The organism is Microbacterium oxydans (genome assembly GCF_000956525.1).
GTDB lineage: Bacteria > Actinomycetota > Actinomycetes > Actinomycetales > Microbacteriaceae > Microbacterium > Microbacterium oxydans_A.
The window spans coordinates 792138-1022823 of sequence record NZ_JYIW01000026.1; the positions used below are offsets into that span (position 1 = coordinate 792138).

General features: G+C 68.0%; 206 protein-coding genes, 2 tRNA genes and 1 pseudogene (2 of these 209 only partly in view). 85 read left to right on the top strand and 124 right to left on the bottom strand.

Features of this window, described 5'->3' with window-relative positions; genetic code table 11:
- Positions 1–999, bottom strand: partial view of a flavodoxin-dependent (E)-4-hydroxy-3-methylbut-2-enyl-diphosphate synthase gene (gene ispG, locus RS83_RS16460; protein WP_197072145.1) — the 5' portion only. Its footprint begins 153 nt before the window's first position; the window shows 999 of its 1152 coding nt (coding positions 1–999); it begins with the start codon at positions 997–999; its stop codon lies beyond the left edge, outside the window.
- A gap of 229 nt (positions 1000–1228) precedes the next feature.
- Between ispG and RS83_RS16465 the strand changes: the two genes are divergently transcribed.
- Entirely contained in the window at positions 1229–3121 is a 1893-nt protein-coding gene (locus tag RS83_RS16465; protein WP_045280537.1) for a chorismate-binding protein, read from the top strand.
- A 26-nt stretch (positions 3122–3147) separates the two neighbouring features.
- Here RS83_RS16465 and RS83_RS16470 read toward each other — a convergent pair whose 3' ends face one another.
- Positions 3148–4461, bottom strand: coding sequence for a M50 family metallopeptidase (locus tag RS83_RS16470; RefSeq protein ID WP_045280538.1), 1314 nt, complete (start codon positions 4459–4461; stop codon positions 3148–3150).
- Positions 4462–4576: 115 nt separating this feature from the next.
- Between RS83_RS16470 and RS83_RS16475 the strand changes: the two genes are divergently transcribed.
- Positions 4577–6199 (top strand): Mur ligase family protein, encoded by a 1623-nt coding sequence (locus RS83_RS16475; RefSeq protein ID WP_045280539.1) that lies wholly within the window; start codon positions 4577–4579, stop codon positions 6197–6199.
- Positions 6200–6222: 23 nt separating this feature from the next.
- Here RS83_RS16475 and dxr read toward each other — a convergent pair whose 3' ends face one another.
- Both dxr and RS83_RS16485 read right to left on the bottom strand, forming a co-directional pair.
- On the bottom strand, positions 6223–7308 hold the full coding sequence (gene dxr / locus RS83_RS16480) for a 1-deoxy-D-xylulose-5-phosphate reductoisomerase (protein ID WP_045280540.1): 1086 nt from the start codon (positions 7306–7308) through the stop codon (positions 6223–6225).
- A 47-nt stretch (positions 7309–7355) separates the two neighbouring features.
- Positions 7356–8312, bottom strand: coding sequence for an FKBP-type peptidyl-prolyl cis-trans isomerase (locus RS83_RS16485; RefSeq protein ID WP_045280541.1), 957 nt, complete (start codon positions 8310–8312; stop codon positions 7356–7358).
- A gap of 128 nt (positions 8313–8440) precedes the next feature.
- Here RS83_RS16485 and RS83_RS16490 point away from each other — a divergent pair, with 128 nt between their 5' ends.
- Positions 8441–9256, top strand: coding sequence for a lysophospholipid acyltransferase family protein (locus RS83_RS16490; RefSeq protein WP_045280542.1), 816 nt, complete (start codon positions 8441–8443; stop codon positions 9254–9256).
- Positions 9257–9315: 59 nt separating this feature from the next.
- Here the strand turns inward: RS83_RS16490 and RS83_RS16495 are convergent, their stop codons facing one another.
- Positions 9316–9813, bottom strand: a complete 498-nt coding sequence (locus RS83_RS16495; protein WP_230113634.1) for an OsmC family protein — start codon at positions 9811–9813, stop codon at positions 9316–9318.
- Between the two features lie 32 nt (positions 9814–9845).
- Here RS83_RS16495 and RS83_RS16500 point away from each other — a divergent pair, with 32 nt between their 5' ends.
- Positions 9846–10841, top strand: a complete 996-nt coding sequence (locus tag RS83_RS16500) for an asparaginase (protein WP_045280543.1) — start codon at positions 9846–9848, stop codon at positions 10839–10841.
- Between the two features lie 45 nt (positions 10842–10886).
- Here RS83_RS16500 and RS83_RS16505 read toward each other — a convergent pair whose 3' ends face one another.
- The 17 genes from RS83_RS16505 to prmC form a co-directional block, all read right to left on the bottom strand.
- Positions 10887–13745, bottom strand: a complete 2859-nt coding sequence (locus RS83_RS16505; protein WP_197072146.1) for an FtsK/SpoIIIE domain-containing protein — start codon at positions 13743–13745, stop codon at positions 10887–10889.
- 59 nt (positions 13746–13804) lie between these two features.
- Positions 13805–14608 (bottom strand): PP2C family protein-serine/threonine phosphatase, encoded by an 804-nt coding sequence (locus RS83_RS16510; protein WP_045280920.1) that lies wholly within the window; start codon positions 14606–14608, stop codon positions 13805–13807.
- Positions 14609–14683: 75 nt separating this feature from the next.
- Complete coding sequence (locus RS83_RS16515; RefSeq protein WP_082071704.1) at positions 14684–15667, bottom strand: aldo/keto reductase; 984 nt, start codon at positions 15665–15667, stop codon at positions 14684–14686.
- 92 nt (positions 15668–15759) lie between these two features.
- Positions 15760–16536 carry a large exoprotein gene (locus tag RS83_RS18855; RefSeq protein ID WP_156153234.1) on the bottom strand — a complete coding sequence of 259 codons (777 nt, stop codon included), beginning with the start codon at positions 16534–16536 and terminating at the stop codon, positions 15760–15762.
- A gap of 190 nt (positions 16537–16726) precedes the next feature.
- On the bottom strand, positions 16727–17482 hold the full coding sequence (locus RS83_RS16525; RefSeq protein ID WP_045280544.1) for a YaaA family protein: 756 nt from the start codon (positions 17480–17482) through the stop codon (positions 16727–16729).
- A 79-nt stretch (positions 17483–17561) separates the two neighbouring features.
- Positions 17562–17822, bottom strand: a complete 261-nt coding sequence (locus tag RS83_RS16530; RefSeq protein ID WP_045280545.1) for a F0F1 ATP synthase subunit epsilon — start codon at positions 17820–17822, stop codon at positions 17562–17564.
- Between the two features lie 2 nt (positions 17823–17824).
- The gene (gene atpD, locus RS83_RS16535) at positions 17825–19279 is read right to left on the bottom strand and encodes a F0F1 ATP synthase subunit beta (RefSeq protein ID WP_045280546.1); all 1455 of its coding nucleotides are present in this window, start codon (positions 19277–19279) and stop codon (positions 17825–17827) included.
- 21 nt (positions 19280–19300) lie between these two features.
- Complete coding sequence (locus RS83_RS16540) at positions 19301–20200, bottom strand: F0F1 ATP synthase subunit gamma (protein ID WP_045280547.1); 900 nt, start codon at positions 20198–20200, stop codon at positions 19301–19303.
- A 20-nt stretch (positions 20201–20220) separates the two neighbouring features.
- A complete protein-coding gene (gene atpA / locus RS83_RS16545) occupies positions 20221–21861 on the bottom strand; it encodes a F0F1 ATP synthase subunit alpha (protein ID WP_045280548.1) in 1641 nt (546 codons plus the stop codon).
- 47 nt (positions 21862–21908) lie between these two features.
- Positions 21909–22697: a F0F1 ATP synthase subunit delta gene (locus RS83_RS16550; RefSeq protein ID WP_045280549.1), complete on the bottom strand. Its 789-nt coding sequence runs from the start codon at positions 22695–22697 to the stop codon at positions 21909–21911.
- A complete protein-coding gene (locus RS83_RS16555) occupies positions 22697–23254 on the bottom strand; it encodes a F0F1 ATP synthase subunit B (RefSeq protein WP_045280550.1) in 558 nt (185 codons plus the stop codon). Before RS83_RS16555 ends, RS83_RS16550 begins: the two co-directional genes overlap by 1 nt.
- 27 nt (positions 23255–23281) lie before the next feature.
- Entirely contained in the window at positions 23282–23518 is a 237-nt protein-coding gene (gene atpE / locus RS83_RS16560) for an ATP synthase F0 subunit C (protein ID WP_017203132.1), read from the bottom strand.
- Positions 23519–23561: 43 nt separating this feature from the next.
- Positions 23562–24371, bottom strand: coding sequence for a F0F1 ATP synthase subunit A (gene atpB / locus RS83_RS16565; protein WP_230114668.1), 810 nt, complete (start codon positions 24369–24371; stop codon positions 23562–23564).
- 111 nt (positions 24372–24482) lie between these two features.
- Positions 24483–25055, bottom strand: coding sequence for a hypothetical protein (locus RS83_RS16570; RefSeq protein ID WP_230114634.1), 573 nt, complete (start codon positions 25053–25055; stop codon positions 24483–24485).
- Positions 25055–26224, bottom strand: coding sequence for an MraY family glycosyltransferase (locus RS83_RS16575; protein WP_045280552.1), 1170 nt, complete (start codon positions 26222–26224; stop codon positions 25055–25057). The genes RS83_RS16570 and RS83_RS16575 overlap by 1 nt, the downstream gene beginning before the upstream one ends.
- On the bottom strand, positions 26221–27009 hold the full coding sequence (locus RS83_RS16580; protein ID WP_045280553.1) for an L-threonylcarbamoyladenylate synthase: 789 nt from the start codon (positions 27007–27009) through the stop codon (positions 26221–26223). The genes RS83_RS16575 and RS83_RS16580 overlap by 4 nt, the downstream gene beginning before the upstream one ends.
- Positions 27010–27061: 52 nt before the next feature.
- A complete protein-coding gene (gene prmC, locus RS83_RS16585; RefSeq protein WP_045280554.1) occupies positions 27062–27922 on the bottom strand; it encodes a peptide chain release factor N(5)-glutamine methyltransferase in 861 nt (286 codons plus the stop codon).
- Positions 27923–28022: 100 nt separating this feature from the next.
- Here prmC and cysK point away from each other — a divergent pair, with 100 nt between their 5' ends.
- The gene (gene cysK, locus RS83_RS16590; protein ID WP_045280555.1) at positions 28023–28961 is read left to right on the top strand and encodes a cysteine synthase A; all 939 of its coding nucleotides are present in this window, start codon (positions 28023–28025) and stop codon (positions 28959–28961) included.
- A gap of 12 nt (positions 28962–28973) precedes the next feature.
- Positions 28974–29537 (top strand): serine O-acetyltransferase EpsC, encoded by a 564-nt coding sequence (gene epsC / locus RS83_RS16595; RefSeq protein WP_045280556.1) that lies wholly within the window; start codon positions 28974–28976, stop codon positions 29535–29537.
- Between the two features lie 25 nt (positions 29538–29562).
- Here the strand turns inward: epsC and RS83_RS16600 are convergent, their stop codons facing one another.
- Both RS83_RS16600 and RS83_RS16605 read right to left on the bottom strand, forming a co-directional pair.
- Positions 29563–29964, bottom strand: a complete 402-nt coding sequence (locus RS83_RS16600; RefSeq protein ID WP_045280557.1) for a phage holin family protein — start codon at positions 29962–29964, stop codon at positions 29563–29565.
- A 66-nt stretch (positions 29965–30030) separates the two neighbouring features.
- A complete protein-coding gene (locus RS83_RS16605; protein WP_045280558.1) occupies positions 30031–31575 on the bottom strand; it encodes a CitMHS family transporter in 1545 nt (514 codons plus the stop codon).
- Positions 31576–31721: 146 nt separating this feature from the next.
- On the opposite strand from RS83_RS16605, the gene RS83_RS16610 reads away from it, so the two are divergent.
- Both RS83_RS16610 and RS83_RS16615 read left to right on the top strand, forming a co-directional pair.
- Positions 31722–33431 carry a sensor histidine kinase gene (locus RS83_RS16610; protein WP_082071706.1) on the top strand — a complete coding sequence of 570 codons (1710 nt, stop codon included), beginning with the start codon at positions 31722–31724 and terminating at the stop codon, positions 33429–33431.
- A complete protein-coding gene (locus tag RS83_RS16615) occupies positions 33428–34081 on the top strand; it encodes a response regulator (RefSeq protein WP_045280559.1) in 654 nt (217 codons plus the stop codon). Before RS83_RS16610 ends, RS83_RS16615 begins: the two co-directional genes overlap by 4 nt.
- Before the next feature lie 24 nt (positions 34082–34105).
- Here the strand turns inward: RS83_RS16615 and prfA are convergent, their stop codons facing one another.
- The 5 genes from prfA to lysA form a co-directional block, all read right to left on the bottom strand.
- Positions 34106–35185 (bottom strand): peptide chain release factor 1, encoded by a 1080-nt coding sequence (prfA, locus tag RS83_RS16620; protein ID WP_045280560.1) that lies wholly within the window; start codon positions 35183–35185, stop codon positions 34106–34108.
- A gap of 11 nt (positions 35186–35196) precedes the next feature.
- A complete protein-coding gene (gene rho / locus RS83_RS16625; protein ID WP_156153235.1) occupies positions 35197–37173 on the bottom strand; it encodes a transcription termination factor Rho in 1977 nt (658 codons plus the stop codon).
- Positions 37174–37328: 155 nt separating this feature from the next.
- Positions 37329–38273 (bottom strand): homoserine kinase, encoded by a 945-nt coding sequence (gene thrB, locus RS83_RS16630; protein ID WP_045280561.1) that lies wholly within the window; start codon positions 38271–38273, stop codon positions 37329–37331.
- Positions 38270–39574, bottom strand: coding sequence for a homoserine dehydrogenase (locus RS83_RS16635; protein WP_045280562.1), 1305 nt, complete (start codon positions 39572–39574; stop codon positions 38270–38272). The genes thrB and RS83_RS16635 overlap by 4 nt, the downstream gene beginning before the upstream one ends.
- On the bottom strand, positions 39571–41013 hold the full coding sequence (gene lysA / locus RS83_RS16640; protein WP_045280563.1) for a diaminopimelate decarboxylase: 1443 nt from the start codon (positions 41011–41013) through the stop codon (positions 39571–39573). Before lysA ends, RS83_RS16635 begins: the two co-directional genes overlap by 4 nt.
- 149 nt (positions 41014–41162) lie before the next feature.
- On the opposite strand from lysA, the gene RS83_RS16645 reads away from it, so the two are divergent.
- A complete protein-coding gene (locus tag RS83_RS16645; protein WP_045280564.1) occupies positions 41163–42197 on the top strand; it encodes a YihY/virulence factor BrkB family protein in 1035 nt (344 codons plus the stop codon).
- 32 nt (positions 42198–42229) lie between these two features.
- On the opposite strand, the gene RS83_RS16650 is transcribed toward RS83_RS16645, so the two are convergent.
- Together RS83_RS16650 and argS are read right to left on the bottom strand one after the other, a co-directional pair.
- Positions 42230–43084, bottom strand: coding sequence for a DUF2993 domain-containing protein (locus tag RS83_RS16650; RefSeq protein WP_045280565.1), 855 nt, complete (start codon positions 43082–43084; stop codon positions 42230–42232).
- A 40-nt stretch (positions 43085–43124) separates the two neighbouring features.
- Complete coding sequence (gene argS / locus RS83_RS16655; protein ID WP_045280566.1) at positions 43125–44789, bottom strand: arginine--tRNA ligase; 1665 nt, start codon at positions 44787–44789, stop codon at positions 43125–43127.
- A gap of 71 nt (positions 44790–44860) precedes the next feature.
- Here argS and RS83_RS16660 point away from each other — a divergent pair, with 71 nt between their 5' ends.
- Both RS83_RS16660 and RS83_RS16665 read left to right on the top strand, forming a co-directional pair.
- The gene (locus RS83_RS16660; protein ID WP_045280567.1) at positions 44861–45676 is read left to right on the top strand and encodes an SGNH/GDSL hydrolase family protein; all 816 of its coding nucleotides are present in this window, start codon (positions 44861–44863) and stop codon (positions 45674–45676) included.
- A 16-nt stretch (positions 45677–45692) separates the two neighbouring features.
- Positions 45693–45765: transfer RNA gene (locus tag RS83_RS16665), tRNA-Arg, on the top strand.
- Positions 45766–46000: 235 nt separating this feature from the next.
- Here the strand turns inward: RS83_RS16665 and RS83_RS16670 are convergent.
- From RS83_RS16670 to RS83_RS16680, 3 genes are all read right to left on the bottom strand, one after another.
- Positions 46001–47848, bottom strand: a complete 1848-nt coding sequence (locus RS83_RS16670; protein WP_045280568.1) for a hypothetical protein — start codon at positions 47846–47848, stop codon at positions 46001–46003.
- A complete protein-coding gene (locus tag RS83_RS16675; RefSeq protein ID WP_156153236.1) occupies positions 47845–48744 on the bottom strand; it encodes a hypothetical protein in 900 nt (299 codons plus the stop codon). The genes RS83_RS16670 and RS83_RS16675 overlap by 4 nt, the downstream gene beginning before the upstream one ends.
- Positions 48745–49217: 473 nt before the next feature.
- Positions 49218–50090 carry a site-specific integrase gene (locus RS83_RS16680; protein WP_156153237.1) on the bottom strand — a complete coding sequence of 291 codons (873 nt, stop codon included), beginning with the start codon at positions 50088–50090 and terminating at the stop codon, positions 49218–49220.
- Positions 50091–50234: 144 nt separating this feature from the next.
- On the opposite strand from RS83_RS16680, the gene RS83_RS16685 reads away from it, so the two are divergent.
- The gene (locus tag RS83_RS16685; protein ID WP_045280571.1) at positions 50235–50663 is read left to right on the top strand and encodes a Helicase associated domain protein; all 429 of its coding nucleotides are present in this window, start codon (positions 50235–50237) and stop codon (positions 50661–50663) included.
- Positions 50664–50740: 77 nt separating this feature from the next.
- On the opposite strand, the gene RS83_RS16690 is transcribed toward RS83_RS16685, so the two are convergent.
- On the bottom strand, positions 50741–52390 hold the full coding sequence (locus tag RS83_RS16690; protein WP_156153238.1) for a hypothetical protein: 1650 nt from the start codon (positions 52388–52390) through the stop codon (positions 50741–50743).
- Positions 52391–52544: 154 nt separating this feature from the next.
- Between RS83_RS16690 and RS83_RS16695 the strand changes: the two genes are divergently transcribed.
- Entirely contained in the window at positions 52545–53666 is a 1122-nt protein-coding gene (locus tag RS83_RS16695; RefSeq protein ID WP_231587799.1) for a metallophosphoesterase, read from the top strand.
- Positions 53663–54046 (top strand): hypothetical protein, encoded by a 384-nt coding sequence (locus RS83_RS16700; RefSeq protein ID WP_045280574.1) that lies wholly within the window; start codon positions 53663–53665, stop codon positions 54044–54046. The genes RS83_RS16695 and RS83_RS16700 overlap by 4 nt, the downstream gene beginning before the upstream one ends.
- A 257-nt stretch (positions 54047–54303) precedes the next feature.
- Here RS83_RS16700 and RS83_RS16705 read toward each other — a convergent pair whose 3' ends face one another.
- The 5 genes and pseudogenes from RS83_RS16705 to trxB form a co-directional block, all read right to left on the bottom strand.
- Entirely contained in the window at positions 54304–54711 is a 408-nt protein-coding gene (locus RS83_RS16705) for an arsenate reductase ArsC (RefSeq protein WP_029264080.1), read from the bottom strand.
- A gap of 25 nt (positions 54712–54736) precedes the next feature.
- A complete protein-coding gene (locus RS83_RS16710; RefSeq protein WP_045280575.1) occupies positions 54737–55729 on the bottom strand; it encodes a metalloregulator ArsR/SmtB family transcription factor in 993 nt (330 codons plus the stop codon).
- A 2-nt stretch (positions 55730–55731) separates the two neighbouring features.
- Positions 55732–56826 carry an ACR3 family arsenite efflux transporter gene (gene arsB, locus RS83_RS16715; RefSeq protein WP_042538305.1) on the bottom strand — a complete coding sequence of 365 codons (1095 nt, stop codon included), beginning with the start codon at positions 56824–56826 and terminating at the stop codon, positions 55732–55734.
- Entirely contained in the window at positions 56823–57149 is a 327-nt protein-coding gene (gene trxA / locus RS83_RS16720) for a thioredoxin (protein ID WP_045280576.1), read from the bottom strand. The genes arsB and trxA overlap by 4 nt, the downstream gene beginning before the upstream one ends.
- A pseudogene (trxB, locus tag RS83_RS16725) lies at positions 57146–58123 on the bottom strand (thioredoxin-disulfide reductase). Before trxB ends, trxA begins: the two are co-directional and overlap by 4 nt.
- A 126-nt stretch (positions 58124–58249) precedes the next feature.
- Between trxB and RS83_RS16730 the strand changes: the two are divergent.
- Positions 58250–58651 carry a low molecular weight phosphatase family protein gene (locus RS83_RS16730; RefSeq protein ID WP_045280577.1) on the top strand — a complete coding sequence of 134 codons (402 nt, stop codon included), beginning with the start codon at positions 58250–58252 and terminating at the stop codon, positions 58649–58651.
- A 51-nt stretch (positions 58652–58702) separates the two neighbouring features.
- Here RS83_RS16730 and RS83_RS16735 read toward each other — a convergent pair whose 3' ends face one another.
- The gene (locus RS83_RS16735; RefSeq protein ID WP_045280578.1) at positions 58703–60004 is read right to left on the bottom strand and encodes an NAD(P)-binding domain-containing protein; all 1302 of its coding nucleotides are present in this window, start codon (positions 60002–60004) and stop codon (positions 58703–58705) included.
- An 83-nt stretch (positions 60005–60087) separates the two neighbouring features.
- Between RS83_RS16735 and RS83_RS16740 the strand changes: the two genes are divergently transcribed.
- From RS83_RS16740 to RS83_RS16770, 7 genes are all read left to right on the top strand, one after another.
- Positions 60088–60429, top strand: a complete 342-nt coding sequence (locus RS83_RS16740; RefSeq protein WP_396654667.1) for an ArsR/SmtB family transcription factor — start codon at positions 60088–60090, stop codon at positions 60427–60429.
- Positions 60430–60482: 53 nt separating this feature from the next.
- A complete protein-coding gene (locus RS83_RS16745) occupies positions 60483–61601 on the top strand; it encodes an MFS transporter (RefSeq protein ID WP_052679152.1) in 1119 nt (372 codons plus the stop codon).
- A 160-nt stretch (positions 61602–61761) separates the two neighbouring features.
- Positions 61762–62724 carry a PstS family phosphate ABC transporter substrate-binding protein gene (locus RS83_RS16750; protein WP_231587801.1) on the top strand — a complete coding sequence of 321 codons (963 nt, stop codon included), beginning with the start codon at positions 61762–61764 and terminating at the stop codon, positions 62722–62724.
- A gap of 23 nt (positions 62725–62747) precedes the next feature.
- Entirely contained in the window at positions 62748–63704 is a 957-nt protein-coding gene (gene pstC, locus RS83_RS16755; protein WP_045280581.1) for a phosphate ABC transporter permease subunit PstC, read from the top strand.
- The gene (gene pstA / locus RS83_RS16760) at positions 63704–64618 is read left to right on the top strand and encodes a phosphate ABC transporter permease PstA (RefSeq protein ID WP_045280582.1); all 915 of its coding nucleotides are present in this window, start codon (positions 63704–63706) and stop codon (positions 64616–64618) included. Before pstC ends, pstA begins: the two co-directional genes overlap by 1 nt.
- Positions 64619–64622: 4 nt before the next feature.
- Positions 64623–65498 (top strand): phosphate ABC transporter ATP-binding protein PstB, encoded by an 876-nt coding sequence (gene pstB, locus RS83_RS16765; RefSeq protein ID WP_045280583.1) that lies wholly within the window; start codon positions 64623–64625, stop codon positions 65496–65498.
- A gap of 104 nt (positions 65499–65602) precedes the next feature.
- Positions 65603–66181 (top strand): winged helix-turn-helix domain-containing protein, encoded by a 579-nt coding sequence (locus tag RS83_RS16770; RefSeq protein WP_197072147.1) that lies wholly within the window; start codon positions 65603–65605, stop codon positions 66179–66181.
- Here RS83_RS16770 and RS83_RS16775 read toward each other — a convergent pair.
- Positions 66163–67047: a low molecular weight phosphatase family protein gene (locus RS83_RS16775; protein ID WP_231587802.1), complete on the bottom strand. Its 885-nt coding sequence runs from the start codon at positions 67045–67047 to the stop codon at positions 66163–66165. The genes RS83_RS16770 and RS83_RS16775 overlap by 19 nt on opposite strands.
- Before the next feature lie 68 nt (positions 67048–67115).
- The gene (locus RS83_RS16780) at positions 67116–67433 is read right to left on the bottom strand and encodes an ArsR/SmtB family transcription factor (protein ID WP_045280585.1); all 318 of its coding nucleotides are present in this window, start codon (positions 67431–67433) and stop codon (positions 67116–67118) included.
- A 489-nt stretch (positions 67434–67922) separates the two neighbouring features.
- Here RS83_RS16780 and RS83_RS16785 point away from each other — a divergent pair, with 489 nt between their 5' ends.
- A complete protein-coding gene (locus RS83_RS16785; RefSeq protein ID WP_156153240.1) occupies positions 67923–68531 on the top strand; it encodes an HIRAN domain-containing protein in 609 nt (202 codons plus the stop codon).
- A gap of 172 nt (positions 68532–68703) precedes the next feature.
- Here RS83_RS16785 and RS83_RS16790 read toward each other — a convergent pair whose 3' ends face one another.
- Positions 68704–70221: a DUF4041 domain-containing protein gene (locus RS83_RS16790; RefSeq protein WP_045280587.1), complete on the bottom strand. Its 1518-nt coding sequence runs from the start codon at positions 70219–70221 to the stop codon at positions 68704–68706.
- A 195-nt stretch (positions 70222–70416) separates the two neighbouring features.
- On the opposite strand from RS83_RS16790, the gene RS83_RS16795 reads away from it, so the two are divergent.
- On the top strand, positions 70417–71295 hold the full coding sequence (locus tag RS83_RS16795; RefSeq protein ID WP_052679153.1) for a DUF1837 domain-containing protein: 879 nt from the start codon (positions 70417–70419) through the stop codon (positions 71293–71295).
- Entirely contained in the window at positions 71286–73400 is a 2115-nt protein-coding gene (locus RS83_RS16800; RefSeq protein WP_052679154.1) for a DEAD/DEAH box helicase, read from the top strand. The genes RS83_RS16795 and RS83_RS16800 overlap by 10 nt, the downstream gene beginning before the upstream one ends.
- Before the next feature lie 123 nt (positions 73401–73523).
- Here the strand turns inward: RS83_RS16800 and RS83_RS16805 are convergent, their stop codons facing one another.
- From RS83_RS16805 to treS, 6 genes are all read right to left on the bottom strand, one after another.
- Entirely contained in the window at positions 73524–73850 is a 327-nt protein-coding gene (locus RS83_RS16805) for a hypothetical protein (protein ID WP_156153241.1), read from the bottom strand.
- A 434-nt stretch (positions 73851–74284) separates the two neighbouring features.
- Positions 74285–74905: a hypothetical protein gene (locus RS83_RS16810; protein ID WP_156153242.1), complete on the bottom strand. Its 621-nt coding sequence runs from the start codon at positions 74903–74905 to the stop codon at positions 74285–74287.
- Between the two features lie 263 nt (positions 74906–75168).
- Positions 75169–75753 (bottom strand): NADPH-dependent FMN reductase, encoded by a 585-nt coding sequence (locus RS83_RS16815; protein WP_197072164.1) that lies wholly within the window; start codon positions 75751–75753, stop codon positions 75169–75171.
- 15 nt (positions 75754–75768) lie between these two features.
- A complete protein-coding gene (locus RS83_RS16820) occupies positions 75769–77409 on the bottom strand; it encodes a DHA2 family efflux MFS transporter permease subunit (RefSeq protein ID WP_045280591.1) in 1641 nt (546 codons plus the stop codon).
- An 84-nt stretch (positions 77410–77493) separates the two neighbouring features.
- Positions 77494–78909, bottom strand: a complete 1416-nt coding sequence (locus RS83_RS16825) for a maltokinase N-terminal cap-like domain-containing protein (protein WP_045280592.1) — start codon at positions 78907–78909, stop codon at positions 77494–77496.
- Positions 78906–80675, bottom strand: a complete 1770-nt coding sequence (gene treS / locus RS83_RS16830) for a maltose alpha-D-glucosyltransferase (RefSeq protein ID WP_082071709.1) — start codon at positions 80673–80675, stop codon at positions 78906–78908. Before treS ends, RS83_RS16825 begins: the two co-directional genes overlap by 4 nt.
- A gap of 123 nt (positions 80676–80798) precedes the next feature.
- Here treS and RS83_RS16835 point away from each other — a divergent pair, with 123 nt between their 5' ends.
- From RS83_RS16835 to RS83_RS16850, 4 genes are all read left to right on the top strand, one after another.
- A complete protein-coding gene (locus tag RS83_RS16835) occupies positions 80799–81266 on the top strand; it encodes a MarR family winged helix-turn-helix transcriptional regulator (RefSeq protein WP_052679156.1) in 468 nt (155 codons plus the stop codon).
- 26 nt (positions 81267–81292) lie between these two features.
- Positions 81293–81715: an organic hydroperoxide resistance protein gene (locus tag RS83_RS16840; RefSeq protein ID WP_045280593.1), complete on the top strand. Its 423-nt coding sequence runs from the start codon at positions 81293–81295 to the stop codon at positions 81713–81715.
- A gap of 16 nt (positions 81716–81731) precedes the next feature.
- Positions 81732–82709: a zinc-binding dehydrogenase gene (locus tag RS83_RS16845; RefSeq protein WP_045280932.1), complete on the top strand. Its 978-nt coding sequence runs from the start codon at positions 81732–81734 to the stop codon at positions 82707–82709.
- A 294-nt stretch (positions 82710–83003) separates the two neighbouring features.
- The gene (locus tag RS83_RS16850; protein ID WP_045280594.1) at positions 83004–83405 is read left to right on the top strand and encodes a RidA family protein; all 402 of its coding nucleotides are present in this window, start codon (positions 83004–83006) and stop codon (positions 83403–83405) included.
- Positions 83406–83419: 14 nt separating this feature from the next.
- Here RS83_RS16850 and RS83_RS16855 read toward each other — a convergent pair whose 3' ends face one another.
- The 5 genes from RS83_RS16855 to RS83_RS16875 all read right to left on the bottom strand — a co-directional run bounded on the left by RS83_RS16855 (position 83420) and on the right by RS83_RS16875 (position 87545).
- A complete protein-coding gene (locus tag RS83_RS16855) occupies positions 83420–84496 on the bottom strand; it encodes a DNA polymerase IV (RefSeq protein WP_197072148.1) in 1077 nt (358 codons plus the stop codon).
- A gap of 73 nt (positions 84497–84569) precedes the next feature.
- Entirely contained in the window at positions 84570–84962 is a 393-nt protein-coding gene (locus RS83_RS16860) for a DUF1304 domain-containing protein (protein ID WP_045280595.1), read from the bottom strand.
- A gap of 70 nt (positions 84963–85032) precedes the next feature.
- Positions 85033–85923, bottom strand: coding sequence for a CPBP family intramembrane glutamic endopeptidase (locus RS83_RS16865; RefSeq protein WP_045280596.1), 891 nt, complete (start codon positions 85921–85923; stop codon positions 85033–85035).
- The gene (gene trmB / locus RS83_RS16870) at positions 85920–86645 is read right to left on the bottom strand and encodes a tRNA (guanosine(46)-N7)-methyltransferase TrmB (protein WP_045280597.1); all 726 of its coding nucleotides are present in this window, start codon (positions 86643–86645) and stop codon (positions 85920–85922) included. The genes RS83_RS16865 and trmB overlap by 4 nt, the downstream gene beginning before the upstream one ends.
- 60 nt (positions 86646–86705) lie before the next feature.
- The gene (locus RS83_RS16875; RefSeq protein WP_045280598.1) at positions 86706–87545 is read right to left on the bottom strand and encodes a DUF3097 domain-containing protein; all 840 of its coding nucleotides are present in this window, start codon (positions 87543–87545) and stop codon (positions 86706–86708) included.
- Between the two features lie 123 nt (positions 87546–87668).
- Here RS83_RS16875 and RS83_RS16880 point away from each other — a divergent pair, with 123 nt between their 5' ends.
- The 4 genes from RS83_RS16880 to RS83_RS16895 all read left to right on the top strand — a co-directional run bounded on the left by RS83_RS16880 (position 87669) and on the right by RS83_RS16895 (position 91835).
- Entirely contained in the window at positions 87669–89717 is a 2049-nt protein-coding gene (locus tag RS83_RS16880) for a TPM domain-containing protein (protein WP_045280599.1), read from the top strand.
- Between the two features lie 73 nt (positions 89718–89790).
- Positions 89791–90534: a PspA/IM30 family protein gene (locus tag RS83_RS16885; protein WP_045280600.1), complete on the top strand. Its 744-nt coding sequence runs from the start codon at positions 89791–89793 to the stop codon at positions 90532–90534.
- A 63-nt stretch (positions 90535–90597) separates the two neighbouring features.
- Positions 90598–91401, top strand: coding sequence for an arginase family protein (locus tag RS83_RS16890; protein ID WP_045280601.1), 804 nt, complete (start codon positions 90598–90600; stop codon positions 91399–91401).
- The gene (locus RS83_RS16895) at positions 91398–91835 is read left to right on the top strand and encodes a hypothetical protein (protein ID WP_045280602.1); all 438 of its coding nucleotides are present in this window, start codon (positions 91398–91400) and stop codon (positions 91833–91835) included. Before RS83_RS16890 ends, RS83_RS16895 begins: the two co-directional genes overlap by 4 nt.
- 60 nt (positions 91836–91895) lie before the next feature.
- Here the strand turns inward: RS83_RS16895 and RS83_RS16900 are convergent, their stop codons facing one another.
- Genes RS83_RS16900 through RS83_RS16910 form a run of 3 tightly spaced genes read right to left on the bottom strand, consistent with a single transcriptional unit; the run spans position 91896 to position 93610 of the window.
- Positions 91896–92366, bottom strand: coding sequence for an SIP domain-containing protein (locus RS83_RS16900; protein ID WP_045280603.1), 471 nt, complete (start codon positions 92364–92366; stop codon positions 91896–91898).
- 33 nt (positions 92367–92399) lie between these two features.
- Entirely contained in the window at positions 92400–93137 is a 738-nt protein-coding gene (locus tag RS83_RS16905; protein WP_045280604.1) for a tyrosine-protein phosphatase, read from the bottom strand.
- Entirely contained in the window at positions 93134–93610 is a 477-nt protein-coding gene (locus RS83_RS16910) for a carboxymuconolactone decarboxylase family protein (protein WP_045280605.1), read from the bottom strand. The genes RS83_RS16905 and RS83_RS16910 overlap by 4 nt, the downstream gene beginning before the upstream one ends.
- A gap of 177 nt (positions 93611–93787) precedes the next feature.
- Here RS83_RS16910 and RS83_RS16915 point away from each other — a divergent pair, with 177 nt between their 5' ends.
- The 6 genes from RS83_RS16915 (at position 93788) to RS83_RS16940 (ending at position 99731) form a co-directional block, all read left to right on the top strand.
- Positions 93788–94708: an alpha/beta fold hydrolase gene (locus RS83_RS16915; protein ID WP_230114657.1), complete on the top strand. Its 921-nt coding sequence runs from the start codon at positions 93788–93790 to the stop codon at positions 94706–94708.
- 94 nt (positions 94709–94802) lie between these two features.
- Positions 94803–96317 carry an ABC transporter substrate-binding protein gene (locus RS83_RS16920; RefSeq protein ID WP_045280606.1) on the top strand — a complete coding sequence of 505 codons (1515 nt, stop codon included), beginning with the start codon at positions 94803–94805 and terminating at the stop codon, positions 96315–96317.
- A gap of 18 nt (positions 96318–96335) precedes the next feature.
- The gene (locus tag RS83_RS16925; RefSeq protein ID WP_045280607.1) at positions 96336–97286 is read left to right on the top strand and encodes an ABC transporter permease; all 951 of its coding nucleotides are present in this window, start codon (positions 96336–96338) and stop codon (positions 97284–97286) included.
- Positions 97283–98152: an ABC transporter permease gene (locus tag RS83_RS16930; protein WP_045280608.1), complete on the top strand. Its 870-nt coding sequence runs from the start codon at positions 97283–97285 to the stop codon at positions 98150–98152. The genes RS83_RS16925 and RS83_RS16930 overlap by 4 nt, the downstream gene beginning before the upstream one ends.
- Entirely contained in the window at positions 98149–98940 is a 792-nt protein-coding gene (locus RS83_RS16935) for an ATP-binding cassette domain-containing protein (RefSeq protein ID WP_045280609.1), read from the top strand. The genes RS83_RS16930 and RS83_RS16935 overlap by 4 nt, the downstream gene beginning before the upstream one ends.
- Entirely contained in the window at positions 98937–99731 is a 795-nt protein-coding gene (locus RS83_RS16940; protein WP_197072149.1) for an ABC transporter ATP-binding protein, read from the top strand. Before RS83_RS16935 ends, RS83_RS16940 begins: the two co-directional genes overlap by 4 nt.
- Positions 99732–99741: 10 nt before the next feature.
- Here RS83_RS16940 and RS83_RS16945 read toward each other — a convergent pair whose 3' ends face one another.
- Genes RS83_RS16945 through RS83_RS16955 form a run of 3 tightly spaced genes read right to left on the bottom strand, consistent with a single transcriptional unit; the run spans position 99742 to position 101865 of the window.
- Entirely contained in the window at positions 99742–100362 is a 621-nt protein-coding gene (locus tag RS83_RS16945; RefSeq protein WP_045280610.1) for a GNAT family N-acetyltransferase, read from the bottom strand.
- 4 nt (positions 100363–100366) lie between these two features.
- Positions 100367–101080 (bottom strand): uracil-DNA glycosylase, encoded by a 714-nt coding sequence (locus RS83_RS16950; protein WP_082071737.1) that lies wholly within the window; start codon positions 101078–101080, stop codon positions 100367–100369.
- 2 nt (positions 101081–101082) lie between these two features.
- Complete coding sequence (locus RS83_RS16955; protein WP_197072150.1) at positions 101083–101865, bottom strand: SDR family oxidoreductase; 783 nt, start codon at positions 101863–101865, stop codon at positions 101083–101085.
- Between the two features lie 147 nt (positions 101866–102012).
- On the opposite strand from RS83_RS16955, the gene RS83_RS16960 reads away from it, so the two are divergent.
- From RS83_RS16960 to metX, 3 genes are all read left to right on the top strand, one after another.
- Entirely contained in the window at positions 102013–103335 is a 1323-nt protein-coding gene (locus RS83_RS16960) for a bifunctional o-acetylhomoserine/o-acetylserine sulfhydrylase (protein WP_045280612.1), read from the top strand.
- Positions 103336–103468: 133 nt separating this feature from the next.
- Positions 103469–104434: an endonuclease/exonuclease/phosphatase family protein gene (locus tag RS83_RS16965; RefSeq protein ID WP_052679158.1), complete on the top strand. Its 966-nt coding sequence runs from the start codon at positions 103469–103471 to the stop codon at positions 104432–104434.
- 83 nt (positions 104435–104517) lie between these two features.
- Positions 104518–105726, top strand: a complete 1209-nt coding sequence (gene metX, locus RS83_RS16970) for a homoserine O-acetyltransferase MetX (protein ID WP_045280613.1) — start codon at positions 104518–104520, stop codon at positions 105724–105726.
- A gap of 1 nt (position 105727) precedes the next feature.
- Here the strand turns inward: metX and RS83_RS16975 are convergent, their stop codons facing one another.
- Genes RS83_RS16975 through RS83_RS16985 form a run of 3 tightly spaced genes read right to left on the bottom strand, consistent with a single transcriptional unit; the run spans position 105728 to position 108374 of the window.
- Positions 105728–106339: an NUDIX hydrolase gene (locus tag RS83_RS16975; protein ID WP_045280614.1), complete on the bottom strand. Its 612-nt coding sequence runs from the start codon at positions 106337–106339 to the stop codon at positions 105728–105730.
- Positions 106340–106348: 9 nt separating this feature from the next.
- Positions 106349–107578, bottom strand: coding sequence for an MFS transporter (locus RS83_RS16980; protein WP_045280615.1), 1230 nt, complete (start codon positions 107576–107578; stop codon positions 106349–106351).
- A 4-nt stretch (positions 107579–107582) separates the two neighbouring features.
- Positions 107583–108374 carry a helix-turn-helix transcriptional regulator gene (locus RS83_RS16985; RefSeq protein WP_045280616.1) on the bottom strand — a complete coding sequence of 264 codons (792 nt, stop codon included), beginning with the start codon at positions 108372–108374 and terminating at the stop codon, positions 107583–107585.
- A gap of 49 nt (positions 108375–108423) precedes the next feature.
- Here RS83_RS16985 and RS83_RS16990 point away from each other — a divergent pair, with 49 nt between their 5' ends.
- Complete coding sequence (locus RS83_RS16990) at positions 108424–108879, top strand: DUF2000 domain-containing protein (RefSeq protein WP_045280617.1); 456 nt, start codon at positions 108424–108426, stop codon at positions 108877–108879.
- Positions 108880–108909: 30 nt separating this feature from the next.
- Here the strand turns inward: RS83_RS16990 and RS83_RS16995 are convergent, their stop codons facing one another.
- The 3 genes from RS83_RS16995 to RS83_RS17005 are packed head-to-tail and all read right to left on the bottom strand — an operon-like array spanning position 108910 to position 111311.
- Complete coding sequence (locus RS83_RS16995) at positions 108910–109236, bottom strand: thiamine-binding protein (protein WP_045280618.1); 327 nt, start codon at positions 109234–109236, stop codon at positions 108910–108912.
- Between the two features lie 3 nt (positions 109237–109239).
- Positions 109240–110466, bottom strand: a complete 1227-nt coding sequence (locus RS83_RS17000; RefSeq protein ID WP_045280938.1) for a glycosyltransferase 87 family protein — start codon at positions 110464–110466, stop codon at positions 109240–109242.
- An 8-nt stretch (positions 110467–110474) separates the two neighbouring features.
- Positions 110475–111311 (bottom strand): NAD(P)H-hydrate dehydratase, encoded by an 837-nt coding sequence (locus RS83_RS17005; RefSeq protein ID WP_045280619.1) that lies wholly within the window; start codon positions 111309–111311, stop codon positions 110475–110477.
- 56 nt (positions 111312–111367) lie between these two features.
- Here RS83_RS17005 and RS83_RS17010 point away from each other — a divergent pair, with 56 nt between their 5' ends.
- Positions 111368–112435: an NADH:flavin oxidoreductase/NADH oxidase gene (locus RS83_RS17010; RefSeq protein ID WP_045280620.1), complete on the top strand. Its 1068-nt coding sequence runs from the start codon at positions 111368–111370 to the stop codon at positions 112433–112435.
- A 77-nt stretch (positions 112436–112512) separates the two neighbouring features.
- On the opposite strand, the gene RS83_RS17015 is transcribed toward RS83_RS17010, so the two are convergent.
- From RS83_RS17015 to RS83_RS17025, 3 genes are all read right to left on the bottom strand, one after another.
- Positions 112513–113574 carry a hemolysin family protein gene (locus RS83_RS17015; protein WP_045280621.1) on the bottom strand — a complete coding sequence of 354 codons (1062 nt, stop codon included), beginning with the start codon at positions 113572–113574 and terminating at the stop codon, positions 112513–112515.
- Complete coding sequence (locus RS83_RS17020; protein ID WP_045280622.1) at positions 113571–114887, bottom strand: hemolysin family protein; 1317 nt, start codon at positions 114885–114887, stop codon at positions 113571–113573. The genes RS83_RS17015 and RS83_RS17020 overlap by 4 nt, the downstream gene beginning before the upstream one ends.
- 137 nt (positions 114888–115024) lie before the next feature.
- Entirely contained in the window at positions 115025–116479 is a 1455-nt protein-coding gene (locus tag RS83_RS17025) for a GuaB1 family IMP dehydrogenase-related protein (RefSeq protein WP_045280623.1), read from the bottom strand.
- Between the two features lie 161 nt (positions 116480–116640).
- Here RS83_RS17025 and RS83_RS17030 point away from each other — a divergent pair, with 161 nt between their 5' ends.
- Positions 116641–120318 (top strand): multifunctional oxoglutarate decarboxylase/oxoglutarate dehydrogenase thiamine pyrophosphate-binding subunit/dihydrolipoyllysine-residue succinyltransferase subunit, encoded by a 3678-nt coding sequence (locus RS83_RS17030; RefSeq protein WP_045280624.1) that lies wholly within the window; start codon positions 116641–116643, stop codon positions 120316–120318.
- A 70-nt stretch (positions 120319–120388) separates the two neighbouring features.
- On the opposite strand, the gene RS83_RS17035 is transcribed toward RS83_RS17030, so the two are convergent.
- The 3 genes from RS83_RS17035 to RS83_RS17045 are packed head-to-tail and all read right to left on the bottom strand — an operon-like array spanning position 120389 to position 122637.
- Positions 120389–121687, bottom strand: a complete 1299-nt coding sequence (locus RS83_RS17035; protein ID WP_052679159.1) for a GNAT family N-acetyltransferase — start codon at positions 121685–121687, stop codon at positions 120389–120391.
- 42 nt (positions 121688–121729) lie between these two features.
- Positions 121730–121975: a zf-HC2 domain-containing protein gene (locus RS83_RS17040; protein ID WP_045280625.1), complete on the bottom strand. Its 246-nt coding sequence runs from the start codon at positions 121973–121975 to the stop codon at positions 121730–121732.
- A complete protein-coding gene (locus tag RS83_RS17045) occupies positions 121972–122637 on the bottom strand; it encodes a sigma-70 family RNA polymerase sigma factor (protein WP_045280626.1) in 666 nt (221 codons plus the stop codon). Before RS83_RS17045 ends, RS83_RS17040 begins: the two co-directional genes overlap by 4 nt.
- 49 nt (positions 122638–122686) lie before the next feature.
- Between RS83_RS17045 and aroA the strand changes: the two genes are divergently transcribed.
- Genes aroA through bcp form a run of 3 tightly spaced genes read left to right on the top strand, consistent with a single transcriptional unit; the run spans position 122687 to position 125562 of the window.
- On the top strand, positions 122687–124012 hold the full coding sequence (aroA, locus tag RS83_RS17050; RefSeq protein WP_045280627.1) for a 3-phosphoshikimate 1-carboxyvinyltransferase: 1326 nt from the start codon (positions 122687–122689) through the stop codon (positions 124010–124012).
- Positions 124009–125079 (top strand): ribosome small subunit-dependent GTPase A, encoded by a 1071-nt coding sequence (rsgA, locus tag RS83_RS17055; protein WP_045280628.1) that lies wholly within the window; start codon positions 124009–124011, stop codon positions 125077–125079. Before aroA ends, rsgA begins: the two co-directional genes overlap by 4 nt.
- A gap of 9 nt (positions 125080–125088) precedes the next feature.
- The gene (bcp, locus tag RS83_RS17060) at positions 125089–125562 is read left to right on the top strand and encodes a thioredoxin-dependent thiol peroxidase (protein WP_045280629.1); all 474 of its coding nucleotides are present in this window, start codon (positions 125089–125091) and stop codon (positions 125560–125562) included.
- Between the two features lie 48 nt (positions 125563–125610).
- Here bcp and RS83_RS17065 read toward each other — a convergent pair whose 3' ends face one another.
- Positions 125611–125997, bottom strand: coding sequence for a hypothetical protein (locus RS83_RS17065; protein ID WP_045280630.1), 387 nt, complete (start codon positions 125995–125997; stop codon positions 125611–125613).
- A gap of 232 nt (positions 125998–126229) precedes the next feature.
- On the opposite strand from RS83_RS17065, the gene RS83_RS17070 reads away from it, so the two are divergent.
- Positions 126230–126478 carry a WhiB family transcriptional regulator gene (locus RS83_RS17070; RefSeq protein ID WP_028503730.1) on the top strand — a complete coding sequence of 83 codons (249 nt, stop codon included), beginning with the start codon at positions 126230–126232 and terminating at the stop codon, positions 126476–126478.
- A 70-nt stretch (positions 126479–126548) separates the two neighbouring features.
- Here RS83_RS17070 and RS83_RS17075 read toward each other — a convergent pair whose 3' ends face one another.
- Positions 126549–128033: a sensor histidine kinase gene (locus tag RS83_RS17075; protein ID WP_045280631.1), complete on the bottom strand. Its 1485-nt coding sequence runs from the start codon at positions 128031–128033 to the stop codon at positions 126549–126551.
- Between the two features lie 24 nt (positions 128034–128057).
- The gene (locus tag RS83_RS17080) at positions 128058–128444 is read right to left on the bottom strand and encodes an Rv3235 family protein (protein WP_045280632.1); all 387 of its coding nucleotides are present in this window, start codon (positions 128442–128444) and stop codon (positions 128058–128060) included.
- Positions 128445–128568: 124 nt separating this feature from the next.
- Here RS83_RS17080 and RS83_RS17085 point away from each other — a divergent pair, with 124 nt between their 5' ends.
- A complete protein-coding gene (locus RS83_RS17085) occupies positions 128569–129180 on the top strand; it encodes a hypothetical protein (protein ID WP_045280633.1) in 612 nt (203 codons plus the stop codon).
- Here RS83_RS17085 and RS83_RS17090 read toward each other — a convergent pair.
- Complete coding sequence (locus RS83_RS17090) at positions 129168–129446, bottom strand: helix-turn-helix domain-containing protein (RefSeq protein WP_045280634.1); 279 nt, start codon at positions 129444–129446, stop codon at positions 129168–129170. The two genes, RS83_RS17085 and RS83_RS17090, sit on opposite strands and share 13 nt — an antisense overlap.
- A gap of 98 nt (positions 129447–129544) precedes the next feature.
- Here RS83_RS17090 and RS83_RS17095 point away from each other — a divergent pair, with 98 nt between their 5' ends.
- A complete protein-coding gene (locus tag RS83_RS17095) occupies positions 129545–130165 on the top strand; it encodes an SAF domain-containing protein (protein WP_045280635.1) in 621 nt (206 codons plus the stop codon).
- On the top strand, positions 130162–131445 hold the full coding sequence (locus RS83_RS17100; protein WP_045280636.1) for an AAA family ATPase: 1284 nt from the start codon (positions 130162–130164) through the stop codon (positions 131443–131445). The genes RS83_RS17095 and RS83_RS17100 overlap by 4 nt, the downstream gene beginning before the upstream one ends.
- Here RS83_RS17100 and RS83_RS17105 read toward each other — a convergent pair.
- Positions 131336–132562 carry a pyridoxal phosphate-dependent aminotransferase gene (locus RS83_RS17105; protein WP_045280637.1) on the bottom strand — a complete coding sequence of 409 codons (1227 nt, stop codon included), beginning with the start codon at positions 132560–132562 and terminating at the stop codon, positions 131336–131338. The two genes, RS83_RS17100 and RS83_RS17105, sit on opposite strands and share 110 nt — an antisense overlap.
- A gap of 80 nt (positions 132563–132642) precedes the next feature.
- The gene (secA, locus tag RS83_RS17110) at positions 132643–135450 is read right to left on the bottom strand and encodes a preprotein translocase subunit SecA (protein WP_045280940.1); all 2808 of its coding nucleotides are present in this window, start codon (positions 135448–135450) and stop codon (positions 132643–132645) included.
- A gap of 210 nt (positions 135451–135660) precedes the next feature.
- Between secA and RS83_RS17115 the strand changes: the two genes are divergently transcribed.
- Positions 135661–136257 carry a PadR family transcriptional regulator gene (locus RS83_RS17115; protein WP_045280638.1) on the top strand — a complete coding sequence of 199 codons (597 nt, stop codon included), beginning with the start codon at positions 135661–135663 and terminating at the stop codon, positions 136255–136257.
- Positions 136258–136334: 77 nt separating this feature from the next.
- Entirely contained in the window at positions 136335–137660 is a 1326-nt protein-coding gene (locus RS83_RS17120) for a hypothetical protein (RefSeq protein ID WP_045280639.1), read from the top strand.
- A 79-nt stretch (positions 137661–137739) separates the two neighbouring features.
- Here the strand turns inward: RS83_RS17120 and hpf are convergent, their stop codons facing one another.
- The 5 genes from hpf to mtrA form a co-directional block, all read right to left on the bottom strand.
- Positions 137740–138396, bottom strand: a complete 657-nt coding sequence (hpf, locus tag RS83_RS17125; RefSeq protein ID WP_045280640.1) for a ribosome hibernation-promoting factor, HPF/YfiA family — start codon at positions 138394–138396, stop codon at positions 137740–137742.
- An 87-nt stretch (positions 138397–138483) separates the two neighbouring features.
- On the bottom strand, positions 138484–139191 hold the full coding sequence (locus RS83_RS17130; protein WP_045280641.1) for a ComF family protein: 708 nt from the start codon (positions 139189–139191) through the stop codon (positions 138484–138486).
- A 100-nt stretch (positions 139192–139291) separates the two neighbouring features.
- A complete protein-coding gene (locus RS83_RS17135; protein WP_045280642.1) occupies positions 139292–141013 on the bottom strand; it encodes an LpqB family beta-propeller domain-containing protein in 1722 nt (573 codons plus the stop codon).
- The gene (mtrB, locus tag RS83_RS17140) at positions 141013–142683 is read right to left on the bottom strand and encodes an MtrAB system histidine kinase MtrB (RefSeq protein WP_045280643.1); all 1671 of its coding nucleotides are present in this window, start codon (positions 142681–142683) and stop codon (positions 141013–141015) included. Before mtrB ends, RS83_RS17135 begins: the two co-directional genes overlap by 1 nt.
- Positions 142684–142690: 7 nt before the next feature.
- The gene (gene mtrA / locus RS83_RS17145; RefSeq protein ID WP_045280644.1) at positions 142691–143371 is read right to left on the bottom strand and encodes an MtrAB system response regulator MtrA; all 681 of its coding nucleotides are present in this window, start codon (positions 143369–143371) and stop codon (positions 142691–142693) included.
- A gap of 97 nt (positions 143372–143468) precedes the next feature.
- On the opposite strand from mtrA, the gene RS83_RS17150 reads away from it, so the two are divergent.
- The 5 genes from RS83_RS17150 (at position 143469) to RS83_RS17170 (ending at position 149036) form a co-directional block, all read left to right on the top strand.
- Positions 143469–144869: a glycerophosphoryl diester phosphodiesterase membrane domain-containing protein gene (locus tag RS83_RS17150; RefSeq protein WP_045280941.1), complete on the top strand. Its 1401-nt coding sequence runs from the start codon at positions 143469–143471 to the stop codon at positions 144867–144869.
- 13 nt (positions 144870–144882) lie between these two features.
- Complete coding sequence (locus tag RS83_RS17155; RefSeq protein WP_045280645.1) at positions 144883–145524, top strand: DUF4129 domain-containing protein; 642 nt, start codon at positions 144883–144885, stop codon at positions 145522–145524.
- Entirely contained in the window at positions 145521–146705 is a 1185-nt protein-coding gene (locus tag RS83_RS17160) for a DUF4350 domain-containing protein (RefSeq protein ID WP_045280646.1), read from the top strand. Before RS83_RS17155 ends, RS83_RS17160 begins: the two co-directional genes overlap by 4 nt.
- A 99-nt stretch (positions 146706–146804) precedes the next feature.
- Entirely contained in the window at positions 146805–147728 is a 924-nt protein-coding gene (locus RS83_RS17165) for an AAA family ATPase (protein ID WP_230113743.1), read from the top strand.
- Positions 147729–149036, top strand: a complete 1308-nt coding sequence (locus tag RS83_RS17170) for a DUF58 domain-containing protein (RefSeq protein WP_045280648.1) — start codon at positions 147729–147731, stop codon at positions 149034–149036.
- A gap of 21 nt (positions 149037–149057) precedes the next feature.
- Here RS83_RS17170 and RS83_RS17175 read toward each other — a convergent pair whose 3' ends face one another.
- Positions 149058–150050, bottom strand: a complete 993-nt coding sequence (locus RS83_RS17175) for a stage II sporulation protein M (protein WP_045280649.1) — start codon at positions 150048–150050, stop codon at positions 149058–149060.
- A 16-nt stretch (positions 150051–150066) separates the two neighbouring features.
- Here RS83_RS17175 and RS83_RS17180 point away from each other — a divergent pair, with 16 nt between their 5' ends.
- Positions 150067–150876, top strand: a complete 810-nt coding sequence (locus RS83_RS17180; RefSeq protein ID WP_045280650.1) for an RDD family protein — start codon at positions 150067–150069, stop codon at positions 150874–150876.
- A 24-nt stretch (positions 150877–150900) separates the two neighbouring features.
- Here RS83_RS17180 and RS83_RS17185 read toward each other — a convergent pair whose 3' ends face one another.
- The gene (locus RS83_RS17185; protein WP_045280651.1) at positions 150901–151107 is read right to left on the bottom strand and encodes a DUF3499 family protein; all 207 of its coding nucleotides are present in this window, start codon (positions 151105–151107) and stop codon (positions 150901–150903) included.
- An 80-nt stretch (positions 151108–151187) separates the two neighbouring features.
- Here RS83_RS17185 and RS83_RS17190 point away from each other — a divergent pair, with 80 nt between their 5' ends.
- Positions 151188–151616: a hypothetical protein gene (locus RS83_RS17190; protein WP_230113646.1), complete on the top strand. Its 429-nt coding sequence runs from the start codon at positions 151188–151190 to the stop codon at positions 151614–151616.
- A 44-nt stretch (positions 151617–151660) separates the two neighbouring features.
- On the opposite strand, the gene RS83_RS17195 is transcribed toward RS83_RS17190, so the two are convergent.
- The 4 genes from RS83_RS17195 to manA all read right to left on the bottom strand — a co-directional run bounded on the left by RS83_RS17195 (position 151661) and on the right by manA (position 157932).
- Complete coding sequence (locus tag RS83_RS17195; RefSeq protein ID WP_045280653.1) at positions 151661–153043, bottom strand: DUF5719 family protein; 1383 nt, start codon at positions 153041–153043, stop codon at positions 151661–151663.
- Positions 153040–156171: a glycosyltransferase gene (locus tag RS83_RS17200; RefSeq protein WP_231587803.1), complete on the bottom strand. Its 3132-nt coding sequence runs from the start codon at positions 156169–156171 to the stop codon at positions 153040–153042. Before RS83_RS17200 ends, RS83_RS17195 begins: the two co-directional genes overlap by 4 nt.
- A gap of 118 nt (positions 156172–156289) precedes the next feature.
- The gene (locus tag RS83_RS17205; protein WP_082071713.1) at positions 156290–156607 is read right to left on the bottom strand and encodes a WhiB family transcriptional regulator; all 318 of its coding nucleotides are present in this window, start codon (positions 156605–156607) and stop codon (positions 156290–156292) included.
- 194 nt (positions 156608–156801) lie between these two features.
- Positions 156802–157932 (bottom strand): mannose-6-phosphate isomerase, class I, encoded by a 1131-nt coding sequence (gene manA / locus RS83_RS17210; RefSeq protein WP_045280654.1) that lies wholly within the window; start codon positions 157930–157932, stop codon positions 156802–156804.
- A gap of 68 nt (positions 157933–158000) precedes the next feature.
- Here manA and RS83_RS17215 point away from each other — a divergent pair, with 68 nt between their 5' ends.
- Positions 158001–159416 (top strand): O-antigen ligase family protein, encoded by a 1416-nt coding sequence (locus tag RS83_RS17215; RefSeq protein WP_045280655.1) that lies wholly within the window; start codon positions 158001–158003, stop codon positions 159414–159416.
- A 14-nt stretch (positions 159417–159430) separates the two neighbouring features.
- Positions 159431–160711: an O-antigen ligase family protein gene (locus RS83_RS17220; protein ID WP_045280656.1), complete on the top strand. Its 1281-nt coding sequence runs from the start codon at positions 159431–159433 to the stop codon at positions 160709–160711.
- Positions 160712–160732: 21 nt separating this feature from the next.
- On the opposite strand, the gene galE is transcribed toward RS83_RS17220, so the two are convergent.
- On the bottom strand, positions 160733–161722 hold the full coding sequence (galE, locus tag RS83_RS17225; RefSeq protein ID WP_045280657.1) for a UDP-glucose 4-epimerase GalE: 990 nt from the start codon (positions 161720–161722) through the stop codon (positions 160733–160735).
- Between the two features lie 154 nt (positions 161723–161876).
- Here galE and RS83_RS17230 point away from each other — a divergent pair, with 154 nt between their 5' ends.
- From RS83_RS17230 to RS83_RS17240, 3 genes are read left to right on the top strand one after another with little or no spacing between them, the layout of a single operon-like run.
- Positions 161877–163787 (top strand): glycosyltransferase, encoded by a 1911-nt coding sequence (locus RS83_RS17230; RefSeq protein WP_052679161.1) that lies wholly within the window; start codon positions 161877–161879, stop codon positions 163785–163787.
- Positions 163784–164746 carry a glycosyltransferase gene (locus RS83_RS17235; protein WP_045280659.1) on the top strand — a complete coding sequence of 321 codons (963 nt, stop codon included), beginning with the start codon at positions 163784–163786 and terminating at the stop codon, positions 164744–164746. Before RS83_RS17230 ends, RS83_RS17235 begins: the two co-directional genes overlap by 4 nt.
- Positions 164747–164748: 2 nt before the next feature.
- The gene (locus tag RS83_RS17240) at positions 164749–165336 is read left to right on the top strand and encodes a hypothetical protein (RefSeq protein WP_231587804.1); all 588 of its coding nucleotides are present in this window, start codon (positions 164749–164751) and stop codon (positions 165334–165336) included.
- 27 nt (positions 165337–165363) lie between these two features.
- On the opposite strand, the gene RS83_RS17245 is transcribed toward RS83_RS17240, so the two are convergent.
- The 10 genes from RS83_RS17245 to rfbA all read right to left on the bottom strand — a co-directional run bounded on the left by RS83_RS17245 (position 165364) and on the right by rfbA (position 178963).
- The gene (locus RS83_RS17245; protein ID WP_156153243.1) at positions 165364–166587 is read right to left on the bottom strand and encodes a polysaccharide pyruvyl transferase family protein; all 1224 of its coding nucleotides are present in this window, start codon (positions 166585–166587) and stop codon (positions 165364–165366) included.
- 102 nt (positions 166588–166689) lie between these two features.
- Positions 166690–167442 carry an ABC transporter ATP-binding protein gene (locus RS83_RS17250; protein ID WP_045280661.1) on the bottom strand — a complete coding sequence of 251 codons (753 nt, stop codon included), beginning with the start codon at positions 167440–167442 and terminating at the stop codon, positions 166690–166692.
- Positions 167442–168233 (bottom strand): ABC transporter permease, encoded by a 792-nt coding sequence (locus RS83_RS17255; RefSeq protein WP_045280662.1) that lies wholly within the window; start codon positions 168231–168233, stop codon positions 167442–167444. The genes RS83_RS17250 and RS83_RS17255 overlap by 1 nt, the downstream gene beginning before the upstream one ends.
- A 43-nt stretch (positions 168234–168276) precedes the next feature.
- Positions 168277–170184 carry a glycosyltransferase gene (locus tag RS83_RS17260; RefSeq protein ID WP_045280663.1) on the bottom strand — a complete coding sequence of 636 codons (1908 nt, stop codon included), beginning with the start codon at positions 170182–170184 and terminating at the stop codon, positions 168277–168279.
- A gap of 7 nt (positions 170185–170191) precedes the next feature.
- Positions 170192–171328, bottom strand: a complete 1137-nt coding sequence (glf, locus tag RS83_RS17265; RefSeq protein WP_045280664.1) for a UDP-galactopyranose mutase — start codon at positions 171326–171328, stop codon at positions 170192–170194.
- Positions 171329–171418: 90 nt separating this feature from the next.
- Positions 171419–173461, bottom strand: a complete 2043-nt coding sequence (locus RS83_RS17270) for an acyltransferase family protein (protein ID WP_045280665.1) — start codon at positions 173459–173461, stop codon at positions 171419–171421.
- 89 nt (positions 173462–173550) lie between these two features.
- Positions 173551–175677: an acyltransferase family protein gene (locus RS83_RS17275; RefSeq protein WP_052679164.1), complete on the bottom strand. Its 2127-nt coding sequence runs from the start codon at positions 175675–175677 to the stop codon at positions 173551–173553.
- Entirely contained in the window at positions 175674–177089 is a 1416-nt protein-coding gene (locus tag RS83_RS17280; protein WP_045280666.1) for a sugar nucleotide-binding protein, read from the bottom strand. The genes RS83_RS17275 and RS83_RS17280 overlap by 4 nt, the downstream gene beginning before the upstream one ends.
- A 6-nt stretch (positions 177090–177095) precedes the next feature.
- Positions 177096–178094 carry a dTDP-glucose 4,6-dehydratase gene (gene rfbB, locus RS83_RS17285; protein WP_045280667.1) on the bottom strand — a complete coding sequence of 333 codons (999 nt, stop codon included), beginning with the start codon at positions 178092–178094 and terminating at the stop codon, positions 177096–177098.
- On the bottom strand, positions 178091–178963 hold the full coding sequence (gene rfbA, locus RS83_RS17290; protein WP_045280668.1) for a glucose-1-phosphate thymidylyltransferase RfbA: 873 nt from the start codon (positions 178961–178963) through the stop codon (positions 178091–178093). The genes rfbB and rfbA overlap by 4 nt, the downstream gene beginning before the upstream one ends.
- A gap of 109 nt (positions 178964–179072) precedes the next feature.
- On the opposite strand from rfbA, the gene RS83_RS18410 reads away from it, so the two are divergent.
- Genes RS83_RS18410 through RS83_RS17315 form a run of 5 tightly spaced genes read left to right on the top strand, consistent with a single transcriptional unit; the run spans position 179073 to position 184710 of the window.
- Complete coding sequence (locus tag RS83_RS18410; RefSeq protein WP_052679165.1) at positions 179073–181343, top strand: hypothetical protein; 2271 nt, start codon at positions 179073–179075, stop codon at positions 181341–181343.
- A gap of 49 nt (positions 181344–181392) precedes the next feature.
- The gene (locus RS83_RS17300) at positions 181393–182133 is read left to right on the top strand and encodes a glycosyltransferase family 2 protein (RefSeq protein ID WP_045280669.1); all 741 of its coding nucleotides are present in this window, start codon (positions 181393–181395) and stop codon (positions 182131–182133) included.
- Positions 182130–182522, top strand: a complete 393-nt coding sequence (locus tag RS83_RS17305) for a DUF2304 domain-containing protein (protein WP_045280670.1) — start codon at positions 182130–182132, stop codon at positions 182520–182522. Before RS83_RS17300 ends, RS83_RS17305 begins: the two co-directional genes overlap by 4 nt.
- On the top strand, positions 182519–183454 hold the full coding sequence (locus RS83_RS17310) for a glycosyltransferase (RefSeq protein WP_082071714.1): 936 nt from the start codon (positions 182519–182521) through the stop codon (positions 183452–183454). The genes RS83_RS17305 and RS83_RS17310 overlap by 4 nt, the downstream gene beginning before the upstream one ends.
- Positions 183451–184710, top strand: a complete 1260-nt coding sequence (locus tag RS83_RS17315; protein ID WP_156153244.1) for a lipopolysaccharide biosynthesis protein — start codon at positions 183451–183453, stop codon at positions 184708–184710. The genes RS83_RS17310 and RS83_RS17315 overlap by 4 nt, the downstream gene beginning before the upstream one ends.
- A 6-nt stretch (positions 184711–184716) precedes the next feature.
- Here RS83_RS17315 and RS83_RS17320 read toward each other — a convergent pair whose 3' ends face one another.
- On the bottom strand, positions 184717–185457 hold the full coding sequence (locus tag RS83_RS17320) for a glycosyltransferase (RefSeq protein ID WP_052679167.1): 741 nt from the start codon (positions 185455–185457) through the stop codon (positions 184717–184719).
- A gap of 98 nt (positions 185458–185555) precedes the next feature.
- Here RS83_RS17320 and RS83_RS17325 point away from each other — a divergent pair, with 98 nt between their 5' ends.
- Positions 185556–186440, top strand: a complete 885-nt coding sequence (locus RS83_RS17325) for a glycosyltransferase family 2 protein (protein WP_045280672.1) — start codon at positions 185556–185558, stop codon at positions 186438–186440.
- A gap of 72 nt (positions 186441–186512) precedes the next feature.
- Here RS83_RS17325 and RS83_RS17330 read toward each other — a convergent pair whose 3' ends face one another.
- Positions 186513–188441 (bottom strand): DUF6541 family protein, encoded by a 1929-nt coding sequence (locus RS83_RS17330; protein WP_045280673.1) that lies wholly within the window; start codon positions 188439–188441, stop codon positions 186513–186515.
- A 182-nt stretch (positions 188442–188623) separates the two neighbouring features.
- Between RS83_RS17330 and RS83_RS17335 the strand changes: the two genes are divergently transcribed.
- Together RS83_RS17335 and RS83_RS17340 are read left to right on the top strand one after the other, a co-directional pair.
- The gene (locus RS83_RS17335; RefSeq protein ID WP_045280674.1) at positions 188624–189493 is read left to right on the top strand and encodes an ABC transporter permease; all 870 of its coding nucleotides are present in this window, start codon (positions 188624–188626) and stop codon (positions 189491–189493) included.
- Positions 189477–190217: an ABC transporter ATP-binding protein gene (locus RS83_RS17340; protein ID WP_045280675.1), complete on the top strand. Its 741-nt coding sequence runs from the start codon at positions 189477–189479 to the stop codon at positions 190215–190217. Before RS83_RS17335 ends, RS83_RS17340 begins: the two co-directional genes overlap by 17 nt.
- Before the next feature lies 1 nt (position 190218).
- Here RS83_RS17340 and RS83_RS17345 read toward each other — a convergent pair whose 3' ends face one another.
- Complete coding sequence (locus RS83_RS17345; protein WP_045280676.1) at positions 190219–191286, bottom strand: glycosyltransferase; 1068 nt, start codon at positions 191284–191286, stop codon at positions 190219–190221.
- A 129-nt stretch (positions 191287–191415) separates the two neighbouring features.
- Between RS83_RS17345 and RS83_RS17350 the strand changes: the two genes are divergently transcribed.
- Positions 191416–193179, top strand: a complete 1764-nt coding sequence (locus RS83_RS17350; RefSeq protein WP_045280677.1) for a DUF4012 domain-containing protein — start codon at positions 191416–191418, stop codon at positions 193177–193179.
- A gap of 141 nt (positions 193180–193320) precedes the next feature.
- On the top strand, positions 193321–193905 hold the full coding sequence (locus RS83_RS17355) for a hypothetical protein (RefSeq protein ID WP_045280678.1): 585 nt from the start codon (positions 193321–193323) through the stop codon (positions 193903–193905).
- A 322-nt stretch (positions 193906–194227) separates the two neighbouring features.
- On the opposite strand, the gene RS83_RS17360 is transcribed toward RS83_RS17355, so the two are convergent.
- The 6 genes from RS83_RS17360 to RS83_RS17385 form a co-directional block, all read right to left on the bottom strand.
- Positions 194228–195679: an LCP family protein gene (locus RS83_RS17360; RefSeq protein WP_045280679.1), complete on the bottom strand. Its 1452-nt coding sequence runs from the start codon at positions 195677–195679 to the stop codon at positions 194228–194230.
- Complete coding sequence (gene purE, locus RS83_RS17365; protein WP_045280949.1) at positions 195676–196143, bottom strand: 5-(carboxyamino)imidazole ribonucleotide mutase; 468 nt, start codon at positions 196141–196143, stop codon at positions 195676–195678. The genes RS83_RS17360 and purE overlap by 4 nt, the downstream gene beginning before the upstream one ends.
- Positions 196144–196262: 119 nt before the next feature.
- Entirely contained in the window at positions 196263–197387 is a 1125-nt protein-coding gene (locus RS83_RS17370; protein WP_045280680.1) for a 5-(carboxyamino)imidazole ribonucleotide synthase, read from the bottom strand.
- A 79-nt stretch (positions 197388–197466) separates the two neighbouring features.
- Positions 197467–198024, bottom strand: coding sequence for a PH domain-containing protein (locus tag RS83_RS17375; RefSeq protein WP_045280681.1), 558 nt, complete (start codon positions 198022–198024; stop codon positions 197467–197469).
- Positions 198025–198080: 56 nt separating this feature from the next.
- On the bottom strand, positions 198081–198845 hold the full coding sequence (locus RS83_RS17380) for a biotin--[acetyl-CoA-carboxylase] ligase (RefSeq protein WP_082071715.1): 765 nt from the start codon (positions 198843–198845) through the stop codon (positions 198081–198083).
- A gap of 2 nt (positions 198846–198847) precedes the next feature.
- Complete coding sequence (locus RS83_RS17385; RefSeq protein WP_045280682.1) at positions 198848–200131, bottom strand: CDP-glycerol glycerophosphotransferase family protein; 1284 nt, start codon at positions 200129–200131, stop codon at positions 198848–198850.
- A 114-nt stretch (positions 200132–200245) separates the two neighbouring features.
- On the opposite strand from RS83_RS17385, the gene RS83_RS17390 reads away from it, so the two are divergent.
- Entirely contained in the window at positions 200246–201268 is a 1023-nt protein-coding gene (locus RS83_RS17390) for a glycosyltransferase (RefSeq protein ID WP_045280951.1), read from the top strand.
- 16 nt (positions 201269–201284) lie between these two features.
- Here the strand turns inward: RS83_RS17390 and RS83_RS17395 are convergent, their stop codons facing one another.
- From RS83_RS17395 to RS83_RS17405, 3 genes are read right to left on the bottom strand one after another with little or no spacing between them, the layout of a single operon-like run.
- Positions 201285–202721 (bottom strand): CDP-glycerol glycerophosphotransferase family protein, encoded by a 1437-nt coding sequence (locus RS83_RS17395; RefSeq protein WP_045280683.1) that lies wholly within the window; start codon positions 202719–202721, stop codon positions 201285–201287.
- The gene (locus tag RS83_RS17400; protein ID WP_045280684.1) at positions 202718–203971 is read right to left on the bottom strand and encodes a CDP-glycerol glycerophosphotransferase family protein; all 1254 of its coding nucleotides are present in this window, start codon (positions 203969–203971) and stop codon (positions 202718–202720) included. The genes RS83_RS17395 and RS83_RS17400 overlap by 4 nt, the downstream gene beginning before the upstream one ends.
- 55 nt (positions 203972–204026) lie before the next feature.
- A complete protein-coding gene (locus RS83_RS17405) occupies positions 204027–205637 on the bottom strand; it encodes a S1C family serine protease (protein WP_045280685.1) in 1611 nt (536 codons plus the stop codon).
- A 98-nt stretch (positions 205638–205735) separates the two neighbouring features.
- Between RS83_RS17405 and RS83_RS17410 the strand changes: the two genes are divergently transcribed.
- Positions 205736–206938, top strand: coding sequence for an aminotransferase class I/II-fold pyridoxal phosphate-dependent enzyme (locus RS83_RS17410; RefSeq protein WP_045280686.1), 1203 nt, complete (start codon positions 205736–205738; stop codon positions 206936–206938).
- A gap of 4 nt (positions 206939–206942) precedes the next feature.
- On the opposite strand, the gene RS83_RS17415 is transcribed toward RS83_RS17410, so the two are convergent.
- A complete protein-coding gene (locus RS83_RS17415; protein WP_045280687.1) occupies positions 206943–207752 on the bottom strand; it encodes a carbon-nitrogen hydrolase family protein in 810 nt (269 codons plus the stop codon).
- Between the two features lie 106 nt (positions 207753–207858).
- Between RS83_RS17415 and RS83_RS17420 the strand changes: the two genes are divergently transcribed.
- Positions 207859–207932, top strand: a tRNA-Met gene (locus RS83_RS17420).
- A gap of 135 nt (positions 207933–208067) precedes the next feature.
- Here the strand turns inward: RS83_RS17420 and RS83_RS17425 are convergent.
- From RS83_RS17425 to RS83_RS17435, 3 genes are all read right to left on the bottom strand, one after another.
- The gene (locus tag RS83_RS17425; RefSeq protein ID WP_045280688.1) at positions 208068–208475 is read right to left on the bottom strand and encodes an arsenate reductase ArsC; all 408 of its coding nucleotides are present in this window, start codon (positions 208473–208475) and stop codon (positions 208068–208070) included.
- 90 nt (positions 208476–208565) lie between these two features.
- A complete protein-coding gene (locus RS83_RS17430) occupies positions 208566–211484 on the bottom strand; it encodes a UPF0182 family protein (protein WP_045280689.1) in 2919 nt (972 codons plus the stop codon).
- Between the two features lie 57 nt (positions 211485–211541).
- Positions 211542–212609, bottom strand: a complete 1068-nt coding sequence (locus RS83_RS17435; protein ID WP_045280690.1) for a PDZ domain-containing protein — start codon at positions 212607–212609, stop codon at positions 211542–211544.
- Between the two features lie 136 nt (positions 212610–212745).
- Between RS83_RS17435 and RS83_RS17440 the strand changes: the two genes are divergently transcribed.
- Complete coding sequence (locus RS83_RS17440; RefSeq protein WP_045280691.1) at positions 212746–214161, top strand: zinc-dependent metalloprotease; 1416 nt, start codon at positions 212746–212748, stop codon at positions 214159–214161.
- An 817-nt stretch (positions 214162–214978) separates the two neighbouring features.
- Here the strand turns inward: RS83_RS17440 and RS83_RS17445 are convergent.
- Complete coding sequence (locus RS83_RS17445; protein ID WP_045280692.1) at positions 214979–216700, bottom strand: ATP-dependent helicase; 1722 nt, start codon at positions 216698–216700, stop codon at positions 214979–214981.
- A complete protein-coding gene (gene nudC, locus RS83_RS17450; protein WP_045280693.1) occupies positions 216697–217578 on the bottom strand; it encodes an NAD(+) diphosphatase in 882 nt (293 codons plus the stop codon). Before nudC ends, RS83_RS17445 begins: the two co-directional genes overlap by 4 nt.
- Before the next feature lie 64 nt (positions 217579–217642).
- Here nudC and RS83_RS17455 point away from each other — a divergent pair, with 64 nt between their 5' ends.
- The gene (locus tag RS83_RS17455) at positions 217643–219010 is read left to right on the top strand and encodes a phosphotransferase (RefSeq protein WP_045280694.1); all 1368 of its coding nucleotides are present in this window, start codon (positions 217643–217645) and stop codon (positions 219008–219010) included.
- Here RS83_RS17455 and RS83_RS17460 read toward each other — a convergent pair.
- Together RS83_RS17460 and RS83_RS17465 are read right to left on the bottom strand one after the other, a co-directional pair.
- On the bottom strand, positions 218956–222450 hold the full coding sequence (locus tag RS83_RS17460) for an ATP-dependent DNA helicase (protein ID WP_045280952.1): 3495 nt from the start codon (positions 222448–222450) through the stop codon (positions 218956–218958). The two genes, RS83_RS17455 and RS83_RS17460, sit on opposite strands and share 55 nt — an antisense overlap.
- A 26-nt stretch (positions 222451–222476) precedes the next feature.
- Positions 222477–225701 carry an ATP-dependent helicase gene (locus RS83_RS17465; RefSeq protein ID WP_045280695.1) on the bottom strand — a complete coding sequence of 1075 codons (3225 nt, stop codon included), beginning with the start codon at positions 225699–225701 and terminating at the stop codon, positions 222477–222479.
- A 191-nt stretch (positions 225702–225892) separates the two neighbouring features.
- Between RS83_RS17465 and RS83_RS17470 the strand changes: the two genes are divergently transcribed.
- The 3 genes from RS83_RS17470 to RS83_RS17480 are packed head-to-tail and all read left to right on the top strand — an operon-like array spanning position 225893 to position 226956.
- Entirely contained in the window at positions 225893–226117 is a 225-nt protein-coding gene (locus RS83_RS17470; RefSeq protein ID WP_045280696.1) for a DUF3107 domain-containing protein, read from the top strand.
- Between the two features lie 7 nt (positions 226118–226124).
- A complete protein-coding gene (locus RS83_RS17475) occupies positions 226125–226412 on the top strand; it encodes a hypothetical protein (RefSeq protein WP_045280697.1) in 288 nt (95 codons plus the stop codon).
- 10 nt (positions 226413–226422) lie between these two features.
- Entirely contained in the window at positions 226423–226956 is a 534-nt protein-coding gene (locus RS83_RS17480) for a hypothetical protein (RefSeq protein ID WP_045280698.1), read from the top strand.
- Here RS83_RS17480 and RS83_RS17485 read toward each other — a convergent pair.
- Positions 226953–227666: a ferritin-like fold-containing protein gene (locus RS83_RS17485; RefSeq protein ID WP_045280699.1), complete on the bottom strand. Its 714-nt coding sequence runs from the start codon at positions 227664–227666 to the stop codon at positions 226953–226955. The two genes, RS83_RS17480 and RS83_RS17485, sit on opposite strands and share 4 nt — an antisense overlap.
- A gap of 195 nt (positions 227667–227861) precedes the next feature.
- Between RS83_RS17485 and RS83_RS17490 the strand changes: the two genes are divergently transcribed.
- On the top strand, positions 227862–229376 hold the full coding sequence (locus RS83_RS17490; RefSeq protein ID WP_045280700.1) for a DEAD/DEAH box helicase: 1515 nt from the start codon (positions 227862–227864) through the stop codon (positions 229374–229376).
- A gap of 16 nt (positions 229377–229392) precedes the next feature.
- Here RS83_RS17490 and RS83_RS17495 read toward each other — a convergent pair whose 3' ends face one another.
- A complete protein-coding gene (locus tag RS83_RS17495) occupies positions 229393–230322 on the bottom strand; it encodes a DUF817 domain-containing protein (protein ID WP_045280701.1) in 930 nt (309 codons plus the stop codon).
- A gap of 72 nt (positions 230323–230394) precedes the next feature.
- A protein-coding gene (locus RS83_RS17500) for a PHP domain-containing protein (RefSeq protein WP_045280953.1) crosses the window boundary here: on the bottom strand, positions 230395–230686 show its end. The gene runs 584 nt beyond the window's last position; the window shows 292 of its 876 coding nt (coding positions 585–876); the start codon falls outside the window, past its right edge; the stop codon is at positions 230395–230397.

The window sequence follows — 230686 nt, forward strand, 5'->3', positions numbered from 1 at the left end:
GCCGGAAGCGACACCGAGGTCGGCCTCGCGTGCCTCGCCCGGTCCGTTCACGACGCAGCCCATGACGGCGACGCGGAGCGGCACGGTCATGTCCTTGAGCCCCTCGGTCACGTCTTCGGCGAGCGTGTAGACGTCGACCTGCGCCCGACCGCACGAGGGGCACGACACGATCTCGAGCTTGCGCTCGCGCAGATTCAGCGACTGCAGGATCTGGTGGCCGACCTTGACCTCTTCAGCTGGCGGTGCGGACAGCGAGACGCGAATGGTGTCTCCGATGCCCTCGCCGAGCAGGATGCCGAAGGCGGTCGCGCTCTTGATCGTGCCCTGGAACGCCGGACCTGCCTCGGTGACGCCGAGGTGCAGGGGCCAGTCGCCCCGCTCGGCGAGCTGACGGTACGCCTTGACCATGACGATCGGGTCGTTGTGCTTGACCGAGATCTTGAAGTCGTGGAAGTCGTGCTCCTCGAACAGCGACGCCTCCCAGACGGCACTCTCGACGAGCGCCTCGGCGGTGGCCTTGCCGTGCTTCTCGAGGATGCGGCGGTCGAGCGATCCTGCGTTCACGCCGATGCGGAGCGAGACGCCGGCGGCCTTCGCGGCCTCGGCGATCTTGCCGACGTTGCCGTCGAACTCGCGGATGTTGCCAGGGTTCACTCGCACGGCGCCGCATCCGGCATCGATCGCGGTGTAGATGTAGCGCGGCTGGAAGTGGATGTCGGCGATCACGGGGATCTGGCTCTTCATCGCGATGATCTTGAGCGCGTCTGCGTCGTCCTGGTGCGGGACGGCGACGCGGACGATCTCGCAGCCGGAGGCCGTGAGTTCGGCGATCTGCTGCAGCGTCCCGTTGATATCGGTGGTCTTCGTCGTCGTCATCGACTGCACGCTCACGGGAGCGTTGCCGCCGACGAGCACCTTGCCCACCTTGATCTGGCGAGACTTCCGGCGCGGGGCGAGGACTTCGGGGATCTTCGGCATCCCGAGATTGACTGCTGGCACACGTCGATTCTACGTCGCCCGGATGCACGGAGGCTGGATGCCGAGAGGTTCGAGCGGGCTGTCATGCGCCGTGGGCGAACGCCGCCGGTGTGGTAGTTTCGGCCCATGCTCGCGAACTTCACCTGGTGGCCCGCCTCCTAGGCGGTGTGTTCGCGTTCCCACGAATCCAGACCGCCTCCGGGGCGGTCTTTTCGTTGAGCCGAGCCGGAGCCCTGCACAGGAGACATCGATGACCCCCTCACGACTCGCCGAGCTCAGCCATGACCCGGACGCCTCGTTCGTCCTGATCGCGCGCGACGGCGCAGACACCGTCGAGCTGCTCACCGGCGACGTCATCGACGTCGACCTGCTCGCCGACATCCCGCTGACGATCGACGGAACCCCGCGCGAGGTCTTCTCCCTCGTCCCCTACCGACAGGTGCGCGAACGCGGATTCGTGGCGCAGGACGACGGCGCACCGCTGCGCTGCTTGGTCGTCGACGAACACCTCCATCTGCCCACAGGCGAACTGCTCGCCGAGCTGCCGACCGCGTCGGTCCCGCTCCGCGACGCCGGCTTCGACATCGCCGACGAGGAGTACGCCTCGATCGTCGAGACCGTGATCGCCGATGAGATCGGGCGCGGCGAGGGCGCGAACTTCGTGATCCGCCGCGATTTCACCGCGAACATCGATGTCGACGACCGCACGGCTGCGCTCACCTGGTTCCGAGCGCTGTTGACGCACGAGCGCGGCGCGTACTGGACGTTCGCAGTCTTCACGCCCGGTCACATCGCCGTCGGCGCGAGCCCGGAGGCGCACGTCGTGGCGCGCGAGGGCATCGTCACGATGAATCCGATCTCCGGTACGTTCCGGCATCCGGCCGGCGGGTCGACGCGCGAGACACTGGTCGACTTCCTCTCCTCCACCAAGGAGACCGAGGAGCTCTTCATGGTGGTCGACGAGGAGCTCAAGATGATGAGCGCCGTGTGCTCGGACGGCGGGCGCATCACCGGCCCGCATCTGAAGGAGATGTCCCGGCTCACGCACACCGAGTACATGCTGCGGGGCCGCAGCAAGCTCGATCCGCGCGACATCCTCCGCGAGACCATGTTCGCCCCCACGGTGACGGGCTCACCGATGCAGAACGCCTGCGCCGTCATCCGCCGCCATGAACGCGAACCTCGCGGCTACTACTCCGGCGTCGCCGCGCTGTTCACCCCGAACGCCGACGGCGGCCACGACCTCGACGCCCCGATCCTCATCCGCACCGTGTATCTCGTGGACGGCGCACTGCGCGTGCCGGTCGGCGCGACGCTCGTGCGGCACTCCGACCCCCATGGCGAGGTCAGCGAGACGCACGGCAAGGCGGCGGGCGTGCTCGGCGCCATCGGAGCGATCGACCGAGACCGCGCAGCCGAAGCCCGCAGCGAGGCGGATGATCCGGACGCGCCGCGTGCCGCAGTCAGCCTCGCTGACGACCCCGTGGTCGCCGAACTGCTCGCATCGCGCAATTCCCGGCTGGCCGAGTTCTGGCTCAACCCACAGGGCGACGACGCCGCCGGTCGATTCGCCGGACGAACCGCGGTGGTCGTCGATGCCGAGGACCGGTTCACGACCATGCTGGCGCACCAGCTCCGACACCTCGGTCTCGCCGTCTCGATCGTCCCGTGGGATGCGGCGACGGATGCCGAACTGGATGCTGCCGACCTCGTCGTGACCGGCCCCGGCCCCGGCGACCCGCGTGATCCGGAGAGCCCGCGCATCGCCCGCATGCGAGAGGCCGTCGCACGGCGGCTGGAGGCAGACGCCCCGCTGCTCGCGGTGTGCCTGAGCCATCAGATCCTCGCCGACCGGCTCGGCATCACGCTCACACCGCTCGACGCTCCGCACCAGGGCCTGCAGAAGTCGGTGCCGGTGTTCGGTGAGGATGCTTCGATCGGCTTCTACAACACCTTCACTGCCCGCGTCACCCCGGGGACCACGGCAGTCGACGGCGTCGAGATCTCAGCGGATCCGCTCACGGGAGACGTCTACGCACTCCGAGGGACGCACTTCGCATCAGTGCAGGGACACCTCGAGTCGATCCTGTCGCGTGACGGCATCCGCACCCTCGAGCGGCTCGTCGAGCACGCGCTGCGCTGAGCCGGGCAGGCTGCGGGAAGACTGACTCAGCCGAGGATGTCGATCGGCTTGAACAGGTCGGCGATGATCAGCAGGGCGCCCATCGCGATCAGCAACGTCGCGACGACCACCGTCAGCGGCACGAGGCGCGTGGCGTCGACCGGCGCGGGTGGGGGGCGACGGAACAGCTTCGCCCAGACCCGCTTGATCCCCTCCCACAGCGCGACCACGATGTGACCGCCGTCGAGCGGCAGCAGCGGGATCAGGTTGAAGACGAACAGCGCGACGTTCAGCGAGCCGAGCAGGCCGAGCAGCACCGAGATCCGGTTCAGCACGGGAGCGTCGGTCGCTGCGACCTCGCCGGCGAGCCGGCCGACCCCGACGACGCTGAGCGGACCGTTCGGGTCGCGCTCCCCGCCCGTGACGAGGGCGACACCGACGTCCCACAGACGCACCGGCAACGTCACGATGAGCGTCCCGACCCTGGCGACGGTATCGCCGGTCATCTCGACGCCTGCGTTCAGCGGCTGTTGGACGAATCCCATCTGCGACGCCATGCCGACGTAGCCGACCTTCTTGACGATCTGCGCGCCGGTGTCGTCGAGCAACGGCTGCCCGCTGGCATCCGTCAGGGTGCGCTCGGCCGAGATCGGCGTGATGCGCAGCGTCTGCTTCGCGCCGTCGCGCTGGATGACGACATCGAGCGACTGACCCGGAGACGCCTGCACGATCGCAGTGGCCTCGGCGAAGGTCGAGACCGGGGTGCCGTCGATCGACAGCAGCACGTCGCCCGGCATGATGCCGGCTTCCGCTGCCGGCGTCGCCTGATCGCCCGGCTGGCATTCGGTCTGGGTGGAACCAGCGGGCACGACGCACTCGTTGACCGAGGCGATCGTGGTGGTGCCCTGCTGCATCCCGATGCCGGAGAGCAGCACGGTGAAGATGACGACGGCCAGGACGAGGTTCATGAGCGGCCCGCCGAGCATGACGATCACGCGCTTCCAGACCGGAAGCCGGTAGAAGACACGGTCCTCCGCGCCCGCAGCGATCGTCTCGTCATTCGCCGAGCGAGCATCCTGGATCAGCGCCCGGAAGGCGCCTCTGGCGGGTCCTGCCGTGGACGAGGCCGGGTACATGCCCGACATCGAGATGAATCCGCCGACGGGCAGCAGCTTGAAGCCGTACTCGGTCTCGCCGATCCTCTTCGACCAGAGACGCGGCCCGAACCCGATCATGTACTGCCCGACGCGCACGCCGAAGAGCTTCGCGGGAACGAGGTGTCCGACCTCGTGCAGACCGATCGACAACCCGAGGCCGATCAGCATGAAGAGGATGCCGGCCAGATACAGGAGGATTTCCACCTGCTCACGGTACAGGGCTGCATCTAGGAATCCGCCCACACGTGCCGAGGCTCGCCGCCGGCCCAGGTCGCGCCGACGAGGAATCCCGGCTGCGCCATGAGATCATTGACCCGACATGTCGATTGAACAACAACCGAGCCTGCCTCCCGTGCTCCGCCCCGCGAACCCGCCCCGGCGTGAGCTGTCCGAACTCGCTTCTCGATTCGCCCGCAGTGTGCGCGGCGATGTGGGCGGAGTCGTCGTCTCCGGCATCACGCTGGCGACCGCCGACCTCCGAGCCGGAGAGGCGTTCGTCGCGATCCAGGGGGTGAATCGTCACGGAGCCGAGTTCTCGGTGGCCGCCGCCGAGAAGGGCGCGGTCGCGATCATCACCGACGAAGCCGGCGCGACCATCGCCGAATCGGTCGGCCTGCCGATCATCGTGGTCGACAACCCCCGCAGCATCCTGGGCGACCTGAGCGCCTGGGTGTACGGCACCGGGGCCGGCGACCCGCTCCCGCTCCTGTTCGCGACGACCGGCACCAACGGCAAGACCAGCGTCTCGCATCTGCTGGAAGGCATCCTCGAGCAGCTCGGCGTCGTCGCCGGGCTGTCCTCGACCGCGGAACGGCACATCGCGGGCGAAGTCATCGTCTCGCGGCTGACCACGCCTGAGGCATCCGAGATGCACGCCCTCCTCGCGCTCATGCGCGAGCGGCAGGTCGAAGCCGTCGCCGTCGAGGTCAGCGCACAGGCGCTCTCCCGGCATCGCGTCGACGGCCTCGTGTTCGACGTCGCCGGCTTCACGAACCTCAGCCACGATCACCTCGACGACTACGCCGACATGGAGGAGTACTTCGAGGCGAAGCTGCCGCTGTTCCGCCCCGACCGGGCACGCCGCGCAGTCATCTGCCTCGACTCGCCGTCCGGCGCCATCGTCGTCGAGCGCGCCGAGATCCCCACGGTCACAGTGGGCACGCCGTCGATCGCTGCGGATCCGGATGCTGCCGCGAAGGCAGACTGGGTCGTCGTGATCGACGACGAGCGCGCCTCCGGCACCACGTTCACGATGACCGGTCCCGCCGGCTCGCTGACGACCACCGTCCCGGTGATCGGACCGCACATGGCCGCGAACGCCGCGCTGGCGATCGTGATGCTGCTCGAGGGTGGCTACAGCTGGGAGCGGATCGCCGCGGCGCTCGATCGCGACGGCGGGATCCGCGCATACCTGCCCGGTCGCACGCAGCTGGTGTCGGGCGACCGCGGCCCCGCCGTGTTCGTCGACTTCGGCCACTCCCCCGATGCCTTCGAGAAGACCCTCGCTGCCGTTCGCCGGGTCACGCCCGGCCGTGTCGTGATGCTGTTCGGCGCAGATGGCGATCGCGACGCCAGCAAACGGTTCGACATGGCGCGCACCGCCGTCGAAGGCAGCGACATCCTGGTCGTCACGGATCACCACCCGCGGTTCGAGGATCCCGAATCGATCAGGAAGACCCTCGTCGACGGCGCCCGCAGGGCACGCCCGGATGCCGAGATCCACGAGTATTCACCGCCCGAGCGCGCGATCGTGGCGGCGGTCGCACTGGTCGGCGACGGCGACGCGATCCTCTGGGCAGGCCCTGGGCACCAGGACTATCGCGACATCCGCGGCGTCCGGACGCCGTACTCCGCTCGGGAGCTCGCACGCCGCGCGCTGAAGTCGGCGGGATGGCCGGTTCCCGACTCGCACTGGCCGGTGCCGTACTCCGACGAGGACTGAGCAGCGCCGAGCGAAGTTCGGGATCAGATCGCGGCGGCGATCAGACGATCTGCCTTCTCGCGCGCCCAGCGCTCGGCCTCGGCGAGCGATTCGACCGTGAGCGCATCAGGCGGCTCATGCGCGTCGACGACCCGTGCGATCGTGTCGACGATACCGAGGAAGGGCAGACGCCCCTCGTGGAAGGCGTCGACAGCCTGCTCGTTCGCGGCGTTGTACACGGCGGGGAAGGTCGCGCCGGCGCGTCCGACGGCCTTCGCGAGCGACACCGCGGGGAACGCCGTGTGGTCGAGCGGCTCGAAGGTCCACGAGGTCGCGGCCGTCCAGTCGATCGGCGTCCCCACGCCGCCGACGCGATGCGGCCAGTCGAGCCCGAGCGAGATCGGCAGACGCATGTCGGGCGGTGAAGCCTGCGCGATCGTGGATCCGTCGATGAACTCGACCATCGAATGCACGACCGACTGGGGGTGCACCACCACCTCGATGTCGTCGTAGGCGACGTCGAACAGCAGATGGGCCTCGATCACCTCAAGACCCTTGTTGACGAGGGTGGCCGAGTTCGTGGTGACCATGCGCCCCATATCCCAGGTCGGATGCGCGAGCGCCTCCGCCGGAGTCACCGACGCCATCCCGTCGCGGCTGCGACCACGGAACGGACCACCGGATGCCGTCACGACCAGGCGCCGTACCTCAGCATGGGTGCCGCTGCGCAGCGCCTGCGCGATGGCCGAGTGCTCGGAGTCGACGGGCACGATCTGATCGGGGGCGGCAGCGGCCTGCACCAGAGCGCCGCCCACGATCAGCGACTCCTTGTTCGCGAGCGCAAGCGTGCGGCCGGCCTTCAGCGCGGCGAGCGTCGAGCCGAGCCCGATCGAACCGGTGATCGCGTTGAGCACGACATCCGCCTCGACATCGCGGACCAACTGCTCAGCCTCGACAGCACCCAGCGCCGTGTGCTCGACCTGGAACTGCTCGGCCTGCGTCGCCATCAGCTCGGCATTCGTGCCGGCGGCAAGCCCGACCAGTTCGAAGCGCCTGGGGTTCGCGCGGATCACATCCAGCGCCTGCGTGCCGATGGAACCGGTGGAGCCGAGGACGATGATGCGACGCATGCCGCCCAGCCTATGTCACGCAGCTACTCGTGCTGCGTGGGCGATGCCTACTGCTGGACCGGCGTCGTCGCGAGGATGTCGACCACGAAGACGAGGCTCTCCTTCTGGAGTTCGTTGCCCTCGACCGCGCCGTATCCGTCTGCCGGAGGCATCTCGACGATCACCTGGGAGCCGACCTTCTGACCCTCGAGCGCGGTCCGGAAGCCGGTCACGACACCGGTGGTCTGGAACTGCGCGGGAACAGCGTCGCGGCCCCAGCTGGAGTCGAACTCCTTGCCGTCCGACCACTTGACGCCGCGGTACTGCACGACCACGAGGTCGCCGGAAGCGACGGTCGCGCCGTCACCCTGCTTGAGGACGGCGACCTTCGTCTCGGTGGGCTCGTCGGCGTCCGGGATCGTGATCGTCGGGGATCCCTTGTCGTCGAGCTTGACCGTGGGCATGCCGGGAGTCGGGTCCACCGGGGTACCTGTGGCGACCTCGGGGAGGTGCTCGACGGCCTCGGCGTACACGATGACGTTGCCCGCGCCTTCGCCCAGCACGCTGCTCGGCAGCGCCAGAGCGATCTGCGATCCGACGGGCTCGCACTCGAGCGCGGCGACGAAGAGCGACGACTGGTTCGTGTCGAGCAACACCGGGAGGAGGCCGTCTACACCGCGGGCGGAGGAATCGAGCACCTCACCGGTCGCGGCATCCACAATCTGGTAGCGCACCGACACGAGGTCGTTCACGAAGATCTCCTCGCCGTCACCCGGCTTCACGACGGTGCGCTCGACGCCCGCGAAGGCGGCATCCGCCGGAACCGTCACCTTGGCGTCCGCACCATCGCCTTCGACGACGACCGAGTCGGACGTCGCACCCGGCTGCGCGTCCAGCGCGCATTCGCTCGACGCCGTCGGTTCCGGCGTGCTCGAGCTCTCGGGCGCAGCACTACCGGCACAGCCTGCCAGCATCAGGGTCGCCGCGGCGACGGTGGACAGGAAGACGAGCGGACGCGTGCGCACAGTGAGACCTCAGGTTCGCGGGCAGAGCAGGACACTCCATCCTCTCCCATCCCCCTTTGCTCGCGCTGAGAGACGCGGCGCGATTCTTCATTCCAGCGATGGCATGAATCCGGGAGTAACCTGCTCTGATGACCTCTGAGCAGTTCGTCGAGCCCGAATCCTCGCCAGAGGACACGTCTTCGCCAGAGCCGACCTCATCGCCGGAGGATGCATCCAAGCCACGGCACGCCGGATTCGCGTACCGACTCGGTCGCGGCCTCATCACCCCGCTGGCCCGACTCGTCTATCGTCCGAAGATCGAAGGTCGTGAGAAGGTGCCGCAGAGCGGTGCGGTGATCTTCGCGAGCAACCACCTCTCGTTCATCGACTCGATCGCGATCCCGGTGGCGGCTCCCCGCCCGGTGCACTTCCTCGCGAAGTCGAGTTACTTCGAGGGCACCGGCTTCAAGGGCTGGGTGAGCAGGACGTTCTTCCAGTCCATCGGCGCGATCCCGGTGCGCCGCGGCGCAGGACAGGCCGCGCTCGACGCACTCGACCTGCAACGCCAGCTGCTCGACGAGGGACTCGCGGTCGCGCTGTACCCGGAGGGCACGCGCTCCACCGACGGCCGGCTCTACAAGGGCCGAACCGGTGTCGCGTTCCTCGCGCTGCAGACCGGCGCGCCGGTCGTCCCTGTCGGCCTCGTCGGTACCAACAAGGTGATGCCGGTCGGCGCGAAGGTGCCCACCTTGTCCGAGCGCATCACGGTGCGCTTCGGTGATCCGCTCGACCTCTCCCCGCACGGTCCGGCGACGAGCGGGCGTGCCCGCCGGCTCGCGACCGACGAGATCATGGCAGCGATCCACGCGCTCTCCGGTCAGGAGCTCGCCGGCGCGTACAACGAAGCCCCGGCACAGGGCGCCATCGAGAAGATCAAGCAGGCTCTGCCGCACGAACGTCGCTGACAGACGCGTCCAACTCAGCGCCCGGCCGTATGCCGCGGCGCGGCACTCGATTGACGGTCTCAGCTCTGCGCGGTGACCGTGGCCTCGTGATGCACCGGGAAGTTCACCGAGTTCGCGATGAAGCACCACTCGTTCGCCTGACGATGCGCCCGCTCGGCGGCGTCGATCATCGAAGCCTGAGCGACGACGACCTCCGGATGCAGCGTGACCTCGACGAACGCACCTCCGCCTGAACCGTTCTCGCGCATCATGCCCGTCGCCTGATCGCGATACGAGATCACGACGACGCCCGCCGTCACGCAGGCGTGCAGATACGAGAGGAGGTGGCACTCGGAGAGCGAGGCCAGCAACATGTCCTCCGGGTTCCATCGGCCCGGATCACCGCGGAACGGCTTGTCCGCAGACGCGAGCAGCTCGGGCTTGCCCTCGGCGTCGATGGTCACATCGCGGCGGTAGTCGCGATACCCGCTGGTGCCGGTGCCGCTGTTCCCGGTCCACGTCGAGGTCAGGGCGTATCGATGCTCGCCGAGCACGTGAGGAGTCGAGTTCGCTGCCATGCGTCCAAGTCTGCCACCGGTAGGCTTGCCTGGTGCTGGAGACTCTCACTGTTCAGGATGCCGTAGAGCTCGCTGTCGTCGAACGCAGCGGCTTCGTCGAATCCCGCCATGCGGGCGCGGCGGTGGTGCTGTCACCGGATGGCGAGGTCATCGCCCGGCACGGCAACCCCGATGCGCTGATCCTGCCGCGGTCGAGCCTGAAGCCGCTGCAGGCCGTGGCGTGCATCACTGCCGGGGCGGTGCTGGAGGGCGAGCAGCTCGCCCTGTCCACCGCGAGCCATGTCGGCACCGACCGGCACGCAGCGACCGTTCGCGACATGCTCACCGAAGGCGGCCTCACCGAGGACCACCTCGCCTGTCCCCCTGCCTGGCCGACCGACACTGCAACCCGCGACGAGATGGTGCGCGAGCACGGCGCGCCGGAACGTATCCGCATGAACTGCTCGGGCAAGCACGCAGCCATGCTTCGCGCCTGTGTCGCGACCGGTTGGTCGACCGAGGGCTACCTCGACCCGGCGCACCCGCTGCAGGCGCATATCCGCGATGTCATCGAGCGGCTGACCGGCGAGAAGATCGCGCACACTGCCATCGACGGCTGCGGTGCCCCGGTGCACGCCATCACGCTCACCGGGCTCACCCGTGCGATCCACCGCATCGGCACGGCATCCGACCGTTCCCCCTTCGCCCTGCACCGCGTCGCCGGCTCGCTGGTCCGCGCCGTCCGCGAGAACCCCTGGACGATCGAGGGCCCCGGCCGTCCCGACACGGTCGCGATCGAGAAGCTCGGTGTCTTCACGAAGGGCGGCGCCGAGGGTGTCATGGTGATGGTCGCTCCGAACGGCACGACGGTCGGTCTGAAGATGCTCGACGGCTCCGCTCGCGCATCGACCCTCGTCGCTGCGACACTCCTCGCCCGCGCCGGCGCACTGAGCGATGCCGATGTCGCAGCGCTCGCCGAGGCGCTGCCGCTGTCGGTGCTCGGCGCCGGTGTCGAGGTCGGTCGTATCCGTCCGGGCAGCGGGATCTGACCACAGGAACTGCCGGTCGGCGGATGACCGCCTGCTGACAGCACATCATCTCGACTCGGTCCGCGAGGTGCGCTGACGCAGTTCACGCCTGGATCGAGCCGGGTGTGCGTGGTCGGCTCCTCGCGGGTCCGGCTGGGCAGGGTACGACTGCGTCGGAGCGAATGCGGGCAGGAAGACGCGCTGCGGGCTGTGATCCGCGCGCACAGCCCAGGCTCTGCCGGCGTGCGGAAGCGCGTAGGGAGGAAGTTCGCGCACGCCCGCGAGCTGCCGCAGATCGGTCGGGCTCTCCGCTCGGAACAGCAGGGACCCGTCCGCACGTGTGCGCTGCAGCATGGCGGGGTTCCTCTGCCAGCTCTCGACGTCGCCCACGATCAGTGTCGGCTCGTCGGAAGCCCGCGGCGTCTCACCGTTGACTGGGATCACCGCGCACCGGGGGTACTCGGCTCGCAGTCGCAGCGCAACAGCGGCAGGACTCGCCGTCACGATGCCCGACGCACCGCTCGGTGGCTCCCACCGCAGCGCGACGTGCTCCGAGGCCTGCGCTGGCGCGGAATCCTCGATCCAGGCGATCTGCACCTCCCGCTCGCCGATCCGTGCGCGTCCGGGCGGGCGATCACGGAGGAATCCGGTCGCCTCACCGCCCGCCGCGAGATGCTCGACACGACTCGAGAACCGGAGCAGTGCGCGGCTCGGCAACGCGTCCAAGACTCGCCCGACCGGACCTGACGCTTTCGCCGCGGTCACCACGAATGTCGTGCCTGTCGCCGATCGCAGCACCTGTTCGCAGCGCTGCAGGAAGGTCTGGGCGTAGTCCACGGGGAAGCCGGACACCAGCAGATCGAGGTCGTCGCACAAGACGAGAGGCTGTGGCGAATCGGCGCCCGCCGCCCAATTGGACAGGAGATCCCATGCGGCCTCTCGATCCCCCGGCACCCACTGCGCGTCAGGGTACTGCGCCGCGAGCACCCGCAGCGCCGTCGTCCGCCCTGACGCCGACGCTCCCAGGATTCCGAGGCCACGGTCGACACCCAGTCGCAGCGTCTGGTCGGGTTGCCGCTGTTGCTCCGGCTCGTCCGCGCGCCCGAGGACGAGCGCATCCCCTGCAGCAGAGGCCCCGGAGAACTCGTGCAACGGAAGCAGCACCGGCAGCGCAGGGAGCCAGGGACTGTGCGGCGCCTCCGCGTCCGCCCAGCGCCTCGCTGCATCGCGCAGAACCGCGTCATCCGCTCTGGCCACTCTGATCGGTTGCGGGTCCGAATCCCGGGGGCGGCGGAGGAACCCGAGTCCGCGGGACTCGGCTCCGCCGGGGATCTCCGCCGCTGCGGTCGACCCGATCATGAGCCGGCTGTCCGGCGCATCCACCACGCGCAATGCGATCCGCAACGGGCAGTTGGCAGCGAGCGCGTCACGGATCACGCCGGAGGCGCGTTGGGTACCGAGGATCAGATGCAGACCGAGTGCACGCCCTCGCGCTGCGATATCGGTGAAGACGGACCCGAGGTCCGGATGCTCCTGCAGCAGCGCAGCGAACTCGTCGACCACGATGACGAGCCGCGGCATGGAGACCTCGCTCACGTCGCGCGCGCCAGCACTCGCGAGTACCGCTTCCCTTCTCCGGAGCTCTGCCCGCAGGCTGGACACACCCCGCCGAGCGCTCTCCTCATCGAGATCGGTGATCACGGCAGCAACCTGTCGCAGCGAACGCAATGGCTCGAAGGCCGTGCCGCCCTTGAAGTCGGCGAGCACGAAGTTCACGCGATCCGGTCCGTATGCCCGCGCGATCGCCGTCACCCAGGTCACGAGAAGTTCGCTCTTGCCCGCGCCCGTCATCCCGGTGACGATCGCGTGCGGACCGTCTCCGACGATGTCGACCACCGCATCCGCACGCGCACCCCTGCCGATCGCCACAGGCAATCCGTGTGCCACGGTTTCCTGCGCCAACTCGTCGAGCCTCACGGACGACGGGACACCGTCGTCCTCCTGGCCACGATGCATCCGGTCGAGCGCGATCGTCTCGAACTGCGCGCGCGACACCCCCTCCACGGCGACCGTGACAACCTCATCAGCGGTCCTGAGAGACGCAGCGCTCGGCTCGACGACGTCGATGACGGTGGCGACACCTGCCGGCACCTCGGACGCAGGAGGCAGCAGCCAGATCACCGCGTCGGCCTCGTACTCAGGGAGGTTCGCAGTCGCCGGAGACTCGGCATGCACGACGCCGATCCGGAACGTGCCAGGACGCGCGCGAGCGGTGTGAGGGATCTGCGAGCTCAGGCCCGCGGCGGCAAGGTCACCGACGAGGGCCACCTGCGAGGGATCGAACCGCAGACACAGCTGCACGAGTAACCCTCGAGCGACCGCGGCGGCGACAGGCAGCGGGCCCCGAATGCACACGCCGCCTCCGAGCGTGACGCGCACCGGCGCGTCTGCGATCGACCTGCACCGCCTCTCGAATCTCCGCTCACGCTCGCCGTCTCCCCCGCCGCTGCGGATGCCGCTGGGCACCGAGCCCCGCCCTATCACGAGCTCGGTGTCGGCGTCCGGTGGTCGCAGTCCTCGAAGCGGCGGTTGAGCGATGCAGGTGGCGGCGTCCGGATATCGATGCCACATCCGGGCTCGGAGCCCCCGCTGTCTCCGGGCGAGCTCTTCTTCGGCGCGCACCCATGCGGCCTCGGTGTCAGCCTCGTTCGCTCGGCGTTCACGGCGTCTGACGCGCACGCCGTCGATCAACGACGCCGCGATCATCACCGGTCCGAGCACGGCGAAGCACAACGCGTACAGCGATCCCGTGACGAGCCACAGCACGACACCGGCCGCGACCGGGACGATTGCAGCGATGAACGGCAGCGGCGGTCGGCGAGTGGGTGCAGGAGCCGCTGGAAGCGGGATCGGCGAGGAGTCCATGCCGACCATTCGACATGACCGGTGGCGCTCCCGAGGGGAGCTTCCACAGGCCTCAGCTGTTATTCGGCGGTATCGGAGTCCGGGGAGGACGAGTCATCTGCGCCATCGACCTGCACGATGATGAGGGTCACGTTGTCGCGGCCCCCGTTCTCGAGCGCCGCGGCGAGCATGGCGTCGACCGCCGGCCCCGGCTCGGCGTGCTCACGCAGGAAATGCTGGATGCCGTAGTCCGTGAGTTCTTTCGTCAGACCGTCGGAGCAGATGACGAAGCGGTCCCCCTGCTGGACGTCGATCGTCAGGTAGTCCGGCGGCGTCAGCTCGCTCGCCCCGACTGCCCGCGTGATCACGTTGCTGTAGGGGTGTCCCTCGGCCTCTTCCGGGCTCAGTTTCCCGGCGGCGATCAGCTCCTGCACGACCGAATGGTCGGTGGTGACCTGTACGAGGCGATCGTCACGCAGGAGATACACGCGCGAGTCGCCGATGTTCAACGACACCCACTGCGGCTGCTCCGCCTCGAGATCGAGGAAGACGCCGGTGAGCGTGGTGCCGGTGCCCTCGTCGGTGGTCTCGGGGTGATCGGCGATGTCGGCCACCGCACGCTCGAGCGCATGCTCGATGGCCGGTCGCGTGACCGCACCGTCCGTGACGACGCCCTGCAGCCGGGTGACAGTGCTCTGACTGGCGATCTCGCCGCCGGCGTGCCCGCCCATGCCATCAGCGACGACGAACAAGGGATAGTCCGCGAGGAACGCGTCCTGGTTGTTGTCGCGCCGGCGCCCCTGATCGGTGACCCCCGCCCAGGACAGCAGCAGATGACGCTGCGCAACCGTGACGCTTCGCGTCGTCGTCGTCGTTTCAGCCACGTGCTGCCTCCGATGGGACTGCGGCCAGTCGGACGGACGCAGCATACTCACACATCGTACTGGAACCCATCGGTCTCATACGCGAGCGCCCGGGTCCTCCGGCAACGGGAAAAGGGCATCGATCACGCGGAGATCGGAGGCGTCCGGCGTCCAGGCGGTTCCAGCCTCGGCGTTCGCCTCGACCTGCGCGGCCGAGGTCGCCCCGGCGATCACGCTGGAAACGAGGGGGTTCGCGAGCAGCCAGCCGAACGCCGCCTGCAGCATCGTGATGCCGCGCTCGTCGCAGAATCGCTGGAAGTCCTCGAGCGCCGCCCAGGGCGCGTCCTCCCACACGTGCCGACGGCTGGACATGATCCGACTCCCGGAGGGCCCGCCCTCACGGGTGAACTTTCCGGTCAGCAAGCCGTTGTGCAACGGGAAGAACGGGAAGAAGCCGAGGCCGTAGCGCTCGACCGCCGGGAGCACCTCACGCTCGGCGGCGCGCGCCAGGAGCGAGTAGTGGTTCTGCGCCGAGATGAATCGTCCGGTCGAACGCTGTCGCGAGACGAACTCGGCTTCGGCGATCTGCCAGCCGGAGAAGTTCGAGTGTCCGTAGTAGCGGATCTTGCCCTCGCGGACGAGTTCATCGAGCGCATCCGTCGTCTCAGCGATCGGCGTCTCCTGGTCGGGCAGGTGCAGCTGGTAGAGGTCGATCCAGTCGGTGCGCAGACGGCGTAGCGACTCCTCGACCGCACGACGGACGTAGCGCCGGGATCCGCGACCGGCGGGGAAGTCGTAGCCCATGTCACGCTCATGGCCGAACTTCGTCGCGAGGATCACTCGGTCACGCCGCCCCTCCAGCGCCTCCCCCATCAGGGTCTCGCTGGTGCCGGCGATCGCGCCGTACATGTCGGCGGTGTCCAGCAGCGTGATGCCGTTCGCGATCGCGGCGTCGATCACCTCGCGGGTGCCGTCGAGCGTCTCGGTGACGGTGCCCGCACGACCGAAGTTGTTGCAGCCGAGACCAGTGGGCGACACGAGGAGACCTGACGCGCCGACGCGGCGCTGCGACATGACCATGCGTTCCACGTTAGCCCAGCCGGGGCCTGCGTCGATGCCGCCGAGAACGCGACAGGGCCCCCGACCGGAGTCGAGGGCCCTGCTCACATCTCTCAGGCCGGAGGCTGAGTGGGGTTGGTCGGCGGTGCCGGCGGAGCAGCCGGAGGAGCCGGCGGCGTCGTGGGCGGTGCCGGCGGGGCTGCCGGCGGAACCGGAGGAACACCGGGAGCTCCGGTCTCGGGCACTGCCGGAGGCGTGTAGCCGGGCTGGGCCGGGGGCGCGTATCCGGGCTGGGCCGGGGGTGCGTATCCCTGCGGTGCCGGCGGCGCGTACCCCTGCTGCGGTGCGCCGTAGCCCTGCGGAGCCGAGTAGCCCTGCGGAGCCGCCGCGGACGCCTGTACCGGAATGCCGTCCCAGACGGTGCGGTCGCCGAGGAAGCCGTTCGATGCCCATGAGGCCGGCACAACGTTCGGGTTCCAGCGCGACTTGTCGAAGGCGTTGATGCCGAGCCAGACGATCGAGAGGAAGAAGTACAGAACGACCCAGACGGCGTCCTTCTGCAGCTTCAGGCCGATGCGCCATGCGGCGAGCAGGGACAGCACGCCGAGGGCGATCGAGAAGATCGCGCCGATACCGATCCACGACAACAGGATCGCGCCGCCGATGCCGTACAGCACGAGCCAGGGGCTCAGGTCGCCGAGCTTGAAGAAGATCATCGTGTTGTAGACGGGAACCCAGGCGCGCCACTTGCCCTGCACGCCGGCCTTCTCGAAGATCTTCATCAGGAACAGCGAGCCGATCACGTACCCCGCGAGCCCGATGATGACGCTGACGAGGACGATGCCGAGCAGTGCCGCAGCACTGACACCGTCGTAATAATAAGAATCCATGTGATCCCCTCCGGATGGGAACGATCGGCGCTCTCCGCGCCGCGACACCACCATATCGGTCGGCATCATGACGGGCAACGACCCACGCGGGCGGAACTCCCGTGTGACATCAGCGGTGCCGCGTGCATCCTGGCACGATGGCGTCCCGCGTTCGGGTGGACGCGCAGGTGGCGTCAGCGATCGCCATGGCTCACTCGGAGACCACGAGCTCCAGCGTGCCGATCTCAGAACCGTCGCGCAGGACGATCCCCTGTTTCTGGGCCCAGCCGCGGAGAGCGCGCAGCGACGCGATCCTCGGGCGGGTCTCGGCGAGTGCCCGGACGAGGAGCCCCTTGGACTTCTTGTTGAAGTGGTTGAGTGCGCGCGATCCGTCCTCGTCGTCCGTGACGACACGCACGTACGCCGAAGCGACGGAGTCCGGCACCGGTCCGAGCGCGACGTAGGCCTCGCTCCGCAGGTCGAGGACGAACGTCGGCTCCTCCCCCGCGATCGCCTGGGTCGTGGCCTCTGCCCAGTGTCGGCGAAGCGCAGCGATGCCGGGCAGCGAGGTGCCGGCGGCCAGGCGGTACGCGGGAATCGGATCCAGTGCGCCGACCGGACCCATCGGCGCACTGTGGATCCAGACGTGGGCTGCGAGCCAGCGGCGCGATGCCGTCGAGAGTGTCGCGGCATCGAGTGCATCGAAGAGCACGCCCGTGTACCGATCGATCGCCGGCATCGTGGCCGCCGTCTTCAGAGCGCGGTTGTGTTCGATATCGCCGAGCTGCCGCGCGCTGAGCTTGAGCACACGGCGTGATGCGTCTTCATCAGACGCGAGATCGACCAGCGCATCGATCACAGCAGTCCGCTGCGAGTGCAATGCCGGGAGCGCCAGCGCTGCGAGATCGAGCGGAGCGCCATCGCCGCCGGGACGCTTGGTCTCGGACGGCGGAAGCAGGATCTTCATGATGCCTCGTTGAATGACAGACGCGTCCGCCTCGGGACCCGGTGAAGGGTTCCGAGGCGGACGCGTCGAGGTGAACTGCTCAGGCGATGAGAGCCGCGTTGCCGGCAACGATGGTCAGGGTGTCGCCCTCCATGGAGAGGAACCCGTCCTGTGCGTTGGCCAGCACCTTGGTGCCATCCGTCTGGGTGATGCGAACCTGGCCTTCGGCGAGGATGGCCAGCACCGGCTCGTGGCCGGTCATGAAGCCGATCTCACCCTCGACGGTCTTGGCGACCACGAGGCTCGCCTCTCCCGTCCAGACCTCCGCGTCCGCGGAGACGAGGCTGACATGCAGCGCCATGGTCAGCCGTTCTCCTTCTGGATCTTCGCCCACTGCTCTTCGACGTCGTTGATGCCACCGACGTTGAAGAAGGCCTGCTCGGCGACGTGGTCGAAGTCACCGCGGGTGATCGCATCGAACGACTCGATGGTCTCCTTGAGCGGGACGGTCGAACCCTCGACACCGGTGAACTTCTTCGCCATGTAGGTGTTCTGCGAGAGGAACTGCTGGATGCGACGTGCACGCGACACGACGATCTTGTCTTCCTCGGAGAGCTCGTCGACACCGAGGATCGCGATGATCTCCTGCAGTTCCTTGTTCTTCTGGAGGATCTGCTTGACGGTGGTCGCGACACGGTAGTGGTCGTCGCCCAAGTACCGGGGGTCCATGATCCGCGACGTCGAGGTCAGCGGGTCGATGGCCGGGTACAGACCCTTCGATGCGATCTCACGAGAGAGCTCGGTCGTCGCGTCGAGGTGGGCGAAGGTGGTCGCCGGAGCCGGGTCGGTGTAGTCATCGGCCGGCACGTAGATCGCCTGCAGCGAGGTGATCGAGTGGCCACGCGTCGAGGTGATGCGCTCCTGGAGCACACCCATCTCGTCCGCGAGGTTCGGCTGGTATCCCACGGCGGACGGCATACGGCCGAGCAGCGTGGAGACCTCGGAACCGGCCTGCGTGAAGCGGAAGATGTTGTCGATGAAGAGCAGCACGTCCTGCTTCTGCACGTCGCGGAAGTACTCCGCCATCGTCAGAGCCGAGAGGGCGACGCGAAGACGCGTTCCCGGCGGCTCGTCCATCTGGCCGAACACGAGGGCCGTCTTGTCGAAGACACCCGCCTCTTCCATCTCGTGGATCAGGTCGTTGCCCTCACGGGTGCGCTCACCGACACCGGCGAACACCGACACACCACCGTGGTCCTGCGCGACACGCTGGATCATCTCCTGGATGAGGACGGTCTTTCCGACACCGGCTCCACCGAACAGACCGATCTTTCCACCCAGCACGTAGGGGGTCAGGAGGTCGATCGACTTGATGCCGGTCTCGAACATGGTGGTCTTCGACTCGAGCTGGTCGAAGTTCGGCGCCTTGCGGTGGATCGGCCAGCGCTCGGTGACCTCGATGGTCTCGCCCGGCTCGAGGTTCAGGACCTCGCCGATCACGTTGAAGACCTTGCCCTTGGTGACGTCGCCGACGGGGACCGAGATGGCCTCGCCGGTGTCGCGCACTTCCTGGCCGCGGACGATACCGTCGGTCGGCTTCAGTGCGATGGCGCGGACGAGGTCGTCGCCGAGGTGCTGAGCGACCTCGAGCGTGATCTCGACGGACTCGTCGCCGATCACGATCGTGGTCTTGAGTGCGTTGTAGATGTCGGGGATCGAGTCGTGCGGGAACTCGATGTCGACAACCGGACCGTTGACGCGTGCGACGCGCCCGACGACCGCGGTCGCCGGCTGGTCAGCCGTGGCGGTGGGGGTCATTTTCGTCTCTCTCCTGATGGTCTATTTGCTCGATGAGAGCGCGTCGGCGCCGCCGACGATCTCTGCGATCTGCTGCGTGATCTCCGCCTGGCGCGCGTTGTTGCGCAGACGGGTGTAGTCGGTGATGAGCTTGTCGGCATTGTCGCTGGCCGACTTCATCGCCTTCTGCGTGGCTGCCTGCTTTGCGGCAGACGACTGCAGGAGAGCGTTGAAGACGCGGCTCTGGATGTACACCGGCAGGATCGCGTCCAGCACGGTCTCGGCATCCGGTTCGAACTCGTACAGCGGGTAGATGGTGTTCCCCGCCTCCGTCTCGTCGGCTTCCGAGATCTCCAGCGGGAGCAGGCGCAGGGATTCCGGCGACTGCGTCATCATGCTGACGAAACGGTTGTACACGAGGTGGATCTCGTCGAGACCGCCGTCTTCGCCACCGCGGGAGAAGTCCTCGAGCAGCTTCTGCGAGATCTCCTCCGCCGTGTGGAACGACGGGGTATCGGTGTCGCCGGTCCACTCCGCAGCCGCCGCGATGCGACGGAACTGGAAGTAGCCGACGGCCTTGCGACCGACGAGGTAGAACACCGGCTCCTTGCCCTGCCCACGCAGGAGCTCCGCCACCTCGAGACCCTCACGGAGGATCTGCGAGTTGAAGGCTCCGGCCAGTCCACGGTCCGACGAGAAGATCACGACCGCGGAGCGGCGGATCGTCTCGGGCTCGCGGGTGAGCGGGTGGTCGACGTTCGAGTGCGTCGCGACGGCGGACACGGCCCTCGTCACGGCTCGCGCGAAGGGAGTGGACGCTTTGACGCGTGCCATCGCCTTCTGGATGCGCGAAGCCGCGATGAGTTCCATCGCCTTCGTGATCTTCTTGGTCGTCTGAGCAGAAGAGATCTTCTGCTTGTAGACCCTGAGTTGAGCGCCCATGAAATCAGTCCCTCACGCGGTTACGCGCGACGACCCTTGACGATCTTCTCCTGGTTGACGTCGTCCGCCTCGGCAGCCGCGTGCTCCTCGTGGCCAGGAGCGCCGATGCCGGCACCCTTGCCACCCTGGAACTCCAGGATGAACGCATCGGTGTGCTTGTCGAGCTCTGCGACCGTGTCGTCGTCGAGGACGTTGGTCTCACGCAGGGTGTCGAGCACCTTCGTGTTGCGACGGAGGTAGTCCAGCAGCTCGCGCTCGAAGCGGAGCACGTCGGAGACCTCGATCGTGTCGAGCTTGCCCTTGGTTCCGGCCCAGATCGAGACGACCTGCTCCTCGACGGGGTACGGCGAGTACTGCGGCTGCTTCAGCAGCTCGGTCAGACGCGCACCACGCGACAGCTGACGACGCGATGCCTGGTCGAGGTCGGACGCGAACATCGCGAACGCCTCGAGCGAGCGGTACTGCGCCAGCTCGAGCTTCAACGTACCCGAGACCTTCTTGATCGACTTGACCTGTGCGTCACCGCCGACTCGCGAGACCGAGATACCCACGTCGACCGCCGGACGCTGGTTGGCGTTGAAGAGGTCGGACTGCAGGAAGATCTGGCCGTCGGTGATCGAGATGACGTTGGTCGGGATGTAGGCCGAGACGTCGTTGGCCTTGGTCTCGATGATCGGGAGACCCGTCATCGAGCCGGCACCGAGCTCGTCGGACAGCTTCGCGCAACGCTCGAGCAGACGGGAGTGCAGGTAGAAGACGTCACCCGGGTATGCCTCGCGGCCCGGCGGACGACGCAGGAGGAGCGACACGGCGCGGTAGGCCTCAGCCTGCTTCGACAGGTCGTCGAAGATGATGAGGACGTGCTTGCCGCCGTACATCCAGTGCTGGCCGATGGCAGAGCCCGTGTAGGGAGCCAGGTACTTGAAGCCGGCCGGGTCGGATGCCGGAGCTGCCACGATCGTGGTGTACTCCAGGGCGCCTGCCTCTTCGAGCGCGCCCTTCACCGAAGCGATGGTCGAGCCCTTCTGACCGATGGCGACGTAGATGCAGCGGACCTGCTTGTTGACGTCGCCGGACTCCCAGTTGTCCTTCTGGTTGATGATCGTGTCGATCGCGATGGCCGTCTTACCGGTCTGGCGGTCACCGATGATCAGCTGACGCTGGCCACGGCCGACGGGGATCATGGCGTCGATCGCCTTGATGCCGGTCTGCATGGGCTCGTGGACCGACTTGCGCTGCATGACGCCGGGCGCCTGCAGCTCGAGGGCGCGGACGCCTTCGGTCGCGATCGAGCCGAGGCCGTCGATCGGGTTGCCGAGCGGGTCGACGACGCGACCCAGGTACCCGTCACCGACGGGCACGGAGAGGACCTCACCGGTACGGGTGACTTCCTGACCTGCTTCGACACCGGTGAAGTCGCCGAGGACGACGACACCGATCTGGTCCTCGTCGAGGCTCAGTGCGAGTCCCTTGGTGCCGTCGCCGAAGGTCACGAGCTCGTTGGCCATGACGCCGGGCAGGCCCTCGACATGCGCGATACCATCCGCGGCGTCGATGACGGTGCCGACCTCGGTCGCCGCTGCCCCGGTGGGCTCGTAGGCGGCGGCGAAGTCCTTCAGCGCGTCACGGATGACGTCGGGGCTGATCGATAGTTCTGCCATTGTCTTCCCTTTGTATCTGGGTGCGCGGTTCCCCGCGCGAAGTCGTGTTAGCCCGCGAGCTTCTGGCGAAGATCTGCGAGTCGAGCGGAGATGCTGCCGTCGATGACGTCATCGGCGATCTGCACGCGCAGACCTCCGAGAACGGCAGGGTCGATGACGACGTTGAGCGAGACCTTGCCGTCGTAGCGGCGCGAGAGGGCGTCGCTCAGACGGGTGCGCTGAGCTTCGTTCAGCTCAGACGCACTGTGGACCGTCGCGACGACCCGACCGTGCTGGCTCGAGACGATGCGCATGGCGCGGTTCAGCAGCTGGCGGATGCGACGCCCGCGTGGCTGGCGCACGAGCGAGGAGACGATCAGCGACGCAGGTGCGCTGACTGAACCCGAGATCAGGCGCTCGACGAGCTCACCCTTGGCCGCTCCTCCCCCGAGGCGGCTGCCCAGGGCGAGTTCGAGCTCCGAGTTGGCGGCGATGACCCGAGAGAAGCCGAAGAGCTCCGCCTCGATGTCGGCACCGCTGTCGGCGACTGCCGCCGCTCGGATCGCGAGTTCCTCGATACCGTCGATGAGTTCGTCGGCGTCGGACCAGCGTTCCGTGACGACGGCCTTCAGCACGTCCCGCGTGTTCTGCGAGAACCCGGCGAACACCGCGTCGACGACGTTCTGCCTGGCCGCGGCCGAAGCCGAGGCGTCAGCAAGCGCGCCGCTCAGATGCGACGAGTCGCCCACGGCATGCGCCGCGGCGAAGAGCTCCCGCGAGGTGTCGAGGGTCACGCCGGATGCCGCGGCAAGCGCCTGAACGGATGCCGCAAGCGCCTGAGTGGTCGCGCTGCCCATTACTGGGCCGCCTTCTCGGATGCTTCGAGGTCGGCGAGGAAGCGATCCACCACAGCCGTGGCACGAGCGTCGTCGGACAGCGTCTCCCCGACCACGCCACCGGCGAGGTCGATGGCGAGCGATCCGACCTCGCTGCGCAGCGAGACGAGAGCGGTCTGACGCTCTGCTTCGATCTGCGTGTGCGCGGTCGCGGTGATGCGGGCAGCTTCGCTGCTCGCAGCGTCCCTGGCCTCGGCGACGATCTTCTTGCCGTCCTCACGGGCGGCCTCACGGATCTCACCGGCTTCGGTGCGAGCCTCGGCCAGCTGACGCGTGTACTCCTCGAGCGCGGCCTCAGCCTGCTTCTGAGCCTCGTCGGCCTTGGCGATGTTCCCCTCGATGGCGGCGGACCGCTCGTCGAGCATCTTCGTCAGCTTGGGAAGGGCGACCTTCCACACGACGACGAGGATGATGATGAACCACAGGCCAGACCAGATGATGTCGTACCACGCGGGGAGAAGCGGGTTGTTGGCCGCTTCGCCCTCCGCCGCGAGGTTCGTGACAAGAGCCTTGAGCATCCTGTCTCCTTCAGAAGTCAGTGTGGATTACGGGAAGGGGATGAATCCGACGGCGATGCCGACGAATGCAAGCGCCTCGGTGAAGGCGATACCGATCCACATGAGGACCTGCAGGCGACCGGCGAGCTCGGGCTGACGAGCGACGCCCTCGATGGTCTTGCCCACGACGATACCCACGCCGATGGCCGGGCCGATCGCTGCGAGGCCGTAGCCGACCGAAGCGAGGTGGCCGTTGATTTCAGCGAGAACCGTAGTTGCGTCCACGGGTTTTTCCTTTCGTTGGGTGGGAAGGCTGTTGCCGACCCGCTCAGTGCTCTTCTGCGACCGCGAGCTGGATGTAGACCGCGGTGAGGACGGTGAAGACGTATGCCTGGAGAACCGTGACCAGGATTTCGAACAGGGTGAAGGCGCCACCGAAGGCGAGGGTGCCGATACCGAGAGCGGCCCATCCTCCACCTGCGGTGAAGAAGAAGAACTGGGTGGCCGCGAAGCACAGCACCAGGATCATGTGGCCGACGACCAGGTTCATCAGAAGTCGGAGGGTCAGCGTGACCGGTCGGATGATGAAGGTCGAGATCAGCTCGATCGGCGTGACGATGATGTACACCGGCCACGGCACACCCGAGGGGAACAGTGCGTTCTTGAAGAAGTTCTTGGGGCTCTTCTTGATGCCGGCGTAGATGAAGGTCACGTAGCTGACCAGGGCCAGCGTGAGCGGCACCGCGATGATGGCGGTACCCGGCATGTTCAGGAACGGGATGATGCCGGTGACGTTCATGAACAGGACCATGAAGAAGATGGTCGTGAGGATCGGCAGGAACCGGTCGCCGTCCTTGCGGCCGAGCAGGTCGTGCGCGATGTTGGTGCGGACGAATCCGAGCCCCATCTCGACCAGGCTCTGGCCACGGCCGGGGATGACCTTCATGCGACGGGTGCCGAGCCAGAGGATCAGCACCACCACGACGACCGAGAGCAGCTGGATCAGGTGGATCCGGTTGACGGGGATGGGACCGACGTGGAAGAGGATCTCCGGGAAGAATTCATCGATCGACGGACCGTGGAACTCGCCATCCGAGGACGCGAGTCGAGGGGTCAGGGTCGCAGCAAGATTAAACAGCGCGGGCTCCAGCTTCGGGGCACCGGTCAGAACCGGGGCGACGATGGTCGGTGTGCTTCACTGCGCAAGCGCTCGCGGGAGAGCGGCGGGCACGTTTCAACACTATCAGAGTCAGATGGTCCGGGAGTCCGTCTGGCCCTCGTCGGAGGGCTTTTCCGGCACAATGTGGTGCCGTCCAGGCGCCCGGTCCTCCGGGACCACGGTCGGCAGCACGACCCCGGGTGCACGGTCCTCGGGAACCTCGGTCGGGAGCGAGATGTCGCTGACGTTGGGGAGGCGCATCCTGGTGAGCACCAGCACGTCGATCACGAGCGACATGATCACGCCGGCGACGATCGACAGGAAGAACACCATCGGGTGGATCCAGGGCTGGCCGCTCAGCACGATCATGATGACGAGGAACAGGCCCAGTTTGAGCAGCCAGCCCCCCATCACGATCGCGAAGAAGAGCTGCACATAGAGGGGCTGACCGAACCAGCGGTTCGCGATCAGGATGCTGGCGCCGGTGATCGCGAGGAAGAGCATGGCGAGCACGACACCGAGCAGGCCGCTGATCAGGCCTTCGGCCTGTCCGACGATGAAGCCCACGACGCCGGCGACGATCGCGAGGATCACGGTCGCGACGCCGGACAGGATCAGGGTGCGTCGCAGGATCGGATTGCTGGACACGGGATTCGGGCTCATCATGACTCCAGGGGTGTCGGGTCGGGCTCGGGCGCCGTCACCGGCTTCTTACGACGGGTGGGCAGGAGTGTGATCAGCAGGCAGGCGGCGATGCCGACCAAGCCGAAGCAGACGCCCAGGAGGTACTGGCCGGGCCAGTCCTCTCGCGCGCCGATGTACATGAGCAGCACGGCGAGCGAGATCACTGCCGTCCATGCGTAGAAGATGAGCACGGCGTCGCGATCGCGGTGGCCGAGATCGAGCATCCGGTGGTGGAGGTGCTTGCGGTCGGGCGAGAACGGCGAACGTCCGGCGCTCATGCGTCGCAGCACAGCGAGCCCGAAGTCGAGCAGCGGCAGCAGCACGACCAGCAGCGGCAGCAGGATCGGGATGAAGGCACCGAGGAGCTGCGAGCGTCCGAGCTGCTCCGGGTCGAGCGCCGAGGGCTCCAGTTGTCCGGTCACGGCGATCGCCGATGTCGCCATCAGGAGGCCGAGGAGCAGCGCACCCGAGTCGCCCATGAACAGTTTCGCCGGACTCCAGTTCAACGGCAGGAATCCGATGCATGCACCGATCAGCACCGCCGCGAGGAACGTCGAGAGGTTGAAGTAGCTGGATGCGCCGGAGTCACGGGTGAGGATGTACGAGTACGCGAAGAACACGCCGTTCGCGATCAGGCACACCCCGGCGACGAGACCGTCGAGCCCGTCGATGAAGTTCACCGCGTTCATGACGATCACGATCGCGAACATCGTGATCGTGATGCTGAGCCAGCTCGAGAACACGATGAGGTCGCCGAACGGCAACGAGAGGATCTGCAGACCACCGCCGACCGTGATGATGCCGGCCGCGAGGAACTGCGCGCCCAGCTTGATCATCCAGTCGAGGTCCCAGAGGTCGTCGACCACGCCGATCACCGCGATCAGGAACGACGCGGCGAGGACCGACCACATCGTCTGCGGCGGCATCCAGATGGTCTGGAAGAACGGATTCGTCGCCGAGATGCCGAAGGCGATCGCGATGCCGAAGAACATCGCGACACCGCCGAGCCGTGGCGTGGGAGTGGTGTGCACGTCCCGTTCCCGGATGCCGGGATAGAGCTTGTACCGGAGGCTCAGCTTCCAGACCGCCCAGGTCAGTGCGAAGGTGATCGCGGCGGTGAGGATGATCGTGAAGAGATACTGCTTCACGAATTCCCGTCCTGCTGCGCCTCCTGCGTCGGCTCCGTCGCCTGACCGGACTGCGCTTCCTCGTGCTGCTGGTCGCCGTCGTGCTCGTGCTCGTCCGCCGCTTTCGCCTCGGGCTCGAGAAGGTCGCCGAGCACCTCCTCGAGCTGCGCGCGGGTCACGACGCCGTGTCGGAGGATGCGCACGACACCGCCCTTCGGGTCGTCGCCCATGCGGCGGACCAGGGAGGTCGCATCGATGATGGTCGAGGCGATGCCGTCCTTGCTCATGCCGTCTGCCAGATAGACCGCGACGCTCTCGCCGAGCATCTGCTCCGCGTCATGCGCCGAGATCGCAGCGTCCTTGCCGGTGAGGTTCGCGCTCGACACCGCGAGCGGACCGGTCTCTGCCAGCAGCTCCAGCGCCACGCGGCCCTCCGGCATCCGCACCGCGACCGTTCCGAGGGTCTCCCCCAGGTCCCAGACCAGCGACGGCTGCGCAGGGAGGACGATCGTGAGCCCACCGGGCCAGAACGCGTCGACCAGCCGCTGCACGGCCTCCGGCACGGACTCGGCCAGCGCGTACAGGGTGTCCTTCGAACCGATCAGGACAGGCGGCGGCTGATTGCGTCCGCGGCCCTTCGCATCGAGCAGCTTCTGCACCGCTGCGGGAGAGAACGCGTCGGCCGCGACGCCGTAGACGGTGTCGGTCGGCATGACGATGAGGTCGCCGCGGCCGATCGCCTGGCGTGCGTGGCGCATTCCGGCGAGGAGCTGTGCCTCGTCGTGGCAGTCGAAGATGGAGGACATGACGGTTCGATTCTATGCGTCGTCGGAGTGGCGAATGCTCGGAGCCGGATGATCAGGGGCGCAGCGCCGTCGTGGCGCGGTCGCGGAGGGTCAGATCGCGGTGTGTGGCGGCAGCCCGCCAGCCATCGGCGGTGAGGATCTCGCGGATCGACTCCCCCTGCAGTTCGCCGTGCTCGATCACCAGCAGGCCACCGGGCCGGAGCAGCTGCAGGGCTCTGGTGCTCAGCACGCGGACGATGTCGAGCCCGTCTGCGCCGCCGTACAGCGCCATCGCCGGATCGAACAGCCGGACCTCCGGATCGCGCGGGATCGCCGCATCCGGCACGTAGGGCGGATTCGAGATGACGACGGCGGCCGTGCCGTCGAGCTCGGGGAACGCGGTCGCCAGATCCGACAGCACGAGCGTGAGGTTCTCGACGCCCGCCATGTTCCGACTGGCCCACACATGAGCATCCGGTGAGAGCTCGGCGGCGTGAATGCGCGCATGCGGCACCTCTGTCGCCATCGCGAGCGCGATCGCGCCGCTGCCGGTACCGAGGTCGATGCCGATCGGCGACTCCTCCGGAGAGTTCAGCAGCGCATCGATCGCGTACTGCACGACCGTCTCGGTCTCAGGGCGCGGCACGAACACACCCGGGCCGACCGCCAGTTCCAAGTGCCGGAACGGCGCGGTGCCGGTGATGTGCTGCAGCGGCTCCCGCGCCGTGCGCCGGACCACCACCGCATCGAGCTTCGCCGCAGCGGCGTCGTCGACCGAGTCCCCGCGGATCAGTGCCGCCTGCACCTCACCCCGCCGAAGCCCCAGCACGTGACCTGCGAGGAGCTCTGCATCCACCAGCGGATCCGGCACGCCGGCATCGGCAAGTCGCTGCGCGGCGGCGCGCACGATGGACGCGAGGGAGGTGTCAGACATGCGTTCCAGCGTAGAGCGCCGAGAGGTGTCACAATGCCGCCCCTCCAGGAGACCTCCCATAGGCTGAGGCTGCAGCTACCCGCAGAGGAAAGGCGTCCCAATGCCCGGCATCCACTCCGACATCACGACCGCGTTCGGCAACACCCCGCTGGTCCGCCTGAACAAGGTGACCGAGGGACTGGGCGCCACCGTCCTCGCGAAGCTCGAGTACTACAACCCCGCGTCGAGCGTGAAGGACCGCATCGGCATCGCGATGATCAACGCGGCTGAGGCCTCCGGCGAGCTGCAGCCCGGCGGCACCATCGTGGAGTCGACGAGCGGCAACACCGGCATCGCCCTCGCGATGGTCGGCGCGGCGCGCGGCTACAAGGTCATCCTCACGATGCCCGCGTCGATGTCGAAGGAGCGTCGGCTGCTCCTCAAGGCGTTCGGCGCCGAGATCGTGCTCACCGACCCGACCAAGGGCATGAGCGGCGCGATCGAGGTCACGAAGCAGATCGTCGAGGACACCCCCGGTGCCATCTGGATCCGCCAGTTCGAGAACGCGGCCAACCCGCAGATCCACCGTGAGACGACCGCGCAGGAGATCCTGCGCGATACTGACGGCGCTGTCGACATCTTCATCGCCGGGGTCGGCACCGGCGGCACGATCACCGGAACCGGACAGGCGCTCAAGGCCGTCAAGCCCGAGGTGCAGGTCATCGCGGTCGAGCCGAAGGACTCCCCCGTGCTCAGCGAGGGTCACCCCGGGCCCCACAAGATCCAGGGCATCGGCCCGAACTTCGTGCCGGCGATCCTCGATCGCGACGTGATCGACGAGGTCGTCACCGCCGAGTTCGAGGAGTCGATCCGGGTGGCACGCCGACTCATGGCTGAAGAAGGCCTCCTGGTCGGCATGTCATGCGGCGCTGCGGTGTCTGCGGCGCTCAAGGTCGCAGCGCGGCCCGAGAATGCCGGCAAGACGATCGTCGTGATCCTGCCGGACACGGGTGAGCGCTATCTCTCGACAGCGCTCTTCGAGGACCTGCGCGAAGACTGAGGACGCACCAGCATGATCGGTCGAATGCGCGAGGACATCGCGGCGGCGCGGCTCCGCGACCCAGCGGCACGCAGCGGCATCGAGGTCGCACTGCTCTATCCGGGGCTGCACGCCATCTGGGCGCACCGGGTCTCGCACGCGCTGTGGCGCCGACGGCTGCGGCTGCTGGCACGCGCCGGCTCGCAGGTCTCGCGCTGGCTGACCGGCGTCGAGATCCACCCCGGCGCGCAGATCGGCCGCCGCTTCTTCATCGATCACGGTATGGGCGTCGTGATCGGCGAGACCGCCGAGATCGGCGACGATGTGATGCTCTACCACGGTGTGACGCTCGGTGGCCGCACCCGCGAATCCGGCAAGCGGCATCCGACGCTCGGTGACGGCGTCGCGGTCGGCGCCGGCGCGAAGATCCTCGGTCCCATCACGATCGGAGCCGGTTCCGTGGTCGGCGCGAACGCAGTGGTCACTCGCGATGCGCCGGATGACAGCATCCTCATCGGGGTGCCGGCGAAGCCCCGTCACCGTATCGTCGGCGAAGACACGCGCGCACTGCTCACCGCACCCGACTACTCGATCTGATCGTCGGTCGGAGCGCCAGCGAGGTTCAGCGCGAGCGCTTCTCCTTGACCTTCTTCTTGAGGAAGATCAACGGCAGCAGCACGCTGCCGATGGCGGTGACGAGCCAGACGATGACTGCGCCGAGCAGCCAGCCGGTCGCATCGACGATGCGCAGCCCGCCGATCGGGAGCAGCACGACCACGATGAGGGCGATCAGCGTCGAGAAGATTCCGATACCGCCCATCAGCACCGGGGCGTAGCGGTCGGCGAGCCTGCTCACCCACGGCGAGAGCACGCTCTGCAGGATCGCGAAGATCACGATGCAGATGACGAAGCCCCACCACTCGCTCCACTGGATCTGGAAGCCCGGGAGCAGCAGGTCGGCGGCGATGAGACCGATGCCGGCCGAGAGCAGGTACGTGAGCGAGCGGAAGAGGAGCGTGAGCACGGGCTGAGCATATCGCTCTCAGGCCGACCGGCGGGAGCCCGGTATCCGCGCTCCCGCCGGCGCGACTCACTGCGCCACGAAGAGCGGGATTGCTCCGACCAGGATGCCGACTCCGAGCATCACCAGCGACACGATCGCCGCACGCCACAGCACCTTGCGGTGATGGTCACCCAGGTTCACGCCTGCGAGCGAGACGAGCAGCAGGATCGCCGGCACGAGCGGGCTCTGCAGATGCACGGGCTGGCCGGTGATCGATGCCCTGGCCATCTCCACCGGGTCGATGCCGAAGCTCGCCGCACTCTGTGCCAGCACCGGGAGGATGCCGAAGTAGAACGCATCATTCGACATGAAGAACGTGAACGGGATGGAGAGGAGGCCGGTGATCGGAGCGAGGAACGGACCGAGCGCCGGGGGCAGCACGTTCGTGATCCACGTCGCCATCGCGTCGACCATCCCGGTGCCGGTGAGCACGCCGACGAGGACACCGGCCGCGATGACCATCGACACGACGCCGACGATGCTGGGCGCGTGCGCGACGATCTCGGAGGCCTGGTCCTTGATACCGCGGAAGTTGACGAGCAAGGCGATGCCGGCGCCCACCATGAACACGTACGGCAGCGGCAGGATGTCGAGCACGAGCAGCACCATGACGGCCAGCGTGAGCACCAGGTTGAACCAGATCAGCTTCGGACGGAGCGTCGGCCTGGTTGGGTCCAGCATGGTGTCGGCCATCGCCGTGTCGGCGGGATCGACGCTCGCGGCCGCGACGGGACCGCGACCGCCAGCGACGACCACGATGTTGCCGGTACGGAGCGCCGCGCGGGCGCCCGGCTTCGGGTCCGCTCCGCGGAAGATCCGCGGCACGGTGCTCAGTGCGCCGCCGTCGGCGTGAGGAAGCAGGCCGTCGGAGTCCAGGCGCCCGAGGCGTCGACGCTCCTGCAGGCCCAGGATCCACGCGAACCCGAGCGTCACGACGAGTCCGGCGCCCAACGCCGGCAGCATCGGCACGAAGATGTCGGTCGGCTGCAGCCCGAGAGCCGTCGCAGCGCGCACCGTCGGTCCACCCCACGGCACGATGTTCAGCGTGCCGTTCATGAGACCGGCGACGCAGGTGAGCACGACAGGGCTCATCCCGAGCCGAAGATAGATGGGGAGCATCGCCGAGGTCGTGATGATGAACGTCGTCGAGCCGTCGCCGTCCAGCGAGACGGCACCCGCCAGCAGTGCGGTGCCGAGCACCACCTTCGCCGGGTCATCGCCGAGCACGCGCGTGATCAGGCGGATCAGCGGGTCGAACAACCCGACGTCGATCATGATGCCGAAGAACATGATCGCGAACATGAGCAGCGCTGCAGTCGGCGCCATCGTGCCGATCGCGTCGAGGATCATGTCGCCGAGACCGAGCCCTGCGCCCGCGAACAGGCCGAAGGCCGTCGGGACGAGGATCAGCGCGACCATCGGGGTGAGCCGCTTGGTCATGATGAGCGTCATGAACGCCAGCACCATCGTGAATCCGAGGAGCACGAGCACCCATTCGGGCGGCACGAATGCGACGTCGTACGTTGGCGCCTCTTCGGCGGCCGCGAGCAGGCCGGTGAATGCGTCGGGCATGCGGTGACTCCTTCGTCGTGGCTCCGTCGGCGGTGACGGATCCTGATGAGACTAGGGAAACGACGCACGCGGGGTGCGGTATCCCGCATTCCCGACGGTTGTGCGCGTAGCGTGAGTTCTGCGCATATTGCGCGAGAGGAGCAACGATGCCGAGAACGACGACGAACCGAACCCGGTTCGCGACCCGCGCGCTCCTGCTGCATCTCGCCACCGTCGCCCTCGTGGTCGTCCTGTGCACCGGGGTGTACCTGCTGCTCGCGGTGCAGCAGCTGCGCGCCGAAGCCGAGTCCACCGCCCTCGGCATCGCCAGGACCCTGGCCGAGGACCCGCAGGTGCGCGCAGAGGTGACCAGGATCTCGGCGTCCGAGCGGGAGCCCGATGCCGATGAGCTCCGCACCGGCGACCTGCAACGTCTCGCATCCGATGTCGCCGGCCGCACCGGAGCGCTGTTCGTCGTGATCACCGATGACAACGGCATCCGTCTCGCCCATCCGACTCCCTCTCGCATCGGCGAAGAGGTCAGCACACCGTACGAAGCGGTGCTGGAGGGTGCGGAGATCGTCGACTGGCAGACCGGCACGCTCGGCGACTCCGCGCGTGCCAAGGTGCCGGTCCGAGACTCGAGCGGCACGCCGGTCGGCGAGGTCAGCGTCGGCTTCGAACGCGCAGGCGTCTTCGACGATCTGCCGCCGCTGCTCGCCGTGATCGCACTCACGGCGGGCGGAGCCCTGGTGCTTGCGATGCTGGCCTTCCTCCTGCTCCGCCGACGCTGGGAGCGCCTGACCCTCGGGGTGCAGCCGGAGGAGCTCGTCGCCCTCGTGCAGAACCAGACCGCGGTGCTGAACGGCGTCGACGACGGCGTGCTCGCGATCGACACGCAGGGGATCGTCAGGGTCAGCAACGCCGCCGCAGACCGCTTCCTCGGGCTCGACTCCCCTGTCGGACGACCGTTCGAGGCACTCGGTCTCCCGCCAGCCGTGGTCGGCACGGCGACCGGCGCACTCGCCCGATCGAGTGCTGTGGTCGGCGACCGAATGCTCTATCTCGACTCACGCCCGGTCGTGCGCGATGGGCGCGCGCTGGGCGATGTGCTGATCGTGCGCGACCGCACCGATCTCATCGCGCTGACCGAGCGGCTCGAGACCGTCAGGACGATGACCGGGGCCCTCCGGGTGCAGCGTCACGAGTTCGCCAACCGGATGCACGTCGCCGCCGGACTGATCGACGCGGAGCGTGTGCCGGACGCCAGGGCCTTCCTCGGCGAACTCGTGGAGCGGGGGTCGGTGGCGTTTCCCGTCGCGGGACTCGAGCTCCTCGGCGACCCGTTCCTGCATTCCTTCCTCGGCGCCAAGGGCATGGAGGCAGGCGAACGCGGGGTCGTGCTGCGCATCGCCGACGACACGCAGCTGATCGGCAGCGTCGTCACCGCGGAAGACGTCGCTGCCGTGCTCGGGAACCTCATCGACAACGCCGTCACCGCGGCCGTCTCCGGCGGGCGGACGCCGCGATGGGTCGAGGTCGCCGTGCTGGACGACGGCGACGCGCTCGTGGTCACCGTGGCCGACTCGGGCGACGGCCTCCGCGGGAACGAACCGATGTCGCCTCGCATGACCGAGGACGAAGCCACTGAGAGCGTGCACGGTCACGGAATCGGCATCCCGCTGTCGACCGAGATCGCCCGCCGCAGCGGTGGCGACCTCTGGATCATCGACCCCGGGGACGACGACCACGGCGCCGTGTTCGCCGCCCGCCTCGGCGGAGCCGTCGGCCACGCTCCGCCCGAACACGGGGCTCCGCACGACCGCGACGCTCCGAGCGAGCGCACGGCTCCGAACACGAACAGGGAGAAGTCATGACCGATCCGCTCCGGGTGCTCATCCTCGACGACGACTTCCGCGTCGCACAGCTGCATCAGGGCATCGTGGACGAGCATCCGGGGCTGATGGTGACGCAGACCGTGCGGTCTCTCGCGGAGGCGCGCGACAGCATCCGCTCCTCCCGTCCCGACCTGCTGCTGGCCGACGTGTTCCTCCCCGACGGCGACGGCATCACGCTGGTCCGCGAAACGGGAATCGACGCCGTGCTGATCTCGGCGGCCGACGACGCACCGACCGTGCGCCGTGCGCTGCGGTCAGGGGCGATCGGCTACCTCGTGAAGCCCTTCGAACGGCGTGCCTTGTCCGGCCTGCTGGACCGGTACTCCCGCTACCGCAATCTCCTCGCCGGCGACCGCGCAGTGCGGCAGGACGATATCGACAGGGCGCTCGGCATCCTGCACGGCGCAGGCGAGCCGGTATCGATGTCGCGATCGGCGACGGAGCAACTCGTGCTCGCCGCACTCGGCGACGGCGAAGCGTCGGCTGCCGAGGTCGGCGAACGCGTCGGCATCTCGCGGGCCACCGCCCAGCGACACCTCGCAGCCCTCGCTGCCAGGACCATCGTGGAGGTGCGGCTCCGCTACGGCGCCGCCGGTCGCCCCGAGCATCGGTACGCTGCACGGACCTGATCCGCCGGGCGCACTCGCCTCAGCTCAGGACTCGGAGCCCACCGCCGCGAGCCGTGCTTCCTCATCAGCGGCGATCGCCGACTCGATGATCGGCTCGAGCGCGCCGTCCATGACCTGATCGAGGTTGTACGCCTTGAACCCGGTGCGATGATCCGCGATGCGGTTCTCCGGGAAGTTGTAGGTGCGGATCCGCTCTGAACGATCCATGCCGCGGATCTGCGACTTGCGGGCGTCGGATGCCGCAGCGTCGATCTCCTCCTGCTGCTTCGCGAGGATCCTGGCACGCAGCACGCGCATGCCGGCCTCACGGTTCTGCAGCTGGGACTTCTCGTTCTGCATCGAAACGACGATGCCCGTCGGCAGGTGCGTGATGCGCACCGCGGAGTCGGTCGTGTTCACCGACTGGCCGCCGGGGCCGGAGGAGCGGAAGACATCGATCTTCAGATCGTTCTGGCTGATCGCGATCTCGTCCGGCTCGTCGACCTCGGGAAACACCAGCACACCCGTGGTCGAGGTGTGGATCCGTCCCTGCGACTCGGTGGCCGGCACCCGCTGCACGCGGTGCACGCCGCCCTCGTACTTGAGGTGCGCCCAGACGCCCTGCGCTGGGTCGGTCGACGATCCCTTGATCGCGAGCTGGACGTCCTTGTAGCCGCCGAGGTCGGACTCGTTGCGTTCGAGGAGCTCGGTCTTCCAGCCCTTCGAGGCGGCGTACTGGATGTACATGCGCAGCAGATCGGCAGCGAACAGCGCCGACTCGGCGCCGCCCTCCCCCGCCTTGATCTCCATGATCACGTCGCGCGCGTCATCCGGGTCACGCGGGATCAGGAGACGCCGGAGCTTCTCCTGCGCCGCTTGCAGTCCCTCTTCGAGCTCGGGGACCTCTGCGGCGAACGCCTCATCCTCACGCGCGAACTCTCGCGCAGCGTCGAGGTCATCGGAGGCCGCGACCCACGCATCGTAGGCGGCGACGATCCGCGAGAGCTCGGCGTAGCGACGGTTGACGCGCTTCGCCCTGGCTGCGTCGGCGTGCACCGCCGGGTCGGAGAGTTCCTCCTGCACCCGGCGATGCTCGTCGATCAGCGCCTGAACGGACTCGAACACAGCGGCTCCGGTCAGCGGATGTTGTTGTCGTGCCCGTGTGCGCCTGACGGCAGCGTGGGGATCGACTTCTGCATCTGCACGAGGAACTCGACGTTGGAGTTCGTCTCGCGGAGCTTACCGAGCACGACCTCGAGTGCCTGCTGCTGGTCGAGACCGGCGAGGGCGCGACGCAGCTTCCAGGTGATCTTGACCTCGTCGGTCGAGAGCAGCATCTCTTCGCGGCGGGTGCTCGACGCGTTGACGTCGACGGCCGGGAAGATGCGCTTGTCGGCGAGCGAGCGCGACAGGCGCAGTTCGCTGTTGCCGGTGCCCTTGAACTCCTCGAAGATGACCTCGTCCATCTTGGAGCCGGTCTCGACGAGCGCGGTCGCGAGGATCGTGAGCGATCCGCCGTTCTCGATGTTGCGCGCAGCACCGAAGAAGCGCTTGGGCGGGTAGAGCGCCGATGCATCGACGCCACCGCTGAGCACACGACCGGATGCCGGAGCCGCGAGGTTGTACGCGCGGCCGAGGCGGGTGATCGAGTCGAGCAGCACGACCACGTCGCGACCGAGCTCGACGAGGCGCTTGGCGCGTTCGATCGCGAGCTCGGCGACCGTGGTGTGGTCCTCGGCGGGGCGGTCGAACGTCGAGGCGATGACCTCGCCCTTGACGGTGCGCTCCATGTCGGTGACCTCTTCGGGGCGCTCGTCGACGAGCACGACCATGAGATGGACCTCGGGGTTGTTCTGCGCGATCGCGTTCGCGATCTGCTGCAGCACGATCGTCTTGCCTGCCTTGGGCGGAGCGACGATCAGGCCGCGCTGTCCCTTGCCGATCGGCGCGACGAGGTCGATGATGCGCTGCGTGAGCTTCTCGGGCGCGGTCTCCAGACGCAGGCGCTCCTGCGGGTAGAGCGGCGTGAGCTTGCCGAACTCGACGCGGGTGGCCGCGTCGTCGATCGAGAGGCCGTTGATCGAGTCGACCTTGACCAGGGCGTTGTACTTCTGGCGACCCTGCTGCTCGTTCTCGCGCGGCTGCTTGATCGAGCCGACGATCGCGTCACCCTTGCGCAGGTTGTACTTCTTCACCTGTCCGAGCGAGACGTAGACGTCGCTGGGGCCGGCGAGGTAGCCGGTGGTGCGCACGAAGGCGTAGTTGTCGAGCACGTCGAGGATTCCGGCGATCGGGATCAGGACGTCGTCCTCGCCGATCTCGGTGTCGAACTCGTCGGTGGGAGCGCCGCTGCGGCGCTTGTTGCGCTGACGGTTACGGCTGTTGCCGCCCTGCTCGTCGTCCGCTGCAGGCTGCTGCTGCTCCTGCGCCGCGCCGTTCTGACCGCGACCGCGGTTGCGGCTGCGGTTGCGGCTGCGGTTGCGGCCGCCCTGCTCGTCTCCGTCGCCGGAGTCGGCGTCGTTCGACGGCTGCGAGGACTCTGCGGGAGCCTCGGAGTTCTGTGCGGCCGGAACCTCGGCGTCGGCAGCGGGCTTCTGCGCACCGCGACGGCCACGACCGGAGGTCTTGGGAGCAGCGGCGGGAGCCTCGGCGGCGTCACCGGCAGACGCGGCGTCGCTCTTGGGAGCATCGCTCGTGACGTCAGCGCTCTTGGCGGAGTCGCTCTTGGCGGAGTCGCTCTTGGCGGAGTCGCTCTTGGCCGAATCGCTGCTGGACGAGTCGTCCTTCGCGGGAGCTGCTGATGCCTCTGCGGCGGATGCGTCGGCTGCGGGAGCCTCGGCATCGGCCTTCTTGGCGCGGCTGCGACGCGGCGCCTTCGCCTTGGGGGCGGCCTCTGCGGTCTCGCCATCGTTGCTCGGTGCTGCGGCGGGCGCGGCATCCGTCTTGGATTCCGCGGCGGCCTTCTCGGCCTTCGCTGCTGCGGTCGCGCTGGTCGCACGACGCGGCGCGCGCTTGCGCGCCGGTGCGGCCTCGGTGGTCGCTTCGGCACTCACGGCCGGAGCTGCGGCAGCCGGAGCCGCCTGGTCGTTCTGGGTCTCGGAGAAATTCTCCACGAGCACTCCCTCTATGTCATGGGAAACGAGCGGTGTACGCGCACAACGGGTGCTGCGCGCGATCGCACGGGCTGACGCTCGGCGTCAGCCGGCCTTGGGCACGTATGCCGTGGGGGTTTGCGTGCGGGTCTTGCAGAGTTGCAATGGGGCCAGATTCACGAAGCTACGTGGAAGCCCTCCGCTCGATCCCCCACTGTACCACCACGCACATCGACAGCGAGCAGGAGCGAGTCCCACGGGGTGTCGGTCACCCGGTTCGCGAGTTCCACCGCATCCTGACGACTGCCGGGACCGTCGGCGAGCACCAGGACGCTCGGACCTGCACCGGAGACGACCGCAGCGAACCCGGCTGCACGCAGCGCCTGCACGAGACGCTGCGTCTCAGGCATGGCACCAGCACGATAGTCCTGGTGCAGGCGATCGGCGGTGGCGTCGAGCAGCAGCTCCGGGCTCTGCATCATCGCGGCGATGAGCAGCGCGGAGCGCGAGACGTTGAAGATCGCGTCAGCCGTCGACACCTGCGGCGGCTGCAGGGATCGAGCCTGCGAGGTCGACATCGTGTAGGAGGGAACGAGCACGAGCGGCGAGACACCGCGGTGCACCAGCAGCTTCTTGTGCTGCGGTCCGCGCTCGCCCACCCAGGCGATCGTGAGGCCGCCGAACAGGGCGGGGGCCACGTTGTCCGGGTGTCCTTCGAGCTCTGTCGCGAGGCGCAGGAGGTCTTCGTCGCTGATCTCGACGTCGCCCGCCAGCAGTCCCTTCGCCGCGAGCACGCCGGCGGTCACCGCAGCACCGGAGGATCCGAGACCGCGCCCGTGCGGCACACCGTTCTCGGCGACGATGCGCAGTCCGGGCATCGGGCGATCCGCGTCGGCGAACACGTGGGCGATCGAGCGCACGACGAGGTTGGAGGCATCCGTCGGGATCTCGGCAGCACCGGTCCCGCTCACGCGGATCTCGAGCTCACCTGCCGGAAGCTCGGTCACCTCGAGCGAGTCGTAGATGCTCAGTGCGAGGCCGAGCGTGTCGAACCCGGGACCGAGGTTGGCGCTGGTGGCGGGGACTCTGACGTCGACCGTGCGGCCGAGCGCCACCGTCACTCGCCTTCCACGCGCAGCACGGAGACCACGCGCTCGACGACGGAGCTGTCGGCCAGGGCGTCGACGGTGGCGCTGAGCGCGCTCTCGGTCGCGCGGTGGGTGCCGATGATGAGCCGCGCGGTCGGCTCGGCCTCGCCGTCGACCGTCTGCACGACCGTCGCCACGGAGACGCCGCCGTCGCTCAGGGTGCCGGCGACCGTGGCGAGCACGCCGGGAGCATCCGCGACCTCGAGCGTGATCTGGTACCGGGTCGTGACGTGCCCGATCGGGACCACCGGGAGGTTCGCCCTGGTGGACTCGCCCACACCCACGCCGCCGGCGATATGCCGACGAGCTGCGGACACGACGTCACCGAGCACGGCGGATGCCGTCTGCACGCCACCGGCGCCCGCGCCGTAGAACATCAGCGAACCGGCGGCCTCGGCCTCGACGAACACCGCGTTGTTCGCGCCGTGGACGGCGGCGAGCGGGTGCGTCTTGGGTACCAGTGCCGGGTACACGCGCACCGAGATCGACTCGTCGCCGTTCGCCTCGAGGCGCTCGCACACCGCGAGCAGCTTGATCACGAAGCCGGCCGCACGGGCCTCTTCGATCATGGATGCCGTGATCGAGGTGATGCCCTCGCGGTACACGGCGTCGAGCGGCACGGCCGTGTGGAACGCGAGGCTCGCGAGGATCGCGGCCTTCTGCGCCGCGTCGTAGCCCTCGACGTCTGCCGTCGGGTCTGACTCGGCGTACCCGAGGCGCTGCGCGTCGGCGAGCACGTCGGCGAAGTCGGCGCCCTCGGTGTCCATGCGGTCGAGGATGTAGTTCGTCGTGCCGTTCACGATGCCCATGATGCGCACCACGCGGTCGCCGGCGAGCGAGTCGCGCAGCGGGCGGATGATCGGGATCGCACCTGCCGCGGCGGCCTCGTAGTACACGGATGCGCCCACGCGGTCGGCCGCCTCGAAGAGCTCAGGGCCGTGGGTGGCGAGCAACGCCTTGTTGGCGGTGACCACGTCGGCGCCGGAGCCGATCGCCTGGAGGATGTTCGAGCGAGCCGGCTCGATGCCGCCGATGAGCTCGATCACGATGTCGGCCCCGAGGATCAGCGACTCGGCGTCGGTCGTGAAGAGTTCCTTCGGGAGATCCGTGTCACGCGGCGCATCGAGGTTGCGCACCGCGATGCCGGCCAGTTCGAGCGAAGCGCCGGCGCGATCAGCCAGCTCGTCTCCGTGGCGCAGCAGCAGCGCCGCCACCTGGGAGCCGACCGCTCCTGCACCCAGCAGTGCCACGCGAAGTCGTCGGTACTCAGTCATCTTGCTCCTTCAGGGGTGGACGGACGGGATCCGTCGGAGTCGTTCGCCACGTCGATGCCCGCATCCCGCGAGAGCAGGTCGGCGATGGTCTCGCCGCGGACGATCACTCGCGATTCGCCGCCACGCACGGCGACGACGGGTGGACGTGGAACGTGGTTGTAGTTGCTCGAGAGCGACACGCAGTACGCGCCGGTCGCCGGGACCGCGAGCAGGTCGCCCGGCACGAGGTCCGCCGGCAGGTACTCGTGGTCGACGACGATATCGCCGGATTCGCAGTGCTTCCCGACGACCCGGCTCAGCTGCGGTGCGTCCGAGCCGACACGCGAGGCGAGTCGGGCCGAGAACTGCGCGCCGTACAGGGCGGTTCGCGCGTTGTCGCTCATGCCGCCGTCGACGCTCACGTAGCGGCGGACCGCCCCGGATTCGATCGTGACGTCCTTCGTCGTGCCGACTTCGTACAGCGTCACACCCGCGGTGCCGACGATCGCCCTGCCCGGTTCGAAGGACAACGCCGGGATGGCGATGCCGCGCGCCTCGCATCCGTCCGCGACGGACGCGACGATCTCGGCAGCGAGCTCGTCGATCGGCGTCGGGTCGTCGATGCGGGTGTAGGCGATGCCGAAGCCGCCGCCGAGATTCATCTGCGGCACCGGGCCGCCGTCGAGCAGCCGCTCGTGCAACTCGAGCACCCGCGACGCGGACTCACGGAACCCGGCGACGCCGAAGATCTGCGAGCCGATGTGGCAGTGCAGCCCGGCGAAGTCGAGTCCCGACAGTTCGCGGATGCGGGCGACCGCCGTCTCGGCATCCGGCAGCGCGAAACCGAACTTCTGGTCCTCGTGCGCCGTGGCGAGGAAGTCGTGCGTCTCGGCGTGCACGCCGCTGATCACGCGCACGAAGACGCGCTGGACGGCGCCGGTGCGGGCCGTGATCGCGGCGAGCCGTTCGATCTCGATATCGCTGTCGACGATGATCGAGCCGACACCGACCTGGACCGCTCGTTCGAGCTCTGCGGTCGACTTGTTGTTGCCGTGGAAGCCGATCGATGCGGGCGCGACGCCCGCCGCGAGCGCGACCTCGAGCTCGCCGCCGGTGCAGACGTCGACACGGAGTCCCTCGTCGATCACCCAGCGTGCGACCGTGGCGCTCAGGAACGCTTTGCCGGCGTAGTAGACCTGCGCCGTGGTGCCATGGGCTGCGGTCGCAGCGTCGAACGCCGTGCGGAAGGCGCGGGCACGGGTGCGCACCTCGTCCTCATCGAGGACCAGCACCGGGGTGCCATAGGTGCGGGCGAGCGCCTGGACGCTGACGCCGCCGAGCACGAGTGCGCCATCGCCGTCACGGGTGGCCGACGCCGGCCACACACCGTTCGCGAGATCGTTCACGTCTTCGGGGACGACGAGCCATTCCGGGGCGAGCGAGTCGGCAGGGGAAAGCACTGGACACCAATCGTGGGACGGATCTCGGGCGGGGACGCGCACATCGAGGTTGTCCCCGATTCTAGGGCACCGCCTCCGGCCGCTTCGTCACGGTGACTCGCCGCGTCAACCCCCTGCGACCGCCGCATCCGGCCTCATAGGGTGGGGGCGTGACGAACTCCGAATCGCGACCCCAGCCCGGTCTCATCCCGCGTGTCAGCGGCGCGGTGATCCGCTGGGCCCTCGCCCGAAGGCCGGTCCGCGCACTGTTGCTGTACTCCGAGCGTCGCGGCGCGATGCTCGCCGACAGCATCACGTACCGAGCGCTGTTCAGCGTGTTCGCCGGGGTGCTGCTCGGCTTCTCGATCGCGGCGCTGTGGCTCGCCGGCAACCCCGACGCGTGGCAGGCGATCATCCGCGCAGTGCAGTCCGTGGTCCCCGGGCTGATCGGTGAAGACGGCGTGATCAAGACGACCGATCTGCAAGCACCGGCGTCGCTGTCGATCGCCGGGATCATCTCGCTCGTGGGTCTCATCGGCGCGGCGCTCGGCGCGATCGGTTCGCTCCGGACGGCGGTCCGCGTGATCGCAGGCACGACGCACGACGACATCCTGTTCATCTGGGTGATCCTGCGCAACCTGCTCCTCGCGATCGGCATCGCGGTGGCCTTCCTCGCCGCTGCCCTGCTCACCTTCGTCGGGCAGCTCGGCGTCGCGTGGGTCAGCGATCTGCTCGGACTCAGCGCGGATTCGGTCGCAGTCGCCGTCACCGTCCGCGTGCTGTCTCTGCTCGTGGTCTTCGCACTCAACACCGCGCTCATCGTCGGCATCTTCCGTCTGCTCTCGGGCGTCACGCCCTCGGCCCGTTCATTGTGGTCCGGCGCGCTCCTCGGCGGATTCGGGCTCCTCGTGCTGCAGGAGCTGTCGAGCCTCTTCGTCGGTGGCGCGACCAGCAACCCGCTGCTCGCATCGTTCGCATCCCTGCTCGCGCTCCTGATCTGGATGAACTTCTCCAGCCAGGTGATCCTGATCGCCTGCGCCTACATCGTGACGGCTGAGGAGGAGACGAAGGACCGCGTGCACGCTCGATTCGGCGCGTCGACCTTCGTCCAGCGTCGGGTGCAGCGCGCCGAGGTCGACATGAGGATCGCTCAGGACGAGTTGCGCGCGGCCCAGGAGGCAGCGAGCGAGGAAGCCAAGGCCTGAGGCCGGGGCGATCCTCGCAGGACGGCCTCACCTCAACCGGTCGGGCAGACGCCCTTCTCGAGCAGGCTCTCGTCGGTGGCGATCGCGCCGTTCACATCGATGTCGATCACTGCGGCGGTGTTCTCGATCTCCAGGCCGGTGAGGGTGAGCCCCGCCGGCAGCTGATCCGCGATGCAGATGCGCTGCGTCTGGGTCAGGCGCGAACCGAGCGAGCCGAGCGAGGAGCCGATCTGGTCGGCATCGAGCTCGATGCCGCTGACGCTGATGCTCACCGGGGTGAGCTCGAGGTCACCATCGGCGACGCCCGGCGTGACGGTGAGTGCGAAGGGGATGTCGACGCCGAACAGCGCGAACGAGCCGCCGACCGTGGCGTTCGGAGCCTCCAGCGAGACGGTCTCGATCGGGAGGTCGGTGCCGGCCAGGAGGGTGGTGAACTCGGCCTGGTCGATACGGATCGTGCCATCCGCTCCCCCGAGGTCACCGCCGCGCAGCGGCACGGCGGTCGCCGTCACGTCGACGGCACCCGTGATCCCCTCGAGCGTGACCGAGTCGGTCGACAGATGCAGGCGGTCGAGCGTGCCGCCGATCAACTGCGGCAGCAGGATGCCGTCGGCCTCGACGTCGAGTGCCTGATCGGCGGGGAGGTCGAGCTGCTCGATCACGATCGAACGCACGACGCCTGGGAGCACCGCCCTGGCGATGAACTCGGCGGCGACGACGAGTAGACCGAGCACGACCACGATGATCAGGAGCACCCACGGCCAGCGACGACGCTTCCGCGCCGGCTCGACGACAGCGCCCAGGCCGGCGACGGAGCCGGGGATCACGAGCGTCGGATGCTCGGCAGACGGCTCCGGGTACGGCAGGGTGTGGGTGTCGTCGCTCATGCTGACAATCCTGCCCTACCGCCCCGGCCCGAGGCCGAACCTACATGCGCTCAGGGGCCGAGACGCCGAGGAGGTCGAGTCCGTTGCGGAACACCTGCCCTGCGCCATCGTTCAGCCACAGGCGCGTCCGGTGCACGGTCTCGATGGGGTCATCGCCCTGCGGGATCACGCGGCAGTTGTCGTACCAGCGGTGGTACAGGCCCGCGAGCTCCTCGAGGTAGCGGGCGACGCGGTGCGGCTCGCGCACCTCTGCGGCGAAGGCGACGATGCGCGGGAACTCCTGCAGCGCACCCAGCAGCGCGGCCTCGGTCTCGTGCGTCAGCGTCTCCGGGGCGAACTCGGAGCGGTCGACGCCCGAGTCGGCCGCATTGCGAGCGACGTTGTGCGTGCGCGCGTGGGCGTACTGCACGTAGAACACGGGGTTGTCGTTCGTGCGCTTCTGCAGCAGCTCCGGGTCGAGCGCGAGCGGCGAGTCGGCAGGAGAACGCTCCAGCGAGTACCGCAGCGCGTCCGTGCCGAGCCATTCACGGAGGTCGTCCATCTCGATGATGTTGCCGGCGCGCTTGCTGAGGCGGGCGCCGCCCACCGAGACGAGCTGCCCGATGAGCACCTCGACGTCCTTCTCGGGGTCGTCGCCTGCGGCTCCCGCGAGTGCCTTGAGGCGGTGCACGTAGCCGTGGTGGTCGGCGCCGAGCAGGTAGATCTTGTGGGCGAAGCCGCGGTCGCCCTTGTTCAGGTAGTACGCGGCATCCGCTGCGAAGTAGGTGTACTCGCCGTTCGATCGACGGATCACGCGATCCTTGTCGTCGCCGAAGTCGGTCGTGCGCACCCAGACCGCGTCGTCCTGGTCGAAGACGTGCCCCTGCTCGCGCAGACGGTCGACCGCCTGGTCGACGAGGCTCACGCCCTCGGCATTCTTCGCGTGCAGGGTGCGCTCCGAGAACCAGACGTCGAAGAGCACATTGAACTTCGACAGCGATTCCTGCTGCTCGGCCAGCTGGAACTGGTAGCCCAGTTCGCGGGCCACGACGATCTGCTCATCCGCTGGCAGCTCGAGGAGATCGGGGCGCGAGGCGACCACACGTGCGGCGAGATCGGTGATGTAGCTGCCGGCGTATCCGCCCTCCGGTGTCGGCTCGCCCTTCGCCGCGGCGACGATCGACTGCGCGAAGCGCTCCATCTGCGCGCCGGCGTCGTTGATGTAGAACTCTCGGGCGACGGTGGCTCCGGATGCCGCGAGCACGCGGCCGATCGCGTCGCCGAGCGCCGCCCAGCGGGTGTGGCCGATGTGCAGCGGACCGGTCGGGTTCGCGCTGACGAATTCGATGTTGATCGTGCGGCCGGCCTGCGTCTGGTTCGTCCCGTACGCGGTGCCCGCGTCGACGATCGTCTTCGCGAGTGCGCCGGCTGCAGCAGCGTCGAGGCGGATGTTGATGAAACCCGGACCGGCGACCTCGGCGCTCGCGACACCGTCGACGTCTGCGAGTCCGTCGGCGATCTGCTGCGCGAGCTCGCGCGGGTTGGTGCCGAAGGGCTTGGCCAGGCGCATCGCGATGTTCGAGGCCCAGTCACCGTGGTCGCGGTTGCGGGGGCGCTCGAAGACGATGTCGGATGCTGCGAGCTCCAGCGGCTCGCCCGGGCGTCGCTCGTCCGCGATCGGAGTCAGGACGGCGAGGAGGGCTTGGGCGAGTGTTTCAGGAGTCATAGACTGCCCAGTTTACGGCGCGACGGGGCTCCGAATTTGCGAGCGTCCCAGCGTGATCTACTGTTCATGCCATGAAGGTCCGCATCACCCGTCATCCGCTGCGCTCCGCAGGGATCGCCATCGCCCTGCTCGTGGCGCTCGCAGCGGTGGCTCTGGGCGTCTGGCGACCCTGGGCGCCCCTGCAGACCGCGGCACCCGTCAGAGCCGCAGCCGGCGTAGATGGGACGACCTCCACCGCCGTCGCCCCAACCGCACTCTCGCTGCCGAAGCACCCGACCGTGCTCGTGTTCGGCGATTCGTGGACCTACGGTTCGGCCGCGACAGTCCCCACCGAGGGCTATGCCTACGTGCTGGGGGATCTGCTCGACGGTACGACGATCGTGCAGGGTGTCCGAGGCAGCGGCTACGTCAAGCCGGGGCTCGACGGTCCTGCGTTCGGCGAGCGCATCGCAGCCCTGGATCCGACGCTCGCACCGGACCTGATCATCATCCAGGGATCGATCAACGACCGCGAGCAGGGAGCCGCCGGCTACCGTACGGCCGTCAGCGCCGCCTGGGACGCCATGGCGGCGAAGTACCCGGAGGCCGCCATCGTCATCCTCGGCCCGGCACCGCACGAGCTGCCGGTCGGCGCAGGCACCGCGCGAATCGATGCGGATCTGTCCGACCTCGCCGCAGCTCGCGGCTGGTGGTACATCTCCCCCGTCGCCGAGGACTGGATCACCGAGCAGAACTATCTCGACGTGATCGACGTCGACCTCGGCCGCAAGCATCCGTCGAGCGCTGGGCACCGCTACCTGGCCGAGAGGCTCGCCGCCGACCTGACCGAACTGGGCGGCGCGCCGGTGACGGTGGCCGGTGGGTCGGAGACCACCCCCGAGCAGTGATATCGTCGTTCGGTACGCCTCCGTAGCTCAGTGGATAGAGCGCCGGTTTCCGGTACCGTAGGTCGCAGGTTCGACTCCTGTCGGGGGCACACAGGGTTGTACGCGGATGGTATGTGAATACGTACGCGTAACCCCCAAGTACGAGAAAAGCCGCCTGGTTTCAGGCGGCTTTTCTCGTACGCGCTGGTCAAGGGGCACAGTCATAGGGAGTCGGACGACCGCTGACCACAGAAAAGGCCCGAGGGGCGACGTCAGAACCCGGAGTTGGGCATGCTGACGCCGACCTTCGAGCCGGTGATCTAACTAGTGGAGCGCAGCCGTGGGCTATGTACGGACGGGATTACGTGTTGCTCGACCGCGCTGGTGCGTGACGCGCTGCTGAGGGGAGCTGCGACGCGGCTTGCGCTTCTTGGCGCGCGGAGCTTCAATCCCCGCCTCGTAGTCGAGACCGTCTTCGATCTTCTGCGCGGCGAAGTCCCGGATCTTGTCGAGGTTCGCTGCGACCACGGTCATCGTCGCGAGGAAGTACTGTGCAGCGGAGCCACGGAGGCGACGGCGTGAACCGTCTTCAAGGGCGTGTGTACCGCCGTCCTTGAGATAGGCGTTGAAGGACTCGACGCTGTTCCGGCCGTGGCCGTACATCTCGCGCCACGGCTTGGAGCCGTACTGATACTCCTGGGCGAACTTGCCGCCCGCCTCGGCAGGGAAGTGAACACTGGTCACGTTGTCGCACACCTTCGCCGGGCCCTCCACGGGGCGCCTGATGATCGTGAGAGGCACCTTGCCCGACGCGATCTTGTTCGGCTTACGCGGGCAGGAAGCGGTGGGAGTGTTGGCGCCCGCTGGGCAGGACCATGGCCTCTTTCCGTTTGCCTGCTGCGCACCCTTCGTGCTGAAGAGGTATGGTGCTCGTGCTTCGACATCGCTGAGCCATTGCTCGAGCCGCTGTCTGGCCCGAGCGACGCGCTGCGACTTCGTCAGGGAGCGGTTCTTGTCGTCGGCGTCCTCGCCGTCCCGGTAGCGCTTGCTTGCGTCGATGAGCTTCTGAGGCATTGAGGCGCAGTACCAGTTGCCGTCGACCATGATGGCGCCGGCGTAACTGTCTTGATAGCCGAGGAAGTTCTTGTGATAGTCCATCACGAGCTTCGCCCCGGTTGAGCGAAGGTAGTTCTGGAGATCGGCTTCCTTGGCGCCCGGTAGGTATGCGCGGTCGCCGATGACATGGTCGAGGTGAAGGCCGCGGCTCACGATGTTTTCGAACATGGCTCGGGCCGCCTTGCCTGGTCCGAATGCTGGGGCGTGGTGCCCGATACCGACGACGATGTGCGGGATGTCCTCCGGACGCGTCGGGTCGTTGCTCGTGAGCACCCCGAGCTCCAGTTCGTAGGCGTACTTCATCTTCGTGATGGAGGTCTTGCCATCGTCGGAGTGGTCGTCGGTTCCGCGGGCCCAGAAGGCGGCGTCGGGTTCGATGGAGACGGTCTCCTCGGCTCCGAGCTTGGAAAGTCGGGTGACGCCGACACCTCGCGCATGGATGCGAACAGCCGTCGCGTCGATGGTGACGGAGACCTTGTCGGAGCGCAGACGCTTGGGCATCCACAAGTAGGTCGCGTGCAGAAGGAGGTTCATCAACTCGTCCGCGCGGTGCGCGCGGACGGAGAGCACCTCAGCGATTTCCTCTCGGTCCGCGCGGACGCGGTCCCACTCCTGCTTCTGGAGACGGCGGTGCCTGTTGAAGATGGGGTGATAGTCGATGAGGCTCATGATGCGGTTTGTCGACCGGCGCGCGCGCTCGTACCAGCCGTCAGGGCTGACTGTCGCGTCAAGGGTGATGCCGAGAACGGCGGCTGTCTCGGGCGTCAACCGTTCGGTGATGATGTCGCGCAGCTTCTTGAGCTGCAGGGGCTGGTGCTCCCAGGCGAGCACCAGCCACAGAATCAGGATTCCCCGCATCGGCACAGAGGCCGGCCGGCCCCCTCGGATCGGTGAATGAACTTCGTGGTCCCACTGGGCCAGCAGCTCAGGAATGCCGACGCTGTCGATGAGGTTGGCGCATTGCTGCACCATGCCGGTCGCGACGGGTCCGCGGGCACGAGGGTTGAAGAGCATGTCCTCGAGGTCTGCATTATCGTCGAGGAAGAGGTTGTTCTTCCTCGGCTTGTCCGTTCTCATTGCGCTGCACCCATCATGCGAAGCACCTCGTAGGCCCGAAGAGCCGACATCGGGCGGACGAAGCTCATCGCCCGGCGGAGGGAGTCGGTGGACGTCATGCCGGACGCCGGAAGCAGGGCGGCGAGGGGCGTGCCAGCTTCGAGATGGGCGACCAGCCACGTCATCCGCAGGCGTGCCGCGGTGGGCTTCAGGTCGCCCTTCGACGTCCGAAGGATATGCTGCATTGCCCCGTACCGGTGAGTTGCATGTGGCGCCACGACGAGTGCATCTGTCGGGTTATCAGCCATGACCTTGGCAAAGCACTCCTCCCAGCGGTCGACGACAGGAACGATTCGCCCGTCGCGCGCGACGCGGACGGCGAGGACTCCGTCGAGGTCGAGCAGGGCGCTGCCTCGCACGGCGAGGATCTCGCCAGAGGACAAGCCACACCCGACGCCGAGGGCGAAGATCGCCATGCACGCTGCACGCTGGTGGTCAGTGCGCTGGTAAGACGCCCAGTGCTGGAATATCGCGAGTTCATCGTCGGAGTACGGACGTTCAGGCTCCGACGAGGTCGAGACCGCCCGCTTCTCGACCGACGGGGCTATTCCAGCCAGACGCCGAAGCATCTTGCGCTCGCGTTCGGCCATGACCGGCACGATCTCCTTCGCGCGGTCCACGGTGTAGACGTCGATGATGTCTTCGGACAGAGCCTCGTGGAGCTCCACCATGCCTGTCTGCACGATCCAGTCTCCGAAGAACGCGAGCGACCGCTGGTGCTCGTCGACCTGACGCTCACTCATGTCAGCGCATCGCTCGGCGATGGTTTCGTCGACGAAGGGCTGAACGCGCGTCCAAGTCGCCGATCCGAGCATCGGGTTGTAGTGGGCAATGGCGGCTGGAGAGGAGTTCGTCATGCCGCCCCTGTGCGCGGCACTCTCGCATCGCTCGCGAAAGTATGACCCTCGCAGTCACAGATCGCGCTGATGTGATGTTTTGCGTCACCTCAACTGCAATGATGGAGGTATGCCTACGACTCGACGCGCTCCCCGGGCCTATGCACCCAATCCCGGTCGGTTCGGCCACCACGGCGTACGACGAACTTGGAGCAAGCTCCCCGATGATCCGGTCGAACGAGCCCGGAGCCGCGCAGCTCAGCTTCAAGACTCTGCAGTCGGACTGGTGCTCGCCGGGCTCAAGGCAGGGCGATTCAAGCGCGTAGATCTTCTTGAGCGCACAGGGTGGGGACGCGAACGGTTGTCCCGCCTGATGAACGGGAACACTCCCGCGGGCCTGGACGATCTGATGCTTCTGCTCGACGCCGCCGAAGTACCGTTCTCGATGGTCGCGTGGCCCGCGTCCGAAGAGCGGCATCGAGAACGGCAACGACTCACCGATGTGCGGGACTACTTGGCGCAGGCGCAACAGAAGGTGCAGGAAGATATCGCTCGAATCGAGCGAGAGCGCCCAACGACCTGATCCCGGCGGCGTACTTGAGATCCTGAACCGGCATCCCCTCGGCCATCCGCCGGACGAGCCAGGTGGCGCGCATCCGCTGCGGCATCGGTCGAAGCTGGTCCCCGTGGGTCACTCGCACGAAGTCGCCGATCTTGTTCTTGTACCAGCGAACACCCGGGACGAATAGTGGACTGCAGTCGGCACCGGCGACGAGCTCAGCCAGGGTGACGCACCACTCTGCGTCGACGTGAACCACTCGCTCGCGCGGACCGAAGACCTGCACCCGCGCGCCATCCTCCGTGATGTCCCGCGCGTTGACCGCGCAGACCTCTGATGCGGCGAGTCCGGCTCCTACCCCGAGAGCCAGTAGCGCCCACGCGTCCCGCCGTCGGCTTTCACGTTGCACGGCCGCCCACAGGCGGAGCTCCGCCACCTCGAGACCTGTGTAGGGTGCGCTCGGCTCCGACCCGTACAGCGGGGGTAGAGACCGCTCCACGACTCCGAGCTCCTCCGCAACCCGAAGCAACACAGCGCGCCGCCGACCGAGCGAGGCTTCGGAGCGCATAGGCAGTTGCTGGACAGCGACGGCGATGACATCTTTCCGAAAGAGGAACTCCCGCTCCAACGGCAACCCCGAAACCACATGCGCCCACCGCGCGTGGTGCTGCACCGCCGTCAACAGATCAGCTGTTCGATATGACAACCTCCGCGCTACATCGTCCACCACGCTCTCGGCGAACCGGAGCGCATCAGCCTCGGGCGGGCTGGCGTTCTCATCTTTCATGGACGGCTTCGGCGAAGTCATGATCCACTCCCCTGCACTCGAGCTCGGCACCTGCGACTCCGCAACGGTAGGACTCCCGCTCGCGGACACGTCGCATCAACTGCGAGCACGGACATCGCCCGCGGCGTGTCACTCCCGCGGATCAGGACCGCGCATGCCTAACGCATGCACACACCACGCAAGACCCCCGGATCGGGACGAGACCGCGACCCTTGGTGGGCCAACTACGAAAAGGTCGCAGCGCACGCGCACGCCCTCGGACACCTTCCGCGTCTCAGCGACGGCGTTCCCGCCGACATCGTCGGATGGGCGGCCGGCCAGCGCCGCGCAACGACCTTGACCTCGGACCAGAAGGCCGCGCTCGCGGCGCTGCCCGGGTGGAGCGAACGCCCACGCGCAGATGCCTGGGAGGAGCGAGCAGACGAGCTGCGTCGGTTCATCGCGACCGAAGGCCGAGCACCGCGGATTCGAGGCGCACTCCCCGGCGAGTCAGCCCTCGCCCACTGGTTCTCCCGCCAGCGCGTCGCAGAAGCCGCGGGCCGGCTCACCACTGAGCGCGCCCGACTTCTCGCGTACGCGACGCGCACACTCTGAAACGGGCGACCACGCGTCCCCCTGGCGGGAACGCAAGAACGGGCTGTCCGCAGTGGACAGCCCGTTCTCGATTGGCGCTAGTTTCCAGCTTCTCGCTTGATAGATGGATACGTCGTCATCGCGCCGAAGGCGGGGCACATCACGATAGATCTCCGCGGCCGCTTCGGTCGGCAGTCCGACGACTCACGCGACACCGGAGCCGAGACGGCCGGCACCAGCGGAGGAAGCACCACTCTGCGAGTGCGCGGACGCTGCTGGGCTGCACGGAAGTCCTCCAGGATGCGTGCGTTCGTTCCGACGACCTCGAGCAAGCCGAAGAACGCGAGAGCGGTGGCGCCCCGCATCCGCCGACGTCCGGGCCGATTCTGCTCGGTGCGGGACAACGCGGCGGCGTAGGTCTCGAACGCTCCGCGGCCCATGCCATACAGCTTGTTCCACTGCTCTGACTTGTACGGGTAGAACTGCTCGTCACGGTCGCTCACATCCGCCGCACGGGGATGCTGGCGGGAGAACTCTGCGCGGGCGGCCACCTTCTTCTTCAACACCTTCGCCGCCTCCATACGGTCACTGAGTGCGGCACCGCCGCTGACGCTCGCAGACTCCTTCCCAGCGTTCTGCAACTCGACTGGCAGCGACGGGGCATACCAAGTGCCATCGACGAGGATTCCCGCCCCCGACACCGCCTGTACCCCGAGTCGGTTCGTCGGGTAGTCCGCAACGAGCTTCACTCCGAGATTCATCAGCGGGGTGCGCAGGACATCCGGGCGAGTTGCCATGTATGCACGGTCGAGGACGACGTGGTCGAGTCCAGCACCGCGTCCTGCGATGTCGTGGAGCATCTCCGCCGCCGCGGTCGCGAAGCCAGAGCTCGGCAGGTGCGGGTTGAAGCCGATGACGATGTTCGGCACGGAACGCGGCTGGTCAGGATCGCTGGAGATCAGCACGGCGAGCTCGTCCTCCCATCCATAACGCGCCCGGCGGTCCGCACCTGTCGGGTCCTGGACCCAGAAGCCGGCGTCAGGCTCCAGCGAGACGAGCTCGGTGTCACCGAGTGCGTCCATGCGTCGCTGTCCGACCCCACGGACCCCGGCGCTCCGGAAGCGACTGTCGGCGACGATACTCACGCCGCGCTGCGGGTCACTCACTGCTGCGGCCTTGTGCTGGGCTTCGAGGAGCCGGTTGGCAAAGACCACGAACCGCCTGCGCCGCTGCTCGAGTTCGACCGAGGAGCTGGCTCGTTCTGCCAGACCACCATCCCACTCCCCCTTTGTGAGACGTCGTCCGCGGGTGGAGGTCGGGAAGGCGTCCATGACGTCGGTGAGGGCTGACGTCGCACGGCGAACCATGCGCGCGACCTGCTCCGGACTGTGCTTCGAGAAGTCGTCCGTCAGGCCGAGCGCTCGGCGACGTGCGGGCGTCAGGTGCTGACTCAGCGCCGAAGTCACGTTCGAGATGGTCGCCTCCCTCTGCGCAAGTCCGAGTGCCACCCACACGGCGAGCACCTGTCGAGCAGACAGGCGCGTCGCTCGGACCGCCTTACCGTCCTCGGTGGCCCATTCGACGAAGAGGTCTGCGACACCCGATGCATCGACGAGACCCATGGCTTCCCGAAGAGTCGCGGTCGGGATGGGAGCGTGCGGACGAGAATCGAGCTGAAGGAATCGGTCGTTCACAGCGGTGAACGCGTAGGAGTTGTTGATGGTCATGTTGATAGCTGAGTTGTTCATGTCTGACTTGTGCGCGGCGCTCTCCCACTTCTGCGAACATGTGACGCTAATGATCACAAATTCTATTGACTTGCTTCATCGACGCACATAACGGTCCATCTCACAGTTTGAACAGCGGCTCGCTCGCACTTGATGCGGATTCTCCGCGCTCTGAATGGAGGACTTCGGCAATGTGATGACGACAACTATCGAAATGGCTGTCGATCCATCACCGAGCCCCTGCGGCGTCGAACGAGCCTGGGCGGAAAGGCCACGCGTGAAAACTCTCGAGCACACGCCCGCCATCGACCTCCCCGACCAACGAGTCGCGGTGTGCGGCGACTGGCATGGGAATCAGGGGTGGGCTCGGACGATATCCCGGGTGTTGCCCACCCTCGCGCCCGACGTGAGGACGCTGCTGCACCTCGGCGACTGGTGGATGCCGCCCGGCGCAGTCGACGAGATCTTTGCGGACACCAGCATCGAACGCTTCTACGTGGTAGTCGGAAACCACGAGGACTTTGGACAGATCACGCCGCTCCTCGACAAGCACCCCGGCGAAGCAGTCCGCGTCTCGAAGCTCACCTGGATACTTCCGCGGCCCGCACGCCTCACCATCGGCGGACGCTCAGTTCTCGCCCTCGGTGGCGCTTCATCCGTTGACCGTGAGTCCCGACAGGAAGGACTGACCTGGTGGCCGGATGAGGCAATTACCGACGAGGCCGTCGCGTCGGCAATTGCCGGCGGTCCCGCGGACCTGATGCTCACCCATGAGTCTCCGGCCAACACCCCGGTTCGATCCGTGCAGAAGATCCTCCGAACTAATCCGCATTGGTTCACCAAGACTGCACTCGAGGCCTCCGCGGCGTCTCGCGCGCGGGTCAGTGAGGTGTGGGATGCCGTGCGCCCCGAGCTTCTCGCGCATGGTCACATGCATGTAGGGGCGGGCGGGAAAACAGAGGATGGTCGTCGCGTAGCGAGTCTCGGACGCGAGGGCCAGGAGACGAATCTGGCCATCCTCGACATGAAGACGTTGAGGATGGCGACGCCAAGCCTCGCCATCATCCGTGGCATGGCGGACCAGTGGGAAGACGACTACCTCGCGCGTGAGAAGCGCGCGAAGGGCGCCGCTGAAGCTCTGCACTCAGGGGTCCTGGACGGGCTCGCTCCGAGCCCGGATGCCCTCCGCGATGCCCAGGATTACGTCGACGGACGGCGCACCCTCGACGAGATCATCGAAGACGTCCGCCGCCGCCACACTCGTCCCCCGAAGGGCGACCCCGAGGGTAAGCCATGACCGATGACGACGCGTCGAATCCGTGGGCAAAGATCATCGGCCCCTGCTACACGACGACGAGTCTTGCGCGAGCCCTCGGGTGGACGGAAGCCAAGGTCACCGCGGCTGGCGAGACGCTGCGGCTCCTTGCGCTCGAGACAGATGATGGTGTGACGCTGTACCCCGCATTCCAGCTCCACAATGGTCGCGTTGTGGACGGACTGAGTGACGTCCTGGCAGTTCTGCAGACAGGGACCGCAGGCCACTGGACCTGGGCACAGTGGCTGAACACCGCGCTTCCCGACGAAGACGTGCCGCGCGCCATCGACGCGCTGCGTGCGGGGCGCCTCGACGAGGTGCTGAGGGATGCCGAGCATGACGCCTGGGCGTGGCGTTCATGATGCGTCGACGCGGCGGTCCCTGCGACGCGGGCGCAGCCCTGGCAGCTCAGGTGACCTGATGCCTTTTCGATACGGCAGCCCCATCGGATCGCGGTTCCTCACCGCCAGGCGGTCGATCTCTGAGGCACGCTATGGATAGCTAGCCTGAGCCCTCGGAGCAGTCCGCACGAACACCACGCGGATGCCCGTCGGTCAACCTCAGCTCGGTCGCAGTGCCAATGACCACGGCACGGATCCGCCGGCGACCGAACAGCTCGTCAGACGAGTTCGCTCACCAGCTGCTCGATTCGCGCCTTGATGTCGTCACGGATGGGGCGCACAGCGTCGATGCCCTGGCCGGCGGGGTCGTCGAGCTTCCAGTCCTCGTAGCGCTTGCCGGGGAAGAACGGGCACGCGTCGCCGCATCCCATCGTGATGACGACGTCGGAGGCCTGCACGGCCTCGGTCGTCAGGATCTTGGGCTGCTCGGCGGTGATGTCGATCCCGAGTTCATTCATCGCTTCGACGGCGGTCGGGTTGATCTGGTCGGCGGGCATGGAGCCGGCGGAGCGGACTTCGATGCGGTCGCCGGCGATATCGCGGAGAAAGCCTGCGGCCATCTGCGAGCGTCCGGCGTTGTGGACGCAGACGAAGAGAACGGAGGGCTTGGTGGTCGTGTCAGTCATGGTTGCTCCTGGTGCGAGGGGTTGGTCAGGGGAGAAGGTCTTCGACGAGCGCGCGCACGCGGCCGGCGATGTCGTCACGGATGGCTTCGACACCGTCACGCGATGCGAGAGCAGGATCGCCGACTGCCCAGTCGTCGTAACGGACGCCGGGGATGATCGGGCAGACATCTCCGCAGCCCATCGTGATGACGACGTCCGCCGCACGGACGGCATCATCGGTGAGCGGCTTCGGAAAGCGCTCGACGGCAGCGTCACCTTCGATCTCGGCGAGAATCGACCGGACGTGAGGATGGATGACGTCGGCAGGAGCCGATCCTGCCGAGCGAGCCACGACCTTGCCGCCCGCCAGCTTGTTGACGAGCGCGGCGGCGAGCTGCGAACGCCCCGCGTTGGCGACACAGACGAAGAGCACCTGGGGCACAGCAGAGTCGCGGTCCCGTGTGAGGTCGGCGAGTCGCTGACGTGCGAAGCGTTCGGTCAGTGGCACGAGTGCTGAGGTGACTCGCGCGGTGCGGGCGAGGGCGGTGTAGGACTCGCGGACGATGGTGAGCACGACATTGGGATCGAGCTCGGGGACTTCTGCTGCGAGTTCATCTGCGAGATGGGTCACCCGCGCGTCGAAGTCGGGCCGCGGCTCATCGCGGCCGTCAGAGACACTCCACGGTGCGAGCGTCGCGGGCGCGAAGGATTCCAGCAGGGCCGTGACGGCGCTGCGCAGGTTCGGGTTGATCCGATACCAGACCCAGGTTCCACGCCGCTCCGAGGTGAGGACATCGACGTCCTTGAGCACCTTCAGATGGTGAGAGACCGTCGGCTGGGAAACCTCGGCGAGCTCGGCGAGATCGCAGACGCACGACTCCCCTCGAGGGTCGGATGCGATGGCAGACAGCATCCGAAGACGGAGCGGATCCGACAGCGCCTTCAGAGTAGAGGCAACCGAGGTGGCCGCATCGACGCCGATTGCGTGGCTGGCGACGGGACTGCAGGTGTCACCCTGGGTGGTCAGCACGGCGTTCATGTCTACATCCTTTCAGCGGTGAATGGATCGGTGTGGAACCAGCGTCGGGCTGCCCAGAGAGAGACATAGACGAGTCCGACGAGAACAGGAACTTCGATGAGCGGGCCGACGACCCCGGCAAGGGCCTGGCCGGAGGTCGCGCCGAAGGTGCCGATGGCGACGGCGATGGCGAGCTCGAAGTTGTTGCCCGCTGCGGTGAATGCCAGCGTCGACGAGCGTGCGTATCCGAGCCCCAGCGCCTTGCCGGTGAAGAGGCCGATAAACCACATGATCCCGAAGTACGCCAGCAATGGGAGTGCGATCCGAGCGACGTCCCAGGGGCGGCTGGTGACCTGTTCGCCCTGGAGCGCGAACAGCAGCACGATGGTGAAGAGGAGACCGTAGAGGGCCCAGGGTCCGATCTTCGGGAGGAAGCGGTCTTCGTACCAGTCGCGTCCCTTCGTCCGCTCCCCGATGAAGCGGGAGGCGAATCCGGCGACGAGGGGTATGCCGAGGAAGATCAGCACGTTCAGCGCGATCTGCCAGACCGAGATCTCGAGGCCTTGGGAGTCGAGCCCGAGCCAGCCGGGGAGAACCGTCAAGTAGAACCAGCCGAGCAGCGAGAAGGCGATGACCTGGAACACCGAGTTGATGGCGACGAGCACTGCCGCGGCTTCCCGGTCACCACACGCGAGGTCATTCCAGATGACGACCATGGCGATGCAGCGGGCGAGGCCGACGATGATGAGCCCGGTGCGGTACTCAGGTAGGTCCGGGAGGAGAGCCCAGGCGAGAACGAACATGAGCGCCGGTCCGACGAGCCAGTTGAGCACCAGGGAGGAGATGAGCAGCTTCTTGTCTCCGGTGACCGCGGCGACCTTGTCGTAGCGGACCTTGGCGAGAACCGGGTACATCATCACCAGTAGGCCGAGGGCGATGGGAATCGAGATTCCACCGACCTCGAGGTCGGCTAGGAGACCGGAGACTCCGGGGATGAAGCGACCGATGACGATGCCGCCGACCATGGCGAGACCGATCCAGAGCGGCAACCAGCGGTCGAGGGTCGACAGACGACGCGTTGTGGTCGGGACGGTAGTGGGTGCGGTGGCGGTGCTCATGCGAGGAGAGCCTCCATCTTCGTGGCGATGATGGGCTTCGGGTGGGCGCCGATGAGTGTCTCGACCCGCGTGCCTCCCGTGTAGAACCCGAGGGTGGGAATGGACGTGACACCGACTGCGGTGACCGTCTCAGGGTTCAGGTCGGCGTCGAGCTTGACGATCTTCACACGGCCGTCGTATTCGGCGGCGAGCTGATCCAAGAGGGGTGCGACCTGCTTGCACGGCCCGCACCAGGTGGCCCAGATGTCGACGACGACGGGGATCTCGGAGTCGATGACCTCGGCCTGGAAGGTGGCATCGGTGACAGTGATGGGCGCGCTCATGCGAAGACCTCCTCGGTCTCGGTGGGTACTGATGCGGTCTCGTCCAGCGCCGCGAGGTAGTGCTGGGCGTCTTGAGCGGCAGCACATCCGGTGCCTGCGGCGGTGATCGCCTGGCGGTAGGTGTGGTCGACCAGATCGCCCGCGGCGAAGACCCCCGCGAGGTTCGTGCGAGTGGAGGGGTGCTCGACGAGCACATAGCCGTCGGCATCCGTGTCTACGAGGCCGGTGACGATCTCGGAGCGCGGGTCGTGGCCGATAGCAACGAAGACTCCGGTGGCCGAGATCGTCCGCTCGGTGCCTGTGACGGTATCGCGTAGCGTGACGGCTTCGACCTTCTCGGCGCCGACGAGGCCGGCGATCTCGCTGTTCCATGCGACCTCGATCTTCGGATGGTCGAGCACACGCTGCGCCATGATCTTCGAGGCCCGGAACTCGTCACGGCGGTGCACGACGGTGACCTTCGACGCGAAGCGGGTGAGGAACAGTGCCTCCTCCATCGCGGAGTCTCCGCCGCCGACGACGACGATCTCCTGCTCACGGAAGAAGAAGCCGTCACAGGTGGCGCACCAGGAGACGCCGTGACCGGTGAGTCGATCCTCATCCGGCAACCCGAGCTTGCGATAGGCGGAGCCCATGGTGAGGATGACGGCGCGGGCGAGGAAGGTCTCTCCAGCGCCGGTCTCGACCGTCTTGATAGGCCCGTCGAGGTCGACCCGGATGGCGTCGTCGAGGAGGATGCGGGCACCGAAGCGCTCGGCCTGAGCGCGCATCGACTCCATCAGTTCGGGTCACTGCACGCCGTTGACGAAACCGGGGAAGTTCTCGACCTCGGTCGTGGTCATCAGCGCGCCGCCCGCGGTCACGGAACCGGCGAGGACCACGGGGGCAAGGCCTGCACGCGCGGCATAGACCGCGGCGGTGTAGCCCGCAGGCCCGGACCCGATGATGACCAGCTCAACCTCTTGAATCGACATGTGTCTATATTGACATTCATCGATACCGAGTGCAACTGTTGGTGACGGAGTTCACCTTCTCTTCACCTGGCGCACAGATCCTGCAGGTGGAGCATTCGAGACAGTTAGGAACCCAGAGGACCCCAGATGACCCAGCCCAAGACAGTTCTGTTCATATGCAAGCACAATGCGGGGCGCTCCCAGCTCGGCGTCCATCTCCTGACACACATCGGCGATGGGCGACTTGTCGCGACGAGTGCGGGAATCACCCCAGCCGAGACGATCAACCCAGCCGTCGCGGCAACGCTGCACGAGCTCGGAATCGATACGTCAGCGGCCACGCCCCGGGCCGTGACAGTGGATGATCTCAACGCGGCCGATGTCGTGGTCTTGATGAAACCGGGCCTCCCGCTGCCGGGCGCGGTGCGCGGAGAGCTGGTCGAGTGGTCATTTCCGGATCCCTCGAACTGGGAGGCCGACGGGGTGCGCGAGCTCCGCGACGCCATCGACGCGAAGGTGCGTGGTCTGGCGGCTCGGCTCGTCAGCTAAGTGCTGAGAGGTGGGGCTCGGTTCGGGAGCCCCACCCCTCATGAGTTGCAATCAGCCGACAGTGACAGGCCGCGCGCCGATCTGCAGGGTCTGGGGAGCCGCGCAGCAGCTACCCGCATTGTCATCGAAGGCACCGGATCCACCGCACACACCAGTGTCAGGGAGAGAGAGTTCGTTGCGTGCCGCCGCCTCGTGGTCGCCAGCGAGGTGCGCTGCGACGCTACGGACCTGCTCGAAACCAGTCAACGCGAGGAACGTTGGGGCTCGCCCGTAGGACTTCACTCCGACGATGAAGAACCCTTGCTCCGGCTGCGCCAGTTCTCTCGCTCCCGTCGCCGACACCGATCCGCAGGAGTGGATATTCGGGTCGATCTCGGAAGCGATGCCTGTGACCGCCTCGAGAGTGGGATCGAGGTCGATCCTGAGCTCTCGCAGCATCCCGCTGTCAGGGCGGAAGCCCGTGAGTGCGAATACGCGCCCGACATTCGTCACCTCGCGCCCATCTTCGGCGACGAGTGTCAAACCATCGACTCCGTGCTGGAACTCGGCGACACGGAACCCCGTCACCAGGTCGACGACCCCCTCGTCGATCACCTTGCGGGCGCGGGAACCGAGCGCGGCACGCTCCGGCAGCTCGTCCCCGATTCCGCCACCGAAGACGTTCGCGGCGCTCCCCCTGCGCAGCAGCCAAGTCACGCGCGTTCCCGGCGACCGGCGGGCCACCTCACTCAGACGCAGCACGGCATGCGTGGCTGAGTGCCCCGCACCGACCACCACGACGTGCGAACCGGCGAGGTCCGACACGTCGGATGGGATGCGGTACGAAATCAGATCGGACGCCGCGGCTTCGCCGGGGGCCGGGAACCCATCCGCCCCGGCGGGATTCGGCAGGCCCCAGGTGCCACTGGCATCGATGACCGCGCGGGCGAGGAGGCGGGATTCGTTGCCCGCGGCATCTACGGTGTGGACGACGAACGGCTGGCTCCGGCGGCCTGCGTCGACGACTTTGTCGCGGCCCTGGCGGGCGACTCCGGTGACAGTCGTCGCGTAGCGGATCCGCTCGCCCAGGACATCCGCGAGTGGCATCAGGTAGTCGCTGACCCACTGCGCGCCGGTCGGATACCCCGAGTCGGGTGCGCTCCACCCCGTGGGCTCGAGCAGGCGGCGCGCAGCGGCGTCCGTGAGTTCTGGCCACGCTGAGAACAAGCGCACGTGTCCCCACTCGGAGACTGCAGCTGCTGGGCCGTGCCCGCGCTCGACGACGAGGACATTCTCGTCGCGTTCGACCAAGTGTGCCGCTGCGGCGAGGCCCTGCGGCCCTGCTCCGATGACGACGACGGGAAGCTCAGACATCACATCTCCTCAAATCGAAAAACTTCAATATGAAGACTGTCGCCTATCTATCGAAGATTGTCAATACGTGCCAGACTAGTCGCGTGAGCTTGCCAACGACAATCGAATCGACCAGCTGCTGCGTCCCGCCAATCACCCCCTCCATGACCGTCGCGGATGCCGAGCGGGTTGCACGCGTGTTCAAGGCGCTCGGCGATCCAACGCGGGTGAGGCTCCTGTCTCTCATCGCCGCCGGGGCTGGCGGCGAGGCGTGCATTTGCGATCTGACCGAGCCCGTGGGGCTTTCGCAGGGCACGGTGTCGCACCACATGAAGCTCCTCGCCGACGCTGGCCTCGTCACGCGTGAACAGCGCGGCAAGTGGGCGTACTTCGCTCTCAACGGCGACGCGATGGATGCCGCTGCCGACTCTCTCCGCGCGGTGTGACCTCAGCGAGTGCCCCTTCGCCACACCTGGGCGGCCGGCTAGCCGCGCTGTCGGTGGGGCAGGTCATCAGTTGGGGAATCCTGTTCTATGCGCTGATCGTCGCCTCTCCCGCGGTCGCGGATGACACCGGGTGGCCGGTGGCCCTGGTCACGCTGTCGTTCTCGTCGGGCCTGGTCGCCTCCGCTGTCGCTGGCGTTTTCGTCGGGAAATGGCTCGACGAGCGGGGGCCGCGCCTCATCATGACTGTTGGCAGCGTCGTCGGCCCGCTCGGCGTCGTGCTCGTCGCTCTCGCACCGAACCTTGCAGTCTTCACAGTGGGGTGGGTCATCGCGGGACTCGCACAATCGGCAGTGCTCTACCAGGCGGCGTTCACTGTCATCGCTCGCCGGTACGGCGCTCGACGCCGCGGGGCGATGACGATCTTGACATTGGCCGGCGGGCTCGCATCGACGATCTTCGCCCCGATTGTCGCCGGACTCCTGGGGATAACCGACTGGCGGACCATGTTCCTGATACTCGCCAGCTTCCTGCTTCTCACCACCGCGCCGCTGCACTGGTTCAGCCTGGAGCGCACCTGGTCACCTGTTCGCCACGACGACGCCGCAGAGGTTCACACGGTGAGCACGGTCGTGCGCACCCGACGATTCTGGATGCTCGAGCTCTCCATGTTCACCCTGGCTGCTGCGCTCTTCAGCGTGACCCTCGCGCTCATCCCGCTCTTCACCGAGAAGGGCATGAGCTATGAACTCGCCGCGTGGGCCCTCGGGCTCCTCGGCGCCGGTCAGGTGATCGGGCGACTCCTCTACGTCGCCGTCCCGCACACTGCCCCACCATGGGTTCCCCTCACGGTGACCGCCGGCCTCAGCGTCATCTCTCTCACCTTGCTGTCCCTGATTCCCGGGCCTCCGTGGCTGCTGATCTCCATAGGTATCGCTGCGGGTGCCGTGCGAGGTGCTCAGACACTTGTCCAGGGTTCCGCCGTCGCGGATCGCTGGGGCACCCAGAACTACGGCGCCATCAACGGGATCTTCGCTGCTCCGATCACGCTCGTCGGGGCGTTCGGCCCGGCACTCGGTCCGCTTCTCGCAGTAGCCACCGGTTCGTACTCCGCCATGGCCCTCATCGCCGTCGGGCTCGCTGCGATCTCGCTCGCGTTCGCTCGGTTCTCCTAGCGGTCAGCCGAGTGCTTGCCGGCGATGCGCGGGAGTTCTTCCGAGTCCGTTAACCTCACGTTCACATAGATGACCTTCTATCAATACGTCGAATAGATCACCATCTATTCGAGGCGGTCTATCGGCCGCCTGTCACGAGTCTGAGATGAAGGAAGCAATCGTGCGAAAGACCACAGCAAAGATCTTCGCCTCCACAGCATTGGTCATCGGCGTACTCGCGCTGAGCGCCTGTGGTGGACAGCCGAGCGCAGGCGAATCTGCCGGTTCCGGCGGAGGAGCAGGCGGCTTGACCGGTTCCGTGAACACGGACGGTTCGTCGACCGTCGGCCCGCTCACCGAAGCCGCTGCGGACCTGTTCCGCGACGAAGAGGCAGGCGTCAACGTCTCCGTCGCCACCTCTGGCACCGGCGGAGGGTTCAAGACCTTCTGCGCGGGGGAAACGGATATCTCGAACGCCTCGCGTCCGATCAAGGATGAAGAAGCCGCTGAATGCGAGGCCGCTGGCATCGAGTACACCGAGATCATCGCGGCGAACGACGGTCTCTCGGTGATCGTGAACCCGGAGAACGACTGGGCAGAGGACCTCTCGGTCGAACAGCTCAACACGATCTGGGGGCCGGAGGCTGAAGGCAAGATCACCAACTGGAACCAGGTCGACCCGAGCTTCCCCGATCAGCCCATCGTCCTGTTCGGTGCCGGCACCGACTCGGGCACGTTCGACTACTTCACCGAAGAGATCAACGGTGAGGACGGCGCGATCCGCACCGACTACAGCCCCTCGGAAGACGACAACATCACCATCCAGGGTGTGGCAGGAGACAAGGGCGCCATCGGGTTCCTCGGTCTCAGCTACGTCGAAGAGAACGAGGGTGTGATCAAGGCCATCGCGGTCGACGGCGTTCTGCCCAGCACCGAGACCGTCCAGGATGGCACCTACACGCCACTCGGACGCCCGCTGTTCATCTATGTCAACAACGCCTCCTACGTCGACAAGGAGCCGGTCAAGGCGTTCGTCGACTTCTATGTCGAGAACTCGGCGAAGATCGCCGAGCGCGCCCTCTTCGTGCCGCTCACCGAAGAGCAGGTCACCACTGCCACCGACGAGCTCGCGTCACTCGGCTGAGCCGTCAACCAACGACGTCACTCATGACCACCGTCACTGAGCGGCACGGGGGTCCGGCTACCCGCCGGGCCCCCGCCCCCTCCTCTTCTTTCGCCGGCCGACGTCGGCCCGGTGAGTTCCTCATCAAGCTCGGCCTGCGTCTGGCCGCGGCCATCACGGTGGTCACGACCGTGGGCATCGTCATCGCGCTCCTCGTCCCGTCGCTGAGCTTCTTCGCCGAGGTCTCACCGTTCGAGTTTCTCTTCGGGACACGCTGGGCCCCCCGATTCGCGGACGCCTCCTTCGGCGTCCTCCCCCTGGTCACCGCCACCCTGTGGACCACCGTCATCGCCCTCCTCGTCGCCGTTCCTTTCGGCCTCGGTGCGGCGATCCTCCTCGCGGAGTACGCGAAACCGCGAGTGCGCAAGGTACTCAAGCCCCTGCTGGAGATCCTCGCGGGTATCCCGACCGTGGTCTACGGGTTCTTCGCCCTCCAGTTCGTGCAGGGCACCGTCCTCCGCGACTGGCTGCAACTCCCCACCGGGGCGTTCAGCGTCCTCGCCGCCGGCCTCGTCATGGGAGTCATGATCATCCCGACCATCGCTTCCATCGCCGAGGACGCGATGTCTGCTGTCCCCAGCGCGCTCCGTCAGGGAAGTGCCGCTCTCGGCGCCAACCGCATGCAGACCACTCTCCGCGTGGTCTTCCCGGCCGCGCTGTCTGGCATCGTCGCCGCCGTCGTTCTCGGAATCTCCCGAGCCGTCGGAGAAACGATGATTGTCGCAATCGCTGCGGGTAGTCAGGCACAGCTCGTGAGCAATCCGCTGGAGCAGGGGCAGACGATGACCGGCTTCATCGCGAACGCCGCCCTCGGCGATTCCCGCGTCGGAAGCCTCGAGTACAACACCCTCTTCGCTGTCGGACTGCTGTTGTTCCTCATCACACTGCTCATCAACTTCATCAGCATCCGATTCGTCCGCCGATTCCGGGAGGCCTACTGATGTCCGCGCCCACGATTCCCGAGTCCCGTGTGCTTAACGCGACCCGGCCGCTGAATACCGGCCGAAACGGCGAACTGCGTCCCACCGCGCTCATCTTCCTCGTACTTCTTTGGCTGTCGCTCTTCGTCGCATTCGCTGTGCTCGTCACTCTGCTGATCACGATCTTCATCACTGGACAGAACAAGCTCACCTGGAACCTGGTGACGAACTTCCCCTCCGCTGACCCCGAGGAAGCCGGAGCTCGTCCAGCCATCCTCGGATCGGTCTGGGCGATTGGGGCCACCGCCGTAATGACCCTCCCCCTCGGCATCGCCGCTGCCGTGCACCTCGAGGAGTTCGCCGACCGGAAGCGCTGGTTCAACCGGTTCGTCGAGCTCAACGTCCAAAACCTCGCCGCTGTCCCCTCAATCGTCTACGGTCTCCTCGCTCTCGCCTTCCTGTCGATGCTCGGAGTCACCAACAAGAACATCGTCATCGGTGGAGCATTCGCGCTGACGCTCCTCATCCTCCCGGTCATCATCATCGCCACCAGGGAGGCGTTGCGCGCCGTACCCCGGGAGATCCGCGACGGCTCGCTGGCGCTGGGAGCCACCCAATGGCAGACGACGTGGAGGCAGGTGCTTCCCGCATCGGTCCCAGGTATCGCGACCGGCTCGATCCTCGCGCTGTCCCGAGCTCTCGGCGAAGCAGCTCCACTGCTCGTCCTCGGTGCGCTCGTCTACATCACGTTCGATCCGAACGGGCTGCTCAGCGGATACACCACGCTTCCCATCCAGATCTTCAACTGGACCGGGCGCCCGCAGGAGGGATTCCACGAGCTGGCCGGCGCCACAAGCCTCCTCCTGCTCGGCGTTCTCATCCTGATGAACGCCCTCGCCATCTTCATCCGCAACAAGTTCCAGAAACGGTGGTAAACCCATGAGCACCTCCACGAGCACCTCGAAGGACAGCGTCGCACCTGCGGCACACACCCACTTCCAGGCCGCAAACTCACGGCGAGTTGCCGAAACCCCCAGCGGACTCATCCGTTGCGAAGACGTCAACGTGTATTACGGCGACTTCCGGGCCGTCACCGGCGTCAACCTCGACTTCGGACGCAACGAGATCACCGCGCTCATCGGCCCCTCCGGTTGCGGCAAATCCACGCTCCTGCGCTCCCTGAACCGCATGAACGACCTCGTCGACGGCGCACGCGTCGAAGGAAACGTCATCTTCCAAGAGGAAGACATCTACGCGAAGGGCGTCGACCCCATCGAGGTCCGACGACGCATCGGGATGGTCTTCCAGAAGCCGAACCCGTTCCCGAAGTCGATCTACGACAACATCGCCTATGGCCCTCGCGTCACAGGGATGAAGGTCGACAACATGGATGACCTCGTCGAGGAGGCGCTGACACGCTCAGCACTCTGGGGCGAAGTGAAAGACAAGCTGAAGCAGTCGGCGTTCGGACTCTCCGGTGGACAGCAGCAGCGTCTGTGCATCGCGCGCACTATCGCGGTGCAGCCCGACGTGATTCTCATGGACGAGCCGTGCTCGGCTCTCGACCCCATCGCCACCTCGCGGATCGAAGACCTCATGCACGAGCTGCGCCAGGACTACACAATCATCATCGTCACCCACAACATGCAGCAGGCGGCTCGAGTCGCTGACCGCACCGCGTTCTTCACCGCTCTGGCCGACGAGACCACCGGAGATCGCACCGGAGTCCTGGTGGAATACGACCTCACCAAGAACATCTTCGAGCAGCCGCAGGACCAGCGCACGGAGGACTACATCAGCGGACGATTCGGATGACCTCCCTGTCTAGTGCTGATCCGCGGTTCGTTCTGCACGGGCGCAGTTCGGAGATCCTTCGTGGGAGCTTCGCTGAGTTCAGACATGCAGGCGTCCCGATAGCGGTGCACGCTGAGATCGTCGATGCGCTGGCAGACTTGGCCCACGACTACGAGGCGTCGCTAGTCCTCGCCGGCGGGGAGTCGGTTGAGCGGCTGGCGGCCATCGTGCAGATCGCCGAGCCGGTGTGCGGAGGGCCGATCTTCTTCGGGGTGAGCGAAGACACGGAGACGTCGATGATTGAAGCCGCGATGCGGGCAGGAATGCGTGGCACCATCCGCCTCCCCATCACCCCCGACCGATTGCGTGAATTGGCCCGCTTGCACCCACGGACAGGCCCGCTGGACCGCACCCTCCGATTCGGGGAACTGACCCTCGACATCACGCACCGCAGCCTCCGTTGGCAGAAGCATGCGCTGTTGCTTCCCCCGCGCGAATTCGAACTCCTGCATCAGATCATGCGCGCGTACCCGGAGAGCGTGAGCATTGACACACTCGCCCTTGCGTTCGGCTCTGACCTGGAGGATCCGCACGCTTCTGTTCGCGTCGCCATGACAAAACTGCGGGCCCGGTTGGCGACTTTCGCCCCCGCACAAGCCCTCATCGAGACGGTGCGAGTGGCCGGCTACCGGCTCGCGTCCTGAGGCTCCACTTTGAGCTCGACCAGGAGCTGAAGCACCCGGGCGCGAATGTCGTCTCGAACGCCACGAAGACCGTCGTCATCGAGTTCCAACGGATCTGGTAGATCCCACTCCATGTAACGGCGCCCGGGGAAGACGGGGCACGCATCCCCACACCCCATCGTGATGACGTAGTCGGCGGCACGCACCACTTCGTCGGTCAGCGGTTTCGGGAACTCGCCCCAGAGCTCCACGCCCACTTCTTCGAGTGCCGCGGCAACACGAGGGTGTGCGCCCTCCGCCGGTGAGGATCCAGCCGTGCGCACGTGCACACGGCCGCCAGACAGGTGGCGGAGTAGGGCTCCAGCCATCTGCGACCTCCCCGCATTCTGCACGCACACAAACAGGACCTCAGGAGTATCACGCAGAACCAAACCCTGACTCGTTGCCAGCGCATCCAGGCGGTCGGCCGCGTACCGGGCGGTCATAGTCAACAGGTGCTCGCGCACTCGCGTCCGCTGGCTCAGGAGGAGGTAACTCTGAGCGACATAACCCGCCACTGTCTCGCGGCTGAACGTCGAGCTGAATCGGTACGAGAGGTCGTCAACGATGGTGGACACAGCGCGCGGCAGAGCCGTGACGGAAGCCTCGGGGGTCGTCGGCTCAATCGACTCACTCGCCAGCAATCTCCCGAACCGGACCCAGGCATCGGCTGTCGGCACCCAGACATCGCCATCGCTACGGATGAGATCAACGAGCTCCAGCGAGTGAACCGCCTGCTCTACGACCGATAGATCGGCGTTCAGGACAGCCGCGATCTCCGGGGCTTTGATCCCGGAGGCAAGGGCACTGAGAACGCGGAGCGTATCGGGGTTGCCGAGGACTGACACTTGACCGGCCCGTTCCCGGGCAGCCTGCTCCCCGAGGGGGCTCCCCACTCGGTGCGGCGACCCCTCATTCATCGGAGGAAGTCCTCGACGGCGCTACGGCGCGTCGGGTGCACGGAGAGCCAGCCGAGCTTGCCGTCCTGCTCGCGTGCCAGGAACCCGTCGTCCAACAGAATGCGGACGTGATGGGTCACTGTCGGCTGACGCAACCCCAACGCCTCCGCTAGTTGGCCCACGGTCGCCCGCTCGTCAGCCGATCCCAGAATGATGCTCAAGATCTGCAACCGCGTCGGATCGGCGACCGCCCTCAACGTCCGGGCCAGTTCTTCGGCAGCACCACGATTGAGCGCCCCTCCAACCGGAGGCTTAGATGCGCGCTGAGTCGACACCGTTTCAGTCTACGTAACCAGGACCGTCAGCCCCCGAGATTGCGTAGATTCTGCGGAACCGCGTGAAGGCACAGCACAACTCTGAAGATCGAACGCCCGGTCAGGCTGGAGGCCCCCGCCTCAAACAGATTCACGAGGCAGCGGACCGTGGCCACTGACGGTGGTCGGCAGAGCGGTCTCACTCCATCCAATCAGGTGCAACTCCGCCGGCATGGTCTTGTCTCCTCGGCCCGCGAATGAATCATTACCGAATCGGTGCGGGGCCCGGGCCGGATCTCATCGCCCTGTCTTGGAGCAACTTCGACTGTTCTTACTGCGGCCTGCATCTGATCGGTCCCTTCGAGCACGTCAGAAACAGCGTGGATGCCCGCGGCCAGCTCGACGACCTCCTACGTGAGGCTCGGCATGCTGCACGGGCCTGGAGCATGCCGACGACCGTGACCGATACGCGTCGTACTGACGAGCATCACGCTCGGCTAGTCTCCAACCATGGGTCTACTCGACTGGATCGGGCGGCGACGACCACCGGCGGTGAGCCCGGGCCGCGCCGGAACCCCCGTCAAGCCGGTTCTCGCGTCGCGGCGCGAGACCGCGTCGGGAATCACGGTCTCTGCCTATACGGCCGGAGGGCCTCCCGACGGCTACGTCTCGCCGTATCTATCAGCGGATGAGGCCGAGGAGCTCGTGCACCTGGACGACCGAGGTTTGCCCAACCTTCACGTGGTGGAGTTCCGAGGCGAATGGTGGCTGGCGGAGACGTCAACCGGGCGGCTAGTGAACGCTGGGTCCCGGGTGCTGAGACGTATGGGGATCTGGAGCGTGCGCGTCCGTGGTGACGAGCACGCACCTGGCACCCTTCGTATCGGCCCGGCACGCCTGGTTCGAGAGCCGGATAACGAGTTCGACGCGAACGCGGTCGCGATCTATCAAGATGGGATTCGTTGTGGGTACTGGAACAAGGGCGCTGCCCGCTCGTTGGCGAAGATCCTCGACAACGGCCAGGAGATGTCGACGTATGCCATCTCCGCCCGTCCCCCGAAAGTGATTGCGGCGGAGCAGCGGGTTCTCACGCACCTCGTGGGGAGATTGCGACCATAGGCACTCGCCGGTGGTCTGGGAGAACTATTCATCTCGGGATTGCACTGCGTCAGCTCATCGAGGCCGGCCTTGCTACCCGCGAGCAGCGGGGCCGCTGGGCCAACTTCCGCGTCGTTCCCGGCGGTTGACTCCGGAGATACGGCATAGCCCTCGCCCTGGCGGTCGCGGGCGACTAGTTGCCCTGCAGCGCACGGGTCGCCATGTACTCCTCCGCGGCGGGCTCCAGCTTGAAGTCGAGCAGCTCGACGGAGTGCGCCTTCAACACCTCGCGCACCTCAGTTGGTGTGGTGCGGAAGTACTCGCGGCGCAAGTTGATCTGATTGATGCGTCGGTCCGCGAAGTGCTGGTGCAGCATCGCTTCGATGCTGACCGCATCATCAGCGAAGAACAGCGCGTGAACGTCGAACCGGAAGGGCACGGACGCATCGCCGAGTTCGTTGACGCGGTCCATCGGTTCGAGACGCCGGGTGAGGCCGATCTTCACAACGTCGGGCCCGAACGAGCCGACGTTGCTGATGACGTACACGTAGCCGGCGCGGATGTTGGCTGCACGGTAGTCGACGTTCTCGATGGCGTGTTCGACATCGGCGAGGCGCGCTCGCATGCGCTCCGCACCTTCGAGGTCACCGTTGGCTTCTAGGGCGGCGATGGTGTTCGCGTAGTGCCCGCGTTCCTTCTCGAGGCGCGCCTTCTCTGCGGCGAGTTCCTTCTCCGCCTTGCGCTGCTCCCGAAGCTCTTCGCGGTGCGCGCGGTCTGCTTCTTTCTCCTCTTGAACGGCACGGAGATGCCGGTTGGCGAGTTCAAGCTCGCGGAGACGAAGCTGGTGGAAGTACGACGTGATGCTCAGGTCGATCATCGTGCCGAGACGAGCGATCTGCTCCTGCGCCGTGGTGAGGCGCTTCTGAGCGGTGGCCAGGTTCCCGGCGCGGACCGCCTTGACGCAGTTCTCTGCTTCGGCGTTGTAGGAGCGGAGCATGAGCTTCGACATGTCTCGAACGAACTTGGCACCCTTGGCCGTGCTGTTGTTGAAGGTGAAGTTGCTCGTCGCCTGCGTGGCCCGGCCGGCGCGGACGGCGGTCTTGATATCTGCGCGCAGTGCTTCGAGCTGCGTGGCGAGAGCGACCGAGTCCTCGGCGGGATGCTCGTAGTCGTAGAGACCGAGCTCCTGGACCTCGACGGCTCCGCGCAGGTCCAGGAGCGAGGCTTGCGTAGACGCGATGTCCGCCTGACGGGATGCGAGCTCCGCCGAGGCGGCTGCGACCTGTCCGCGAACGCCATCGACTTCCTGGTTGAGGTGGCGCTTCAGCTCGTCGAGGGCGGCGACCTCCTGCAGCCCGTACTGGTCGATGAGGCCTTGGAGTCGCGCGACCTCGGAGCGCAGCTTCTCAGCGTGCTTGCGTGCGCCGACCAGTGGGATGTTCTCGAGGACCAACGCGTTCTGTCCTCCAGCCGCCGGAGCAACCGTGTCAGATACCTGCTCAACGACGGGAGCGTGCTCCACCGGGGTCAAAGTGCCCGCCGACGGTGAAGCGATTGCGCGAGCTTCTGCGCGACTGCGGGCCAACGGGGCGATGGTCTGCGCACCGCCGGCGAAGACGTGCTCCGTCCATACCGCACCGTCCCAGTACCTCTGCTCGAACTGCCCAGAGGGATCCGGATGCCATCCGGCCTGTACCGTCTTGCTAGTCATTTGCTCAAGCTAGCGCACAGATCACGCTGGCCCGAGACTCGCTGCTCCCGTGCCCAGCGACCTTCTGCACATTGGAGGCTCGGGACATGGACGACGCGTACAGACATATTCCGGAATATAACGAATCCGCGTCGTTCGGGCCGGTCGGACTCCTTTGATGCCCTCAGTTCTATGCGCGCCGATAGATTCAGCCCGATGGGGACTCAGAACTCGTGCACTTGCGGACCGGCCGACGGCGACATCCCTGAACCGTTCTTGAAGGTCATTCACGACGTCGAAGACCCCACGCCGAGAATGATTGGTCTCCACGCAGGATTTGAGTTGAGCACCTGGCGTGCGAGTGCGCTGGCTAATCACATCATGGACTGGGTTCTGGACTTCGCACTTCGGCCGGAGGAACGCGAGTATCTTGCTCCTGGCCGAGCCCGCGCAACGATGAAGCGTGCGATCAGGGCCACCTTCGGAAACGGCAACGACCGTGGGCTGCCCGGCGAGATCCTCCTTCATGCGATCTGTCGGCAGCTGTACGGCAGCAGCACCGTTCTCAACAAGATCTACTTCAAGACAGCCGACAACGACACGTATAAGGGCTTCGACAGCGTCCATTGCGTCCACACGGTCGACGGCAACCTCGAGCTGTGGCTCGGCGAGGCCAAGTTCTACCGGAGCGCCAAGAGAGCCATCGACCGGGTGATCGCCGACTTCGATACCCATCTCGAGGCGGACTACCTGCACACTGAGTTCGCTATCGTCTCGCAGAAGATCTCGGCCTCCCATCCTCACGCCGAAGACCTGCGCAAGCTCATGCATCCAAACACCTCTCTCGACGAGGTGTTTGACAGGCTGGTTATCCCCGTGTTCATCACGTATGACAGCAAGGTCACCAATGCACACTCGAAGGACTGCCCTGAGTTCTTCGATGAGATCAGAGATGAACTCGACGCCCTCCATGACAAGGTCACTTCAGCGTTCGGGGACGATCTTCCGGTCAGCGTGCGCGTCTTCTTTCTACCGCTCGCCGACAAGGCCGGGCTCCTGCAAGCTCTGGAGAAGGAACTCGCGCCATGGAAATGACCTTCAGGCAGGCTCGCACACTGCTGAAGAAAGGTCTCCTCTCGGACGATAACGCCTTCGAGGTACTCGGCGCTCTTGGCAGAGAGACGAGCTTTGGTAATCGGGACGCTGCACGCGACGCGATCTTCTGGGCTCTGGGTCAGAGGACGGCGATTCCGGGGGGTCTCTCACCTCTCATGGAGTCTCTGCTTCGCGAGCACGGCTTGTTCCCCTATGTCCAGGATGTCCTCGACATGCCTCTCGGCGACCGTCTTGCCTACGCGGCTCATCGTCCAGATGCTGATATGGGGCGAGATCTCGTGTTCCACGCGGAGCAGGCGAAGGTCTACGAGCACCTGCGCGCGGGCGAGAACGTCGTGCTCTCGGCACCGACGTCATTCGGTAAGAGCCTCATCATCGACGCCTACCTCGCTGAGAAGTCGTTCACCAACGCTGTCATCATCGTTCCGACTCTCGCCCTCATGGATGAGTGCCGACGGCGCCTCACTCGACTCCCCGGAGACTTCAAGGTCATCACTCACGGCTCGCAGAAGCTCGGCGAACGGAACTTGTTCGTCATGACGCAGGAGCGATTCATCGAGCTCGATGCGCTGCCACAAATCGAGTTCTTTGTCGTCGACGAGTTTTACAAGCTCGATCCTTCTCATGGAGATGTCGAACGTTCCGCTGTCCTCAACATCGCCCTCGATACACTCCTCGGCACTGGCGCGCAGTTCTACTTGCTCGGGCCAAGTGTCGCGAGCATCAGCAAGCTCGCTGAAGCCCGGCTAGACACGACGTTCGTGCATCACACGGACTTCACCACCGTGGCCACCGACGTTCGCCGCATCGAAACGGAAGACCTGACGGAAGCGGTGCCGGAGATCTGCCAAGAGCTCGACGGCGGCACCCTAATCTTCTGCCGTAGCCCGAAGAGAACCCGCGAGGTCGCCGAGTGGTTGCTCGCGCGCGGGGTCGGCGGCGGGCATAACCTAGAAACGGCAGCAGACTGGATCGGCGAAGCGTTCCACGAAGAATGGACCCTCGCCAAGGCTCTGAGACAAGGCATCGGGATCCATCACGGAAAACTCCCTCGTGCGCTGGGGCATCACATGGTGCGGCTATTCGAGGAGGGGCGACTTCCCTACCTCATCGTGACCAGTACGCTCATCGAAGGCGTGAACACCTCAGCCCGCAACATTGTCATCGTTGATCCGACCGTTTCGACGTCAAAGTACGACAGGTTCACCTTCAATAACATCAGCGGCCGGTCAGGTCGAATGTCCAAGCACTTCGTTGGCAGAGTAATCGTGTTCAACGAGCCGCCAGCCGACGACGGCACGGCTGTAGACATCCCAGCCCTGAGCCAGTCCACTCGACTGGACGACGCCGTCCTTCTCCAGCTCTCGGAGTCGAGCCTCTCCGACGGCGCGCTGGAACGGCTCCGCGAGATCGAACGCACCTCTGCTGTGAGCCTGTCCACCCTAAGACGCAACAAGGGCGTTCCAGTGGCAAAGCAGATGGAGGTGGGCGCCGCGCTGCGCGACAACCGGCAGCGGTGGCAACCCGCGCTGTCATGGCGAACTGGCGTCCCAGGCGTAGAAGAGGTGAAACGCATGGGGGACGTCCTCGTCCAGCTCACAGGTACCGGTAACGTCGTAAGGAGCGGGAAGCAGCTCAGCGCCAGGATCAACATGCTCCGCCACCAGGGAGGAGACGTCGCGGCGCTCGCGCGGCAAGAGATGGAGCGGAACGGCAAGTCAGCCGACGAGGCCATCGAAGACACGCTCGACTTCGCCCGGAACTGGATGCAGTTCAAGATCCCTCGTGCCTTGATGACCGCGACCTCACTCGGACAGGACGTTTGGGGGCCTGCCACGAAGGTGTCGAACCCGCTCGCATTCGTGGCGCAGCTCGAAAACATGTTCATGCCGCCCTTCGTCGTGATGCTCGAGGAGTATGGCTTGCCCACCTCCACAACGATGAAGATCAAGGATCAATTGGGGCTCGACTCGGCCGAGAGCCTCGACGAGGTCTTGGATCGTCTGCGCGAGGTACGACAGGTGCCACGAACCATGGGGCCATTCGAGCGCGAGATGATCGTCGACACCATCCGTACGATCTGACTCGGCTCGGAGCATCCTCAAGACCGCTTCGTTCCCTCCGAGGTTTGAGGGTTACCAAGAGTCCTGGCATACGCTGACCCGGCGTCTCTCTTCCTGCAAGGTGGGGTCGGCCCTCGTCGTTCCCTAAGACTCTTCGTGAACTTCTTCGAAGATGCCGACCCACTCGTAGGTGCCCGCCTTCATCTCGGCGTTCAGTCGGTCACGGCGCTCACGCTGTGTGACCCACTTCACCGGTTCGTAGGTAAGGAGACCTCGCCCATCACTCGAAGCAAGTGCTGGACGCGTGCCATCGAAGTGGATCTCCGTGCGGTACGCGCATATCTCGACGTCGTGACCGATCTTCGCAACGTTACGGTCGGCGTCCCACTCGACCGAGTGTGCAGGAGTCCTGCGAAGGTGACCCACCAGGAGGTCTGCGTCCGCACCGCTGACCATCTGAAAGAGTGCCACCAGCGCTCCCTCAACTCGCTCCGTAGACGCGCGCGATGGAAGCACAGCGAGCGGTTCCCCCTGAGGCGTACCGGGCTCGTTCTGAGAAGCCCGCGCACCGCCACGACCCCAGGAGATCACCCAGGCCCGAGTTCGGCGCGACGATCTGGTTCTTGCCATCTCCTCAACCTAGAGCAGTCATCCTACGATCCGACGACTTGGGCAGCGACGCGAGGGACCCGTACGGAAGCCAGCGACTGTTGAGATCCCTGTATGTGCGCGCTGAAGATGACGACGTTGCGAGAGATAGAGGATTACGAGGGAGGTTGCAGAGGATTGGTCTCGTAATTGCGGCCGTACAACCCCGGAATCACGGGTCAAAACACCTTCCGCGTACAACCCACACACATCCACGAAAAGCCTCGCCCGATCGGGCGAGGCTTTTCGCATCCGGGTCAATCCGCTTGGCGATCCAGATCGTCGCGCTCGGCGAACGGTACGTCCCGCGCATCGGTCAGCGTCGACGGGACCGGCTGAGGATCGAAGCGCGCGAGCGCGAACTCCACACCGTCGCACTCGAGGTCCGAGAGACCGGTGGATCCGACGACACGGATCAGGCCTTCCGGGATGCGCTCCAGGCGGTACTCGATCCCGAACGCGCCGGACGACTGGTCCGAGGCCTCGAGCGCGAGCGACGCCCCGACGCACGCCTGCACCCTCGCGTGCGCGGGATCGGCTGCATCAGCGATCACCTCGATGGGGGCGAACGGCATGGGACCGGCGACGGTCACCGTGCGGTGACCGTTCTTGAGCTGCGAACGGGCGTGCGCCACGCCATCGCTCCGTACAGCGAGACCCGTGGTCCGGATCAGCTCCGGCAGGTTGAAGTCGTTCTGGTTCTGTGCGACCGCCTGGGCTTCGAGCGATGCCCGTGTCGCCTGCACCCACGGGTCATCCTCCAAGCCGCCGGAAGGAGCCGAGCCCGACTCCCACTCGATCGAAGGATACGGCTGCGGCTGGGGGATCTCAGGGCGACAGCCGACCAGGCCGATCGGCAGCGCGACGAGCACAGCCAACGCAGCTCCGATCTCGCGGAGGGGTCGTCGATTTCGAGTCGCGGGCCGGACGCGGTGCATGGAGCTCCGATCGATTCGAGCTGGCGGGAGGTGCACAGCTCCTCCAGGCTACAAGCGGCATCCCCGCGTCCACGATGGGCACCTCTCCCCATGCGCGTGCCGAACGGTGTCCGATGGCGCTGACTTCGAAGCCCCCAGCAGCACGTGATGGAGCAGCGGATTCGCGGGACGAGCCCGGTGAGGATGGTGCGCGGCCCGACCGCTCAGGAGGCAGCGCCCGCGCCCCGTGGGAGCACGGTCAGGACACGCTGGATGTGGTCACGGAACTCGCCCATGAAGCTTCGCAAGAACTCCGCGGTCCTCGGATTCGAGACGCCGCCGTCCTCGTCGAAGTCATCCGGGTTGAATTGGATGTACGCCTCAGGTGCCGTCATCTGGCGGGCGTTGCAGAAGCTGAGCACACCCCGGAGGCTCTGCTGCGCGAGTGCGGTCCCGATCGCCCCGACGGATGCTCCGATCACAGCCGCGGGGATGTGGTCGAACGAGTTCTGTCCCCACGGCCGAGAGGCCCAGTCGATCGCGTTCTTCAGTCCGCCGGGAATCGAGCGGTTGTACTCCGGCGTGACGAACAGGACGGCATCCGCGCCGGCGATGGCCGACTTCAGCGCGAGCGCCTCCCGCGGATAGTCCGCATCGAAGTCCTGACTGTACAGCGGCAGATCGCGGATGGGGATCTCGAAGAACTCCAGGTCGTCCGGCGAGACGCTGATCAGGCCATGAGCGAGCACACGGTTGATCGACGTCGACGACAGGCTTCCGACGAAGTACCCGACCTTGAATGTCATGATCTCTCCCTGGATTGTTCAACTCGGCGAGCTGCTTGCTGTGGGGCCATCCTCCCCCGCCCGCTCGCGTCGATCAACGGCATCACGCGTCCGTCCCGACCCGGCACCGAGGCTGATGGTCGAGAGCAGGCCGAGCGCGAGGAAGCCAGCCGCCGTCCAGGCGGCGTACCGAGTGCCGTCCGAGAACGCCTGCTTCGCGTCGCCCGCGATCGCCGCCGTCTCGGGGTTCGCCTCGAGCCCGGCGATCGCCCCGCCGGCGCTGTCGACCACAGCCGAGACGATCTGGTCGCGCTGCGCAGCGGGGAGCCCTCGATCATCGAGGGCGGAGCCGAGCAGACCGGCGGTGCTGCTGAACAGCACGGTGCCGAGGATCGCGACGCCGAGCGCCGCACCGAGCTGGCGCGACGTGGACTGGGTGCCGGAGGCAGCGCCGCTCTCAGCGACCGGTACGTCGGCGAGCACCACGCCGGTGAGCTGCGCTGTCGCCAGCCCCACCCCGAGCCCGTACACGAACAGGAACGGGAGCAGCGGCACCCACGACGCATCCGGCCCGATGACGAATCCGACCCCGGCGACGCCGATGATCTCGGCGATCAGCCCGACTCGCACGACCCACACGGGCGCGAGCTTGCCGCTGGACGCACCGGCCACGCCACTCGCGACGAACGATCCTCCGGCGAGCGCGAGCAGCAGGAACCCGGTGTGCAATGCATCGAATCCCAGCACGAACTGCAGCCACAGCGGGAGGGCCAGGATGATGCCGAACTCGCCCAACGACACGACGGCCGCTGCGATGTTGCCGTTGCGGAACGACGGGATGGAGAACAACCGGAGGGCGAGCAACGTCGACTTGCCGGCTCGTTCCCGGTGCACGCCCCACACGATGAACGCGATGAGCGATGCGATGGCGAGCAGGAAGGCGAACGGGATCGGCGACAGGTCGAGCGGCCAGGTCCAGTCGCCGAGTTGCGGCCGCTCATCGACGAGCCACCAGCCGTAGGTGCGTCCTTCGATCAGCCCGAACACCAGGCTTCCCATCGCGACGACCGAGAGCACGGCGCCGACGACGTCGATCCTGGCGGTGCGTTCGCTGCGCGACTCGGCGACCGTCAGCAGCACGCCGATCACGATGATGATGCCGAGCGGGATGTTGATCCCGAACGCCCAGCGCCACGAGAACGCCGTCGTCAGCCAGCCGCCGAGCAGCGGCCCGACTGCGGCCATGCCGCCGATCGTCGATCCCCAGACGGCGAATGCGATTCCCCGCTCGCGTCCACGGAACGTCGCATTGATGATCGACAGCGTCGTCGGCAGGATCATCGAACCGCCGACGCCCTGCACGAGCCGGGCGAGGATCAGCATCCCGCCGTCGGGCGCGAGCGCCGCGAGCACCGACGCTGCCGCGAAGACGACGACACCGATGAGCATGACCCGTCGCCGCCCGAACCGGTCGGCGAGGCTGCCGAACACCAGGAGGAGGGCGGCGAAGACGAGCGTGTACGCCTCCTGCACCCACTGCACCTCGGTCGAGGTGATGCCGAGATCGTCGACGATCGCTGGGATGGCGACGTTGACGATCGTCGAGTCGACGATGATCAAGGAGACGGCGATGCTGATGAAGACCAGCCCGACCCACCGCAGGCGAAGTTGCTTTTCCACAATCGCTAGCTTAGTTAGCTAAATTGGATTCGGGTAGCTCTTCCCGGAATCGACCGCGCGCCGCTGAGCGCGCGGCCCGCACCCTCAGCGTCCGACTGCGGCGAGCGCGGCCAGCGGAATCGCCGTCCACGTCGGCCGATTCCGCTTCTCGTACACGGCCTCGTAGACGGCCTTGTCCGCCACGTAGGCATCGAGCAGCACGCGATGGTCTGCGACCGCATGGTCATCCCGCTGACCGAGCGCATCGATGTACGCGTCGAGGAAGTGCTGGCGGGCGCGCTGCGACCATTCGCGACCCCTGGCATGGCGAAGTTCCTGTTCGTCATCGTCAGCACCGCCCTGCGACATCTCGACCACACCGGGGGCGTAGTCGAACGAACGGAGCATGCCGGCCACATCGCGCCATGGCGAATCGGGCAGTGCGCGCTCGTGGAACGGCCGACCCGGCTCACCCTCGAAGTCGACGATGCGCCATCCGTGCGCGGTGCGCAACGTCTGACCGAGGTGCAGGTCGCCGTGCACGCGCTGCACGTCGATGCCGCCGAGTGCGGCCACCGCACGATACGCGGCGCGCAGCGGCTCCGCGTACTGTTCGAGCTCGGGCACCACCGGCAGGGCGCGGTCGAGCCGGTCGCTCATGGCACGCGCGAGGGCAGCCGTGGCATCCGATCCTCGACGCTCGTCCGGGAACCGATCCCGCAGCGACGCGTGCACCTCGGCCATCGCCGCACCGAGCCGTGCCGCTTCACCGGCGAAGTCGCCGCCGGACTCCTCGACGCTCTGGGTCGGGTCGGCCAGCAGGGTCCGTACGCTCCCCGTCGCGAGCTCGAAGCCGTCGGCAGCGGTGCGCAGGAACTCCTGCAGCATCGCCAGCTGCACGACCTCGCCGTCGACCTCCGCCTCGATCCAGCCGTACAGATCAGCGATGTGCTCAGACCCTCCGCGGGTGAGCTCCTCGTGGATCTCGATGTCGGGATTGAGCCCTGGACTCACCTTGCGGAACACCTTCATGATCGCGGTGTCGTCGAACCGGATCGACGAGTTGGACTGCTCCCCCGACATCGTCGATGCCCGCAGCTCCGGATCCAGCGCATCCGAATCGGGCACCCGCTCGAACCGCAGCCCGTCGATCACGGTCTTCCCATCACGCTCGGCCGCGACGAATCCGTCGAGCCACAACGCCATCGCCTCACGGTCGTGCACCGCGTCATACAGGTGCCGAGCCTCTCCCGCACCTTCGATCGATCCGACGAAGGCATGGCCGATCCGGTCCTGATGCTCCACGTAGCGGGCGAGCGGCACCTGGTAGAGCTCACTGCCCCCCTCATCGTCCGAGTACGACACCGTCACGAGGTAGACGCCGACATCGGGACGCTCGCCGCCGCCGGGCAGCTCCGCCAGTGCACGCACCTCGGTCACCTGGAACGGGCGACTCTTGCCGGCGAACCAGCGAGTGCGCACGAGGTAGTCCTCCAGCACGCCGTGCTCGATGATGCTCACAGTGTCCCCACTTCGTCGGCATCCGCTGCCGGATCCTGCAGCTGGAACCAGAAGAACCCGTGGCCCCCGAGGGTGAGCAGGTACGGCAGCTCACCGATCCGCGGGAACGGCACCCCGCCGACGAGTTCGACCGGAACGAGCCCTTCGAATCGTCGGAGGTCGAGCTCGACCGGCTGCGGGAACTGCGAGAGGTTGTTGACGCACAGGATCACGTCGACCGTGCCGTCGTCGTTCGTGTGCTCGCGCGTGTACGACAGCACGGCGGGGTTCGAGCCGCCGAGGTCGTTGAAGCTGCCGAGTCCGAACGCCGGATGCTTCTTGCGGGCGTGGATCATGAGTCGCGTCCAGTGCAGCAGCGACGAGCGGTCCTCCTGCTGCGCCTCGACGTTCACGGCGAGGTATCCGTACACCGGGTCCTGCACGACCGGCCGGGTGAGCTTCCCGGGGTTCGCGGTCGAGAATCCCGCGTTCCGATCGGACGTCCACTGCATCGGGGTGCGCACGCCGTCTCGATCACCGAGCCAGATGTTGTCGCCCATGCCGATCTCGTCGCCGTAGTACAGCACCGGCGACCCGGGCAGCGAGAGGAGCAGCGCGGTGAACAGCTCGATGCGGTCGATGTCGTTGTCGAGCAGCGGTGCGAGCCGACGACGGATGCCGATGTTCGCCTTCATCCGCGGATCCTGGGCGTACTCGCTCCACATGTAGTCGCGGTCCTCATCCGTGACCATCTCGAGCGTCAGCTCGTCGTGGTTGCGCAGGAAGATGCCCCACTGGCATCCCGACGGGATCGACGGCGTCTCGGCGAGGATCTCGCTGATGGGATAGCGCGACTCCCGGCGGACCGCCATGAAGATGCGAGGCATCACCGGGAAGTGGAAGCACATGTGGCACTCGTCGCCGCCGACCTCGGCGTCGCCGAAGTAGTCGACGACATCCGCAGGCCACTGGTTCGCCTCGGCGAGCAGCACGCGACCGGGGTAGTTCCGGTCGACGAAGCGGCGCACCTCGCGCAGGAATTCGTGCGTCTCCGGCAGGTTCTCGCCGTTGGTGTCCGGGCGTTCGAACAGGTACGGCACAGCATCGAGCCGGAATCCGTCCAGGCCCATGTCGAGCCAGAAGCGCATGGCGTCGATGATCGCCTCCTGCACCTTCGGGTTGTCGAAGTTCAGGTCGGGTTGGTGCGAGAAGAAGCGGTGCCAGAAGTACTGCTGTCGCACCGGGTCCCAGGTCCAGTTGCTCGGCTCGGTGTCGACGAAGATGATGCGGGCGTCCTGGTACAGCTCGTCGGTGTCGCTCCAGACGTAGAAGTCGCCGTACGGTCCGTCCGGATCGCTGCGGCTGGCCTGGAACCACGGATGCTCGTCGCTCGTGTGGTTCATGACGAAGTCCACGATCACCCGGATGTCGCGCGCGTGGGCGGCATCGAGGAAGCGCTGGAAATCGGCGGTGGTGCCGAGATCTGACTGGATGCCGGTGTAGTCGGCGACGTCGTAGCCGCCGTCGCGCAACGGCGACGGGAAGAACGGGGGCAGCCAGAGGCAGTCCACGCCGAGCCACTGCAGGTAGTCGAGTTTCTCGATCAGACCGCTGAAGTCCCCCGAGCCGTCGCCGTCGCCGTCCTTGAACGAGCGCACCAGCACCTCGTAGAAGACCGCGGTCTTGAACCACTCCGGTGCCGGACTTCCCGGGGTGTCCGGGAATGGTTCCTGGGTGAGGATCGGGATGGATGCCGTCTGCGGAGCCGGTTCTGCAGCATTCGTCATGCGCTCACGGTGCCACAGACCAGTGAGCAGCGCTCGCCCCTTGCGCCCTCCGTCGCGGCAGTGTATTCCGTCGCCGAAACGGACTAGATTGTGCACAACTCAATTGCGTGCAATACTCATTCCATGCCCGTGACCGATGAGATGGTGTGCTTCTCGCTGTACTCCGCTGCGCGCGCGACCACACAGGCGTACCGAGCCGTGCTCGCGCCCTGGGGACTCACCTACCCGCAGTACCTCGTGCTCGCGCTCCTGTGGAACGAAGGGGAGCAGACCATCGGCGCCCTCGGTGACGCGATGCAACTCGACTCCGGCACGCTCTCACCCCTCGTCCGCCGCATGGAACAGGCTGACCTCGTCACCAAGGCACGCAGCGCGGCCGATGAGCGCGTCGTCACGGTGCAGTTGACCGAACGAGGGCATGCGCTGCGCGCCGACCTCGCCACGGTGCCGGCCCGGATCGCCGAGTTCTCCGGCATCCGCGACGACGAGCACCGCCGTCGCCTGATCGCAGAGCTGCACGAGCTCACCGCGCTGCTGCAGCAGTCCACATCGTCCGCCGTCGGAGCAACGCGCTCCGCCGTCGGCTCCTGACCACCACTCCCGGAAGGAACAGATCCATGGAAGCCATCTACACCGCAGAGGCCCTCGCCACCGGCGCCGGCCGCAACGGACACGTCGCCACGAGCGACCGCCGAGTCGAGTTCGATCTCGCGATCCCGAAGGAGATGGGCGGCAGCGGCGAGGGCGCGAACCCGGAGCAGCTGTTCGCCGCCGGATACGCCGCGTGCTTCCACTCCGCACTGCAGTCCGTCGCCCGCGCGCAGAAGATCTCGATCGCGGACTCCTCGGTCGGCTCCCGCGTCGGCATCGGCTCGAACGGCGAGGGCGGCTTCGCACTGACCGTCGAGCTCGAGGTCGTCATCCCCGACCTGCCCCACGACCAGGCACAGGCGCTGGCCGACGCCGCGCACCAGGTGTGCCCGTACTCGAACGCGACGCGCGGCAACATCGACGTCACGATCACCGTGTCCGATGACTGAGACGAAGGAGACCACCATGAAGGCGCTCGTCCACCCCGCATTCGGCGAAGCAGAAGACGTCCTCGCGCTCGAGGAGCAGCCGCTTCCCGAGCCCGGCGCAGGACAGGTGCGGCTGCGCATCGTCCTCTCCCCCATCCACAACCACGACCTGTGGACCGTCCGCGGCACCTACGGCTTCAAGCCGGAGCTGCCCGCCCGCTCGGGCACCGAGGCGCTCGGCATCGTCGACGCCCTCGGTGAGGGTGTCGAGCATCTGACCGTCGGACAGCGAGTCGCAACCGGCGGCACATTCGGTGCCTGGGCCGAGTACATCGTCGCGAACGCCGCCGGGTTGATCCCCGTACCCGACGGCCTCCCGGACGAGAGCGCCGCTCAGCTCGTCTCCATGCCGTTCAGCACGATCACGCTGCTGGACTTCCTCGAGGTGAACGAGGGCGACTGGATCGTGCAGAACACTGCGAACGGCGCAGTCGGACGCATGCTCGCACAGCTCGGCGCCGCACGAGGCGTCAACGTGCTCGGTCTCGTCCGCCGCGCCGAGGGTGTGGAGGAGCTGCGCGCCCAGGGCATCGAGAACGTCATCTCGACCGACCAGGACGACTGGCGCGAGCAGGCGGCACGCCTCACCGGCGGAGCCCCCGTCGTCGCCGGTGTCGACTCGGTCGGCGGCACAGCCTCGGGTGACGTGCTCTCGCTGCTGAGCGAAGGCGGCACGCTCGTCGCCTTCGGCGCGATGGCCTCCCCCGTGATGCAGATCGCCTCATCCGACGTGATCTTCAAGCAGGCCACGGTCAAGGGCTTCTGGGGCAGCAAGGTCATGCCGGCGCTCGACCCTGCGAAGCGCGGTGCACTGTTCGGCGAGCTCGTGCAGCGCGTCACCGACGGCACGCTCACGCTGCCGGTCGCCGGCGTGTTCGACGCCGCCGATGTCGCCGACGCCGTGCGTCTGAGCAAGACGCCAGGACGCGTGGGCAAGGTGCTGCTGAAGTTCTGATCCGACCAGATCACGAGAAGGGGCCGTCCATCAGGGCGGCCCCTTCTCATGTCTCGGGGATTGCGCGAAGGTCGTGGATGCGAGGATCAGCCCAGCAGATCGGCCTCGGCGATGAGATCGAGTCGCCCGAGCAGCAGGGTGCCGGCGTTCTCCATCGCCCAGAGCGCGGAGACCACGACGATCGCGAGGACCACCGCGAAGAAGACGAGGTCGTGCTCATCTCGCCACCCTACTGAGCGTCGCGGTGGAGGTCGAGGATTGCGCGATGTCGGAACCCCGGCGCACACTCCCTGCATGGAGATCACATTCATGCAACCAGCGGGCCTCGTCGTCAGTCCCGCGTTCAGCCATGTCGCGGTCGTGCCCGGCGGTGCGACCACGATCTACGTCGGCGGTCAGAACGGCATCGACGAGACCGGTGCCGTCGTCTCGCCCGATGCCGCCGAGCAGTCCCTCCGTGCGGTCGAGAACGCCCGCCTCGCGCTCAGCACCGCCGGAGCGACGCTCGATGACGTGATCAGCTGGACGGTGCTGATCCACCAGGATGCCGATCTGCGCGCGGCCTACGGCGCCGTCGCATCCACCCTCGCACGGGAGGGCGCGCCTCCCCTCGTGACGGCGGCGATCGTCGCGGGGCTCGGCGTGCCCGGCGCACTGATCGAGGTGGCTGCGGTCGCGGCGATCGCGCCGAGCTGAACCAGGCGGGTCCGTCAGATCCGACCCCGCACCGGCGTCCGCTCGACCGAGTCACCGGCATCCGGCATCGTCATCTCGGCTCGGACGCCGAGAAGGCGCACCTCGCGGTCCTGGTCGAGCGTCCTCCCGAGGGCGAGTGCCGCATCGATGACCTCGTCGCGGCGCGTGGTCGCGGCCGGGAGCTTGCGCCCGAACGTCTTGGTCTCGAAGGGCGCGTACCGCACCTTGAGATGCACGCGGACGACCGGACGGCCCTCCGTCGCGCAATCATCGAACGCATGGTCCGCGAGTTCGCGGATCGCCGCTTCGACCTCGCCCGGCGTCGTGAGGTTCGTCTGGTACGTCATCTCACGGCTGTGGCTGCGGGCGACCCACGGCGTCTCGTCCACGGCATCCGGCCCGAGCCCGGACCCCAATCCGTGATACCAGACGCCCATGCGAGGCCCGAACTCCGCCACGAGCTCCTGCTCGTCGGCGTCGGCGAGTTCACGGACCGTCCGGATGCCATGCTCCGCGAGTCGCTTCTGCACCTTCGGTCCGACACCCCAGAGATCCCGCGTCGGCTTCTCGCCCATCACCTCGAACCAGTTCTGCGCCGTGAGCCGGAACAAGCCATTGGGTTTGCCGAACTCGGTCGCGATCTTCGCCCGAACCTTGTTGTCGCCGATCCCGACCGAGCAGTGCAGGCCCGTCGCGTCCAGCACCGCCGCCTGCGCATCGCGCGCCAGCGCCTCGGGATCGTCGGTCGACGCGCCGAGGAAGCACTCGTCCCACCCGATCACCTCGAGGGCGACGCCCGGCAGCGTTCGCAGTGCGGCCATGACCTCCGCTGATGCGGACTCGTACGCCGCGTGGTCCACGGGCAGGAAGACCGCATCGTCCGGCGCTTTGCGGGCGGCGATCTTCAGCGGCATCCCCGATCCGATGCCGAATGCCCTGGCCTCATATGACGCCGTCGAGACCACCGCGCGTTCCGTCGGATCACCGCGCCCGCCGACGATCACCGGCAGCCCGGCGAGCTCCGGCCGCCGCAGCACCTCGACCGCGGCGATGAACTGATCCATGTCCACGTGCAGCACCCAGTCGGCCATGCAACGAGTGTGACGCCTCGGGGCCCGGATGTCATCCGTCGGTGATCGCGTGGTGCAGATCACCCGGTCCAGGTCAGCCTGCGGTGACGCCGATCGCGGTGGCGACCACGGCGAGCAGCGGCAGCGTGCCCTGCATGGTGGCGGCGCGCAGCTTCGTGCGGTCCGAAAGCAGGAGCACGAGCGCAGCGGCGAGCATCATGCCGGTGCCAGCGAACACGAGCGTGACGCCGACGGTGCCCGCTCCCATGATCGTCAGGCCGACGCCCAGCAACGCCGTGAGCGCGAGGAACAGGTTGTAGAACCCCTGGTTGAACGCGAGCTGCTTCATCGTGACGGCATCCGCCTCGCTGGCGACGCCGAAGATCTTGCGGGTCTCGGGCTCGGTCCACTTCAGCGACTCGAGCGCGAAGATGAACACGTGGAAGGCGGCGGAGGCCGCAGCGAGGACGAGACCGACGATGAGCATGGGCTGATTCTCTCGCGTGGCGGGTGCCTGCGCCAACCTGATGCGCCGAGCGGCGTGTCCGTTCGGCTGGCTAGACCAGGAAGATCGGCAGCATCCCCGGGTTGTGGGCATGCACCAGCACCGCGAAGACCACGGCATCGAACAGCAGATGCACGGTCACGACGTAGGCCAGCGAATGCGTCCGCAGGAAGATGTAGCCCTGCAGCAGCGCGAACGGGATCGTCAGGAGCGGTCCCCATTCCCGGTAGCCCAGCTCCCACAGGAACGACACGAAGACGATCGCCTGCAGCACGTTCGCCAGCGCGTCAGGGAAGTGTCGTCGCAGCAGCGCGAACACGGTGCAGATGAAGAACAGCTCATCCCAGATGCCGACCGCACCGACGCCCACGAACAGACGGGCGATGAGATCTGGCGTGTCCACGACGGGCCAGTTCTGGTAGACCCCGCTGGTGATGAAGTAGAACGGCAGGATCAGCCAGCCCAGGATCAGCACCGCGACCAGCCACCCCCACTGCAGTCGGCCCCAGCGCTTGTGCGTGCGCCACGGGAAGCTGATCGCCCGATCCCGGAACACGAAGCGCGACACGACATAGGGCACGGCGACCGCGCCGCCCAGCGCCAGCGTGAACCGCAGCATCGCGAGGTTGTCGAGCTCGGCGGCGAGCGGGATCACGCTCACGATCAGCAGCCCCAGCGCGATCAGGGAGAGGTCTCGGGTGAGTGACGGCGCACGCCGGCCACCGACCACCCTCGCGGTCTCGAGACGGGCACCGACGCGCACGATCGGCGCGTCCACCGGCTCAGCCCGTTCGATCAGCCAGGCGGAGCCGATACCGAGCGCGAGCAGCACCCAGCCGAGCCACGGGATCTGGAAGACGAAGAACGCAGGCGCAGCCGCACACACGAGCACGGCCGGCGCAACACCCGGCCACACGGTCGACGTGCGCTGCACCGTGGTCACGCGCGGGGCCGGCGCCGATAGACGAGGTCGCGGATGTCGCGGCCCTTCGCGATGCCCTTGCGCTCGAACGCGGTCATGACGCGACCGTCGAAGCGCTCGGCCCAGTCGCCCTCGAACGCCCGCTCGAACAACGGCTCGGCGTCGAGCACCTCGCGCATCTGCAGCGCGTAGTCCTCCCAGTCGGTGGCGAGGCGGAGCAGCCCGCCGTCGACCAGAGCACGGGCCGCGTTGTCGGCGAATCCCGCACGGACGAGGCGGCGTTTGGTGTGCTTCTTCTTGTGCCACGGATCGGGGAAGAAGATCCAGGCCTCGGAGACCGACGCCTCCGGCAGGTACGACGAGAGGACCTCGGGCGCGTTGGCCTCGACCACGCGCAGATTGCGGGTCCCGAGGCGATCTGCGTCGAGCATCGTGCGGGCGAGCCCTGCGCGGAACACCTCGACGGCGAGGAAGTCGGTCTCGGGGCGAGCGGTCGCGGCCGCGACGATCGCGTGCCCCTGGCCCGAGCCGATCTCGACGATCAGGTCGGCGGGGCGCCCGTACTCGGCTGCGACATCGAGTCGCGCCTCGGGGTGCACGGAGGTCCAGGCGACGTCGCGCGGAACGTCGAGCAGATAGTGCGGTGCGAGCTCGGAGAAGGCGCGCTCCTGCGCATCGGACATCCGGCCGCTCCGGCGCACGAACGACACCGGCTCGTCACGGAAGGTGCGGGGTTCAGGCATGTTTCCAGGGTAGTCGGCCAGGCGCAGACGCCCGGACGCGCAGGAGACGTGGGTCGACGCTCACTCCGCCGGCGCGGTGACGAAGTCGATCAGCTCCTCGACGCGACCGAGCAGCTGCGGCTCGAGGTCGCGGAAGGTGTGCACCTTGCTCAGGATGTGCTGCCAGGCCCGCCCGGTGTCGCCCTGGGTCTCGGACGGCCAGCCGAGCGCCCGGCAGATGCCGGTCTTCCAGTCGGTGCCCCGCGGGATCTCCGGCCAGCGCTCGATGCCGATGGTGCGCGGCGTGACGCACTGCCAGACATCGACGAAGGGATGACCGACGATGCGCACGTGACGCCCGTGCGGCCCGCGGGAGACAGCATCGGCGATCCTGGACTCCTTCGACCCTGGCACGAGATGGTCGACGAGCACGCCGTATCGACGAGTCGCGCTCGGAGGCTCTGCCGCGAGCAGTTCGTCGAGCAGGTCGACACCCTGGAGGAACTCCACTACGACGCCCTCGACGCGGAGGTCGGCACCCCACACCTTCTCGACGAGCTCTGCGTCGTGCTTGCCCTCGACGAGGATTCGGCTCGGCAGCGCGATGCGCGCGCGCTGATCGGCGACGACGAAGGACCCCGATGCCGTGCGACGGTTCCCCTGCGGCGCGGCCGTCGGAACCGTCAGCCGAACGGCGGAGCCGTCGATCAGGAAGCCGCCACCCAGTGGGAACAGCCGCTTCCGCCCGAGCCTGTCCTCCAGCTCGACGGTGCCGCCCTGCACCCGGGTCACCGCGCCGCAGAAGCCGTCATCAGCGACCTCCACGACGAGATCGAGCTCGGCGGGGACCTGCGGCACCGGCTTCTTGGCGCGTTCACGCCACCCAGCGGCCAGCACATCCGATCCGTACCTGTCGTCCATGCCTTCCAGCGTATGCGTCTCCGCTCAGGGCGAACGGCGATCCGGCCGCGGATGCTGTCGCGTGTCGGACTCTGTGAATAGACTCGGCACATGGGGGCACGGCGGTCAGTCGGAGGTAGGACGATGAAGACTCGATGGCTGGCGATGGCCGCGGTGATCGGGGTGACATTCGCAGGCATGCTCGGTGCCACTGCGGCATCCGCGACCGATCCGCTCACGCTCGATCCCGGGTATGTCACCGACCAGGCTGGGGTGCTGAGCCCGAGCGAGAAGGCGTCAGTCGAGGAGCGCCTGCAGGAGTTGAGCGACAACTCCTCCGCCGACCTCTACGTCGTGCTGGTCGACGACTTCACCTCCCCCACCGACAACGTCGCGTGGGCTGACACCGTCGCCCAGAACAACAACCTCGGCTCGGAGCAGTACCTGCTCGCGATCGCCGTCGAGGGCCGCAGCTACTACATCTCCGCAGCTCCGGACGGGCCGCTCAGCGACGGCAAGCTCGACGACATCGAGAACAAGATCCAGACGCTCGCGAGCCAGAACGACTGGGACGGGGCGATCATCCTCGCGGCGGATGAGATCCAGGGCGATGGCGGAGCGGGCGCGATCAGCGCGGTCCTCGTCGTCGGCGGGATCATCGTCATCGCGCTCATCATCTGGCTCATCGTGCGCGCGGTCCGGAAGTCCCGTCGCGAGGCCGCGATCCGCAGGCGCGGAGCGATGCCCGAGACGCCCGACCCGAACGACCCGTTCTCCACGCTCACCGACGAGCAGGTGCAGACGCAGGCCGGGTCCGCCCTCGTGCAGGCAGATGACGCCATCACGTCCAGCCGTGAGGAGCTCGGTTTCGCCGTGGCGCAGTTCGGCGACGCTGCCACCGCCGAGTTCTCGAAGGCGGTCGACGTCGCGAAGACGAAGATGTCCGAGGCCTTCGACCTCAAGCAGAAGCTCGACGACGAGATCGAGGACACGGTGCAGGATCGCCGCGCCTGGCACATCCGCATCATCCAGCTCGCCGACGAGATCGACGATGTGCTCGACGAGAACACCGAGGCGTTCGACGAACTGCGCAAGCTCGAGCAGAACGCCCCGCAGGAACTCGAGCGCGTGCGGGCGGAGCGAGCCGCGCTGCAGCCTGCTCTGGCCGCTGCAGCACCCGCACTGGCTGCGCTCTCCGCGACATACGATGCCGCAGCGTTGCGCACGGTGACCGACAACCCCGCCCAAGCGCAGGAGCGCGCCGCTCTGGCTGATCACTCGATCGATTCGGCTGCCCGGGCGATCGCCGCGGGCGAGACCGGTGCCGCCGCGTTCGCGATCCGCACCGCCGAGCAGTCCGTCGCCCAGGCCGGCCAGCTCACACAGGCGATCAGCTCACTCGGCGCAGATCTGTCCGCCATCGAGGCGCAGGCACAGGCGCTGGTCGCCGAGCTCCAGGGCGACATCGCGGCCGCGCAGCAGCTGCCCGATCCCTCGGGCACCATCGCCGGGGCGATATCGGCCACAGCCGCGGAGCTGCAGCGGGCACAGACGAACCTCAGCGGCTCGGCCCGCAGTCCACAGGCTGTGTTCGCCGCGCTGACCGCAGCGAACGAACAGATCGACACGGCGATCTCGCAGGGTCGCGAGAGCGTGCAGCGCGCGGTACGCGCCGCGCAGATGCTCGAGCAGACGCTGGCCCAGGCCGGTGCGGAGATCCGCGCTGCGCGCGAGTACGTCGAGACCCGCCGCGGCACGGTCGGGTCGACAGCGCGCACCCGGCTATCCCAGGCGGAGGCCAGCCTCACACAGGCGCTCGACCTGCGGGCCACGAACACCGAGGCCGCGCTCACCGAGGCGACTCGCGCGCTCGACCTCGCACGGCAGGCCACGGCGTCAGCGCAGTCCGACGTGCAGGCCTACAACCCGAACCGCTACGACGACAGCGGTTGGGGCGGCGGGCCATTCGGCGGCGGCTCGGGCGGTGGCGGCGGCTCAGGCCTCGGCGGTGACATCCTCGGCGGCATCATCGGCGGTCTCCTCAGTGGAGGTGGCGGCGGCGGCAGCCGCTCGTCCTCGCGCAGCAGCAGCTGGCGTTCGAGCGGAGGCGGCGGATTCCGCAGTTCCGGTTTCGGCGGCGGCGGACGCTCGAGCGGCGGACGCAGCGGCCGTTCAGGAGGTCGACGCTTCTGAACCTCACGACACTCTCGAACCTCATAGGCACATGCGACACGCTTCTCCCACGGCCCTCTGAAAGGAACCACCCATGACCAAGCAGTCCATCTTCGGGCGTATCTCCACACTCGTCCGCGCGAACATCAACTCCCTGCTGGACTCTGCGGAAGACCCGCAGAAGATGATCGACCAGCTCGTCCGCGACTACACCAACAGCATCGCTGACGCCGAGTCCGCGATCGCCGAGACCATCGGCAACCTGCGTCTCCTCGAGCGCGATCACGAGGAAGACGTCCAGTCGGCCACGGAGTGGGGCAACAAGGCCCTCGCGGCCAGCCGCAAGGCCGACGAGATGCGCACCAAGGGTGACGCGGCGGATGCCGACAAGTTCGACAACCTTGCCAAGATCGCGCTGCAGCGCCAGATCAGCGCGGAGCGTGAGGCGACCAGCGCCGAGCCCACCATCGCGACGCAGACCGAGATCGTCGAAAAGCTCAAGAGCGGCCTGAACGGCATGAAGGACAAGCTCGGCGAGCTGAAGAACAAGCGCAGCGAACTGCTCGCACGCGCCAAGGTCGCCGAGGCGCAGACCAAGGTGCAGGACGCCGTGGGCTCGATCAACGTGCTCGACCCCACCAGCGAGCTCGGCCGCTTCGAAGACAAGGTCCGCCGCCAGGAAGCCATCGCGCAGGGCAAGATCGAGCTCGCAGCGTCGAGCCTCGACGCCCAGTTCGAGAGCCTGGAAGACCTCGGTGAGCTGACCGAGGTCGAGGCACGCCTCGCGGAGCTCAAGGCCGGCAGCACCGCGCCGCGCCAGGCCATCGAAGGCAACTGACACCACCCGCTGATGCCCCGGACGTCCGAGTCCGGGGCATCAGCACTTTCCCCGGAGGCACTCATGGTGCGATTCCTCGTCGTCCCGCAATGGCAGGGCTCCCCCGCCGCCCGCGCGATGCTGCTCGTCGACGGCGCATCGGCGATCGCGGGCGATCTGCCCCGCAGCTCCACCACCGTGCTCGACGTGCCGGTCGAAGCGGGCGAATCGCTGGGAACCGGAGTCAGACGCCTGAGCGCGCTGATCAGGACGCGAGAACTCGTCCGCGAACACGTCGCGGCCGATACCGTCGTGATCGGCGGCGACTGCAGCGTGACCGTCGCTGCCCTCGATGCCCTCCCCGGCGGTACCGGCGACCTTGCCGTGGTCTGGTGCGACGCGCATCCCGATCTGCACACACCGGAGTCCTCGCCCTCCGGCGCGTTCTCCGGCATGGCTCTGCGCGCCGTGCTGGGCGAAGGCGAAGCGCAGCTGACGCTCACACCCGGCCTCCCGCGCGAGCGCATCGTGACGGTCGGCGTGCGCGAGCTCGACGAAGCCGAAGAAGACCTGCTCGGCTCGCTGTCGTCGCTCTCCGCCACCGACATCGATCGAGTCGACTCGCTGGTCGAGGCAGTGCGCGCGACCGGTGCCTCCCGTGTGTGGGTGCACATCGACGTCGATGTGCTCGACCCTGCAGACTTCGCGGGCGTCTCGTCGTCCGTTCCATTCGGCGTCTCGCCGGCATCCCTGAGCGCAGCCATCCGGCGCCTCCGCGAAGAGATCCCGCTCGCCGGCGCCACGATCTCCGGTTTCGCCCCGCGCACGCCGATCGATGCGGTCGACGATCTCGGCGCCATCCTTCGACTGGTCGGAGCCGTCGCATGACGCACGACTGGCGACCCGCCGCCGAAGCGGCCCTCGCCCGTGGCCGGCGGTTCGACCGCCGCATCCCCTCGTTCCTGCTGCGGTCCCCGATCAGCCGCATCGGCTACGCCTGGGGCACCGCGGTCGGCTGGATCTGGGGCTCCATCTGGAGCACCGGGCCGGTCGAACGGCGCAACGGGCTCTGGGTCTTCCGCGGGCTGCCGAACTGGGCGTTCAACCGGGGTGGTGTGTGCGTGGGCGGTTGCTTCCTCACCGGAGACGCCGATCCAACCGAGGCAGTGCTGCGGCACGAGGCCGTGCACAAGGAGCAGTGGCTTCGTTACGGGTTCCTGATGCCGTTCCTCTACTGGGCAGCGGGGAGGGATCCGCTGCACAATCGATTCGAGATCGAGGCGGGGCTCGAAGACGGCAACTACGTTCGCCGCTCGCGCTGACAGGCTGACTCAGCGGTCCACGGTCCGCACGCCCGACTGCCAGCGGAGCGAGCCGGTGGTTCAGCGCTCGGCGCGGAGCAGTCCGAAGCGCTCGGGTACCTGGATCTGCGCCGGCTCGATGTCGAGCGCGGTCGTCAGGTGGTCGACGATGTCGGCGGTTCCGAGGTATCCGCCGAGCAGAGTGATGTGCGTCTCGAACTCGTCATCGCAGAGCATCTCGTCGGCCCAGGCGCAGGTCGCACGCGTCAAGGCTTCACCCGGAGCGCACGATCGACCGGTGCCGGGTGCGCCGGAGCGCTGCTCGCGGGCCAGCCAGGTCACCGTCATACGCCCCGGCGCATCGATCACGCCGATGTCCGCAGCCGTGGGGACCTCGACGAAGATGCGGCCGGATGCGCACAGCGGCAGCGTCGCGAGGAACGTCTCGAGCTCGAGGAGGGAGCGCTCGTCCGCCGTCACGAGGTGGTGCGCGCGTCGACGGGCTGCACGGCGCTCCGCGCGAGTGCTGCGGGTGTCGAAGGACGTTTCCATGATGCATCCATGGTACACCAAGTGAAGGCTTGCCTAACCTTGGTCGGCCTGTTCCCTCGACGCGGGCTCCACGAGCACATCATGCAGCGCACGCAGTTCATCGTCCGTGAGGCCCTGTGCGCGCAGATAGTCGGCTGCCGATCCCCATCGCTCGTCGACCCGCTCCAAGAGGCAGCGCATGACAGGGGCAGGCGACTGCGTCGCGAGCGCCAGAGCATGCACGGCCTCCGGATGCTGCGACCGGAGGTAGGCGGCCAGCATGCGTGAGCGTTCCGGCGGCAGCTGGGATTCCGTGAGGGCGTAGTCCGCGATCACGGCCTCACGGTCCGCGCCGACCGCAGACAGGGCCAGTGCCACGGTCACGCCGGTGCGGTCCTTACCGACGGTGCAGTGCACGAGGGTCGGCTCCCCCGCCGCGATGATCCGCACCGCGGCGGCGAGACGCTCGCCGCTCTCCTCGAGGAGATGCAGGTAGAGCTCATCGAGGCTCGTGTCGGTCTCGAAGAACGAGCGGACCGAACCGAGGAACAGCGGCAGATGCGTCGTCTCCGGCCCGTCGATGTCGGAAGGCTCGTTCGCGACCTCCTCACCGTCACGGAGGTCGATGATGCGCCGCACATGAGCGCCGAGCGCGGCCGCGCCGTCCGGGGTCGCGCTGGACAGCTGACCGGAACGCAGCAGCACGCCGGATCGGATGCGGCCACCGTCCGTCGTCGGGATCCCTCCGACGTCGCGGACGTTGGTGATGCCGTCGAACTCGAGGATCGTCATGCTGACGGCTGCGCCGCACGCGACGGCACCGGGTAGCGACCCGCGATCACGATGCGGTTGAACGCGTTGATCGAGACGCAGGCCCAGCTCAACGCCGCGTACTCCTTCTCGGTGAAGACGCTGCCGACCGTGTCGTAGACCTCGTCGGAGACGCCCTCCTCCGAGATGAAGGTGAATGCTTCAGCGAGCTCGAGCGCCGCGCGCTCCCGGTCGCTGAAGACGCCGCTCTCGCGCCAGGTGGAGATCTGGGTGATCGTGTCGGTGTCGACGCCTGCGGCGACGGCGCGGTCGACATGGATCCGCACGCAGAATGCGCAGCCGTTGAGCTGCGAGCAGTGGATCATGACGAGCTCCTTGAGCCGCTCATCGATCCCGTTGTCGGCGCAGATCCTGCCGACCGTTCGGGAGAACGCGTCCAGCGCCTGATACGCCTCCGGCTCCGTCTTGGACAGGTGCACTCGCGTCTCGCTCATGGCTCAATGATATTCCGGTGAACGATGTGCCGGAACGGTCGCCTCCCAGTTCGGAAAATGCAAGATGCTCATCCGAAAAGAGGAAAGCTCTGCGTAATGCGGAGACATTTGCCGACTCGACTTGTCACATCGCTCCCGCATTTCTCCGTGGCCGCGTGTCGGGAGCAGAATGATGACGTGGCGATCGACATCACTGAGTTCAGCTATCTTCCCGCACAAGCCGAGGCGCTCGGCGTCCCTGTTCCGGACGTGGAGCGGCTCACCCTCACCCTCGCAGATGGACGGACGATCAGTGCACTGAAGTTCGGCACCGAGGCTCCCCGGATCACCCTGCTGCATGGCGCCGGCCTGAACGCGCACACCTGGGACACGACAGCCCTCGCGATCGGGCGTCCGCTGCTCGCGATCGATCTCGCCGGACACGGCGACTCCTCCTGGCGCGAGGACCGCGATTACACCCCGCGCACGCTGGCAGTGGATGTCGCCGCTGCACTGGACGCCTGGACCACGGACCCGCAGACCGTCATCGGTCAGTCGCTCGGCGGTCTGACCGGAGCGGCTCTCGCGGCATCCCGTCCGGATCTGGTGGCGGAGCTCATCGTGGTCGACATCACCCCGGGCATCGACGTCTCGGCCGGACCTGCCGCGCTCCGCGCGTTCTACGCAGGACCCACCGACTTCGCCACGCGCGACGAGCTCGTCGACAAGGCGATCTCACTCGGCTTCGGTGGCACGCGCCCGGAGACGGAGCGAGGGGTGTTCCTCAACACCCGCGTCCGCCCGGACGGACGCGTCGAGTGGAAGCACCACTTCGCCCACATCGCCGCCGAGGCGCTCTCGGCCCATGACTCGGGCACCGAGGCCTCGCCCTCCGTGTTGCATCAGACCGGCTGGGACGACCTCGCCGGCGTCACGGCCCCGCTGACACTCGTCCGCGCCGCACGCGGCTTCGTGAGCGAGGACGACGCCGCAGAACTGCAGCGGCGCCTCCCCGCAGCACGCATCGAAGTCATCGATGCGACCCACAACGTCCAGGAGACGGCGCCGCTGCAGCTCGCCGCTCTCGTCACGTCGTCCGGCCACCCGGCCGGATTGTGACGTTCCGTTCCATGTCTCACCCGCACGCCCACTCCTGATCCCTAGGCTCACACTCACCGGCACACAGCACCTGCCGCACCGAGAGGAAATGTCCATGTTCCGACGCACTCGTCGTCTCGCGCTGATCTCAGCGCTCGCGGCCACCGCCGTGATGCTGAGCGCCTGCTCCGGCACGCCCGAACCCGCAGCGACCAGCACCGGCGAGCCCGATGCCGACGCCACGCTCACCGTCGGCCTCGTGCTCGAGCCGACGAACCTCGACATCCGCCACACCAGCGGTGCTGCGATCGAGCAGATCCTCATCGACAACATCTATGAGGGCCTCGTCACCCGCACGCAGGAGAACGAGATCGAGGGTCGGCTCGCCTCCGACTACACGGTGTCCGCCGACGGGCTGACCTACACCTTCACGCTGAACGACGGAATCGCGTTCCACGACGGCACAGCACTGACCTCGGCGGACGTCGTCTCGTCGTATGAGACCGTCCGCACCGACGCGACCGTGCAGGGCAACGCGGAATTCGCCTCGGTCGCCTCGATCACCGCTCCCGATGCGAACACCGTGGAGATCGTGCTCTCGAAGCCGGACCAGAACTTCCTGTTCTCGCTCACCGGCCCCGCAGGCCTCGTGTTCAAGACCGGCGACACGACCGACCTGAAGACCGCCGAGAACGGCACCGGCCCCTTCACCCTGACCCGGTGGAACAAGGGCAGCACGATCACCTTCGCCCGCAACGACGCGTATTGGGGCGAACCCACCGGCGTGGCAGGCGTGGAGTTCCAGTACATCCCCGACTTCACTGCCGGCGTCAACGCAGCACTGGCCGGCGACGTGCAGGTGCTCACGGCAGTCGACCCGAACCTCGCTCCGCAGCTCGAGGACTCCGGTGACTTCACCCTGACGAAGGGTCGCACCACCGACAAGGCGACGCTGGCGTTCAACAACAAGAAGGCCCCACTCGATGACGTCCGCGTACGTGAGGCGCTGCGACTCGCGATCGACCACGACGCCCTCGTCGAGGCCGTCGGCGCAGGCACCCCGCTGTACGGCCCGATCCCGGAGCTCGACCCAGGGTACGAGGACCTGTCCGATGTGGTCTCCTACGACCCGGAGAAGGCGAAGGAGCTGCTCGCCGAGGCGGGTCAGAAGGACCTCGAGCTCAGCCTGACGATCCCCTCGTTCTACGGCACGACGGTCCCGAAGCTGCTGATCTCGGACTTCAACAAGGTCGGCGTGACCCTCGACGTCGACTCGGTGGAGTTCCCGACGTGGCTCGAAGACGTCTACACCAACCACGACTACGACCTGAGCTTCGTGCTGCACGTCGAGCCTCGGGACTTCGGCAACTTCGCGAACCCCGACTACTACTTCGGCTACGACAACGCCGAGGTGCAGGACCTGTACACGCAGGCGCAGGCCGAGGTCGACCCCGACAAGTCCGCCGAGCTGCTGGCCAAGGCCGCCCGCATCGTTTCAGAGGACCACGCGGCGGACTGGCTGTACAACGGTGAGACCATCACCGCGGTGAGCCCCCAGGTGTCCGGCTTCCCGAAGGACTCGATCAACTCGCGCATCAACCTGGCTGGCGTCACCGTCGCGGCCGAATAACCGACGGCTTCGACCTCCGTGCTCCGTTATGCGCTCTCACGAGGAGCCCTGCTGATCGCAGGGCTCCTCGTGTCGAGCGTGGTCATCTTCCTGACGCTCCGTGTGTTCCCCGGTGATGTCGCGCAGCTGATCGCCGGCACGCAGGCTTCCCCGTCAGAGGTCGAGGCCCTGCGGGAGTCGCTCGGGCTGAACCGCCCACTCATCACCCAGTACACCGATTGGATCGGCGGCATCGTCCGCGGCGATCTCGGCACCTCGCTGCTGTCCGGCGCATCCGTCGGCGAAGAACTCTTCCTCAAAGCGCAGGTCACGGTGCCCCTCGGCATCATGGCGCTGCTCATCGCGGTCCTGATCGCCGTGCCGTTCGGCATCCTGGCAGCGCTGTTGCGTGGACGCCGGGGCGGCACGACCCTCAGCGTCGGTGCGCAGGCTCTCGCCGCGGTGCCGGTGGTGTGGGCCGGCATGATGCTGATCGTCGTGTTCTCGGTGTGGTTGGGCTGGCTCCCCCCACAGGGGTTCCCGCGCACCGGCTGGTCGACACCTGGCAAGGCGATCGAGGCGCTGCTGCTGCCGGCGCTGACCATCGGGATCGTCGAGGGCGCGATGCTCATGCGCTTCGTCCGCAGCGCCACGCTGCAGGCCGCAGGGCAGGACTTCGTCAGGACCGCCGCCGCGAAGGGACTCACCCGCACTCGGGCGCTGATCCAACACGGTATCCCGGCCGTCGGGCTCTCGATCATCACGGTGCTCGGGCTCCAGGTCGCCGGGATCATCGTCGGCTCGGTCGTGATCGAGCAGCTGTTCACGCTGCCGGGCATCGGACGGATGCTGGTCGCCGACGTCGGCACGCGAGACCTCATCAAGGTGCAGAGCGAGTTGCTCGTGCTCACCGGCTTCGTGCTGGTGATCGGATTCCTCGTCGATCTGCTGCACCGCACGATCGACCCACGACAGCGGGAGTCCGCATGACCGCCCGTTGGCTCCCCCGCCTGTGGAGGACCGCGACCGGCCGCTTCGGCCTGATCGTGATCGCACTGATCGCGCTGACCGCGCTCGTGTCGTTGTTCTGGACGCCGTTCGACCCGCAGTCCTCGGAGATCGGTGACCGCTGGCTGCCGCCGAGTTGGCCGCACCTGCTCGGCACCGACGACACCGGTCGGGACATCCTCAGCCTGATCATGGCGGGCGCGCGCACCACCGTGTTCGTCAGCGTCGGCGCCGGCATCGTCGCCACGGTCGTCGGCATCAGTCTCGCCGCGCTCGGCGCGCTCACCTCGCGCTGGCTGCGCGAGACGGTCGCGGTGCTGGTCGACATCCTGATCGCATTCCCCGTGCTGCTCATCGCCATGATGATCTCCTCCGTCTGGGGCGGTTCGCTCTGGGTCGTGGTCTGGGCGGTCGGCATCGGCTTCGGGGTGAACATCGCGCGCGTGACCAGGCCGGAGCTGCGCCGCGTGCAGCAGAGCGATTTCGTCCTCGCCGCCAAGGCGTCAGGCCTCACACCGGCGCAGAGCCTCGTGCGCCATCTGCTGCCCAACGTCGCACCGGTGTTCATCGTGCAGCTTTCCTGGTCGATGGCGGTGGCAGTGCTCGCCGAGGCCGGCCTGTCGTACCTGGGCTTCGGCGCATCCGTGGTCGAGCCCAGCTGGGGCCTCCTGCTCGCCGATCTGCAGCGCTACATCGGTGTGCATCCGCTGTCGGTCATCTGGCCAGGGCTCACGATCACCATCACCGTGCTCGCGCTGAATCTGCTCGGCGACGGCCTGCGTGAGGCGACCGACCCCACGCTGCGACATCGATCAGCAGAGATCCACACTCCGGCGGTGGTCGCATGACGCTCTCCGTGCACGATCTGGTCATCGACATCGATGGTCGTCGCGTGGTCGACGGCATCTCCTTCGAGGTCCCCGACGGCGCCCGCTTCGGATTGATCGGCGAATCCGGCTCCGGCAAATCACTCACCGCGCTCGCGGTGCTCGGACTGCTCCCCGACGGCGCGACCGCGAGCGGCAGCATCCGCTGGAACGGCACCGAACTGATCGGCATGCCCGACCGAGAACTCGCGAAGCTGCGCGGCGACGATCTCGGCATCGTGTTCCAGGAGCCGCGGACAGCGCTCAACCCGATCCGCACGGTCGGACGGCAGATCGCCGAGTCCATCCGTATCCACGAGGGAATCGGCCGCCGCGAGGCGCGCACCAGGGCGATCGCGGAAGCCGCGCGCGTCCGCCTCCCCGACCCCGAATCCATCGTCGACCGCTACCCGCATCAGCTCTCGGGCGGGCAGCGGCAGCGCGTCGCGATCGCGATGGCGCTCGCATGCCGACCTCGGCTGCTGATCGCCGACGAACCGACCACCGCGCTCGACGTCACGATCCAATCCGAGATCCTCACACTGCTCCTCTCGCTCGTCGAGACGGAGGGCATGTCGCTGGTCTTCATCACGCATGACCTCGCGGTGCTCGCGCAGGTGGCGACCGAGGGGGTGGTGCTCGAGCACGGACGCGTCGTGGAGGCGGCCGCGGTGTCGACCCTGCTCACCGCGCCGTCCTCCCCGGTCACGCAGGGACTGCTGCGCGACGCGACGGCCACGCTGTGGCGACCGGACGGAGGGGCACAGTGAGCCTGATCGAAGCACGCGGTCTACGCCGCGATTTCTTCCTGCCGAAGCGGTCGACCTTCGAGCGCGCGCGGACCCAGACGGCCCTGCAGCCCACCGATCTCGACGTGGTCGAGGGCGCATCCGTCGGGATCATCGGCGAGTCGGGCTCCGGGAAGTCGACGCTCGTCCGGCTGCTGCTCGGCCTCGACCGGCCGACCGCAGGCACGGTCGCGGTCGACGGACGCCCTGTTGATGCCGCGGCATCCGCTCGCTCGCTGCACTGGCTGCGTCGAGAGACCGGCCTGGTGTTCCAGGACCCGTATGCCTCACTCGATCCCCGGATGACCGCGGCGCAGATCATCGGCGAACCGCTCTGGGCGCTGGGCATCGACGGCGATCACCGGTCCCGCATCTACGAGGTGCTCGCGCAGGTCGGGCTCGACGCCGAGATGGCGGATCGGTACCCGCACGAATTCTCCGGTGGGCAGCGCCAGCGCATCGCGATCGCGCGGGCGATCGTGCACGGTCCGCGGATCCTGGTCGGTGACGAGCCGCTGTCGGCGCTCGATGTGACGGTGCGCGCGCAGATCCTCGAGCTGCTGATCGAGCTGCGGCGAACCACCGACCTCACGCTGCTGATCGTGTCGCACGACATCGGCGTGGTGCAGAACCTCTGCGACACGGTCGTCGTGATGAAGGACGGTCACGTCGTCGAGCGAGGGACGACGAGCGACGTGCTGTTGCGCCCGCAGCACGACTACACCAAGGCACTGCTCGCCGCGATCCCGGTCATCCCCTCCCGCGAACAGTGAGGAGACGGCGTCAGTGCGAGCGCGCCGACGGCAGCAGGCGCCAGCGTCGACCGGTCGGCCGCAGCGCACGCTTCATGTAGACCGTGCCGAGCTCTCGACCGAACTTGACGCCGACCCGGCCCATCCGGCCGGCCTCGACGAACCCGAGCTTGGCGTGCAGGCGAATGGAGGCCTCGGCCCCGTCGTCGCTGATCACGGCCACGATCTCGCGGATGCCGAGATGCTCGCAGGCGTCGATGAGTTCCTGCAGCAGCGCTGCGCCCAGTCCCTTGCCGCCTGCGCCAGGGCCGAGGTAGATCGAGTCCTCGACCGTATAGCGATACGCGTTCTTGCCCGCCCAGGGCTGGGCGATCGCATAGCCGAGCAGCACGCCCGAGGGCGACACCGCGACGAGGAAGGGCAGACCGAGCCTGGTCTGCAACGCGAACTTGTCACGCCAGTACGGGATGCTGCTCCGACGCTCGTCGAGGGTGACGGCGGAGTTGCTGACGAAGTGGTTGTAGATCTCTCGGATGTACGGCAGGTCTGCGGCGCGCGCCGGGCGGATCGAGTACGCGAACGTCTCGGGCTGTTCAGCGGGACGAAGATGACGCGGCAGCACCCGACGACGGTCCCCCGGTTCGAACTGCATGCGCTCAGCTTAGAGAGCCGAGGGCCTCGCCCTCCACCCGCCAGTCCACGGGATCGGCGCCCAGCTCCTCGAGCAGCGCGTTCGCGCGGGAGAACGGGCGGGATCCGAAGAACCCACGGCGCGCGGACAGCGGGGACGGATGCGCCGAGGCGATGATCGGGGTCGCCCCCAGGAGCGGCTGCAGGTTCGCCGCGTCCTTGCCCCACAGGATCGCGACGAGCGGCCGCTCACGAGCGACCAGGGCGCGGATCGCCAGCTCGGTCACCTGCTCCCAGCCCCAGCCTCGGTGCGAACCTGCGGCGCCCGGCTGCACGGTGAGCACACGGTTCAGCAGCAGCACGCCCTGGTCGCTCCACGCGGTGAGATCACCGTGCGGCGCCGGCGGGATGCCGAGGTCGCTCTCACGCTCCTTGTAGATGTTCCCGAGGCTCCGCGGAAGCGGGCGCACGTGGCTGTCGACGGCGAACGACAGCCCGATCGGATGCCCGGGCGTCGGGTACGGATCCTGGCCGGTGATGAGCACCCGCACATCCGACAACGGGCGCCGGAATGCGCGCAGGACGTGCTCCCCGGCCGGAAGGTAGCCGCGACCCGCCTCCTGCTCCCCGCGCAGCCGATCGCCGAGACCCGAGATGACGTCCTGCACCGGGGCGAGCGCCTCGGCCCACCCTGCGTCGATCTCGCCGTCGGCCGCGAGCTCGGCCAGCGTCCGTGGCACCGTCACTCTTCCGAGCGCACGCGCAACGGGCCACGTGCGAGCAGGTGCTGGGCTGACTGCGCAACGGGGCGCATCGTGATCAAGTCGAGGTTCACGTGTCCCGGCGTGCCGAGCGCGTAGGCGATGACGTCTGCCACATCGTCGGCGACCAGCGGGGCTTCGACGCCCGCGTACACGGCCTCGGCAGCGACCGAGTCGCCGCCGAGCCGGTTCAGCGTGAACTCCTCGGTGTGCACCATGCCCGGCGCGACCTCGACCACGCGGATCGGCTCGCCGTTCAGCTCCTGACGGAGCACGCGCACCAGCATCCCTTCCGCAGCCTTCGCGGCGTTGTAGCCGCCGCCGCCCGCATAGGCGGTCTGCGCTGCCGTCGAGGTGACGAACACGGTGTCGGCGTGGCCGTCAGCCGACGCCGCACGTCGCAGCAGCGGCAGCAGCCCCGCCACGAGGCGTTGGGCGGCCAGGACGTTCGCGTCGAACATCCACTGCCAGTCCTCGGTCGAGGCGTCCTCGATGCGATCGGTACCACGGGCTCCACCCGCGACCTGGACGAGGGCATGGACGGGGCCTGATGCCTCGAGCTCGACGAGCATCGCCTGCACCGCGACCGGATCGGTGAGGTCGCACGCGATGGCCGATGCGCCGGTCTCAGCGACGAGGGTCGCCAGGCGGTCCTCTCGTCGCGCGATGCCGACGACATCCCATCCCTGATTCCGGAGTGCGCGCACCGTCGCCGCGCCGATCCCCGAGCTCGCACCTGTCACCACTGCACGTCTGTTGGCCATGCCTCCACCGTACGATGTCCCGCGAGGTTTCGACGGACCCCACTGTTACGTCACATTTCCCGCTCATTGTTGACAGATGGGAATACTCCGTACTCTCACTGAAACGGCATCCGCCATCAGACCTTCCGACTGTTCAAGGGGAACAACATGTCCGCACCCGAGACCTGGCGCTTCGAGACCAAGCAGATCCACTCGGGCGCAGCTCCCGACCCGGTGACCAAGGCCCGCGCGACGCCGATCTACCAGACCACGTCGTACGTGTTCGACAGCGCTGACCACGCAGCGAACCTCTTCGCACTCGCCGAGTTCGGCAACATCTACACCCGCATCCAGAACCCGACGCAGGACGTGCTCGAGCAGCGCCTCGCAGCGCTCGAGGGCGGCACCGGCGCGCTGGTGCTGGCGAGCGGCCAGGCGGCGTCGACCTTCGCGGTCCTGAACATCGCCGAGGCCGGCGACCACTTCGTCGCTTCCAGCTCGATCTACGGCGGCACGTACAACCTCTTCAAGTACACGCTGGCGAAGCTCGGCATCGAGGTCACGTTCGTCGAGAACCAGGACGACCCCGAGGAATGGCGCCGCGCGGTGCGCCCGAACACGAAGCTCTTCTTCGCGGAGACGATCGGCAACCCGCAGATCAACATCCTCGACATCCGCACGGTCGCCGATGTCGCGCACGAGAGCGGCGTGCCGCTGATCGTCGACAACACCATCGCCACCCCGTACCTGATCCGTCCGTTCGAGTTCGGCGCCGACATCGTCGTGCACTCGGTCACGAAGTTCCTCGGCGGTCACGGCACCACGATCGGTGGCGCGATCATCGACGGCGGCACGTTCGAGTGGTCGAAGAACGTCGACAAGTTCCCCGGCCTCACGGTCCCGGATCCCTCGTACCACGGCGCGAGCTACACCACCGCGGTCGGAGACCCGCTCGCCTACATCATCAAGGCGCGCGTGCAGCTGCTCCGCGACCTCGGCTCGGCCATCGCTCCGCAGAGCGCCTGGAACCTCATCCAGGGCATCGAGACGCTGTCGCTGCGCATCGAGCGTCACGTGCAGAACGCACAGGAGATCGCCGAATGGCTCGACAGCCGCGACGATGTCGCGACGGTCAACTACTCCGGCCTGCCGTCCTCGCCCTGGTACGCCAAGGCGAACGAGTACGCCCCCAAGGGCGTCGGCGCCGTACTGTCGTTCGAGCTCAAGGGCGGCGTCGAAGCCGGTCGCGAGTTCGTGAACAGCCTCTCGCTGTTCAGCCACCTCGCCAACATCGGCGACGTTCGCTCGCTCGTCATCCACCCGGCCTCGACCACACACGCGCAGCTGACGCCGGAGCAGCAGCTCACCGCCGGCGTCACGCCCGGTCTCGTGCGCCTCTCCGTCGGCATCGAGAACGTCGATGACCTGAAGGCAGACCTCGAGCAGGCACTCGCCGCGGCTCGCCGCGTCTCGGAGGCCGCTCGCGCCTGAGCGTCGGATCAGATCACGACAGTGCCCCGGGCTCCGGCTCGGGGCACTGTCGCGTCCGGCGGCATCGTCCCAGCGCAGCACCGGAGGCGATCGTGTGCCCCGTTCGGCTGTCCCCCAGCCTGCGCCGTCGAGAATGGAAGCTCACCCCGAGGAGAGCACGATCGACACGCACCTGCAGCGGCACCGCTCCCCGAGGCGGCCGACCACTCGGCGTGCGCGCCGTCTCGCCGTCGCCGCCATCATCCTGCTCCTCGCGGTGATCTGCAGCTGGATCCCCGGCGTGATCGGTACCGCCGGTGCGGCTGTCCTCCCCTGGCTCGGCCTGGGCATGCTCGCCCTGCTGATCGCCACGCTGCTCCTGGCTCGCCGGGTCGTCGTGCTGACGCTCGTCCCCGTGCTGGTCTGGCTGCTGGCGATGGCACCGACACTGCCGGGCTTCCCCACCGGCGCAGCCGAGGGAGCGACGCCGATCGCGGTGGCGAGTCAGAACGTGCGCGCGCAGTCCGGCGGTGCCGCGGCATCCGCTGCCGAACTGGCCGGCGACGGCGCCGACGTGATCGCACTCACCGAGCTCGACGGCGAGAGCCTCGCCGCCGCCCGAGCAACGCTCGCTGACGAGTATCCGCATTCATACGCCGTCGGGACGGTGGCGATCTGGAGCAGGTTCCCGATCAGCGATGCCGAGCCGCTGTTCCTCGGCCTCGGCTGGAAGCGCGCGCTGCGCGTCGAGGTGCAGACCCCGGCCGCGCCGCTCGCCGTCTACGTCCTGCACGCCGCCTCGGTGCGTCCCGGTCACCAGCAGGACCGTGACACCATGCTCGCCGGGCTCGCCGACGCGGTCGCGGCCGACACCGCCGAGGCCCTGATCGCCGTCGGGGACTTCAACGCGACCTCCGCAGACCCCGCGCTCGCCGCCATCCGCGCACAGGCCGACTGGGTCCGTCCGACCGACGGCAGTCTCGGCTTCACGTGGCCGACGGCGTTCGCGCTGGCACGTATCGATCAGGTCTTCGTGCGCGGCGTCTCGGTGCTCACGTCGACCACGACACGCGCGGGCAACAGCGACCATCTGGCAACGATGACGTCGATCGCACCCTGATTCCGCCGGAAGCCACCGATGTCCGCCGCGCGGGCGACCGTAACGTTCACGTGGCCGGTCCAGGACCACGCGAGAATGGACAGATGGACTGGCAGACGACCTCGGAGGACACGGTGCCCTCCGCGCCCGTGACCGAGGCCGATGTGCGACTGCTCAGGGCTCGCCCACCGGCGACCGGCGCCTGGCGCGACGGCGACCCGGTCGGCAGCCGGCACTTCGCGGCATTCGGATCGTTCCCGACCGAGAGCGGCGCGGTGCTGCCCGGCATCCGCGTCGCCTACGAGACCTGGGGCGAGCTGAACGCCGCCGCCGACAACGCCGTGCTCGTCCTGCATGCGCTCACGGGCGACAGCCATGTGCGCGGCGACGCCGGCGCCGGCCACCCCACGGCCGGATGGTGGGAAGACCTCGTCGGCCCCGGTGCCGCGATCGACACCGACCGCTGGTTCGTGATCGCACCGAACATGCTCGGCGGCTGCCAGGGATCCACCGGTCCCGCGAGCGTCGACCCGAACGGCTATGAGTGGGCCTCGCGGTTCCCATATCTGACCATCCGAGACCAGGTCGAGGCGCAGGTGCGGCTCGCCGACGCCCTCGGAATCGAGCGATGGGCTGGCGTGATCGGCGGGTCCATGGGCGGGATGCACGCACTGGAGTGGGCAACGACCCACCCGGAGCGCGTCGACCGGCTGGCGGTGCTGTCATCTCCCCCGGTGACGACGGCCGACCAGATCGCGCTGAACTCGGTGCAGCTCGAGACGATCCGGATGGACCCGCGCTTCCAGAGCGGCGAGTACTACGACCTCGCCGACGGCGACGGTCCGCACCGGGGACTCGCACTCGCACGTCGCATGGCGCTGCTGAACTACCGCAGCCCGATCGAGCTCAATCAGCGCTTCCAGCGCTCGTGGCAGTCCGACGTCTCGCCGCTCGGCCACGGCGGGCGCTTCGCGGTCGAGTCGTACCTCGACTTCCACGGCAACAAGTTCACCCGCCGCTTCGACGCGAACAGCTACATCACGTTGGTCGAGGCCATGAACTCGCACGACGTCGGCCGCGACCGCGGCGGGGTCGAGGAGGCACTGCAGACCGTGACGGCCACCACGCTCGTCCTCGGCATCGACAGCGACCGCCTGTTCCCGGTCGACGGGCAGCACCGCATCGCCAGGAGCATCCCGAACACGCTGAACGGCAACGAGGCGGTGGTGCTCTCGAGCGACTTCGGCCACGACGGCTTCCTGATCGAGAGCGAGGCGGTCGGCCTGCATCTGCGTCGACTGTTCGACAGCTGACTCAGGCAGGCAGGTAGCGCCAGGGCAGCGCGCCGGCGTCGAGTCGGCCCTGCGCCCAGGTGAACGAGCGCGCGACCCCGTCATCCACCACGCGCGTCTGGAACAGCTGCACCGCGCCGCCACCGGCGAGTGCCGATGCTGCATCCGTGAATGCCGAGAGCTGATGCAGCGTGATCCAGGTCGGCGGGAACAGCGTCCATTCGCCGGTGCCATGACGCTCGAGCGCCTCGTCCGGCCGGACCCAGGCGAGCGCCGCCACTTCGTCCGGCGACGGCAGAGCCTCCTCGGGCGGTGCCATCGCCAGGAAGAACCACGTGCGGATGCGGGTCGGCGCCTCGACTGGCGGCTGCCACTGCGAGAGCGGCACGAGGTGGTCGATGATCAGCCCGACCTCCTCCTGCGTCTCGCGGATGCCGGCACGCCGGGCGTCGTCGATCTCGCGTTCGCCGAGCCGTCTGTCCCCCGCCTCGACCTTGCCACCGGGGAAGACCCAGGCCCCTGCGAACGAACCCCGATCAGGGCGGCGGAGCAGCAGCACCTCGAAGCCGGGATCGGCGGGGCGCAGCAGCACGACGGTGCCGGCGACCGGCAGCGATTCCTCCGGGGTGCTCACCCCGACACTCTACGACGCGATGAGCGCGGACGCGGCGCGACTGCGCGTCTCGACCCGGTAGGAGCACAGTGCGATCAGGAGGCCGGCGATCGCGAGCGCGACGCCGATCCACGCCGGCGATGTGAAGCCCCAACCCGCTGCGATCACGGCGCCGCCGAGGAACGCGCCCAGGCTGTTGCCGATGTTCAGCGCCGAGTGGTTCATGGCCGCTGCGATCGACTGGTTGTCGCCGGCGACGTCCATGAGTCGCGTCTGAATCGTCGGGCTGAGCACCGACGACACGAAGCCGACGACGAGCACGAGCAGGCACAACGTCACGATCCAGAACGACAGCGCCGCCAGGAGCGCATAGGCGGCGGCCGAGGCCGCGAGCCCCCAGAGCAGCGTGCGCTTCAGATCGATGTCAGCGAGGTGCCCACCGACCAGGTTCCCGACCGTCATGCCGATGCCCATCAGCACGAGCACGATCGGCACGACCCACTCGGGAGAGCCGGAAACCTCGGTCACGAACGGAGCGATGTAGCTGTAGACGGCGAAGAAGCCGCCGAAGCCGATCGATCCCACACCGAGCGTGAACCACACCTGACGGATGCGGAAGACGCCGAGCTCCTGCCGCATGGTTCGCCCCGGAGTGCCGGCGTGATGCGGCACGAAGAGCGCGATGCACAGCGTCGCGAGTGCGAACACCAGCGCGACGACGGCGAACGCTGCTCGCCAGCCCCACTGCTGGCCGAGGAACGTGCCCAACGGCACGCCGACGACGTTCGCGACCGTGAGGCCGGTCAGGATGAACGCCACGCCCTTCGCTCGGTTTCCCGGCCCCATGACATCGGCTGCGACGAGCGCGCCGATGCCGAAGTATGCGCCATGCGGGAGTCCGGCGAGGAAGCGAGAGACACCGACGAGCTCGAAGGTCGGCAGCACCACGGTGAGGGCGTTGAACACCGTCAGAGCGAGCGCCAGCACGAGCATGACCCGATGCCGCGGGTAGCGCGCGACGAAGCCCGCGATCGTGGGCGCACCGATGACGACGCCGAGGGCGTACAGCGAGATCAGCCAGCCGGCCTGACTCAGCGCGTCCTCCTGGCTGCTCGCCCAGAGGTTGGGCAGGAGGTCGCCTGCGATGTCGGGCAGCAGGCCCATGACGACGAATTCGGTCATGCCGATACCGAAGCTGCCGATGGCGAGAGAGAGGAGCGCCCTCTTCGCCGCACCCCTCGATTCAGTCGAGGGATTCACTGGATCAGCCTAGCGGTCTTCGGAGGTCGGCGAACGCGCCGGGCGTCGCTCCGAGGACTCGGCGGAAGTGCCGCGTCATGTGCGCCTGGTCGTGGAACCCGGCATCCACCGCGGCAGCCGCAGGACGACTGCCGTCGACGAGGAGTCGTCTGGCGAGATCGACGCGCCGGCTCACGACGTACTGATGCGGAGCGAGGCCATAGGTCTGCGAGAACACGCGCGCCAGATGGCTGGGGTGAGCACCCAGCTCCGCCTCGATCTCGGCGATCGTGAACGACTCGGTGTAGCGCGCGTCGAGGAGCTCGCGCACTCGCCGAGCCATCGGCGCGTCCCGGAGCGCGGCCGTCGGCGCACCGAGGTGCGCAAGGATCCGGCGCTGGAGCGTCAGCGTCCAATGCTCCGCCGCCATCAGATCGCCGGGTTCACGGAGCGCGGCGTGGATGCGCTTCGCATCGACCAGCGCTTCGGTGTCGGCGAGCGTCGGGTGTCCGGCAGCCGCCCCTGGCGCGCGCTCAGGGAGCCAGGTGCTGTCGAGGTACAGCACCCGCTTGCGATAGATCGCGCCGTCGATCGTGGACCTGCCGTCGTGCGGGATGCCGGGCGGGAGCAGGGTGAGCGCCTGCGGCGTTGCGAAGTGCCCTGCCTTGTCCAGGTCGTAGGCGACCGCACCCTCGTCGACGAGCATGACCGCCCAGCCGTCGTGCGCGTGCATCGGATATGCGTGCCCGAACGCCGCATGGTAGACCTCACGCACCGCTGGCACGGCGGGGTGCCAGGCTCGCACGCGTTCGGTCATGCAAGAAACGTACAAGACGCGGTGATGCACGAGGCGAGATCGTGGAGTCATGAGCACGACGCACACAGCCCACGATCATCCGGCCTCCACCCCTCGCTTCGACACGAAGGTCGTGGTCCTCCTGAACGACGACCTGGCGGCGTGGCAGGAGCTCAACGTCACGGCGTTCCTGATGTCGGGCATCGCTGTGAGCTCACCTGGACTGACCGGCGAGCCGTACCGCGACGGTGACGGCACCGAGTACCTCCCGATGCTGCGGCAGCCCGTCCTCGTGATGACCGGAGACGCGGCGCTCCTGCGCACCGCTCGCGAGAAGGCGAGCGCGCGCGACGACATGGCGCTCGCGATCTATACGCGACAGCTGTTCGACACCGGCCACGACGATGCGAACCGGGCAGCGGTGGCGGCGGTGTCATCCGCCGACCTCGATCTCGTCGGCATCGCGCTTCGTGGGCCCCGCAACGCGCTCGACCGCATCACGAAGGGCGCCCGGCTGCACGCCTGAGACGTGAGGCCGCGGTCTCGGAGCGGCTGTTCACTCCCCCGATTCGATCGCGGACTCGAGGCGCTCGAGCTTCGCATCGAGCTCGCCGGAGTACCCCGGCCGGATATCGGCCTTGAGCACGAGCGAGACGCGCGAGCCGAACGGCATCACGGCCTCGGTGGCGCGCTTGACGACGTCCATCACCGAATCCCAGTCAGGACCTTCGATCTCGGTGAACATGCTCGTGGTGCGGTGCGGCAGCCCCGATTCGCGAACGACGCGCACGGCGGCGGCGACCGCGTCGTGCACGGAGGCGTCGGTGCGCTCGATCCCCTCGGCAGGGGTTCCGCTCGGTGCGACGGAGAAGGCGATCAGCATGGTTCACTCCCGGTGTTTCGTTGGACGGTCGGTTGGCACCCGCACGAGCGCGCGGATACCGACGAAGAGCAGGACGATGAGCAGCGCATTGCGCAGGCTGAGCACGAGCACCGGTAGCAGATCGGCTCGCAGCAGCGCGTCATAGTTCAGCGGGTACACGAGGCAGGTGAGCGCGCAGAGCACGAGGACGAGCGCGGCGGGCACCCGCGCCCGTGCGGCGTCGAACACGAGCCAGAGGACGACCGGAGCGATCAGCCAGCTCTGGAACTGCGGCGAGCCGACCTTGTTGCTCACGATCAGTGCGACCACGAGCGCGAGGGCGAGCGGCGGGAACAGACGGTGGAAGGATGCTCCGCGAGCGGTCTTCGCGACCCCGATCGCAGCGATCGCGGCGACGATCAGCACCATCAACGGCGTCAGCAGCGCGGTGACGGCTTCCACTCCCCCTGCCGTGATCTGGAAGGTGAGGATCTCGAAGCTGTACTCGATGCGCGCGGTGCCGGCGACGGCCAGCCACAGGAACGGTGTCGCGGCGACGGCCTCGATCTGCAGCCCTCGTCCGGTCTGCTCGGTCAGGAAGCCGAACAGCTCGTGATCCGCGCCGAGCACGACCAGCACGACCACGACCCCGGCGGTGACCGCCGCCGCGGCGAGCAGCATGCGTATGCGCGAGCGCAGCGCGACGGTCGCGGCGACGACCAGCACCGCTGGCCAGATCTTGATCCAGGCGCCGATCGTGAGCAGCGCTGCGGCGAGCGCGGGCCGACTCAGCAGCCAGAGACCGCCGACCACGGCGATCGGGACCGTGATGGCATCGATGCGATAGATCGCGATCGGGCCGAGCAGCAGCAGGGCGGCAGTCCAGAACCAGGCTGCTGTGCTTCGCGATCGCGCGGGAGCACGCCCCACCAGCACACCGAACGCCAGCGCGTCCAGTGCGGTCGCCAGCACCGCCCAGGCGATCAGGAACGCCCCGGAGGCGCCGAGCAGCGGGACCAACGGCATCGAGAGCACCTTGGTCAGCAGCATCGGCACGAGCGCGAGCTGCGGGTACACCCAGGTCTCGGTGATGCCGACGATCGGACCGCCGCTGAGGGCCTGCGTCGCCCAGGGCTCGTAGACGAGCACCACGTCGCCCATGGGTTGGCTCGGGTAGATCCAGCCCACCAGCGCAGTGACCACGTGCACGCCGAGGAACACGCACCAGAGCGCCGCGAGGCGTGTCGTCATCCGACGCGTCATGCCAGGAGATCCGCGATCGCGTGCGGGAGCGCGTGCGCGACATCGAGGGCGACGATCGGATGCCCCGGAGTCCCCTCGATTGCGCCGGCAGCCAGCCGACCCGCGTACCCGTGCAACCAGGCGCCGGCTGCTGCGACCTCGGCGTCCGCTGCATGCGGGTTCGCGGCGAGCAGCGCACCGAGAACCCCGCCCAGCACGTCACCGGTACCGGCAGTCGCGAGCCAAGCTGTGCCGGAGGCGACCTCGATCACCTGGCCGTCCGCATCGGCGATCAGGGTGGCGGCCCCCTTCAGGAGCACGGTCGCACCGAGCACGGCAGCGACCTCGACGGCTGCCTCAGCTCGATGCTCGTCATCGGATGCCGGCAGCCGCAGCGTCGTGCGCAGTGACGCGAACTCCTTCGCGTGCGGGGTCAGGAGCACCGGGGCGCGGCTTCCGAGGGTCAGGTCCAGCGCACCGGCATCCACCACGACCCTGGCCGTTCCCGCGAGGATCTCACGCAGTGCGGCGGTCTCGGCATCCGTTCGCGAGTCAGCGTCGGTGCCCGAGCCGATCACCCAGGCGTCGACCCTCGAGCGGCCGGTATCGGTGCCGACCACCGTCTCGGGACGACGCGCCAGCACGGCATCCCCGGCGCGCTGCCCGCCCACGTACCGGACGAATCCCGCCCCGGTGCGCCAGGCCGCCTCGGTGCCGAGCACGGCAGCGCCGGGGTACGTGTCCGAGCCGGTACGCAGCGCGACCACGCCGCGAGAGTACTTGTCGTCGTCCGACGTCGGCACCCGCAGCAGGCGAGCGGTATCGCCACGAGTCCACTCGCGCACCTCGATCATGACTCCACGTTAGCCCGACGACCCCCGCCCCACCCACCGCGGAGTAGCGTCGGAGCGTGAGCATTCTCTTCTCCCCGCTGACCATCCGATCACTGACTCTGCGCAATCGTCTGTGGGTGTCGCCGATGTGCATGTACAGCGCCGAGGACGGCGTCGTGCAGGAGTGGCACCACACCCACCTGACGCAGTTCGCGTCCGGCGGCGCCGGACTCATCATCGCCGAGGCCACCGCAGTCGTTCCCGAGGGACGCATCTCGCCGAGAGACGCCGGAATCTGGACCGATGAGCAGCGTGACGCCTGGGCACCGATCGTCGAGGCGATCCACGACCGGGGTGCCGCCGCCGGTATCCAGCTCGCGCACGCCGGCCGCAAGGCATCGACGTGGTGGCCATGGGCAGACGAACAGGGATCGGTGCCGGCGGCGCAGGGCGGCTGGACGACGGTCGCACCATCGGCCATCGCCTTCCAGGGGTTCGCGGAGCCTGAGGCGCTGGATACGGCCGGTATCGACGCCCTCGTCACTGCCTTCGCGGATGCCGCGAAGCGCGCGGTGGATGCCGGCTTCGACGTGCTCGAACTGCACGGCGCCCATGGCTACCTGCTGCACGAGTTCCTATCTCCCCTGTCGAACCGGCGCGACGACGACTACGGCGGTTCGCTCGGGAACCGGGCCAGGCTGCTGCTGCGCGTGATCGATGCGGTCCGCGAGGCTGCAGGCGCGACCGTGCCGCTGTTCGTGCGCATCTCCGCGACCGATCATGCAGAGGGCGGCTTCACTCCCGACGAGGCAGCACAGGTCGGCGGATGGGCGACCGAGCACGGCGCCGACCTGATCGACGTCTCCAGTGGCGGGCTCGTCGCCCACCAGCAGATCAGCGTGTTCCCGGGCTACCAGGTGCCGCTCGCCGAGAGTGTGCGGCAGGGCGGTCGCATCCCGGTCTCGGCCGTCGGACTCATCACCGCGGCCGAGCAGGCCGAGCAGGTGCTCGTCGACGGTGCCGCCGACGCGATCTTTGCCGGCCGGGAGTGGCTGCGCGACCCGCACTTCGCCCTCCGCGCCGCCCACGAGCTCGGCGCCGACGTCGCCTGGCCGCCGCAGTACGATCGGGCGCACTGGCGTTGAGCCCGATCGAGCCGTGAACGACGAAGGCCGCCGATCCCTCGGGAATCGGCGGCCTTCGTGCGCGTGCTGCGGTTCGGTCAGCGACCGCGGATGCGGCGAGTGGCGTCCTGGACCTCGCCCACCAGTTCCTCGAGGATGTCCTCGAGGAACAGCACGGCGGTCGTCTGCCCCTGCGCGTCACGGACCTTCGCCAGGTGGCGCCCTGCACGGCGCATGACCGCGAGCGCGTCTTCCAGATCGGTGTCTTCCTGCACCGGCACCATGTGGTGGATGCGCTTGGCGGGAACCGGCTGGATCATCTTGACCTCGGCATCCGGCCCTTCAGAGGCCCGGAGGATGTCCTTCAGGTGCACGTAGCCGATCGGAGTCGTTTCGTCGTCCACGATCACGTAGCGCGAGAAACCGTAGCGGGCCACCGCCTTCTCGATGTCGTCCGGCGTCGTGGACTGCGGCAGCGTCACGAGCTCGCTCAGCGGCACTGCCACGTCGCGAGCCTTCTTGTCGCTGAACTCGACCGCGGCCGCGACCGTGCCCGCGGCATCCGTCAGCACACCCTCACGGCGGGACTGGCTGACGATCGTCGCGACCTCGTCGAGCGTGAACGTGGAGGCTGCCTCGTTCTTCGGCTCGACGCGGAACAGACGCAGCACGCCGTTCGCGGCGGCGTTCAGCACCCAGATCACCGGCATGAACACCTTCGAGACCCAGACGAGCGCCGGGGCGAGGATCAGCACCGCGCGATCCGGCACCGAGAACGCCAGGTTCTTCGGCACCATCTCACCGAAGACCACGTGCAGGAACGACACGATCAGCAGTGCGATCGTGAACGAGACGGCATCGACAGCCGCATCGGGCAGTCCCACGGCGTGCAGCGGCACTGCCAGCAGGTGGTGGATGGCGGGCTCCGACACGTTCAGGATCAGCAGCGAGCAGATCGTGATGCCGAGCTGCGAGGTCGCGAGCATCAGCGTCGCGTGCTCCATGGCGTACAGCGCGGTCTTGGCTGCGCGCGATCCCTGTTCGGCACGCGGCTCGATCTGCGAGCGCCGCGCGGAGATCACCGCGAACTCGGCACCGACGAAGAAGGCGTTGGCCACCAGCAGCACCACCAGCCAGGCGAGTCCTCCCCAATCGCTCATCGGGTGGCCTCCTCATCGCTGGTCGACGGACTGGGGACATATCTGACGCGATCGACGCGGCGACCGTCCATCCGGACGACCTGCAGGCTGCCGCTGTCGAGCGGCACCTCGTCGCCGACGACGGGTACGCGCTCGAGCACGCTCATCACGAATCCTCCGACGGTGTCGTACACCTCGCCCTCCGGCACTTCGACGCCGGCACGCTGGCGCAGCTCATCCGGCCGCAGCTCGCCGGGGAACGTGACGCCGTCACGGCCCCGGACCACGCCGGCCCTGGTGCGGTCGTGCTCATCGGCGACCTCGCCGACGAGTTCCTCGACCAGGTCTTCCAGGGTCACGAGACCGGCGGTTCCGCCGTATTCGTCGACCACGATCGCGAGCTGATAGCCACGGGCGCGCAGCTCTGAGATGAGCGCGTCGACGTGCACGGTCTCCGGAACCCGCAGCGGCTCGGTCGAGAGCGCTCCGACCGGCACATCGGTGCGACGATCGCGGGGCACCGAGATCGCGGCCTTCAGGTGCACGACGCCGGTGATGTCGTCGAGGTCCTCGTCGTAGACCGGGAAGCGACTGTGCCCGGTGCGACGAGCGAGCTGGATGACGTCGTCGGCCGTGTCACCGGCGGCGATCGCGTGCATGCTGGGGCGCGCCGTCATCACGTCGGCGGCGCTGAGCCGCGAGAACGTGAGCGTGCGGTCGAGCAGCGTCGCGGTATCGGCTTCCAGCACGCCGGCGCTCGCGGAACGGCGGACCAGCGACGAGAGCTCCTCGGCGCTGCGCGCACCCGAGAGCTCCTCCTTCGGCTCGATGCCCATGCTGCGCAGGACGCCGTTCGCGCTGCCGTTCAGCACCACGACGGCGGGGCGGAACACGGCGGTGAACGCGGTCTGGAACGGGATCACGAGTTTGGCGGTCGCTCGCGGGAGGGCAAGAGCGAAGTTCTTGGGGACGAGCTCGCCCAGGATCATCGAGAGCACGGTGGCGACGAACATCGCCACGATCGTCGCGATCGGAGCGACGGCGACCTCGGGGATGTGCCAGGCGACCAGTGTCGGACGCAGCAGGTTCGAGAGCGCCGGCTCCATGGTGTATCCGGTGAGCAGCGTGGTCAGCGTGATACCGAGTTGCGCCGAGGACAGATGGGTCGACGTGTGCTTGAGGGCACTGATCGTGAGAGCGAGACGGGTCTCACCTCGCTCCTGTCGGGCCTCGAGCTCAGCGCGGTCGAGATTGACCAGCGCGAACTCGCTCGCGACGAAGAGGCCGGTGCCGACCGTGAGCAGCAGCCCCACGCCCAACATGATGTAGTCCATCAGCGGTTCCTCTCCGGTGCGAGAGGCGGGCAGTGGGGCGAGGTACTACAACTGGGAGGGTCGTCCATTATGCAGACGATTCTACCGAACGCGCGTGCTCTCACGCTCGCTCGCGCAGGGTTGTCCGCTCGGATGCCTCACCAGCTGACCGGCAGCGCCTTGCCCTCCTCGTATCCCGCAGCGGACTGCAGGCCGACGAGGGCGCGCTCGTGGAACTCCGGAACGCTCGCGGCGCCCGCGTACGTGAAGGACGAGCGCACGCCGGAGGTGATCATGTCGAGCAGGTCCTCGAGCCCAGGACGCAGGGGGTCCAGGTAGATGCGGGACGAGGAGATGCCCTCGGCGAACAGCTCCTTGCGCGCCCGCTCGTAGGCGTCCAGTCGGCCGAACCGAGCCTGCACGGCCTTGGTCGAGGCCATCCCCCACGACTCCTTGTAGATACGCCCGTCGTCGTCGGTCTGCAGCTCCCCCGGCGCCTCGATCGTGCCGGCGAACCAGGAACCCACCATGACGGATGCCGCACCGGCCGCGAGTGCCAGTGCCACGTCGCGGGGGTAGCGGACGCCGCCGTCCGCCCAGACGTGGGCGCCCAGCTCCTGCGCCGCCTGCGCCGTCTCGAGCACGGCCGAGAACTGCGGGCGCCCGACAGCGGTCATCATGCGCGTCGTGCACATCGCGCCCGGCCCGACACCGACCTTGAGGATCGACGCACCGGCTTCGACGAGATCCTTGACGCCGTCGGCCGTGACGATGTTGCCGGCGACGATCGGCAGTCCGAGTCCGAGCTCCGAGACCGTTCGCAGTGCCCGCAGCATCCCCTCCTGGTGGCCGTGCGCGGTGTCGAGCACCAGCACGTCGACCCCGGCAGCAGCCAACGCGCGAGCCTTGGCTGCGACATCTCCGTTGATCCCGACGGCTGCGGCGACCGCCAGCCGACCGTCGGCGTCGAGCGCCGGACGGTACAGCGTGGAGCGCAGGGCGCTGCGGGCGCTGAGCGTGCCGACCAGGTGCCCGTGGTGCACGACGGTGACCATCTCGACCTCGGCGTCGGTGATCACGTCGAACGCGTGTCGCTCCGAGCCGATGTCGTCGGCGTCGATCGAAGGTGTCCCAGCACGCACGAGATCGCCGAGCTGGGCATCGGGCAGCGCGGTCGCGAGGCGCGTGGCAGGGAGGACGCCGACGATCCGGTCGACCTGCACCGGCGCCGGTCCGTGCGCCACCACGATCCCGTGGCCCGCGGTCGCCGGGAGCAGGCGGAGCGCATCGGCGACGGATGCCTCCGGCGGCAACACCAGCGGCGTGTCCCACAGCACGGGCTGCGCCTTGACCTCGCGGATCGCCGCGTCGAGATCCTGCAGCGGCATGTCCTGCGGCAGGACGCCGATTCCCCCTCTGCGTGCGAGCACGGCGGCGAGGCGAGGACCGGTGACGGAGTTCATGTTCGACGCGACCAACGGGAGTGTGGCCGGTGTGCCGTCGCGCGGCGCCAGATCGACCTGGAGGCGGCTCGTCACCGCCGATCGTCGTGGCACCAGGAACACGTCCGAGTAGGTCAGATCGACTGTCGGCAACGCACCAGAGAACTCCATGTCTCCACGGTACCGAGATCGTGGCGTCCACGGCGGGTTGCTTCGACGATTGCGGGTGCGAAACACGTTAGGCTTGATGATCGAGAGTGTGCGAACCCGGGCGCATGACCGCGCCCGTGATCAGCACAGTGTGCTTCAGCGATGAAAGAGGGCGATCGAGCGTGTCGAACCAGGTGACCGGCGTCGGAGGCGACGGGGGGTTCGGAGCCAATTCCTGGCTCGTCGAAGAGCTCTACGAGCAGTTCAAGGAGAACCGCGACTCCGTGGACAAGGAGTGGTGGCCGATCCTCGAGAAGTACCACTCCGAGGCCTCAGCACCTGCCGCGTCGGCCGCGCCGGCGGCAGCAGCGCCGCCCGCTGATCACCCCGTGACCGCGCCGATCCCGGTGATCGGCTCCCAGCCCGTGGCGAGGACGACCGCGAAGCCGGCGACGGCCGCTCCCATCCCGGCGCAGGCTCCGAAGCCCGCGGCGAAGGAGACGCAGGACGCCGCTGAAGAGGACAAGGTCACCCCGCTCCGTGGTCTGCCCAAGACCCTCGCCGCGAACATGGACGAGTCGCTGACCGTCCCGACCGCCACCAGCGTGCGGACGATCCCGGCGAAGCTGATGATCGACAACCGCATCGTCATCAACAACCACATGGCACGCACGCGCGGCGGCAAGATCAGCTTCACGCACCTCATCGGCTGGGCGCTCATCCGCACGCTCGACGAGTTCCGCAGCCAGAACGTGTTCTACGCCGAGATCGACGGCAAGCCCTCCGTCGTCGCGCCGGCCCACGTGAACCTCGGTATCGCGATCGACCTGCCCAAGCCCGACGGCACGCGCGCGCTCATGGTGCCCAGCATCAAGCGGGCCGACACCCTGAGCTTCAGCGAGTACCTGGTCGCCTACGAAGACCTCGTCACCCGTGCCCGCAACAACAAGCTCACCGCCGCGGACTTCCAGGGCACCACGGTGTCGCTGACCAACCCCGGCGGCATCGGCACCGTGCACTCCGTGCCGCGTCTGATGAAGGGCCAGGGCTGCATCATCGGCGCCGGTGCCCTCGAATACCCGGCCGAGTTCCAGGGCGCCAGCGCTCGAACCCTCAACGAGCTCGCGATCGGCAAGACGATCACGCTCACGAGCACCTACGACCACCGCGTCATCCAGGGTGCCGGCTCCGGCGAGTTCCTGAAGAAGGTGCACGAACTCCTCATCGGCCAGCGCGGCTTCTATGACGACATCTTCGCCGCTCTCCGCATCCCGTACGCGCCGATCCGGTGGAACCCCGACATCGCCGTCGACCTCGCCGAGCGCGTCGACAAGCAGTCGCGGGTGCAGGAGCTGATCAACTCCTACCGGGTCCGCGGCCACCTCATGGCCGACATCGACCCGCTCGAGTACCAGCAGCGCTCGCACCCGGACCTCGAGATCGAGAGCCACGGCCTCACGTTCTGGGATCTCGACCGCGAGTTCGTCACCGGGGGCTTCGGTGGCCGACGCGTCGCGAAGCTGCGTGACATCCTCGGCGTGCTGCGCGATTCCTACTGCCGCACGCTGGGCATCGAGTACATGCACATCCAGGACCCCGAGCAGCGCCGTTGGTTCCAGGAGAAGGTCGAGGTCAAGTACCAGAAGCCCGGCCACGACGAGCAGCTGCGGGTGCTCCGCAAGCTCAACGAGGCCGAGGCCTTCGAGACCTTCCTGCAGACGAAGTTCGTCGGCCAGAAGCGGTTCTCCCTCGAGGGCGGCGAGTCGCTCATCCCGCTGCTCGACGAGATCCTCCAGGGAGCGGCGACCGCGGGGCTCGACGGCGCGGCGATCGGCATGGCCCACCGTGGCCGCCTGAACGTGCTCACCAACATCGCGGGCAAGACCTACGGTCAGGTGTTCCGCGAGTTCGAGGGAACCCAGACGCCCGGAAACCAGCGCGGCTCCGGTGACGTGAAGTACCACCTGGGCACCGAGGGCACCTTCGTCGCCGACGACGAGTCGGAGCTGCCGGTCTACCTGGCTGCCAACCCCTCGCACCTCGAGACCGTCGACGGCGTGCTCGAGGGCATCGTCCGCGCGAAGCAGGACCGCAAGCCGATCGGCACCTTCGCCTGGCTGCCGATCCTCGTGCACGGTGACGCCGCCTTCGCAGGCCAGGGCGTCGTGGTGGAGACGCTGCAGATGTCGCAGCTGCGCGGCTACCGCACCGGCGGCACGATCCACGTGGTCGTGAACAACCAGGTCGGCTTCACGACCACCCCGAGCGACGGACGCACCTCGATCTACGCGACGGACGTCGCGAAGACGATCCAGGCGCCGGTGTTCCATGTGAACGGCGACGACCCCGAGGCCGTCATCCACGTCGCGCAGCTCGCGTTCGAATACCGCGAGCGGTTCCACCGCGACGTCGTGATCGATCTCGTCTGCTACCGCCGACGCGGACACAACGAGGGCGACGACCCCTCGATGACGCAGCCGCTGATGACCGACCTGATCCAGGCGAAGCGCTCGGTCCGCCGCCTCTACACCGAGTCGCTCGTCGGCCGCGGCGATATCACCGAGCAGGAGTACGACGAGGCCAAGGCGGACTTCCAGAACCGTCTCGAGATCGCGTTCGCCGAGACCCACGCCGCCGAGACCGGTGCGACGCCGATCGCTCCCGAGCTGCCGCCGGTCGAGGACCAGGTCGGTGCGCCCGATGTGACCGGTGTACCGAATGAGGTCATCCAGCTGATCGGCGATGCCTTCGTGAACAAGCCGGAAGGCTTCACGGTGCACCCGAAGATCAACCAGCTGCTCGAGAAGCGTCTCGACATGAGCCGCAACGGCGGCATCGACTGGGGCTTCGGCGAGCTGCTCGCCTTCGGATCGCTGCTGGTCGAGGGAACCACGGTCCGCCTCGCGGGACAGGATGCCCGTCGCGGCACCTTCGTGCAGCGTCACGCGTCACTGCACGACCGGGCCAATGGCCAGGAATGGCTGCCGCTGTCGAACCTGTCGGATGCACAGGGCCGCTTCTTCGTCTACGACTCGCTGCTCAGCGAGTACGCAGCGCTCGGCTTCGAGTACGGCTACTCGGTCGAGGCCCCTGAGGCACTCGTGCTCTGGGAGGCGCAGTTCGGCGACTTCGTCAACGGCGCCCAGTCGGTGATCGACGAGTACATCTCGGCTGCCGAGCAGAAGTGGGGACAGCAGTCCAGCGTCACGCTCCTGCTCCCCCACGGCTACGAGGGCCAGGGACCGGATCACTCGTCCGCCCGCATCGAGCGTTTCCTGCAACTGTGCGCGCAGGACAACATGATCGTCTCGCGCCCGTCGACGCCCGCGTCGTACTTCCACCTGCTTCGCCGCCAGGCGTACGCGCGTCCTCGCAAGCCGCTCATCGTCTTCACCCCGAAGGCGATGCTGCGTCTGCGCGGCGCCACCAGCCCGGTCGAGGACTTCACGCAGGGCCGCTTCGAGCCAGTGATCGACGACCACCGCGAACTCGACCGCGCAGCCGTCAAACGGGTGCTCGTTCACTCCGGCAAGGTGCACTGGGATCTGCGCACCGAGGTCGAGAAGAACCCGAACCCCGAGGTCGCGCTGGTGCGTCTCGAGCAGCTCTACCCGACGCCGATCGAGGACCTGAAGAAGGTCACCGACTCCTACCCGAACGCCGAGTTGGTGTGGGTGCAGGAGGAGCCGGAGAACCAGGGCGCCTGGCCGTTCCTGGCGCTCGCCTTCGCCGGTGTCCCCGGCGACCGCACGTTCCGCCCGGTTGCCCGCACGGCCTCGGCGTCGCCCGCGACCGGTTCGTCGAAGGTGCACGCGGCTGAGCAGGCGACCCTGTTGCGTGAGGCGCTCACGGTCAGCTGATCGAACGCAGACGAGAAGGGGCGCCCCGACGAGAAGTCGGGGCGCCCCTTCCGTCTGCCTGCGGCGTTGCTCAGTACCAGATGTCGAGCGAGGGCGCCGGCAGGGCGATGAACGCCCGGTCGAGCTGATCGGCGACCGCAGCGGTGGTGACGATCTTCCCTGCACCGCGCAGGGTCTCTGCGCGGACAGCGCCGGCGTAGATCGATGACAGCGCCGAGACGCCGAGCGTCGCATCGGCGTCCGCATCGCTGTGCTCGACCGTCGCTGCGCCGTCTTCGTCGACGCGCAGGCGCCACGTGCCCTCGGTGAAGTCGAGCGGATCCTCGATGCGCAGGACGAGGTCGAGCGGTGCGGAGTACCGGCGTGCCTCGAGCGTCCGGGGAAGATCGAGGATGCGCAGCCAGCCGTGGTCGTGGACCTCCTGCTTCACACCGCGCTGGTCGGCCACGAGCCACGGCAGCGGGTCGTCAGGAGTCTGCAGGTCGGCCGTGACCTCGTCGACGAGGTCGTGCTGCAGCGCGAAGCGCCAGAGCGCCGCGCGCGCGTCGACCGTATCGGCGAAGAGCGCACGGACGCGCAGGCTGAACCGGAACGTGCCGCTGGCGTCCTCCAGCGAGTACACGATCACGCCGCGCACCTCACCGTCCTCATCGAGGTAGCGGACGCCGCGCACCTTCTCCCGGTCCGTCTCTCCCGGCGAGATGCCCGCATAGCCCTCCCAGCGCTCCGGCCAGCCGGGGATGCGGCCCGACCGGGTCACCCGATCGCGATCGTGCACGGATGCCAGGTCCTCGACCAGTTCCTCGCGCTCCCGGTACTCCAGGCTGCCGGCAGGCGTGTGACCGCCCCAGCCGGCTCGGCGGGTGTCCACCGTGTACCGGACGGCCGGCAGCGCCGCACCGAAGCCGTAGCGGGCGTAGATCGTCGCCTCGGACACCGTGAGTCCGGCGAGCGGAACGCCGGCGGACGCCGCGGCTCGCAGTTCTCCCTCGAGCAGCGACCTGGCGATGCCGCGGCGGCGATGCGTCGCTGCGACCGTCACTCCGCTGATCGCCCACATATCGATCTCGCCGCCCGGGATCGTCATGGGCGTCACCCAGGCGTCGACCGTGCCGATCGGCTTCGCGTCGTCTGCCGCGTCGTGCTCGAAGACGCCGACCGTCCGTCGCGTCGTGAGCGTCCTGCGCTCGTGGGTCAGCGACTCGGCCGTCGGCTCACCGCCGAGGAAGCCTCGGTGCACGGCCCGCTGGAACGGGACCGCCTTCGCCTCGTCGCGCTGATCGACGACGCGGTAGTCCAGACCGCGGGTGCGCAACCGCTCCCGAGAGGTCTGGTCAGCCGGAACTTCACGATGATCGATGCTCGTCATGACTCCAGCCTAGAGTCGCCGGCCGACATCGGTCGCAGCCGATCAGTGCTGAGCGGACTGCACCTCACGCAGGCGTGCGAACACCTGGTCGCGGAGCTCCTCCGGAGCGGTCTCCTTGCAGGCCCGGGCCACGACCTCGGTCAGGGTCGTGGCGACGAGCGCCTCATCCCGACAGGACGGGCAGTTCTCGAGATGCTCGCGGATCTCGGTGTGCTCGGTGTTGCACACCTCGTTGCGGAGGTACTCCTCCAGATCCTGACGGGCCTTGTCGCAGCCGCAGTCGCTCATTTCGCGCTCCTCGTGTTCTCAGCCGCGGCGATGCCCCGCTCCACGGCGTAATCAGCCAACAGCTCCCGCAGCATCCGCCTGCCACGATGCAGACGGCTCATCACGGTGCCGATGGGTGTCTTCATGATGTCGGCGATCTCCTGGTAGGCGAATCCCTCGACGTCTGCGAGGTACACCGCCAGCCGGAAGTCCTCCGGGACGGCCTGCAGCGCATCCTTGACGACGGATGCCGGCATGCGGTCGATCGCCTCCGCCTCGGCCGAACGGCTGTGCGAAGCCGTCGTCGACTCCGCGCCGCCGAGCTGCCAGTCCTCGAGCTCGTCGATCGTGCCCTGGAACGGCTCGCGCTGCTTCTTGCGGTAGATGTTGATGTACGTGTTGGTGAGGATCCGGTACAGCCAGGCCTTGAGGTTCGTGCCCTGCGAGAACGTCGCCCACGACCCGTAGGCCTTCACGAACGTCTCCTGCACGAGGTCGGCGGCGTCTGCGGGATTGCGCGTCATACGCATCGCGGCGGCATAGAGCTGATCCATGAACGGGATCGCCTGCTCTTCGAATTCCTGTCGAGGGTCGCCGACGGTGTCTGCTGTTCCGGTGTCATCCATCACGGGCCAGTCTAGGCCGCTGATGTCCACCGTTTCGCGTTCCAACGTGGCGAGCATGCTGTCTCCTTCTCGGCGGGTGCGCCGCTGTTCACTAAGGTGGAAACCGATGAGCACCAACAGGTATTCCCCTCCCCCGGTCAGCGGTGCCTACAACGCGCCCGCCAGCACCGATGCCGTGCACGCGACCCTGACGATTCCCGGCTCGAAGTCGCTCACGAATCGCGAGCTCATCATCGCTGCGATCGCCGACGGACCAGGTCGTCTGGTGGCCCCGCTGCACTCCGACGACTCCCGCCGCATGGTCGACGCACTGCGTGCGCTCGGCGTCGGGATCGAAGAGGTCGACGCCGGTGGCGAGTTCGGCCCAGACCTCGTCGTGACCCCTGCGAAGCTCACCGGCGGCGTGACGATCGACTGCGGTCAGGCCGGTACCGTGATGCGCTTCATCGCGCCGCTCGCCGGCCTCGCCTCCCGCGACGTGCACCTGACCGCACATGAGACTGCACTGCACCGCCCGATGGGTGGGCTCATCAGCGCACTGCGCGACCTCGGCGTCGACATCGACGACGAGGGAACCTGGTCGCTGCCGTTCACGGTCCGAGGACACGGACGCATCCGCGGCGGTCGCGTCGAGATCGATGCGTCCGCATCGAGCCAGTTCGTCTCCGGTCTCCTCCTCGCGGCTCCGCGATTCGACGTCGGCCTCCACCTCGTGCACACGGGCGAGCACCTGCCGAGCCTCCCCCACATCGACATGACGATCGAGGCGCTGAGCCGCCGCGGCATCCGCATCGAGCGACCGGCGGTCGGCGAATGGCTCGTCGAGGCAGGTGTGCCGCGCGCCAAGGAGATCGCGATCGAACCCGATCTCTCCAACGCAGCACCGTTCCTCGCCGCGGCCCTGGTCACCGGCGGATCCGTCACGATCACCGGATGGCCGGCGCACTCGACGCAGCCAGGTGCGATGCTCCCCGAGATCCTCCAGGCGATGGGGGCGCACACCAGCCGTCACGGCGGCGCCCTCACCGTCCGAGCCGGCAGTGCGATCCACGGCATCGACATCGACCTGGCCCCGGCCAGCGAGCTCACCCCGACGATCGTCGGTCTCGCGGCGTTCGCCCAGTCGCCGACGACGATCCGCGGCATCGGTCACATCCGCCTGCACGAGACGGATCGGATCGCTGCGCTGATCGGCAACATCCGCGCGATCGGCGGCGAGGCCGAGGAGCTGCCGGACGGACTGCGCATCATCCCCCGCGCGCTGCACGGCGGCGGGTGGGCGGCCCACCACGACCACCGCATGGCGACGACCGGCGCGCTGATCGGCCTCAGGGTGCCCGGCATCGAGATCGACGAGATCGGCACGACCGCCAAGACCCTCCCGGAGTTCACGCTGCTGTGGGAGCGGATGCTGGGAGGCGCTGGCGCGTGAGCTGGCTCGACGACACCGGCGACCTCGACGACGAGTTCGAGGACTTCGACGAGAGCAGCATCCGCGCGCGCCCGAACCCCAAGGCCAACCGACCGCGGACCAAGCGTCGTCCGGCCCACGACGACGCGGTCATCGGGCGGGTCCTCGGCGTCGACCGCGGGCGCTACACGGTCCTGATCGACGAGGACACCGACGACGAGCGCACGGTCAGCGTGACGCGGGCCCGCGAGCTGCGACGCAACCCGATCGTGACCGGCGATCTCGCCCGCGTCGTCGGCGATGTCAGCGGTGACGAGGGAACACTCGGTCGCATCGTCGGCATCGTCGAGCGCACGTCGCTGCTCCGACGAAGCGCAGACGACACGGATCAGGTCGAGCGGGTGATCGTGGCGAATGCGGATCAGATGCTCGTCGTCGTCGCTGCGGCCGATCCAGAGCCTCGAGCGCGGCTCGTCGACCGCTATCTGGTCGCCGCCCTCGACGCCGGCATCCGGCCACTGCTCGTCGTGACGAAGACCGACCTCGCGGACCCGACACAGTTCCTCTCCCACTTCGACGGGCTCGACCTCCGGGTGTTCACGAGCGCGAGAGACGAGATGCCCACCGAGGAGATCGGCGCCGCACTCGTCGGGCACACCACCGTCTTCGTCGGCCACTCGGGCGTCGGCAAGTCCACGCTGGTGAACGAGCTGGTGCCGACCGCGCTGCGAGCCACCGGACACGTCAACCAGGTCACCGGGCGCGGCAGGCACACATCCTCATCCACCGTCTCGCTGCGCTACCAGGGCGCCGAGGGCAACGGGTGGGTCATCGACACCCCCGGCGTCCGGTCCTTCGGGCTCGGCCACGTCGATCCCGCCAACATCCTCGCCGCGTTCACGGAGCTCGCGGAGATCGCCGAGGACTGCCCGCGGGGGTGCACGCACCTCGCCGATGCCCCCGACTGCGCGCTGATCGAAGCAGCCGAACGAGGAGAGCTCAGCGAGACTGCGCTGGCGCGCCTCGACTCGTTGCAGCGGCTGCTGCAGACCTTCGCCGACAAGGCGGAGCAGACTCCCGGCCGATAGGCTGACGGGGTGACTCAGCGCCTGGAATCCGGAACCCCTGCCCCCGACTTCGCCCTGCTCGATCAGGACGGTTCGACGGTCCGTCTCACGGATCTGCGAGGGCAGAAGACCATCCTGTACTTCTACCCGGCAGCCATGACTCCCGGGTGCACCACACAGGCCTGCGACTTCCGAGACAGCATCTCGTCGCTCCAGGGCGCCGGGTACCGCGTGGTCGGCATCTCGCGCGACGAGCCGGCGAAGCTCGCCGAGTTCCGCGAGCGTGACGGCCTCACCTTCACCCTGCTCAGCGACCCCGACCACGCCGTTCATTCGGCGTACGGCACCTGGGGCGAGAAGATGAACTACGGCAAGGTCGTTGAGGGCGTCATCCGCTCCACTTTCGTCCTGGACGAGGAGGGCGTCATCACTCTCGCCCAGTACAACGTGAAGGCCACCGGTCACGTCGCCCGGCTGCGCAAGCAGCTCGGTATCGACGCCTGACACCGGCGTCGAGTGCCGACCGGGCCGATGCCCGACTCGGCAACGGAGTCACTCGGCTTCGCGCTGCACGCTTTCCGCGCGCGCACTCGCGATCAGCAGCGCGAATCCGATGACCCCGGGGATGCCGACGCCGATCGTGAACGCCCAGGGCACCGGCTGCAGCGTGAGCGACGCCAGTGCGATCGCCACAGCGAGCAGCTGGAACACCACACCACCTGACCGAGCCCAGGAGCGGCCGGCGCGAGCGCCGAACGCGAACGCGAGCAGGCAGGCCGCGCCGATCAGGGTGAGCACGATGAGTGCGATCGCGGTCGGCAGCGACGAGGCGTCACCGGCACCGAGGCCGGCGAGTTCGATGACGGCGAAGACGGCCAACGCGATGCCTTCGAGAGCGAGAACGGCCGCCGCCGTCATGGCGAGTCGCGGTGCGCGCACGGAGTCTCCTGAGAATCGAATGAGAAGGACGAAAACCCTTGATTTCGTGGGTTTCATGTAACAGAATGGACAGCGTCATGTGCTCCCACAGCGGCGTGGGGCGGACGATCCGTCCGCATCACAAAACGCGGGCATCCGTCCGCATCTGAACAGGGTAACGGATCCCGAACCGTCACCCGAATCGAGCCATCGCGTCGCGATCGTTCTTGAGAATCCACACTGAGGAGCCCCCATGGATTGGCGCGACAAAGCCGCCTGCTTGACTGTCGACCCCGAGCTGTTCTTCCCCGTCGGGAACACCGGTCCCGCGGTCGATCAGATCGAGAAGGCGAAGACTGTCTGCGCCACCTGCACGGTGACCGAGATCTGCCTGCAGTACGCACTCGAGTCCAGCCAGGACTCCGGCGTCTGGGGTGGCCTCTCCGAAGACGAGCGCCGCGCCCTGAAGCGCCGCGCAGCACGCGCCCGCCGCGCGTCCTGAGACTGACACGAGAAAGACCCGACCTGCCTCACGGCAGTCGGGTCTTTTCTGCTTCTCCGGCCGGAGCGGCCTAGGGCTTGAGCCACCGCAGCGGGATGTCGATGACGACCTCGGTTCCTGTGCCTTCGCTCCCGTGCCACTCGATGCTGCCGCCGAGCTCGCCCTGGATGAGCGTACGGATGATCTGCGTGCCGAGCCCCTGACCGATGCGACCTTCGGGCAGGCCACTGCCGGTGTCGTGCACCGTGACCCTGAGGTTCTCCTCAGTGCGCGCGGCATCGATCGTGATGAGTCCCTCCTGACCTGCGAGGCCGTGCTCGACCGCGTTCGTCACGACCTCGGTGAGCGCGAGCGCGAGTGGTGTCGCGTACTCGCTCGGCAGGACGCCGAATCGTCCGGTCGACCGGGTCTGCGCACGCGTGTTCGGTGCCGCGGCGACCTCGGCCACGAGCTTCAGCACGCGGTGGAAGACCTCATCGAAGTCGACCTTCTGCGTGAGCCCCTGCGCGAGCGTGTCGTGCACGACCGCGATCGAGTCGACCCGCCGCATGGCCTGCGTCAGCGCGTCTCTCGCCTCGTCGGAGTGCGTGCGCCTGGCCTGGATGCGTAGCAGCGAAGCCACGGTCTGCAGGTTGTTCTTCACGCGGTGGTGGATCTCGCGGATCGTGGCGTCTTTGGTGATGAGCTCCTGCTCCTGATGACGGAGCTCGGAGACATCGCGGCACAGCACGATCGCGCCGATCCTGGTGCCGTGATCCTTCAGCGGGATCGCGCGCAGCGAGACGGTGACACCGCGGGCCTCGACATCGGTGCGCCAGGGGGCCCGGCCCGTCACGACGACCGGGAGCGACTCGTCGACCTGCCTCGACGGCGGGATCAGCCGTGTGGTGACCTCTGCGAGGGACTCCCCCTCCAACTCGTCGTCGAAGCCCATCCGGTTGAAGGCCGAGAGCGCATTGGGGCTCGCGAAGGTGGTGATGCCGTCGACGTCGATCCGGATGAGTCCGTCGGACGCACGAGGAGCACCGCGACGAGGAGACGTGGGAGCTGCGAGATCGGGGAAGCTCCCATCCGCGATCATGCGGAACAGGTCGTTCGCGCACTCATCGAAGGTGATCTGCTGACGGGAGGGTGTCCGCGCCTCGCCGAGATTGGTGTGACGGGTGACCACGCCGATCACTCGCGGCTCGGTCGCGCCCTTGCGGCGCTCGATGACGATGGGCACAGCCCGGACCCTGGTCGGCGTCTCCTCGAACCAGTCCGGCGAGGAGGAGTCGATGATCTCGGCGGTGTCGAACGCCGCCTGCACCTGCGTGCGCCACTGCGGGCGGACGCGTTCACCGACGATGTCGCGATAGAACAGGGTCGCTGCGCCACTCGGACGCGCGTGCGCGACCGCGATGAAGGAGTTGTCGTCCGCCTGGATCCACACCACGATGTCGGCGGATGCGAGGTCGGCGAGCAGCTGTCCGTCACCGGCGAGTCGATGAAGCCATTCGACATCGCTCTCGGTCAGGAGTCCCTGGGCTTGGGCGAGATCACTGAGGGTTGACACCCCTCCAGCCTAGGCCGAGTTGCCTCAGAGGACCGCCAGGGATGTGGCGCGCCAGCGCCGGTCCAGCCCCTCCAGACGGATCGCCACGGCGCGGGTCCGCCCCGGCCCGGCCACCACGACGACCGCTTCGATGATGCCGTCGGCCGGCTCGGTCACTCTGATCGAGAGGATCGCGAATGTCGGTCGTGTCGGCGCGATGCCTCTCGCGCTGCGTGCCCGCGCGGAGAGATTCGCTCGGCTCACGAGCGTGCGATACGCATCCTCGCTGAACCAGCGGGCCAGCTGGTCGACCTCACGGACGCCGGCCAATGCCTCGAGCACCCCCTGCGTCAATGCGCGCAGCAGCGGTTCAGGGTCAGGAAGCGCCGCGGTCGCGGTGGGCTGCGGTGCGAAGTACTCGTGCAGGATCATGATGTGCTCTCCGTCGGGGATTTCGGGTGACAGTGGAGCACGTCCACGGACGCCACGGAGCGGTCCGGAGAAGGAATGTGGATAACTCGTACATGCCCTCGACCGCTGTCCTACGCTCGATCCCGTGCACTGGGACCGTCTGTTCGAAGACCTCGAAGGCCAGCTCGCCGCCGAATGGGAGAGCGAGCGAGCCGCGCTGAGCGCGGAATCCGAACGGCTTCGCATCTCTCGCCTCGATCTCCGCAGTCGACTGCGGCTGATGTCCGAGGTGGGAGCGTCAGTGGCGATCGAATTGGCGAGCGGCCGAAGACTCCCGGTGACGGTCCGCGCGCTCGGATCCGACTGGATCGCGGTGGAGTCCGCCCCGGGTGACGATATGCTCCACGGTCGTTCCGTGCGCATCGTTCCGTTGCACGCCGTCCGCGGCATCCGCACCGATCACGGCACGATCCTGGCCAGCCTCGAGAACAGCACCGAACCCGACACCACCCTGCGCGAGCGCATGACCTTCGGCTTCGTGCTGCGAGACCTCGCACGGCGAAGGGTGCCGGTACATCTCAGCCTGTTGATCGGCGACGACGTGCACGGCACGATCGATCGAGCCGGTTCGGATCACCTCGATCTCGCGGTGCACGATGCCGGGACCGCACGACTGGCCGGAGCGGTGCAGGGGTTCCGGATCATCCCGTTCTCCGCCGTTGCTTCAGTGCGGACGCCCGGAGATCACCGTCCCTGAACGGTCGACGTCCCCCACACCTCGGGGAAGCTCGCCGTCTGGGACTGCCGCCAGAGCGCCATGCGCCTGGCGAGCTCCGACTGCTCGGCGAGGTATTCCTCGATGCTCGCCTCTTCGATGCGCCATCTCGCAGGAGAGCCGAGTTGCGCACCTCGCAGCTGCCCATCCTGCACCAGCCCGATGACTTCGTCGACGCCGAGCTGCAGCAGCTCAGCCACTTGAGCGGGCGCGAGATACTGCCGGAGCGACACGGATGACTTCGTCATGCGCCCATTGTTCCGCACCGATATGCCAGGTTTCGATACTCGAGGACACCTGTGGATAACTCCCGAGCTGCGATCCAGGAGTCTGTGACGATACCGACATGAGCATCTTCTCCCGTCAACGCCGCGCGTCCCGCGGCGATGCGCGCTTCTTCATCGGCATCGCGCTGGTCGCCGTCTCGATCGCCGGTGTCTGGTTCCTGGTCTCAGCGGCGGATGACGTCACACCGGTGCTCCAGGCGAACCGCACCATCTCGCAGGGTGAGGCCCTGACCGCAGCAGACTTCCAGGTCGCGGAGGTCGGCCTCGGCGTGCTCGCCGATCGATACATCGCGCCCGACGAACTGAAAACAGGTCAGATCGCATCGCGCACGCTTCGGAAAGGAGAGCTGGTCCCGATCTCCGCGACGACCGAAGCGTCGGCCGCTCGCTCCACGACCATCGTGGTGGAGAGCAGCACACCGATACCGCACGACACGGATCCGGGCAGCGTCGTCGAACTCTGGAGCGCGCCGCCACTCGACGACGGACGGTCATACGACGCCCCACGGATCCTGGTCGCCGACGCGATCGTGAGCGACGTCGTGGAGGCACAAGGGATGCTCGCCGAGTCCGGTACGTCAGTCGAGCTCGTGATCGACCGCGCCGACGTCGCAGAGGTCCTCGCCGCTGTGACGGGCGGCTCCGCGCTGTCGGTGGTCCCGATCGGCTCCGGCTCATGACGTCCGTGATCGTCGCGATCCGCGAGCCACGCGCCGGCGAGCTCGCGGCCGAGCTGGAGCTCGAAGGCATCACCGTCATCGCGACGGTCGACCCATCGACGCGATCGTTCCAGAGTCTGCTTCCCGATGCCGAGGCGATTCTCCTGCCTTCGGATCGCTCCATCCTCACATCCGACGTCGTCTCGTCCTGCGACAGAGCCGGAGTCCGCATCATGATGCTCGGCGATGCCGACAGTCGTGCGCTCGGGCGGCTCGGCCTGAGCGGTGTCCTCCCGGCCGACGCTGCTGGATGGCAGGTCGCCGCAGCACTGACCGCCGCCCCGCCCGATGCGCCGGCGGCCCCGAGAGACATGCCGCCGGCGCCTCGTCTGATCGCGGTCTGGGGGCCTCATGGAGCGCCGGGACGATCCACGGTCGCGATCCAGCTCGCCGCTGAGTTCGCCCGCCGCGGCCGCCATGCGTCGCTGGTCGACGCCGACACGGTCGCCCCCGCCCTCGCGCTGCTCCTCGGCCTCAGTGACGACGCACCGGGAATCGCTGCCGCCTGTCGACGCGGCGAACTCGGCGGGCTCGACAGCCAGGAGCTCACCCGGCTCGCGACGGTCGTCGAGACGAGCGGCGGCGACATCGACGTCTTCCCCGGCATCAACCGACCGAGCAGGTGGCCTGAGCTCTCCACCGAGCGGCTCAGCACGGCGCTGCACGCCTGCCGCGACTGGGGCGAGGAGACGATCGTCGATGTCGCCGCGTCGTTCGACGCCGATGACGAGGCGACGTACGACCTCGCCGGTCCCCGTCGACACGCTGCCACCACCGCGACGCTCCGAGCGGCTGATGCCATCGTCGCCGTGGCATCGGCTGACCCGGTCGGTATCAGCCGGTTCCTCCGCGACCATGCGGAACTCCGTCGTCTCACGGCACCGACGCCCATCACGGTGGTGATCAACCGCGTCCGGTCAGGGCCGCTCGGGATCGACGCGCGAGGCCAGGTCAGACGGACGCTCGAGCGGTTCGCGGGAATCACCGACGTCATCTTCCTGCCGTACGATCAGCGCGCAGCCGATGCTGCCCTGCTGCACGCTCGACCGATAGCCGATCTCACACCGCGCTCGCCCTTCGTCGCCGGGATCCGCGCGCTTGCCGCGGTCATGACTCCGACGACGTCGCCGGCTACTGCCGGTAACTCGCGAGGAAGTTCCCGAGGCGTTCGACTGCTTCGCTCAGCACTCGGGTCTCGGGGAGCGTCACGAGACGCAGATGATCGGGCGTCGGCCAGTTGAACCCTGTCCCCTGCACGAGCAGCATGTGCTCGGAGACCAGCAGATCGTAGACGAGCTTTCCGTCGTCTCGGATCTCGTGCACGTTCGGGTCGAGCTTGGGGAACGCGTACAGCGCACCCTGCGGCTTGACGCATGAGACGCCCGGAATGCTCTCCAGGCCCTCCCATGCGACATCCCTCTGCTCGTGCAGCCGGCCGGTCGGCGCGATCAGCGCATCGATGGACTGGACCCCCGAGAGCGCCGCCTGCACGGCGTGCTGCGATGGGACGTTGGGGCAGAGGCGCGTCGACGCCAGCAGCGTGATGCCCTCGATGAAACCCTTGGCGTGCGCCTGCGGCCCGGTGATCACGAGCCACCCCGACCGGTAGCCGGCGACGCGGTACGTCTTGGACAGCCCGTTGAACGTGAGGCAGAGCAGATCCGGAGCGAGTGTGGCGGTCGGGATGTGCACCGCGTCATCGAAGAGGATGCGGTCGTAGATCTCGTCGGAGAGCAGGAGCAGCTCGTGCTCGCGCGCGATCTGCACCAGGCCTTCGAGGATCTCCCGCGAGTACACGACGCCGGTGGGGTTGTTCGGGTTGATGATCACAAGCGCCTTGGTGCGCGGTGTGATCTTCGACCGGATGTCCTCGAGGTCGGGCTGCCAGTCCTGCTCCTCGTCGCAGAGGTAGTGCACCGGCGTGCCGCCGGCCAGGCTCGTCATCGCGGTCCAGAGCGGATAGTCGGGTGCGGGGATGAGCACCTCGTCGCCCTCGTCGAGCAGCGCCTGCATCGTCATGGTGATGAGCTCTGAGACCCCGTTGCCGAGATACACGTCGTCAGGACCGAAACGCGGGAAGTCCTCGATCTCCTCGTAGCGACTGACCACGGCGCGCCGCGCCGAGATGATGCCCTTGCTATCGCTGTAGCCGTGCGCATTCGGCAGCGCCGCGAGCATATCGTGCACGATCTGGTGCGGGGCGTCGAACCCGAAGATCGCAGGATTCCCCGTGTTGAGCTTGAGGATCTTGTGACCCTCTGCCTCGAGCCGCGCCGCCTCGACGAGCGCGTTTCCGCGGATCTCGTACAGGACGTTCTTGAGCTTCGACGACTGGTCGAAGTGGCGCGATGGTGTCATCGGCCAAGCCTACAGGGACGAGAAGAGGGCCAATCCACCAGGACTGGCCCTCTTCTCGGTCACGGTCGATCGACGCGTGGCTACTTCTTCTTCTTGCCCTGCGCTCGACGCTGCTCACGGTTGCCGGCGGGCGGCGAGGCGGCCTCGGTGCGCTGCCCGAAGGCGCCACGGGGAGCTTCCTGCTCCTCGGCCGGCGGTGCGGTGGCAGCAGCGGCCGCAGCTGCCTTGCGCACGCGGTCGGTCGCAGCCTGCTGCACCTGACCGCGGTCGTCCCGGACCTCGACCTCGCCCGCGTCGTTGGCTGCGGAGTATTCGAGTCCCTGATCGGTGGCGCCCTCGGAGAGGCCCTTCGCCTCGACCTCGGTGACCTCGGAGTCCTCGGCACGACGTACCTCGACCTCGAGGTTGTAGAGGTAGCCGACCGACTCTTCCTTGATCTGGCCCATCATCGACTGGAACATCGCGTAGCCCTCGCGCTGGTACTCGATCAGCGGGTCGCGCTGCGCCATGGCGCGCAGGCCGATGCCGTCCTTCAGGTAGTCCATCTCGTAGAGGTGGTCGCGCCAGCGACGGTCGAGCACCTGCAGCACGACGCGGCGCTCGAGCTCGCGGGTCGCCGCCTCGCCGAGCGTCTCCTCACGCTTCTCGTACGCGATCGTGGCATCCGACAGCAGCTCACGGGTCAGGCCTTCAGCCGTGATCCCGCCCTTGCGTCCGCCTGCCTCTGCGACGACCTCGTCGATCGTCACGCTCACGGGGTACAGCGTCTTCAGCTCTGTCCACAGCGCGTCGAAGTCCCAGCTCTCGTTGTGCCCTTCGCCGGTGTGGTCGTTCACGACGCCGGTGATGGCATCCTCGATGAAGTGCTGCACCCGGCCGGCGATGTCGTCGCCCTGCAGGATGTGGCGGCGGTCGGCGTAGATCGCCTCGCGCTGGCGGTTCAGCACGTCGTCGTACTTCAGCACGTTCTTGCGCATCTCGGCGTTGCGAGACTCGACCTGCGACTGCGCGCTGCGGATCGCACGCGACACCAGACCGGACTCGATCGGCACATCGTCAGGGAAGTTCGTGCGGGCCAGGATCGCCTCAGCAGCACCCGACTGGAACAGCCGCATCAGGTCGTCGGTGAGGCTCAGGTAGAACCGGCTCTCACCGGGGTCGCCCTGACGACCGGAGCGTCCGCGGAGCTGGTTGTCGATGCGCCGGGATTCGTGCCGCTCGGTGCCGAGCACATAGAGGCCGCCGGCCTCGATGACCTTCTCGGCCTCCTCGCTGACGACGCTCTTCATGGACTCGTACGTCTCGTCCCAGGCGACCTCGTACTCCTCGGGGGTCTCGACGGGGTCGAGTCCCTTGCCCTTGAGCTCCTGCACGGCGAGGAACTCGGCGTTTCCACCGAGCATGATGTCGGTGCCTCGACCGGCCATGTTCGTGGCGACGGTCACCGCCCCGAGACGGCCTGCGCGTGCGACGATCTCCGCTTCACGTGCGTGGTTCTTGGCGTTGAGGACCTCGTGCTTGACGCCCTTCTTCGCGAGCAGGCGGGAGAGGTACTCGCTCTTCTCGACGCTGACGGTTCCCACGAGCACCGGCTGGCCTGCGGCGTGACGCTCGGCGATGTCCTCGACGACCTGCGCGAACTTCGCGGTCTCGTTCTTGTAGACGAGGTCCGACTGGTCCTTGCGGACCATGGGGCGGTTCGTCGGGATCGGGATGACGCCGAGCTTGTACGTCGACATGAACTCGGCGGCCTCGGTCTCGGCCGTACCGGTCATGCCGGCGAGCTTGTCGTAGAGGCGGAAGTAGTTCTGCAGCGTGACGGTGGCGAGCGTCTGGTTCTCGGCCTTGACCGGCACACCCTCCTTGGCCTCGATGGCCTGGTGGATGCCTTCGTTGTAGCGGCGCCCGACCAGGATGCGGCCGGTGTGCTCGTCGACGATCATGACCTCGTCGTTCATCACGACGTAGTCGGTGTCCTTCTTGAACAGCGCCAACGCCTTGATCGAGTTGTTCAGGAACGAGATGAGCGGCGTGTTCGCCGACTCGTACAGGTTCTCGATGCCGAGGTAGTCCTCGACCTTCTCGATGCCGGGCTCGAGCACGCCGACCGTGCGCTTCTTCTCGTCGACCTCGTAGTCCTCGCCCACCTCGAGGGTGCGCGCGATCTTCGCGAACTCGGCGAACCAGCGGTTCGCCTCGCCGGAGGACGGACCGGAGATGATCAGCGGGGTTCGGGCCTCATCGATGAGGATCGAGTCGACCTCGTCGACGATCGCGAAGAAGTGCTCCCGCTGGACGAGGTCCTCCTTGCGCCACGCCATGTTGTCGCGGAGGTAGTCGAAGCCGAACTCGTTGTTCGTGCCGTAGGTGATGTCCGAGGCGTACTGCTCGCGACGGACCGCCGGGGTCTGCCCCGACACGATGATGCCGGTGGTCATGCCCAACGCGCGGAACACACGCCCCATCAGCTCGGCCTGGTAGCTCGCGAGGAAGTCGTTGACCGTGATGATGTGGACACCCTTGCCCGCGATCGCGTTCAGGTACGCCGGGAAGGTCGCCACGAGCGTCTTTCCCTCACCCGTCTTCATCTCCGCGATGTTGCCGAGGTGCAGGGCGGCGCCGCCCATGATCTGCACGTCGTAGGCACGCATGCCGAGTGTGCGCTTGGCCGCCTCGCGGACGGCGGCGAACGCCTCCGGCATCAGCTGATCGAGGGTCTCGCCCTTCTCGAATCGCGCGCGGAGCTCCGTCGTCTCGTTGCGGAGTTCCTCGTCGGTGAGCTTGGAGATGTCATCCTCCAGCAGCCCCACTGCCTTGACCACCTGGTTCAGACGACGGATGATCCGTCCTTCTCCAGCGCGCAGCAGCTTCTCAAGAGGATTGGCCACGGATGTCATCTCCCTGTTGGTGGATCAAGAGCCTGCGCCGGTGCGGCGTTCGCCAGGCATACTTTGTCATGTTACCGGCCCGTGACCTGCACGTCGCCTGCGAGCACTCACAGCGATTCGCGTCGCGACACTCGCAGACAGCGGATGCCGAGCGATGTTGTCGGGTATCCATATACTCGGTATCGCTTTCCCTGCACGAACGGAGTCCATATGTCGGTGCGCCAGAGCCTGCTCGCGATCCTCGATCAGGGGCCGTGCTACGGCTATCAACTGCGGCACGAGTTCGATCGACGCACCGGGTCGACCTGGCCGCTCAACGTGGGACAGATCTACAACACCCTCGAGCGACTCGAGCGCGACGGATTGGTGGCCAGAGGCGGCGCCGACGAACACGGGCACGTGTACTGGCACATCACCGCCGCGGGCTCTGCCGAGGTCGCCGACTGGCTCTCCTCCCCCGTCGTCCGGAGCGTGGCGACCAGGGATGAGCTCGCCGTCAAGATCGCCGTCGCCGCCACGCTCCCCGGCGTCGACGTCACCGAGGTCATCGCAACCCAGCGCGCGATCTCGGCGCACCGGAGTGCGGCGCTCCAAGAGGCGACCTTCGCCGGCGCCGACCACGATGCGCCGGAAGCCCTCGCCTGGTCGCTGATCGTCGACTCGATGCGCTTTGCCGCCGAAGCAGAGGAGCGCTGGCTCGATCACGTCGAACAGCGCCTCGCGGCGCATCCCCGCCACGCGCTGGCGCTCGAGCTCGCGACCGAGCGTCCGAAGCGGGGCCGCCCGGCGAAGGATACGGCGGCATGAACAGGTGTCCACAGCACGGCGTTCGCCTGGAGCGGATGCGCAGCCAACCCATCGCCCGCGGAAAGTAGGATCAGCACATGGCAGGTTTCTGGGGTAAACGCAAACGCGATCAGGAAGCTCTCGCCGCTCAGGACGCCGACCTCGCGCGACGCGCGGAACAGGCGCTCGTCGCGGCCGATGAGCGCATCCGCACCACCTCGGACGAACTCTCGTTCGCCGAGGCCGAGCTCGGCGAATCGCTCACCGGCGACCTGCGAAAGGCGCTTGCTGCGGTGCGGACGCACCTTCGCGAGGCTTTCCAGATGCATCAGCTCAACCATGATGAGATCCCGGACACCCCGGAGGAGCTGCGCACCCGCAATGCGCGCATCATCCAGCTGTGCGACTGGGCCCAGGATCTGCTCGATGAGAAGACCGACGTGCTCGCGGCGTCCATCGCCAAGGTCCGCAGGGCGCCGGAGATCATCGCCCAGGTGCGAGCCGAGGCACAGGCACTGAGCGAGCGGATCCCGCAGACCAAGGCGACGATCGAGCGACTGTCCAGCCGCTACGCCGACTCGGCGATGGCCCAGATCACCGCCAGCGCCTCCGAGGCAGAGCAGCTCATCGCGTTCGCCACGCATGGCGCTTCGGTCTCCGAACGTCGACGTGCCGCGAAGCAGAACGAAGAGGCGAACGTCGCGCTCGAGACGGCGACCGAGGCGACCCGACGCGCGGGAGCCCTGCTCGACGCGGTCGAGGACTTCGAGATCGAGGCGCTGCGCGCCGAGTCGACACTGGCCGAGGTCGTCGCCGATTCGCGAGGCGATCTGATCGCCGCGCGCACTGCTCCGCGCGTTCCCGCTGTCACCACGGCCGAGGCAGCCCTGCAGGCCGCCCTCAGCTCGCTGACGCCCTCCGGCACCCCGAACGACCCGTTCGCCGAACTCTCCCGTCTACGGGAGGCGAACGGTGCTCTCGACGATGCGATCGCGACAGCGAGGCACCGCATCGAGAACCCCCTCCCCTCGGTGGCACAGGTGCAGCACTCGATCGACGACGCCGACCGTCAGCTGGGCGTCGCGCGTGGCCTGATCGCCGGGCATCGTGGATGGATCGGCGCGGATGCTCGAACTCGCCTCGCCGAAGCGGAGCGACTGCGCATCGATCTCACTGAGATGCTCCCGGCCGAGGAGACGCGCGAAGCTGCGCTCATCGCCGCGCGCCGCGTCGCGCACCTCGCCTCGGAGGCTCTGCAGCTCGCGCAACGCGACATCGACTCTTCGCGCCCGCCTCAGGACGACGGCTGGGGCGGCGGCGGCTGGGGTGGCGGGGGCGGACGCCGTGGTGGCGGCGGCGACATCGCCTCCGGTCTCCTCGGCGGCCTCGTGATCGGCAGCCTTCTGGATGGCATCTTCGACTGAGAGCCGCTGGTCCGACCGCTCGACCGGCGGACGCACAGAACGGCCCGCTCCTTCCGGAGCGGGCCGTTCTGTCTGTCTGCTACGAGGCGAGCGCCTGGTCGGGCGGCGCCTGCGTGCTGAGGGCGATCACGCCGTAGTCCCAGCCCTTACGCCGGTACACCACGCTCGGATGATCCGTGCTCGCATCGACGAACAGGAAGAAGTCGTGCCCGACGAGCTCCATGCGGTCGACGGCCTCCTCGACGGTCATCCACTCCGGATCGAAGCTCTTGGTGCGGATGACGACGGGCGAGTACACCTCTTCCTCGTCGTTCTGGATCGGAACGGCTCCGGTTGCGACGGCGTGCAGGATGTCGGCGGATGCCGGCTGCAGGTCGATTCCCTCGAGGGCGCCGCTGCCCTTCTCGAAATGCGCACCGCGGGGGTGCTGCCGGCCGTCGACCCGCTTCTCCTTCGCTCGGCGCAGCTGCTCCGCCATCTTGTCGACTGCGAGGTCGAGCGCGACGAACTTGTCGCCGTCCGTTGCTTCCGCTCGCACCACCGGGCCCTTGCTCACCAACGTGAGTTCGACGGTCTCATCCGGCACATGACCGTTTCGATATGCGCGATGCGTGACCTTCACGTCCAGACGTTGCGCCTTCGCGGCGAACGTCTGCACTCGGGCGATCTTCTCCTCGACAACGGTACGGAAGCGATCGGTGATACCCACTCCGACGCCAACGATGCTTGTTTCCATTGCTGCCTCCTTGTCCCGGTCCTCCCGGCCAAGGGCGGACCGTGGTCGCCTTGTGGTCCCCAACCGTAGTCCGCATGCCGATGGAAGTCACGGGTCATTTCCTCCGTGTCGCCGATGAGTCGACGATGAGTGTCCGGTGAGTCCGCGGCGAGACGGCGTGGCTGCGAGCGCGACCGCCGAGATCACCCTGTAACCGGCCGCACTGAGGGCCCTCGTCGCTTCGTCCAGGGTTGCGCCGGTGGTGACGACGTCGTCCACGAGCACGACGCGCTCCCCCGCCCCTGAGCGACGGGCGCGCATCGCACCGTGCACGTTCTGCGCACGCTCCACGACGCCGAGTCCGCGCTGGTCCTCCCGACTCCGGACGATGCGCAGCAGCTGCGCCGTCCGAGCGCCCGCTCGACGGATCAGCAGGTCGGGCACGCGATAACCGCGTCGCCGAAAGGCCGAGCGCGTCGTCGGCACCGGGACCACGAGGACCTCGCCGGCCCCGCGCGCGGCGTCGATCGCGGGCACCAGCACCGCGGCGAGCGCGTCGCCCAGGGGACGCGCCAGAAGCGTCTCACCGTCGCCCTTGAGACGCCGGATGCAGCGGGCGGCGACGCCCTCGAACGACAACGCAGCACGAACGTCCAGACCGCTCGGCGTGCGCCCGTCGACGAGCGCAGGTACGAGTGACGAGCGGCATCCGGCGCAGAGGAGCACTCCCGGGAGGTCGCATCCTGCGCAGCTGGCTCCGAGAAGGAACCCGCCGAGCTCGGCGAGGAGGTCATGTGAACGCTGCGTCCAGGTCATCCGAACATCCTCGTTCTGCGCAGCAGGACCGAGGGTGACGATCAACCCACCACCGCCGAGATCGCGGAGTCGCCGCCGGGCGTGCAGGGAGAGTGCGGGGTCACTCTCCCGAGCGGGTCGCGAGCACCTGCACGCCGGTGGCGACCTCGCGCCAGGCGGAACCGGCGTGCGCGTACAGGGTCCCTGTCGCATCCAGCGCACGGATGCCGGACTCCGTGCGCGCACCGGCGAGCGAGACCGTGCCCGTGGGTGGCACCTCGACGACACCGGGCCCCCCGACGAGCTGGGTGAGCAGGACAGGACTCGGCGCATCGACGAGCACGCCCAGGCGTTCGGGCCCGAGCCACACCAGCCCTCGCGCATCCCCGTCCACCAGGGTGACCTGTTTCGCCTCTCCCAGCTGCACCGGGACACCTGCCTCGTCGCGCACGATCGCCGCCACGACCACCCAATGCTGGCCGCCCAGCGTGATCACGGCAGCGACCCTCGCACCGTCGACGGATACCCGCAGCGCTGAGATGGCGGATGCGTTCGGCCACGCCTTCGCGATCGCGTGCTCCGCCACATTCGTGCTCCACGCCGTGAGTGCCGCCGGCTCGCCGGCCGGGACGGTCCAGGTGTAGCCGTACGGATCGAGCGATGGCTCGATCAGCCCGGGCCGCTGGTCGAGCAGATCCACCCTGCCGTCACCGACCACATAGACACCACCGTCTGCGAGCTGCACCGCCGCATGCAGGGCATCCCGCGCGAGATCCACCGCGCGCACGCGCTGCGGCAACGTCAGGATCTCGTCGCTGATCCCTTCGATCGGTGACACCTCATCGCCCACGATCACTCCGAACGCATCGTCGGTGAGGACGACGGGACCCTGATCCGCGGCATCCGCCGGCAGATTCACGACGCCGGCATCCAAGGTCCGCCCCTCCACCGTGAATCGCACCTGTGAGACACGGACGTCCGCGAGGTCGAGCGTCTGCTGCAACTGCGTGCGCATCCTCGCGAGCGTCGTCGGATCGAGGCGAGATGCTGCGGGCGTCAGAGCGACATCGGCGACCTGCTGCCGGTCGATCAGCACCGCATCCTGCGCGAGCTGCACATCGGCGGGGAACGCGGTGCGAACGGCATCTTCCAGCCATGGGCTGGGTGATCCACCGACGAGCGCCCGCGTCACCGTCGTGGCGATGCTCGTCCGTCGCGGGAACCACCTGGTGTCAGGCACCAGGTGGGTCCAGCTCTGGTCGAAGTACTGCAGCGCATAGCTGTCGAAGACCCTCGGGAACCTGGCCTGGTCGATGACGATGCCGTCCGGTGCCTGCGAGATCCGCCATTCGCCGTCATCCGTCCGCTCCACCGTGAACGGCCTGCTCGAAGGACCGCGGGACTCGGAATACGATCCGTCACCGTCGACGCTGGCGACCAGATCGATCTGCACCTGCACGACCCCGCTGTCGGCCGACTCGACCTCATCGTCCGGGATGGAGGAGCTGATCGTCCGCGACACCACTGCGTCATCGATCGAGACGCCGGCGCCCGGCTGCCAGGTCGTCTGCAGCTTCGGGGTGAGGAAGCTGCGGGCCGTGTTCCAGTTGTCGGCCGGCGAGATCGCGGCCTCCAGGAACCCCTCGACGATCTCTCGCGGTCCGGACCCAGGCGCCGGACCGGACGCGATGAAGAGGAAGTCGCTGTCTTCCGGCACCTCGCCCAGATCGAGACCGACATTCACGTCGCCACTCATCGGCAGGCCCGTGCATGCGGACAGCACGAGGGCAGCTGCGACGGCGGCGACACCGCGCAGCATCCGGGTCACGGACCGGGTCTTCATCACAGTCCCCATTCCTCACGGAGCTCGGGCGGCAGATCCACGAGCGAGATCGGCTGTGTCGCATCGTCGAGCTCGGCGAGCGGCTCCTCCGGTTCGACCGGGACCGGGCTCGGACCGTCGGTGACCGCACCGCGGCGCGGGAGGGTGAGCACGAAGTTCGTTCCCTCTCCCAGTGCGGACCACACCGCCAGGGTGCCGCCGTGAATCGTGGCGTCGCCCAGCGCGATCGACAGGCCGAGACCCGTGCCGCCGATGGTCCGCTGCCGTGAGGGGTCCGCACGCCAGAACCGGTCGAACACCCGTTCCGCGTCAGCCGGACTCATCCCGAGACCGAAATCGCGAACACCTGCGGCCACCGCGTGCTGGTTGCTGTCGACGGTCACGACGATCGGACGACCCTCGCCGTGTTCGATCGCGTTGCCGATCAGGTTGCGGAGCACTCGGCGCACACGCCGCGGATCCATCTCGACAGGCGAATATCCGCCAGGGGCCACGAGACGCAGCTCGGTGCCGTGGCTCAGCGCCAGCGGACGCATCTGTTCGATGACATCCTCCGCGACGTGCGCGAGGCTGGTCTCCTCCAGCTCCAGCTGCACGGAGCCGGCATCGTATCGGCTGATCTCGAGCAGATCCGACAGCAGCACGTCGAAGCGCTGCACCTGGGCGTAGAGGAGTTCGGCGGTGCGCGCCGTCGTCGGCTCGAAGTCCGCTCGCTGATCGTTGAGCATGTCCGCCGCGAGTCGAATGGTCGTCAAGGGCGTCCGCAGCTCGTGCGAGACGTCCGACACGAAGCGCTGCTGCACCATCGACAGCTCGCCGAGCTCCTTGATCTGACCTTCGATGCTGTCGGCCATCGCGTTGAATGACCGCCCGAGCGTCGCGAGCTCATCCTCGCCGCGCACCTCGAGGCGCACGCCGAGATCACCCGCGGCCAATCTCGCACTGGTCTCCGCAGCCTGCACGATCGGCGACGCGACGGCTCGCAGCACGATCCACGAGATCCCAGCCACGATCGCGACGAGGGCGATCCCGGCGATCCACAGTGTGCGCTGCACGAACACGAGCGTCTGATCGGCGTCGCCGAGGTCGTACGCCAGATAGATCGCGAAAGACCCGGCCTGCGGTACCTGCAGCTGCTGGCCGACCACGATGCCAGGAACCTCTCTCCCGTCCTCCACCGGCAGGGCCACCGACTGCCACGCCTGCCGGTCGTCGAACTCCGCGACCCTGTTCTCGAGGCCTGCGCTGAGCTGATTCCGGCTCAAGCCGTTCGTGAAGCCGTTCAGTGTGCCCGTGCTCGCGAGACGGAAGCCCGCGAGCTGATCCGCGCTCGAGTTCCGCGCGAGCTGGCCCTGGATGCTGGTCCACAGGTCCTGGAGAGCCCCGGGGTCGTCACCGAGCTCGGCGACGTCGAGCGCATTCTGCGCCTGATCGATCGCGCGCCGCGCATCTTCGAGCGCGATGTTCTTCTGCGACACGAACAGATCGTTCTGGATCACGAGCGCCATCGTGACGCAGGTCACGAAGATCGCCAGCGACGTCGCGGCGAGCGTGATGGAGAGCGTGCGGAAGCGGAGCGACCTCCGCCAGAGCGCGGTGAGCACGGTCGGCCACCCGCGCCAGTCGCGCAGGACCGCGACCGCCGTGGTGGTGGTGCCGGTCACGGTCATGGCTCGCCTAGCCGACGCTCCCGGCGCGATAGCCGACGCCCCGCACCGTCATCACGATCTTCGGGTTGTCGGGGTCGAGCTCGACCTTGGCGCGCAGTCGCTGGACGTGCACGTTCACGAGCCTGGTGTCGGCCTTGTAGTGGTAGCCCCAGACCTGTTCGAGCAGCATCTCGCGCGAGAACACCTGCTGCGGCTTGGAGGCCAGCGCGACGAGCAGCTGGAACTCCAGTGGCGTCAGTGCGATCGGCGTCGCGCCTCGGCGGACCTCGTGCGCATCGACATCGACGGTGAGATCACCGACACGGAGCTGTTCGCTCGTCGCCTGCGGTGCGGGTCGCAGACGGGTGCGGATGCGCGCGACGAGCTCCTTCGGATTGAAGGGCTTGATCATGTAGTCGTCTGCACCGACCTCGAGGCCACGGACCACATCCGCCGTGTCGCTGCGCGCGGTGAGCATGAGGATCGGAACGCCGGACTCGGCACGGATGCGCGTGCAGATCTCGATTCCGTCCATCCCCGGGAGCATGAGGTCGAGCAGGACGAGGTCCGGCCGCGTCGCGCGCCATTCATCGACTGCTCGCGCGCCATCGGCGCAGAACACCGGCTCGAAGCCTTCGGTGCGCAGCACGATGCCGATCATTTCGGCGAGCGCCGTGTCGTCGTCGACCACAAGGATGCGTGAGGTCATACCTGTTACCTTATGGCACTCAGTCCCGGCATCCGCAGGTCTGCGCACCAGCGGTGCGGATATGACACGATGGGAGCGCGCGACGGAGGGAATGCCTGTGACCGGCCAGACGTGGACCCCTGCCCCGAAGAAGGGCGTCATCCCTCTTCATCCGATGACCTTCGGGATGCTGCTGGGCAAGGCCTTCGCCGCACTCCGGCACAACCCCAAGGTGCTCTTCGGCTTCGCCGTCGTGATCCAGCTCGTGGTCGTGCTCGCCACCGCCGGGGTGATGGGTGTCGTGCTGTTCACGTCCTTCTCGCGGCTGGAGACGGTCCCGCCGAGCTCCCCCGACTTCGAAGCGGTGCTCGCCGGCACGATCGCGATCAACATCGTGGCCGGGCTCGTCGTCGGCATCGCCTCGATCGCCTTCACCGCGATGATGCAGGGCGTGGTCGCGGCCGAGATCGGCTACGCGGCCATCGGCGTGAAGGCGTCGCTCCGGATGCTCTGGCGACGGATGGCACCGGCGTTCTGGCGCCTCGCGGCGTTCGCCTCACTCTCGGTCATCGCGATCTTCGGGTTCCTGGTGGTCGTCGCCCTGATCATCGGCGCCTTCGTCGCCGGTGGGCTCGGCGGTACCCCCGAACTCATCGGCCTCCTCGTGCTGGTCGTGATCCTGATCGCCCTCGCCAGCGTCCCGCTCGTCGTCTGGCTGTCGACCAAGCTCCTCCTGGTGCCGTCGATCCTGGTGCTCGAGCACGCGCGATTCCGCGAGGCGCTCGTGCGGTCCTGGCGGCTCACCCGCGGGCGGTTCTGGGTCGCGTGGGGCGTGACGTTCCTGATCAGCGCGATCATGGGCCTTGCGATGAATGTCGTGTCCATCCCGGTCTCGCTGCTCAGCACGCTGGTGGGTTCGGTCGTCGCCCCGACCGGTTCGCCGGAGCCGACGGCGATCATCGCCTACGTCTTCGCCCTCGTCGCGCCGCAGATCCTGCTGCTCGTATTGCAGGCCATCGCTCTCGTGGTGCAGAGCACCGGGGCAGCACTCGTCTACCTCGATTGCCGCATGCGGTACGAGGGGCTCGACCAGTCGCTCATCTCCTATGTGGAGCGTCGCGATCTCGGGGCGCCCGAGGAGCAGCTCGGGGACCCGTACGCGATCGACCCGAGCCGCGCCGTCACGAGCGCCCCGCCGCCCAAGCAGGTGCCCGAGCACGTCATGATGACGGCCGGCTACGCCTCCCCCCAGCAGTACCCCGGCCAGCCCTGGCCCTCGCAGCCGTACCAGGGTCAGCCGTACCAGGGTCAGCCGCCGTATGCGGCGGGGCCCTCGCAGCCCTCGACGTCACCCCGACCGCCCGCCTTCGCCCCGGCTCCGCCGCCTACCCCGAACACCGCCGTCCCACCCACGACACCGCCCCCGCAGCCGACAGCGCCCGGCGACAGCCCGTGGGCGCCCCCGGCATCCGAGGGATGGACGGCACCGGGAGCATCGAACGGCGCTGGCTCCGCATGATCCGGTGGCCTGCATGATCCGATGGTTCGACGACCTCGACGTCCCCGACGGGGATGAGGCTCGGCGTTGGGCGGAGGAGGAGCTCTCGAACCCCCGCTACGCCGACGCCAAACCGACCTGGTTCGACATGGTCGCGCGCGACATCGGCCGGTTCATCGGCGACCTGTTCACGTCTGACAACGGTGCGAACGTCGGACCATCGGCGCTGATCATCGTGAGCGTCATCATCGTCGGGGCCCTGATCGCCGCGCTGATCATCTGGGGCCGACCGCGCGGTGCCAGCGCGGTCCGTCGCCGCGGTGGCGATCTCCTCGGGGCCAGCGACGACCGCACGGCCGCACAGCTGCGATCGGATGCGGAACGGAGCGCGCGCGACGGAGACTGGGATGCCGCGACGATCCTGCGCTTCCGTGCCATCGCGCGCAGCCTGCTCGAACGGGACCTCATCGATCCGGCCCCCGGCGCCACCGCGCAGTCGATCGCCCGCGAGGCTGCCGGCGTCTTCGACGACGAGGCTGCGGCGATGCGCGACGCAGCGATCGCGTTCGATGACGTCCGCTACCTCCGGCATCCGGCGTCCGAGTCGACGTATCGGGAGATCGCCGCGACCGATGACCGCCTTCGAGCACGTCGCCCAGAGGCGGCGGTGGCATGAGCGTCCTCGACGCAGGCTCCGCGCCGTCGACCGCCGAACGTCGACCCCGGCGTCTCCGCACCCTGATCGGCTGGCTCATCGTCGCGGCGCTCGTCGTGGGCGTCGCATTCATCGCGATGCGCGTGAGCGCGGCTGCGCCCGGCGGGCGCGGCGGCCTCGACCCGGAAGGCCGGAACGATGCAGGGTCTCTCGCGCTGGCGGAGATCCTGCGAGATCAGGGCGTCGAGGTCGAGGTGTTCCGCTCCCGTGCCGACGCCCGCGCTGCGATCGATGCCGACTCGACGCTCGTGATGGCGAACCCCTTCTCGCTGTCCGACGAGGCGCTCCGCGAGCTGATCGAGCCGGCAGCCAACCTCGTCTTCCTATCGTCGAGCAGCAGGCTCCTCGATCTCCTCGACATCGGCGAGGATGCACCCGGCAGTTCGGATTCCGCAGCGGCCGAGTGCGAGGTCCCGGAGTTCGCGAAGATCGGGACGATCCGACCGGACCGGCTCTTCTCTCCCGCGCCAGGGGTCACCGCCTGCTTCGGCGACGCCGACGGCGCAGCGGTGCTGGTCGACGAGCGCGAAGGCGAACGCCATGTCGTCGTCGAGGGTTCCAAGCTGTTCTCGAACGCCTACCTCGCCGAGAACGGCAACGCCGCGCTCGCGCTCGCATTGCTCGGCCAGGGCGACCGGGTGGTCTGGTACGTACCGAGCTTCGCCGACTCCGACATCGAGGGTGAGCCCGTCGACACGCTCGGATCGCTCACTCCCCCGTGGCTCACGCCGGCGATCCTGCTGCTCCTGTTGTCCGGCGTCGCTGCCGCGGTCTGGCGAGGACAGCGATTCGGCCCACTCGTCGCCGAGACCCTGCCGGTCACCGTCCGAGCCTCCGAGACGATGCACGGCCGTGCGCGACTCACTGCGAAGGCCGGGGACTCCGCCCATGCCGCACAGGCCCTGCGCGACGGCGCGCAGCGTCGACTCGCCAGAGCACTCGGCCTGGCCGTGCACGCCACCGCAGACGAGGTCGCCGATGCCGCCGCCGATCGCCTCCGTGTCCCCCGTGGCACGCTGCAGGCGCTGCTCGCCGGGCCTCTCCCGCAAGATGACGCGAGCCTGATCGAGCTCGCGCGGCGCCTCAGCGAGCTCGAACACGCCGTCGACGACGACAGGCCGCGGGCCGGTGGCACCGCATGATCCGCATCCGACCGACACTCCACCAACCCAGATGGAAGCCGAGGGCACCCCGTGACCGCTGAGAACATCCCCGCCGACGACGCCGCACTGCGCCAGGCGATGCACCGAGTGCGCACCGAGGTCGACAAGGCCGTCGTCGGCCAGGCGGGCACCGTCACCGGGCTGCTGGTGTCGCTGCTCGCTCGAGGGCACGTGCTGCTGGAAGGCGTCCCCGGCGTCGCCAAGACCCTCGTCGTCCGCTCCTTCGCACGCGCGCTCGGGCTCGACACGAAGCGCGTGCAGTTCACGCCCGACCTGATGCCTGGCGACGTCACCGGCTCGCTCGTCTACGACGCCAGGACCGGCGAGTTCGACTTCCGCGCCGGTCCGGTGTTCACGCACATCCTGCTCGCCGATGAGATCAACCGGACCCCGCCGAAGACCCAGGCAGCGCTCCTCGAGGCCATGGAGGAGCGCCAGGTCTCCGCAGACGGCGTCAGCCGAGCGCTCCCCGATCCGTTCCTCGTCGCGGCGACCCAGAACCCGATCGAGCATGAGGGCACGTACTCGCTGCCGGAGGCGCAGCTCGACCGCTTCCTGATGAAGCTCGTCGTGGGGATGCCGGAGCGCGACGCCGAGGTCTCGGTGCTCCGCCGGCATGCCGAAGGATTCTCGCCGCGCGAGCTGACCGGCATCGAGGCCGTCGTCACCGCCGACGAGATCCGCGCGGGGCAGCTGGCCGCCGGTCGCGTCGAGGTCACCGACGACGTGCTCGGCTATGTGGTCGATCTCGCCCGGGCGACACGGCAGTCCCCATCGGTCGAGCTCGGCGCCAGCCCGCGTGCGTCCACCGGTCTCCTCGCCGCCGCGAAGGCCTGGGCCTGGCTCAACGCATCCTCTGCGGTGACCCCCGACCACGTGCAGACCATGCTGGTGCCCGTCTGGCGGCATCGGCTGCAGCTTCGCCCGGACGCGCAGATGGAGGGCGTCTCGGCGGATGCCGTGCTGACCTCGGTCGTGCAGCAGACCAGGGTGCCGATCTAGGTGTTCATCACCGGCCGTCTCGCCATCGCCGTCGCCGTCGGCGTCGTCCCGCTCGTCCTCTCCGGATTCGCGGGCTATCCCGCGTACGCGGTGCTCGGCGCCTGGGTCGCTCTGTGCGCGGTGCTGGTCGCGATCGATGTCGCCTTCGCGGCGAGTCCGCGCGCCGTGTCGGTGAGTCGACGAGTCCCTGCCCGCACCCGGCTCGGCGAGCCCGTGCCGGTGAGCGTCGCGGTGCACAACCACGGCACGCGCACGCTGCACGCGCTGCTCCGGGATGCGTGGCAGCCGACAGCGGGGGCGAGCGGAGACCGACAGCGGCTCATGATCCCGTCCGGTGAGCGCGCGAGGGTCTCGATCCCACTGCTGCCGCGTCGGCGCGGCGAACTGGTGAGCGAGTTCGTCATGATCCGCTCGCGCGGACCGATGGGGCTCGCCGGCCGGCAGGCGCGGCACGGTGTGCGCGACGTGATCCGGGTGCTGCCGGCGTTCTCGTCGAGGAAGCACCTGCCGTCGCGCCTGGCGCGACTGCGCGAGCTCGACGGCAACACGAGCATCCAGGTCCGCGGACAGGGCACCGAGTTCGACTCGCTCCGCGAGTACGTGCGCGGCGACGATGTGCGATCCATCGACTGGCGCGCCACCGCTCGCGCCGGTACGACGATGCTGCGCACCTGGCGCCCTGAGCGCGACCGGCATGTCGTGATCATCATCGACACCGGACGCACGGCCGCGGCGCGCGTCGGCGACGGCACTCGCGTCGATGCCTCGCTCGAGGCGGCGCTGCTGCTCGCGGCGCTCGCCAGCAGGGCGGGCGACCACGTGCACCTGCTGATGTACGACCGTGTCGTCCGCGGGCGGGTGACGGGCGTCGACGGCGCTGCGCTGCTCCCGGCGCTCACCGATGCCATGGCACCCGTGCATGCGCGTCTGGTCGACACCGACTGGCACGGCGCTTTCGCGGCGGTACGCACGCTGACCACCCGTCCTTCACTGATCGTGGTGCTCACCGCCCAGGATGCCGCGGAGTCGGCGCGCGGATTCCTCGGGGCGTTCCCCGACGCATCCCGTGCGACGACGGTGCTCGTCGGCTCCGTGACGGACGACGGCATCGCCTCGCTCGCGCAGCAGCGGGGGTCACGCGAGGAGATCTACCTCGCGGCTGCTGCCGAACGCACGATGCGCGACGCGGAGAACGTCGCGGATGCGATCCGTCGCGCCGGCGGCGAGGCCATCGCGGCAGATCCGGAGGAACTGCCGCCCCGGATCGCAGATCGCTACCTGGAGCTCAAGGCAGCGGGACGCCTGTAGCGGGCGTCGATCGCTCCGGGCTCAGCCAGCGACCAGTCGCGGCGTGCCTGCCTCGTACTCCACCAGGTCACCGGTCTCACCACGTCGATACGCGCGGCCGCCGATCACGACCATGTAGATGAGGAAGACCGCAAGCGCTGCGGCACCGATCCCGATCTTCACCGGCCACGGCAGCGCCCACCCGGTCACGAAGCCTTCGACGAGGCCGGCCAGGAACAGCGCGAACACGAGGCCGATCGCGACGGTGGCGAGTGCGCGGCCCTCGATCGCGAGCGCCTCTCCCCTGGTGCGATGCCCGGGTGCGACCCAGGCCCAGAAGACGCGGAGTCCCGCTGCTGCTGCGACGAAGATGCACGTCATCTCCAGCATCCCGTGCGGCAGGATGTAGAGCACCATGATGTCGGCCTTGTCGTATGCCGCCATCACGGCGGCAGAGGTGCCGAGCCCCATCGCATTCTGCACGAGCATGTAGATCGGCCAGATGCCGGTGACGCCGAACAGCACGCACTGCATCGCGATCCAGGCGTTGTTGGTCCACACCATCCCCATGAACTCCGCTGCCGGATTCTCGGTGTAGTACCCCGTGAAGCTCTCATCTGCATACTGCTGCAGCGCGTCCGGCGGACCGAGGGTCGCCAGCAGCGCCGGGTCGCTCGAGATCCACGCAGCGGTACCCACCACCACTGCGATGAAGGACACGGTGATGACGAGCGTGAGCCAGCGCAGCCGGTACAGCGCAGCCGGCAGCTGCAGCGAGAAGAAGCGCGCGGTCTGGGTGAGGATGTTGTCGGAGGCTCCGGTGAGCCGCAGTCTCGCTCGAACCAGGATCGTGGAGAGATACGCGCCCTGCGGAGAGTCCCCCACCGAGGTCTTCAGCTCAGCGAGATCAGCGGATGCTGCACGGTAGCGCACGATGAGCTCGTCGACGCCATCGCCGTCGAGGCGGGCGCGGCTGAGCTCTTCCAGTCGCTGCCATTCGGCGCGACGTGCATCAGACAACGCATCGGCATCCACCTGATTTACTGTACTCATGTCCACGCCGATCGATACCGCCGATGAGGTGCTCTCCGGGGAAGCCGTCGCGATCGACGTGCAGCCGATCGGTTTCGTACTCCGGGCGCTCGGCGCGCTGATCGACATGCTGCTCGGCTTCGCCGTGTTCATCCTGTGGATCTTCCTCCGCATCTGGCTCCTCGACATCGGTGTGCTGACCGAGGCGACCGATCGGATCGCCACCGTGGCGGCGATCGTCGTGAGCTTCGTGGTGCTGCCGATCACGATGGAGGTCGCACTGAAGGGCCGCAGCCTCGGCAAGCTGGCCGTCGGCGGACGCATCGTCCGCGTCGACGGCGGTGCCGCAGGCTTCCGCCACGCGTTCATCCGCGCGCTGCTCGGCGTGCTCGAGATCTATATGACGGTCGGTGGTCTCGCTGTGCTCACCGGAGCGTTCAACTCGCGGTCGCAGCGCCTCGGTGACCTCGTTGCCGGCACTTACAGCCAGCGCGTCCGCACGCCCGCGCTCGTGACGCAGGTACCGCAGCTGCCGTTCCAGCTGACCGGATGGGCGCAGATCGCAGACGTCGCACGGATGCCCGACCGCCTGGCGCGTCGGATCTCGCAGTTCCTGCAGACCGCACCGCGCTTGGTCCCCGCGGCCCGCGCGAGGGTCGCGCAGGATCTCCTGAACGAAGCCGCACCGTTCGTCTCGCCGATGCCGAATGCGGCCCCGGAGGAGGTGCTCGTCGCGATCACCGTGCTGCGACGAGAGCGCGAGCGTCGTGCGCTGGAGAATGCAGACCGTCGCGCCGAGAAGCTGACGGGGCGCCGGGTCGGAGTCTGAGGTCCCGGGCGAGGCGGGAGCGCGTCAGGCGCGGAGCGCCTCGTGCCGCACCACGAGCCAGCCGGCCGGCACTGAGAGGCGATCCGCGTGCGGCGAGCACAGGTCGTGCGCGTTCGGATGCTGCGCGAGGCCGAGCGGTCCGAGCGCAGCCATCTGGTCACCGTAGTCGTAGGTCAGGGTCGCCACCGCTTCGCGTGCGCAGCCCACCTTCGAGCAGAGTCGTCCGTCCATCACCGTCAGCGTACGTCCGCCCGCCCACGGAGCAGCGGTGCCGCGCCGCGATGGCGCAGAGCACCGCCTAGACTTCTGACATGCCCCGTCGACGCAGTGCACCCGCATCCGCCGCTCCCCGGCGCGGCGCACGTCACGGACGCCACGGGCGCCTCGGACGCAGTGAAGTGGTCCGCCCGCCGCTCCCGCCGCTCGACGGTCGGATAGACCGCTTCGATCTGACGGTCGGCACCGCCGTGGAGTTCCTTCGGGGCACGTGGCCGGAGTTGCAGGAAGTGCGGTTCGAGATCGGCGCGATGCCGAGCTTCGACGCCGTCGAGGACGTGCCACGGTGGTACCTCGACCGAGCGAACGCACGGATCGTCCTGTTCCGTCTCCCGATCGAGCGCCTCCTCCCTCCCGGTCACGACGATGCCGCGCACCGTCGGATGGCGATCGAGAGTGCCGTCTTCCGTGCGGCGGCCGAGTACGTCGGTCGCGAACCCTGGGATCTCGGCCACGAGCACTGAGCGCCGGCGAGCGGGTGACCGCTGGCCGCCGGCCCGGCTCCCGGTCAGGGATACACGGTGATGCTCTGCGCAGCCCCCGGGCTCGGTTGCACAGGCCAGCCGGCGAGCGCGCCGCCCGCAGCCATCGTGACCGCTGCGTGGACCGTGCCACTCGTCTTCAGCAGGTAGCTCGACCGCGGCTCGACCGGCACGTCGAGCGATCGGTTCGATGCCACCGTGACCTCGGTGGGAGAACTGCCGTCCGCGGACGACAGCGTCACCGCGATGTCGTCGTCCGTCGTGTTCATCAGATGCAGCACCGCGGTCGGGCCGGCCGGAACGGCGAACAGCGCATCGGCGTCGATCTCCGGAGCCGGGGTCACCCACGCGAAGTCGGTGCCGCGTCCGAGGCCATCCTGCTGCCGCACTGCCGAGAGCACCGGGGCGTCAGCATCGATCTCGAGCGTGTATGAGCCAGGCGCGAGTCCGCTCAGCGAGACATCGGCGGGAAGGGCAGCGGTCAGGTCGACGGTGAACTCGTTCACGGCTGTCGACGAGCCCGCCGCCCGGACGATCACGCGTGCCTGTGTCGCGGTCTGCGGCGACAGCAGTCTCAGGACGGTCATGTCGGCGTCGTCCCCGTCGCCCGCGAATGCCTGCACGCCGGCGATCACCGGGTTCTGCTGGGGTCCGGCCACGGCATCCTGCAGGTCCACGCCTGCAGGGTCGAGGGTTCGCACGAGCGAGGACTGCAACACGGCGCGCACCGGAGCCCCGTCGGACGTCACCTGCACGACCGGAGCCGTGCTCCCCGCCGCGACCGAGGTCAGGGCGAGCGAGACCTGCGTCGTCGCCGGCACGATGACTGTTCGCGTGCTGCGACTCTCGCCGTACACCGAGAGCGTGACGGTCGCCGGCACCTCAGACGCGTTCGTGAGCGCGATGATGTCCGACGTCCCCGTGGCGACGCTGCCGCCGACGAGCCACGACTCCAGCCGTGGAGTGCCGCAGGGAATGGCGGCGAAGCCGCTGAGATCGTCAGCCGAGACGGAGATCGACTCGGTCGCCGCGATCAGCGGAGCCGTGCGCCCCGAGACGGCGCCGGTCAGCACTGCGGCCTCACCGGCATCCACCACATCGGCGACGCGGATCGGGCTTCGGGTGAGCGGCGATGTCGTCGATCCATCGGTCAGGTCGGTGGTGCCGGCCGACCGCACTGCGAGCGGGTCGGACGAATCCCTGCCGATCGCGCGCAGGTCGCCGTTGCACACGAGGGAGCTGTCGCCGGCGAGCGGCGTCACCTCGACCTGCGCCGGTTCGTGGCTCACCTGCGGCCAGGGCGCATGGATCGCGGCGACCACGCCGGCAACACAGGCGACCGCCACGACGGCACCTGTCACCAGGCGAGCGCCGGTGGCCACGACGCGGACGGCTCGGTTGGCGCTCATCGCTGGTCCTCCGTGTCGCGGTGGTCTTCAGGGGCATCCTGTGCAGCGGATTCCCGTTCCGAGCCCTCAGGCTCAGCGGCATCCGGCGCAGGGAGATCGTCTGCGCGCTGATCAGGCACGTTCGCATCGGCGATCGAACCGTCGTGATCCGGGCTCGCCGTGTCCGCTGCATCGGACTGATCCTCGACGAGCGGCTCCTCGGCCGAGGGCTCCCCGATCGGGGGGTGCTCGTCCGATGCCTCGACCGTCGTCGCGTCGAGTTCATCGTCCTGCAGGTCATCGGCGTGATCGACGTCCTCGAGGCGCCGGGGAAGCACGATCAGCTCCTGCGGAACCTGACCGACGATGCGCGACTGTGCGCGGGCAGCGCGTCGCGAGGCCCTGGTCGGGATGGAGAGCAGCAGCGCGGCGAACACGACGAGCAGCTGCAGCGTGACCGCAAGTCGAGCTGCGCCCTGCTGCGTGGCGGTCATCGCGGCGGGTGCTGCGATCTCCGTGTCGACGCTCCAGAGCACCCCGCGATCCGTCGTCCCCGCGTGCACGAAGCCGGCGCGTTGATCGATCGACGCCGTCGCTGTCGTCCGCAGTGCTCGGGCCTTGTCGCCCTCGCCCTCGCTCTGCTGCGCGAGCAGGACGTAGCTGATGCCCTGCGCGGCGAGGTCGCCGGGCGCATCGAACACACGCGCCGAGAGCAGGTCGACAGACAGGGCCGTGAGGTCGGCACCCTGGAGGTGGGTCGCGGTCGTCAGCATGGTCGTCTGGGCGCCGAGGGTCTCACTGCCGCCCCACACGACGTCCACGGCGAGTCCGCCGTCGTTCTGCGGGGTGAGCACGAGCGTGGCAAGGTCGCGATCGGCCGCGGCCTGCGCAGCCACGTACGCGGGGAGCGTCGACTGCGGACCGTTGCGAAGCGCCGTCTCACCGAGATGGAACGCCGTGAGCGATGGCACTGCGAGGATCACGAGCGCGACGGAAGCGACCGCCGTGGCGACGAAGCGGATCCTCGGAAGGGTCAACGCCGTGTCGAGCGTGACGAGCGCAGCGCCGACCACTCCGGCCCAGGCGAGGCTGAGGCCGGTCCCCGGCCAGATCGGCACCGGAGTGCCCTGCGTGAAGCTCACGGTGATACCGACGACCACGAACGCCGTGGCGAGTCCGGCGAGCGCGACGACGAGGAGGGTGATTCCCGCACGCCAGCGCGGTGCGACGGCCGAGGCGAGAGCCAGGAGCGCGAGCGGCGCGCAGAGCACCGATGCCCATGCGCCGAGCGGCCCCGCGGCGAACGCCGTCCAGCCTGCCAGATCAGCGGTCGGGAAGCCTGTCGCGATCGCGAGCCTGCCGGCGGCATCCGCGGTCGCCTGCGCTCCGGTCCAGATCAGACCGGGATCGCCGAGCAGCGCGAGCGGGGTGCCGTGCACGAGCTGCCAGACCACCAGCGGCGCGAACATGACCGCAGCGGGAACGGGAAGCCAGAGCAGCCGACCGGCACCTCGGAACTGCGCCGTGCCGAGTGTGATTCCGAGCGCGACCAGCCACAGCAGGAGGAGGGCCGGGACGAGCGAGGGCGCGCACGCGGCGACAGCGGCGAGGAGCAGGGATGCGGCGCCTGCCGCTCCCCAGGACCGGTGCGCGACCACGGCGGCATGGAACAGCCAGGGCAGCAGCAGGTGCAGCAGGACGGCGGCCGGTCGTCCCTCGACGAGTGCCGTCAGGAAGGTCGGAGCAAGCGCCCACGCCACTCCCGCGAAGATGCGAAGACCCGCGCGGTCGGTCACCCTGGTCGCGGCGAACCATCCGCCGAGCACGGCGAGCGGCAGCGCGAGCACCCAGAGCAGCACGAGTGAGAACGAGGGGCCGGCCGGCCAGAGGCTGCCGAGCACCGCGATCACAGCCGCGAACGGGTCCGCAGGGCCCACGACGCCGACGCCGACGCCGCGCTGCCCCCAGGCCGCATCGCTCCAGAGCGCCGCAACCGTGTCCCGAAGCGGCAGCAGTCCCCCGCCACCGAGCGTCGGCCAGGCGAGCACCATCGTGAACGAGACGATGCTGACCACGAGAGCACCGAGCACCGCCCATGCGCCGCCGCCCGAGAAGAACCGGAGTTCGCTGACCGCGCCGCCCTCGCTGCCGTGCCCGTCGTCGAGACGTCGCCGGAGCGCGGATGCCGTGATCCGAAGCGGGGTGATGCTCGCCCACGACGAGGTTCGGAATGCGCGGATGCTCCGCCGAGAGCGCGCGATCGCGCCGAAGCGCACCATGGCGGTCACGGCGGCGCCCCACTCGGGCAGCACTGCTTCAGGGCGCTTGCCGATCAGGTGCGTGATCGATCGCCAGAGCGCGAGCGGGATGAGGGTGAGCCAATGGAACACGAGCGCTGCGGCCGGCGCATAGGCGAGCCTGCGGTGCAGTTGGGCGAGTCTCGTGACGAACGCGCGTCTGGTCCGTCCGGCGGGGAGTGCTGCAGGACCGTCAGGCGAGACCGAGATCCGTGCGGCAGGAGACAGCACGACCCGGCCGCCGCCGAGCCTCGCGCGCACACCGAGGTCGAGTCCCTCGTCGGCACCGGCAAGGGCCGGGTCGGGGCGGAGCGCATCGCGCACCTCGCTGCGGATGAGGATGCCGCGGATGTCCGATCCGAGCACATCGTCGACACCGTCGTGCTGGCCCTGGTCGAGTTCGCCCGCCGCCAACTCCACGGCACGGCCGAGCGTCGTCATGGTCACGCCGAGCGAGACGATCTCCCGGTCGTTGTCTGTGTCGACGAGCTTGGGGGCGCTGATCGCTGCGGACGGCGACCGCTCGAGCATTCCGTTGAGACGCTCGAGCGCGCGCGGATGCGGCACTGTGTCGTGCGCGAGCAGCCAGACGGCTGAGCCTTCGGCAACCCGTGGCCTGGCGAGCTCGACAGCTTCGGCGAACGACGTGGTCGCCCTGGCTTCGATGATCCCCTCGACCGTGCGGGCGACGGCGTCGCTCTCCCGCGCAGACGCCGCGTCGCCGCACATCACGAGCGTGACTGCGGCGGGGGGTGTGGTCTGAGACCGCACCGCTTCGAGTGTGCGGAGCAGCTGAGCGCGGGCCGATGATCCGGGGCGCGCGACGATGATGGCGTGAACTCGGGCTGGCATGACCTCGTCAGCCTATGCGCGCCGAGTCGATCGCGAGGGCAGTGCCCCCGGCGCGCCTGCGAAGCGCTGCGCAGGGTTTCCCCTTGGAACCCGCCGTGTCACGGCGCGGACGGCGTAGTCAGCTGGCGCGGCGCTTGAGCTTGCGACGCTCGCGCTCGGAGAGCCCGCCCCAGATGCCGAAACGCTCGTCGTTGTTGAGTGCGTACTCGAGGCATTCGCCACGGACATCGCAGGTCGTGCAGATGCGCTTGGCATCGCGAGTCGATCCGCCCTTTTCGGGGAAGAAGGCTTCAGGGTCGGTCTGCGAGCACAATGCGTCGCTCTGCCAGGCGAGAGCGTTGTCGTCGTCGCCGCTCGGCTTCCGCACCCCCGGCACTCCGAGGTTGATCGGATCGACGAACCAGTTCTCCGGTACGTCGGAACGGTATCCCGTCATCTCGATCTCCAACCCTGTCAGTGCCCCCCCGTGGGCTTCTTGCTTCCCTAATTACACCCGTGTCATTCGCTCCGGTCAAGTCGCGGATCGTAAACCCTCAAGAATGTCTTGAAGGTTCATGCGCGTCATCGGCGTGTCGCGTCCGGACACTGCGAATCGACACGCCCGGCGGTCGGGAAGCGGGGGTCGGCGGGTCAGGCGCCCGGCGTCGCGATGAACGCCTCGCCGTTGCCTGAGAGGCGCAGCAAGCGCTCGTCGACCGTCGCGAACGCAGCCTCGCCGACCGCGATCGCGAGCGACTCGCCGTCCGCGGTGGCGACGTCGACGGCGCCCGCCGTGACGAGCACCATCGCCGGGCCTGCGACCTCGACATCGACGGATGCACCGGTGAGCGTCACGCGGCGCAGTGCGAAATCGGGGACCGGAGCGGGATAAACGGTGATCGCCTCATCGCCGCGGGGCCGCAGCACCGGCACCTCTCCCGGCGTCGCATCGAGAATCGAGAGCAGCTCAGGCACATCGATCCGCTTCGGAGTGAGCCCCCCGCGCAGCACGTTGTCACTCGCCGCCATGATCTCGACACCGAGTCCCTCCAGGTAGGCGTGCAGGAGCCCCGCTCGGAGGAAGATCGCCTCGCCACGGCGCAGCGTCACGTGGTTCATCAGCAGCGCGACGACCACGCCGGGGTCACCGGGGTACGTTCGGGCGATGCCGGCGACGGCTGCGAGCGTCGGCGCCCACTCCCCCGCTTCGGTCCGCGCAGCGGCGTCGGACACCGCGTCGATGATCTCGTCGACCTCGCTCTGCGCCTCGCCGCCCAGCAGCCATCCGATGGTGTCCCGCAGCACGTCACCCTCGCCGGTGAGGCGCGCACGGAGGCCGACGATCGCCGGCCCGTCACCGAGCACGTCGAGCAGGGCGAGCGTGCTCGCGACCGGACGGAGTCCGCTCAGCGACTCGAAGCGCTCGCTCAGCGCGACGATCAGCTCAGGCTTGTGGTTGGCATCACGGTAGTTCCGCGTCGGATCATCGGACGTCTTCGTCGACTCGCGCGCCCACCCGTCCTGCGCCTGCGCGATCGTCGGATGCACCTGGATCGACAACGGCTGCGCGGCAGCGAGCAGCTTCAGCAGATACGGCAGCGTCCCACCGGTGACCTGGTCGAGCGTGCCGCCGCCCCGCACGTCCGCCGGGTCGCCAGGGTGGTCGCCGAACCAGACCTCGGCCTCAGGTGCTCCGGACGGCGCACGACCCTCCAGCTCGGCCAGCAGCGAGGTGGAACCCCAGGCGTAATCGCGGGGCGTGTTCGTGAGACTCAGCAGCATGCCACCAGCGTAGAGCCGGGCGGAGATGTTCAGCGACGCGCGAGGCGCGGCGCGGTAGCCTGAACGCGATGGCTCAGCACACCAGACACCCGATCGCGGCCCCGCCCACAGCGCCAGAGCGCGAGTCGACGGGGCACCTCCTGCTGCGCGGGTACGTGATCCTGGTCCTCATCGCGATCTTCGCGCACACGGCCGTCTACAACCTCGTCGGCCAGACCGGCGCCGGCATCGCGATGATCCTGTTCACCCTGGCGACGCTCGCGATCGGTGTGCCGATGATCTCGCGCCGGCAGCCGCAGCCCTTCCGCTGGCGCCGTCTGCCGTGGACAGCCCTCGGCTACACCGCCCTGGCCCTCGTCTCGGTGGCCTGGTCACAATGGCGCGGTCCGACGCTCCTCACCTGGGTGCTGCTGGCAGCCGTGACGGTGAACGCGTTGTTCATCGCCCATGTGCTCACCTGGCACGAGATCGTGCGCGCGCTCTCCTCTGCGTTCAAGTGGATCCTCGGACTCTCGCTCGCGCTAGAGCTGTGGGTCTCACTCGTGATCCACGGGCCGCTGCTGCCGAACTTCGCCACGCTCCCGGACGGCAAGCTCGACCCGCAGTGGTACTGGGTCCGGGACAACCTCCTCGACGGGGGCCGCGTCCAAGGCATCGTCGGCAACGCGAACCTGCTCGCCATCATCTCCCTGTTCGCGATCATCACGTTCGGCATCCTGTTCGCCGCCCGCGCCCGCTGGCGCACGACGCTCGCATTGTGGATGGCGCTCGCCGCCTACTTCCTGTTCCGCACCGCCTCCGCCACCGCCATGGTCTGCGCAGCGGCTGTCGCCGTCGTGCTCCTGGTCGCGCTCCTGATGCGCAGGGCGCGCACCCCCGGCGCACGGACCCGGATCTACACGGTCGCCATCGGCGGCACGGTGCTCGCGGTCGCCGCGGTCTGGCTGCTCAGAGAGCCGCTGCTGGGTCTGCTCGGCAGGAGCGCCGATCTCACCGGTCGATCAGAGAAGATCTGGACCAAGGTCATCGCACGCGCGATGGAGCATCCGGTGTTCGGCAACGGGTTCTCCAGTCCGTGGATCCCCACCGACCCGTCCTTCGATCGCTGGATCGTCGACCACGACATCACCGTCTTCCACGCCCACAACATGTGGCTCGACGTGTTCCTGCAGCTCGGCGGACTCGGCGTCGTCCTGATGGCGATCGTCTACCTCACGCTGCTGTGGCGTGCATGGTTCTTCGCCGTCGACCGCCCGCGCTGGGATCTCAACTCCTCGCGCCAGTTCTCCCCGCTCACGCTGCTCCCGAGCCTGTTCACGGTCGTGCTGCTCGTCCAGGGCCTTTCGGAGTCCACCCCGATCATGCTCTGGGGCTGGTTGCTCGTGATCCTGCTCTCGTTCAAGCTGAAGTCGGTGCCGTTGGTCGGCGTCGGCGAGCGCGACCTGGTGTTCGAGCGCGGCACTCGACAGCGGCGCGTGCCGTGACCGCCGTTCGACGGATGGCCAGAATCCTGGGCTCCGCCGAGATGGCCCGCGCCTTCACCGTCGCGTGCCTCGCAGCGGTGTTCGGCTCGTTCGCGATCCAGCAGCTCACGTCAGCGGTGACGCTCGCGGCGATCGTGGCCGGCCTCTGCCTGATCGGTGCAGCGATCCTCTGGGTGCGCCGCGACGAGCTGTCTCCGCTGCGCGTCGCTCCGTCGTCGCTGCTGGCCTTCCTTGCCTGGGCGCTGATCAGCGTGATCTGGACCACCGATCGCGGCGACACCGTCTTCGGCTGGGCCTCGCTGTTCGGCTATGCGTTCCTCGCGATCACCATCGGGCACATCCGCGACACGCTGCAGACCGTGCGGGCGATCGGCGACACCCTGCGCGTGCTGCTCGCAGTCTCACTCGGTGTCGAGATCCTCTCCGGGATCCTGCTCGATGTGCCGTTCGCGGTGCTGCACGTCGAGGGTCTGATCGCCGACGGCGGCCCGATCCAGGGCATCTTCGGCAGCCGCAACATGCTCGGCTTCATCGCCGTGATCGCACTGATCACCTTCGTGATCGAGTGGCGCACCAGGTCGGTGGACTCGCCGCTCGCGATCGGGTCCATCGCGCTCGCCGGCTCGCTGGCATTCCTGTCGGCCTCCCCGACCGTGCTGGTGCTCGCCGTCGCCGTCGGCATCGTCACCGCCGCACTGACGATCGTGCGGCATGCCTCCGCTGAACGCCGCGCCACCGTGCAGTGGGTCCTGGGCGCGCTCGTGACGATCGCGCTCGCTGTCGCCTTCGCGCTTCGGCATCAGATCATCGCCCTGCTGGATGCCGGTTCGGACTTCTCGCTCCGCGGCGACCTCTGGAACACGATCCTGGACTTCGTCGCCCTCAAGCCGATTCAGGGCTGGGGATGGTTCGGCGCATGGTCTCGCGGGGAGTATCCGTTCACCTACATCAACTTCCAGCTCGACGATCGCCATCAGAGCGCACTGAACGCGTTCTTCGATGTGCTGCTGCAGCTCGGCGCCGCAGGCCTCGTACTGTTCCTGCTGCTGGGCGGCATCGCCCTGGTGCGCTCCTGGCTGGTCGCGAGCGTGCGGCGGTCCGTCGTCTACGCCTGGACACCGATCATGCTGGTCACGCTCGCGGTCGACTCCATGTTCGAGAGCTTCACCCTCATCGACGCCGGCTGGTTCATGCTCGTGCTGTGCGCGCTCCGCGCCGGCCAATCACGTTCCTGGCGCGAGAGCATCGACGCCGCGAACACCGGCGTCATCCCGATCCTGCGCCCGGAGGCCTGAGCCCAGCCCGGCAGCAGTTGCTCATTCCAGCGAGCGCAGCTTCTCGGCCCAGGCGAGCGCATCCCTGACACCGTCTTCGATCGATCGCTCCGCACGCCAGTCGAGGATCGCGGCCGCTCGCTCCACGATCGCATACGCACCGGCCTGATCACCGGGTCGGCGAGGCGCCTCGACGACACGCAGCCGCGCACCGCTCACCCGTTCGAACGCCGCGGCGAGTTCACGCACGGTGACGCCGTCGCCGGTGCCGATGTTGATCACCTGGTAGGGCGCAGCTTCCGTGGCGACCTCGTCGAACCGCTGCACCGCTGCGACGTGCGCGAGCGCGAGATCCCACACGTGGATGTAGTCACGGAGCCCCGAACCGTCACGAGTCCCCCAGTCGGTGCCGGTGATCGAGAACGCCTCGTCATTCGCGCTCGCCCGCATGATCACGCCGAGCGCGTGGGTCGGGAGCGGGTTCTGCAGCCCGGTGCGCAGGCGCGGGTCGGCGCCGATCGGATTGAAGTACCGGAGAGCGATGGCTCGGAAGTCTCCGGCGTCGGCGGAATCCCGCAGCACCTGCTCGACCATGGCCTTCGTGGTGGCGTAGGGGCTCGATGGTGCGAGAACGCCGGTCTCGTCGACACCCTGACCACCCTCAGCCGAGTACACGGCTGCAGAGGAGCTGAACACGATGCGGCTGATCCCCGCGTCGCGCAGACGCCGCAGGAGGACGATGGTCTTGCCGACGTTGGTGTCGTAGTAGCCGAGCGGATCGGTCACGGACTCCGACACGACGATCCGAGCGGCGCAGTGGATCACGGCGTCGATGTCGGGGTGCTCCGCGAGCACTCGGTCGAGCAGCGTGCCGTCCGCGATGTCGCCGACGTAGAGCCCGCGCCCCTCGCCGAAGTCGCGACGGCCGGTGGAGAGGTCGTCGATCAGCACGGTCTCGATTCCGGCCTCGATGCACGCCGTCGCGACGGTGGATCCGATGTAGCCGGCGCCGCCGGTGATCAATACCTTCATCGCGGCCATCCTATCGCGGCACCCCGGGACGACCGCGGCACGCCCCTCCTCCGCAGATCCGAAGGTGGCGGACGATAGGCTACTCTCTGCTCGTCGAGTCCACTGCACCCCGCGAAACGAGGCGGTCGGTGGCACAACATCGGAGAACCTCCCAGTGGTCCACGTCCTTCAGAACGTCGTCTTCCCGCTCGATCGCGACCCCGATCTTCTCCCGCTGTACGCGGACCCCGAGACCTGGTCCGTCATCGAGGACGAACCTGTCCGCGTCTCGAACCGCGCCCACCTGGGCAACGTCCTCGGACGTCACCGTGCGCGCATCGTCGCAGGACGCCGGGTGTCGCTCGGCACCTACTTCAACGCATTCCCCGCCTCGTACTGGCAGCACTGGACCAGCGTGCGCCAGGTGCAGCTCACGGTGCGGACGACGGGTCCGGCGACGATCCTCGTGTATCGCTCGAACGGCTCGGGCGTCCAGCAGCGCGTCGCCACCCGCGAGGTCTCCGGCGAGGCGTCGTCCTCGTTCGACCTGGATCTCACGCAGTACAGCGACGGCGGCTGGATCTGGTTCGACATCGTCGCCGATGAGAAGCAGGCGGTGCTCGAGGGCGCCGAGTGGACGACCGCACAGGAACCGGCGCGTGCAGGCAAGGCCTCGCTGGGAATCACGACCTACAACAAGCCCGACTACTGCGTCGAGACGCTGCGGGCGCTGGCTTCCTCCCCCGACGCACTGGAGTTCGTCGACCGGATCTTTCTGATCGATCAGGGAACCCAGCTGGTCTCCGACCAGGACGGCTACGACGATGTCGCGACGCAGCTGGGCGAGACGCTCCAGGTGATCCGACAGGCCAACCTCGGTGGCTCCGGCGGCTTCGCCCGCGCGATGCACGAGTCCCTGCAGCGGCCGGAGAGCGATTTCGTCCAGTTGCTGGACGACGACGTGCGGCTCGAACCGGAATCGCTGCGCCGTTCCATCGTGTTCGGCCGCTACGCCACCAGTCCGGTGCTCGTCGGCGGCCACATGTTCGATCTCCTTGACCGTCCGAAGCTGCACGGCTGGGCCGAAGTCGTCGACGAGGCACCGTTCATGTGGCGCAACCTCTACCAGGAGGAGATGCCGCACGACTTCGGTGTGGCCAACCTCCGCCAGTCGACCTTGCTGCACATGCGCATGGATGCCGACTACAACGGCTGGTGGATGTGTCTGATCCCGCTCGACGCGATCCGCAAGGTCGGCCTGTCGCTCCCGGCGTTCATCAAGTGGGACGACGCCGAGTTCTGCCTGCGCGCCGGCGAGCAGGGGTTCCCCACCGTGTCGATGCCCGGCGTCGCGCTCTGGCACGTCTCCTGGGTGAACAAGGACGACACGATCGACTGGCAGGCGTACTTCCACGCCCGCAACCGGATCGTCGCCGGGCTGCTGCACTCGAACGCGCCGCGTGGCGGACGGCTGCTCGTGCACAGCCGCCGCGTCGATCTCAAACATCTGATGATGATGCAGTACTACCCCGTCGCCCTCCGTGCCCGCGCCTTGCGCGATGTGCTCTCGGGCCCGGATCACATGCGGCGGAACCTCGCGACTGCGATGCCCGCCGCTCGGGCACTCGCCGCTGATTTCGCTGAGACCACGGTGCACCGTGACCCGACGACCGTCCTGCACTCCCGGCGCGGCCGGCAGGTGTACAAGCAGCTGTCCAAGAACGACCTCGACAACCCGACGGGCATGCGACTGCGGTGGTTCACCCTGTCGACCCTGGTCGCGCACTGGCTGCATCGCCCGAGCCCGCAGAACGTCGCCCAGCCGGAGGTGGAGTTCGGCAAGGAGGACGCCTACTGGTGGCGCGTGCCCGTGTTCGACAGCGCCCTCGTGAGCGCCGCTGACGGCTCCGGCAAGAACATCTACACGCGCGATCGCGCCAAGTACCGGCGGATGCTGCGCGAGACGGTCAGACTCCACTCCGAGCTCCGCCGACGCTGGCCGGAACTGCAGCGGCAGTACCGCGCAGCGCTCCCAGACCTCGTTTCCCCCCAGTCCTGGCAGCAGATCTTCGAGGAGAAGGCATGACCGCGGCACCCGCTGCATTCGACCCGAACGCGGCGACGATCGTCATCGTCACATACAACCGCTCGCACCTTCTGACCGGACTGCTCACGAGCATCTCCGCGATGGAGCCGAAGCCCGGTCGAGTCGTGATCATCGACAACGCCTCGGTCGACGACACCACCGACGTCGTCGAGTCGTTCCGGGAGGACATCGGTACCGAGATCGTCTACCGCCGCCTGGAGACCAACACCGGCGGCTCCGGCGGCTTCAGCGAGGGTATGCGCACCGCATACGAGCTCGGATCCGAGTGGATCTGGATGATGGACGACGACGTCGAGGTGCTCCCCGACGGTCTCGCGCGGATGGGCAGATGGACTCCGCGCTTCAAGAGCATCCAGGGTCGGCGGTTCGACTACGACGGCAGCGAGTTCTACTGGCAGTACCGGATCGCCGAGCGGATGGGCATTCCGATCCCATTCGCGCCGTCCGGGTTCGATGCCTCCGGGTACAAGGAGATGAACAGCGGATGCTTCGAGGGCATGTTCATCCACCGCTCCATCGTCTCGCAGATCGGTCTGCCCGATCCCCGCTTCTTCATCTACTGGGATGACCAGATGTACGGCTGGCTCGCGTCCAGACGCACCACCGCGGTGATCGTCGACGAGTTCGTGCTGCGCCGCACCCGCGAGATCAAGCAGTGGGACATGGGCATCCGTCACATGAACGCCTCGAGCAACGCCTACCGCTTCTACATCATGCGGAACCGCGCCTACATCAAGCAGTACTATCGCGTGCATCACGTGTACAACCCCGTGCTGTTCGGGCTCGGTACCGCCATGACGTTCGCCAAGGAGCTCATCCGCCTGGTCTTCGTCGAGCGCACGGTCCGGGGCACCAGCAATCTCTTCCGCGGGCTCAAGGAGGGCGGCCGGCTCGGTCGCGATCGTTCCTGGCAGCCGATGGCACCTCTGGAGGCATGACCATGAGTGAGCAGCAGCCGGAACTCCGCTGGGCCCCGATACCCCCGAAACCCAGTAACCGCGGCCGGATCTGGCTGATCGTCGGCCTCTCGGTGCTGGCGCTCGTCATCGTCGGGGCGCTGCTGTTCTTCCTCCTCCCACGAGGCGGCGCTCCTGACCCCGGCTCCAGCGCCTCGCCGTCTCCGTCGGCGTCGCCCACCGCGAGCAGCACGCCGACCCCCTCAGCGACCCCGGAGGATCCGGAGACGCCGGTGAACACCCCGCCGCCGCCGGTCGACCCCGACCTCGCCACCTTCCGCACGCAGGTGACGCCTCGCCTCGACGATGCAGGCACCGGCCTCGGCTTCATCGCCGATGCGGGCAGTCAGGAGGAGGCCGCGTCGATCGTCGAGCAGCTGCAGATCGACGCACAGCAGCTGTCCGACGTGGTGCCGCCGTCATCGATCGCGTCGCAGTGGCGCGATGCCGTGAGCGCATACTCCGCTCAGCTCGAGAAGCTCAGGATCGCCGGCACCGGCTCGGGGTCGACAGCGGCCATCGAGAGCGCGCAGAACGCGCTCTCGGAGCTTCGCGCCGTCATCGGGTCGTAGCGCGGCACCACGGACCGGAGGCGGTGCTCAGGCGGCCGGCGGCATCGCGGCGTCCGTGTACAGCTGCGCGGCCAGTGCCGCCTTGCGCTGGCCGAACTCCCGAGCCTTGGCGGGGAAATCGGGGTCCCCGGTGGCGGCCGGGACGACAGCGTTCGCATCCTCCTCCGACGCCCAGTCCGACCAGCCGGTGCCGAGCTCTTGCAACGACCCGTGCTTGACGTCGTAGTACCCGGGACGAGCATTCAGCACGGTTCCGCGTGCGCCCGCCGCCGCCGCGAGCAGATGGAAGTGGAACCGCGTCGTCAACCAGGTCTGCCCCTCGAAGGCGGGGAAGCCGTTCTCCCAGATCCGCATGAAGGGGTAGAAGGGCGCCGCATCCTCGACGTAGGCCTTTGCGTGGCGGAAGTCGTCCGGCGGGATCGCCTCGGCGAAACCGACCTGGCTCGCGACCTGCTGTTCCGACATGAACCGCTCGACCGCTCGACCGAGCTGTTCGTCTCGCTCTGCGTCTGCCATGTCGCCCTGCACGAGCACCATGGTCGCGGGCAGCTCTGCGGCCGGGGCGTAGAGCTCGCGCCCGTTCGAGAATGCGAGGAACGCGTCATCGAGCCCGGCGGTCACGTCGAACGCCCGCGCTCCCTCCGCGTCACGAGACTCGACGTAGTCGAACTCGTGGAGCCGCTCGCGCAGCCAGTCGAGCGTCGGGCCGTCATGCGGCATCAGCCCCTGCCCTGTCGCGAAGATGGGAATGCCGAAGTCCGCCTTGAGCGTGGTCATCGCCGTGATGATCCCGAAGTTCTCCGGCCAGATCGAGTTCATGTATCCACCGCCAAGCAGATGCATCGACCCCATCGTGCGGAGATCGCGCAGGCCGAGGTCGTACCGGGGCGATCCGAGATCACGCACCAGACTCTGCATCCGCTGTGCCGCAGCCTCGGGGTCATCCGATGCACCGGTGTGGGTCGCATGCCACAGCGTGTTCGTCGTCCGCAACCGCGGATGGGTGTCGCGGAAGAGGTGGGATGCGCGCCCCGGCTCGATGGTGTCGAGCCAGACCTCCCGGTTCGGTTGATGCTCGGCGAGCCAGTCGAGCCAGGCACGGGTGATGAACTCGTCACCGAAGTTCGGCTGTCCCCCTGCCGAGATGAGGTAGATGGGAGCTTGGAGGGGCTGGGAAGACTGGGGGGCTCGGAAGAGCTCCTCGCTCGCACGACGGATTCGGCGTGCCGCGCGCACAGGAAAAGACGACACGTGCAACTCCTCGGGTCAGACGGGGATGACGCGATCGGGTGAATCGCGCCGTTGCTCCTAGGAGCCTATCGTCCTCGACTGAGACGTCGGCGATTCCGCCCGCTAGCGACCGCTGTCGGCGTTGTACCGGTCGAGCACGGTGTCGATCGGAGCATCGAGCACGAGCGCACCCTTGTCCAGGTAGAGCCCTCGCGAGCAGAACCGACGCAGGTCGCGCTCATTGTGCGAGACGAAGAACAGCGTGCGTCCTTCGGAGAGCAGCTCGTCGATGCGCTGGTAGCACTTGTCGCGGAACCCCTTGTCCCCGACCGCCAGCACTTCGTCGACCAACAGGATGGGCTCGTCGAGCTGTGAGACCACGGCGAACGCGAGGCGCACCTTCATACCGTTCGAGAGGTGCTTGTACGGAGTGTCCTCGAATCCGTCGAGTTCCGCGAAGGCGATGATCCCGTCATAGCGGCGCGCGACTTCGGCACGCGACATGCCGTGCAGGCCGGCCGTCAGGCGCACGTTCTCCCGCACGGTGAGATCGCCGACGAAGCCACCGGTGATCTCGATGAGCGGCGCCACACCGCCGTTGACGGTCACGGTTCCCTCGTCTGGCAGCAGCACCTTCGCCACCAGCCGAAGCAGCGTCGACTTGCCCTGTCCGTTGCGACCGACGACGCCGATCGCCTCGCCTGGGAGCACCGTGAACGAGACGTTCCGGAGCGGCCAGAACTCTCCGGGGCGCGACCGTCGACTGGCGCCCGCGAAGAGGTCTTTGAAGCTCCGGCGTCCACGCCGGTTGCGGCGGAAGCTCACCCCGAGCCCCTCCACCGCGATCGCCACGTCCTGCACACCGCCAGCTGGCATCAGAGTTCCTTCAGGACGGTGCGCTCGAGGCGACGGAAGACGAAGATGCCGAGAGCCAGGATGACGAAGGTCATCACCACGCCGATGATCACGGCTTCGGAGCTCCACTGATCGGGGAAGAACCCGGCGCGGTAGAGCGTGAAGATCCCGGAGAGCGGGTTGAAGGCTCCGATCACGTCGAACGGTGCCGGGAGATCGGCGACACCGTAGATGATCGGAGTGGCGTAGAAGAGGGCGCGAAGGATCAACGCCGTCGTGCGCTCGAGATCCGAGTAGAGCACGCAGAGCGGGGCCACCAGCAGTCCGAGCCCGACGAGCAGCACCGTCTGCAGGATGACCGCGAGCGGGAACCACAGCAGCCCCCAGCCGACCGGAGCGCCGGTCGCGACAGCGAACAGCACCAGCACCGGCATCGAGCAGAGGAACTCGATGCCCTTGCTGAGGACGATCCGGTTCACCCAGATCGACCGCGGTATCGCGGTGGATCGCACCAGACGCGAGTCCTTCTTGAACGCGCGTGTGAAGTCCGAGACCGAGGTGTTGAACCAGACCCACGGCAGCAGCGCCGTGATGAGGAACACGATGTAGGGCTCCTCACCGACCGATCGGTGGAAGACGACCGTGAACACGAACCAGTAGATCGCGCTCATCACCAGCGGATCGAGCACCGACCACAGGTAGCCGAGCATGCTCGTCGCATAGCGGACGCGCAGGTCGCGGGCCGACAGCAGCCACAGCGAATGCAGGTAGCGCCGGGGCGTGCCCGGTGCCCCCACTGTCGAAACGCTCATCCCGCTCCTGTGTCCGAATCGCCGCGCTGCGCGCCCGCAGGCGTCAGTCGCCGCTCTGCACGGTGTCGAAGGTCTTCCGCCACTGCTCCGGAGATGTGATTCCGGGTGCTCCGTCAGTGTATTCGGCCGCGAGGCGGCCCCACTGCCGGGCGAGCTTCCAGTGCAGACGGATGCTGCGCAGCAGGAACCTGTGCATCATCGCTCGGTCACGCTGGTACCACGCGACGCCGATGCCGTCCGGCGAGGTGACGAGCGCCGAGTCGATGTCGGCGAATCGCCACCACGTGATGTCCTGGGCGGAGATGACCCGCTCAGGGTTCCTCCGACTCCCCGGAGCGTGCTTGATGAACAACTGGCGAGCAGCGACCCTGAGCGCAAGAGCGATCGCCATGACCGGGTTGGTCGGCCTGCTCACCCCGCCGAGCAGCGCGACCGAGGAACGGCGCACGGGTGGGAGCGTCGCGAAGTCCTCGACGACTTTCGAGTCGACGTAGTGCGTTCGCAGTTCGCGGATCTCCGCCTGCTTCCCCGGCAGGAGCTCCGGAAGCCGCGCCGGGCCTCCGAAGACGTCCCTGAGCGCCTCGTGGCGCAGCCGGACCGCGGAGTACTGCAGCATGAACAACAGCTTGATGTCTCCGAGGAAGGCATGCAGGGGGAAGTACCCGCCGCCGCGGACGTGCGAGTGCAGCAGCCCCGTGATCGTCCGGTTGCGGTGGATGAAGTACTCCTCCCAGGTGCGGGTGGGGTCCTTGTCGTGCCAGGCCATGTGCCACACGGCGACGCCGGGAAGGCAGACGGTCGGATAGCCGTGGTCACGAGCTCGCAGCGAGAACTCGACGTCGTCGAACTTCAGGAACACCGGCAGCGAGAGACCGATCTCGCGCATGATCTTCGTCGGGATGAGGCACATCCACCACCCGTTGAAGTCCGCTCCGAGATGACGGTGGAGCTCAGGAGTCGATCGCAGCGGCTCCTCCGCGAAATCGTGGTCATACTCGCTCTCACCGGAGGGGCGCATCCACGAGCTCCGCTGGTCCCAGACCTCGCCCTGCGTGTAGAGCACTGAGCGATCGTCGAGGTGCAGCATCCCGCCGCCCACGATGGTCGGGACGTTGGTGAAGTCCCCGAACCGAACCGCGCGCACGATGGCCTCCGGTTCGGAGATCGCATCGTCGTCGAGCAGCAGCACGTAGTCGCTGTCCGCCTCGAGGGACTCGAGCATCGCACGCGAGAAACCACCGGAACCGCCGAGGTTCGGCTGCCGGATGATCTCGAGCTTCTCACCGAGGCGGGCCGCCGCATCGGCGAAGCCCGGCTGGTCGGAGACCAGGTCCGTCCCCTGGTCGACGACGACGACACGGTCGAGCACATCGTGCACGTGCTCGTTCTGGCCGACAGCGATGATCTGATTCAGGCAGTACGACGGACGGTTGAAGGTGGTGATGCCGACCGTCGCCTTCCCCGGCTTCCAGCCATCCGGCGCCTCGACCTGCCATTCGGCAGAGACCAGCGTCGCGTCCTCGCTGCCGGCCGCGATGTCGAACCAGTAGAACCCGCCGTCGATGAACGAGGTCACCGGGAGGTCGAAGGTGACGGTCTCATCCGTGAACGTCTTCGACGCGTGCGCTGAAGCGCGTCCACGAGCGCTGGACTTGTAGACGGAGATCAGTCCGCGCCCTGCGACGGTCGCCACCAGGCGGACCGCTCGCACGGCCGTGGAGTGCTGCCAGTCGCTGGCCGGGAACGCGTTGAAGTACGTGCTCAGGGACACACGCCGGTGGGCGTACACCTTGATGCCCCGGCGGTCGACGATCTCGTAGGCCTCGCCCGGCTGGGAGCCGTCACCGGATCCGGTGTCGACGTAGAGCGCCGACACCTCCGCCACGCCCTCGGAGGGGAACACCGTGTGGTTGACGGTGACGTACTGCTTCTCCTGCTCGACCATTGTCATCGTCCTCTCAGGCGAGGGTGTTGTTCCACATCGACAGCGCGGATCCGATAGCCATGTGCATGTCGAGGTACTGGTAGGTGCCGAGGCGTCCACCGAAGTGCACGTCCTGCTCGCCCTTGGTCAGTTCGCGGTACGCGAGGAGCCCGTCGCGGTCGCTCTGCGTGTTCACCGGGTAGTACGGCTCGTCGTCACGCGTGGCGAAGCGCGAGAACTCGCGCATGATGACCGTCTTGTCCTGGGGATAGCGGTCGGCGCGCTCCGGGTGGAAGTGACGGAACTCGTGGATGCGCGTGTACGGGACGCTGGAGTCCGCATAGTTCATCACGGGCGTGCCCTGGAAGTCTCCGGTCGCGAGGACCTCTTCCTCGAAGTCGAGCGTGCGCCAGGAGAGCTCGCCCTCCGCATAATCGAAGTACCGGTCGACCGGACCGGTGTAGACGATCGGGACCTGTCCGACAGTGGCCTTCTTGTTGAGCGGCTGGGACTCGTCGAAGAAGTCGACCTCGAGCTTGACCTCGATGTTCGGGTGGTCGGCCATGCGCTCGATCCACGCCGTGTAGCCGTCCGTGGGAAGGCCTTCCCACGTGTCGTTGAAGTAGCGGTTGTCGTAGGTGTAGCGGACCGGCAGGCGGCTGATGATCTCGGCCGGGAGCTGCTTCGGGTCGGTCTGCCACTGCTTCGCGGTGTAGTCGCGGATGAAGGCCTCGTAGAGCGGACGGCCGATGAGACCGATGCCGCGCTCCTCGAGGTTCTGCGCCTGCTTCGAATCGAACTCTCCGGCGAGCTCGTGGACGAGCGCCCGTGCCTCATCGGGCGAGTACGCCGCGGTGAAGAACTGGTTGATGGTGCCGAGGTTGATCGGCAGCGGGAACACGACGCCCTTGTGGTTCGTGTAGACGCGGTGCACGTAGTTCGTGAAGCTCGTGAAGCGGTTCACGTACTCCCAGACCGTCGGGTTCGACGTGTGGAACAGGTGGGCGCCGTAGCGGTGCACCTCGATGCCCGTCTCCGGCTCGTTCTCGCTGTAGGCGTTGCCACCGATGTGGTGACGGCGGTCGATGACCGTGACCTTGCGTCCTGCTTCCGCAGCGCGTTCAGCGATGGTGAGGCCGAAGAAACCCGACCCGACGACGAGGAGATCCATTGATGCAACTTTCCTGATGCTGACCGACATGAGCTTGCGCGCGTCCGCGACAGGCACGCGCTCTCACATTTTAGCTGGCGTCGGTTGCGATCAAGCTGAGGGCAGAGCCGCCGTGCCGGATTCCGTCAGGATCCGTTCGAGGAAGGGCGCGAGGGTGAGGGCATACGAGCGAGACAGATGGTTGTCGTCGATGTACACCGCGACGTTGCCGATCGCGGCCTCGCAGACGTCCCACGGGCACAGCCACGGGGTGAAGTCCACGAGCGTGATGCCGTCCGGGAGCGCGAGCGCGGGGTTCTCGTCCGCCAGCACGTCCTCCCTCGGCACGGCACATTCGGTGCTCTCGTCGATCGCGCACAGATACATGTTGAACGAGAAGCGCGGATTGTCTCTGACCCCGATCACCGGGATGTCGGCGGCACGCATCTCCTCGACGGCGTCCTCGATGCCGTCGAGGAGCCGTTCAGGGGCAGTGGCATCCGCACGCGTGACCACGAGATACACCGCGTCAGGAGCGATGTGCTTGGCATAGTCGAACGCAGCCCGCACCCACGACTCGCACGAGGCGAGCGTCGCGCTGCGAGACTCCTCGAAGAACCCGGCTGTGCATCCACCCTGCAGCAGGGTGATCACGGAGAGGTCGCGATCCTCGGACAGCGCGATCAGCGGCACGGCCAGCTGCTGGGCGTGCGAGTCGCCGATCACAACGACGAGGCGCTCGCTGGTCTCCGCTTCAGCGCTCTGCGCGCAGGTGCCGTCGAGAACATCGTCGGTCGGCGCGAACCTGCCTTCGCAGGCGGGGCCGACGCCGGCCCACTCGTCATCCAGCGCGGTCGGCACCGGGATCAGCGGCACCCCTGCGTCGCCCGCGATGTCGATCGCCGCATCCACCTGCGCAGCACCCGGATAGTCCGCGTCGACCACGGCATCGGCGATCTCCACCGCCCTGACCTGCTCGACGGCGCGCCATGCGCCCGTCACTCCCGCAACCACGACGACGGAGGCCGCGATCACCGCCAGGCTCTGGACGACGCCGGCACGACCGCTCCGCGACGGCTCCCGCAACGGGTTCTCGACGCAGCGCGAGAGCAGACGAGCCACGACGAAGGAGAGGACGATGATCACCAGGCCTGCGCGCGGGCCCACGCGGTCGACATCGAACACGACCATCCAGGTCACGAGGATCGGCCAGTGCACCAGATACAGCGCGTACGCATCGGCGGAGAAGTAGGTCATCGGCTTCGAGCCGAGCAGTGCCGTAGGCCCGTACCGCGTGGGCTCCGCGCCGGAGACGATCACCGCGGCGGTGCAGAGCATCGGCCAGAGCGCGAGATATCCGGGGAATCCTCCCCCGACGTCGAGCACGATGCCGCACAGGACGATACCCGCGAGGCCACCCCACCCGAGCACCGCACGCATCATGGCGCCCACACGGATCGAGCGCAGCACGAGCGCGAGAAGGGAGCCGGCCGCGAACTCCCACAGTCGCGTGCGCGTGTCGAAGTAGGCGAACGCCTGATCGGACCTGGTCTCGACGATCGAGAACCACAGCGACCAGACGAAGACGACGAGGAACACGCCGATCAATGCGGGGCGGATGAGCTGCCGGCGATGACGGAGCACGAGTGCGACGAGGCCGATGAGCAGCGGCCAGAGCAGGAAGACCTGTCCCTGGATCGACAGCGACCAGAAGTGCTGCAACGGGCTCGTCGATGCACTGTCGCGCACGTAGTAGTCGACTTCGGAGAATGCCAGCTGCCAGTTCTGCACGTAGAACAGGCTTGCCAGGGTCTCGTTCCAGATCCGAGCCCACTGCGTCGGCGGGAAGAACACCGCAGCAGCTCCCAGCACGGCCAGCAAGGTCACCGCCGCCGCTGGGAGCAGTCTGCGAAAACGTCGGTTCCAGAACTGCGGCAGCGCCAACGGCGTGCCGACGACGGCACGACGTGCCAGCGAACCCGTGAGCAGGAAGGCCGAGATCATGAGGAAGACGTCGACACCGCCCGACACGCGTCCCAGCCAGACGTGGTACACCACGACGAGCACGATCGCGAGGGTGCGCAGGCCGTCGATATCGGCACGATGGCCGCTGGCGCTGCGCAGTTGTTCCGTCGTGGGCCTGGGGGTGGGCACTCTGAAAACCTCGGTCGGGCGTCGTCGATCTCCACCGGATTCGGGTCGGCGGAAGTTCGAACCAGCCTAATGCACAGGACGCGGGGTGATCATCCGGCCCCGGCGGTTGACTCGCTCAATGCTGCATCCACCGGCACCCCGAGATGCTCGCTGAGCGTCGAGGTGTAGGCGCTGCTGAGATGGTCGGCGTCGGAGTAGACGGGTTCACCGCCGACAGCCGCGAAGCAGACGGCATCGTCGCAGAGGAAGGAGTTCATGTCGACGGGCACGATGCCGCGCTGCTGCTGCGAGGCAAGGGCGACCGCGTCCGGCGGCAGCGCCTCGTACCGTGCCACGGCGCACGCCTCAGGCGACTGGGAGTTGAGCAGCAGACAATCCGGGTCGCGCACATCGGCGTTCAGGGGCGTATCGGCGATGGGCATCACCGTTATCCCGGCATCGACCCAGCGGTCCCAGGTCCGTCGCAGGCCTTCGACGAACTGCTCGTCATGCGGGCGCCCGCTCCCGTCGTCCACGAGCTGCTGCCGTGCAGCCATCGATGTGATCACCAGATCGGGCTTCTCCGCCAGGAGCGCATCGGACAGCGCCTCGGCCCAGTCCCGGCACCGCTCGTAGTCCACCGGTCCCCACGGCGCGTCGAATCCGATGAAGGCGACATCCGCTGGCGGGCAGCCAGGGAATGAACTGATGGTGAGGTGCCATCCCTCTTCCCGCGCCAGTGGGAAGATCGCCGCCTGCCACTGCTCGGCGTGGGAGTCGCCGACGAGCCATACCCGAGGCCCAGCAGCGCCGTCGGAGAAGTCGCAGTCCCGCGTCGTCTGCCTGCCGTCGATCGCGAGGGCTTCAGTCAGGTCGCCGCACTCCGGGGCCAGAGTGAAGTACGCATCATCCGGCGTGATCACCGGGTCCGCGACCGCCATGGACGGGTCGCACGACGGATCGGCCAAGGCAGCACCGCCGACGCAGGCCCCCGGAGACGGATCTGCGTTCTGAGCCGCGCTCCCGCGCACCATGGCACCACCGAGCAACGACACCGCGATCAAGACCACGACGGCCATCATCGCTCCACCGCCGAGGAACGTCCGAGGGGCACTGCGCCAGCGCGCAGCCTTGAGCGCGGGGACCTCGATCCATCGACGGGTGCCCCAGGCGAGCAGGAGTGCGGTGACGAGGACCGCGATCCGCGACGGGAGCGAGAGCGGCGCCGCGATCAGGAACGGCGTCAGCACGATGAGGGGCCAATGCCAGAGGTACAGCGAATAGGACACGTCGCCGAGCCATTGCACCGGTCGCAGATCGGTGATGAGCGAGACACCCCACAGCGGGGCCCTGCGCCCTGTTCCGGCGGCGATCACAGTGGCGGTGCCGAGCACCGGCAGGAGTGCGGCGACGCCCGGGTACGGGGTGCTCGCGCCGAAGGTGATGGCAGCGATCGCAATGCCCGCGTACCCCAGTACGGCGAGCGCAGACGCGGCGAGTGTGTGCAACCGTCCCCAGCGCACGGCTGGGATCAACGCGATCGCCGCCCCTACCGCGAACTGCCAGGCTCGGGTGAACGTGACGAAGTACGCCTGCGAAGGAGCAGCCGCCGTGTACGCGACGGCGATGAAGAAGGAGACGACCGCGACGGCCATCACGACCCACAGCAGCACGCGTCGCCGGGCGCCGGCGCTCCCCCATCGAAGCGCCGCGGCTGCGGCGCCGAGGAGGAGCAGCGGCCACACGAGATAGAACTGCTCCTCCACGGAGAGCGACCAGTAGTGCTGCACGGCGCTCGCCGCTGCATTGTGCGCGGAGTAGTCCACCGACAGCCCGGCGAGCGTCCAGTTCTCGACGTAGAGCGCGCTCGAGACGGCCTGGATCGCGTTGTCCGTCCACCTCGGGTACGGCAGGAGCAGCCAGACGCCGAGCAGCGTCACTGCCAGGACCAGCAATGCGGCCGGCAGCAGACGCCTCACCCTTCGCGCGTAGAACGTCGCAAGGCGGATACGTCCGGTGCGCTCGATCTCGCCGAGCAGATGTCCCGTGATCAGGAAGCCGGAGATGACGAAGAAGACGTCGACGCCCACGTAGCCGCCGGTCAACCGGTCCGGCCAGAGGTGGTTGGCCACCACGAGCATGATGGCGATGGCACGAAGGGCCTGGATATCGGTGCGGAACCGTCCGGTTCGCACCGACACCCGGGAGAGCGGGACCGCCGGAGCGGGCGCGCTCACGTCTGCAGATACTCCCTGAGCTGCTCGTCCGCGTCGCGCGGTACGAAACCGGTGGCTTCGAGCTTCGCCAGATCGAGCACGCTGTTCGACGGCCGCGGTGCGACCGGGCCGTCCGCGTTCGCGAAGTACTCGGCGGTGCTCACGCCTGAGACCCTGGCGCGGTCCGATCCGACGGCTGCGAAGATCTCAGCGGCGATCTCGGCCCAGGTGTGCGCGGCACCGGCTCCCGTCACGTTGTACGTGCCGTACGGCGCACGCGTCTCGAGCAGATGCGCGATGGCTCGCGCGATCTCCGACGCGAACGTCAGGCGTCCACGCTGGTCGTCGACCACCTTGGGATCGATGCCTCGCTCTGCGAGCGACGCCATCGTGCGGACGAAGTTCTTCCCATCGCCGATGACCCACGAGGTGCGCAGCAAATAGTGACGAGGAACACTGCCGACCGCGAGATCACCCGCCGCCTTCGACTGGCCGTACACGCCGAGCGGGCACACCGCGTCGTCCTCGAGGTAGGCGCGCTCGGCCGAACCGTCGAAGACGTAGTCGCTCGACACATGGACCAGCGTGAGACCGAAGTCGCTCGCGATCCGAGCCAGGGCTGCGGGACCGGCGGCATTCGCGGCCCACGCGTCGCGCCGTCCGTCCGGCGTCTCCGCCAGATCGACCGCCGTGTACGCGCCCGCGTTGATGATCACGTCGTAGTCGCGCCACCGTCGAGCTGTGTGGAGATCGGAGGCTCCGAGGTCGAACTCGTCACGAGTCGTCCACTCGACGTGAGCGGCATCGCCGAGCTCGGCTCGCAGCGCGCGACCGAGCTGACCGCCGGAGCCGACGACGAGCACCTTGCGCGCGCCGATCGGCGTGACGTCGGCGAGCCGAGGGTGACGCAGATCCTTCTCGGAGATCTCGACCTCCGAGAGCGGGATCGGCCACGCGATCGCGGCGGTCTCGTCTGCCAGGTTCAGGAAGGAGTACGACGCGTCAGCCGACCAGTGGTCGTTCACGAGGTAGGTGTACGCCGTGTCCACCTCGAGCGTCTGATAGGAGTTCCCGACGCCCCGCGGCACGAAGATCGCCCTCGAGGGATCGAGCTCGGCCGTGAAGACAGCGCCGAAGGTCGGCCCCTCGCGGAGGTCGACCCAGGCCCCGAAGATGCGACCCGTCGCGACCGAGACCCACTTGTCCCACGGCTCGGCGTGGATGCCGCGCGTGGTGCCGACCGCGTCGTTGAAGGAGACGTTGTTCTGCACCGGCCCGAAGTCGGGCAGGCCCAGCACCGTCATCTTCTCGCGCTGCCAGTTCTCCTTGAACCAGCCGCGGGCGTCCCCGTGCACCGGGAGGTCGAACACCACCAGACCGGGGATGCCGGTCTCGGTCGCGGTGAGCTGCTTGCCGAATTCGATCTCACCCACCGTGGACTACTGCCCCTTCGATGCGTAGAAGGCCTCTGTCGAGTCCTTAGACGGCGCCCACCAGGCTTCGTTCTCGCGGTACCACTCGATCGTGGCGGCGAGACCCGACTCGAAGTCCTCGAACTTCGGCATCCAGCCGAGCTCGGTGCGCAGCTTCGTCGAATCGATCGCGTAGCGCAGATCGTGACCCGCGCGGTCGGTGACGTGGTCGTAGGCATCCCGCGGCTGACCCATGCCCTCGAGGATCAATTCGACGACGTCCTTGTTGTTGCGCTCGCCGTCCGCGCCGATGAGGTACGTGTCACCGATGCGCCCCTGCTCGAGGATCGTGAGCACCGCCGACGAGTGGTCGTTCGCATGGATCCAGTCGCGCACGTTCTCCCCTGCCCCGTAGAGCTTGGGTCGGATGCCGCGGATCACGTTCGTGATCTGCCGCGGGATGAACTTCTCGACGTGCTGGTACGGACCGTAGTTGTTCGAGCAGTTCGAGATCGTGGCCTGCACACCGAACGAGCGCACCCAGGCACGGACGAGCAGGTCGCTGCCGGCCTTGGTCGACGAATACGGCGAGGACGGGTTGTATGGCGTCTGCTCGGTGAACCGCTCAGGGTCGTCGAGCTCAAGGTCTCCGTACACCTCGTCGGTCGAGATGTGGTGGAACCGGCGTTCGTGACGCCGGGCAGCCTCGAGCAGCGTGTAGGTGCCGATGATGTTGGTGTCGAGGAACGGCCGCGGGCTGTGCAGCGAGTTGTCGTTGTGCGACTCGGCGGCGTAATGCACCACCGCGTCCGACTCCGCGGTCAGCCGATCGACGAGCTCGGCGTCGGTGATGTCGCCCTGCACGAATTCGACCCGGTTCTCCGGCAGCCCGGCGAGCGATTCGCGGTTGCCGGCGTAGGTCAGCGCATCCAGGACCGTGACCGTGTGGTCGGTGTTCTCGACGACATAGTGCACGAAGTTGGATCCGATGAATCCAGCACCTCCCGTCACGAGCAGGCGGGTCATGCGTGTCCTCTCTTCAGCAGGTCCAGAAGGTACGCGCCGTAGCCGCTCTTCACGAGCTTCTCGGCCCGCTCGCGCAGCTGGTCGTCGCTCAGGAATCCCTGACGCCAGGCGACTTCCTCCGGCACGCCGATCTTCAGCGACGTGCGTCGTTCCATGGTGCGCACGTACTCTGCGGCATCCGTCATCTGGTCGAATGTCCCGGTGTCGAGCCAGGCGGTGCCCCGCGGGAGCACTTCGACCTGGAGCTTGCCGCGCTCGAGGTAGGCGCAATTCACGTCGGTGATCTCGTACTCGCCACGCGCGGAGGGCGCGAGGTTCTTGGCGATCTCGACGACATCATTGTCGAAGAAGTACAGGCCGGGAACGGCATAGTTGCTCTTCGGGTGCGCCGGCTTCTCCTCCAGCGACACGGCCGTGCCGTCGCTGTCGAACTCGACGACGCCGTACGCCTCCGGCTCAGCGACCCAGTAGGCGAAGATCGCGCCGCCGTCGATGTCGCCGAATCGCTGCAACTTGTTGCCGAGTCCGGGACCGTACAGCAGGTTGTCGCCGAGCACGAGTGCCACGCTGTCGTCGCCGATGAAGTCGGCCCCGATCGTGAACGCCTGCGCCAGACCGTCAGGAGACGGCTGCTGAGCGAATGTGAGGTTGATGCCGAACTGCGAGCCGTCGCCCAGGAGCCGCTCGAAATGCGCGGCGTCGTGCGGGGTCGTGATCACGAGGATGTCGCGGATGCCGGCGAGCATGAGGGTCGACAGTGGGTAGTACACCATCGGCTTGTCGTAGACGGGGATCAGCTGCTTGGAGACGCCCAGAGTGATCGGATGCAGTCGAGTGCCCGATCCTCCCGCGAGAATAATGCCTTTCACCCCAACATCGTGCCACATCCCGACTGGGAGCAACGGATGCACGGCATGTTGACTTGCGTCACTTCAATCACACTGGCATCATCTGTAGCTTTCCGCCACAATGGGGATTGTGACCGGCTCCCCAACCCCACGCCTGCGCACGCTGCTCGCCAGCGCCGCAGCCATCGTCTTCGCCACCTCGCTCCTCGTGGCGAGCCCCGCGGGGGCGGTCGCGACGACCTCAGCCCCCTCCGTGAACACCGGCATCTCGGCAGACGTACCTGCGAAAGCCGCCGCCGCTCCGGTGAAATCGCTCATCACGGACGGTTTCCGCGCCGGCAACATCATCTCGGACCGGGTCTTCTACGACAGCTCGACGATGACTCCCCAATCGATCGACTCGTTCTTCCGCTCGAAGGTGTCGTCGTGCCGCGCCGGGTACGTCTGCCTCAAGGACTATCGCCAGAACACCCCGAACCGCGCGGGCGACAAGTACTGCAACGGCTACCAGGGCGCGGGCAACGAGTCGGCAGCGACCATCATCTACAAGGTCGCGCAGTCCTGCGGGATCAACCCACAGGTCTTCATCGTCATGCTCCAGAAGGAGCAGGGCCTCGTCACCCACACCTGGCCGAGCGACTGGCGCTACTCGATGGCATTGGGCCAGGGCTGCCCCGACACCGCGCCATGCGACCCCGCGTACTCCGGGTTCTTCTACCAGATCTACGGCGCCGGCCGACAGATGAAGATCTACACCGAGGGCCGCTACTTCACCTACTACGCGCCAGGCAAGACCTGGAACATCCTCTACAACCCGAACGCCGCATGCGGACGCGGACCGGTCTACGTCGAGAACGAAGCCACTGCCGCGCTCTACTACTACACGCCGTACCAGCCCAACGCTGCTGCCCTGCGCGCCGGCTATGGCGAGGGTGACGGATGCTCCGCCTACGGCAACCGCAACTTCCACAACTACTTCACCGAATGGTTCGGATCGACGCAGGGCCCCAAGATGCCGACGGTCGGCACGATCATGGCCCCGGGCGGCGACAAGATCTACATGCTCATGGCCGGCGTGAAGTACCACGTCGCCTCGGCAGAGGACCTCGCTCCGTACTCGGCTCGATTCGGCGGGGTCTCCGTCATCCCGGCGGCGTATCTGAACGGGCTGCCTGAGGGGCCGGCGATCTCCCGCTATGTGCACGACCCCCGCACGGGCACGCTGTACCTGCTCGAACCCGACGGCACCAAACACCGCTTCGTCGACCAAGCCCAGGTCGCGCGGTTCGGGTACGCATTCCCCTCCTATGTGAACCTCGACGCCGGCGTCGCCGATGCCTTCACCACGGGCGGGGAGGTCGGAAACTACTTCCGCTCGGGATCCGCGCCGGAGGTCTACGTCTTCGAGGGCGGAGCCAAGCGGTACATCGCGACCATCGAGGCCTGGCAGGCGATGACGGGAGGCGCACCCACGTACGTCGCCTCCATGACGCCGGGCGCCGCGAGCACCATCCCCAACGGCCGCATCGCCGCAGCGCCGCGCACCCTGGTCATGACGGCGGCGGAGAACCGCGTCTATCTGACGTTGCCGCAGGACCGATTGGCCTACATCCCCTCATTCGGCCTGGCCTCCGAGTTCGGCGCCACGACGTTCACGACCACACCCAACGGCACGCTCGATGCTCACCAGCGCGTGCCGGGTACGCTCTCTCCCGTCATCCAGTGCGGCCAGACGCGCTACCTCGCCGCAGGCGGATCCCTGTCCCGCATCACCGGCAGCGACCTCGGCGGGATCACCCCGCTCGTGGTGAATGAGGCGGAATGCGGCGCCTTCCCGATCGCGAGCAGCACCGTCAGCGCTCCCTTCTTCGTGCAGCCGCGAGGCAAGGGCGAGGTCTACACGATCGCGGCCGGGAAGCTCCGCTACGTGAGGACGCCGGCGGATCTCAACGCGCTGAACGGCAACCGCCCATTGCAGGTCCTGACCTGGGCGCCCGAGACCGCGTCGTGGTTCGGCATCGGTGCGGAGTACGTTCCCGAAGGCGCGTTCGTGCAGTTCCAGGGCCGGCCCGAGGTCTACCGATTCACGCAGGGCTCCCTCCACCACGTCCGCGGCGGCACGACCCTCACGGCTCTCGGCGGCGGGACGACCCCGCCGATCAGGTCGCTCCCCGGTGACCGCTTCGCCAGCTTCGTCGTCGGAGCGCCTCTCCTGACGGAGAACCAGGACTTCGTGCAGTTCCAGGGCCGCGGGGAGGTCTACCGTTACACGGGCGGTGCTCTCCACCACGTCCAGAGCATGGAGACCCTGGTCCGCCTCGGCGGCGGCAGGGTTCCGCCGATCCTCGCTCTCGACGCGGCGTTCGCGAAGGACTACGTCGTCGGAGCGCCGCTCCCCTGAGCCCGGTCCTCCCGGCGGCTGTTCGCGCATCGGATAGGATCGAGGCACTATGAGCTCTGAGTCGGACCGTGTCCTGATAATTGTTCCGGCATGGAACGAGGGGCGCATCGTCGGCACGACCGTGCAGGAGATCCGCGAGATCGACGACAGCTATGACGTCATCGTCGTGGACGACGGCTCACAGGACGACACCGCAGCCGCAGCATCCGCCGCCGGCGCGACGGTCCTCTCCCTCCCGTTCAACGTGGGCGTCGGCGGAGCCATGCGCACCGGCTTCACCTACGCCCAGCGCGAGGGCTATTCGCGCGCGATCCAGGTGGACGCAGACGGCCAGCACAACCCTGCAGATATCACCCGGGTGCTCGCGGGCCTGGAGACCGCCGACATCTCGATCGGCGCGCGCTTCGCGGACGTCGGCGACTACTCGGTGCGCGGGCCCCGCCAGTGGGCGATGAAGTTCCTCGCCAGCACTGTCTCGCGCGTCGCGAAGGTCCGGCTCACCGACGTGACGAGCGGCTTCCGTGCAGCCAACTCCCGCGCCATCGCGCAGTACGTGCGGTATTACCCCGCCGAGTACCTCGGCGACACCATCGACTCACTCGTCGCCGCGTGCCACGCCGGACTCCGGGTGACGCAGGTCCCGGTCGCCATGCGCCCCCGCGCACACGGCACACCGAGCCAGGGCCCGATCGGCGCATCGATCTATCTCCTCCGCTCGATCTTCGCACTGGGGCTGTCGATGCTGCGCCGCGCGAAACCGATCTCCGAGCCGGAGGTGAGCGGCCGATGATCGTCGTCCTCGGCATCGCCTTGTCGCTGATCGCCCTCGGACTCGTCGGCTGGATGCTCCTCACCCGCCGCCTCCAGGAGAAGTATGCGGTCCTGTGGATCGTCATCGCGCTCTGTGTGCTCATCCTCGGACTCTTCCCGCAGCTGCTGCTCTGGGCCACGGCCCTGATCGGCGTGCAGTTGCCCGTGAATCTACTGTTCGCGCTGGCTATCCTGCTGCTCCTCGGCGTCGCGATGCACCTGTCCTGGGAGCTCTCCAGCGCCGAGAACGAGATCCGTCGGCTGGCGGAGGAGGCTGCCATCTCCGGCGCCATCGTGGATCAGCTGCGCGCACGGGTCGACGCGCTGGAAGAGCGCACATCGAGTGCGAAGGACTCGACCGAGGAATGACCGGCCCCATCGATATGCCCAACGATTCTTCTCCCACACGGCCCGTCGCAGTGGTCACGGCCTTCCGCGCCCCCGACGATCTCGTGGGGCGCATCGACGCGCTGAGCGCACAGGTCGACAAGGTCGTCGTCGTCGACGACGGCTCGCGCAGTCTGGCGCGCCTCGGCCTCGACAGCCCCGACGTGGTCACGATCGAGCTGGACGAGAACGTCGGCATCGCCGCCGCTCTCAACGTGGGGCTCGAGAAGGCCAGAGAGCTGGGGGCCACGCACGTCGTCACGATGGATCAGGACTCGGAGCTGCCCGACGGCTACGTCTCCGAGGCGCTGCGCCACCTGGAACGGCTGTACGCGCAAGGCCGTCGCCCTGCCGCCGTCAGCCCCGCGCGTTTCGGCGAGTTCCTCGTGTCGACGACTCCTGGGACCCCGCATCCGCGGGATCCGATCCAATCCGGACAGGTCGTCCCCATGTCGGTGTTCGACGAGGTCGGCGGCTTCGACGAGCGTCTGTTCATCGACGGCGTCGACACCGAGTTCACGCTCAGGGCGCGCGGTGCCGGCTACGAATTCTGGGTGCTGCCCGGCAGCGACATGGATCACAGCCTCGGCGAGAAGATCCCCGTGATGCTCTTCGGCAAGCACCTGACGCTGTTCGGCAAGAAGCGCAACCACTACTACCACGCGCCGTTCCGCACGTACTACGCGGTGCGCAACGGCCTGGTGCTCTGGCGACTCCACCACCGGGGCAACCTCGGCTGGCTCACCCGCCGCACCCTCGCCCTGTTCTGGGTGACCGCGCTCGGGATCGTGCTGTCCGCGGACCGCGGCGCGCAGTTCGTCGCGACGGTCCACGGCCTGGGCGACGGCGTTCGGATGCGGTTGGGCCGCATCCCCGAGAAGACGCTCCGCGCCATCTCCCGGCGTCGTCGATGAGCGCTCCCGAAAGCCCCTCCCGCCTGCGCCGAGCCTTCATACCCCTCCAGCGGATGGGCGGGTTCTCCGCCTCCATCCTGTTGAGCTCGGTCATCGGGGTCTTCGCGATCCCGATTCTCGTCGGGGCGCTCGGCCCCGAGCGCTGGGCCTCCATCGGTGTGCTGCAGACCACCGGTCAGCTGGCCGCCGTCTTCGTCGCCTTCGGCTGGGGCGCGACCGGCCCCAGCGTCGTCGCCAGCATCTCCCCCGCCGAACGCGTGGCGTTCTACCGCGCGTCATTCCGCATCCGCGCCATCCTCTACCTCGCCACGGTGCCCGTCGTGGCCGTGCTGCTGACGCTCCTGCTGCGCGGGGATCTGACCCTCGCAGTGCTGGGAGCACTGGCGTACGTGCTTCCGGCCCTCGGCGCAGGGTGGTACTTCACCGGCATCGCACGGCCCGGCGCCTTCTTCGTGCTCGAAGCCCTGCCGAGCGCCCTCGGCACCGTGGCTGGTGTGTGGATGGCGACCGTGACCCGCCAGGCGTGGGTCGTTCCGGCGTGGCAGCTTGCCGGCACCGCGGTCGCAGTCGCCCTGTCGTACATCTACATCACCCGTGGTGGCCGGACGCCGGGCGTCGTCACTCCACCGCTCCGGTTCTGGGCGACGCTGGCAGAGCAGCGGCACGCTGTGACGACCGCGGTCACCAGCGCCGTGTACGTGGCGATGCCGATTCTGCTCGTCACCGTGTTCTTCCCCGCAGCGCTGCCCGTGTACACCGTCGCCGACCGGCTGTTCCGGTATGCAGCGCTGGCGTTCCTCCCGATCCAGCAGTTCTTCCAGGGGTGGGTCCCCTCCGACCTGGCGCATGTCGACCGCCGGGCGCGGATCGCCTTCCTCGCGGGCATCGTGGTCGGCGCCGTCGGTGGCGCCTGCGTCGCCCTGCTCTCACCCCTCGTCTCCCCGTTGTTCAAGATCCACGTGCCGATCGAGGTGTCCGCGCCCCTCGGCCTGGCCTTCTTCGGTGTCGCCCTTTCCGGTGTCGTGGGCTATGCCTGCCTCGTCGTGCTGGGACGCACCGACTTCCTCGCCAGGTCGACGGTCATCGGCGCCGTGGTCGGCATCCCCGCCGTGGTCGTCGGCGCACTGCTGCATTCGCTCCCCGCCGTCGCCGGCGCGGTCGCGGTGACCGAGCTCACCGTTGCCGGCGTGCAGATCGTCGTGATGCTCCGGACGTTGCGTCAGCGTCGGATGCGCGCCGAGGCCGCGGCGGGTTGAACCGTGCTAAGCCCTGACCCGACGTCGGAAGGCTTCGACGATCGCACGACCGGTCATCATCCGGGCGCGGAGGATCTCACCGAGGCCGCGGCCGGTCTTCGAGGAGTTGGCTCCGTGGACCCGCCGGGAGATCGTGTCCTCCTCGAGATGGCGGACCGAACGATCGACGTTCGCGACGTAGCCGAGCCACTGGTCGTGGGTCTCGGTCAGGTATGGCGGGAAGGGCAGGATCCGCTCGCGCAGCTCGGCCCGAAACGCCATGCAGCACCCGTAGTAGGGCCGCGTGCCGACCCAGATCCAGAAGATGTTGCGCTTCCACCGAGTGCTGTCGGCCGCCTTCAACCGTCGGGCCTGCACGCGAGTGAGAGCACCGCCGAAGGAACCGAAGTTCGACACCACCAGCTCGACGTCCTCGAGCGCGTCGACCATCCGGTCCAGACGTCCGGGAAGCCAGATGTCATCCTGATCGGAGAGGAAGACGACGTCTCCTTCCGAGAGGCCGATCGCGCGTTCGAAGGTGCGCATGTACCCGTTGTTCTGCTCCGACCGGATCAGCCGGATCCGAGGATCATCGACCGCCTGCACCAGGGCCACCGTGTCGTCCTGAGAGCAGTCGTCGATGACGATCAGCTCGTCTCCGTCGCCGAGCTGGGCGAGGATCGAGGCTATCTGCTCGACGATGAACGCGGCGCCGTTGTACGCGGCCATGCAGACGCTCACCATCGGACGGTCACTGCTGTGGAGCATTGTTCCTGTCCAACAAGGTCACTGAGGAAGTACCACTAGACTAGCTGTTCGCGTGCCTACGCGTCCAAGCGCGCCCGCGCGTCCGAGGAGGAGAACGAATGACCGCTGCAATCGACGTCATGCTGCCGTACTACGGCGACGTCGAGCTGATGAAGCTCGCGGTCCGAAGCGTGCTCGACCAGTCCTACACCGACGTGCGTCTGGTGGTCCTCGACGACGGCTATCCCGACCCCGAGCCCGCTCGCTGGTTCGGCGAAATGCGCGATCCTCGGGTCACCTACCTGCGCAATGAGAGCAACCTCGGTGCCAATGGCAACTACCGCAAGGCAGTCGAGCTCGTCGAGGCCGATTGGTTCGTGATGATGGGCGCCGACGACGTGATGCGCCCTGGCTACCTCTCCACGATCGCCGATGCAGCGAAGCGCTATGACGTGGATCTCGTCCAGCCCGGCGTCGAGGTCATCGACGAGAACGGCTCACGCGTGCTGCCCCTCGTGGACCGCGTGAAGAAGATCATCACCCCCAAGGTCGACGGCATCGGAGAGGCGATCGGCGGTGAAGACCTCGCCGCCAGCCTGATGCGCGGCGACTGGGCCTACTTCCCGTCCATCGCGTGGCGCACCGAGGTCGTCCGTCGCATCGGGTTCCGCCAGGGGCTCGACGTCGTCCAGGACCTCGCACTGATCCTCGACATCGTGAAGCAGGGCGGCAAGATGGCCCTCCTCACAGATATCGTCTTCGACTACCGCCGGCACTCCCAGTCGGACTCATCGGTGCGCGCCCTCGACGGACGCCGCTTCGACGAGGAGCGTTCGTTCTTCCTCTCCGAGGCGGAGAGCTTCGACGCCCTGGGCTGGCCGCGCGCTGCGCGCTTCGCACGCCGCCACCTGACCTCGCGGCTCAATGCCGCATCGCTCCTGTTCAAGGCCGCTCGGACACCCGGCGGCTCGGTCAAGGCGCTGATGCGGCACATCTGGCGCTGAGCGCAGGTCGCCCGCCCGTCCCGTCAGGGGCGGGCCCGATCCCGAGCGGTCCTCAGCCGCGCAGCGCGCAGCTCAGTCGCACAGCACGATCTCGTAGAGCACTGCGTCGCCGACAGCGTCGATCTCCTCGACCGCGGACGAGGACGCCAGACGGTCGATGCCCTTGTACTCGTGCACGCCGTCGTTGATCTCCTGGTCACCGAAGTCGAGGACGTACTTCGCTCCGAGTCGGTCGAGCGCGCCGCAGATCGTGGCGCTCGGACGTGCCGTGTCCAGCCGGTCGAGCACCAGGGACATGTCCTCGGTGACGTCCATGAGCGTGTGCGGCATGACGACCCGCCGGTCTGCGAGCGCATACGCCAGCGCCGTCCCGGTCCACGGACTCCCGAGGATCACGGCGTCTTCCGGTACCTCCGCGTCGAGGCGCTCCAGGAGTGCGAGCTCGTCCGCCGTCACCAGGCGCGAGCCGTCGGTCACCGCGAAGGCGTTGTGCGCGCTCGCGACGGCCTGCCGCATCGTGGCCGCCTGCGGCACGACAACGAGCATGAGCACCGCGATCGTCGCGACGACGGCGATGCGGGCGCGACGAGCAGAGAACCGCGACGTCTGCGCGCGCAGCACCGTCCAGAGGAGTTCGCCGCCGATGGCGGCCAGCGGCACCCAGGCGATGGGGAGCAGCGCGGCAAGACGTGGAGCGTTGTTGTACCAGACGCCCGTCAGGATGTCGCGGGCGGTCCAGTAGGGCAGAGCGGAGACGACGATGTAGAGAACGGCGGCAGCGACGAGAAACGCCACGGCGATCTCATCGTTCGCGGAGCGACGACGCAGTGCGACGACGACGCCGACGGCGGCGAGGGCCGCGACCACGAGATTGATCGGGGCTGCCCAGACCGAGACGGTCAACACCTCGCCGACAGCCTGCCCGACGGTCTCCGTGGGCCCCCAGGTCCGCGCGTCCGCCGAGGGCCGCAGCACATACCAGGACCCCGCCACGACGACGCCGAGCACGAGCACCCACGCCGTCGCGCGGATCTTGGCGGGGCGAGACGCCTCCGAACGCAGCAGATGCAGCCAACGGATCGCGAGCACGAGCGCGACGAACAGCAGCAGGGCGACGAGTCCGCCAGGGTGGGCGACGGCGACCGCCGGGACCGCGCCCAAAGCGGCGATCAGGTACGCCCATCGCTGCATCCAGGAGCTCCGCGACGACGCCTCGATCACGAACGCGAGAGGGACGCCGATCATGCTCAGCGACATCATGTACGGGAAGAGCACGCCGTACTCGACCAGCAGTAGCGGGAAGGCAGGCAGCGCGACGCTGACCGCAGCCGCGGTCAGGAGCACCGGGGCCGACGCACCGAACAGCGTTCTCGTGACCAGCAGGATCGACACGGGCCACGCGAAGGCGGCGAAGAAGATCATCACGGCGTTCGACGCGACCGGGATGCTTGCTCCGGTCAGCTGCACAGCCAGAGTCGCGACCGCGTGCCACCCGGTCGGATAGAACGGAAGGTTGCCGCTGGGGGCGGTCGTCATCGCTCCGACCGTCAACGGCGAGACCGAGCCGGTGTCGAGCGCGTATCGGATCGCGTTCAGATGGAAGATGTTGTCGAAGGTCTGCGAGAAGTTGTCCGGCGCACCGATGACGAGCAGCAGCTGCACGAGAGCGATCAGCACTGCGCCGATGAGCGCCAGCACGCCGGCGCGGGGCAGCGCGGGCAGGGTCGGACGCGCCGTATGCGAACGCAGCAGCGTGAACCGCAGCACGGCGAGGATCGCGAGGACCGCGAGCGCGACCATCCCGACCGGCAGCACCCCCCAAGGAATCCCGACCATCGGTGCCGTAAGCGAGGCGAGCACGATGATCGTGGTGCCGGCAGGGACGGCGAGCGCCACGGCTGCGAGTCCGCGGAAGCCGAGGACGAACGAGGCCAGGAGTCCCGGGATCAGGACGACGCCGACGACGGCGAGCACGCCGAGCCCGAGATCAATCCATGCCATGTGCGCCGTGCCCCTCTCCTCGACGCCCGGATATCGACCGCCGGCGTCGATCCTATCGAGGTCGACTGTGCAGCCGCCGACACACCGAAAGCACGAGAGTGAGCGGGCGGTCATCGGCGACAATCTATGATTGGTGAGGCGTTCCACCCGACCCGGACGTCCGACGGAGGTGAAGAGACGCCGTGTCTCACACATCTGCATCCGCCGACCAGCGGTTGATCCAGCCCGGTGCGAGCACCGGGCTTCTCGATGTCTTCCGGCGTCGATACCTGCTGAGTCTGATCGTCCGCAAGGAAGTGGGCATCCGATACCGAGGATCCGTCCTCGGGTGGCTGTGGTCCTACGTCAAGCCGCTCATCCAGTTCCTGGTCTTCTTCTTCGCCCTCGGCGTCTTCCTCAACCTGAACAACAGCATCGAGTACTACCCGCTGTATCTGCTCTCCGGCATCACCGCGGTGACGTTCTTCAACGAGTCCTTCTCGAACGCGACCAAGTCGCTCGTCGAGAATGCGGCGCTCATCAAGAAGATCTACTTCCCCCGTCAGATGTTCCCGGTCGCGAGCACCATGGTGGCGGCGATCAACACCGTTCCGCAGATCATCGTGGTCCTCGTCATCGCGCTCTTCTTCGGGTGGATGCCGAGCGTGGTCGGTGTCGCAGCGCTCCTGCTCGGGCTCGTGATCATCGCGCTCCTCGCGACCGGGCTCGGTCTGCTCTTCGGCGCGATCAACGTCACGTTCCGCGATGCGCAGAGCTTCGTCGAGATCATCGTGATGATCTCGGTCTGGGCCTCCCCCGTCATGTACCAGTGGCAGATGGTGGCGAGCAAGGTGCCCGAGTGGCTGTTCCAGCTGTACGCGCTCAACCCGATCACCGGAGCCGTCGAGCTCTTCCACTACGGCATCTGGCACGCGCTCGACCCGGCGAACGCCGAACCGCTGCCGTCGCTGTGGCTGCATGCGGCCATCGCGCTCGGGGTCTCCATCGTCATCCTGATCATCGGCGAGGCAGTCTTCCGCCGACTGGAGGGTCGTTTTGCTCAAGATCTCTGACACCCCGGTGCCCCGCATCCTCGTCGAGGACGTGCACAAGCACTTCAAGCTCCGTCACACGCACTCCATCAAGGAGACCTTCGTCGCAGCGATGCGGCGCAAGCCGCTGACCTCGGAGTTCCAGGCCCTGGACGGCGTCTCCTTCTCCATCGACGAGGGCGAGGCCGTCGCGCTGATGGGCTTCAACGGCTCGGGCAAGTCGACCATGCTCAAGCTGATCTCGGGGGTGCTGCGCCCCGATGAGGGCATGGTGCGCACCCGCGGACGCGTCGCTGGACTGATCGAGGTCGGCGCCGGCTTCCACCCCGACCTCTCTGGACGCGAGAACGTCTACCTCAACGCCGCCATCCTCGGCATGTCGAAGAAGGAGACGAAAGAGCAATTCGACGCGATCGTCGAGTTCAGCGAGATCGAGAAGTTCATCGACACCGAGGTCAAGCACTACTCCTCCGGCATGTTCCTCCGGCTCGCGTTCTCGGTGGCGATCCACACGCACGTGGACATCCTCCTGATCGACGAGATCCTCTCCGTCGGTGACGAGCCGTTCCAGCGCAAGTGCATCAAGCGCGTGCGCGAGTTGCACGCCCAGGGGAAGACGCTCGTCGTGGTCAGTCACGACCTCAACATGGTGTCTGACCTGTGCGAACGAGGCATCGTGATCCAGCACGGCAACATCGCCTTCGACGGGCCGAGCAAGCACGCCGTGGAGCTGATGCGCGCCTAGCTCACAGCTCGGCGTGCAGACCCCATACTCGTTCCGCAGAACTCGCCCACGAGAATGCACGAGAGCGATCCTGCGCAAGCACCCGAAGCCGTTGCGAATCCGCAGCGGCGCTGATCGCCTCTGCGAGTTCCTCCTGCTCCACGAGCATGCCGCCGTCCGCGATCACGTCGCGGTGCGAGCCGCTGTCGACGGCAACGATCGGGATGCCGAGAGCCATCGCCTCGGTCGCACGCCACGGCCACGCATGGATCGGATCAGTGGCCGCGAACACCGCTGCGCCGGCGATTGCAGCCGCGCGGTCCTCGGGGCTCAGGCCTCCACGCACGTGCGCACGGCTCTCGGGCAGACCCGCAGCTGAAGCGATCTCCGCGAGCGCAGGCTCAGTCCCTTCCGGCGCATCGAGCACGACGGCCTCCAGCCCTGCTGCGACCGCGCCGCGGAAACCGTCGGCGAGCGTCTCCCGCGACCCGGCGAGGAGCACGTAGCGCTCGGGCAGCGACAGCGTCGAACGACGTTCGCTCGCGTCCGTCGGCGTCGCGAAGCCCTCAGGCTGCGCTCCGGCGATCACGCGGATCCGGCCGCCGAACTTCGCCAGTTCGCCGAGACGTTCAGCCATTGCGTGCGATGGCACGACGATCGCGTCAGCATGCTTCACCGCTCGACGCAGCATGGCGCGCTGCCACGCGACGACGTTCCTCGGCAGCGAGTCGGCAGCATCCCAGGCGCGCAGATCCCACACCGTCACGACCGTCTGGTCGTTGTCGTGCACCCGATCGTGGCGGGTGAGCGGCGCCATCAGCGTCGCGGAATGGATGAGGCCGCCGCCGACGCCCGGTGCGATCCCCATCTGCCAGGAGGCGGCGAGCTCACGTCGTGCGAGGGCGAGCGTGCGGACCTCTGCCACGCCATCGACCGGCACCTCGGCATTCGCCGGCACGATGACGTCGACCGCACAGCCAGACGGCGTCGTCGACACGAGGCCGCGCGTGAGATCCAGCGCCGCAACGGCGTGGTCCGCGTCGACGACGTGCACGAGCTGATCAAGAACAACACGCAGCCGAGCACCCATGTCCTCAGGTTAACCGCGTCCGCTCCCCCAGCCGTGCACCGGCGGGGCCGAACCGTGGGAATGTCAGCATTCGCTCAGCATTCGGCGGCAGGGAGACGGCGGATCCTCCGTTCATGCTTGAATGCTCACGTGAGCGACGGTCGACTTCCTGCACGGCGCCGATGGATCGGATGGACCATCGGCATTCTCCTGACGATCCTCGTCGTATCGCTCGGCTGGGTCGGCGTTCGAGGCATCGGCGCGGTGAGCGACCTGCAGCAGGTCGCCAAAGGCGCATCCCAACTCAAGTCTGCGATCGGCGACGGCGACCTCGAGGGCGCTGCACCCATCGCCGAACGGATCGCCCACCATGCGCGATCCGCGCACGAACTCACATCGGACCCGATCTGGGTCGCCTTCGGCATCCTGCCCTGGATCGGACCGAACTTCCATGCTGTGAGCGAGGTCGCCGACATCGCAGACGACGTCGCGAGCGACGCACTCACCCCGATGCTCGACGCTGCCGACGACTTCGACCTGGCGAGCCTCGGCTTCAACGGGGGCGCGATCGACCTCGCGCCCTTCGCCGCGATCGAAGCGCCGCTGGGCGAGGCAGACGAGGCCCTGAGCGACGCGGAGTCACGAGCGCGGAGGATCGACGCCGATGCGACGCTGCCGCCGCTCGCCGACGCGATCCGGGAGATGCGATCGACCGTGTCGCAGGCCTCGACAGCGGTGGGCGCGCTCCATGGTGCGTCTGTCCTGCTGCCGACCATGCTGGGCGGTGAGGGGCCGCGGAACTACGTGCTCGCGATGCAGAACAATGCCGAGTTGCGCTCCTCGGGGGGCATCGTCGGATCGATCGCACTGCTGCACGCCGAGAACGGACAGGTCACGCTGGTGCAGCAGGCAGGCACCCCGGATTTCCCGGCGCTGGACGTCGGACTTCCGGTGAGCGATTCGACACTCGCGCTCTTCGAAGATCGCCCGGGGCGGTATCTGCAGAACATCACGAGCATCCCGGACTTCGCCGAGGCGGCGCCGCTGCTCGCGGCCCGATGGCAGCAACGGTTCGGTCAGCAGATCGATGGCGTCATCGCGGTCGACACGATCGTGGCAGCGAACCTGATGTCGGCCACGGGCGACCTGACGTTCGGTCCGTTCACCGCCACGGCCGACACGATCGTGAGCATCCTGCTCTCCGACATCTACGCCGCCGTGCCCGACCCGATCGTGCAGGATGCGGTGTTCGCCCAGGCGGCGAGCGGGCTGTTCGGCGCCGCTCTCGGAAGTGGCGACCCGCGTGCACTGGTGGCCGCGCTGGCCAGATCCTCGGACGAGGACCGGATCCGGATCTGGAGCGCGCACGAGGATGAGCAGGCCCTGCTGGCCGCGTCTTCTCTGGGCGGGACGATCCCCTCCGACGGCGCGGACGCGACGTACGTCGGCGTGCTGATGAACGACAGCACCGGCGGCAAGATGGACTTCTATGCGCGCGCCTCGATCGAGACGGCGGTCGGCACGTGCCAGGGCCAGCCCACGACGCAGGTTCGAGTGACATGGACCAACACCGTCTCCGCCGATGTGGTGCCCACCCTGACCGACTACGTCACCGGCGGCGGCAACTTCGACGTGCCGATCGGCTCGACGAGCACGCTGATCGCCGTGTACGGACCAGAGGGATCGACCCCGTCGCACACCGATCGCGACGGCGCAGAAGAGGGCGTGCAGACCGCGACGCTGGGCGATCGTGCCGTCGTGCAGCACGAGGTGCTCCTGGCGCCCGGCGAGTCGAGCACGATCACCGTCGAGTTCCAGGGCACCGGCTCCGGAGAGCGCCTCACGGAGGTGCAGCACACCCCGCTGATCGACACTCCGAAGACGACACGAGGAAAACTGACCTGCGCGTCGTGACAATGCAGCGCGGATAGGGTACTGTCATCCTCACTGGGGAATATCTGGGTTCTGTCATCTTGCCGTGGGGGCAGGGGAACCCACGCAGTCAGACGCAGGGGTGTGTCTGAAGGCGATTCCGCGTGAAATCTGGGGAGAATCATGCTGAAAAAACTGGCTGCAATCAGCCTGACCGTTGGCGCACTCGTGCTCTTCGCACCTGCCGTCGCCACTGCCGCGCCGGCTGTTCCGGCCGCGTCGTCCGACTCGTATGCGGACAAGCCCGGTGTGAAGGTCAACGACCCGATCATCGACATCTGCGAGGTCTCGACCGTCGTCTTCGGCCCCGGCTACTTCCTGCCGTCCGAGAATGTGGGCGTGTCGGTCTCCGGTCTCAACGCCGCGGACTCGTCGGTGTCGGGGAACACCGCCGGCGCCGATGGCGGCCTGACGCTGACGTTCCGCCCGCCGTCCAACGGTGAGGGCTCGTACGCGATCGCCTTCTCGGGCTCGCGTTCGTACACGGCGACCATCACGGTCTCGCACGGTCATGATGCAGCAGTCAGCTGCGATCACGACCCTGGTGTCGCCGCGGCCGGCACGGAGCTTCCGCTCACCGGCACCGGCATCGAGCTGGCGCTCACCGGTGGCAGCGTTTCACCGTGGATCCTGGGCGGCGGCGCTGTTGCGCTGGTCGCCGGAGGCGCACTCGTCGCCGCAGGAGCCGCACGCCGCAAGCGCGCCTGAGTCCGATCGCCGCCTCGTGCGGTGGTCGACTGGACGACGGTGATCCCTCCCCCTCCGATCACCGTCGTCTGGTGAATCCGGTCATGCACCGGAAAGCCCACGACCGTCCCCTATCTCTCAGGGGATGGTCGTGGGCTGTTCTGCGCTCGCGCGCAGCCCGGAGGACGGAATCGGATCGCGCAACGGAGACGGCCGAGTCAGCGCCAGCTCCGCGATCACTGAAGTGAAGCGCGGGGCCCGGGCCCCGGATCGCTGCGCACGACCCTGACCGAGATGGACGGCGGCGGTCTGCGCCCGTCCTTCCTCCGCCCCGCGACCGAGGTCAGGGCGTCGGCGACGGAGTCTCCGTCGGCGGGTGGAGCGTCTGCTGGATCATCTCGTGGATATAGGTGTAATCCGGCTGATGCTCATCAACGCCGTGCTCGGGGGTGAGCTCGATCGTCGTGACCGGCTGCTCCTTGGCCTTGAGCATGAGATCGAAGAACTCCGGCAGCTTGTCCTGCGGGAGGTCGGTGTCGATCAGCGCTGTGCCTGCGGCAGCCACCTCGTTGAACCGGCCCAGCACTGTCTGCGGGGTGAATTGCGAGAGGATCGCCTCCTGCAGCTCACGCTGACGCTTCATGCGGTCCCAGTCGCTCGTCGTGTACCGCGAACGCGCGTACCACTGCGCCGTGTCGCCGTCCATGTGCTGCTGCCCAGGCTCGATCCAGCCGATCGCCCACTCGTTCACATCCGTGCCGTGCCAGCCCTCCGGCGGTCCGCCCTTGGGCAGTCGCTCGGTGACGTTGATGTCGACGCCGCCGAGCGCGTCGACGAGTTCAGCGAATCCGTGCATGTCGACGAAGACGTAGTACGGGATCTTGATGCCGAGCACGCCCTCCGCCGCATCCTTGGTCGCCTCGATCCCCGGGTCAGAGCCCTGGGCGACCGCGTCGGGATACAGCCCCGCACCCTGGTCTTCCCGGCAGATCTCCGCGGCGTTGCGCACGTGGTTCATCCAGCCGTTCCAGCCGCAGGTCGAGGAACCGTGGCCTTCGAAGCCGTTCGGGTAGAGCGCCTGCATGGGGCTGCCGTCGCTGAACGGCGCGTTGGGCAGTTCGCGTGGGATGCCGGTGATGGTGACCGCTCCGGTCGTGGCGTTGACCGAGACCACCGAGATGCTGTCGAAACGCATGGAATCACGGCCGTCACCGCTGTCGGCACCGAGGAGGAGGATGTTGTAATACCCCTCGTCCGGTGGCAGACTCGGGCCGCTCTGCCCGAAGATCGAACCGATCGCGTCACGCGTCGACCCCACAGCGGTTGCGGCATATGCAGCCCCACCGCCGACGAGTCCGAGGATGACGAGAGCGACCACCGGGATCGCGAAGCGCTGCGCCGTCGGAACCCGCACGAGGCGCACCAGCCGCAGGGTGTCGAAGGTCAGCACGATCCACAGCACCGCGTACCCGACCAGCGCCACCTGCAGCAGGGTCAGGAGGAGCGCCGAGAACCAGCCTGCGCTGATCAGCCAGAGCAGCACGGGCCGGGCGAACAGCGCCAGGCCGGCGGCGACGATCACCAGGAACCAGGCGATCAGCGTCGCGCCGAGGCCGAATCGGCCGAGCTTGCGGCTGCCCGCGAGCACCTGCGCCGAACCGGGAACCAGCACATTGAGGGCGATGAGCCACCAGCCGCGCTTGGCCATGCCGCCCGCATCCGCCGTGTCCGGGTGCCGGAGGGGCCGGGTCTCGATCAGCGGCCGGGAGCTGGCGCGCGGCGGCGCCAGGGTCACAGCGACTCCTTCAACCGTTCGTTCTTCGCCTCGACCTGCGCCTCGAGCTCCCCCGCGTATGCTTCCACGCGGTCGGCCAGGTCGTCATCCGACGTGCCGAGGATTCGAGCTGCGAGCAGACCAGCGTTCTTGGCTCCCCCGATCGAGACCGTGGCGACCGGGATACCGGCCGGCATCTGCACGATCGAGAGCAGCGAGTCCATGCCGTCGAGATAGGCCAGCGGCACCGGAACACCGACCACGGGCAACGCGGTCATCGACGCGAGCATGCCGGGCAGATGCGCTGCTCCCCCGGCACCGGCGATGATGACGCGGATGCCGCGGCCGCGGGCTTCGCGGGCGTAGCTCATGAGCTTGTCCGGCGTGCGGTGAGCCGACACCACCTCGACCTCGTGCGGGATGCCGAAGTCGGTGAGCGCCTGGGATGCATCGCTCATCACACGCCAGTCGGAATCAGAACCCATGACGACGCCGACGAGGGGCGCGGCGGAGGAATGCAGTGGCTCGGTCACCCACTCAGGCTACGGTCTGGCGCTGGAGATTCCCCCAACGGCACGCGGCTGCGCCCGCAGATCTCGGCGTCTCAGTCGAAATGCACAGCTGCCGCACGGGCGACGTACACCGCATCGTCGAGGTCATCGCCCGAGACGTTCACGTGACCGACCTTGCGGCCGGGGCGGGGGTCCTTGCCGTACGTGTGGATCTTGGCGGAAGGATGCTCGGCCATTGCAGCCCCGAAGCGCTCCCCCATCGTGCCCTCGGCCGGTCCGCCGAGGATGTTCACCATCACCGACCATGCCGCCCGAGGGGTCGTCGTCCCCAACGGCAGATCCGCGACCGCACGCAGGTGCTGCTCGAACTGACCGGTGACGGCTCCGTCCTGGCTCCAGTGCCCGCTGTTGTGGGGTCGCATCGCGAGCTCGTTCACGAGGATGCGGTCGTCATCGGTCTCAAACAACTCCACAGCGAGCATGCCGGTGACCTGCAGGCCCTCAGCGATGCTGCGGCCGATGTCCTCAGCGACTCGGACAAGCCGATCGGATGCCGCCGGAGCCGGCGCGATCACCTCGGCGCACACGCCGTCTCGCTGTACGGTCTCGACGACCGGGTAGGCCACGATCTCCCCGCTCACCCGCCGGGCGACCTGCTGCGCGAGTTCGCGCACGAACGGCACGAGCTCCTCGACCAGCAGGGCATCACCGTCGACGAGTGCATCGAGCCAGTCGTCGGCCTCGGCGGCGGCGCGCACGACACGCACGCCCTTTCCGTCATAGCCGCCGCGCGGCGTCTTCACGACGCCGGCGCCGTGGTGGGCATCGAGGAACTCCTGCAGCTCGGCCCGTGTGCGCACAGCTGCCCAGTCGGGCTGCGGAACGCCGAGGTCGGCGAGCTTCGCGCGCATGACCAGCTTGTCCTGCGCGAACTGCAGCGCATCGGGGCCGGGGTGCACGGCGATGCCGTCGGCGACCAGCGCGCGCAGCACATCCTGCGGCACGTGCTCGTGGTCGAAGGTGATCACGTCGACGCCCTGGGCGAAATCACGGACGACGTCGAGATCACGGTAGTCACCGACAGCCGTCGCAGCGAGCGCGGCCGACATGCCGTCCGCCTCCGCGAGCACCCTCAGCTCGAGCCCGAGCTCGACCGCCGGGGCGATCATCATCCGAGCGAGCTGTCCTCCGCCGATCACGCCTACACGCAGCGCCATGTGCCGCCTCCATTCGTCGTGACCATTCTCTCGCATCCGGGCGGGAGCGGATCACCGTCTCACAGCGCGGTGGACGGGTTCAGCGCTCTGTCGAGCCGTCCGTACCCGTCGCCTGCGCGTCGCGGTGCGCGAGGATCTGGCTGACCTCGATCTGATCCGCCAGCGTCTCGTGCACGAGCGTGACGTTCGGCACGTTCTGCAGCACGAGCGGAGCGTCGACACCGTTGGACAACGTGATCGACCCGGTGCCCCACATCCGCTGCAGCGGCCCGCGTCGAACGGCGATCGTGTACCCACGGGCGTGGGACATCTCGCGTCGATGCGTCGAACCGATGCCGCGGTGCGCGATCACGCGTCTGGTCGTGACCGTCGTGCGTCGCGAGAGCCACATGAGGTACGGCACCACCACCACCAGCAGCACGAGCGCACCGGATGCCGCGAGCAGCATCCAGTTCTCGAACGGCGCCGGAAGGTTGTCGTAGAAATAGGCCGTGGCGCCGAACACGGCCACCAGCACCAGCGCCGACCAGAAGAGTCGCCGCGCGTGGCCACGGAATCGGGCGATCATCAGCTCTTCCGAAGGCACACCGGGCGGCGGCATCATCGGCCGCCCTCCGAGGGTCACAGGCTGGGTCACCCCACCATTGTGCCCGTGTTCTCCGACAACGCGGTCTTGGCGGCGGCGTGTCAGCCTCAGGCGAGGCGGGCGTGCACGACATCACCGGCGGCGATCGCGTGCTCCACACCGCCGGCGGCGACGAGCAGACGACCGTCGACATCGAGGCCGGTGGCGATTCCGTCGAGCAGTCGGTCACCGGGCAGCGACACGTGCACGCGGCGCCCGAGCGTCGCGCAGCGTGCCGTCACCGTGGCGTGCACGCCGCTGCCGACGGCGTCGCCTGCCTCGACCAGGGCCGCGAGATGCGTTCGCAGCGCGCTGAGGTAGTCGGCGAGAAGGCGGTCCTGATCGACCGTCGCTCCCTCGACCGCGAACGACGTCGCCGTCGGCACCGGGAGCTGGTCAGCGGTCATCCGAGTGTTCATGCCGGATCCGACGATCACCGCAGCTCCTGCGGCCTCGGCGAGGATGCCGCAGATCTTCCGCTCGTCGACCAGCACGTCGTTCGGCCACTTCACCGAGACCCCGTGCTCCGGAAGCTGCGCAGCGACCGCATCGCTCATCGCTGCTCCGGCGATGAGCGGGATCCACCCGCGCACCGTCGCATCGGTCGGGAGATGACGCAGCAGCACCGACACGGCCAGGGACGAGCCCGGCGGAGCGACCCAGACCCGATCGAGGCGTCCTCGTCCGGCGGTCTGGTTCTCCGTGACCAGCACCGACAGGTGCGGCCAGGACACCGCATCCGATGCATGCGCTCTGAGGTCGGCGTTCGTCGATCCGGTCTCGGCGACTGCTTCGAGACGGCCGGCGACGGCCGCGGCAAGAGGAAAGCCCATGCTCAGAGCTCCTCGTCGTCGGTTTCTTCGTCGTCGTCGTCCTCGTCCGCAGGCGCGGCCCCGACCTCGTGCGCACGCCAGCGCTCCCACTCGGTCATGAGCTGCTCGATCGCCTGGTGGAACTTCTGCGTCGCGACACCGGGCGTGGTGTCCCCGAAGTAGTGCCGCACCCACATCTGCAGGCGGGCGATCGCCGCCTCATCGTCGCGGACCCGCTGCACCTCGGCGACGATGTCGTGCGCGGCATCCGTGGTCAGCCACTCGCAGTCGGAGAGATACCCCTTGGTGTCGATCGATGCGCGCTCGTCGGCCGGGCGCGTGATCATGAGCGGCTTGCCCGCCGCGAGCCTGTCGTAGACCATCGCCGAGATGTCGACGATCGCGACGTCCGACTCGGCGAGCTGCCAGCCGAGCTCCGCACCGTGGTCGTAGACGTGCTGCGCCCGGGGATCGGCGGCATTGGCAGCCTCGATCGCAGCGATGATCCGTCGATGCGCCGCACCGTACTCGTCATCGATCACGCCGCTGCGCGGGTGCGGGCGGTAGATCACGCGGTGCGCGTCGGAGGCGAGCAGCTTCGTCACGAGTATCTCGCCATGCGTCGCGATCGATCCGTAGTGCGCGCTCGGGCGGTCGCCCTCCCACGTCGGGGCGTACAGCACGACCGTGCGCTCGTCCGGCGTGTACGGCAGGGTTCCGGAGAAGTGGTCGGCCTGCGGGCGTCCGATCTCGATCGTCCGACGGTCGATGTCGTAGTCCCAGAGCGTGCGCGACAGCCGGTCACGAGCGGCCTGTCCGGCCACCAGGGCGTAGTCGTACGCCTTGTACTGGTTCGTGGTCATGTACATCTTGTCGGACTCGCCGTGGTTGATGAACACGTGCCAGCGACGGCCGTAGCGGAACATCTGGAAGTTCCGGGTGTTCTGATTCACGTACAGCACGATCCGGATGTCCTGGGCGGCGATGAACCGTTCGAGGTCGCGGACCGTCGGCACGAATGCGACCGGCGGAGCATCCTCGTCGAGCAGCTTCTCGGCGCCCGCGGCCTGCCTCGCGAGCACGACGACCGGCCAGCGCTTGGCCAGCTCGGCGAGCGGTCGGTACCACTGGCGCATCTGGTACATGTTGACGGCGCCGTCGGCGAAGTACACCGCGATCTTGAAGTGCCCTTCAGGTGGCGGAGGCGTGTCCGTGAGCCGCCGGCGCACGCGCTGGACGGCCGCTCTGGATGCCAGTGCGCGTTTCAGGAGACGGTATGCCTTCTTCGCGTCAGACAATGCACCCATCCCTCCAGAGTACCGAGTCCATCGAAGTTCCAGGCAGCGTCGGCGCCACCGTGACATGATCGAGAGGTGCACGACAGTCAAGCCGCCGGAGCCGCGACAGGGGTCTCCTTCGTGATGCCGGTGCTGAACGAACGTGCATACCTCGAGCACGCTGTGGCGTCCGTTCTGGCCCAGGAACTCGACGGCCCGGCAGAGCTCGTGCTCGCTCTCGGCCCGTCCAGCGACGGCACCACCGAGCTCGCGCAGGAACTTGCGGCGACCGACGACAGGATCCGGCTCGTCGAGAACCCGGCCGCCCACATCCCGGTCGGGCTGAACGCCGCGATCCGCGCCAGCCGTTACCCGACGATCGTCCGCGTCGACGCGCACTCCGAACTCTCCCCCGGGTACGCGGAACGGGCACTGCGCACGCTCGAGCGCACCGGTGCCGCCAACGTCGGCGGCGTCATGCATGCCGAGGGCCGCGCTCCCTTCCAGAAGTCGGTCGCACGCCTGTACAACTCCCCCGTCGGCCTCGGCGGCGGGGCATATCACGGCGGCGCCCATGAGGGCGAAGCCGAGTCGGCGTATCTCGGCGTGATGCGCCGAGCGGTGCTCGAGGAGGTCGGCCTGTTCGACGAGTCGATCCGCCGCGGTGAGGACTGGGAACTCAACCTGCGCCTCCGGCAGGCCGGGCATCTGGTGTGGTTCGATCCGAAGCTGTCGGTGACCTACTGGCCGCGCGAGAGCTGGCTGCGGCTGGCACGCCAGTTCCGGGCAACCGGTGCATGGCGCGGCGAGCTGGTGCGTCGCTTCGGACGTCGCAACGGCCTGCGGTTCTTCGCGCCGCCGGCGCTCGTCCTGCTGCTCGCCGTTGCCCTCGTGGTCGGCGTCCTGCAGGTGACCGGCGTATTGAGCGGGATCGCGTCGATCATCGCCTCTGTCGTCTACGCACCGCTGGCACTGTACGTGCTGCTCGTGGTCGCGGTCGCACTCTCACCAGGCGGAGGCAGCATCCGGCAACGCCTATGGACCCTTGTGGTGCTGCCGACCATGCACCTGTCCTGGGGCATCGGGTTCCTCGCTGGCGTCTTGCGAGGAGCGCACGACACCGTCGACGCATCCCGTCTCAGCACCCGCAACACACCGCTCCCCTGAGCGGGGCGTCAGCGGATCAGCGGGTGACGAACCCCTGATCGAGGATGCGGTCGACCACGCGCTCGGCAGCCCGACCGTCGTCTCGTGCGTTGAACTGTGCACGCCAGGCGGCGTAGCGCGCTGCGTAGGCCGCTTCGGTGCCGCTGTCGGCCAGCGCCGCGGCCAGCTCGTCCTGCGAGTGCACGAGCGGTCCGGGGGCTCGCTCAGCGAGGTCGAAGTAGAACCCGCGCAGCTCGCCGCGATAGTGATCGAGATCCGGCACGAGGAAGTACATCGGTTTGCCGGTCACGCTGAAGTCGAACATCACCGAGGAATAGTCGGTGATGAGCGCATCGGCAGCCAGCAGCAGCTGCGCGGTCTCGGGGTAGCCGGTGACGTCGATCACCCTGGCGCCGGAGTGGTCGCGACCCTGCAGCAGCGTCCGCGAGTGCCCGCGCACCAACACCACGGCATCAGCCTGCGTCGCGAGCAGCTCCGCATCGACGAAGTCGACCATCTCGCTGCGATCGTCGCGCCAAGTGGGCGCGTACAGCAGCACCCGCTCGCCCGCCTCGATGCCCAGCGCTGCGCGGATGACCGCGGGATCGCCGGTGGTGAGTGCATCGTTGCGAGGGTAGCCCTCGACCCAGATCGGACGGCCGAAGAACGCATATGCCTTCTTGAGGATGCGAGCCGAGTAGGGGTTCTGCGCGAGCAGTACGTCCCACCGCCTCGACTCCTTCACGACAGCGGCCATGCGCCTCGGATCGAAACCGGGCCGATGCAGCGCGAGCCGCTTCAGCGGAGTGCCGTGCCAGGTCTGCAGCACCTTCTGGCCCACCTTGCGGGCGAAGCGCCGGCGCAGCCAGTCATTGACCACGAGGAGTCGAGCGGCAGCGCGGGCTCGCCACCATTCGGGGCTGCCCTCGACGACCGCGATCGCACCGTCCGGCACCGGCACGGAAAGGTCGACGACGCTCCAGTAGCGCAGCACTGCAGGAGCTCGGGCAGCGAGCTCCCTGTCGATCGCCTGCGGGTTGCAGCCGACGCTGCGGCCGTAGAAGCTCTCGAAGAACACGGCGTTCTCGGTGCCGCCGACCTGCGCGACGTAGCGCTCCTCGAGCGTCGTCTGCCCTTCGATGCTCTCGTACACCGGGTCGACGGGTGCCGCGATCCGCACCTGTGTGCCGTCCACAGCGATGCGCACCCCGGGGAGCACGGTCGGCGCGATGTCGATCTCGCCGAGGTCTGCGCCGTCGATCGCGAGCTCGTAGTCGCCGGTCGGGAGCGGCAGGACTGGTCCGCCCCACCGCGAGGCCTCGAGCGGGAACGTCACCTTCCAGGTCTTGCCGCCGCCGGTGATGCGGCCTTCGACCCGAGCGCGCGGCCCGACCAGCTGGGCATTCGCGGGACGCGGCCCGGTGCCTGCGATGATCAGCGTCGCTGCCGCATCATCGATCCGGGCCGTTGTCATGCTGCTCCCTTCGGCGCGGGGACGCCCCGCGCGCGGATTGCCTGATACACCCGTCGGGTGTTGCGTCCATCGCGGTACGCATGCATCTCTGCGCTGAGCGTATCGGACCGCTTGGACCGCTCGGCGAACACCGCCTCATCGGACAGCACCTCGTCGAGCTGCCGCAGGAGCGCGTTCCAATCGGATGCCACGTCGGCGCCGGCGACATCCTCGAAGCGCCCGTAGAAGCCGCGGGTGCCGGCGTATTCGACGGCGTCGGGCGCCAGGTAGAGCACTGGCATGCTCAGCAGCCCGACGTCGTATGCGAGTGAGGAGTAGTCGGTCACGAGCACGTCGATGGCCGGGAGCACCGGGGTGACGTCGGGCAGCAGGCCTGCACCGAGCATCCGCACCCGTCGGCTCGGCACGCTCGGTGTGTAACCACCCTCGCCGAGCGGGTGCGACCGCACCAGCAGGATCGCGTCGTTCGCCTCGAGGACGCGGATGATCTCGACCCACTCGGCAGCGGACGGCACTGCCGGATCGTCGGCGCCGTCCCGCCAGGTCGGGGCGTACAGGATGGTGCGCGAAGACGACGGCAACCCGCCGACCGCATCGCCGAGCACGGATGCGGCGCGAGCACGGCGTTCCGCCGGGGGACCATGCGAGAGCACGTCGACGCGCGGTTCCCCCGTCACGATGACACGGCCGTCCGGGAGGCTGAACGCTGACTCCAGCCGGCCCCGCGAGCGATGCGAGGCGGCAGGGAGCACGCGGATCCGCTGGGCGGCACCGCGATACAGGAATCCGATCGCCTTCCGCAGGATGGCAGCACCGGGGACCGCCGGCACCTGCGTGGTCGCCGGCGAGTCCAGGCCGATCCGCTTGAGCGGGATGCCGTGCCAGAGCTGCACGAGGAAGGCGCCGGAGTTCGCGTAGCGGTTCACATCGCCCAAGCCGTGCGTCACGACCAGCACCCCCGCGCGCGCGGTCGCCCACCAGCCCCGCAGACCGTTCTTGGGGACCGTGCGGATGCCGAGCGCGGCCGCATCTCGGTCCTCGCGCTCGGAGGACGTCAACCAGAGGGTGCGGTGACCCGCCTCGGCAGCCACCCTCTGCAACGCGAGGGCACCGTCGCCGATGCCGGCGCCGCAGCCGAAGACCCAGGTGGCCCCTCGGGGTACGAAGACGGTGCCGATGCGCCCGATCGCATACAGCGGTATCCGGAGCAGCTTGGCCGCATTGCCGGAGCCGAAAGAGAAGGACGCCACTCCGCGAGCCTATCGCGGGGTGGCGTCCTTCACTGTGCGAGCGGGTCGGTTCGGCTCAGCCGCCGAGTGTGCCCAGCGTCACGTCGGTCTTGTACTCCTTGCCACCTCGGTTGTAGGTCACGGTCGCATCGCTGCCGGCGGCCGCGGCTCGCACCTGGGCGGTGAGGTCGCTGGCGCTGGTGATCGGCACGCCGTTGAAGGCCGTGACGATGTCGTCGGCCTTGAGACCACCGCCGGCAGCAGCACCGCCGGCGCTGACCTCGGCGATGTACGCCCCGGCGACATCTGCGTTCTCCACGGAGGACGCGTCACGCACCGAAGCTCCCAGGAGTCCGTGCGTCGCGGTTCCGTCGGCGATGATCTCCTTCGACACGCGCTGCGCGACGTTCGAAGGGATCGAGAAGCCGAGTCCGATCGAACCGCCCTGCTCGGAGTCGCCCGAGCTGGCGATCGCCACGTTGATGCCGATCAGCTCGCCCTTGCTGTTGACGAGCGCACCGCCGGAGTTGCCGTGGTTGATCGCCGCGTCGGTCTGGATGACCGCGATGGAGATCGAGTCGGAGGTCGACTGCGCACCGGATCCGGGAAGGTCGAACTGGAACGGTCCCTGCTGTCCGTCCTGGGGCGCCTGCTCCTGCGGGGCCTCCTCGGAGGACGAGTCGGGCGCTGCAGAGGAGGCGATCTGGATGCTGCGGTTCAACGCGCTGACGATGCCCGTCGTCACAGAGTTCGCGAGCCCGAGCGGAGCGCCCAGTGCCACTGCGGTGTCACCGACGTTGAGCTTCGAAGAATCGGCGAATTCGATCGGGGTGAGCCCCTTGGCATCGGTCAGCTTGATGACTGCGAGGTCGTACACCGGGTCGGTCCCGACGACTGTGGCGTTGTAGATGCGGCCATCGGAGGCCGTGACGCGGATCGTCGGGTCGGCGACCGCGCCGCCGAGCGTGACGACGTGCGTGTTGGTGAGCACGTAGCCGTCTTCGCTGATGATCACGCCCGAGCCGCTGCCGGCCTCGCTCGAACCCGAGACCTCGATCGTGACGACCGACGGCAGCGCCTTGGAGGCCACTGCGGTGGTCTCGTTGACCGAGCCCGGGTTGTTCACGGTGACCGTCTGGGGTCCTTCCGCGACACCGGTCGACGGCGTGTTGCCGACCGCGGTCCAGATCGCACCGCCGCCGAAGCCTGCGACACCGCCGACGAGCGCGGCCGCGACCACGAGGGCGGCGATCTTGACGCCGCCGCGGGGCTTGGCGCCCTTGACCTTCGTCGTGCCATCAGCACCGGCATCCGTGCCCGACGGTGCGCCGAGCGGCATCGTGGTGCCGTACGGCAGCGTCGGCTGCGTGGGCGAGGCGGTGTGGATACCGAACGCTGCGCCACCGGCGGATGCCGTCGGAGCGATGCTCGGCTGGTGGGCGGGCGCCGCAGGGGCCTGCGCCGCGATGCCGGGGGCCGGCGACGCGATGCCAGGGGCCGGCGACGCGATGCCAGGGGCCGGCGACGCGAACGTCTGCGGAACCTCGTGACCGGCCGGGGCCGCCGGGGTGGCGGGAGCGACAGGGGTGTTGTCGGCGGCCGCGTTCGGAGCCGCATCGGCGGTCCCTGCTGCCTCGGTGGACGGCACGTCGGGTGCCGAGTGGTCGTGGGTGTTGTCTTCGTTCATGGTGTGCTCCTTCAACAACGCCCCTTCAGAATGCCGCCCATGTCTGTGCGTTTCGTATGGCGAAGGTGAGTTTCAGCTATGGCCTTAGCCTGTTCTTCATGAGTGTCATTCCCGGTGCATGGCGACGAACGGCAGCGGGTGCGGGTCTGCTCTCTCCCGAAGGAGCGGTCGCCCCCACCATCTTCGCAGAGATGTCCGCTGCAGCGGCGAGAACCGGGGCGATCAACCTCGGTCAGGGATTCCCCGATGAGGACGGCCCCGCCGCCGTGCTCGAGGCAGCTCGCGATGCGATCTCGAACGGCGCCAATCAGTACCCGCCGGGGCGTGGCATCCCCGATCTTCTCGCGGCGATCAGCGAGCATCAGCGACGCTTCTACGGCCTCGAGGTCGACCCGGCGACCGAGGTGATCGTGGCCGCCGGCGCGACCGAGGCGCTCACCGCGACCCTGCTCGCCCTCATCGACGGCCCGGATGACGAGGTCGTGGTGTTCGAGCCCTACTACGACTCCTATGCCGCGGCGGTCGCCCTCGCCGGGGCGCGGCTGCGCACCGTGCCGTTGCGCGCTCCGGACTTCCAGCCCGATCTCGACCAGCTGGCCGCGACCGTCACCGACCGCACTCGCATCATCCTCGTGAACGATCCCCACAATCCGACCGGCGCGGTGTTCGACCGTCGTGTGCTCGAGGAGGTCGTGCGGCTCGCCGAACGGCACGATGCCGTGATCGTGACCGACGAGGTCTACGAGCATCTGGCCTTCACCGGCCCGCACACGCCGATCGCCACCCTCCCCGGCGCCGCGGAGCGCACACTGACCATCTCCTCTGCCGGCAAGACCTTCTCGGCGACCGGGTGGAAGATCGGCTGGGTGCATGGCCCTGCGGCGCTGATCACCGCGGTCCTGACCGTGAAGCAGTACCTCACGTATGTGAACGGCTCGCCCTTCCAGCCGGCGGTGGCGGTCGGACTCCGACTCGACGACGCCTACTTCACGGAGGCGGCCGCCACCCTCGCGCACAAGCACGAGATTCTCGGCGCAGGGCTGCGCTCGGCCGGGTTCACGGTGCAGGCGCCGCAGGGCGGCTACTTCACGGTCGCGGATGCCACGGCACTCGGCGGCGCGGATGCGGCCGCGTTCTGCCGCGGGCTGCCCGAACGCGCCGGGGTCGTCGCGATTCCGCTGACCGCGTTCGTCTCGGCGGAGCACCGCGGATCGTATGCAGGGCTCGTGCGGTTCGCCGCCTGCAAGCGCGCCGAGGTGCTCGAGGAGGCAGCAGCGCGCCTGGTGGCCTCGGCGCGCTGAGCCGTCACGCGGGGACGACGCGGTATCGCCGCACCCGCAGCGACGGGTTGGTGGCGCGCACGCGGTCGATCGCCGCGCGCTCCACGACCGCGATCGCAATGCCCTCCGCGGTGCCGGCGCCGGCCAGCACGACCCCCTGCGGATCGACGATCTGCGAGTGCCCCACACCGATCGGCGTCGGATGATCGGAGGCGACGACGTAGGCGGTGTTCTCGATCGCGCGCGCCGCGAGGAGCGTCGTCCAGTGATGCTCTTTCAGCGGGCCCCTGACCCATTCGGCAGGCACGACCAGCGCATCGGCACCGGCATCGATCAGTGTGCGTGCGACCTCGGGGAAGCGAAGGTCGTAACAGGTCATCAGACCGAAGCGGAGACCGGCGAGCTCGAAGGTCGAAGCCTCGCCGAGCTCCCCCGGCTCCACCCAGTCGGACTCCGTCTGGCCGAACGCGTCGTACAGGTGCTGCTTGCGATAGGTCGCGAGCAGGCCGTCGCCGCGCACGGCGACGATCGTGTTGCGGACGCGCTCACCATCGGATGCCCGTTCGGCGAGGCCCGCGACGATCACCACCGCGTACTCGGCCGCGAGTGCGGTGAGCGCCTCGACGAATTCGCCGTCCACCGCCTCCGCGTTCTCGGCGAGGGTGTCGTCCATCGGGTCCACGAAGTAGCTGGAGTACTCGGGGAACACGACCAGGCGCGCTCCCCGTGCGGCGGCATCTGCGGTCAGCGTCGCGATCCGCTCGAGGTTTCCGGATCGGGATGCCGCGGGCGCGAACTGGCAGACGGCGACGGGGACGGCGGCTGACTCGGTCATATCCTCATCCTCCCCTATCGCCACGCAACCCCGACACTCCCGGGGTGGCGTGGGAGCGGCCTCGATTCGCCGACCCTCGGAATCCGTGATAAGTTTCTTCTTGTGCCGCGGGGTGGAGCAGTTCGGTAGCTCGCCGGGCTCATAACCCGGAGGTCGCAGGTTCAAATCCTGTCCCCGCAACAAATGAAAGGCCCTCTGGCCGGGAGAAATCCCAGGCCGGAGGGCCTTTCGCCTTTCCCGGTGTCATGCCTGAAACCCGCGGACAGCGCCAGACGTCCCGCCAAGAAGCTCTGCGTCGGTCTGCGAAGGCCGACTTCAGATGAGCTCGGCGACCAGGGCTCGGATGCGGACGCGGATCTCATCACGGATCAGACGGACGGCATCGATCCCCTGACCCGCAGGGTCATCGAGCGTCCAGTCCTCGTAGCGCTTGCCGGGGAAGAACGGGCACGCGTCCCCGCATCCCATCGTGATGACGACGTCAGAGGCCTGCACAGCCTCTGGCGTGAGCACCTTGGGCTGCTCGCCGGTGATGTCGATGCCGAGTTCGGCCATCGCAGCCACGGCGGTCGGATTGATCTGATCCGCCGGCGTGGACCCGGCTGAGCGGACCTCGATGCGGTCGCCTGCGATGTCTCGGAGGAAACCGGCGGCCATCTGGGAGCGCCCGGCGTTGTGCACGCACACGAAGAGCACGGAAGGCGTGGCGGTCGTCACGGTCATGGTCTCCGGTCTCGGTGTGCAGGAAAGAGCGGGTTTCGACGCGAATGGGCGCCCCACCGGGACGCCCATTCGACTCAGCTCATGCGAGGATCACTTCCCCGCTGCGGCCTCCAGCGCCAGGAGCTTCTCGACGGCCGCGGTGAGGCGCTTGTCGGCCTCCGCGAACTTCGTGAGGTCTCCCGAGGTCAGCGCGGTCTGACGGTCCAGCAGCGCCTGCTGCGCGGCCGCCAGCGCGTCTGCCTGCTCGTCGGTCGGCGTCGCCGGTGTGGTCGGCGTCTCGCCGGCATTCGGATCCGCGTTGGGATCCGTGGCGGGGTCCGTCGGCTCGACATCGTCATCACCGGCGGTCGCACCGGAGTCACCGCCGAACAGGGCGTCGAGCGCCTCGGTCAGCGTGTTCTCGAAGGCGACGCGATCACCGAACGCGACCAGCACCTTCTGCAGACGCGGCAGCTGCGTGCCCTCCGACGACTGCACGTAGAGGGGCTGCACATACAGCAGACCGCCACCCACTGGCAACGTCAGCAGGTTGCCGTAGAGCACTTCCGACTCACCCTGCTGCAGCAGGTTCAGCTGCGGCACCACGGACGTGTCCGAGTTGTACGTGTTCTGCACCTGACCCGGTCCAGGAACCGTCGTCTCGGTGTCGATCTCGAGCATCCGCAACTGACCGTATCCGTCAGCCTTCACGCCCTTCTCGGAGCCGGCGTCGGAGTCCACCGCGAGGTAGCCCATCAGCACGTCTCGGCTTCCGCCAGCGCCCTGCGAGTTCGGGATGAACGTGGAGAACATCGAGAACCGCGGCTCGTCCTGTCCTGGCATCTGCATCGTCAGGTAGTACGGCGGCTGCAGCTGCGAATCGCTGCGAGGGTCGTTCGGCGTCTGCCAGCGGTTGTCCTGCTGCGCGAACGAACCGGCCTTGTCGACGTGGTAGATGCCGAGGATGTCGCGCTGGACCTTGAAGAGATCGGTCGGGTAGCGGACGTGGCTCATGAGCTCGCCGGACATCTCGCTGATCGGCTTCACGGTCGACGGGTAGACCTTCTGCCAGGTCTTGAGGATCGGGTCCTCGGCGTCCCAGGCGTAGAGCGTCACCGAACCGTCGTACGCATCGACGGTCGCCTTGACCGAGTTGCGGATGTAGTTGATGTCGTCGATCGCCAGCGTCGGCGACGGGATGTTCGAGTCCGCGATCGCGTCCGACAGGCTCACGCTCGTCGAGTACGGGTACGTCGAACTCGTCGTGTAGCCGTCGACGATCCACACGATGCGGCCGTCGACCACGCTGGGGTACGGGTCGCTGTCGAGCTCGAGGTACGGCGCGACCTTCTGCACACGTGTCGTGGGGTCGCGGTCGTAGAGGATCTGCGACTTGTCGTTCACGAGGTTCGAGAACAGGATCTGCTCGGACTGGAACTTCAGCGCGTAGAGCAGCTTCGTGAAGGTGTTCCCGATCGCGGGCCCGCCGTCACCGTCGAAGGTCGTCTTCGTCTCGGTCGAGCCGTCCTTGCCACGCGGGTAGTCGATCTCAGCCGGGTCGGAACCCTCAGGCGCACCGACGATCGAGTACTCAGGCGAGTTCTCGCCGAAGTAGACGCGCGGTTCGAAGTTCTCGCGGTCCGTCAGGAAGCCGGAGGACGGGATGCCGCGCTCGAGGAAGACGGGCTCGCCATCGGTCGTGCGCTGGTTGCCGGCCGCGGCGACGAGGCCGTAGCCGTGCGTGTAGACAGCCACACGGTTGTTCCAGTTGTCGCCGTCGCCGAGTCCCGACATGTCGAGATCGCGCACCGACACCACGGTGTCCTGCATGGCGCCGTCGATCTCGTAGCGGTCGACGTCCATCGTGGTCTGGAACTGGTAGTAGCCGCGGTACTGCTCGAGCTGACGGACGGTCGGCGGGATGACCTTCGGGTCCATGATGCGGATCGACGCGGTCGTCTCGGCGTCCTCGCGGAGCTGACCGGCCTCTGCGTCGGTCTCGGCCTCGAAGGCCGTGGTCTCCAGATCGGCGACGCCGTACGCCTCCTTGGTCCCGTCGATGTTCCGCTGGTAGAACTCGGCCTGATAGGCGTTCTGGTTCGGCTTCACCTGGAAGGTGGTGACCACCCACGGGTAGCCGACGCCGACGACGAGCGAGGCGACGATGAGCAGCGCGGTCGCGGCGAGCGGGAAGCGCCAGCGGCCGATAACGGCGGTGACGAAGAACAGCACGGCGACGAGTGCGGCGATGATCGCCAGGATCGCGAGACCGGGAATCGTCGCGTTCACTCCGGTGTAGGCCGCACCCGTGATGCGGTCATCGGGGGCGACGAGCGTCTTGTACCGGTCGAGCCAGAGGCTCGCAGCCTGCACCAGCAGGTAGAGACCGGCGATGATCGCGAGCTGGATGCGCGCGGACTTCGAGATGCGCAGTTCCCCCTGCCCGACGCGCACCGCCCCGTACAGGTACGACACCAGCGCCGTGACGAGCAGGCTCAGCAGCAGCACGGCCGAGACGAACGCGAGCAGCATCGAGTAGAACGGCATCGCGAACATGTAGAAGCCGGTGTCGATGCCGAACTGCGGGTCGACCGTGGAGGTCGCAACACCGTTGGCCCAGAGCCACACGGTCTTCCAGTTGCCTGCAGCGGCGAAGCCGGCGAACAGGCCGAAGAAGATCGGCATGCCCCACATCGCCAGACGGCGAAGGGGCTCGATGACCTCCTGGTAGCGGTCGAGCTGCGAGCTGAGGCGCACGTAGACGGGCCGCAGGCGGTAGGCCAGCTGGATCACCACGAACAACGGAACCGCCATGGCGAGGAAGCCGACGACGAACATCACCGCCGTCGCGATCCACTGCGTCGTGAGCACCTCGGTGAAACCGACCTGGTCGAACCAGAGGAATTCGGTGTACAGCGATGCGAAGACGAAGAACGCCGCGATCAACGCGGCGATGATCACCAATGAGATGCCGAGAATACGTCGGGACGTTCGAGGCGTGGCCGGGTTCTGAGCTGAGGTCGAGGTCACTCCCCCATCCTAGGCATGCCTCACTGGGTGGGGGCTGTCATCCCGGTCACGGGGAGGTCACGACGCGGTGCACGCCGGGAGCTTCGCGACGTCTCCGCCGTCCGCGATCACCGAGAGCGCATCGAGCGACTCCTCGAGGGTCGAGGTCCGGATCACCTGCAGCCCGTCCGGCACGTGGCCGACGACCTCGTCGCAGTTCGACGCGGGAGCGAGGAAGTACTCGGCCCCGGCATCCCTGGCGCCGTAGAGCTTCTGACGGATGCCGCCGATGGGCCCGACCGTGCCGTCGGCCTCGATCGTGCCGGTCCCGGCCACGTTCTCGCCCCCGTTGAGCTCGCCCTCGGTGAGGCGATCGACGATCCCGAGCGCGAACATCATGCCCGCACTCGGCCCGCCGACGTTGTCGAGCTGGATGTCGACGTCGATCGGGAAGTCGTAGTCGGTGCGCAGCGTGATGCCGATCACCCAGGTGGTGACGTCTCCATCGGTGCGCTTCTCGGGCGTGACCGTGACCTGCTGCTCCTCGCCTCCCCGTTGCACCGTGAGCTCGATGGGCTCGCCCCCGGCATCCTGGATCGTCTGGCGCAGCTGCTTGGCCGACTCGACCGTGGCGCCGTCGATCCCGGTGATCACGTCGTCGGGCTCGAGCACGCCGGCCGCGGGGGTGTCGTCGACCGCATCGACGACGACCACCTCGGCACCCGTGTCGTAGCCGAGTTCGTTCAACGCTGCCGCGGTGGCCTCGTGCTGCGAGTCGACCATCAACGTGGCATTGCGCTCATCGCGCTGCTCGCTCGTCACGCCCTCGGGGAACACCGAATCCAGCGGAACGACGGCGCGCGAGGAGTCCGTCCAGGCCAGCGCCAGCTCGAACCAGCTCGGCGTGCGCTCCCGGTTGCCGACGACCTGGACGGTCGTGAGGTCGAGCGTGCCAGCGGTGTCGAACGTCTCGGCGCCCTTGATGCTGATCAGCGGCACCTGCTCCCCGTCTTCGCCGGCGGCGGTGCCGAGCGTGTCGTAGACCGGCCCCGGGCGCTGGATCACATACGGCGTCGGGAGGAACGTCAGCACCACGAGGGCGGCGAGCGCGACGATCAGCGCCCAGACTCCCAGTCCGGGCTTCATGGACCGCGTTCGTTCCACAGCATTCCTCCGTCGTTCGCGAGCGGCGTACAGCGATTCGCCCGCGCCGGGGTCACTCGCAGAATCCTGTGACTAGCGTAGATGCCACGGCTATAGGCGTGCTGAGAGGGCGATCGACATGGCAGACAACGACCCCACCCCCGAGGACTTCCAGGAGTTCCTGCGACGGATGCTGTCCGGGCAGGGCGGTGACATCGATCCCGAGGCGCTGCGCGGAGCCTTCGAAGGCATGGAGGGCATGCAGTTCGACCCCGCCATGATGCAGACAATCATGTCGCAGCTGCAGGGCGCGTTCGGCGGCGACCCGTGGGAGAACGCGCTGCGTCAGGCACTCCACATCGCCAACCGCGAAGGACAGGGCATCTCCGACGGTTCACGCACGTCGTTGGTCGACTCGTTCGCGCTCGCGAACCTGTGGCTCGGCGAGGCGACGACGATCTCAGAGCTCTCCGAGACGCCGACCGCCATGACCCGCGGCGAGTGGGTCGAGAAGACGCTCCCGGTGTGGAAGGAGATCGCGGGTCCCGTCTCGACCAGCATCGCCGACGCGCTGACCAGCGCGCTCGACACCCAGGTACCCGAAGACATGCGCAGCGTGGTGCAGGGCGCAGGCAAGCTCATGCGCGGCCTCGGCGGCTCGGTCTTCGCCGCGCAGTTCGGCCAGGTGCTCGGCAACCTCTCGCTCGAGGTGGTCTCCGGCGGCGACGTCGGCATCCCCGTGCTGCCCGCCGGTACCGCAGCGGTGATCCCGCAGAACCTCACGGCGTTCGGCGAGGGGCTCGAGATCCCCGAGGATCAGATCGCCCTGTACCTCGCCACTCGCGAGCTCGCCTACGCCCGCCTGTACCGCCACGCCAAGTGGCTGCACCTGCACGTGATGGCGCAGATCACCGACTTCGCCCGCGGGGTCACGGTCGACGTCGACGCGCTGGAAGACGTCGCGAGCCGCCTCGACCCCTCGAACCCGGAAGAGCTGCGGGCCGCGATCGAAGGCGGAGCCCTACTGCCGGCGCAGACCGACGCACAGCGAGAGTCGCTCGCACGCCTGGAGAACGTGATCGCCACGATCGACGGCTGGGTCGACGTCGTCACCGCGGAGGCCACCTCGCGCCTGCCCGACGGGTCCCGCATCGCAGAGGCTGCTCGTCGCCGTCGCGCGGTCGGCGGCCCCGCAGAGGACGCGCTCGGCGCGCTCGTCGGCCTCAAACTGCGTCCGCGCCGCATCCGCGAGGCATCCGCGATGTGGAAGACGGTGACGGATGAGGTCGGCATCGCCAGACGCGACTCGCTGTGGGACTACCCCGATCTCATGCCGTCCGCGGAGGACATCGACGACCCGACCGCGCTCGTCGCCAGACTGCAGGCGACTGCGCGCGGCGAGCAGCCCGTCGCCGACGAGTTCGATGAGGCGCTGGCACGACTGCTCGACGGCGACGACTTCTCCGAGGACCGGCCGGCCGGCGAGACGCCGGGGGAAGCACCCGGCGGGGACGGCGAGCAGGGCGATCGTCCTGATGGAGAACGCCCGGTCTGAGATCAGGGCCCGCGCCACTCCTCCTCCCCAGCAGGGAGGAGGAGTGGAGTTCTCCACGGATACGTCGTAGGGCCCGTTCCGAGCTGGCGACGTCCTCAGAATCGAGAGATGTCTCCGCGCTCCTCGACGACCCTCACCCGCCTGGATCCGGGGCTGCCGTTGCTCTGGCGTGATGAGCGCACGATCCAGATCGGCGCGATCGACGGCGAACGCATCGACGCCGACGACGGATGGGTCGAGCTGCTGCTGAGCCGCATGCGCGTCGGCTTCCGCCGCGCCGCCTTCGACGTGATCGCGCACGGCGTCGGAGCGCCGCGGGACGAGGCCAGGGCGCTGCTCGCGCGGCTCGAGCCGATGCTGGTCGACGATCCACCACCGCCACCGGCCGCCTGGATAGAGAGCCTCAACGTCGTCGACGGGCGAGTGGACCACCGGATTCGCGAGGCTCTCGAGGACGAAGGCGTGCTCGCCGGCGAGCGGGGCAGACCGGGGCACGTCGGCGTCGTCCTCCTGCAGGGCGCCGCAGCCGCGCTGCAGCTGGCCGGCTATCTGCGCGACGATCTCTCGCACCTCCCCGTGTCGTTCGAGCGATCACGGGTGACGGTCGGCCCGCTGGTGATCCCGGGCGAGACACCGTGCCTGAGCTGCCGCGACGGCCAGGAGCGCGATCGGGATGCCGCGTGGCCGCGACTGCATGCGCAGCTGATCGCCAGGGACCCCGGACCGATCAGCGCCGCGCAGGTCGCCGAGGCCGCCACGATCGCTGCAAGGATCCTGCACGCGCCCGGGTCGCCCGACGACGAGTCGATCGTGGGGATCAGCGCGAACGGTTCCCGCGAGTGGCGCCGGGTGAGGTTTCACGAAGGATGCCGGTGCCGCGTGCCGTCGTCCCCATCTCTGCCAGGAACCGGGACGGCGCCCGCTCCCCTCGTCCCGCCGACCGCGACCACGTCAGGGCAAGCGTTCGCGCAGCCCGCGTGACGCCGACGTAGGCCAGGCGGCGCTCTTCATCGATCGATTCGAAGGTCGTCGCATAGGAGATCGGGAGCGCGCCCTCAGCCCAGCCGGCGAGGTGCACGTGCGGCCACTCCAGGCCCTTCGCGGCGTGCAGCGTCGAGAGCGTCACGGTGCGCATCGTCGGTTCGTGCTGGTCCTTGGCCCTGGCCATGAGCGCATCGCTGAAGCCCCGGAGGGTGGCATCGGGTCCGGCATCCTCAGCGAGCCGCAGGATCGCTCGGCGCGCCTCCCACCCGTCGCGCTGGGCACCTCCGGCCGCCGGCGGCTCGTCGGTGAGCCCGAGCTCGCGCAGCACGCGCTGCACACCCGGGAGGAAGCCCTGTTCGGTCGGAGCGACGGCCGCCGCCCGGAGCGCGAGAATCGCCTGTCGCACCTCCGGCATGTTGAAGAAGCGGGTGCCGCCGAGCACGGAGGTCGCGATGCCCTCGGCGGCGAGCGCCTGCTGCAGCACCGCGGATTGCGCATGGGCGCGGTAGAGCACCGCGATGTCGGCCGGAGATGCGCCGCCCGCGATGCGTGCCGAGATCGCGCTCGCGATCCCCGCGGCCTCCTCCGCCTCGGTGTCGTAGGCGGTGACCGTCGGCGGATCGGCCGAGAACTGCTCTCGTGCCGGGACGAGCTCGAGCGCGCCAGGGCGGCCGTGCATGAGGGCGTTCGCGGCGGTCAGGATCGGCGCCTGCGAGCGGTAGTTGGTCTCGAGGCGAACGACCGTCGCATCGGGGAAACGTCGTTCGAACTCGAGGAGGTAGCGCTGCTCGGCGCCCGCGAACGAGTAGATCGTCTGGCTGGCATCGCCGACGACGCAGATGTCGCGACGATCCCCCAGCCACAGTTCGAGCAGACGGTTCTGCAGCGGGGAGACGTCCTGGAACTCGTCGACGGTGAAGTGCCGGTACTGCTCGTGCACCGATGCCGACACGCGGGGCTCCGCTTCGAGCATCCCTGCGCACGCCAGCAGCACGTCCTCGAAGTCGAGTTGGTGCCGCTCGTCCTTGAGTGCTTCGTACCCGCGCTGGAGCTCGACCAGCTGGGTGGCGTCGACGCCGCTGACCGTGCGTCCGAGCTCGGCGTGCTTGTCGATCGAGATCATCGACACCTTGCGCCACTCGATCTCGGAAGCGATGTCACGGAGCGTCGCGGTGCTGCGCCGCAGCCGCAATCCGTCGGCGACCTGTCCGAGCATCCGCACCTTGTTGTCGATGATCGACGGCGCAGGAGACCCGGCCAGAGTCGGCCAGAAGAAGTTCAGCTGTGCGAGGGCCGCCGCGTGGAAGGTGCGCGCGGCGACGCCCTCGACGCCGAGCGCTCGCAGACGGCCGCGGAGCTCGCCCGCCGCCTTCGCGGTGAACGTGACGGCCATGACGCGCGCGGGTGAGTATGCGCCGGTGTCGACGCCGTGGGCGATGCGATGCGTGATCACACGGGTCTTGCCGGTCCCTGCACCGGCCAATACCGCGACGGGTCCGCGGAGCACGGATGCCGCCTGCCGTTGCGTGTCGTCGAGGGCGTCGAGCGCGCTCACACCCGACCCTCGTGCCAATCGACGATCAGGGCGCGCGCGATGGAGGCAGGGCCGGGCAGTCCGACCGGGCCGTCTCCGGCGAGCGCTGTGCTGATCTCGTCGCGGGTGAACCAGCGAACGTCGATGATCTCCTCGCCATCGGGGCGCGCCGTCGCTTCATCCTCGACGACGGCTCGGAAGCCGACCATGAGCGAACGGGGGAACGGCCAGGCCTGGGACGAGAGGTAACGCAAGGAGGCGAGCGTCACGCCGGACTCCTCCTCGATCTCCCGGTGCACGGTGGACTCGAGGGACTCCCCCGCCTCGACGAAGCCGGCGAAGCACGAGTACATGCGGCCGCCCCAGTTCGCGTTCGCACCGAGCAGCAGCCGCTCGCCGTCTGCGCTCTCGACCGCGACGATGACGGCCGGGTCGGTCCTCGGGAAGTGATCCCGCTCGCACACCAGGCAGCGCCGTGACCATGCCGCCTGTCGGAGCTCAGTGGCTCCTCCGCACCGCGGGCAGAAGGCGGCGTCGCGCAGCCACCCCGCCACGGCGATCGCGGCGATGAGCCGCTCGGTCTCGGCTGGGTCGATGCGTCCGCCCAGATCACGCAGACCGAGCCAGATCTCATCCGGAGTCGAATCGACCGTTGCCGGCTCAGCAGGCAACGATGCGAGTAGCAGCACGGTGCCGTCGACATCGCGTCCGAGCAGCGCCCAGTCCGCCTCGACGATGTCGTCAGGTGAGACCCGCAGCATGGCGGAATCGACGACTCTGACCCGCCCGTCACGGACCGCGATCACCCGGGTCTTCGGGTCTGCGCGCAGTCGATCCAGCACCCCCGGCTCCTCACGGAGCTCGGCGGCACGGTCGAGAGATGAACGCTGATCAGTCATCGACTCCCTCTCTCACGGGCGTGGCGGAGGCGGGACCGCCCCTGAGCCGACCTACCCTGAGGGTATGGGACGCTCTCCATTCACTCTAGCCGCGGCTGTGACGGCCGCACTGCCCGGAGCGGAGGTCACCGGCGCTCGCACCCTGACCGCTGATGCCGACGGTCGTTTCGACTCCGCTGTCGCCTCGCTGGCCGATGGCCGTGAGCTCGCGATCCGCATCGCGGACGACGACGAGACCGCACGAGAGCTGGCCGCCGAGGCCATCGCCCTGCGCGCGCTCACCGCCGGCGCCCGCGCCATGCTGCCCTTCAAGGCACCCGAGTACATCGGCGAGACCAGGGTCGGCGACGGACGCGCGCTCGTGACCGAGCTGCTGCCCGGATTCCAGATCGAGGCGGCGAACGTGCCGGGAGGCCGCGGCGCCGCAGAATCGATGGGCACGGCGATCGCGGCGGTCCACGGGCTGCCGACCTCGGTCGTGCGCGGAGCCGGACTCGCCACGCGATCCGCAGAGGAGAGCCGCGACGAGCTCGCCCGCCTGATCGACACCGCCGCCGCCACCGGGCGTGTCCCCGCCCGTCTCACCGTGCGCTGGCGCGATGCCGTCGCCGATGACGATCTCTGGCGGTTCGAGTCCACCGTGATCCTGGGCGGTGTGCAGGCGACATCGTTCCTCTTCGACGACGACCCAGAGCGCGGACCCGAGGTCACCGGCCTCCTCGATTGGCACGGCCTCTCGGTCGGCGATCCCGCACTGGATCTCGCCTGGCTGTCGACGGCTCCGGATGCCGCTGCAGACGTGCACGCGTCGTACGCGCGTTCGCTCGACCGAGTGCCTGATGCCGCGCTCGACCAGCGCGCGCGGCTGCTCGCCGAGCTCGAATTCGCCCGATGGCTCGTGCACGGCGACGCGATGCGCCGCCCTGACATCGTGGACGACGCCGCAGCCCTCCTCACCGCACTCGCCGAAGGGCTGCATTCCGACGACCTCAGCGTCATCGCGACCCGGTCGGATGGGGTCGACTCGGCGATGGATGCCCTCGGCCGGGTACCGGAGTCGGCCGCCGCGACGATCGACACCTCGATGCAGACCGACGCATACAACCCGGACGAGCTGTGGATCGACGTGCCAGAGGAGCAGGGCGAGGAATCGTCGGCTCCCTCCAGCTCGACGCCGGATGCCGCCACGCACGATGTCACCGCCGACGTCGATGCTGCCCGCCGGGCCAGCATGCTCAACGTCGAGACCGAGGACCTGTCCGGTGTCTCCGGACTGTTCAGCGGCACCGGCGGACCGGCAGGCGTCCGCGACTCGCAGCCGCGTGCGGCCGAGCCGCAGGCTGAGAGCGACGACACGGAGGACTCCGCCGACGAGGCTCAGCGAGCGGCCCGCGCGGCGCTCCAACGCTGGAAGAGCTCCTCCTCCGAGTAGACCCGGTCTCCGCGGATCACGAGGTCGTCGGCGACGTAATACAGGGCGACGTCGATCTCCTCCAGCGGCACCTCGAAACGCCGGTGGTACGCGAGACGGTACAGCGCGAGCTGCAACATCCGATCCTCACGCTCCTGCGCGGTCCTCGGAGCCTTGCCCGTCTTCCAGTCGACGATCTCGATGCGCCCGCCCCGATCCTCGCGGCGGTAGACGGCGTCGAGCTTGCAGATCACGATGTGCTCGCCGCTGCGATCGGCGAGACCCGAGCCGAGGGCGAAGTCGATCTCGATCTCGACCGCGATGGGTGTGCGCGTTCCCCATTCGCTGCGCTCGAAGGTGCGCTGCAGCGCGGCGAGGTCCTGCTCGTCCGCCGAGGTCGCCGATGGGTCCGTGACGAATACGGCATCCGATGGCTCGTCGGCATCGAGCTCCCAGAGCGCCTCATCGACACGCATGCCGGTGCCGACGAGGTCGGAGCGCTGCTCCACCCAGGCGTGGAAGAGCGTGCCCAGCCGTGTCTGCCGGTACGGACGCTCCGGCATCGGTCGCACGATGGACGACAGCGTGCCCGAGAAGTCGGTGACGTAGTCCTTGAACCGAGAAGCGGGGACTCTGGTCGGCGGAGCGGCGTCGGCGCCGCGGAGCCGGGCGGCCCGCTCTGCCAACAGGCGGCGCAGCTCGGGCGATGGCTCGAGTGCATCCGAGCGCGCCGCTGCGGCCTCGAAGGACTCAGCAGCGCGCAGGACCGACTCGCGGCGGGCCCCCAACGGGTCGAGGGGCCACGTCAGCGTCGTGCCAGGTCCGTCATAGGGATTCTCGTCTGGATCGACCGCGACGATGTCGTCGAGGGCGAGCACATCGATCGCCTCGACCAGGAACGGGCTCGGCGAGCGCGGTGCCTTCTGTCCTGCCCAATGCGATCCGCTGAGCAGCAGATCGGTTCGAGCGCGGGTGATCGCGACGTATGCGAGGCGCCGCTCCTCCTGCTGCTGATACTGCCGGTAGGCGTCTTTGAACCGCCGCAGCGCGCCGCCCTGGGGATTCGCCTTGGTCACCCCGCCCGACAGCGACGACTGCGCGAGCGCCTGCCGCTTCTTCGGGTCGCTCTCGTCGCCCATCGCGTCGACGGGGTCCCACTGGAAGGTCGGGAGCGCATCGCGGTCGCCACGGAGCGCGAACGGCACGACCCCGAACCCGAACCAGCCGGAAGTGTCGGACACCCGACCCGGCAGCTCGTCGACCACCAGCCGCACCACGGCGACCGCATCCCACTCGAGTCCCTTGGAACCGTGAATCGTCAGCAGCTGCACCACGCCGGGCTCAGGCGGCTCCGGCCGCGGCATCAGCTCATCGGTGCTCTCGGCCTTGTCGAGCCACGCGAGGAGACTGCCGATCGTGCCACGTTCGTCGGCAGACAGGAACGCGCGCACCTCGTCGGAGAATGCACGCAGCTGCGTCGCCGCGACCCGCGCAGGGCCCCTGGTCTCGTTGGATGCCAGCTCGATGTCGAGGCGCAGCTCCAGCTCGATGAGGCGGATGAGTTCGGGGATGGGCTGCGAGGCGGCACGGCGCAGCCGTTCGAGCATCTCACCCGCCGCCCGGATGCGTCGGCGCCCGTCCGGCGTGATCCCCTCGAGCAGTCGGTAGTCGTCGCGGACGGCGCGCACCACGTCGACCGCATCCACGATCGAGACGGCCTCGTCAGCGCCACGGGATGAGCGAAGACGCACCCGCACCTCCTCCGGCAGCGGCATCATCGAGGTGTCGCGTTCGGCGAGCGTGCGTCCGAGGTCGTAGAGCGCGGCCATGTCAGCGACGCCGACCCCGAAGCGGGGTCCGGTCAGCAGGCGGATCAGCGCCGACCCGGCAGTCGGATCATGCACGACTCGCAGCACGGACACGACATCGACGACCTCCGGTGTGGCGAGGAGGCCACCGAGTCCGAGGATCCGATGCGGGATGCCGCGAGCGGCGAGCGCCGCCGCGAAGGTCTGCATGTGCCGCTTCGACCGGAACAGGAGCGCGCCGGTATGTGGCCGGGTCGTACCGGGAGCCGCATCGTGCTCGGCACGTCGCTCGAGGAACCACTCGGCGACCTCGTCTGCCTCGTCGTCGACGGTGAAGGGATACCTGATCTCGACCGCGCCCTCCCCTGCGCCCGGACGAGGATCCAGCGGCGGCACGTCGAGGCCCGGCCGCTGCAGCGGTTCGAGCACGCGGTTCGCGATGTCGAGGATGCGGCTGTCGTTGCGCCAGCTCGTCATCAGGCTGTAGGTCTGCGCAGAGCCCTCGCGGGCGAATGCCCCCGAGAACGCATACAGGTTGTCGGCGCTCGCGCCACGCCAGCCGTAGATCGACTGATGCGGGTCGCCGACCGCCATCACGGCCGTGTCGTGGAACAGTTCGGCGAGGAACCGGGTCTGGATGACCGAGGTGTCCTGGTACTCGTCGAGCAGCACGACGCGATGCTGCTCCCGCAGCTCCGCCCGCACATCGGGCGCCGACTCGACGATGTCGTACGCACCGCCGACCTGGTCGGCGAAGTCGAGCACGCCGCGGCGTTCCTTCTCCCGCATGTACTCGCGCACGAGCTGTGTGATCGTCGGCAGCCCCAGCAGATTCGTCGCCGCCTTCTCGACATCGGCGTTGCCTCGGTACGGCTCGAATGCTCTCGCCTGCTCCAGCGCGATCCGCTCGGCGAGATCGAGGTCGACGCGGTGATCGAGTGCGTCGCCCGCGAGCCGCTGGACGGCGTCGATCACGGTGCCGAGCGCGTAGTCGATGCTCTCGAGCTCCGGGAGGTCCGACCGCAGCACGACCTCACGCGCGAGCATCCAGGAGGCCGCCTGGCTGAGCATCGCGACATCGGGATCACGCCCGATGCGTGCCGCGTGCTCGCGGACGATGCCGTCGGCGAACGCGTTGTACGTCGAGACGCGGGGTCGGATCATCATCTCCTCCGCCGCCCGCGGCGTCGTCGGGTCCCATCCGGTCGCGTGGATGACGGCGAGCTCGTCGAGCACGTGCGAGCGCACGAGTTCACGCTGGCGTCCCGGTGCTGCATCATCGATGCGGCGCAATGCGCCGGACCGCACGATCTCGGGCAGGACCGGCAGCAGCCCGCGCCTGCCGTATTCGTCGATCACGGCCAGCCGTGCACCGATGCGCTCGGCGAGCTCCCCCGCCGCTTTGCGCGTGAAGGTGAGGCCGAGGATCTCGTCCCGGCGCACATGGCCGTTCGCCACGAGCCACACGACGCGTCCCGACATGGTCTCGGTCTTCCCGCTGCCGGCACCGGCCACCACCAGCGCGGGCGTCGGCGGCGCCTCGATCACGCGTTGCTGGGCCGGAGTCGGCGACGGCTGACCGAGTGCGGCGGACACATCGGTCGCGGATATCCCGAAGGATCCAGGCCATCCGATCGTGCTCGCATCCGTCATGGTCACCTTCGTCGGTCCGAGGTCGGTCACGCGCTCACCGCCGGCACTGTATGGATTCGACAGGGATGCACCCGGCGCTGCGTGTCGGCGCAGTGCGATTCGACCTGCGCGGTGAAGCTCGACGCAGACATGCCCCGCGCCGCGTCGGCGACGCGTCGCAGGAACGCCGACCGTGCTTCATCGTCGAGCGGATGCTGATGTGCGATGCGGTAGTCGCTCTTCGCGAGCGTCTTGGACACGATCACCAGTCGCGCGCCGGCGAGTGTCTCGGGAGCCGCGCCTTCGATCAATCCCTGCTGCACCGCGACCTGATACGCGGCGAGCTGTGCGTGCTCGAGCACGCCGGAGTCGTTCTCGGGGTCGGTCTTCCCGGTCTTGAGATCGACGACCACCGACCGCTCACCACCTGCGCCGGGGCCCATCTCGACCCAGCCGCGGCCGCGGGAATGCGCGTGCTCTCCCCCACTCGCCGGATACGCCTCGACCCGGTCGATGTACCCGCTCACCACGGCGCGAGGGCCGATGTCCTCCTCATCGACCTCGCGCACCTCTGGCGGCGCGGTGTCATCGCCGAGGGCCACCGCGAAGTCGAAGCGCGCCTCGCTGCCGAGCACCCGCCCGCCGTCGGCGCGCACGTCGCCGAGGTAGGTGTGCAGCCGGTCGACGAACAGGTCGGCACGTCGTCGCTCCTTCCGGCCGATCCACTCCGTCTCGAAGTCGAGCTCGGGCCAGTGCTCAGCGACGATCGCACGCATCTGCTCGAGGTCGCCGTGCGGCACCTTCTCCATCGCCTCATGCACGATCGTGCCGATACCGGCGGTCGGCGGCATGACGGTGTCACCGCCGAGGGCCGACACCACCCAGTTCAACCCGCACTCCTCGTACGACTCCATCTTGGACGGCGACACGCGCGCACCGTCGACCGCGAGGTCTCGCAGCGGGGCCGCGGTCGAGGTCGGCGTCACGCCGTACCAGTCAGCGGGCGCCGCGCCTGGAACACCTTCGCTCGCCAGCACCGCGAGCTCCTCCGCCGAGTGCCGCCGCGCGGCCTCCGAGGTCGAGGTCGTGAGCACCCGACGATTGCGGGCGACGAGACCGCGCAAGGTGAGCGGATGCTCCGCCGACGCGTGCCTCTCCGGTGGCTCCGGCGGCGGGAGGAAGCCGAAGAACGCACTCGGCGTCGCGTCGTCATCGTCGACCGCCGTGATGAGCAGTCGAGCGCGAGCACGCGAGATCGCCCGGACGAACAGCCGCAACTCGTCGTGCAGCGCACCACGTCGACGGTCGAGCGGCGTCGGCGGCTCGACCACCGCTCCGGTGCGCGCAGCCGTGAGGGCGTCGGGGAGCCGCCAGGTCTGCAGCATGCCGCCGCGCAGCCGCACGTTGGGCCACACGCCGTCCTGCACCCCGGCGACCACGACGGCATCGAACTCGGTACCGAGCGCCGTGGCGGGTGTGAGCAGTGCCACCTTCCCTGGACGGTCCGGGGTCGACAGGGAGTCCTCGGGCACCTCGCTGTCGAGGACGTCACGCACGAACACATCGGGGCGCTCGTTCGGTGTGCGCTCGACGAACCGCTTCGCCGCGTCGAACAGCGAGACCAGCGCGTCCAGCGCTCTCGCCGTCTCGGCGCCGGTCGGCTGCAGCGAGATCTCGCGCCATGCCACGTGCAATCGCCGTCCGTCGACTGCCCGCGCCTGGTCCCACACCCGCCAGAGCAGGTCGTGGATGGTCTCGCCGGCGGCCGCGGCGACGCCCAGCTCGGCGACGGTGTCGGCGAAGCGCGCAGCCGTGCGTGACTCCTGCGCATCGATGAGCGTGAAGTGCGCCGGCCGCACCATGGCATGCCGCAGAAGCTCACGAGCGGGCGTCGATCCACCCTGCTCGAGCTCGATGTGACGCAGGCGGGCCCTGAGACGTCGAAGGCCGATCGCGTCCATCCCGCCGAACGGCGTTCGCAGCGCCTCCTCCCACTCCAGAGACGTCCGCTCATCCGGCGGCGTGAGCGCGAGTCTGATGATCCCGACGATGTCGCGCACGATCCCCTCGCTGCCGAGCGGTCGCTGCACACCGGCCGCCCTGGTGGGGATCTCTCGGGCGGCGAGCTCGGTCTCGAGTTGCGTGACCTGTCTGGTGTCGTGCGCGATGACAGCCATCCGATCCCACCGGATGCCGGCGGACAGATGCCACTCGCGCATGACGCCCGCGATCCGGTCGAGCTCCTCGTACGGCGACGGCGCGATGAACGTCGACACGACTGGGTCGCCGCTCTGCTCCGACTCCGGGATCGGAACCGGCGCCCGTCTGTGATCGACACGACCGGAGACGCCGATCGCCTGCGTCACGGTGCGGGTGAGGGCGGTGAGCGCCGGCTTCTGCCGATGTGGGCCGTCGAGCACGTGCACCTCGCCCAGCGCACCGGCGAGCTGGGCGAACAACTCAGGGCTCGCCCCCCGGAACGCGCCCGACGAGATGTCGGGGTCTCCGAACGCGAGCACGGCGACGCCGCGGGCCCTGAGCGCACGCACCACGGCGATCCCACCGCGGGTGAGCTCCTGGGCGTCGTCGATCAGCACCACGCGCAACGGTGCCAGCGGACCGAGCGTGGCTGCATCCGCCGTCGTCAGGATCGCGCTCGCCTCGCTCAGCAGATCGGCCGCGTCGCGATGGGCTGACCTCAGCGCATCGAGCACCGAGCGATACTCGACGAGGAAGTCCGCCGTCGCCGCCCAGACCGGATCTCCCGCTGCGCGCAGCTCGTCAGGATGCGCGCCCAGCTCGGTGCATTCGGCCAGGAATGCCCGCAGCTCCGAGCGGAATCCCTTCGAGGCACGCACCGAGGCGCTCAGCGCCTCCGGCCAGGCGATGCGACCGTCATCGGCGTCGCCGGCGAGCAGCTCGGCGATGATGCGGTCCTGGTCGGCACCCGTGAGCAGCGCGGGTGGCTCGGCGCCGGCTCGCACCATGGCTCCGCGCACGAGCTGGAATGCGAAGGACCCGAGCGATCGCGCGAGCGGACCGGGCGTCGCCTGCCCGATGCGCACGCCGATGCGGTCGCGCAGCGCCGTCGCCGCCTGACGGCTCGGGGTCAGCACGAGCACCTCCTCCGGCTGCAATCCATCGGTGTCGAGCAGCCGCACCACGCGGTCGACGAGCGCTCGGGTCTTGCCGGTACCGGGGGCGCCGATGATGACGCCGGAAGCCTCCACCGCTGCGGAGACGACGTCTCGCTGCGCGGCATCCTCTGTCATGGCATCCACGCTAGCCCGACCCGCGGACATCGCTCCGCGCGGCATCCGCGGGTCAGCACCCCGCCTGTGCGCTCACGGCGAAACGGACCATCGCGACGGGCCCCGCGTCAGACGCCCGCGATAGAGTTGGGCCAGTCTCGACCGACGACTCCTCCGGAGCGACCGGTCGCCCCGAATCACAAGGAGCACGCGTGGAAATCCGCATCGGCATCATCAACACCGGCCGCGAGCTGAGCTTCGACACCGGCAGCAGCGCGGAAGACGTGCGCACCCAGGTCGCGACGGCGCTCGAGCAGAACACCCCGCACGTGAGCTTCTCCGACGTCAAGGGCAACTCCTACATCGTCCCGACCGCGAACCTGGCCTACATCGAACTGGGCACCGAGGAATCGCGTCGCGTCGGCTTCGTCGCCTGATCCGACCGTGTACATCCTCCTCGCGCTCATCGGCGCGTGCGTCCTCGGCATCGCAGCGCATTTCCTGATCGGCGGGCGCGAGCTGCGCGGGGTGGCGTTCACCCCGGCGATCGCGACCGCTGCAGCTGCCGTGGTCTACACCGCTCTGCAGTGGGGCGGCGTCGGCGAGGGCGACCCGCTGCTCTGGCTCGCGAGCGTGCTCGGCGGCGTCGTGATCGCAGCCGCCGGCACCGCGATCGTGGTGTCGGCTCGTCGCCGATCGGATGCATCGGCGAAGGCCGCACTGGGGATCTGACCCCACCACGATGAGCGCGGCGCGCACCCTGCGGTGGATCAGGATCTGCATCGCGATCCTGATGTTCGGTCTCGTGGTGAGCGGCGTGACCGCTTTCCCCCTTCGCGCCGAACTCACGTTCGGCTCCGAGCTGCTGCACTCCACGCCGATGGTCTCGTGGTTCCCCGACGCGGTCGGCTGGGTCGACCGCGTCGCGGCCGCGCTGACCGATGTCGACGGGCGATACCCGTTCATCTCCTACGGCACCGATTGGCTCGCCTACGCGCACCTCGTGCTCGCCGTGGTGTTCATCGGTCCGCTCATCGACCCGGTGCGCAACATCTGGGTCACGCAGTTCGGCGTCATCGCCTGCATCGGCATCGTGCCGCTCGCCGTGATCGCCGGCAGCATCCGTGGCATCCCGCTCGGCTGGCAGCTGATCGACATCTCGTTCGGCGTGCTCGGGGCGATCCCGCTCGTCATCGCGTGGCGACTCACACGCCGACTCGAACGGCTCTCGGAACCGCAGATCCGAGACACCGCGCGACCTGGCCGAGCTCGCTAGGAGGCGAGCCCCATCGCGTCCATGCGACGAGCATGGGCGCCCATGAGCTCGGTGTAGACCGGCTCGATGCGCTCCTCGTCGACGGCGAGCAGTTCGGGTCGCAGCGCCGAGCGGCACACCAGGATCGTGTCACCCACCAGACGTCGCGCCCACATCGACAGCAGGGACCGCCACTCCTCGTCGCTCTCGATCGTCTCCTGGATGATCGCGACGATCTCGTGACGCGCGTCGTCCTCGCGCAGGATCGATGCGACCTGTCGTCCTGGCTCCCCGTAACTGGAGGCGAGCGCGAGATAGAAGTCGTCGAGCATGCCGGCCGTGATGTACACGGCGAGAAGCGTCTCACGCGGACGGGCGCCGATCGTCTTGCGCCGGAACGCGTCGAGGTTCTCCCGGAACGGCAGCATCAGCTGTGTCGGGTCGTCGCCGCGCTCGGTGATCAGCTCGACGATCGCGCGGTGCTTCGTGAGCGTCGCCCCAGCCGCCCGTGACAGGGACTCCTTCTCGGAGAGCTCCGGCGTCGCGCGGATCAGACGGGTCAGCGTCTCGAAATAGCCCAGCTGCAGATAGGCGGCCTGGCCGAGGAACCGCGGCAGCTCGGGGGCCAGCTCGGCGAAGTCGACGCGGGTCGCGTCGCCCTGGTCGCCGCGACTGCGCAGTGCCAGGGTTCGCCGAGGGGCATCATCGCGCTGCCAGAACCACTTGACCACGAGGCCTCCCTACCCAGTTCGCTCCGTCGTTCACAATACTCGTGCGGCAGGCCTCTTCCGGCGCTCCGCACCCCCTCGGGTAGGCTGGGCGTGTCCCCGCCGTCGGAGCGGGGCCCGCGCCTGTGGCACAAGAGACGGCGTGGATCGTTTACGTGGCGGTCTTTGCGAGATCGCCGGACAGGCAATCTGAATACAGTGACTACTTTCTCTGATCTGGGAGTCGATCAGGACATCGTCGACGCGCTCGCCGCGAAGGGCATCGTCGACGCATTCCCCATCCAGGAGCAGACCATCCCCCTCGGTCTTCCCGGCCAGGACATCATCGGCCAGGCGAAGACCGGAACGGGCAAGACCTTCGGCTTCGGCATCCCGGTCGTCCAGCGTCTCGGCAAGGACCCGGAGCACGGCGTCAAGGCCCTCATCGTCGTCCCGACCCGCGAGCTCGCGGTGCAGGTCTACGAGGACATCGACCTGCTCACCAGCAACCGCTCCACCAGCGTCGTCGCGATCTACGGCGGCAAGGCGTACGAGGGCCAGATCGACCAGCTCAAGGCCGGCGCGCAGATCGTCGTCGGAACCCCCGGCCGTCTGATCGACCTCGCAGGTCAGCGTCTGCTCGATCTCTCCAACGCGACCGAGGTCGTGCTCGACGAGGCCGACAAGATGCTCGACCTCGGCTTCCTGGCCGACATCGAGAAGATCTTCCAGAAGGTCCCCGCGGTCCGCCACACGCAGCTGTTCTCGGCGACGATGCCGGGGCCGATCGTCGCGCTGGCGCGTCGCTTCATGACCAACCCGATCCACATCCGCGCGACCGATCCCGACGAGGGCCTCACGCAGGCCAACATCAAGCACCTCGTCTACCGCGCGCACTCGATGGACAAGGACGAGATCATCGCCCGCATCCTGCAGGCGGAGGGTCGCGGCAAGACCGTGATCTTCACGCGCACCAAGCGTGCGGCGCAGCGTCTCGTCGACGAGCTCGGTGACCGCGGATTCAACGTCGGTGGCGTGCACGGCGACATGGGCCAGGATCAGCGCGAGCGCTCGATGGCGGCGTTCAAGGCGGGCAAGCGCGACGTCCTCGTGGCCACCGACGTCGCCGCCCGCGGTATCGACGTCGATGACGTGACGCACGTGATCAATCACACGATCCCCGACGAGGACAAGACGTACCTCCACCGCGCCGGCCGCACCGGCCGCGCCGGGAAGACGGGCATCGCGGTGACCTTCGTCGACTGGGAGGACCTGCACAAGTGGGCCCTGATCAACCGCGCGCTCGAGTTCGGTCAGCCAGAGCCGGTGGAGATCTATTCGTCGAGCCCGCAGCTGTTCGAGGACCTCGACATCCCCCAGGGCACGAAGGGCCGGCTGACGACGGCTCCCAAGGCCGAGGCGAAGCCGCCGCGCACCCCTCGCCCCGAGCGGGCTGCGGATGCCGCTGAAGAGGGCACCGATGAAGGCGGCACTCGTCGTCGGCGTCGCCGTCGCGGGGGCTCGAACCCCGTCGGCTCGACGTTCGCCGATGGCGCTCCCGCCGAGAACTCGGGCGAGGGCGACAACCAGTCTGCCGACCGCAGCGCCGATGGCGCCGGCACGCACGACGGGGCAGGCAAGGAGCACCACGACGGAAAGCCGGCGCCGGCGCGTCGTCGCCGTCGTCGTCGCGGCGGATCCGGCGCAGGAGCCGCTCCGGCGGTCGGGGCCTGATCGAGTCTGATCGACATCACAGAGGGGCGGATGCTGCGGCATCCGCCCCTCTGTCGTCTCTCCGCGTCCTGTGGCTGCCACGACCGTCGGACAGCATGGACGCCGGCACCTGCGGCGGGTACACCCAGGTGACCAGCACCACCGAGATGATCATCAGCAGGAACCACGACACGAGCTTGCTCGGTGACACCAGCTGCCAGCCGTCCGCCTGGTCCGGGTACATCCAGGCGCCGGCCCAGGTGCCGATGTTCTCCGCGAGGTAGATGAACCCCGCGACACCGGCGAAGACCGCAAGCAGCGGCAGCTTCAGTGTCCGCCGCCAGACCCGAGCGTGCATGACGGTGCGTGCCCAGAGCACCACCACCGCGGCGAGCAGCACCCACCGCACGTCCCACCAGAAGTGGTGCGTGAAGAAGTTCAGGTAGATCGCCGCGGCCACGACCGCCGTGAGCCACCGACGGGGATACCGGTCGAACCCGAGATCGAAGAGTCGATACACGCGCACCATGTACGAGCCGACCGCGGCATACATGAAGCCGCTGAACAGCGGGACGCCACCGATACGAAGGATGCCGTCCGCGGCATACGCCCACGATCCGACGTCGGTCTTGAACAGTTCCATCACGGTGCCGGTGAGGTGGAACAGCACGATGACCCAGAGCTCGCGTCCGCTCTCGAGGCGGAACACGAGCATCCCAAGCTGGATCACCACGGCCGCGATCGTCAGGGCGTCGTTGCGCGCGACCGCGGCATCGTCGGGATACCAGAACCGCGCCGCGACGATCACCGCCAGCAGCGCGGCGCCGAAGATGCACGCCCACGCCTGCTTGAGCAGGAAGACCGCCACCTCGATCAGGGCGGCGCGGACGCCGTTCGCCGGAGCGTCGTGCAGCAGCCGATGGGCGATGGCGTCGACGCGGAGTTCGAGAGAGGTCGCCCGTTGCATGCCTCGGAACGTATCAGCGGCTCCCGGCGAACGAGCAGGGAGCCGGCCGACAGATCGCCGTGCGTCGGCAGGTCAGGGGTATCGCGGAGCAGTGCCGGTGGCACGCGCGATGATCCGCTCGACCATGTCGTCCGTCGTGGTGTTCTCACCCGGCCAGTTGGGCTTGCCCGAGCCGTGGTAGTCGCTCGATCCGGTCGCGATCAGGTCGTGCCGCGCTGTGATCTCCCGCAGCAGCCGCTTCCCCGCCTCCGTGTTCTCGCGGTGGTCGATCTCGAAGCCGGCGAGTCCGGCGGCGATCAGTCGCTCGATGAACGGCACCGGCATCATCCGATCCCGGCCGGAGGTCACGGGGTGGGCGATGATC

Excerpts from the sequence above, each read along its gene's own strand:
- RS83_RS16465 (WP_045280537.1), top strand. The coding sequence starts at position 1,229 with ATGACCCCCTCACGACTCGCCGAGCTCAGCCATGACCCGGACGCCTCG.
- RS83_RS16475 (WP_045280539.1), top strand. The coding sequence starts at position 4,577 with ATGTCGATTGAACAACAACCGAGCCTGCCTCCCGTGCTCCGCCCCGCG.
- dxr (WP_045280540.1), bottom strand. The coding sequence starts at position 7,308 with ATGCGTCGCATCATCGTCCTCGGCTCCACCGGTTCCATCGGCACGCAG.
- RS83_RS16490 (WP_045280542.1), top strand. The coding sequence starts at position 8,441 with ATGACCTCTGAGCAGTTCGTCGAGCCCGAATCCTCGCCAGAGGACACG.
- RS83_RS16495 (WP_230113634.1), bottom strand. The coding sequence starts at position 9,813 with ATGGCAGCGAACTCGACTCCTCACGTGCTCGGCGAGCATCGATACGCC.
- RS83_RS16505 (WP_197072146.1), bottom strand. The coding sequence starts at position 13,745 with ATGGACTCCTCGCCGATCCCGCTTCCAGCGGCTCCTGCACCCACTCGC.
- RS83_RS16515 (WP_082071704.1), bottom strand. The coding sequence starts at position 15,667 with ATGGTCATGTCGCAGCGCCGCGTCGGCGCGTCAGGTCTCCTCGTGTCG.
- RS83_RS18855 (WP_156153234.1), bottom strand. The coding sequence starts at position 16,536 with ATGGATTCTTATTATTACGACGGTGTCAGTGCTGCGGCACTGCTCGGC.
- RS83_RS16525 (WP_045280544.1), bottom strand. The coding sequence starts at position 17,482 with ATGAAGATCCTGCTTCCGCCGTCCGAGACCAAGCGTCCCGGCGGCGAT.
- RS83_RS16530 (WP_045280545.1), bottom strand. The coding sequence starts at position 17,822 with ATGGCGCTGCATGTCAGCCTCGTCTCCGCGGACGCGGAGGTCTGGACG.
- atpD (WP_045280546.1), bottom strand. The coding sequence starts at position 19,279 with ATGACCCCCACCGCCACGGCTGACCAGCCGGCGACCGCGGTCGTCGGG.
- RS83_RS16540 (WP_045280547.1), bottom strand. The coding sequence starts at position 20,200 with ATGGGCGCTCAACTCAGGGTCTACAAGCAGAAGATCTCTTCTGCTCAG.
- atpA (WP_045280548.1), bottom strand. The coding sequence starts at position 21,861 with ATGGCAGAACTATCGATCAGCCCCGACGTCATCCGTGACGCGCTGAAG.
- RS83_RS16550 (WP_045280549.1), bottom strand. The coding sequence starts at position 22,697 with ATGGGCAGCGCGACCACTCAGGCGCTTGCGGCATCCGTTCAGGCGCTT.
- RS83_RS16555 (WP_045280550.1), bottom strand. The coding sequence starts at position 23,254 with ATGCTCAAGGCTCTTGTCACGAACCTCGCGGCGGAGGGCGAAGCGGCC.
- RS83_RS16570 (WP_230114634.1), bottom strand. The coding sequence starts at position 25,055 with ATGAGCCCGAATCCCGTGTCCAGCAATCCGATCCTGCGACGCACCCTG.
- RS83_RS16580 (WP_045280553.1), bottom strand. The coding sequence starts at position 27,009 with ATGTCCTCCATCTTCGACTGCCACGACGAGGCACAGCTCCTCGCCGGA.
- prmC (WP_045280554.1), bottom strand. The coding sequence starts at position 27,922 with ATGTCTGACACCTCCCTCGCGTCCATCGTGCGCGCCGCCGCGCAGCGA.
- cysK (WP_045280555.1), top strand. The coding sequence starts at position 28,023 with ATGCCCGGCATCCACTCCGACATCACGACCGCGTTCGGCAACACCCCG.
- epsC (WP_045280556.1), top strand. The coding sequence starts at position 28,974 with ATGATCGGTCGAATGCGCGAGGACATCGCGGCGGCGCGGCTCCGCGAC.
- RS83_RS16605 (WP_045280558.1), bottom strand. The coding sequence starts at position 31,575 with ATGCCCGACGCATTCACCGGCCTGCTCGCGGCCGCCGAAGAGGCGCCA.
- RS83_RS16610 (WP_082071706.1), top strand. The coding sequence starts at position 31,722 with ATGCCGAGAACGACGACGAACCGAACCCGGTTCGCGACCCGCGCGCTC.
- RS83_RS16615 (WP_045280559.1), top strand. The coding sequence starts at position 33,428 with ATGACCGATCCGCTCCGGGTGCTCATCCTCGACGACGACTTCCGCGTC.
- RS83_RS16635 (WP_045280562.1), bottom strand. The coding sequence starts at position 39,574 with ATGACTGAGTACCGACGACTTCGCGTGGCACTGCTGGGTGCAGGAGCG.
- RS83_RS16650 (WP_045280565.1), bottom strand. The coding sequence starts at position 43,084 with ATGAGCGACGACACCCACACCCTGCCGTACCCGGAGCCGTCTGCCGAG.
- argS (WP_045280566.1), bottom strand. The coding sequence starts at position 44,789 with ATGACTCCTGAAACACTCGCCCAAGCCCTCCTCGCCGTCCTGACTCCG.
- RS83_RS16660 (WP_045280567.1), top strand. The coding sequence starts at position 44,861 with ATGAAGGTCCGCATCACCCGTCATCCGCTGCGCTCCGCAGGGATCGCC.
- RS83_RS16670 (WP_045280568.1), bottom strand. The coding sequence starts at position 47,848 with ATGAGAACGGACAAGCCGAGGAAGAACAACCTCTTCCTCGACGATAAT.
- RS83_RS16675 (WP_156153236.1), bottom strand. The coding sequence starts at position 48,744 with ATGACGAACTCCTCTCCAGCCGCCATTGCCCACTACAACCCGATGCTC.
- RS83_RS16680 (WP_156153237.1), bottom strand. The coding sequence starts at position 50,090 with ATGACTTCGCCGAAGCCGTCCATGAAAGATGAGAACGCCAGCCCGCCC.
- RS83_RS16685 (WP_045280571.1), top strand. The coding sequence starts at position 50,235 with ATGCACACACCACGCAAGACCCCCGGATCGGGACGAGACCGCGACCCT.
- RS83_RS16690 (WP_156153238.1), bottom strand. The coding sequence starts at position 52,390 with ATGAACAACTCAGCTATCAACATGACCATCAACAACTCCTACGCGTTC.
- RS83_RS16695 (WP_231587799.1), top strand. The coding sequence starts at position 52,545 with ATGGAGGACTTCGGCAATGTGATGACGACAACTATCGAAATGGCTGTC.
- RS83_RS16700 (WP_045280574.1), top strand. The coding sequence starts at position 53,663 with ATGACCGATGACGACGCGTCGAATCCGTGGGCAAAGATCATCGGCCCC.
- RS83_RS16705 (WP_029264080.1), bottom strand. The coding sequence starts at position 54,711 with ATGACTGACACGACCACCAAGCCCTCCGTTCTCTTCGTCTGCGTCCAC.
- RS83_RS16710 (WP_045280575.1), bottom strand. The coding sequence starts at position 55,729 with ATGAACGCCGTGCTGACCACCCAGGGTGACACCTGCAGTCCCGTCGCC.
- arsB (WP_042538305.1), bottom strand. The coding sequence starts at position 56,826 with ATGAGCACCGCCACCGCACCCACTACCGTCCCGACCACAACGCGTCGT.
- trxA (WP_045280576.1), bottom strand. The coding sequence starts at position 57,149 with ATGAGCGCGCCCATCACTGTCACCGATGCCACCTTCCAGGCCGAGGTC.
- RS83_RS16730 (WP_045280577.1), top strand. The coding sequence starts at position 58,250 with ATGACCCAGCCCAAGACAGTTCTGTTCATATGCAAGCACAATGCGGGG.
- RS83_RS16735 (WP_045280578.1), bottom strand. The coding sequence starts at position 60,004 with ATGTCTGAGCTTCCCGTCGTCGTCATCGGAGCAGGGCCGCAGGGCCTC.
- pstC (WP_045280581.1), top strand. The coding sequence starts at position 62,748 with ATGACCACCGTCACTGAGCGGCACGGGGGTCCGGCTACCCGCCGGGCC.
- pstA (WP_045280582.1), top strand. The coding sequence starts at position 63,704 with ATGTCCGCGCCCACGATTCCCGAGTCCCGTGTGCTTAACGCGACCCGG.
- pstB (WP_045280583.1), top strand. The coding sequence starts at position 64,623 with ATGAGCACCTCCACGAGCACCTCGAAGGACAGCGTCGCACCTGCGGCA.
- RS83_RS16785 (WP_156153240.1), top strand. The coding sequence starts at position 67,923 with ATGGGTCTACTCGACTGGATCGGGCGGCGACGACCACCGGCGGTGAGC.
- RS83_RS16790 (WP_045280587.1), bottom strand. The coding sequence starts at position 70,221 with ATGACTAGCAAGACGGTACAGGCCGGATGGCATCCGGATCCCTCTGGG.
- RS83_RS16795 (WP_052679153.1), top strand. The coding sequence starts at position 70,417 with ATGGGGACTCAGAACTCGTGCACTTGCGGACCGGCCGACGGCGACATC.
- RS83_RS16800 (WP_052679154.1), top strand. The coding sequence starts at position 71,286 with ATGGAAATGACCTTCAGGCAGGCTCGCACACTGCTGAAGAAAGGTCTC.
- treS (WP_082071709.1), bottom strand. The coding sequence starts at position 80,675 with ATGACGAATGCTGCAGAACCGGCTCCGCAGACGGCATCCATCCCGATC.
- RS83_RS16835 (WP_052679156.1), top strand. The coding sequence starts at position 80,799 with ATGCCCGTGACCGATGAGATGGTGTGCTTCTCGCTGTACTCCGCTGCG.
- RS83_RS16840 (WP_045280593.1), top strand. The coding sequence starts at position 81,293 with ATGGAAGCCATCTACACCGCAGAGGCCCTCGCCACCGGCGCCGGCCGC.
- RS83_RS16845 (WP_045280932.1), top strand. The coding sequence starts at position 81,732 with ATGAAGGCGCTCGTCCACCCCGCATTCGGCGAAGCAGAAGACGTCCTC.
- RS83_RS16850 (WP_045280594.1), top strand. The coding sequence starts at position 83,004 with ATGGAGATCACATTCATGCAACCAGCGGGCCTCGTCGTCAGTCCCGCG.
- RS83_RS16855 (WP_197072148.1), bottom strand. The coding sequence starts at position 84,496 with ATGGCCGACTGGGTGCTGCACGTGGACATGGATCAGTTCATCGCCGCG.
- RS83_RS16860 (WP_045280595.1), bottom strand. The coding sequence starts at position 84,962 with ATGCTCATCGTCGGTCTCGTCCTCGCTGCGGCCTCCGCCGCCTTCCAC.
- trmB (WP_045280597.1), bottom strand. The coding sequence starts at position 86,645 with ATGCCTGAACCCCGCACCTTCCGTGACGAGCCGGTGTCGTTCGTGCGC.
- RS83_RS16875 (WP_045280598.1), bottom strand. The coding sequence starts at position 87,545 with ATGGACGACAGGTACGGATCGGATGTGCTGGCCGCTGGGTGGCGTGAA.
- RS83_RS16880 (WP_045280599.1), top strand. The coding sequence starts at position 87,669 with ATGAAGACTCGATGGCTGGCGATGGCCGCGGTGATCGGGGTGACATTC.
- RS83_RS16885 (WP_045280600.1), top strand. The coding sequence starts at position 89,791 with ATGACCAAGCAGTCCATCTTCGGGCGTATCTCCACACTCGTCCGCGCG.
- RS83_RS16890 (WP_045280601.1), top strand. The coding sequence starts at position 90,598 with ATGGTGCGATTCCTCGTCGTCCCGCAATGGCAGGGCTCCCCCGCCGCC.
- RS83_RS16895 (WP_045280602.1), top strand. The coding sequence starts at position 91,398 with ATGACGCACGACTGGCGACCCGCCGCCGAAGCGGCCCTCGCCCGTGGC.
- RS83_RS16900 (WP_045280603.1), bottom strand. The coding sequence starts at position 92,366 with ATGGAAACGTCCTTCGACACCCGCAGCACTCGCGCGGAGCGCCGTGCA.
- RS83_RS16905 (WP_045280604.1), bottom strand. The coding sequence starts at position 93,137 with ATGACGATCCTCGAGTTCGACGGCATCACCAACGTCCGCGACGTCGGA.
- RS83_RS16910 (WP_045280605.1), bottom strand. The coding sequence starts at position 93,610 with ATGAGCGAGACGCGAGTGCACCTGTCCAAGACGGAGCCGGAGGCGTAT.
- RS83_RS16920 (WP_045280606.1), top strand. The coding sequence starts at position 94,803 with ATGTTCCGACGCACTCGTCGTCTCGCGCTGATCTCAGCGCTCGCGGCC.
- RS83_RS16930 (WP_045280608.1), top strand. The coding sequence starts at position 97,283 with ATGACCGCCCGTTGGCTCCCCCGCCTGTGGAGGACCGCGACCGGCCGC.
- RS83_RS16935 (WP_045280609.1), top strand. The coding sequence starts at position 98,149 with ATGACGCTCTCCGTGCACGATCTGGTCATCGACATCGATGGTCGTCGC.
- RS83_RS16945 (WP_045280610.1), bottom strand. The coding sequence starts at position 100,362 with ATGCAGTTCGAACCGGGGGACCGTCGTCGGGTGCTGCCGCGTCATCTT.
- RS83_RS16955 (WP_197072150.1), bottom strand. The coding sequence starts at position 101,865 with ATGGCCAACAGACGTGCAGTGGTGACAGGTGCGAGCTCGGGGATCGGC.
- RS83_RS16960 (WP_045280612.1), top strand. The coding sequence starts at position 102,013 with ATGTCCGCACCCGAGACCTGGCGCTTCGAGACCAAGCAGATCCACTCG.
- RS83_RS16965 (WP_052679158.1), top strand. The coding sequence starts at position 103,469 with ATGGAAGCTCACCCCGAGGAGAGCACGATCGACACGCACCTGCAGCGG.
- metX (WP_045280613.1), top strand. The coding sequence starts at position 104,518 with ATGGACTGGCAGACGACCTCGGAGGACACGGTGCCCTCCGCGCCCGTG.
- RS83_RS16985 (WP_045280616.1), bottom strand. The coding sequence starts at position 108,374 with ATGACCGAACGCGTGCGAGCCTGGCACCCCGCCGTGCCAGCGGTGCGT.
- RS83_RS16990 (WP_045280617.1), top strand. The coding sequence starts at position 108,424 with ATGAGCACGACGCACACAGCCCACGATCATCCGGCCTCCACCCCTCGC.
- RS83_RS16995 (WP_045280618.1), bottom strand. The coding sequence starts at position 109,236 with ATGCTGATCGCCTTCTCCGTCGCACCGAGCGGAACCCCTGCCGAGGGG.
- RS83_RS17000 (WP_045280938.1), bottom strand. The coding sequence starts at position 110,466 with ATGACGACACGCCTCGCGGCGCTCTGGTGCGTGTTCCTCGGCGTGCAC.
- RS83_RS17005 (WP_045280619.1), bottom strand. The coding sequence starts at position 111,311 with ATGATCGAGGTGCGCGAGTGGACTCGTGGCGATACCGCTCGCCTGCTG.
- RS83_RS17015 (WP_045280621.1), bottom strand. The coding sequence starts at position 113,574 with ATGAGCGATTGGGGAGGACTCGCCTGGCTGGTGGTGCTGCTGGTGGCC.
- RS83_RS17020 (WP_045280622.1), bottom strand. The coding sequence starts at position 114,887 with ATGGACTACATCATGTTGGGCGTGGGGCTGCTGCTCACGGTCGGCACC.
- RS83_RS17025 (WP_045280623.1), bottom strand. The coding sequence starts at position 116,479 with ATGGAGTTCTCTGGTGCGTTGCCGACAGTCGATCTGACCTACTCGGAC.
- RS83_RS17035 (WP_052679159.1), bottom strand. The coding sequence starts at position 121,687 with ATGACGAGCATCGATCATCGTGAAGTTCCGGCTGACCAGACCTCTCGG.
- RS83_RS17040 (WP_045280625.1), bottom strand. The coding sequence starts at position 121,975 with ATGAGCGACTGCGGCTGCGACAAGGCCCGTCAGGATCTGGAGGAGTAC.
- RS83_RS17045 (WP_045280626.1), bottom strand. The coding sequence starts at position 122,637 with ATGCTCGCCACGTTGGAACGCGAAACGGTGGACATCAGCGGCCTAGAC.
- aroA (WP_045280627.1), top strand. The coding sequence starts at position 122,687 with ATGAGCACCAACAGGTATTCCCCTCCCCCGGTCAGCGGTGCCTACAAC.
- RS83_RS17070 (WP_028503730.1), top strand. The coding sequence starts at position 126,230 with ATGGATTGGCGCGACAAAGCCGCCTGCTTGACTGTCGACCCCGAGCTG.
- RS83_RS17080 (WP_045280632.1), bottom strand. The coding sequence starts at position 128,444 with ATGATCCTGCACGAGTACTTCGCACCGCAGCCCACCGCGACCGCGGCG.
- RS83_RS17090 (WP_045280634.1), bottom strand. The coding sequence starts at position 129,446 with ATGACGAAGTCATCCGTGTCGCTCCGGCAGTATCTCGCGCCCGCTCAA.
- RS83_RS17095 (WP_045280635.1), top strand. The coding sequence starts at position 129,545 with ATGAGCATCTTCTCCCGTCAACGCCGCGCGTCCCGCGGCGATGCGCGC.
- RS83_RS17100 (WP_045280636.1), top strand. The coding sequence starts at position 130,162 with ATGACGTCCGTGATCGTCGCGATCCGCGAGCCACGCGCCGGCGAGCTC.
- RS83_RS17105 (WP_045280637.1), bottom strand. The coding sequence starts at position 132,562 with ATGACACCATCGCGCCACTTCGACCAGTCGTCGAAGCTCAAGAACGTC.
- RS83_RS17115 (WP_045280638.1), top strand. The coding sequence starts at position 135,661 with ATGTCGGTGCGCCAGAGCCTGCTCGCGATCCTCGATCAGGGGCCGTGC.
- RS83_RS17120 (WP_045280639.1), top strand. The coding sequence starts at position 136,335 with ATGGCAGGTTTCTGGGGTAAACGCAAACGCGATCAGGAAGCTCTCGCC.
- hpf (WP_045280640.1), bottom strand. The coding sequence starts at position 138,396 with ATGGAAACAAGCATCGTTGGCGTCGGAGTGGGTATCACCGATCGCTTC.
- RS83_RS17130 (WP_045280641.1), bottom strand. The coding sequence starts at position 139,191 with ATGACCTGGACGCAGCGTTCACATGACCTCCTCGCCGAGCTCGGCGGG.
- RS83_RS17135 (WP_045280642.1), bottom strand. The coding sequence starts at position 141,013 with ATGAAGACCCGGTCCGTGACCCGGATGCTGCGCGGTGTCGCCGCCGTC.
- mtrB (WP_045280643.1), bottom strand. The coding sequence starts at position 142,683 with ATGACCGTGACCGGCACCACCACCACGGCGGTCGCGGTCCTGCGCGAC.
- mtrA (WP_045280644.1), bottom strand. The coding sequence starts at position 143,371 with ATGACCTCACGCATCCTTGTGGTCGACGACGACACGGCGCTCGCCGAA.
- RS83_RS17155 (WP_045280645.1), top strand. The coding sequence starts at position 144,883 with ATGATCCGATGGTTCGACGACCTCGACGTCCCCGACGGGGATGAGGCT.
- RS83_RS17160 (WP_045280646.1), top strand. The coding sequence starts at position 145,521 with ATGAGCGTCCTCGACGCAGGCTCCGCGCCGTCGACCGCCGAACGTCGA.
- RS83_RS17165 (WP_230113743.1), top strand. The coding sequence starts at position 146,805 with ATGCACCGAGTGCGCACCGAGGTCGACAAGGCCGTCGTCGGCCAGGCG.
- RS83_RS17180 (WP_045280650.1), top strand. The coding sequence starts at position 150,067 with ATGTCCACGCCGATCGATACCGCCGATGAGGTGCTCTCCGGGGAAGCC.
- RS83_RS17185 (WP_045280651.1), bottom strand. The coding sequence starts at position 151,107 with ATGGACGGACGACTCTGCTCGAAGGTGGGCTGCGCACGCGAAGCGGTG.
- RS83_RS17190 (WP_230113646.1), top strand. The coding sequence starts at position 151,188 with ATGCCCCGTCGACGCAGTGCACCCGCATCCGCCGCTCCCCGGCGCGGC.
- RS83_RS17195 (WP_045280653.1), bottom strand. The coding sequence starts at position 153,043 with ATGAGCGCCAACCGAGCCGTCCGCGTCGTGGCCACCGGCGCTCGCCTG.
- RS83_RS17200 (WP_231587803.1), bottom strand. The coding sequence starts at position 156,171 with ATGCCAGCCCGAGTTCACGCCATCATCGTCGCGCGCCCCGGATCATCG.
- RS83_RS17205 (WP_082071713.1), bottom strand. The coding sequence starts at position 156,607 with ATGACGGGATACCGTTCCGACGTACCGGAGAACTGGTTCGTCGATCCG.
- manA (WP_045280654.1), bottom strand. The coding sequence starts at position 157,932 with ATGCTGCTGAGTCTCACGAACACGCCCCGCGATTACGCCTGGGGTTCC.
- RS83_RS17215 (WP_045280655.1), top strand. The coding sequence starts at position 158,001 with ATGGCTCAGCACACCAGACACCCGATCGCGGCCCCGCCCACAGCGCCA.
- RS83_RS17220 (WP_045280656.1), top strand. The coding sequence starts at position 159,431 with ATGGCCAGAATCCTGGGCTCCGCCGAGATGGCCCGCGCCTTCACCGTC.
- galE (WP_045280657.1), bottom strand. The coding sequence starts at position 161,722 with ATGAAGGTATTGATCACCGGCGGCGCCGGCTACATCGGATCCACCGTC.
- RS83_RS17235 (WP_045280659.1), top strand. The coding sequence starts at position 163,784 with ATGACCGCGGCACCCGCTGCATTCGACCCGAACGCGGCGACGATCGTC.
- RS83_RS17240 (WP_231587804.1), top strand. The coding sequence starts at position 164,749 with ATGAGTGAGCAGCAGCCGGAACTCCGCTGGGCCCCGATACCCCCGAAA.
- RS83_RS17250 (WP_045280661.1), bottom strand. The coding sequence starts at position 167,442 with ATGCCAGCTGGCGGTGTGCAGGACGTGGCGATCGCGGTGGAGGGGCTC.
- RS83_RS17255 (WP_045280662.1), bottom strand. The coding sequence starts at position 168,233 with ATGAGCGTTTCGACAGTGGGGGCACCGGGCACGCCCCGGCGCTACCTG.
- RS83_RS17260 (WP_045280663.1), bottom strand. The coding sequence starts at position 170,184 with ATGACAATGGTCGAGCAGGAGAAGCAGTACGTCACCGTCAACCACACG.
- glf (WP_045280664.1), bottom strand. The coding sequence starts at position 171,328 with ATGGATCTCCTCGTCGTCGGGTCGGGTTTCTTCGGCCTCACCATCGCT.
- rfbB (WP_045280667.1), bottom strand. The coding sequence starts at position 178,094 with ATGACCCGCCTGCTCGTGACGGGAGGTGCTGGATTCATCGGATCCAAC.
- RS83_RS17300 (WP_045280669.1), top strand. The coding sequence starts at position 181,393 with ATGAGCTCTGAGTCGGACCGTGTCCTGATAATTGTTCCGGCATGGAAC.
- RS83_RS17305 (WP_045280670.1), top strand. The coding sequence starts at position 182,130 with ATGATCGTCGTCCTCGGCATCGCCTTGTCGCTGATCGCCCTCGGACTC.
- RS83_RS17310 (WP_082071714.1), top strand. The coding sequence starts at position 182,519 with ATGACCGGCCCCATCGATATGCCCAACGATTCTTCTCCCACACGGCCC.
- RS83_RS17315 (WP_156153244.1), top strand. The coding sequence starts at position 183,451 with ATGAGCGCTCCCGAAAGCCCCTCCCGCCTGCGCCGAGCCTTCATACCC.
- RS83_RS17320 (WP_052679167.1), bottom strand. The coding sequence starts at position 185,457 with ATGCTCCACAGCAGTGACCGTCCGATGGTGAGCGTCTGCATGGCCGCG.
- RS83_RS17325 (WP_045280672.1), top strand. The coding sequence starts at position 185,556 with ATGACCGCTGCAATCGACGTCATGCTGCCGTACTACGGCGACGTCGAG.
- RS83_RS17330 (WP_045280673.1), bottom strand. The coding sequence starts at position 188,441 with ATGGCATGGATTGATCTCGGGCTCGGCGTGCTCGCCGTCGTCGGCGTC.
- RS83_RS17345 (WP_045280676.1), bottom strand. The coding sequence starts at position 191,286 with ATGGGTGCTCGGCTGCGTGTTGTTCTTGATCAGCTCGTGCACGTCGTC.
- RS83_RS17355 (WP_045280678.1), top strand. The coding sequence starts at position 193,321 with ATGCTGAAAAAACTGGCTGCAATCAGCCTGACCGTTGGCGCACTCGTG.
- purE (WP_045280949.1), bottom strand. The coding sequence starts at position 196,143 with ATGGGTTCTGATTCCGACTGGCGTGTGATGAGCGATGCATCCCAGGCG.
- RS83_RS17370 (WP_045280680.1), bottom strand. The coding sequence starts at position 197,387 with ATGGCGCTGCGTGTAGGCGTGATCGGCGGAGGACAGCTCGCTCGGATG.
- RS83_RS17380 (WP_082071715.1), bottom strand. The coding sequence starts at position 198,845 with ATGGGCTTTCCTCTTGCCGCGGCCGTCGCCGGCCGTCTCGAAGCAGTC.
- RS83_RS17385 (WP_045280682.1), bottom strand. The coding sequence starts at position 200,131 with ATGGGTGCATTGTCTGACGCGAAGAAGGCATACCGTCTCCTGAAACGC.
- RS83_RS17390 (WP_045280951.1), top strand. The coding sequence starts at position 200,246 with ATGCCGGTGCTGAACGAACGTGCATACCTCGAGCACGCTGTGGCGTCC.
- RS83_RS17395 (WP_045280683.1), bottom strand. The coding sequence starts at position 202,721 with ATGACAACGGCCCGGATCGATGATGCGGCAGCGACGCTGATCATCGCA.
- RS83_RS17405 (WP_045280685.1), bottom strand. The coding sequence starts at position 205,637 with ATGAACGAAGACAACACCCACGACCACTCGGCACCCGACGTGCCGTCC.
- RS83_RS17410 (WP_045280686.1), top strand. The coding sequence starts at position 205,736 with ATGAGTGTCATTCCCGGTGCATGGCGACGAACGGCAGCGGGTGCGGGT.
- RS83_RS17415 (WP_045280687.1), bottom strand. The coding sequence starts at position 207,752 with ATGACCGAGTCAGCCGCCGTCCCCGTCGCCGTCTGCCAGTTCGCGCCC.
- RS83_RS17425 (WP_045280688.1), bottom strand. The coding sequence starts at position 208,475 with ATGACCGTGACGACCGCCACGCCTTCCGTGCTCTTCGTGTGCGTGCAC.
- RS83_RS17435 (WP_045280690.1), bottom strand. The coding sequence starts at position 212,609 with ATGAAGCCCGGACTGGGAGTCTGGGCGCTGATCGTCGCGCTCGCCGCC.
- RS83_RS17440 (WP_045280691.1), top strand. The coding sequence starts at position 212,746 with ATGGCAGACAACGACCCCACCCCCGAGGACTTCCAGGAGTTCCTGCGA.
- nudC (WP_045280693.1), bottom strand. The coding sequence starts at position 217,578 with ATGACTGATCAGCGTTCATCTCTCGACCGTGCCGCCGAGCTCCGTGAG.
- RS83_RS17455 (WP_045280694.1), top strand. The coding sequence starts at position 217,643 with ATGGGACGCTCTCCATTCACTCTAGCCGCGGCTGTGACGGCCGCACTG.
- RS83_RS17460 (WP_045280952.1), bottom strand. The coding sequence starts at position 222,450 with ATGACGGATGCGAGCACGATCGGATGGCCTGGATCCTTCGGGATATCC.
- RS83_RS17465 (WP_045280695.1), bottom strand. The coding sequence starts at position 225,701 with ATGACAGAGGATGCCGCGCAGCGAGACGTCGTCTCCGCAGCGGTGGAG.
- RS83_RS17480 (WP_045280698.1), top strand. The coding sequence starts at position 226,423 with ATGAGCGCGGCGCGCACCCTGCGGTGGATCAGGATCTGCATCGCGATC.
- RS83_RS17495 (WP_045280701.1), bottom strand. The coding sequence starts at position 230,322 with ATGCAACGGGCGACCTCTCTCGAACTCCGCGTCGACGCCATCGCCCAT.